This is a genomic window from Maribacter stanieri, assembly GCF_900112245.1.
Lineage (GTDB): Bacteria > Bacteroidota > Bacteroidia > Flavobacteriales > Flavobacteriaceae > Maribacter > Maribacter stanieri.
On the sequence record NZ_FOYX01000001.1, the window covers coordinates 1,628,628 to 1,859,313 of the forward strand.

The 230,686-nt window shown below is 34.6% G+C and carries 219 protein-coding genes and 1 other RNA gene (2 of these 220 only partly in view); 132 read left to right on the top strand and 88 right to left on the bottom strand.

The annotated features are described in order from the left end of the window. From BM296_RS06955 to BM296_RS06970, 4 genes are all read right to left on the bottom strand, one after another. A protein-coding gene (locus BM296_RS06955) for a PAS domain-containing sensor histidine kinase (RefSeq protein WP_177214928.1) crosses the window boundary here: on the bottom strand, nt 1–2,590 show its 5' portion. 434 nt of this gene lie to the left of the window's left edge; only the first 2,590 of its 3,024 coding nucleotides appear in the window; its start codon is at nt 2,588–2,590; its stop codon lies beyond the left edge, outside the window. A gap of 462 nt (nt 2,591–3,052) precedes the next feature. Further along, nucleotides 3,053–5,074: a M3 family metallopeptidase gene (locus tag BM296_RS06960; protein WP_091902394.1), complete on the bottom strand. Its 2,022-nt coding sequence runs from the start codon at nt 5,072–5,074 to the stop codon at nt 3,053–3,055. A 160-nt stretch (nt 5,075–5,234) separates the two neighbouring features. Then, the gene (gene purE / locus BM296_RS06965; RefSeq protein WP_027064894.1) at nt 5,235–5,723 is read right to left on the bottom strand and encodes a 5-(carboxyamino)imidazole ribonucleotide mutase; all 489 of its coding nucleotides are present in this window, start codon (nt 5,721–5,723) and stop codon (nt 5,235–5,237) included. Nucleotides 5,724–5,728: 5 nt separating this feature from the next. Beyond that, nucleotides 5,729–6,883 carry a 5-(carboxyamino)imidazole ribonucleotide synthase gene (locus BM296_RS06970; RefSeq protein WP_091902396.1) on the bottom strand — a complete coding sequence of 385 codons (1,155 nt, stop codon included), beginning with the start codon at nt 6,881–6,883 and terminating at the stop codon, nt 5,729–5,731. A gap of 136 nt (nt 6,884–7,019) precedes the next feature. On the opposite strand from BM296_RS06970, the gene BM296_RS06975 reads away from it, so the two are divergent. From BM296_RS06975 to BM296_RS06990, 4 genes are all read left to right on the top strand, one after another. Continuing rightward, nucleotides 7,020–8,129: an adenylate kinase gene (locus BM296_RS06975; protein ID WP_091902398.1), complete on the top strand. Its 1,110-nt coding sequence runs from the start codon at nt 7,020–7,022 to the stop codon at nt 8,127–8,129. Nucleotides 8,130–8,188: 59 nt separating this feature from the next. Then, complete coding sequence (gene obgE / locus BM296_RS06980; RefSeq protein WP_027064891.1) at nt 8,189–9,190, top strand: GTPase ObgE; 1,002 nt, start codon at nt 8,189–8,191, stop codon at nt 9,188–9,190. Between the two features lie 12 nt (nt 9,191–9,202). Next, nucleotides 9,203–9,913, top strand: a complete 711-nt coding sequence (locus tag BM296_RS06985; protein ID WP_091902400.1) for an ion transporter — start codon at nt 9,203–9,205, stop codon at nt 9,911–9,913. 120 nt (nt 9,914–10,033) lie between these two features. Continuing rightward, nucleotides 10,034–10,552 carry a DUF4136 domain-containing protein gene (locus tag BM296_RS06990; RefSeq protein ID WP_091902401.1) on the top strand — a complete coding sequence of 173 codons (519 nt, stop codon included), beginning with the start codon at nt 10,034–10,036 and terminating at the stop codon, nt 10,550–10,552. A 2-nt stretch (nt 10,553–10,554) separates the two neighbouring features. Here the strand turns inward: BM296_RS06990 and BM296_RS06995 are convergent, their stop codons facing one another. Both BM296_RS06995 and BM296_RS07000 read right to left on the bottom strand, forming a co-directional pair. Next, nucleotides 10,555–11,559, bottom strand: a complete 1,005-nt coding sequence (locus BM296_RS06995) for a transglutaminase domain-containing protein (RefSeq protein WP_091902403.1) — start codon at nt 11,557–11,559, stop codon at nt 10,555–10,557. Then, nucleotides 11,559–12,290: a carboxypeptidase-like regulatory domain-containing protein gene (locus tag BM296_RS07000; protein WP_027064887.1), complete on the bottom strand. Its 732-nt coding sequence runs from the start codon at nt 12,288–12,290 to the stop codon at nt 11,559–11,561. Before BM296_RS07000 ends, BM296_RS06995 begins: the two co-directional genes overlap by 1 nt. Before the next feature lie 279 nt (nt 12,291–12,569). On the opposite strand from BM296_RS07000, the gene BM296_RS07005 reads away from it, so the two are divergent. Next, nucleotides 12,570–14,618, top strand: coding sequence for a M13 family metallopeptidase (locus BM296_RS07005; protein ID WP_091902405.1), 2,049 nt, complete (start codon nt 12,570–12,572; stop codon nt 14,616–14,618). A 256-nt stretch (nt 14,619–14,874) separates the two neighbouring features. On the opposite strand, the gene BM296_RS07010 is transcribed toward BM296_RS07005, so the two are convergent. Both BM296_RS07010 and BM296_RS07015 read right to left on the bottom strand, forming a co-directional pair. Next, nucleotides 14,875–20,925 (bottom strand): alpha-2-macroglobulin family protein, encoded by a 6,051-nt coding sequence (locus BM296_RS07010; protein WP_091902406.1) that lies wholly within the window; start codon nt 20,923–20,925, stop codon nt 14,875–14,877. Between the two features lie 236 nt (nt 20,926–21,161). Continuing rightward, entirely contained in the window at nt 21,162–22,304 is a 1,143-nt protein-coding gene (locus BM296_RS07015) for a histidine decarboxylase (protein ID WP_091902408.1), read from the bottom strand. A 167-nt stretch (nt 22,305–22,471) separates the two neighbouring features. On the opposite strand from BM296_RS07015, the gene BM296_RS07020 reads away from it, so the two are divergent. Further along, nucleotides 22,472–22,924 (top strand): Lrp/AsnC family transcriptional regulator, encoded by a 453-nt coding sequence (locus BM296_RS07020; RefSeq protein ID WP_091902410.1) that lies wholly within the window; start codon nt 22,472–22,474, stop codon nt 22,922–22,924. A 71-nt stretch (nt 22,925–22,995) separates the two neighbouring features. Here BM296_RS07020 and BM296_RS07025 read toward each other — a convergent pair whose 3' ends face one another. Both BM296_RS07025 and BM296_RS07030 read right to left on the bottom strand, forming a co-directional pair. Beyond that, nucleotides 22,996–23,505, bottom strand: coding sequence for a hypothetical protein (locus tag BM296_RS07025; protein ID WP_143099055.1), 510 nt, complete (start codon nt 23,503–23,505; stop codon nt 22,996–22,998). 59 nt (nt 23,506–23,564) lie between these two features. Beyond that, on the bottom strand, nt 23,565–24,326 hold the full coding sequence (locus tag BM296_RS07030) for a DUF4272 domain-containing protein (RefSeq protein ID WP_091902414.1): 762 nt from the start codon (nt 24,324–24,326) through the stop codon (nt 23,565–23,567). A gap of 282 nt (nt 24,327–24,608) precedes the next feature. Here BM296_RS07030 and BM296_RS07035 point away from each other — a divergent pair, with 282 nt between their 5' ends. Next, complete coding sequence (locus tag BM296_RS07035; protein WP_091902416.1) at nt 24,609–26,453, top strand: PLP-dependent aminotransferase family protein; 1,845 nt, start codon at nt 24,609–24,611, stop codon at nt 26,451–26,453. A gap of 18 nt (nt 26,454–26,471) precedes the next feature. Here the strand turns inward: BM296_RS07035 and BM296_RS07040 are convergent, their stop codons facing one another. The 9 genes from BM296_RS07040 to BM296_RS07080 all read right to left on the bottom strand — a co-directional run bounded on the left by BM296_RS07040 (nt 26,472) and on the right by BM296_RS07080 (nt 33,936). Next, entirely contained in the window at nt 26,472–27,452 is a 981-nt protein-coding gene (locus tag BM296_RS07040; protein WP_091902417.1) for a PLP-dependent cysteine synthase family protein, read from the bottom strand. A 386-nt stretch (nt 27,453–27,838) separates the two neighbouring features. Then, nucleotides 27,839–28,165 carry a DMT family transporter gene (locus BM296_RS07045; protein ID WP_091902419.1) on the bottom strand — a complete coding sequence of 109 codons (327 nt, stop codon included), beginning with the start codon at nt 28,163–28,165 and terminating at the stop codon, nt 27,839–27,841. A 34-nt stretch (nt 28,166–28,199) separates the two neighbouring features. Next, a complete protein-coding gene (locus BM296_RS07050; RefSeq protein ID WP_091902421.1) occupies nt 28,200–28,592 on the bottom strand; it encodes an ACT domain-containing protein in 393 nt (130 codons plus the stop codon). After that, a complete protein-coding gene (locus BM296_RS07055; protein ID WP_091902423.1) occupies nt 28,593–29,402 on the bottom strand; it encodes a type 1 glutamine amidotransferase domain-containing protein in 810 nt (269 codons plus the stop codon). Between the two features lie 145 nt (nt 29,403–29,547). Beyond that, complete coding sequence (locus BM296_RS07060; protein ID WP_091902424.1) at nt 29,548–30,111, bottom strand: Crp/Fnr family transcriptional regulator; 564 nt, start codon at nt 30,109–30,111, stop codon at nt 29,548–29,550. Nucleotides 30,112–30,425: 314 nt separating this feature from the next. Further along, the gene (locus BM296_RS07065; RefSeq protein WP_091902426.1) at nt 30,426–30,869 is read right to left on the bottom strand and encodes a hypothetical protein; all 444 of its coding nucleotides are present in this window, start codon (nt 30,867–30,869) and stop codon (nt 30,426–30,428) included. Next, entirely contained in the window at nt 30,866–31,429 is a 564-nt protein-coding gene (locus tag BM296_RS07070; RefSeq protein ID WP_091902429.1) for a hypothetical protein, read from the bottom strand. Before BM296_RS07070 ends, BM296_RS07065 begins: the two co-directional genes overlap by 4 nt. A 415-nt stretch (nt 31,430–31,844) precedes the next feature. Then, nucleotides 31,845–32,606, bottom strand: a complete 762-nt coding sequence (locus BM296_RS07075; protein WP_091902431.1) for a ThuA domain-containing protein — start codon at nt 32,604–32,606, stop codon at nt 31,845–31,847. Between the two features lie 25 nt (nt 32,607–32,631). After that, a complete protein-coding gene (locus BM296_RS07080) occupies nt 32,632–33,936 on the bottom strand; it encodes a sugar phosphate isomerase/epimerase family protein (RefSeq protein ID WP_091902433.1) in 1,305 nt (434 codons plus the stop codon). 397 nt (nt 33,937–34,333) lie between these two features. Here BM296_RS07080 and BM296_RS07085 point away from each other — a divergent pair, with 397 nt between their 5' ends. Beyond that, entirely contained in the window at nt 34,334–34,744 is a 411-nt protein-coding gene (locus BM296_RS07085; protein WP_027064870.1) for a hypothetical protein, read from the top strand. A gap of 82 nt (nt 34,745–34,826) precedes the next feature. Here the strand turns inward: BM296_RS07085 and BM296_RS19295 are convergent, their stop codons facing one another. From BM296_RS19295 to BM296_RS07130, 10 genes are all read right to left on the bottom strand, one after another. Further along, nucleotides 34,827–34,964: a hypothetical protein gene (locus BM296_RS19295; protein WP_218157867.1), complete on the bottom strand. Its 138-nt coding sequence runs from the start codon at nt 34,962–34,964 to the stop codon at nt 34,827–34,829. Between the two features lie 219 nt (nt 34,965–35,183). Then, nucleotides 35,184–36,362, bottom strand: coding sequence for a serine hydrolase domain-containing protein (locus BM296_RS07090; RefSeq protein WP_091902434.1), 1,179 nt, complete (start codon nt 36,360–36,362; stop codon nt 35,184–35,186). 193 nt (nt 36,363–36,555) lie between these two features. After that, a complete protein-coding gene (locus BM296_RS07095; protein ID WP_091902435.1) occupies nt 36,556–37,026 on the bottom strand; it encodes a hypothetical protein in 471 nt (156 codons plus the stop codon). Nucleotides 37,027–37,093: 67 nt separating this feature from the next. Next, nucleotides 37,094–38,203, bottom strand: coding sequence for an alpha/beta hydrolase family protein (locus tag BM296_RS07100; RefSeq protein WP_091902437.1), 1,110 nt, complete (start codon nt 38,201–38,203; stop codon nt 37,094–37,096). Nucleotides 38,204–38,376: 173 nt separating this feature from the next. After that, nucleotides 38,377–39,144 carry a DUF6090 family protein gene (locus tag BM296_RS07105; protein WP_027064866.1) on the bottom strand — a complete coding sequence of 256 codons (768 nt, stop codon included), beginning with the start codon at nt 39,142–39,144 and terminating at the stop codon, nt 38,377–38,379. Nucleotides 39,145–39,391: 247 nt separating this feature from the next. After that, nucleotides 39,392–39,739: a hypothetical protein gene (locus tag BM296_RS07110; RefSeq protein WP_091902439.1), complete on the bottom strand. Its 348-nt coding sequence runs from the start codon at nt 39,737–39,739 to the stop codon at nt 39,392–39,394. Nucleotides 39,740–39,812: 73 nt separating this feature from the next. Next, complete coding sequence (locus BM296_RS07115; RefSeq protein ID WP_091902440.1) at nt 39,813–40,271, bottom strand: DoxX family protein; 459 nt, start codon at nt 40,269–40,271, stop codon at nt 39,813–39,815. A 63-nt stretch (nt 40,272–40,334) separates the two neighbouring features. Continuing rightward, nucleotides 40,335–40,901: a Crp/Fnr family transcriptional regulator gene (locus BM296_RS07120; protein ID WP_091902442.1), complete on the bottom strand. Its 567-nt coding sequence runs from the start codon at nt 40,899–40,901 to the stop codon at nt 40,335–40,337. Nucleotides 40,902–41,074: 173 nt separating this feature from the next. Beyond that, nucleotides 41,075–41,914 (bottom strand): class D beta-lactamase, encoded by an 840-nt coding sequence (blaOXA, locus tag BM296_RS07125; RefSeq protein ID WP_091902444.1) that lies wholly within the window; start codon nt 41,912–41,914, stop codon nt 41,075–41,077. 249 nt (nt 41,915–42,163) lie between these two features. Next, entirely contained in the window at nt 42,164–43,000 is an 837-nt protein-coding gene (locus BM296_RS07130; protein ID WP_091902446.1) for an alpha/beta fold hydrolase, read from the bottom strand. 95 nt (nt 43,001–43,095) lie between these two features. On the opposite strand from BM296_RS07130, the gene BM296_RS07135 reads away from it, so the two are divergent. Continuing rightward, nucleotides 43,096–43,506, top strand: a complete 411-nt coding sequence (locus BM296_RS07135) for a winged helix-turn-helix transcriptional regulator (protein WP_091902447.1) — start codon at nt 43,096–43,098, stop codon at nt 43,504–43,506. A 156-nt stretch (nt 43,507–43,662) separates the two neighbouring features. On the opposite strand, the gene BM296_RS07140 is transcribed toward BM296_RS07135, so the two are convergent. The 9 genes from BM296_RS07140 to BM296_RS07180 all read right to left on the bottom strand — a co-directional run bounded on the left by BM296_RS07140 (nt 43,663) and on the right by BM296_RS07180 (nt 55,638). Next, nucleotides 43,663–44,358: an aspartate/glutamate racemase family protein gene (locus tag BM296_RS07140; RefSeq protein ID WP_091902449.1), complete on the bottom strand. Its 696-nt coding sequence runs from the start codon at nt 44,356–44,358 to the stop codon at nt 43,663–43,665. Between the two features lie 703 nt (nt 44,359–45,061). Then, the gene (locus BM296_RS07145; protein WP_091902451.1) at nt 45,062–46,900 is read right to left on the bottom strand and encodes a tetratricopeptide repeat protein; all 1,839 of its coding nucleotides are present in this window, start codon (nt 46,898–46,900) and stop codon (nt 45,062–45,064) included. A gap of 246 nt (nt 46,901–47,146) precedes the next feature. Next, entirely contained in the window at nt 47,147–47,695 is a 549-nt protein-coding gene (locus tag BM296_RS07150) for a toxin-antitoxin system YwqK family antitoxin (protein ID WP_091902453.1), read from the bottom strand. A 146-nt stretch (nt 47,696–47,841) separates the two neighbouring features. After that, nucleotides 47,842–48,246: a hypothetical protein gene (locus BM296_RS07155; RefSeq protein WP_091902455.1), complete on the bottom strand. Its 405-nt coding sequence runs from the start codon at nt 48,244–48,246 to the stop codon at nt 47,842–47,844. A gap of 175 nt (nt 48,247–48,421) precedes the next feature. Continuing rightward, nucleotides 48,422–49,207 carry an SDR family oxidoreductase gene (locus BM296_RS07160; protein ID WP_027064852.1) on the bottom strand — a complete coding sequence of 262 codons (786 nt, stop codon included), beginning with the start codon at nt 49,205–49,207 and terminating at the stop codon, nt 48,422–48,424. Nucleotides 49,208–49,232: 25 nt separating this feature from the next. Continuing rightward, on the bottom strand, nt 49,233–49,550 hold the full coding sequence (locus tag BM296_RS07165) for a cupin domain-containing protein (protein WP_027064851.1): 318 nt from the start codon (nt 49,548–49,550) through the stop codon (nt 49,233–49,235). A gap of 108 nt (nt 49,551–49,658) precedes the next feature. Then, nucleotides 49,659–51,833 (bottom strand): OmpA family protein, encoded by a 2,175-nt coding sequence (locus tag BM296_RS07170; protein ID WP_177214929.1) that lies wholly within the window; start codon nt 51,831–51,833, stop codon nt 49,659–49,661. 1 nt (nt 51,834) lies between these two features. After that, a complete protein-coding gene (locus BM296_RS07175) occupies nt 51,835–52,788 on the bottom strand; it encodes a PorP/SprF family type IX secretion system membrane protein (RefSeq protein WP_036145633.1) in 954 nt (317 codons plus the stop codon). A 3-nt stretch (nt 52,789–52,791) separates the two neighbouring features. After that, on the bottom strand, nt 52,792–55,638 hold the full coding sequence (locus tag BM296_RS07180; protein ID WP_091902459.1) for a gliding motility-associated C-terminal domain-containing protein: 2,847 nt from the start codon (nt 55,636–55,638) through the stop codon (nt 52,792–52,794). A gap of 251 nt (nt 55,639–55,889) precedes the next feature. Between BM296_RS07180 and BM296_RS07185 the strand changes: the two genes are divergently transcribed. Then, nucleotides 55,890–57,245, top strand: coding sequence for a UDP-N-acetylmuramate--L-alanine ligase (locus BM296_RS07185; protein ID WP_091902461.1), 1,356 nt, complete (start codon nt 55,890–55,892; stop codon nt 57,243–57,245). Between the two features lie 75 nt (nt 57,246–57,320). On the opposite strand, the gene BM296_RS07190 is transcribed toward BM296_RS07185, so the two are convergent. Then, nucleotides 57,321–57,764 (bottom strand): DUF1569 domain-containing protein, encoded by a 444-nt coding sequence (locus BM296_RS07190; protein ID WP_091902463.1) that lies wholly within the window; start codon nt 57,762–57,764, stop codon nt 57,321–57,323. Between the two features lie 61 nt (nt 57,765–57,825). On the opposite strand from BM296_RS07190, the gene radC reads away from it, so the two are divergent. The 6 genes from radC (at nt 57,826) to BM296_RS07220 (ending at nt 63,518) form a co-directional block, all read left to right on the top strand. Then, entirely contained in the window at nt 57,826–58,524 is a 699-nt protein-coding gene (gene radC, locus BM296_RS07195) for a RadC family protein (protein WP_091902465.1), read from the top strand. A 48-nt stretch (nt 58,525–58,572) separates the two neighbouring features. Then, entirely contained in the window at nt 58,573–59,820 is a 1,248-nt protein-coding gene (locus BM296_RS07200) for a polysaccharide deacetylase family protein (RefSeq protein ID WP_245786977.1), read from the top strand. Then, nucleotides 59,813–60,502 (top strand): YjjG family noncanonical pyrimidine nucleotidase, encoded by a 690-nt coding sequence (locus tag BM296_RS07205; protein WP_091902470.1) that lies wholly within the window; start codon nt 59,813–59,815, stop codon nt 60,500–60,502. Before BM296_RS07200 ends, BM296_RS07205 begins: the two co-directional genes overlap by 8 nt. Before the next feature lie 51 nt (nt 60,503–60,553). Continuing rightward, a complete protein-coding gene (locus BM296_RS07210; protein WP_091902471.1) occupies nt 60,554–61,099 on the top strand; it encodes a hypothetical protein in 546 nt (181 codons plus the stop codon). Continuing rightward, nucleotides 61,096–62,535 (top strand): DUF5723 family protein, encoded by a 1,440-nt coding sequence (locus tag BM296_RS07215; RefSeq protein ID WP_091902472.1) that lies wholly within the window; start codon nt 61,096–61,098, stop codon nt 62,533–62,535. Before BM296_RS07210 ends, BM296_RS07215 begins: the two co-directional genes overlap by 4 nt. Nucleotides 62,536–62,615: 80 nt before the next feature. After that, the gene (locus BM296_RS07220) at nt 62,616–63,518 is read left to right on the top strand and encodes a hypothetical protein (protein WP_091902473.1); all 903 of its coding nucleotides are present in this window, start codon (nt 62,616–62,618) and stop codon (nt 63,516–63,518) included. Here the strand turns inward: BM296_RS07220 and BM296_RS07225 are convergent. Further along, nucleotides 63,515–64,792, bottom strand: coding sequence for a replication-associated recombination protein A (locus tag BM296_RS07225; protein ID WP_027064839.1), 1,278 nt, complete (start codon nt 64,790–64,792; stop codon nt 63,515–63,517). The two genes, BM296_RS07220 and BM296_RS07225, sit on opposite strands and share 4 nt — an antisense overlap. A 138-nt stretch (nt 64,793–64,930) precedes the next feature. Here BM296_RS07225 and BM296_RS07230 point away from each other — a divergent pair, with 138 nt between their 5' ends. Beyond that, a complete protein-coding gene (locus BM296_RS07230) occupies nt 64,931–65,674 on the top strand; it encodes a rhomboid family intramembrane serine protease (RefSeq protein WP_091902474.1) in 744 nt (247 codons plus the stop codon). 6 nt (nt 65,675–65,680) lie between these two features. Here BM296_RS07230 and rlmB read toward each other — a convergent pair whose 3' ends face one another. The 6 genes from rlmB to BM296_RS07260 all read right to left on the bottom strand — a co-directional run bounded on the left by rlmB (nt 65,681) and on the right by BM296_RS07260 (nt 76,575). Further along, the gene (rlmB, locus tag BM296_RS07235; RefSeq protein WP_091902475.1) at nt 65,681–66,415 is read right to left on the bottom strand and encodes a 23S rRNA (guanosine(2251)-2'-O)-methyltransferase RlmB; all 735 of its coding nucleotides are present in this window, start codon (nt 66,413–66,415) and stop codon (nt 65,681–65,683) included. Nucleotides 66,416–66,482: 67 nt separating this feature from the next. Next, a complete protein-coding gene (locus BM296_RS07240; protein WP_091902476.1) occupies nt 66,483–67,229 on the bottom strand; it encodes a hypothetical protein in 747 nt (248 codons plus the stop codon). A 62-nt stretch (nt 67,230–67,291) separates the two neighbouring features. Further along, nucleotides 67,292–70,657: a VCBS repeat-containing protein gene (locus BM296_RS07245; RefSeq protein ID WP_091902477.1), complete on the bottom strand. Its 3,366-nt coding sequence runs from the start codon at nt 70,655–70,657 to the stop codon at nt 67,292–67,294. Nucleotides 70,658–70,744: 87 nt separating this feature from the next. Further along, entirely contained in the window at nt 70,745–71,614 is an 870-nt protein-coding gene (locus BM296_RS07250) for a hypothetical protein (RefSeq protein WP_091902478.1), read from the bottom strand. Nucleotides 71,615–71,625: 11 nt separating this feature from the next. Further along, nucleotides 71,626–73,302 (bottom strand): SusD/RagB family nutrient-binding outer membrane lipoprotein, encoded by a 1,677-nt coding sequence (locus BM296_RS07255; protein ID WP_091902479.1) that lies wholly within the window; start codon nt 73,300–73,302, stop codon nt 71,626–71,628. A gap of 30 nt (nt 73,303–73,332) precedes the next feature. Further along, nucleotides 73,333–76,575: a SusC/RagA family TonB-linked outer membrane protein gene (locus BM296_RS07260; protein ID WP_091902480.1), complete on the bottom strand. Its 3,243-nt coding sequence runs from the start codon at nt 76,573–76,575 to the stop codon at nt 73,333–73,335. A gap of 401 nt (nt 76,576–76,976) precedes the next feature. Here BM296_RS07260 and rpsL point away from each other — a divergent pair, with 401 nt between their 5' ends. From rpsL to BM296_RS07465, 41 genes are all read left to right on the top strand, one after another. Then, on the top strand, nt 76,977–77,351 hold the full coding sequence (rpsL, locus tag BM296_RS07265) for a 30S ribosomal protein S12 (protein ID WP_027064832.1): 375 nt from the start codon (nt 76,977–76,979) through the stop codon (nt 77,349–77,351). A 23-nt stretch (nt 77,352–77,374) separates the two neighbouring features. After that, nucleotides 77,375–77,851 (top strand): 30S ribosomal protein S7, encoded by a 477-nt coding sequence (rpsG, locus tag BM296_RS07270; protein WP_027064831.1) that lies wholly within the window; start codon nt 77,375–77,377, stop codon nt 77,849–77,851. 6 nt (nt 77,852–77,857) lie between these two features. After that, the gene (gene fusA / locus BM296_RS07275) at nt 77,858–79,990 is read left to right on the top strand and encodes an elongation factor G (protein WP_027064830.1); all 2,133 of its coding nucleotides are present in this window, start codon (nt 77,858–77,860) and stop codon (nt 79,988–79,990) included. Between the two features lie 9 nt (nt 79,991–79,999). After that, complete coding sequence (gene rpsJ, locus BM296_RS07280; protein ID WP_007094989.1) at nt 80,000–80,305, top strand: 30S ribosomal protein S10; 306 nt, start codon at nt 80,000–80,002, stop codon at nt 80,303–80,305. A 144-nt stretch (nt 80,306–80,449) separates the two neighbouring features. Beyond that, on the top strand, nt 80,450–81,067 hold the full coding sequence (gene rplC / locus BM296_RS07285; RefSeq protein WP_027064829.1) for a 50S ribosomal protein L3: 618 nt from the start codon (nt 80,450–80,452) through the stop codon (nt 81,065–81,067). Nucleotides 81,068–81,072: 5 nt separating this feature from the next. Next, nucleotides 81,073–81,705, top strand: a complete 633-nt coding sequence (rplD, locus tag BM296_RS07290) for a 50S ribosomal protein L4 (protein ID WP_027064828.1) — start codon at nt 81,073–81,075, stop codon at nt 81,703–81,705. 4 nt (nt 81,706–81,709) lie between these two features. Then, nucleotides 81,710–82,000, top strand: a complete 291-nt coding sequence (gene rplW, locus BM296_RS07295) for a 50S ribosomal protein L23 (protein WP_027064827.1) — start codon at nt 81,710–81,712, stop codon at nt 81,998–82,000. Nucleotides 82,001–82,009: 9 nt separating this feature from the next. Then, a complete protein-coding gene (rplB, locus tag BM296_RS07300) occupies nt 82,010–82,834 on the top strand; it encodes a 50S ribosomal protein L2 (RefSeq protein WP_027064826.1) in 825 nt (274 codons plus the stop codon). Nucleotides 82,835–82,848: 14 nt separating this feature from the next. Continuing rightward, nucleotides 82,849–83,127: a 30S ribosomal protein S19 gene (gene rpsS, locus BM296_RS07305; protein ID WP_027064825.1), complete on the top strand. Its 279-nt coding sequence runs from the start codon at nt 82,849–82,851 to the stop codon at nt 83,125–83,127. 3 nt (nt 83,128–83,130) lie between these two features. Then, complete coding sequence (rplV, locus tag BM296_RS07310) at nt 83,131–83,538, top strand: 50S ribosomal protein L22 (RefSeq protein ID WP_027064824.1); 408 nt, start codon at nt 83,131–83,133, stop codon at nt 83,536–83,538. A gap of 1 nt (nt 83,539) precedes the next feature. Then, nucleotides 83,540–84,256 carry a 30S ribosomal protein S3 gene (rpsC, locus tag BM296_RS07315; RefSeq protein ID WP_027064823.1) on the top strand — a complete coding sequence of 239 codons (717 nt, stop codon included), beginning with the start codon at nt 83,540–83,542 and terminating at the stop codon, nt 84,254–84,256. Between the two features lie 20 nt (nt 84,257–84,276). Continuing rightward, nucleotides 84,277–84,705: a 50S ribosomal protein L16 gene (gene rplP / locus BM296_RS07320; protein ID WP_027064822.1), complete on the top strand. Its 429-nt coding sequence runs from the start codon at nt 84,277–84,279 to the stop codon at nt 84,703–84,705. Nucleotides 84,706–84,717: 12 nt separating this feature from the next. Continuing rightward, nucleotides 84,718–84,909 (top strand): 50S ribosomal protein L29, encoded by a 192-nt coding sequence (rpmC, locus tag BM296_RS07325; RefSeq protein WP_027064821.1) that lies wholly within the window; start codon nt 84,718–84,720, stop codon nt 84,907–84,909. Nucleotides 84,910–84,921: 12 nt separating this feature from the next. Then, the gene (rpsQ, locus tag BM296_RS07330) at nt 84,922–85,179 is read left to right on the top strand and encodes a 30S ribosomal protein S17 (RefSeq protein ID WP_027064820.1); all 258 of its coding nucleotides are present in this window, start codon (nt 84,922–84,924) and stop codon (nt 85,177–85,179) included. 3 nt (nt 85,180–85,182) lie between these two features. Further along, a complete protein-coding gene (gene rplN, locus BM296_RS07335) occupies nt 85,183–85,551 on the top strand; it encodes a 50S ribosomal protein L14 (RefSeq protein WP_027064819.1) in 369 nt (122 codons plus the stop codon). 13 nt (nt 85,552–85,564) lie between these two features. Then, nucleotides 85,565–85,879 (top strand): 50S ribosomal protein L24, encoded by a 315-nt coding sequence (gene rplX / locus BM296_RS07340; RefSeq protein WP_091902481.1) that lies wholly within the window; start codon nt 85,565–85,567, stop codon nt 85,877–85,879. 2 nt (nt 85,880–85,881) lie between these two features. After that, nucleotides 85,882–86,433 (top strand): 50S ribosomal protein L5, encoded by a 552-nt coding sequence (rplE, locus tag BM296_RS07345; protein WP_027064817.1) that lies wholly within the window; start codon nt 85,882–85,884, stop codon nt 86,431–86,433. Nucleotide 86,434: 1 nt separating this feature from the next. Further along, complete coding sequence (gene rpsN / locus BM296_RS07350) at nt 86,435–86,704, top strand: 30S ribosomal protein S14 (protein WP_027064816.1); 270 nt, start codon at nt 86,435–86,437, stop codon at nt 86,702–86,704. A gap of 66 nt (nt 86,705–86,770) precedes the next feature. Then, on the top strand, nt 86,771–87,169 hold the full coding sequence (gene rpsH / locus BM296_RS07355) for a 30S ribosomal protein S8 (RefSeq protein WP_027064815.1): 399 nt from the start codon (nt 86,771–86,773) through the stop codon (nt 87,167–87,169). Nucleotides 87,170–87,188: 19 nt separating this feature from the next. Then, nucleotides 87,189–87,731 carry a 50S ribosomal protein L6 gene (rplF, locus tag BM296_RS07360; RefSeq protein WP_027064814.1) on the top strand — a complete coding sequence of 181 codons (543 nt, stop codon included), beginning with the start codon at nt 87,189–87,191 and terminating at the stop codon, nt 87,729–87,731. A gap of 12 nt (nt 87,732–87,743) precedes the next feature. After that, nucleotides 87,744–88,100 (top strand): 50S ribosomal protein L18, encoded by a 357-nt coding sequence (rplR, locus tag BM296_RS07365; RefSeq protein WP_027064813.1) that lies wholly within the window; start codon nt 87,744–87,746, stop codon nt 88,098–88,100. 9 nt (nt 88,101–88,109) lie between these two features. Then, on the top strand, nt 88,110–88,634 hold the full coding sequence (gene rpsE / locus BM296_RS07370) for a 30S ribosomal protein S5 (protein ID WP_027064812.1): 525 nt from the start codon (nt 88,110–88,112) through the stop codon (nt 88,632–88,634). A 10-nt stretch (nt 88,635–88,644) separates the two neighbouring features. Next, nucleotides 88,645–88,824 (top strand): 50S ribosomal protein L30, encoded by a 180-nt coding sequence (rpmD, locus tag BM296_RS07375; protein ID WP_027064811.1) that lies wholly within the window; start codon nt 88,645–88,647, stop codon nt 88,822–88,824. 13 nt (nt 88,825–88,837) lie between these two features. Beyond that, nucleotides 88,838–89,290 (top strand): 50S ribosomal protein L15, encoded by a 453-nt coding sequence (rplO, locus tag BM296_RS07380; protein WP_091902482.1) that lies wholly within the window; start codon nt 88,838–88,840, stop codon nt 89,288–89,290. A 14-nt stretch (nt 89,291–89,304) separates the two neighbouring features. Then, nucleotides 89,305–90,648: a preprotein translocase subunit SecY gene (gene secY / locus BM296_RS07385; RefSeq protein ID WP_027064809.1), complete on the top strand. Its 1,344-nt coding sequence runs from the start codon at nt 89,305–89,307 to the stop codon at nt 90,646–90,648. A 3-nt stretch (nt 90,649–90,651) separates the two neighbouring features. Then, the gene (gene infA, locus BM296_RS07390; protein ID WP_013305172.1) at nt 90,652–90,867 is read left to right on the top strand and encodes a translation initiation factor IF-1; all 216 of its coding nucleotides are present in this window, start codon (nt 90,652–90,654) and stop codon (nt 90,865–90,867) included. An 8-nt stretch (nt 90,868–90,875) separates the two neighbouring features. Further along, a complete protein-coding gene (gene ykgO, locus BM296_RS07395; RefSeq protein ID WP_013305171.1) occupies nt 90,876–90,992 on the top strand; it encodes a type B 50S ribosomal protein L36 in 117 nt (38 codons plus the stop codon). 2 nt (nt 90,993–90,994) lie between these two features. Further along, nucleotides 90,995–91,369 carry a 30S ribosomal protein S13 gene (gene rpsM / locus BM296_RS07400; RefSeq protein ID WP_027064808.1) on the top strand — a complete coding sequence of 125 codons (375 nt, stop codon included), beginning with the start codon at nt 90,995–90,997 and terminating at the stop codon, nt 91,367–91,369. A gap of 9 nt (nt 91,370–91,378) precedes the next feature. Next, nucleotides 91,379–91,771 (top strand): 30S ribosomal protein S11, encoded by a 393-nt coding sequence (rpsK, locus tag BM296_RS07405; RefSeq protein ID WP_027064807.1) that lies wholly within the window; start codon nt 91,379–91,381, stop codon nt 91,769–91,771. Nucleotides 91,772–91,860: 89 nt separating this feature from the next. Next, on the top strand, nt 91,861–92,466 hold the full coding sequence (gene rpsD, locus BM296_RS07410) for a 30S ribosomal protein S4 (RefSeq protein WP_027064806.1): 606 nt from the start codon (nt 91,861–91,863) through the stop codon (nt 92,464–92,466). Between the two features lie 17 nt (nt 92,467–92,483). Next, a complete protein-coding gene (locus tag BM296_RS07415) occupies nt 92,484–93,476 on the top strand; it encodes a DNA-directed RNA polymerase subunit alpha (RefSeq protein WP_027064805.1) in 993 nt (330 codons plus the stop codon). Nucleotides 93,477–93,535: 59 nt separating this feature from the next. Then, nucleotides 93,536–94,072 carry a 50S ribosomal protein L17 gene (rplQ, locus tag BM296_RS07420; protein WP_091902483.1) on the top strand — a complete coding sequence of 179 codons (537 nt, stop codon included), beginning with the start codon at nt 93,536–93,538 and terminating at the stop codon, nt 94,070–94,072. 94 nt (nt 94,073–94,166) lie between these two features. Next, on the top strand, nt 94,167–95,294 hold the full coding sequence (gene carA, locus BM296_RS07425; protein WP_091902484.1) for a glutamine-hydrolyzing carbamoyl-phosphate synthase small subunit: 1,128 nt from the start codon (nt 94,167–94,169) through the stop codon (nt 95,292–95,294). A 103-nt stretch (nt 95,295–95,397) separates the two neighbouring features. Next, nucleotides 95,398–96,690 (top strand): phosphopyruvate hydratase, encoded by a 1,293-nt coding sequence (eno, locus tag BM296_RS07430; protein WP_091902485.1) that lies wholly within the window; start codon nt 95,398–95,400, stop codon nt 96,688–96,690. 119 nt (nt 96,691–96,809) lie between these two features. Continuing rightward, a complete protein-coding gene (locus BM296_RS07435) occupies nt 96,810–98,345 on the top strand; it encodes a glycogen synthase (RefSeq protein ID WP_091902486.1) in 1,536 nt (511 codons plus the stop codon). Between the two features lie 115 nt (nt 98,346–98,460). Further along, nucleotides 98,461–99,747 carry a citrate synthase gene (locus tag BM296_RS07440; protein ID WP_027064800.1) on the top strand — a complete coding sequence of 429 codons (1,287 nt, stop codon included), beginning with the start codon at nt 98,461–98,463 and terminating at the stop codon, nt 99,745–99,747. A 92-nt stretch (nt 99,748–99,839) separates the two neighbouring features. Continuing rightward, nucleotides 99,840–100,754, top strand: coding sequence for a dimethylarginine dimethylaminohydrolase family protein (locus BM296_RS07445; RefSeq protein WP_091902487.1), 915 nt, complete (start codon nt 99,840–99,842; stop codon nt 100,752–100,754). 44 nt (nt 100,755–100,798) lie between these two features. Next, the gene (gene ctlX, locus BM296_RS07450; protein ID WP_091902488.1) at nt 100,799–101,728 is read left to right on the top strand and encodes a citrulline utilization hydrolase CtlX; all 930 of its coding nucleotides are present in this window, start codon (nt 100,799–100,801) and stop codon (nt 101,726–101,728) included. Between the two features lie 94 nt (nt 101,729–101,822). Next, nucleotides 101,823–102,434, top strand: coding sequence for a hypothetical protein (locus BM296_RS07455; protein ID WP_091902489.1), 612 nt, complete (start codon nt 101,823–101,825; stop codon nt 102,432–102,434). 9 nt (nt 102,435–102,443) lie between these two features. Continuing rightward, on the top strand, nt 102,444–102,935 hold the full coding sequence (locus BM296_RS07460) for a (2Fe-2S)-binding protein (RefSeq protein ID WP_091902490.1): 492 nt from the start codon (nt 102,444–102,446) through the stop codon (nt 102,933–102,935). 3 nt (nt 102,936–102,938) lie between these two features. Continuing rightward, complete coding sequence (locus BM296_RS07465; protein ID WP_091902491.1) at nt 102,939–105,116, top strand: xanthine dehydrogenase family protein molybdopterin-binding subunit; 2,178 nt, start codon at nt 102,939–102,941, stop codon at nt 105,114–105,116. Nucleotides 105,117–105,143: 27 nt separating this feature from the next. Here BM296_RS07465 and BM296_RS07470 read toward each other — a convergent pair whose 3' ends face one another. Genes BM296_RS07470 through BM296_RS07480 form a run of 3 tightly spaced genes read right to left on the bottom strand, consistent with a single transcriptional unit; the run spans nt 105,144 to nt 107,496 of the window. Further along, a complete protein-coding gene (locus BM296_RS07470; RefSeq protein WP_091902492.1) occupies nt 105,144–106,568 on the bottom strand; it encodes an SDR family oxidoreductase in 1,425 nt (474 codons plus the stop codon). After that, nucleotides 106,568–107,074 carry a DUF1648 domain-containing protein gene (locus tag BM296_RS07475; protein WP_091902493.1) on the bottom strand — a complete coding sequence of 169 codons (507 nt, stop codon included), beginning with the start codon at nt 107,072–107,074 and terminating at the stop codon, nt 106,568–106,570. Before BM296_RS07475 ends, BM296_RS07470 begins: the two co-directional genes overlap by 1 nt. After that, entirely contained in the window at nt 107,071–107,496 is a 426-nt protein-coding gene (locus tag BM296_RS07480; protein ID WP_091902494.1) for a hypothetical protein, read from the bottom strand. Before BM296_RS07480 ends, BM296_RS07475 begins: the two co-directional genes overlap by 4 nt. Nucleotides 107,497–107,611: 115 nt before the next feature. On the opposite strand from BM296_RS07480, the gene argS reads away from it, so the two are divergent. Continuing rightward, complete coding sequence (gene argS, locus BM296_RS07485) at nt 107,612–109,393, top strand: arginine--tRNA ligase (RefSeq protein ID WP_091902495.1); 1,782 nt, start codon at nt 107,612–107,614, stop codon at nt 109,391–109,393. A gap of 2 nt (nt 109,394–109,395) precedes the next feature. On the opposite strand, the gene BM296_RS07490 is transcribed toward argS, so the two are convergent. From BM296_RS07490 to BM296_RS07500, 3 genes are all read right to left on the bottom strand, one after another. Next, a complete protein-coding gene (locus BM296_RS07490; protein WP_091902496.1) occupies nt 109,396–111,915 on the bottom strand; it encodes a TonB-dependent receptor in 2,520 nt (839 codons plus the stop codon). Then, entirely contained in the window at nt 111,893–112,810 is a 918-nt protein-coding gene (locus tag BM296_RS07495; RefSeq protein ID WP_091902497.1) for a FecR family protein, read from the bottom strand. Before BM296_RS07495 ends, BM296_RS07490 begins: the two co-directional genes overlap by 23 nt. Nucleotides 112,811–112,896: 86 nt before the next feature. Continuing rightward, nucleotides 112,897–113,409 (bottom strand): RNA polymerase sigma factor, encoded by a 513-nt coding sequence (locus BM296_RS07500; protein WP_091902972.1) that lies wholly within the window; start codon nt 113,407–113,409, stop codon nt 112,897–112,899. 106 nt (nt 113,410–113,515) lie between these two features. Between BM296_RS07500 and BM296_RS07505 the strand changes: the two genes are divergently transcribed. The 3 genes from BM296_RS07505 to BM296_RS07515 all read left to right on the top strand — a co-directional run bounded on the left by BM296_RS07505 (nt 113,516) and on the right by BM296_RS07515 (nt 117,771). Further along, a complete protein-coding gene (locus tag BM296_RS07505; RefSeq protein WP_245786978.1) occupies nt 113,516–115,282 on the top strand; it encodes a hypothetical protein in 1,767 nt (588 codons plus the stop codon). A gap of 234 nt (nt 115,283–115,516) precedes the next feature. Next, nucleotides 115,517–116,854, top strand: coding sequence for a signal recognition particle protein (gene ffh / locus BM296_RS07510; RefSeq protein ID WP_091902498.1), 1,338 nt, complete (start codon nt 115,517–115,519; stop codon nt 116,852–116,854). 32 nt (nt 116,855–116,886) lie between these two features. Further along, nucleotides 116,887–117,771: a bifunctional 5,10-methylenetetrahydrofolate dehydrogenase/5,10-methenyltetrahydrofolate cyclohydrolase gene (locus BM296_RS07515; RefSeq protein ID WP_027064785.1), complete on the top strand. Its 885-nt coding sequence runs from the start codon at nt 116,887–116,889 to the stop codon at nt 117,769–117,771. A 50-nt stretch (nt 117,772–117,821) separates the two neighbouring features. Here BM296_RS07515 and BM296_RS19520 read toward each other — a convergent pair whose 3' ends face one another. Next, nucleotides 117,822–117,968, bottom strand: coding sequence for a hypothetical protein (locus tag BM296_RS19520; protein WP_218157868.1), 147 nt, complete (start codon nt 117,966–117,968; stop codon nt 117,822–117,824). Between the two features lie 222 nt (nt 117,969–118,190). Between BM296_RS19520 and BM296_RS07520 the strand changes: the two genes are divergently transcribed. The 3 genes from BM296_RS07520 to BM296_RS07530 all read left to right on the top strand — a co-directional run bounded on the left by BM296_RS07520 (nt 118,191) and on the right by BM296_RS07530 (nt 122,094). Further along, nucleotides 118,191–119,246, top strand: coding sequence for a sensor histidine kinase (locus BM296_RS07520; protein ID WP_091902499.1), 1,056 nt, complete (start codon nt 118,191–118,193; stop codon nt 119,244–119,246). Between the two features lie 109 nt (nt 119,247–119,355). Beyond that, nucleotides 119,356–121,086, top strand: a complete 1,731-nt coding sequence (locus BM296_RS07525) for an alpha/beta hydrolase-fold protein (protein ID WP_091902500.1) — start codon at nt 119,356–119,358, stop codon at nt 121,084–121,086. A gap of 36 nt (nt 121,087–121,122) precedes the next feature. Continuing rightward, the gene (locus tag BM296_RS07530) at nt 121,123–122,094 is read left to right on the top strand and encodes an aldo/keto reductase (RefSeq protein WP_091902501.1); all 972 of its coding nucleotides are present in this window, start codon (nt 121,123–121,125) and stop codon (nt 122,092–122,094) included. 99 nt (nt 122,095–122,193) lie between these two features. Here the strand turns inward: BM296_RS07530 and BM296_RS07535 are convergent, their stop codons facing one another. From BM296_RS07535 to BM296_RS07555, 5 genes are all read right to left on the bottom strand, one after another. Beyond that, complete coding sequence (locus BM296_RS07535; protein ID WP_091902502.1) at nt 122,194–122,619, bottom strand: VOC family protein; 426 nt, start codon at nt 122,617–122,619, stop codon at nt 122,194–122,196. Nucleotides 122,620–122,621: 2 nt separating this feature from the next. Beyond that, entirely contained in the window at nt 122,622–122,873 is a 252-nt protein-coding gene (locus tag BM296_RS07540) for a DUF7218 family protein (RefSeq protein WP_027064780.1), read from the bottom strand. Between the two features lie 57 nt (nt 122,874–122,930). Further along, complete coding sequence (locus BM296_RS07545) at nt 122,931–123,770, bottom strand: alpha/beta fold hydrolase (protein WP_091902503.1); 840 nt, start codon at nt 123,768–123,770, stop codon at nt 122,931–122,933. A gap of 64 nt (nt 123,771–123,834) precedes the next feature. Next, nucleotides 123,835–124,389, bottom strand: a complete 555-nt coding sequence (locus tag BM296_RS07550; protein WP_027064778.1) for a hypothetical protein — start codon at nt 124,387–124,389, stop codon at nt 123,835–123,837. A gap of 4 nt (nt 124,390–124,393) precedes the next feature. Beyond that, nucleotides 124,394–125,899, bottom strand: a complete 1,506-nt coding sequence (locus tag BM296_RS07555; RefSeq protein ID WP_091902504.1) for a helicase HerA-like domain-containing protein — start codon at nt 125,897–125,899, stop codon at nt 124,394–124,396. A gap of 170 nt (nt 125,900–126,069) precedes the next feature. Here BM296_RS07555 and BM296_RS07560 point away from each other — a divergent pair, with 170 nt between their 5' ends. After that, nucleotides 126,070–126,702, top strand: coding sequence for a 7-carboxy-7-deazaguanine synthase QueE (locus BM296_RS07560; RefSeq protein WP_091902505.1), 633 nt, complete (start codon nt 126,070–126,072; stop codon nt 126,700–126,702). Between the two features lie 13 nt (nt 126,703–126,715). Here BM296_RS07560 and BM296_RS07565 read toward each other — a convergent pair whose 3' ends face one another. Both BM296_RS07565 and BM296_RS07570 read right to left on the bottom strand, forming a co-directional pair. Next, a complete protein-coding gene (locus BM296_RS07565; RefSeq protein WP_091902506.1) occupies nt 126,716–127,621 on the bottom strand; it encodes a hypothetical protein in 906 nt (301 codons plus the stop codon). A gap of 45 nt (nt 127,622–127,666) precedes the next feature. Further along, nucleotides 127,667–128,398 carry a class I SAM-dependent methyltransferase gene (locus tag BM296_RS07570; protein WP_245786979.1) on the bottom strand — a complete coding sequence of 244 codons (732 nt, stop codon included), beginning with the start codon at nt 128,396–128,398 and terminating at the stop codon, nt 127,667–127,669. A gap of 57 nt (nt 128,399–128,455) precedes the next feature. On the opposite strand from BM296_RS07570, the gene BM296_RS07575 reads away from it, so the two are divergent. The 3 genes from BM296_RS07575 (at nt 128,456) to BM296_RS07585 (ending at nt 130,670) form a co-directional block, all read left to right on the top strand. Then, entirely contained in the window at nt 128,456–128,950 is a 495-nt protein-coding gene (locus tag BM296_RS07575; protein ID WP_091902508.1) for a YkgJ family cysteine cluster protein, read from the top strand. A 160-nt stretch (nt 128,951–129,110) separates the two neighbouring features. After that, on the top strand, nt 129,111–129,611 hold the full coding sequence (locus BM296_RS07580) for a hypothetical protein (protein ID WP_091902509.1): 501 nt from the start codon (nt 129,111–129,113) through the stop codon (nt 129,609–129,611). Nucleotides 129,612–129,812: 201 nt separating this feature from the next. After that, complete coding sequence (locus BM296_RS07585) at nt 129,813–130,670, top strand: sterol desaturase family protein (protein ID WP_091902510.1); 858 nt, start codon at nt 129,813–129,815, stop codon at nt 130,668–130,670. Here BM296_RS07585 and BM296_RS07590 read toward each other — a convergent pair. Continuing rightward, nucleotides 130,659–131,888, bottom strand: coding sequence for an exo-beta-N-acetylmuramidase NamZ family protein (locus BM296_RS07590; RefSeq protein WP_091902974.1), 1,230 nt, complete (start codon nt 131,886–131,888; stop codon nt 130,659–130,661). The two genes, BM296_RS07585 and BM296_RS07590, sit on opposite strands and share 12 nt — an antisense overlap. 3 nt (nt 131,889–131,891) lie before the next feature. Here BM296_RS07590 and BM296_RS07595 point away from each other — a divergent pair, with 3 nt between their 5' ends. From BM296_RS07595 to BM296_RS07625, 7 genes are all read left to right on the top strand, one after another. Beyond that, nucleotides 131,892–133,133 carry an ABC transporter permease gene (locus tag BM296_RS07595; protein WP_091902511.1) on the top strand — a complete coding sequence of 414 codons (1,242 nt, stop codon included), beginning with the start codon at nt 131,892–131,894 and terminating at the stop codon, nt 133,131–133,133. 79 nt (nt 133,134–133,212) lie between these two features. Next, the gene (locus BM296_RS07600; RefSeq protein WP_091902512.1) at nt 133,213–134,508 is read left to right on the top strand and encodes a M20/M25/M40 family metallo-hydrolase; all 1,296 of its coding nucleotides are present in this window, start codon (nt 133,213–133,215) and stop codon (nt 134,506–134,508) included. Further along, on the top strand, nt 134,501–135,289 hold the full coding sequence (locus tag BM296_RS07605; protein WP_091902513.1) for an aldose epimerase family protein: 789 nt from the start codon (nt 134,501–134,503) through the stop codon (nt 135,287–135,289). The genes BM296_RS07600 and BM296_RS07605 overlap by 8 nt, the downstream gene beginning before the upstream one ends. A gap of 24 nt (nt 135,290–135,313) precedes the next feature. Then, entirely contained in the window at nt 135,314–136,087 is a 774-nt protein-coding gene (locus tag BM296_RS07610) for an SOS response-associated peptidase (protein ID WP_091902514.1), read from the top strand. 3 nt (nt 136,088–136,090) lie between these two features. After that, nucleotides 136,091–136,435: a TfoX/Sxy family protein gene (locus BM296_RS07615; protein WP_027064765.1), complete on the top strand. Its 345-nt coding sequence runs from the start codon at nt 136,091–136,093 to the stop codon at nt 136,433–136,435. 54 nt (nt 136,436–136,489) lie between these two features. Then, complete coding sequence (locus tag BM296_RS07620) at nt 136,490–138,238, top strand: SulP family inorganic anion transporter (protein ID WP_027064764.1); 1,749 nt, start codon at nt 136,490–136,492, stop codon at nt 138,236–138,238. Nucleotides 138,239–138,298: 60 nt separating this feature from the next. Next, entirely contained in the window at nt 138,299–139,708 is a 1,410-nt protein-coding gene (locus BM296_RS07625; RefSeq protein ID WP_091902515.1) for an MBL fold metallo-hydrolase, read from the top strand. Nucleotides 139,709–140,080: 372 nt separating this feature from the next. Here the strand turns inward: BM296_RS07625 and BM296_RS07635 are convergent, their stop codons facing one another. The 3 genes from BM296_RS07635 to BM296_RS07645 all read right to left on the bottom strand — a co-directional run bounded on the left by BM296_RS07635 (nt 140,081) and on the right by BM296_RS07645 (nt 142,699). Next, nucleotides 140,081–141,445, bottom strand: a complete 1,365-nt coding sequence (locus tag BM296_RS07635) for an exonuclease domain-containing protein (RefSeq protein ID WP_091902517.1) — start codon at nt 141,443–141,445, stop codon at nt 140,081–140,083. Nucleotides 141,446–141,690: 245 nt separating this feature from the next. Beyond that, the gene (locus BM296_RS07640; protein WP_027064760.1) at nt 141,691–141,900 is read right to left on the bottom strand and encodes a hypothetical protein; all 210 of its coding nucleotides are present in this window, start codon (nt 141,898–141,900) and stop codon (nt 141,691–141,693) included. 568 nt (nt 141,901–142,468) lie between these two features. Continuing rightward, a complete protein-coding gene (locus BM296_RS07645; RefSeq protein WP_027064759.1) occupies nt 142,469–142,699 on the bottom strand; it encodes a hypothetical protein in 231 nt (76 codons plus the stop codon). Between the two features lie 218 nt (nt 142,700–142,917). On the opposite strand from BM296_RS07645, the gene BM296_RS07650 reads away from it, so the two are divergent. The 6 genes from BM296_RS07650 (at nt 142,918) to BM296_RS07675 (ending at nt 153,152) form a co-directional block, all read left to right on the top strand. Then, the gene (locus BM296_RS07650; protein ID WP_091902518.1) at nt 142,918–144,699 is read left to right on the top strand and encodes an alkaline phosphatase; all 1,782 of its coding nucleotides are present in this window, start codon (nt 142,918–142,920) and stop codon (nt 144,697–144,699) included. Between the two features lie 299 nt (nt 144,700–144,998). Beyond that, nucleotides 144,999–147,971 (top strand): SusC/RagA family TonB-linked outer membrane protein, encoded by a 2,973-nt coding sequence (locus tag BM296_RS07655; protein WP_091902519.1) that lies wholly within the window; start codon nt 144,999–145,001, stop codon nt 147,969–147,971. 19 nt (nt 147,972–147,990) lie between these two features. Further along, nucleotides 147,991–149,748 carry a RagB/SusD family nutrient uptake outer membrane protein gene (locus BM296_RS07660; RefSeq protein ID WP_091902520.1) on the top strand — a complete coding sequence of 586 codons (1,758 nt, stop codon included), beginning with the start codon at nt 147,991–147,993 and terminating at the stop codon, nt 149,746–149,748. A gap of 270 nt (nt 149,749–150,018) precedes the next feature. Beyond that, complete coding sequence (locus BM296_RS07665) at nt 150,019–151,317, top strand: DUF5690 family protein (protein ID WP_091902521.1); 1,299 nt, start codon at nt 150,019–150,021, stop codon at nt 151,315–151,317. Next, entirely contained in the window at nt 151,310–152,467 is a 1,158-nt protein-coding gene (locus BM296_RS07670) for a TIGR03364 family FAD-dependent oxidoreductase (RefSeq protein ID WP_091902522.1), read from the top strand. Before BM296_RS07665 ends, BM296_RS07670 begins: the two co-directional genes overlap by 8 nt. Before the next feature lies 1 nt (nt 152,468). Continuing rightward, the gene (locus BM296_RS07675) at nt 152,469–153,152 is read left to right on the top strand and encodes a phosphonatase-like hydrolase (RefSeq protein WP_091902523.1); all 684 of its coding nucleotides are present in this window, start codon (nt 152,469–152,471) and stop codon (nt 153,150–153,152) included. A 106-nt stretch (nt 153,153–153,258) separates the two neighbouring features. Here BM296_RS07675 and BM296_RS07680 read toward each other — a convergent pair whose 3' ends face one another. Beyond that, nucleotides 153,259–153,825 (bottom strand): helix-turn-helix domain-containing protein, encoded by a 567-nt coding sequence (locus BM296_RS07680; RefSeq protein ID WP_027064752.1) that lies wholly within the window; start codon nt 153,823–153,825, stop codon nt 153,259–153,261. Nucleotides 153,826–154,083: 258 nt separating this feature from the next. Between BM296_RS07680 and BM296_RS07685 the strand changes: the two genes are divergently transcribed. From BM296_RS07685 to eutC, 10 genes are all read left to right on the top strand, one after another. Then, nucleotides 154,084–157,263, top strand: coding sequence for a SusC/RagA family TonB-linked outer membrane protein (locus tag BM296_RS07685; RefSeq protein WP_091902524.1), 3,180 nt, complete (start codon nt 154,084–154,086; stop codon nt 157,261–157,263). 30 nt (nt 157,264–157,293) lie between these two features. Then, a complete protein-coding gene (locus BM296_RS07690) occupies nt 157,294–158,847 on the top strand; it encodes a SusD/RagB family nutrient-binding outer membrane lipoprotein (protein ID WP_091902525.1) in 1,554 nt (517 codons plus the stop codon). Then, on the top strand, nt 158,837–160,516 hold the full coding sequence (locus BM296_RS07695) for an alkaline phosphatase family protein (protein ID WP_091902526.1): 1,680 nt from the start codon (nt 158,837–158,839) through the stop codon (nt 160,514–160,516). Before BM296_RS07690 ends, BM296_RS07695 begins: the two co-directional genes overlap by 11 nt. Nucleotides 160,517–160,518: 2 nt before the next feature. Next, on the top strand, nt 160,519–161,796 hold the full coding sequence (locus BM296_RS07700; RefSeq protein WP_245786980.1) for a ComEC/Rec2 family competence protein: 1,278 nt from the start codon (nt 160,519–160,521) through the stop codon (nt 161,794–161,796). After that, nucleotides 161,783–163,135: a (R)-1-hydroxy-2-aminoethylphosphonate ammonia-lyase gene (gene pbfA / locus BM296_RS07705; RefSeq protein WP_091902527.1), complete on the top strand. Its 1,353-nt coding sequence runs from the start codon at nt 161,783–161,785 to the stop codon at nt 163,133–163,135. Before BM296_RS07700 ends, pbfA begins: the two co-directional genes overlap by 14 nt. 6 nt (nt 163,136–163,141) lie before the next feature. Continuing rightward, the gene (locus BM296_RS07710) at nt 163,142–164,728 is read left to right on the top strand and encodes a purple acid phosphatase family protein (protein WP_091902528.1); all 1,587 of its coding nucleotides are present in this window, start codon (nt 163,142–163,144) and stop codon (nt 164,726–164,728) included. Nucleotides 164,729–164,735: 7 nt separating this feature from the next. Next, on the top strand, nt 164,736–165,821 hold the full coding sequence (locus BM296_RS07715) for an alkaline phosphatase family protein (protein WP_091902976.1): 1,086 nt from the start codon (nt 164,736–164,738) through the stop codon (nt 165,819–165,821). A gap of 278 nt (nt 165,822–166,099) precedes the next feature. Beyond that, on the top strand, nt 166,100–167,422 hold the full coding sequence (locus BM296_RS07720; RefSeq protein ID WP_091902529.1) for an amino acid permease: 1,323 nt from the start codon (nt 166,100–166,102) through the stop codon (nt 167,420–167,422). After that, nucleotides 167,423–168,793 carry an ethanolamine ammonia-lyase subunit EutB gene (locus BM296_RS07725; RefSeq protein ID WP_091902530.1) on the top strand — a complete coding sequence of 457 codons (1,371 nt, stop codon included), beginning with the start codon at nt 167,423–167,425 and terminating at the stop codon, nt 168,791–168,793. It abuts the gene before it with no gap. Then, nucleotides 168,790–169,533, top strand: a complete 744-nt coding sequence (gene eutC, locus BM296_RS07730; RefSeq protein ID WP_091902531.1) for an ethanolamine ammonia-lyase subunit EutC — start codon at nt 168,790–168,792, stop codon at nt 169,531–169,533. Before BM296_RS07725 ends, eutC begins: the two co-directional genes overlap by 4 nt. A 176-nt stretch (nt 169,534–169,709) precedes the next feature. Here eutC and BM296_RS07735 read toward each other — a convergent pair whose 3' ends face one another. Then, complete coding sequence (locus BM296_RS07735; RefSeq protein WP_091902532.1) at nt 169,710–170,321, bottom strand: SIMPL domain-containing protein; 612 nt, start codon at nt 170,319–170,321, stop codon at nt 169,710–169,712. Nucleotides 170,322–170,521: 200 nt separating this feature from the next. Here BM296_RS07735 and BM296_RS07740 point away from each other — a divergent pair, with 200 nt between their 5' ends. The 7 genes from BM296_RS07740 to BM296_RS07770 all read left to right on the top strand — a co-directional run bounded on the left by BM296_RS07740 (nt 170,522) and on the right by BM296_RS07770 (nt 176,074). Next, nucleotides 170,522–170,926 (top strand): response regulator, encoded by a 405-nt coding sequence (locus BM296_RS07740; protein ID WP_027064740.1) that lies wholly within the window; start codon nt 170,522–170,524, stop codon nt 170,924–170,926. Nucleotides 170,927–171,302: 376 nt separating this feature from the next. After that, entirely contained in the window at nt 171,303–172,565 is a 1,263-nt protein-coding gene (locus BM296_RS07745) for a phage integrase SAM-like domain-containing protein (RefSeq protein ID WP_091902533.1), read from the top strand. Between the two features lie 10 nt (nt 172,566–172,575). Beyond that, nucleotides 172,576–172,797, top strand: coding sequence for a hypothetical protein (locus BM296_RS07750; protein WP_091902534.1), 222 nt, complete (start codon nt 172,576–172,578; stop codon nt 172,795–172,797). A gap of 544 nt (nt 172,798–173,341) precedes the next feature. After that, nucleotides 173,342–173,611 (top strand): helix-turn-helix domain-containing protein, encoded by a 270-nt coding sequence (locus BM296_RS07755; protein ID WP_091902535.1) that lies wholly within the window; start codon nt 173,342–173,344, stop codon nt 173,609–173,611. 59 nt (nt 173,612–173,670) lie between these two features. Next, a complete protein-coding gene (locus tag BM296_RS07760) occupies nt 173,671–174,108 on the top strand; it encodes a Rha family transcriptional regulator (protein ID WP_091902536.1) in 438 nt (145 codons plus the stop codon). A 438-nt stretch (nt 174,109–174,546) separates the two neighbouring features. Beyond that, nucleotides 174,547–175,599: a hypothetical protein gene (locus tag BM296_RS07765; protein ID WP_091902537.1), complete on the top strand. Its 1,053-nt coding sequence runs from the start codon at nt 174,547–174,549 to the stop codon at nt 175,597–175,599. Nucleotide 175,600: 1 nt separating this feature from the next. Next, nucleotides 175,601–176,074, top strand: coding sequence for a hypothetical protein (locus BM296_RS07770; protein ID WP_091902538.1), 474 nt, complete (start codon nt 175,601–175,603; stop codon nt 176,072–176,074). A 363-nt stretch (nt 176,075–176,437) separates the two neighbouring features. Here the strand turns inward: BM296_RS07770 and BM296_RS07775 are convergent, their stop codons facing one another. Further along, nucleotides 176,438–177,283 (bottom strand): hypothetical protein, encoded by an 846-nt coding sequence (locus tag BM296_RS07775; protein ID WP_091902539.1) that lies wholly within the window; start codon nt 177,281–177,283, stop codon nt 176,438–176,440. Nucleotides 177,284–177,400: 117 nt separating this feature from the next. Here BM296_RS07775 and BM296_RS07780 point away from each other — a divergent pair, with 117 nt between their 5' ends. From BM296_RS07780 to BM296_RS07795, 4 genes are read left to right on the top strand one after another with little or no spacing between them, the layout of a single operon-like run. Then, a complete protein-coding gene (locus tag BM296_RS07780; protein WP_091902540.1) occupies nt 177,401–177,664 on the top strand; it encodes a hypothetical protein in 264 nt (87 codons plus the stop codon). After that, entirely contained in the window at nt 177,661–177,903 is a 243-nt protein-coding gene (locus BM296_RS07785; protein ID WP_091902541.1) for a hypothetical protein, read from the top strand. The genes BM296_RS07780 and BM296_RS07785 overlap by 4 nt, the downstream gene beginning before the upstream one ends. Nucleotides 177,904–177,943: 40 nt before the next feature. Then, on the top strand, nt 177,944–178,405 hold the full coding sequence (locus BM296_RS07790) for a hypothetical protein (protein ID WP_091902542.1): 462 nt from the start codon (nt 177,944–177,946) through the stop codon (nt 178,403–178,405). A 1-nt stretch (nt 178,406) separates the two neighbouring features. Then, nucleotides 178,407–178,586, top strand: a complete 180-nt coding sequence (locus tag BM296_RS07795) for a hypothetical protein (RefSeq protein WP_091902543.1) — start codon at nt 178,407–178,409, stop codon at nt 178,584–178,586. Here the strand turns inward: BM296_RS07795 and BM296_RS07800 are convergent. Both BM296_RS07800 and BM296_RS07805 read right to left on the bottom strand, forming a co-directional pair. Then, complete coding sequence (locus BM296_RS07800; protein ID WP_091902544.1) at nt 178,583–179,146, bottom strand: hypothetical protein; 564 nt, start codon at nt 179,144–179,146, stop codon at nt 178,583–178,585. The two genes, BM296_RS07795 and BM296_RS07800, sit on opposite strands and share 4 nt — an antisense overlap. 2 nt (nt 179,147–179,148) lie before the next feature. Further along, complete coding sequence (locus tag BM296_RS07805; protein WP_091902545.1) at nt 179,149–179,391, bottom strand: hypothetical protein; 243 nt, start codon at nt 179,389–179,391, stop codon at nt 179,149–179,151. Between the two features lie 37 nt (nt 179,392–179,428). On the opposite strand from BM296_RS07805, the gene BM296_RS07810 reads away from it, so the two are divergent. Then, nucleotides 179,429–180,331: a pentapeptide repeat-containing protein gene (locus tag BM296_RS07810; RefSeq protein WP_091902546.1), complete on the top strand. Its 903-nt coding sequence runs from the start codon at nt 179,429–179,431 to the stop codon at nt 180,329–180,331. Nucleotide 180,332: 1 nt separating this feature from the next. Here the strand turns inward: BM296_RS07810 and BM296_RS07815 are convergent, their stop codons facing one another. Further along, on the bottom strand, nt 180,333–180,932 hold the full coding sequence (locus tag BM296_RS07815; RefSeq protein WP_245786981.1) for a recombinase family protein: 600 nt from the start codon (nt 180,930–180,932) through the stop codon (nt 180,333–180,335). A gap of 517 nt (nt 180,933–181,449) precedes the next feature. After that, nucleotides 181,450–181,850, bottom strand: a transfer-messenger RNA (tmRNA) gene (gene ssrA / locus BM296_RS07820). Between the two features lie 176 nt (nt 181,851–182,026). Here ssrA and BM296_RS07825 point away from each other — a divergent pair. Beyond that, nucleotides 182,027–183,232, top strand: a complete 1,206-nt coding sequence (locus BM296_RS07825) for an NAD(P)-dependent oxidoreductase (RefSeq protein WP_091902547.1) — start codon at nt 182,027–182,029, stop codon at nt 183,230–183,232. 9 nt (nt 183,233–183,241) lie between these two features. Here BM296_RS07825 and BM296_RS07830 read toward each other — a convergent pair whose 3' ends face one another. The 10 genes from BM296_RS07830 to BM296_RS07875 form a co-directional block, all read right to left on the bottom strand. Next, the gene (locus tag BM296_RS07830) at nt 183,242–183,634 is read right to left on the bottom strand and encodes a ribosomal maturation YjgA family protein (protein WP_091902548.1); all 393 of its coding nucleotides are present in this window, start codon (nt 183,632–183,634) and stop codon (nt 183,242–183,244) included. 304 nt (nt 183,635–183,938) lie between these two features. Next, nucleotides 183,939–185,339 carry a DUF4153 domain-containing protein gene (locus tag BM296_RS07835; RefSeq protein ID WP_091902549.1) on the bottom strand — a complete coding sequence of 467 codons (1,401 nt, stop codon included), beginning with the start codon at nt 185,337–185,339 and terminating at the stop codon, nt 183,939–183,941. 412 nt (nt 185,340–185,751) lie between these two features. Further along, nucleotides 185,752–186,204, bottom strand: a complete 453-nt coding sequence (locus BM296_RS07840) for a hypothetical protein (protein ID WP_027064737.1) — start codon at nt 186,202–186,204, stop codon at nt 185,752–185,754. Nucleotides 186,205–186,259: 55 nt separating this feature from the next. After that, nucleotides 186,260–186,550, bottom strand: a complete 291-nt coding sequence (locus BM296_RS07845; RefSeq protein ID WP_027064736.1) for a winged helix-turn-helix domain-containing protein — start codon at nt 186,548–186,550, stop codon at nt 186,260–186,262. A gap of 20 nt (nt 186,551–186,570) precedes the next feature. Further along, entirely contained in the window at nt 186,571–187,206 is a 636-nt protein-coding gene (locus BM296_RS07850) for a hypothetical protein (protein WP_091902550.1), read from the bottom strand. Between the two features lie 77 nt (nt 187,207–187,283). After that, complete coding sequence (locus BM296_RS07855) at nt 187,284–188,399, bottom strand: Sb-PDE family phosphodiesterase (RefSeq protein WP_091902551.1); 1,116 nt, start codon at nt 188,397–188,399, stop codon at nt 187,284–187,286. A gap of 79 nt (nt 188,400–188,478) precedes the next feature. After that, nucleotides 188,479–190,041 (bottom strand): PepSY-associated TM helix domain-containing protein, encoded by a 1,563-nt coding sequence (locus BM296_RS07860; RefSeq protein ID WP_091902552.1) that lies wholly within the window; start codon nt 190,039–190,041, stop codon nt 188,479–188,481. Next, a complete protein-coding gene (locus tag BM296_RS07865) occupies nt 190,041–190,340 on the bottom strand; it encodes a hypothetical protein (protein WP_027064732.1) in 300 nt (99 codons plus the stop codon). Before BM296_RS07865 ends, BM296_RS07860 begins: the two co-directional genes overlap by 1 nt. Nucleotides 190,341–190,682: 342 nt before the next feature. After that, nucleotides 190,683–191,402, bottom strand: coding sequence for a DUF4198 domain-containing protein (locus tag BM296_RS07870; protein ID WP_091902553.1), 720 nt, complete (start codon nt 191,400–191,402; stop codon nt 190,683–190,685). A gap of 88 nt (nt 191,403–191,490) precedes the next feature. Beyond that, entirely contained in the window at nt 191,491–193,824 is a 2,334-nt protein-coding gene (locus tag BM296_RS07875; RefSeq protein ID WP_091902554.1) for a TonB-dependent receptor, read from the bottom strand. Nucleotides 193,825–193,904: 80 nt separating this feature from the next. Between BM296_RS07875 and BM296_RS07880 the strand changes: the two genes are divergently transcribed. Beyond that, entirely contained in the window at nt 193,905–194,891 is a 987-nt protein-coding gene (locus tag BM296_RS07880; RefSeq protein ID WP_091902555.1) for a helix-turn-helix domain-containing protein, read from the top strand. Between the two features lie 22 nt (nt 194,892–194,913). On the opposite strand, the gene BM296_RS07885 is transcribed toward BM296_RS07880, so the two are convergent. Further along, on the bottom strand, nt 194,914–195,819 hold the full coding sequence (locus BM296_RS07885; protein ID WP_091902556.1) for a phospholipase A: 906 nt from the start codon (nt 195,817–195,819) through the stop codon (nt 194,914–194,916). 88 nt (nt 195,820–195,907) lie between these two features. Between BM296_RS07885 and BM296_RS07890 the strand changes: the two genes are divergently transcribed. Next, complete coding sequence (locus BM296_RS07890) at nt 195,908–196,285, top strand: DUF1801 domain-containing protein (RefSeq protein ID WP_091902557.1); 378 nt, start codon at nt 195,908–195,910, stop codon at nt 196,283–196,285. Between the two features lies 1 nt (nt 196,286). Here the strand turns inward: BM296_RS07890 and kdsA are convergent, their stop codons facing one another. Next, nucleotides 196,287–197,105, bottom strand: coding sequence for a 3-deoxy-8-phosphooctulonate synthase (gene kdsA, locus BM296_RS07895; RefSeq protein WP_091902558.1), 819 nt, complete (start codon nt 197,103–197,105; stop codon nt 196,287–196,289). 83 nt (nt 197,106–197,188) lie between these two features. On the opposite strand from kdsA, the gene BM296_RS07900 reads away from it, so the two are divergent. The 6 genes from BM296_RS07900 to BM296_RS07925 all read left to right on the top strand — a co-directional run bounded on the left by BM296_RS07900 (nt 197,189) and on the right by BM296_RS07925 (nt 202,949). Next, the gene (locus BM296_RS07900; protein ID WP_091902559.1) at nt 197,189–197,755 is read left to right on the top strand and encodes a hypothetical protein; all 567 of its coding nucleotides are present in this window, start codon (nt 197,189–197,191) and stop codon (nt 197,753–197,755) included. A gap of 89 nt (nt 197,756–197,844) precedes the next feature. Continuing rightward, complete coding sequence (locus tag BM296_RS07905; RefSeq protein WP_091902560.1) at nt 197,845–198,429, top strand: hypothetical protein; 585 nt, start codon at nt 197,845–197,847, stop codon at nt 198,427–198,429. Between the two features lie 52 nt (nt 198,430–198,481). After that, on the top strand, nt 198,482–199,027 hold the full coding sequence (locus BM296_RS07910) for a hypothetical protein (RefSeq protein ID WP_091902561.1): 546 nt from the start codon (nt 198,482–198,484) through the stop codon (nt 199,025–199,027). A 105-nt stretch (nt 199,028–199,132) separates the two neighbouring features. Then, nucleotides 199,133–200,932, top strand: a complete 1,800-nt coding sequence (gene typA, locus BM296_RS07915; protein ID WP_027064721.1) for a translational GTPase TypA — start codon at nt 199,133–199,135, stop codon at nt 200,930–200,932. A 293-nt stretch (nt 200,933–201,225) separates the two neighbouring features. Beyond that, nucleotides 201,226–202,014 (top strand): SDR family NAD(P)-dependent oxidoreductase, encoded by a 789-nt coding sequence (locus tag BM296_RS07920; RefSeq protein WP_027064720.1) that lies wholly within the window; start codon nt 201,226–201,228, stop codon nt 202,012–202,014. 35 nt (nt 202,015–202,049) lie between these two features. Then, nucleotides 202,050–202,949 (top strand): DUF6503 family protein, encoded by a 900-nt coding sequence (locus tag BM296_RS07925; RefSeq protein ID WP_091902562.1) that lies wholly within the window; start codon nt 202,050–202,052, stop codon nt 202,947–202,949. 72 nt (nt 202,950–203,021) lie between these two features. Here BM296_RS07925 and ppgK read toward each other — a convergent pair whose 3' ends face one another. Together ppgK and BM296_RS07935 are read right to left on the bottom strand one after the other, a co-directional pair. After that, nucleotides 203,022–203,765, bottom strand: coding sequence for a polyphosphate--glucose phosphotransferase (gene ppgK / locus BM296_RS07930; protein WP_027064718.1), 744 nt, complete (start codon nt 203,763–203,765; stop codon nt 203,022–203,024). Between the two features lie 139 nt (nt 203,766–203,904). Then, nucleotides 203,905–204,210 carry a hypothetical protein gene (locus tag BM296_RS07935; protein ID WP_091902563.1) on the bottom strand — a complete coding sequence of 102 codons (306 nt, stop codon included), beginning with the start codon at nt 204,208–204,210 and terminating at the stop codon, nt 203,905–203,907. A gap of 1,023 nt (nt 204,211–205,233) precedes the next feature. On the opposite strand from BM296_RS07935, the gene BM296_RS07940 reads away from it, so the two are divergent. The 15 genes from BM296_RS07940 to BM296_RS08010 all read left to right on the top strand — a co-directional run bounded on the left by BM296_RS07940 (nt 205,234) and on the right by BM296_RS08010 (nt 219,466). Further along, nucleotides 205,234–207,399: a PEP/pyruvate-binding domain-containing protein gene (locus tag BM296_RS07940; RefSeq protein WP_245787000.1), complete on the top strand. Its 2,166-nt coding sequence runs from the start codon at nt 205,234–205,236 to the stop codon at nt 207,397–207,399. Nucleotide 207,400: 1 nt separating this feature from the next. Beyond that, complete coding sequence (locus tag BM296_RS07945; protein WP_091902564.1) at nt 207,401–207,994, top strand: Riean_0653 family protein; 594 nt, start codon at nt 207,401–207,403, stop codon at nt 207,992–207,994. A 20-nt stretch (nt 207,995–208,014) separates the two neighbouring features. Beyond that, the gene (locus tag BM296_RS07950) at nt 208,015–209,277 is read left to right on the top strand and encodes a serine hydrolase (protein ID WP_091902565.1); all 1,263 of its coding nucleotides are present in this window, start codon (nt 208,015–208,017) and stop codon (nt 209,275–209,277) included. Between the two features lie 162 nt (nt 209,278–209,439). Then, nucleotides 209,440–210,003, top strand: a complete 564-nt coding sequence (locus tag BM296_RS07955) for a TetR/AcrR family transcriptional regulator (RefSeq protein ID WP_091902566.1) — start codon at nt 209,440–209,442, stop codon at nt 210,001–210,003. 75 nt (nt 210,004–210,078) lie between these two features. Beyond that, complete coding sequence (locus BM296_RS07960; protein ID WP_091902567.1) at nt 210,079–210,627, top strand: carboxymuconolactone decarboxylase family protein; 549 nt, start codon at nt 210,079–210,081, stop codon at nt 210,625–210,627. Nucleotides 210,628–210,735: 108 nt separating this feature from the next. Next, entirely contained in the window at nt 210,736–211,728 is a 993-nt protein-coding gene (gap, locus tag BM296_RS07965) for a type I glyceraldehyde-3-phosphate dehydrogenase (protein WP_091902568.1), read from the top strand. Between the two features lie 73 nt (nt 211,729–211,801). Beyond that, complete coding sequence (locus BM296_RS07970; protein ID WP_091902569.1) at nt 211,802–212,116, top strand: EthD family reductase; 315 nt, start codon at nt 211,802–211,804, stop codon at nt 212,114–212,116. Nucleotides 212,117–212,189: 73 nt separating this feature from the next. Continuing rightward, nucleotides 212,190–212,849, top strand: a complete 660-nt coding sequence (locus BM296_RS07975) for a hypothetical protein (protein ID WP_091902570.1) — start codon at nt 212,190–212,192, stop codon at nt 212,847–212,849. 53 nt (nt 212,850–212,902) lie between these two features. Then, nucleotides 212,903–213,547, top strand: coding sequence for a DsbA family oxidoreductase (locus BM296_RS07980; RefSeq protein ID WP_091902571.1), 645 nt, complete (start codon nt 212,903–212,905; stop codon nt 213,545–213,547). 19 nt (nt 213,548–213,566) lie between these two features. Next, nucleotides 213,567–214,232, top strand: coding sequence for a peroxiredoxin-like family protein (locus tag BM296_RS07985; RefSeq protein WP_091902979.1), 666 nt, complete (start codon nt 213,567–213,569; stop codon nt 214,230–214,232). Between the two features lie 30 nt (nt 214,233–214,262). Next, complete coding sequence (locus tag BM296_RS07990) at nt 214,263–214,613, top strand: DoxX family protein (RefSeq protein ID WP_091902572.1); 351 nt, start codon at nt 214,263–214,265, stop codon at nt 214,611–214,613. A 26-nt stretch (nt 214,614–214,639) separates the two neighbouring features. Continuing rightward, on the top strand, nt 214,640–215,353 hold the full coding sequence (locus BM296_RS07995; RefSeq protein ID WP_091902573.1) for a haloacid dehalogenase type II: 714 nt from the start codon (nt 214,640–214,642) through the stop codon (nt 215,351–215,353). Nucleotides 215,354–215,492: 139 nt separating this feature from the next. Then, a complete protein-coding gene (locus tag BM296_RS08000; RefSeq protein ID WP_091902574.1) occupies nt 215,493–216,143 on the top strand; it encodes a hypothetical protein in 651 nt (216 codons plus the stop codon). 335 nt (nt 216,144–216,478) lie between these two features. Next, a complete protein-coding gene (locus BM296_RS08005; RefSeq protein WP_177214930.1) occupies nt 216,479–218,716 on the top strand; it encodes an ATP-binding protein in 2,238 nt (745 codons plus the stop codon). Nucleotides 218,717–218,905: 189 nt separating this feature from the next. Beyond that, nucleotides 218,906–219,466 (top strand): GNAT family N-acetyltransferase, encoded by a 561-nt coding sequence (locus tag BM296_RS08010; RefSeq protein ID WP_091902576.1) that lies wholly within the window; start codon nt 218,906–218,908, stop codon nt 219,464–219,466. Nucleotides 219,467–219,522: 56 nt separating this feature from the next. Here BM296_RS08010 and BM296_RS08015 read toward each other — a convergent pair whose 3' ends face one another. Beyond that, the gene (locus BM296_RS08015) at nt 219,523–219,984 is read right to left on the bottom strand and encodes an Lrp/AsnC family transcriptional regulator (RefSeq protein WP_027064702.1); all 462 of its coding nucleotides are present in this window, start codon (nt 219,982–219,984) and stop codon (nt 219,523–219,525) included. A gap of 154 nt (nt 219,985–220,138) precedes the next feature. On the opposite strand from BM296_RS08015, the gene metE reads away from it, so the two are divergent. The 3 genes from metE (at nt 220,139) to BM296_RS08030 (ending at nt 225,976) form a co-directional block, all read left to right on the top strand. Then, a complete protein-coding gene (gene metE, locus BM296_RS08020; RefSeq protein ID WP_091902577.1) occupies nt 220,139–222,442 on the top strand; it encodes a 5-methyltetrahydropteroyltriglutamate--homocysteine S-methyltransferase in 2,304 nt (767 codons plus the stop codon). Nucleotides 222,443–222,633: 191 nt separating this feature from the next. Next, nucleotides 222,634–223,008 carry a VOC family protein gene (locus BM296_RS08025; RefSeq protein WP_091902578.1) on the top strand — a complete coding sequence of 125 codons (375 nt, stop codon included), beginning with the start codon at nt 222,634–222,636 and terminating at the stop codon, nt 223,006–223,008. Between the two features lie 340 nt (nt 223,009–223,348). Next, entirely contained in the window at nt 223,349–225,976 is a 2,628-nt protein-coding gene (locus tag BM296_RS08030; RefSeq protein WP_091902579.1) for an MGH1-like glycoside hydrolase domain-containing protein, read from the top strand. Between the two features lie 60 nt (nt 225,977–226,036). Here BM296_RS08030 and BM296_RS08035 read toward each other — a convergent pair whose 3' ends face one another. Both BM296_RS08035 and BM296_RS08040 read right to left on the bottom strand, forming a co-directional pair. Beyond that, complete coding sequence (locus BM296_RS08035; RefSeq protein WP_091902580.1) at nt 226,037–228,856, bottom strand: hypothetical protein; 2,820 nt, start codon at nt 228,854–228,856, stop codon at nt 226,037–226,039. Nucleotides 228,857–228,884: 28 nt separating this feature from the next. Next, nucleotides 228,885–229,790, bottom strand: a complete 906-nt coding sequence (locus BM296_RS08040; RefSeq protein WP_091902581.1) for a serine hydrolase — start codon at nt 229,788–229,790, stop codon at nt 228,885–228,887. A gap of 267 nt (nt 229,791–230,057) precedes the next feature. On the opposite strand from BM296_RS08040, the gene BM296_RS08045 reads away from it, so the two are divergent. Further along, nucleotides 230,058–230,686 carry the 5' portion of a pyridoxal-phosphate dependent enzyme gene (locus BM296_RS08045; protein WP_027064696.1) on the top strand. 433 nt of this gene lie beyond the right edge of the window, so only the first 629 of its 1,062 coding nucleotides appear in the window; it begins with the start codon at nt 230,058–230,060; the stop codon falls past the right edge of the window.

Genomic DNA, 230,686 nt, shown 5'->3' on the forward strand with positions numbered 1-230,686 from the left:
ATAAATTTTCTCTTTTGTGAACTGCATTATGTTTTATTGTTATAGTTTCAATTAGAGCATTCAATGTTTCTGTTAAGTGGTCTATTACAGTTTCGAACTTTTCAAAGATTTCTATTTTCTTAGTTTCACTAGTTGTATTTTTATACATCCCTAAAAGCGCGTTCAAATTACTTACAGGAGATCTTAGGTTATGTGATGTTATATGATTGAACTCTGCTAATTGTTTGTTTTTGGAAGTTAAAACCATTGCAGAGGCTTCTAGGCTTTTATTTGTTTCTAGAATTTTTTGTTGTGCCTCTACTTGCTCCGTAATATCTTGGCTAGAGCCCATTAATTCTACAACATCGCCATCGTTATTAAGTAGCACCGCACCAATAATTTCTATGGTTCTAACTTTGCCGTTATTTTTTATAATGCGGTGTTGAAACTTGTTGAACTTTTTCGTTCTAGAAATTTCTTGACTTATGGCAATAACTTTTTTTCTATCCTCTGGGTGTACCCTTTTTAAATATGTGCTAAAATTAGGGGATGTTTCTGGGTCAAAATCTAGAATCTTTAGAAGATTTACTGATTTTTCCATCACATCATTTACAACATCCCATTTCCAATGACCTATGCTTGAAAGCTGTTCTGCAAAATTTAAAAGTTGGTTTTTCTCTAGTAAATCTTGTTCTCTTTGAATGCGATATGTTACATCTTGTGTTGTCCCAACTAATTCAATTATATTTTCATCATCATCCATAATAATTTCAGCCATGAGTTCTATGGAGCGAATATCACCGTTGTTCATTAAAATGCGATACGATAAAACGGAGTCGCTATTTTTTGTTGCGATAATATTTTCAATTTGAGCAACGACTTCGGCAGAATCATCTGGGTGTATTCTAGATAAAAATAAATCTATATCTATGGGGGAATTTGGATCTAGATCGTAGATTTTATAAAGATTGTCTGACCATTTGGAGACGCTTGTATTTGGATTCCATTGCCACGACCCCATCATTGCCATTTTTTCTGTGAAGGAAAGTAAATGGTTTTTGTCTTTTATTTCCTGTTCAGTCTTTACACGATACGTAATATCCTGTTCAATGCCTTTTAAAGAGGTGATTTCCCCATTTTTATCCGTAAAAACCTCTCCTACAACTTCTAATGTTTTTATTTCTCCACTACGTAATTGTATCCGATATTGGGCTTTTGCAATATTTTTATCCCTTAAGATCCTTTCCTTAAAATCTTCAGTAAAACCTAAATCATCTGGGTGTACGTAAGATGAAATTAATTCTATATCGATAGGGGATCCAATTTCTATTCCGTAAATCCTATAATGATTGTCTGACCAATTTATTTCACCGGTATTGGGGTTCCATTCCCAAGAACCGATATTTGCTATTTTCTCAGCATTATTATATTGTTGATTTTTTTCTAATAGTTGTATTTCTTTCTTCTTAATTTCCGAAACATCTTGGCAGGTGCCAGACATTTCTAAAACCTCACCCTTTTTATTGCGAATTATTTTACCAATAGATTTAATGGTTTTTATACTGCCGTCGTTTAATTGAATTTTATAAGTTGATTCAGGAAAAACACCGGTTTGCATAGCGTTTTCCAAATTTGAAATAACTCTATTTCTGTCATCTTCGTGAACAAAGTTTATATAGGTTTCAAAAGTTAATGGCTTTTCTTTGTCATGGCCATAAATTGCGTGAAGATTATCTGACCAAAAAACTTTATTGGTGGGTGTATCCCATTGCCAATACCCAATCATTGCCAATTTTTCTGCAATATTTAATTGTTGGTTTTTCTCTAAGAGTTCTTTTTCTTTTTTTTCTCTGTCAGTAATATCTTGGCAAGTGCCAATCATTTTTATGGGTTCTCCGAAATCATTGGTAATTACCATGCCAATAGAGCGAAGAGTTTTTATCGTACCATTTTTTAATTGAATGCGATAGTTAGATTCTGGAAACTCTGTCGTTTTTAAAGCATGATCAAACTTTGAAATTGTTTTTTCTTTATCATCCTTGTGAACATAATCTAAATAAACGTTGAACGATATAGGAGAATCTTTCTCATGCTCAAATATGTTATAGAAATTGTCTGACCATTTTACGGTATCCGTCGGAATGTCCCAATCCCAAGACCCTGATTTTGCTATTTTTTCTGCATAATTAAGCTGCTGTACTTTTTGAACTATATCAGATTTTGCACTATTGGGTTCAGTTATATCATAAGTTGCTCCATAAAGTATTATAGAGTTTTCATCTTTCTGAAAAGGTTGTACTGATGTTCTTAAATTTCGAACATTACCTTTTACTGTTATAATTTCATATTCTAATTCAAATGGCGCGCCATTTTCGATAGCTTTTTTATGGGATACTAAAAGTTGATTTCTAGATTCAACATCTTTAAATTGACCATACATGTTTTCCGTAGTTGGAATGTAATCATTAGAAGCTTCATGTATTTCTTTTAGAACATAGTTCCAGCTTATATTATTGGAATTTACATCATATTGAAACATTCCAATTTTAGCCACACAACCTGTGTTTGCTAAATCTTTATCTGTAGGGGAAAGAGTTTTCTCTTTACTCATTTCAATTAAGAGTTTGTACATCAGCGAATAACACTAAAATAGAAATGGGGAACGTGTAAAATAAAAGTGTAGCTAATTGGCTACAATATAATTAATAATTATTTGATTTGCAGAAGGTTTGTGAGTTAATTGAATTCTATAGTCAGATATTCCAATGTCTATACATTTAATCTTAGTTGCGGGTATAGAGATAATATGAAGGTGAGACTTAGGGTTAACCTATGGAGTGATTTTTTATTTGTTCTCCGTAGATGTTTAACCACATAAATTTCAGTGATTTTAGAGTTTATTTATGAAAAGGAGTTTAATCTGAATACACCTTTTTAATATTTTAATGAATTAGGTAGTTTTTTATGTCTTGTACTAAATTAACCTGATATCGATTCTGAATTGTATTCATAAGCCAATATCAGGTTGTTTTTTAATTTTTATTCAGAGATGTTAGATAATTATACAATTGTACTAGTCCAATAACCCAGCTCTTTCTAGCAATGCCTCAACCTTTGGTTCTGCTCCTCTAAATCTTTTGTAAAGTTTCATTGGGTTTTCGGTACCGCCTTGCGAAAGAACGTTGTCCTTAAATTTAGTGGCAACTTCTTTATTGAAAATTCCCTCTTCTTTAAAGTATGCAAAAGCATCTGCATCTAAAACTTCAGCCCATTTATAGCTATAATATCCAGATGAATATCCTCCTTGAAAAATATGGGAGAATGCTGTACTCATACAAGTTTCCGGTGTTTCAGGGTAAAGGCTCGTATCTTTAAAAGCTTCATCTTCATGAGCTTTAACGTTGGTTATGCCTGTAGGGTCAACACCATGCCAAGACATATCTAATAATCCGAAGCTTAATTGACGCAAGGTTTGCATTCCTTCTTGGAATGTGGCGGACTCTTTTATTTTCTGAACCAATTCCATTGGTATAGTTTCTCCTGTTTCGTAATGTTTGGCAAATAACTCTAATGCTTCCTTCTCATAACACCAGTTTTCTAAAACCTGACTAGGTAATTCTACAAAATCCCAAAATACAGATGTTCCGGAAAGACTAGGGTAGGTCGTATTAGCAAGCATACCATGTAAACCGTGACCAAATTCGTGAAACAAGGTGGTTACTTCATTAAAAGTCAGTAATGATGGCTTACTTTTTGTTGACGGAGTAAAGTTGCACACGTTAGATATATGCGGACGCACATTTTCGCCGTTTCTTTTCCATTGGCTTTTAAAGGAAGTCATCCATGCGCCACCTCTTTTACCTGCTCTTGGGTGAAAATCTGCATAAAACAATGAAATGAAATTTTTATCGGTATCGTAAACTTTATAGGTTTTTACCTCGTCATGATATTTTTCAATGTCGTGTACTTCTTCGAACTGTAAATCGAATAAGTTTTCGGCTACTTTAAAAACACCGTTGATTACATTCTCTAGTTTAAAGTAAGGTTTCAGTTTCTCATCATCTAAATTGAATAGCTCTTGCTTTAATTTTTCAGAATAATAACTGCTATCCCATTTTTCTAAACGGTCAATATTATCTAGTTTTTTTGCAAAATCTTCTAATTGCTTAAACTCACGCTCTGCAGCAGGTTTGGCTTTTGCCAGTAATTCATTTAAGAAAGAATGCACTTTCTCTGGTGTCTGTGCCATACGCTCTTCAAGAACAAAATTAGCGTGTGTTTTGTAGCCTAATAAATTGGCTCTTTCAAAACGTAATTTTGCAATTTCAAGAACATTTTCTTGATTGTCTAATTCGTCATTATGAAATGCTTTACTTCCAAATGCCATAGAAAGCTCTTTGCGTAACTCCCTATTTTTAGCATATTTCATAAAGGGAATGTAGCTAGGGTAATCTAAAGTGATCATCCAGCCATCTTCTTTACCTTTTGAAATGGCTAATTGTGCTGCGGCTTCTTTTTCTCCTTCTGGCAACCCGTCTAAATCAGCTTCATCTGTTAGGTGCAATTGATATTTATTGGTTTCAGCAAGTACATTCTCGCCAAAAGTCAATTTCAATTTGGCAAGCTTTGCATCTATAGCTCTTAAGCGTGTTTTCTTTTCTTCGGATAAATTGGCTCCGTTTCTACTAAAGCTCTTGTATTTTTTATCTAAAAGTGTGTTTTGTTCTACCGTAAGGTCTAAACTATCTTTTTGATCGTAAACGGCTTTTACTCTTTTGAATAACGCTTCGTTTAATGTGATATCATTACCAAATTCTGAAAGTAAGGGAGAAACCTCTTGCGCTATTTTCTGAATCTCCTCATTTGTTTCTGCGGAATTCAAGTTGAAAAATACACTTGATATTCTGTCTAATTGTTGACCAGAAAACTCTAAGGCTTCTATGGTGTTTTTAAAAGTAGGAGCATCTGTATTTTCTGTAATGGCATCAATTTCTGCTCTTGCATCTTCAATAGATTTTAAGAAAGCAGGCTTAAAGTGCTCATTTTTTATTTGTGAAAAAGGAGCGGTATCAAAAGGGGATAATAATGGATTCATATTTCAAGTTCAAGTTTAAGGGTCAAATTCAAGACCGCTTAAATAAATTAAAATCAGTTTTACTCGATAATCGAGATTTAAATGCTCCGACGTTTCAGTCGAAATCTAAATAGAATTTTCAATTCAATGCTTCGTGGATTGCTCCGAGGTTGTTTACTAACTATTTACCGTTAACAGCCTTTGCGCCTTCAATTACTTTTTGCTTCAGACCTTCTTTATAAAATATAATTTTATCTAAAACGCATTTATCTGAACTGCCGATAATCTGCGCAGCTAAAATTCCTGCATTTTTAGCTCCGTTCAGCGCAACTGTTGCTACTGGTACGCCACCTGGCATTTGAAGTATAGATAAGATAGAGTCCCAGCCATCAATAGAATTACTGCTTTTTACAGGAACTCCAATTACTGGTAATGGAGACATAGACGCAACCATACCTGGTAAGTGAGCAGCGCCACCGGCACCTGCTATAATAACAGCATAACCGTTTGTGTGTGCATTTTTACTGAAATCGAATAATTTTTCTGGTGTTCTGTGGGCAGATACAATATCAACATCTACCTCTATATCAAAACCTCTTAAAATATCTATGGCTTCCTGCATTACGGGCATGTCACTTGTACTTCCCATTACTACGGCTACTTTACTCATGTTTTTTATTTTGAAATCACTTGAATTGTTTCCTTTACTTTTTCGGCAATAGCTCTTGCCTTTTCCAAATCACTATTGACTATGGTTACATGACCCATTTTTCTGAACGGTCTTGTTTGTGCTTTGCCATAAATATGAGGCGTTACTCCTTCCATGGCTAAAATCTCTTCTATATTTTTATAAACGACATCACCTGTATGGCCTTCTGCACCTACTAAATTGACCATAACACCTGCTACTTTGCTATCGGTGTTTCCTAAAGGTAAACCTAGAATACTGCGAATGTGTTGTTCAAATTGATTGGTGTAGCTGGCTTCAATACTGTAGTGCCCGCTGTTATGTGGTCTTGGGGCTACTTCGTTCACCAATATTTTATCATCTTCGGTTTGGAACATTTCAACAGCCAGCAATCCGGTAAGTCCTATTTTATTTGCTACTTTTAATGCTAATGCTCTTGCCTTTTCAGCAACTTTATCATCAATACGTGCAGGACAAATTACATACTCCACTTGGTTGGCTTCTGGATGAAATTCCATCTCTACCACTGGATATGTTTTAATTTCACCTTCAGAATTTCTAGAGACAATTACAGCTAATTCGTTTTTAAACGGAATCATAACCTCTGTAATACATTCACCTGTAGGTAACCCTTTTAAATCTGCTAAACTTCTAACGACTTTTACTCCTTGTCCGTCATAACCAAATTGAGCTACCTTCCAAACAAACGGAAATTGTAATCCTCCGTTTTCAATACTATCTTCAATTTCACTTAAGTATGCAAAACGCTGAAAATCTGCTGTAGGTATTTCATTGTCAACGTAGAATAATTTCTGTTTTGCCTTATTTTGAATAATACGCAACGCTTTTGGTTGCGGATATACTTTTACTCCTTCATCTTCTAATTTCTCTAAAGCATCAAGATTTACGTTTTCTATCTCTATGGTTAGCACATCTACGTCTTTACCAAAATTGTATACCGTATCAAAATCTAATAGACTGCCTTGTGCAAATTCATTACACGACATTCTACTTGGTGCTTCAGAAGAAGCATCTAGAACTTTGGTGTAAATATCCCATTTTCGTGTTTCGTACAACATCATTTTACCTAGTTGACCACCACCTAAAATGCCTAATTTAAAACCTGAAGAAAAATAATCCATATAATTGTTGCTTTGGGCAGTTGAAAAAACGCCTTAAGTACTACAAAAATACGGTTAAATCTTAGAAACCAATTCCTTTCTAATCAAAAACACAAGGCAATACCTTATCTTTGCAAACCTTGATAATTTATGAAAATTGATACAAATTCACGACAAGTTTTTTAAACCTTTTCTAAGCGAATCTGAAATTCAGCAGGCCATTAAAACGGTTGCCGACCAAATTGCAGCGGATTATAAAGACGAGACTCCCATTTTTGTGGGTGTCTTAAACGGGTCTTTTATGTTCGTTTCTGATTTGATGAAAGCTTACCAACACCCTTGTGAAGTTTCTTTCGTAAGACTAAGTTCTTACCAAGGCTTAACATCTACGGGTATTGTTGAAACGTTATTAGATGTACCAGAAAATATAGAAGGGCGCAGTGTTATTATTTTAGAAGATATAATCGATACAGGGCGTACCTTGCAGAAATTAGTTCATTTATTTTCAAAGACAAAAGTTAAAGAGTTTAAAATTGCAAGTCTTTTTTATAAGCCAGATGTGTACAAAGGCGAATACGCCATTGATTATTTTGGCTTGGCTATACCTGATAATTTTATTGTAGGTTATGGTCTTGATTATAAAGAGCAAGGAAGAAATTTAAAAGAAGTATACCAACTAAACCAGAAACATATGATTAATCTTGTACTCTTTGGTAAACCAGGAGCCGGCAAGGGCACGCAAGCACAATTCCTAAAAGAAAAATACAATTTAATGCATATCTCTACCGGAGATGTTTTTAGATTTAATATCAAAAACGGAACGGAGTTAGGTACTTTGGCAAAGTCATATATCGACAAAGGTGAATTGGTGCCAGATGAAGTAACAATTAAAATGTTACAGGAGGAAGTAGAGAAAAACTCAGATGCTGACGGATTTATTTTTGACGGTTTTCCAAGAACGGCTGCTCAGGCAGAAGCTTTGGATAATTTCTTGGAATCTAAGGATATGAGTGTAAATGCTACCATTGCACTAGAAGCAAATGATGAAATTTTAATAGAGCGTCTTTTAGAGAGAGGTAAGGTTAGTGGTAGAACTGATGATCAAGATGTCGTTAAGATTAGAAATCGTTTCGATGAATACAACGAAAAGACAACACCCGTAAAAGAATTTTACGAAGCTCAAGGTAAGTTTCATAGCGTAAACGGTATTGGTACTATTACTGATATCACTGAACGCTTAACGAAAGTAATCGAAGGCTTAAAATAATATAGAAACTCTTATGTCAACCATAGGTTTGATGAAGATTTTGAACTGAAAGAATAGCAATGACCGAAGGTAATTTTGTTGACTACGTAAAAGTGGGTTTGACTTCTGGTAAAGGAGGCAAGGGATCTGTGCATTTGCATCGTGAAAAATTTATTACCAAAGGTGGTCCTGATGGTGGTGATGGTGGTCGTGGAGGTCACATTATTGTTCGAGGCAACGAAAACCTTTGGACATTAATAAATTTTAAATACACGAAACATTTTAAAGCCGGTCATGGTGCCCACGGTAGTAAAAGCCGTAGTACAGGAGCAGATGGTGAAGATGTGTATTTAGATGTGCCGTTGGGTACAGTGGTTAAAGATTTTGAAACCAAGGATGTCCTTTTTGAAATTACTGAACATGGTGAGGAGAAAATTCTGCTACAAGGTGGTATGGGCGGTCGTGGTAACTGGCATTTTAGAACATCTACAAACCAGACGCCAAGATATGCCCAACCGGGTATGGATGGTTTAGAAGGTGAATTTTTGTTAGAACTTAAGGTTCTTGCTGATGTAGGTCTAGTAGGTTTCCCAAATGCTGGTAAGTCTACTTTATTATCTGTAATAACATCTGCAAAGCCAAAAATTGCCGATTATGAGTTTACTACTTTAAAACCTAACTTAGGTATTGTAGAATATCGCGACTTTAAGAGTTTTGTAATGGCAGATATTCCTGGTATTATAGAAGGTGCTGCAGAAGGTAAAGGTTTAGGACATTATTTTCTAAGACATATTGAACGTAACGCCAACTTGCTATTTTTAATACCTGCGGATAGTAAAGACATCAGTAAAGAATACGAGATTTTACTTGATGAGTTAAGACGCTACAATCCTGAGTTGTTAGATAAAGAACGACTTATTTGTATCTCTAAAAGCGATATGCTAGATGAGGAACTTATGGATGAAATGAGAGAAGAACTCAATAAAGATTTAAACGGCACTCCGTTTATGTTTATATCATCTGTAGCACAAATGGGTATTGTGGAATTAAAGGATAAGCTTTGGGCAATGCTTAATTCATAATAATTAGATAGGATGAAACAGTATTTAAAAAATATTGTTGAAATTAATGACAATAGGAAAAGTAGAATTTTCGCCTATTTTATTCAAATTTTAATCTTTGTTTCAATACTATCTTTTTCATTTGAAACCGTTCCGGATCTTGAACCATCAACCAGAAAAATTTTAAGGATAATTGAGGTTTTCTCCGTTATCATCTTTACAATTGAGTATGTATTACGTATTTACGTTTCAGACAAGAAAAGTAAATTCATATTCAGCTTTTTTGGAATTATCGATTTTCTGGCAATTCTTCCATTTTACTTATCATTAGGTGTAGATTTAAGATCACTTAGAGCCCTAAGGTTTTTGAGGTTGTTCCGTATACTTAAATTAATGCGCTACAATAAAGCTATTGAGCGTTTTTCCAGAGCTATTAGTTTAGCAAAAGAGGAAGTGTTGTTATTCTTAATCGTTACGTTAATCTTAATATATTTTTCGGCTGTAGGTATTTACTACTTTGAACATGAGGTTCAACCAGAAAATTTCGCTTCTATTTTTGATAGCCTTTGGTGGGCAATTATAACACTTACTACAGTTGGGTATGGCGATGTTTACCCTATAACCGTTGGTGGTAAAGTTTTCACTTTCTTTATTTTAATGATAGGGTTAGGTATTGTAGCAATACCTACAGGTATTATTTCTTCTGCGCTAACAAAATCTGTTGATAAAACAGAAGAGAAATAATAATTAGTGAGATGTTTGGCTATAGAAAAGCATAGTTCAATGCTTAACGCTTAATCGAATACCTTCTTAAAAATATATTTTACGATTTTATTTTCTTTAATTTTAAGAAAATCCAATTTCATGAGAATTTTTCTATTTAGTATAATATTAATCGTTTTGACCTCTTGCGGAGCTGCAAAAGTTGATTATGATTACGACAGTCAGACAGATTTTACTTCTTACGCTACTTATAATTATTTTAATGACATGGAAACTGGCTTGAGCGAGTTAGATGAGAAAAGGTTAATGGAGGCAATGGATGCAACGCTTGGTGAAAAAGGATACATGTTTGCAGAAGAACCAGATGTTTTTATTAATATAAAAAGCACTGTCTTTAAATCTCAACAAGGGAATAATGTTGGCGTAGGTTTAGGTGGTGGTAACCGTGGTATCGGTGGTGGAGTTTCTATTGGTATTCCTGTTGGCGGACCAAAGCTTACTCGTGAGCTACAGATAGATTTTGTAGATTCTAATAAAGATATGCTTATTTGGCAAGCAATAAGTGAAAGCCCTTTTCGTGAAGGTGATACTCCTGCAGAAAAAGCAGAAAAGCTACAAGCTGTTGTAGATAAGATATTCAGTAATTACCCGCCAGAATGAAGTTATTTTACTTTAACAACATAGGTTGCAATTAAGTTATTGTCAGTAGAAACATGTACATCATACAAGCCTTTCTTTTCAAAATTCTGAACTAAACTTATTTCATTTGCGTTTCTAATTATTGTAGGGTTACTTTCTTTTTGAATACCGCCTCTGTTGAGTGACAGTTGTATTTTCCCATTAAAATTATCTGATACATATAATTTAAAGGTTATGGATTCTCCCTTTTTTATCTGATTATGCATTGCTAGAGGTGATACTGGTGTTATTGATTCAAGAAAAGCCTCTTTATAAATAACAGGTCCTTCCATAAAAGTGGTTAAAGCGTTATCATCTACTAGCGCTATTTCTCTTTTTGTAATTGGAAAATGATTTTTTGCGAACAATATTGGGTCAGCAAGAAAATAACCATCGAAATAATCAGGTTGAAAAAGAGGCGTCCCATTTATTAGCATAGTTTGTCCTGCAGACCACGTGGCATCGCACAAATACCGCTTGCCATTTATCTCAATACTATTCCATGAGTGGTTGGGCATACTTTCCGCATCTAATAGCAACGTTGGTGTACGCCCATATCCATTAATAATATTACATTTAAAACCTGCTAGGGTAGCCATTTCCTTAATCAAATATGCATATCCTGTACAAGCTGTTTTTTGTTCTTTTAACAACTTTTCAAAGACTTTTGGAGTTATGCTAGTATTCCAATTTAAAAAGGCCTGTGTGTCATCGGCAAACTTTTTGCGTTTATGACTTATTTTTAAATAGGAAGAATAATCATTCTCAATGTTTGAACTTACCCATGTGTAAATAGCTCTAAACTTTTCTACATCGGTATTTAATGATGTCGTCAAATTATGAGTTAGCACTGGTAAATTCTTTAGACTGGCTTCTTTGTAATATGTAGCAATGCTATCTGCCTTCTTAAAATCTATAGGATTAAAGTCTGAGCGTTGCGCAAAGCAGGCTAATGAAAAAAATAAAGTAATTAATACAATGATTTTCATTATTTAAAAATGTCTCCAATCTTTTGAAAAATATTTCTTTTGCTTTTATAAGCACCGCCAATTACGATATCTCCCATTAATTCAACATCATAGGTGTCAAACGTAATATTGATATCAATGGTAGAAGAAACACTAGGTAATACCTTGTATGTTTTAGTTTCATAACCAATAAAACTAAAAACCAAAATATCATTTTCTTTTAATTGTTGAGGGAATTCAAACTTACCATCAAAATCTGTTTGTGTGCCTACCGTAGTTCCTTTTAAAATAACATTTACACCTGGTAGGGGTTCATTTGCTTCATCTAATATGGTGCCGCCTAACGTATATTTTTCTTGATACTTTACCATCATGCCCATGACATTCTCTTGTTGATTAGAAACAATTTCAATTGGTGGTTCTATACTTGCAGTTTCTTGTGCTTTAACCTCTGTTGTGCACAATGCTAATAGGGATAAACCCATCATACCTATTCCTTTTGTTAGTATTGAATTGTTCATAGTGTAATGCGTATTTGTTTCATAAGATTTTAGTTGCGATGATTTGAACTTGCCACAGGTTTTTTTACTTGTTGAATTTAGATATCGTACAAGTTCTTGATCCGAAAAGTTGGTGAAATCAATGACTTCTTTTTGGCAACTAGCACAAAATCCGCCTTTATCGGTTTTACTAAAATTAGCGAAATTTTCTTTACATGGTTCTTTTACGTCAATTGTTAATGAGCTTTTCATAATACAGTGGTTTTATATTTATAGGTCTAAAGTATTATGGACCGTATTCTTATAAAACTAGTAATGAGTGTAAGGGCTCTTTGGGTGAGTTAACTTCAACTAACCATTTATTTTAAAGTTTTTAAATAATCTTTTCATTAGGTAAATGGGTCGTAATCAAATGTTAATGTTGTTAAATGGTTGTGTAAATAAATGTATAGAAATTAAAATCCTGTTATTTTTGTAACAAAAATCAATATAAGCGTCTTATTGATTTAGACGTTTAAACTAACTCACAAAATGAAAAAGATTTATTTATTTGCTGCCGGTTTGGTAGCCTTGGCTTCTTGTAAAGAGGAAGCAAAACCTACTCCTGAAGTAGAAAAAATTCCGGGTATTGTTCTAGCGAACATGGATACGACCCAAAATCCAAAATCAGATTTCTATAATTATGTGAATGGAAATTGGATGAAGTATACTGAAATTCCTGACGATAGAACTAGTTGGGGTGGTTTTAGTGTGCTTCGTAAATCTACCGATGACGATGTGCTAAAAATTTTAGCGACAGCTAAAGAAAGTGGAAATTATGCTGCCGAAACGGATCAAGCAAAAGCTCTGGCAATTTTTGATACAAAGTTAGATTCTGCTGCTAGAAACAAAGCAGGTATTACTCCGTTACAACCAGCATTGGATGCAATTGCTTCGGTTTCTAATTTAAAGGACTTACAAACAGTATTGGCGACCAATGCTGCCGTGTCTTCTCCTTTTATAAATATTGGGGCTGGTGCAGACTTAAATAATAGTAGCATGAATGCTGTTTATTTAGGTGCTAACGGTTTAGGTCTTCCTGATCGTGATTTTTACTTAGAAGAAGATGAGAAATCTGTAGAAATTCGTGAAGAATATAAGAAGCACGTATCTAAAATGTTACAAAGATTAGGGGATTCTGAAGCGGATGCAACTAAAGCTGCCGAGAAAATTCTTGCTATGGAGACGCAATTAGCGGAACCTCGTTTAAATAAAGTAGAGCGTAGAGATGCTAGAAACTATAACAACCCTAGAACAATTGCAGAGGTTGATAAGATGTTATCGACCATTGATGTAAATAAATTTATTAGCGATTTAGGTATTACTAAAAAGTTCGATACGCTTTTGGTAACTCAGTTGAGGTATACCGAAGCTTTGGATAAGTTTTTAAAAACAACTCATATCGAAGATATTAAGACTTTAGTACGATGGGATACATTTAATAGTGCTGCCGGAAAATTAACGATTGATATTGAAACTGCAGATTGGGAATTTTATAGCAAATACCTAAGAGGAGCAAAAGAACAACGTGCTGCAGACGAGCGTGCACTTGCAACTGTAAATGGTACAGTAGGTGAAGCACTGGGTCAATTATATGTTGATGCAAAATTTCCGCCTGAAGCAAAGGCTAAAGCTGAATTAATGATTGCGAATGTAATCGATGCTTTCAAAGAACGTATCTCTGTTTTAGATTGGATGAGCGATTCTACAAAAACAAAAGCTATTGAGAAGCTAGATAAGTTTACCGTTAAGATTGCTTACCCAAATAAGTGGGAAGATTATTCTACTATGGAAGTTTCTGCAGATAAATCATACTTTGAGAATATGACTGCGGTTAACAAATGGGGAGAATTGAAGAATTACTCAGAAATTGGTGAGCCTGTTGATAAAACAGAATGGGGAATGTCTCCACAGACTGTAAATGCATACTTCAATCCATTGAACAATGAGATTGTTTTTCCGGCTGCGATTTTACAACCACCTTTCTATAACTATACTGCTGATGAAGCTGTAAATTATGGAGGAATTGGTGCTGTTATCGGACATGAAATTTCTCATGCTTTTGATGATAGTGGTTCTCGTTTTGATGCTGATGGTAATCTTAAGAACTGGTGGACAGAAGCAGATTTAAAAGCCTTTACAGAAAGAGCTGATGCTTTAGCGGTACAGTATGATAGCGTTATGGTATTACCAGATGTTTATGTAAACGGAAAATTTACTCTTGGGGAGAATATTGGAGATTTAGGTGGATTGTTGGGTGCTTATGACGGACTTCAGAAATACTATGCTGAAAATGGTCGTCCTGAAGATATAGATGGCTTTACGGCTGAACAACGTTTCTTTATGTCTTGGGCTACAGTTTGGAGAACTAAGAGTAGAGATGAAGCTTTAAGAACTCAGATTAAAACTGACCCACACTCTCCTGGTATGGTAAGAGCAACACAACCTTTATTGAATATTCAAGAGTTTTACGATGCTTTTGATATTAAAGAAGGTGACGCTATGTATTTAGCTCCTGAAAAGAGAGTTAGTATTTGGTAGATTATTTTTTATTAAAGACGAAAAGGGCGCTACTATGTAGCGCCTTTTTTTTGTATTCAGATGTTAAATTGAGCTCAGTCGAAATGCTTTGATATCTAGTATGCTAAAGTTATCTACTAAGCTCGTAATGACAATCTGTCTATTTTAAATCGTCTTTGAGAGGAGCTTTTCGCGACGTGGTAATCTGTTTGTCATTAGTAGCATGGGGGTTTAAGTCAACCAATAATCAGATTACTTCACTTTGTTCGTAATGACGTTAGTTTTCAACCGAAACTCTTACTCCTTCACTATGGCTACTAAATTCTGGAGCATACATACTTTCAATGGTAGTAATGCCATTACTGAAATTACCGGCATTGTTTACACGAATATCATACTCAAAAACATAAACACCTTTTGGTACATAGTCAAAGAAGAAATTTGTGCTCGCATCTTTGGTACTTTCATAATACCCTAAGCCGTCTTGCCATTTGTATCTAGAAATAACATTTACAGGTTCAAAACCTGCAGCTCTCATATCTTTCATATGAATGAATTCCATATCTCGGTCAGACCTTAATTCGATACGAATTCGAACTAAATCGCCAACTTTTAAAGTAGTGTCATCCGTGATTTCTGAAATTACCTCACCTGTAGCTGTATTCTTTTTTAAGAAGAGTTTCTTCTTTAATTGAAGCGGAGTCTTGGCACTGGTGATTTTATCCAAGTCTTCAAAATATTGCCAGTATAAAGCTCCCCAAGCAATTCCGTTTCCTTTTTTACTGATTTGAATTTCACTCATTTTTGGAGTTACTTCGTTGCCATTCCAAGAGGTTTTAAAGTACCCGGTGCCAGCTTCTATTTTTACATTTTCTAAAGTAGAAGGGTCTAGTTGTTTTCCGCCCACCAAAACCTCAACAGCATCGGTAACGGATAACCAATCGCTACCCTGTAATAGCAATGCGTAGACCGCTTCGGTAGTTGCTTTAGTTGTGCTCCATTGATTGGTCTGCTTATTTTTAAGTAACCATATTTTAAGGTTGTCAACTGTTTCAATATCTGCTGGTTTAATTTCAGAAAAAGCTTCAATCAGTATAGATTGAGTTTCAATAGGCGCTTGGTGCCAAAACCATGAACTCGTATTACTTTTCCAGTACATACCCAATTCATCGCTGGTGATACTATTTTCTTCTAACCCTCGTAAAATCTTAGAAGCTGTATTTGGGTCTTCCATACGATGCAAGGTTAATGCCAGCATGCCTTGAGCATATAAGCCTCGAGATTTCCAATACTTTTGAGCTTGTTTTATATAGTACGTTGTAATTTCTTCTACTTTCTTAGAGGTTTTAATATCAGGAAAAAAGCTACGCATATATAGATAATGAACTTGATATGCGCTCAAGTGATCATCATTTATGTTCGTAGTATGTTTTTTCATTTCCTCATATTCTTTCACAAACTCATTGTCCAAGTATTTCATGGCTTTCGAAACCATTTGTGCTTGTTTATCAGCTGTAGGCGATGCAATATTTAAATGATTTAAATGTCCCATACCGGTAACGATATGTTGTGTTATGTACCGGTTGTCTGGACCACCATTAAACCATGCCCATGCACCATTAGAGTTTTGATTTTGACTTAATTTATTTAAAGCAGACAATTGCTCGTTCTTCATCTTGTTCAAATTGAACAATAAGCCTATTCGTTTCTTTTGCTCGGTTTCAGATTGTGCGTCACGTAACCAAGGAGTTTCTTGAATTAAAAGTGATTTCAATTCTTGATTCTTTTCTAGATTACTGAGCAATGCATCTGAATTTGTCCACTGTTTAAATACGGCTTGAATTCTTGGGTTGCTATTGGTTATGTGGCTAGCCAAGCTATTTGCGTAATATCTAGAGAACGTTTGCTCATTGCAATCGTATGGATACTCCATTAGGTATGGAAGAGCCTGCACAGCGTACCAAGCAGGGTTAGAAGTCATTTCTAATGTTAGTTTATGATGTTTTAAACTGGTTGAAGAAACATTCTTTAGCTTATCTAGCGTAAATGTCTTTGATTGATTGCTTCTAATCCACATTGGTAGCGTTTCTGTTACCAAAGTTCTGTTAGAAAGTACGGGTAGCATATTTTGTTCCCCATCAGAGAAATCACCTGCCTTTGCTATGATCTTATATTGAACGGACTGTAATCCTTCAGGAATTATCAATCTCCATGACACTTGGGTGTTACCAAGAGAATCAACGGTAAATGAAGTTTGTTCATTGACTGAGGTCAACAACTGACCTGAAATATCATCTCCCGTTAAAGCATCGGTCAATTCTAATTTTGCCTGACCAGAAAGATTTTTCTCCGTTAGATTAGCAATTTTAGTGCTTATGGTAATTTCGTCTCCTTCCCTTAAAAATCTTGGAGCATTGGGTGTTACCATTAACTCCTTTTGGGTGACCGTTGTTAAGTTGGTTATAGCACTTTCTAATTCTTTGGTATGTGCCAACAGTTGTAGGTTCCAGCGTGTTAATGCTTCAGGTGTGGTAAAATTAAAAGATACGTTCCCTTCCTTGTCCGTTTGTAATTTTGGAAAGAAAAAAGCAGTTTCTTGAAGATTTTTTCGAATGATTACCGAATCGAAATCTTGAGGTTCTTCATCTTTCTCTGGTTCTGTAATTTCAATGCCAGCTGCGTTCCCTTCTAATTTGCTTTCTATTTCAGTTGCTGCATATCCAACAACTACATTTTCTTCTAGTTCAAGATCATCCGCCATCATTCTATTGGCAACTGGTGCGGCAGTCTTATATAATCTACGGGATGAATTAAACATTCCTCCAGAAACAAAATTAAGACCAAACCAATCGAATGAATCAAAATTTAGCATTGGATAACTCAAATTATTGGAGTGTGGAAATGTATAGAAATTACTTATCGTAAAACTATGCTGTGCGTTTGTTCTTATTTGTGAATAATAATTGGGTTTACTCAGCGGATAAAAACTCCAATAGTGTGGTCTAAATTGATCTAGAGACGCATCGTACATATTGGCTAAAAGCTCTGCACTTACTTTTTCCCCTCTTGTACCTTTAACTTTAAAAGACCAAGTTTCATCAATGCCAGGAGCTATTTTATCTCTAAACGTCATTGTTTCTATTTGTAAATCTGTTGCAGGGTAGGGTACAAGTATAGAATGTCTATTAGATTTAAAATTATTAGCAAAAGCATAGCTGTAGTTAACAACAAATCCGCCCAAATCATTTTCTGTAACCGGTATTGAAATGGATTTAGAATTATTATTTAATGTAATTACCATAGCATCTGCTACTTTATGGTCTTTTTCGACAACTACGGTAATGTTTACATTTTTAGCGCTAGAAAGAAATGTTACCTGCGCGGTATCGCCTATTTTATATTTTGCTTTGTCAGTTTTAATATGAAATAATTGATTATCGGCTAAGGTATTCTCATTACCTGTAAATGTGATAATGGCAACATCTTTTACCTTTTGTCCAAATTTATCTTTAGAACTTAACTCTAATCTGTATTTTCCAGATTGCCAGTTTTTAGTCTTTCCGAAACTTAATTCTTTAGATTTACCCGTGTCAAAATTAGACTGCCACACTATTTTACCTTTCTCCCAATGGTTTGGGTCGTCTTCATTTTTAAAAGCATCATGAGGGTAAAATGTTTTGAATTCTTCTTTTGTAAAGCCTGCATAATCTGGGGCTGGCCATGGTCTAGTACGTAATACGTATTCTGGAGCTTGTAATTTATATAACTTTACTTCACCTGTAGCGGCAACAAATTCACCATTTAAATTGGTGGAGTTTATATTGAGAATATTATCCTTAACTGTTTTATCAATTGTTTCAGGTAGTATTAAATTGACATTTAGGGCGTGATAGCCTACTGCAACATTGGTAACCGTGCTTCTAGTTTCGCCATTTAAATCGGTTACATCTGCAGAAACTTCATAATTAAATGTGGGTAAACTTTCTTTGTCTAGACTGGTGTTTGGTATGGCTTTAAAAGTGATTTCAAAATTACCATTAGAATCGGTAGTAGTTTCCCCTTGGGTTATTTCTTGCGGCGAGCCGTTGTAATAAGATCTAGACCAATAATACCATCTTGGTAAATTCACTATTCTTTTTACACGGTATACAACTTTTGCATCAGAAATGGCACTACCTGCATATGCGGTAGCTTTCCCGGTAACCAAAACACTATCATTAACCTTGTAAGTCTGGGTAACAGGTTCAAAATTGGTTTCGAACTTAGGGCGTTTGTATTCCTCTACCGAAATACTAGTGTAGCCATTTAAACTAACCTCGTCTGAATAGGTGTGTAGTGAAAACTGACCTGTGAGTCCGGAATTTGGGAGCATAAATTCTCCGGAAACAGAACCGTATTCATTTGTGGTCAAATAAAGTGACTCTATTTCTTGTCCGTTAACATCGTTTAGGTCTATCTGTATTTTTTTATTTGCTAAAACTTGCGATACTCCATCATCTTGGCGAATGGCAATAGCTTTAAAATATACAGGTTGCCCTGGTCTATAAATACTTCGGTCAGTAAATAAAAAACAAGTATAGTTAACATTCTTCTGGTTTTGGTTATAGCTTCTATTAATGTAATAGTTGTCAAAATAGGCGGTTTCTTTGTCTTTTTTTACTGTAATGTCTACACTGCTCCAGCTATCTTTAGTTTTTGCAATGGTGATAGAACCGTTCTTGCCAGTGCTATAAGTTTTGTTTTTTAAGGCATCATTATAATTTTTTCGGTAGGTAAAAATAACTTCTGCACCAGATATTGGTTTTCCGTTATTACGGTCAATGACTTGGTAATATTGATGCGAATTGGTTTGCGTTTCTACCAAGGCTAAATCTGTTATTTCAACAGAGGTGTAACTTAATATGTCCCTTTTACCATCTTTAGCTTCGGCAACTATAATATAGTCTCCATTTTCTAAAGCTGGCATAGAAACTTCTGTACTATGCGATTGATAATCGTTTTCAGTTTTTAATGTTGCCGACCAAGATTTAACTACAGGCAAATCTTTAATGAAAGTTTCTTTCTTAGAATCGTTGTAAAGCTCTTCTAGCTGTTTTATTTGCTTTCTATTGATTTTACGAGCGCTAAAATTAAGATTTACAATATTTTTATAATTGACTAGAATACGGCTCAAGGTATTTGTAGAAATGTACTTTTCAGCAGTCAGGTAAATGTTCGGTTCTGTTATTTGAGATTTTAGAACTACACATTTTTCCGCTCCTAAACTGTCAGGATATCTTGCAATTACAATATCACAAAGAGCAATTGCTTTTTTCAATTTCCATTGCTGCTCAGTATTGGTTTCTGGGGAATAGGTATTTCCCAGTTGTTGATACCGTTGGGCTATTTCATATGTGTATAATCCAGAGAGCGGACTATGCTTTATATTTTCTGCTGAATTTTGAAGTACCTCTAAAAATAATGCATCCTTACTGGAGAACGTAGCATTTTTATGAATGAAGCGTAGTCGCTCAATATCAACCAACACTAATGGGTGAATATTTGGGTTGCCAAAATGAAATGCTACAAGTTCTTGGTAAATACTTAGAGCCTTAGCTTGAAGAGATGTTGTTTCTTGAGCTTTAAAATCAATAAAACTAGAAGTATATGCCTCGCATAAAATAGATGGGTCATCAATTTCAAAAGCGTCTACCGGTTTGTTGATGGAGTTTTCGCTAGTTGTATAAAAACTCAGTGCAGTATGTGCCAATAGGTCAAAAAGGGATGGTCTATAAATTCGGTTTTCCTCTTTTATGTGCAGAATATATTCGAAATCGGAAATAGGTTGGTTCTGAGTTTCGCTTGAATATTCTAGCGAAGCTGAGAAATGTTGGTCTATTTCTTTGAATAGCGTATCTAGGTCCCATGTTCTAAAGTCTACTGAATCTACTTTGGTTTCAGTAGTTGTTCTATTGTAAAATTGATATCTATTATATTGATAGTACTGCCAGTATAGGTTCGCTAAATAACTGTGTAATATGCTTTTGGTAACATTATCTGCGGATGCAATTTCTAGCTTAAAATCATTTACAATGCTCAATTCGGCATCCTCTTCAAGCGTTTTTATAAATTTTGATTTATAAAGGAGCGATTTTATGACTTGCGTATCGTCGCCTTCTTTTTTTGCCTTTGTAGAAATAATTTCAACCAATTTTAACGCCGATTTGGTTTGGTTTTCAAACTCATAATCATCAACCTGTTTCCAAAGTTGATCGAATGAATTATTTTCTTGGGCATTACCAAATTGTAAAAACATAAATACGGTTAGAATTAGATATAGCTTTTTCATCATAGTAAAATTACAATACAAAACTGTGCCAAATAAATAATAGGAACAATGAATAATGAGGGAACTGTGGTTTTGGGTTAGTTATGTGAACAAACGGTTATAATTCTTAAAAATAAAATTATTTAGATTCTTTTACTACAGTTTAGATGTTATAGGTTGGTTGCAAATTCAAAAAAAACACCCCATTTTGCTAATTAGCAAAATGGGGTGTTTTATAAATGTTTAAAACCTTTAAATTAATCTTGAAGCTCCAATTCGTTAAGATTAGGTATTGCTTCAGGTTTATTTTCTTTCACTAAATCTTTTATGAATTCATCAATTTGAGACTTGTTAACGTTAGGCATACAAATAACATGTGTTATATCATCTGTAGCCAATTGCCATTTCTTTTTAATAGCATCAGATACTTTAGGAAGTACAACGGTAATAGCACCTTTATTGGTCCAGGCGTTAATTCCTATTTTTTGTAATTCTTCTTTACAATACTCTGCTGTCTCTAAACTATGACGGTACCGTGCTTCTAGACCTTTTACGCCCATTTTCTTAATGGCATACCATAAAAATAACGGACTGTGTCCATTTCTAGAACCTGTAATGGTGGTATCTAAAGAACCTATATAAGAAATACCTCTTGCAATTCTATCTCGTAAAGAACGCTTAGCTATAATAACGCCCGATGGAAAAGGAGAACCAATAAATTTATGACCACTAATAGAAATACTATCGGCTCCGTCTTGAAAATCAAAAGGAATGCGTGGTTCTATAAATGGACCATACGAACCAGCTAACGCAGCATCACAATGAATGTAATGATTTTGAATGGCTAGCTTTTTCAGAATTTTTTTCACTTTAGAAACATCATCCTTCGCCTCGGTCATGGTAGTGCCGAATGTGGTAAGGATAATTGCCGGTTTGTCTCGGTTTAATTGTAAGGTGTTTTCAAGATCTTCATAATCTAACTCCCCATTTTCTTGAGCTCTAATAGTAATGCTAGGCAAGTTTAATAAATGAATATTCTTCTTAACGCTATAATGTGTAGATTCAGAAAAATACACCATTGCCTTAGGGTGAGATTCCCTAGCCAAATACAATCCGTAAAGATTACTTTCAGAACCACCATTGGTAACATAGCCCCAAAAATCAGTAGGGTCTGCTCTAAATAATTTAGCGAAAAAGTCAACTACTTCTCGCTCCATTTCATGTGTTTGAACCTTATAGGTATTATCCTCATATGGGTCACCAACATTGTTTATGGGGTGCTTTAAAAATTCGTATAATCTTGAATAATCAAAATCCTTTGCTACTGGGTAACCTATAACTTTATCCTTCTCTTGAATTAGTTTGGTTAACAGCTCATCTATCTGTTGATCGTTATTCATATTCTTTGTATTTATATGCGTATTTTAATATGGTAAAATTACAATTACTCGTAATATTTTACTTTATTTAATCATAATACAGAATATTGAACTGTTATATTTATTTTTACAGTAATTAATAACTGTTTGATGTAGGTTTAATTTAGATAACAGAAAAATAAACTAGTATGGATAGTATCGATAGTAAGATTTTGATGCAATTGCAAGAAAATGCAAAGCAAAACACCAAAGAAATAGCAGCTAAAGTCGGACTTAGTGTTACCCCTACTTATGAAAGAATTCGGAAATTGGAACAAGCAGAGGTTATAAAATCTTATGTTGCCTTACTTGACAGAACCAAAATAGGAAAAGAGCTTATTGCTTATTGCCACGTGACACTATCTAAGCAGCAGAAAAAATTAGCGGATAGCTTTAAAAAGGAAATATTGTTACTGCCAGATATTATGGAATGCCATCAAGTATCCGGTAATTTTGATTACCTATTAAAAATTGCTGTAGATGATATAGCTGGGTTTCATGAATTTATAAATGAGAAGCTATCTATAATTAATGGTATTTCTACCATACACAGTTCATTCGTATTAAACTCGGTAAAAGATAGTACTGCTTATAATATTTAGACGATTTTCTCTTTTACTGGTTTATGCCAGTATATAATCAGAACTTTTTGGGTAAAGTGTTATAGGGTTGATTATGGAACTGCTATAAAGTACTTTCCTTCTAGTGGTTCATCTTGCCAAAACGCTTGTTCAAAAGTCCAATAGGGATTGTCCTCGTACAATACATGGTAATCTCCCCAAGTACATTGAAAGGCATACGTTTCTTGTGTATCAATATTAATAACTTTTCCGAAAAGATACGCACTTGTGGTACCACTTACTTTACCGGTATGTAGTTCTGCTTTATCAATTGTTACTTCTGTGCCAATAGGTAGTTCAGCAAGAACTTCTAAATCAGAGTTCATTCCAAAACTATTCCCATCCTCTAAATGAAATGTGTAGTTTCCCTTTATAGGAATACCTGGATACTTCAAAATTAAAGTAGGTTTCTTGGTAACGATTTTCTTATTTACAATTTCTAAAAATGGTTTTTCACTAGAAACATCTCGGTATTTAGGTCTAAAAACTAAATAGAATATAACAGCCAAAGCCCCTATACCTAGCACCAAAAATATTCCACAGCCTATTGCCATTTTTTTCAAACCTTTAAATTTTAAGTCGTTGGTAGCTACTAAATATAAGATATGTAGATTATATGCGCTTAAGTGCTCAAATCAGTATTTTCCCAGCTATCACCATTAGATACCATAAATGTTAAAGAATGTCTGCGTTCATGAATTACTCCACCATTACCCATTGGGTCAAAACCATTTGGTACGGTGTCGCTTCCCATTTGGGCACTTCGTACCGCATTATGTAAACAATAGAACAAATCTTCTTTTTGCATCAGTTTTTCTTCTGAAACTGTTTCTTGGTTTTTAATCCAATCTGCAATATTTTCATCTAACGGGCAGGTAAAATCAGAAAGAATCTCTTGCATTTGTTCACCAGTCATCATTTGCCCTGATATCTCTGGTTCCTTATATCCAAAGTACCATGCTAATGGCCAGGCATTTTCAAATTTCCATCCAATGGCGTTTCTTGCTTGTTCATCGTCTCTTGCAACATTTAAAATTGAAGTTTCTTCTTCGGTCATTGCATCGGTAAGACCGTTTCGTTGTATGAAGTCGAGAATTCTTTCGTCCGATAAATTTTCTGGTGGTACCATTAACCAAAGCACTAAAGCCTTTATGGCATGTAACCGATTTGCTATTTCTAATGAAGGGCGTAGTGATCTTCCAAGTTCAGTTGGTAATGAACGTACAGGTGCAAACCCTGCAGCGGCAGATATGGCTAAATTGTTTCGTCTTAAATCGGTCATCCAAGCTACCTCCGCAGGTGTTTCTTGAACATTATCTTTTTTAGGTTCTGGTTTTTGTTCGTTACTTTCTTTTGAACCGAATAGTTTTTTGAATAAACTCATGCTATGCTAATTAATGTGATTTTAGTACAACGCTTTTGCTTCCATCAAATTGGATAGTGATTATAATTTTTTTCAGGGAAACTTTACGCGGTTATTTTGAACACTAAAAAACTGGACAAAAAATATAAAAATTTATTGTTGTCTTGTGCGCAAGTGTTTATGATTGGAGTATAGCACTGGAATATCAATTAGATTCAATTGCAAAAGCTCTGTTAAACACTATAGCATACCCTAAAAAAATCTATTTATTATGTACTTTCGAGCCGTCTTAAGGCAAATACTATGGAAGCTGATAAAATGCTAGATTATATTAAAGATATTTTGGAAAATATGCCAGCTGATTGGTTGAGGTTAACAACTCATCGGTTAGATATTTACAATGAAGAATTGGCTAAAATTCAGTTTTTAGATCAGTTTGAAATTTTGGCAAATCAAAATAATTCTAGTTCTTCTGCTCTTAGTGAATTGCCTACTGCATACGATTATATTCGTTTAGGTCACCCATTGTCTTGTGTTTTAGAATGGGCAATTGCTAAACTGAATAATTTAGCGCCAGATCAGGTTATTAGTTTCTTGTCAAAGACAACGCCTATTTTATCTGTTTTAAGAAAGAATTTATTGAACCATAAAAACACGTTAATTGCTTATACGAACGAACTGCCCAGTTCTTTTGATACTGAAGTGTTAAAGACTGTTTATGGTTATACGTTTGAACTAAAAAAAGTAGAAAAAGCATCAGACGTATCGGAGTTTGACGGTAGTGTCATTTTTGTGTCACAGCAAGATGAAATTTCCCCTATTAATCAAAATTCGAATATTGATTTTTATATACATCTTTATGCTGATTTTGGGAGTGTTCTTTTAGTTAATGGCGAACAGAATAAAGAGTATATTTCAGACATACAGCATGTAAGAAGAAGAGAAACCGTTGCAATGACTCCGAATAATTGTCTTGCTGCTTTAAAGTCTTTAGTAAACCAACCTACTTCAGATACGCAAAAGAATAATGTGGCCGAGAATAAGACTACGGTATTAGATGCTATTAAAGAGGTTAGTGGTGCCAATACTACGCCACTTGTTGCATCCAGCGGATTATCGGTACAGTATGCCATTTTAATGGGGCTAGTGCATAATGCTATAGAAAACCATAAAGGAAAGGCAATTAAAATTGTTGTTCCGCCTAATTGTTATGGAGGTACCAATGATCAAGCAAGGCGCGTTGCTGCTTGTAATGATGCTATTGAGATTGTCGATTTACCAGTAGACGGCGATAATGATATGGTACAAAGTATTGGTATCGTTTTAGATAAATTAGCTAAAGAAGATGCTATCCCTTATATCATTGCTGAAATACCTACAAACCCTAGGGTTGAGGTTCCTGATCTTCAAAAATTAAGAGATGTTTTAAGTGCTAAACGTAAAACTGCAAGTGGGAGCGAGGCTATAGATTCAGTTTTTATATTGGATCAAACGTTTTGCCCTAATGTTCACTTTTTGGGTGAAACGGATATTCTTTCATCAGTAAGAACTATTTCATTTGCTAGTGGTTCAAAATTCCCAAGCGGAGGTAAGTGCACAGCAGGTTATTGTGTAGCGAATAAAAAAGCTGAGGCTTTAATGGATAAAATTGCACTGCACCTTCAACTTTGCGATAATGAAGCTACAGACTTGCAAATGGAAATTTTGGCTAAACAAATGCCATCGATGAAACAAAGAATTCATGATGCTTATTTGAACACGCTTGAATTTGTAAACTTTATCAAGGAAACTTTACCAGCCGCTAAGATCAATTTTGTATCAGAGGAATTGGCAAAAGAAGGTTTTACACCATCTGTTTTTTCTTTAGACCTACCTACAAAAGGAAATACTGCTCAAGAAAGAGAAACATACAAAAGGGAGCTCAATCATAAATTAATTAATTTAATGATTACGGAGATTCCTAATGAAAGCAAATACTGTGTAAGCTACGGACAGTTAAATGGCTGCTATTGGACGATACCGGCAACATCTACCCAAGGCACCACGAAAGAAGATGACAAGGATTATATAGCCCGTGTGTCACTTTCTCCAAATATGGATGTGGAACTGCACAAAAAAGTCTTTTTGAAGTTTGTGGAACTAATGTAATGGCTGCTATAAGAAATACTAGTCTATATAACCTTGTTTACGCATCCAATCATCATTAAACATTTTGCCTATATAGCGGCTTCCGTGGTCATGGAACAATACCACGACGACATCGTCTTTTGTAAAATGCTCTTTTAGTTGCAATACACCTTTAATTGCAGAGCCTGCCGAATTCCCTAAGAACATACCTTCTTCTTTGGCTAAACGTTGCGTATACACAGCACCGTCTTTATCGGTTACTTTAGTGAAACCATCAATGATGCTGAAGTCAACATTCTTTGGTAAAATATCTTCACCTATACCTTCGGTTACATAAGGGTAAATTTCCTTTTCATCGAAAATGCCCGTTTCATGATATTTTTTAAATACACTACCATAGGTATCAACTCCCCAAATTTTAATATTTGGGTTTTGCTCTTTTAAATATTTACCAACGCCAGAAATTGTTCCTCCTGTTCCAACACCAACTACAAAATGTGTAATTTTTCCATCGGTTTGCTTCCAAATTTCTGGTCCGGTACTTTCATAATGTGCTTTTGCATTACTGGGGTTATCATATTGGTTTACATACCAGCTGTTTGGTGTTTCTTTTGCTAATCGTTTAGAAACGGAGTAGTAGGATCTTGGGTCTTCTGGTTCAACGTCCGTAGGGCAAACAACAACTTCAGCACCTACCGCTTTTAGAATATCGCACTTCTCTTTTGACTGCTTATCCGCCAGAACAAAAATACATTTATAGCCTTTTACAATGGCAGCCAATGCCAGTCCCATACCTGTATTTCCAGAAGTTCCTTCAATTATGGTTCCGCCAGGTTGTAGTCTTCCATCTGCCTCAGCATCTTCAATCATCTTCAACGCCATACGGTCCTTTACCGAGTTACCAGGATTAAAAGTTTCGTATTTGGCTAATACTAAACAAGGTAGTTCTTCCGTAAGTTTATTTATTTTAACTAGAGGAGTATTACCAATTGTTCCAAGTATATTTTCTGCGTATTCCATAGCTGCTTTTAATGAGGGTCAAAAATATAAAACAAGATTGACTCAATACCAATATTGTTGCATATACATCAATAATTGTTGCGCTTTATGTCAATAAAACTAAGATTAAGTGTGGTTAGGAGAGAAGTTGTACTTATATATTTTCTGTTACCACCGCCCAGTTCTAAAACGACATCAAAATTATATTTACTTAAAGTTTCTATAGTAGCCTTTTTGTCTAAATCTCTTGTGTGGTTTTAGTTTGTGTCATATTGTTCTGCCTAACTATTATATGCTTTTTCTATGCTCATGTTTTAGATTTCCCTATCAATGTAAATAGTCTTCTAAAACTTTAGTTACATTATTTAAAACTTAATTTAACGAATAAGGCTTAAAAAGTAAAGTACTTAGTGTGATACTACTTTTAATCCAACTATAGAGATAATTAACGTGGTCATAAAAAATAGACGCATAAATGTAGCCGGTTCTTTAAAAATGAATATCCCCACTAAAACTGTGCCCACAGCTCCAATGCCAGTCCAAACTGCATAAGCGGTACCAATGGGTAGTTCTTGTGTCACTTTTATAAGTAGAAGCATACTAATCACCAAACAGGTTAAGAAACCCAAGTACCAATAGGTGGCTTCACTTCCTGTTGCTTCTTTGGCTTTTCCAAGACAAGCTGCAAACCCTACTTCAAAAAGTCCGGCAAGTACTAGTAATATCCAATTCATTTTTAATTTTTATGTGTTATCTGTATTGACCGGTTTATTTAGAAAATTCATTCAAAATAGCCATCGCCTTTTCTGTGTCTTTTTTATCTACAAAAATATGGTCGTGATAATATGCTGCAACGACATTGCAACTAATTCTATTTTCAGAAAGCGCTTTTGAAAATGCGGCTGTTAAACCAACTGCTTCTAATGAAGAATGTACAGTAAGTGTAATCCAAGAAGCAATAAAAGAATAGTCTAAATCCAGTTTGTCCGCCACTGCCTTTTCTGCAATAATGGTGATACTTTCTTCTTCTTTAAAAGACATTATTATTTGGCTCAGGTTTATTTGCTCCAAATTTTCTGTTTTACAAAATACAAATTCGCCTACATTATGCTTAGGTTTCATTGATTTTAAAAGGGTATCTAAGTTCTTTTCTCCACTCATTTATTTTGTGTCTTTACTTATTTTCTGTAGCTCGTTTAAAGTTGCTTGTCCAACACTTTTGGCTGACTGTGGGTTTTGACCCGTCACCAATCTTTGGTCAGCAACAACATGATCGGTAAATGGTTCTGATTTTTCAAAAATAGCACCACGCTCAATTAATTGGTCTTCAAGTAAAAATGGAACGACATTCTCTAAATTAACCCTGATCTCTTCTTCGTTCGTAAACGAATTTACTTTTTTACCATCTACAAGATACGACCCATCATTTAATTTAATATTCACGAGTCCGGCAGGACCGTGGCAAACGGCGCTTACAACACCATTGTTTTCATATATCTGTTGTGCAATTGCTGCTATTTCAGAATTGTCTGCAAAATCCCACATGGCTCCATGACCACCAGCATAGTGTATTGCAACATAATCATCGGGATTTACTTCGCTAGGTTTTTTAGTGTTTTCAATTTTGTTGCGATACAAATCATTATCCCAAAATTTCTTGTTGATAGCATCTTTCATGTCAAAAGCATCTACTGGCGCTTTTCCACCTTGTGGACTTACAAAATCTATTTCATAACCGGCAGAATGTAACACATCCCAAGGATGAGAAACCTCTCCTAGATAATAACCGGTTTTCTCTCCGGTATTTCCTTTTTCATCATGACTGGTAACTACAAATAATATCTTTTTTAATTCATGTGCTTTTGCATCTGCAGCTGAGTTACCTGATTTGCTTTTATTTTTACAGCCCGATAGAAGTACAGCAGATAGGAATAAAAACAGAAATGATTTAATTTTAATGCTATTTGACATATCTAAATTTATTTTAAAATAAGTTTTAGATTATTCCCGATTCTAAGAAGGTTAAAACAGTTTTTCTGTTATCAGGGAATAATATTATATGGCAAAATTCATAAACATTGAGCAGAAATTATTTAACAAATGATAAATAAGTAATTTATTTTATGCTTGCTCTAATTCTGCTTAAACTAACTTGGGTAATGCCTAAATAAGATGCAATGTGCGTTAGTTGTACCCGCTGTATAATGCTCGGGTAATTTTCAAGAAGTGCTAAATACCTTTGGGTTGCGGTATTAAACTGTAAAGAAATAAGACGCTCTTCAGATTTAATAAGCTCGAATTCTGAAAATTTACGTCCCCAATTTGCAATGTGTATGTCTTCTAAAAATAACTGTTGAAGTTTTTCTGTTTTTAGTTCATAAAGTTCGCAATCTTCCAATAACTCCACATCTTCATATCCTTTTTTATTGTTGACATAATTTTGCATGGAAACTATAGGATCACCTTCTTTACCGAACCAAAAAGTGATTTCATTTTCATCTGAATAGGCGTATGCCCTTGCAATTCCTTTTTTGATGAAATAAATGCTTTTTTCAATTTTATTTGCTCTGAATAGAATATGCCCTTTTGGAAACTTAGTTTCAACTATTGACTTCTTTATCAAGTTTTTTGATGCCGAGGCTAATGGATAAATAGTATCTATAATTTGGTCTAGTTCCATGTAATTGGGGGCTAACAATTTTTTTATTTGAATCAAAGTAGGTTTAAAATCTTTCGGGATTATTTTAGATAAATAACACTGGTGTCTTTTGTATCTAAAAAGGGATATCCCTTATATCTTAAATACGTTGTTGAACCTATCGTAATTCTAGACTTTATAAATTCTTTAATTCTTTAATTTTAAAATTTGATATTGTAAATATATCCAATTCAGTATCATGTTTTCTAAAATGGGAACCTATGATTTCTTGTTTACAAGAGAAACCGTAATAGCTGTTGTGGTGTGTGTATAATGGACTTAATTATGGAGTAATCTTACTTACTTGGTCTGGAGACCTTTTTTCTCACTTTTACAATGCCCTTTTTTAATCTTGGACTTCTTGAGATAATTACAGAAAATCCCATGGATGATAATAGGGCTATAAAAGCCAATGCGCCAAGTGCACCACCATAGCCTTCAAAAAAATGAGCTTTGTTCACGTAGATAATACCAAATAAGCTAGCTGCAACCGCCAATCTAATATAGTTGCCCCTTGATAGTGGAGATACCATACCTATGAATGTGGCACCAATAAATACTAAAGGAATATTCTTCGATAGGTACGCGCCAAAAAGTTCTGGGAAACAATAGAAAAATAGACCTACAACAAGGGATAGTAGAGCAGAGGATCTTACTGGTCCTTGTTTTAATCGTTCACTGATGAAGAATGTAAGCCAAGCGGCTAATACTCCGGTTAAAATAAATATGAGATAGTTCATGTGGCTAATCCGTATATTAATGAAACAATAATAACCCCACCAAAGGCTACGGTACCCAGCTTACCGCCAACGCCTAAAAATAAGTTTTTTGATAACAGAAGAAATACGCCTGCCACCAAACCTGCCGTAGTTACAAAACCAATTGACGGTACAATCTCAGAGCTAGACATGCCCACAAAAACTCCGCAATATATAGCTGCTGGTAACTTCGCCAAATAGCTTGAATCTTTGTTGATTTCAGGTATAAACGAGGCCATGGTACCGGTAATACCAGCGGAAAGTACACTCCCTAATCCTCCATAAATATTTAATAGGTAGCAAATTACGGCACCAACGGGAACCCAAATGATGACACTTATTTTTTCATATTCATATTTTGGGTGATGTAGGTCTATGTAGCGGTATCCAAAAAAGAGGGTCAATATTAAAAGAAGCATGGAAAGTATAGCTACAAAACTGCCGGTTTCATATTCCTCTTTTACAATGGTAGTCAAAAACGCTATTTGAATCAGTAATACAGTCAGCACCATAAAAACTCTTATGGCTTTATGTTTCCTCATCGAAAAAATATGTTTGCAAATTGTGCCGTATCTGTTTTGATAAAGGCTCCTTTTTAGGTTAAACTTCCTTGTAAGTAATTGAGGGTACTAAATTAAGAATTACCACTCAATTGGTAAACTTAAAACAGGTCTTATATCTGTAATTTATTTTAGTTCATACTAATGAAATCGATACATTTCAGGAATTTGGAAGTGTCAATTTATATTTGTTGTAACCAAAATTAAATAATGCTTGAACCATCAAATTTAGAATAATCGGAATCCAAATGAAGTTAATATTATAAGCATTCCGGTTTCTCCAGTTGGCTTAATGATCAATCCAAAAAGTATAAAAGGAAGAACATTAATGAAAACAGCCAATAATACATTCTAAGAGGAGTAAAGTATTAAAAAATCTATTAATATGAACCTATCATTATTGCTTTTTCTTACCTTTAGCAGCCCAATAGATTCCACCGAATAGATGGTCTAAATACATTTTATTTTTAAAAGCCTCTGGTTTATGACCCAGCGTTGTATAGAATGAACGGCCTCCGTCGTATATTTGATACCAAGCTATAGGGTGGTTATTGCCCATACCTTCAAGCGGTATTTGGTTATACCCTTTTTGGTAATCATAGGTGCTTTCATCTACGGAAAGCAGTACTGTTATGTCATCGGACTTTAAGGATTTGAAATTATACCATTCCTCACTCCACAGCCACTTTTCCGGTAGGTGTAAGTTTGATGGAAAATTAGAATCATGATTGGTAAGCACAGCTGCCTGAAATTGGGGATGGTCTTTAAAAACTCCACCAATAAGATCATCAAACCAAGTATTTCTAATCTCACTATCAGAAGTGGAATGGACTCCCACAAAGCCTTTACCATTATTTAGATGGGCTTTTAGAACTTCAATCTGTTCATTGGTTAAATTGTCTGCATTGGCATTTAAAAATACAACTACATCGTAAGACGGTAATTTTTTGGCGAGATCTTCCGGACTTTGCGTCCAATCAAACTTAAACTGCTGTTCTGCCGCCATTTTATGGAAAGCATCTACCGCACTAGGTATGCACTCATAATGCCAAGTATCCTGTACCGTGAATAACAACACCTTAAATTGATCTTGGGCAAAAGCCATAGTATTGAAAGTTAAAATGATAAAACATAATAATTGTAAAATTCTGGTTTTCATAAAGTCAGGTGTTGCAAGTGATTTGTTATAGTATATTAAAGTATAAATAGTTCCATGCAGAATTGATACTATACCATACCGGGTAATTAAAGGCTTCTACTTCTGCAACAGTGTATTTAAGACCTGCGGCTTTTGCGTATGTAAAGTAAAGCTCAAAATCCATTTTGCCACTCTGTCCGAGTTCTTCATAATCCTTTACGTGCCAGCTTATAAATCGGTTTTCATACCTTTTGAAGTAATCAATTGGGTCAACTTTTGAAAAATGCATCCAATACAAATCGGCTTGAAAACTAACGTATTCCGGATCGGTGTTTTCTAAGAAATAGTCATAAACGACCTTGTTCTCTATAGTCTTAAACTCATCTGAGTGATTGTGGTAGGCAAATCGAATCCCTCTTTCCTTACAAAGTTTACCAATAGCATTGTAATACTCAGCATACCTTTTAAGTTCAGAAAGGGTAGTGATTTCTTTAATTTGATTGTTAGATATGGTAAGGTATTCAACACCTGCTTGTTTGTGGTCTTCTATACATTTTTGCCACCATTGCATCGCTTTTTCCCAAGCCTGTTTATCATCGGAAGGGAGATCGTAAAACGTCATGGATCCCGTAAATTTTAGGTTGTTATCTTCTACCAGTTTTTTAAAATCAAATGGAGATAATCCATAAAAAGAGCGGTCTTTGTACACAAAGGTTTCAATGTAACTATAGCCCATTCTATCAAGATACTTCAGTGTCTCTTTTGGGTTTTGCTGCATTTGTTCATGAACGGAAACCAGTTGAATACCAATATTTTTATCCTTTGGATTTTTCTTAATATATCGGGTTTGCCAAAGAATTTCGTTCTGTGGATTTACTCCCTTTAAATGAACATCGGTTTGATTTTTAAAATCAAAAGTAACCGTCATAGTTTCTTTACCTGTAAAGTCGCGATCTTTCATTATCCAATCCGTATCACTGGTAAACCCTCCTTTACCCAAGAACATATCACCTTGTGCACTTTTACCCAATGCGAAAATTGAATCGGTCTTTGTGTCGTAACCAATAAGTTCTGTTAAAGTATGATTGTATGTTTTGCCATCTTTTTGAAATACATCAACTGACATTGCGGTATTATCTATTTTAGGATAATTGTTCATTTTTATAAGGGGTGTTTTGCCGATACTATCTGTTGTATGATCAATAGAACTGACCCAGAACCCTAAATACTGCTGTAACCTATCTGCTTGTTTTGGAATATTCGTTTGTGCGAAAACAGTACTTGTTCCTATTAAAATGAGTAGTAATATAATTTTATTGGTAAACCTTTGTATGCTGAAATAGTACGTCATTCTTTGGTATTTATGTTAGTAAATATAAACGAGATCCTAATCAAAAGACTATAATCAATGTAGCAATGAATGCTACTGGTGTTGCATATGGTCAATTATGTTTGTCTGAGTAAGACTTATAGTTATTAGAACTAATAAGCTTTATACACTTATAGTTGTTCTTAGTATTGTGAATTTTTTTACGGACTTGATAGTTACATATGCAAAGAGGGAATGCCACATTTGTGATATACAACGCACAATTTATTATAGAATTCAGATAAGATAATAGTTACCTTCGGATGAAGCGAAACTTAGTATTTAAGTAACTCTTTTCAGAAATAATGGAAAAAGAAGCAGTTTTAAAAATTATAAAATAGAAGAATCTATAACTTAATATTTTATACAAATACACCTTATGAAAAATATACTTTTTGTCGCATTGGTTATGTTATGCATTTCAAATTTTACCCAAGCCCAATCTACTGTCAAGAACGATGGAAATAAAGAGGATACGGAGAAAATGCTTTTAACCATTTTCTTAAAACATGATCAATCTATGAATCTAAGTGAGATTGAAGATGTTAGAAATAAACAAGGGTTTTACAAAAGCTTTCCTCCAGAAGGTGTATCGGTCGTTAATTGGTATGTAGTAATGGGTATAGGTCAAATGGTGGTATTGGAGTTACCGGCATCCAAACTTAGGGATGTGAATTTGGCAATAGAAAAAACCGCTTGGAAAGCATTCAAATCTGAAATTTACCCTACGTATGATTTGTATCCGCTAATAGAAGAAAAGTTAGATAACAAGTCTAAAGTAAGCTATTAGGTATTGTTCTAGCTCATCCAAATTTCTTTGTATAAATGTTTAAAGAGATTTGGATGAGTCCGTTGAACTCGGTTTTTTAATACTAGTTTATAAGGGGTACCGAATATATCTTTCCTGCCATCATATCAGGTACCAATAATCTGTCCTTTTCTTCTTCCAAATAAAAATCTGCGGCAGATTCTAACCCTTCGATAAGTACGGTAGACGCTTCTGTTTTCAAATTGGTATTTGGTATTACTGACTACGTCTTAGTTATGAACAGTACGGGAGCAATCTAGCATTTACTTTCCGCCACGCACATAACAAAATATTTATGTTTAAATTTTCTTTATCTCGCTAAAAAGTAAAATTTCAAAGGTTTTTCGATCACCATAAAAAATAAGCAAACCTTTAAATTAAACACTAAGCCCGCAATCCGTTTAGGTTTTGCTATACTCAATTATTCATGCTTAAGTGCTGGTAGTATTCTGTCTTGCAAAACTCTATAAGTTGACTTTTCTGGCTCACCATTAATATTCCAACCATTAAAGACAATTATTAAATTATGTTCTGGTGTTATCATTAAATACTGACCTCCATATCCGTTGGCAGAATAAATATTGGTTTCGCCATTATCAGTATATTCAGGAACCCACCATTGATACCCGTATCCCGTTACACTTTTCCATTGTGGTTTTACATTTTTAAGTAAAGGACTTGTGGATGTTGCCACCCAATTTTCAGATACAATTTGCTTACCGTTCCATTTCCCTTTGTTTAAAAACAATGAGCCAATTTTAGCCAAGTCTTCTGCCTTAAGATATAAACCTCCTTCGGTATCAATTTCTCCATCAGGTGTTTCTTTCCAATAGTAATCTGTAATGCCTAGTGGCTCAAATAATTTTTCTTCTGCCCATTTATCGATTCGTTTGCCGGTAATGGTTCTAATGATTTTACCTAAAAGCACAGTTCCACCACCGTTATACACGAATTTTATTCCTGGTATGGTATCCATAGGCTTGCTTAACACATACGTTATCCAATTGTCGCTTGATTCTAACCTAAAACAGTCATTTGTAGTATCATTATGATCCGTCTCTTCATTCCAATCTAATCCACTTCTCATCGTCAATAAATCTTCAATTGATATGTTTTGCTTTCGTTTATCTGAAAAATCAGTATCATAACCAGTCAACAAAGGCATTACTTTGTCACTCACATTATAATCTTCGTTTACATCTAGCGCAATACCGAAAAGGATTGAGGTGATACTTTTAGATACAGATTGAAGGGTGTGTAATTCAGTTTGTTTGTAGTATGGATGCCAATCTATATTATTGAAATTATATTGATGATTGGTTGTGTCATATTTTTGGACAATGGTTTCATAGTCCTGCTTATATTTAAAATCTGCCAATAATTCATCATTTTGTATGACCATAAAGCGGTCAATTAACCCATAATCCCCATTATTTATTTCTGAATTAATAGAATCAATTACGACTGAAATGGTGTTTTGAGAAGTAGACTTCTGGTCATTTTTAGTAGACTCTTTACTTTTTGATTTACAACCAATTAACGCAACTATAAATAAAATTAAAAATGATAGCTTATTCATCATATTTAGTATTGTTTTCATAGTTTTTGTTTTAATAGGGTTTAGCGCTTGCGCTATAATGAGTACGACTTTTTAATCTAACGGAATTCTAGCTACGCGCTATGCTAAAGTTCTTGGTTCATTTACTGTTTTATCTAAAGTTAAATCCATAATATTTAGCGACTTAATAAATATACGCAGACCATTCGGTTTTGCCTTAAACTCCAGATTAGGTTTAATTTTTGTGCTTAGTGTTTTTTTCTGCGTTGTAATTTCTCCCAGTTTTGAATCCAGAATAAGCTAGTAATACTAAAAGTCCTATCTGAACTGTAAATAGAATTCGTGATATAATTTTAAGTGCGTTTCCAACCACAGATTCATTATTGGGAGGTCCACTAAAAAAATCTAGCATACCAATTGTTTTCCCAAGAACTGCTGCGACCAAAATTGTTACAATTATCAATATGAGATTTGCCGTAATATTTTTAAACCTATTTCTAACGGCTCTTAGTAGATAAACCGTAAAAAAAATGAAAACAAATAATAGTAAAACTAAATGGACATTGGCAATAACAAAATAAGTATCATGAATATTTATATCGAAAGTAGAATTAATATTAAATCCTTCTATTCCAAAAAGGATTAGAGTTAAGACTAAAAAAAGTCCAGCGGTACCAACTAACCAAATGATTTCTTTTCTACTCAAATTTTTAATTTTGGTGACTTTTCAAAAATAGCCAAGGCTTAGTGTTGGCAATTACTTACGATAGGAATTATTTTCCCAATATTTCATTGATGTATATTGAACGATATTTTTCTGGATATTCAACCTGTACTCCGTGCGTTCCATTTTCAAATAGAAACCATTTTTTAGATGGAGCAATAATGGAATCAAAATACATTTTTGCTACAGACGTTTCGGTAAAATGGTCATTGTCTCCTTGTAATATATAAATTGGCACTTTCAATTCTGGAATATCACGCATTAAATTCATATCAATAGCTGTAGATTCCAAAATCTTAGCGGCAGGATAGTAGGTTTCGGGACTATTTATCATATCAGTGAATTTTTCCTTAAACGTCAACCCATTATCTAAAAACATACTTTTAATAAATTTAAAATCGGTATCTAATTTTATCGGTGCATACTTCATTACAATTTGTCGTTCTATTTCAAAGGCTTCGGTAACTGAATGTTTTGAGTTTTTAACATATGGTGGTTTTCCAATTTGTTTTAATTGATTGATTGAAATGGTATCATTGTGTTTTTGAGATTCTGACAGTGCAAATTCATAAGATAACTCTTCTGAAAGTGATAGATTCGCCATTAGACCACTACCAATATAGGCGTGATATAATTCAGGCTGTTTTTGAACCATATAAGCTGCTACCGCTGTTCCCCAAGATATACCTTCGATGTAAATTTTATCTTTTTTGAAAGTCTTTTTTAAATGATTTGATAGTTCTAAACCATCAGCTACTATATGGGGCAAGGTAATGGACGAATCAGCTATGCTATCGTTATAGGCTAGTCCAGAGCCTCTTTGTTCCCAATAGCAAACTGTAAATATATCTTCCAAATCAACTCCCGTGAGTTTATAAATTATAGGTAAAATTGGTGCGCCCGGTCCTCCATGAACTATTAGTAACACGGGATTATTTTTGTCTTTTCCTCTAATAGTAACCCTTTGTGGCACTCCATTTATGGTCATATCCTCGTGCATAGCAATACTATTCGGAAGCACATTACCCTTTTCGTCTAAAAAAGGTTCTTCGTTTCCAGAGCTATTGATTCGGATTATTAGCAATACAACTAAAATAAACGCAATAAGTGCTCCCAGTAAAACCAAAAACCACTTTCCTATTTTCTTTAATATTTTCATATGTTCTTGATTAGTTCTGTGGTTTTTCTTATTCTGCCAACGGTTAGTATAATGTTAATTGCGAGCCTCGTACAACTAATTTAACAAAAGGAAACCGAATCTTAGAAAAACCCGAAGGATTTTCTGGGTACACACAAACTAATCAATTGGTTATACACGGAGTCGTGCTTTTGTTATTTTTCGAGCTCTTTCTCAATTTCTTTTATAGTGTTCTCTATTTCCGCTTTTACACGTCCAAAAAGATTTGGTCCATTCGTTGCTTTAGCCGATAGGTAGTAGGCTAATAGATAATTTTCAAATTCAGCTGATTCGAATAATCTTTTGTTATCTGTTTTTTCGGAAATCGACTCGCGATCAAAATCCTTAAATCCTATATCCATCACAAGTCTTCGTACACTTCCCTTATTATAAAAAATAGTACGCAATTTATCTTCTGTGAAATCCATTGCATTTAACTGAATGTTTAAATGATTCAATGAGCTATTAAAAGAGGCTAGGTTTTGTCGTAAGCTTTTATTCAAAATGATATTTAGCTTACCTGAACTAATGATATCTTCTAAAACTCCTGTTGCTGGTATATAGCCAATTGAACTACCAAAAATAGGTGCGAACTTTTGAGAAATTATTTGACTATTGACTGTGTCAAGTACATTTTTGTCAAATAAAGTCAATAGATATTCAAGTGACTGAATACGCAGCTCATTTTCTTGAATAGAGGCATTTATTTTATTCAGGTTTGTTTCAAATTCTGCTTGTAGAGATAATAAATATTCCTGTTCTAGACTTCTTTGTTCGTTGTAATTATTGTTATTATTAATCTGTAAAGCGATTAATATTCCAATCACAACAAGTATAATTTCACCGATAGCATAAAGTAAATATTTACTGAATTTATTTTCAGTCAGCATTTTTTGACGAATTTTTCTAAAGAATTTTATCATTGGTTATTGGTTGGTCATCATGAAGCACAACGATTTAGCAAAAGCTTATTGCCCGCCCGTATCGAAAAGGCACGTTCGGGCGGGTTTAGTTGTATTTTTTCTTGTTGCAAGGCTAAATCCATAAGATTTAGCGACTTAATAAATATACGCAGACCATTCGGTTTTGCCCAAAAGTCCGCATTACGTTTAGGTTGTATTGTAGCAAGTATTTGTTATACGCAGGTTTGAGCATAGGAGTTAAATCAGATTATTTATTTGAATCCAATTTATCCACAATTTGAAATACTAGCGCTATATGTAATATTAAAAGACCAGCTGAAATCGGATTAATTCCGAAACTTCCTAATCCAACTTTGAAAGTTGAATAGTAAAAATCCAAAAGCCCGAAAATCCCAACCAGCAGAGTTATGCCATAAACGACATAGTAAGTCATTCTGTTTTTAAAATAGAAATAGGTTGAAATTATTACGCATCCAATTCCGATGTAGTGTTTTAAGCTTAGAGCATAATTGGAAGTAGAAATCATCACTAATGAAACTAGAATCAGGATTATTGAAATTCCTAATGGTATAAAATCGAAATCTAGTTTTTTCATATTTGCTACAACGGTTTAGCTTTGAACAGTACGGGAGCAAACTAGTGTTTGCTTATTACCTACTGGCTTTTCTTTACTCAAAAATACGGATTGCACTAATATAAGCCCAAATGATAAACAGGAATTGCAATGGGATTCTAAACCACAAATAAATAAGACCGTTTCCGTCAAATGTTCCTTTTTGGTAATTCACATGATTTAAAGAAGCATATATATTGGCAGGTAACATTAGCAGGAGAAAAACAATAAGTGCCCATCCAGAAACTATTTGAAATTTAGGAATTATTAAACCTAATGCTAATAGTATTTCCAATATTCCGGATAGGTAAATTATACTTTCTTTGAAAGGAATAATTTTAGGTATCATCATTGACATTCCTTTTGTAAATGCAAAATGTCCAATTGCTGTAAAAAGAAGCATTATCGACATTGCAATTCTTGCTGATAAGGCAAAATCATACTCTTTTTTGATAATTTTAATTAAGAAAATCGAGATTGTAAAACTTAATAAAAGTACAATTAGTGGTTTCATGTTTTTCTAAATTATTGAAATACAAATTTCAAAATACATTCTGTTGAAAACAATGAACCCAAGTTAAGTTATGCGTTTTCTTATTCTGCTTAATGCTTGCGGAGTAACACCAATGTAAGAGGCAATATATTTTAATGGAATTTGTTGGAGTAACTTTGGTCGGTCAGAGAATAAGTCCAAATATCGTTCTTCTGCTGTTTTACTTAATAAAGAAAGTTCTCTTTTTGATTTTATTAAGAACATGTTTTCAGCCATTTTACGTCCAATAATATTTCCGCTGTTTGTTCTTTCATAAACCTCTTGTAAGTCTTCTCGGGAAATTTTCCAAAGAATGGTTTCTGTCAAAGTTTCAATTTGGTATTCAGAAGGATCTTGTGTTAAAAATGAATCATAACCTGTAACAAATTCATTTTCGAATAAAAAACCAAAAGTTAAATCGAATTCTTCTCTTGGAACATAAAGTCTGACTATCCCTTTTGTTATAAATGTTAAATGGTTCTCAATCTCTCCAAAATTTAATAAAATAGAATGTTTTTTGAGTTTTACCTCTTGCAATTTTGAGGAAAAAAACTGCCAATCAGAATTGTTCATTGGAGTTATATTTTCAATAAACCTTCTTATTTCGTTCATTCAAGATTCTTTTATCTAAAGGCTGGACTATGATTAGTGGGGTGCAGAAATCTGACGGATTTCCAGCTACGCGCTAAGCAAAATCCCAAAGATTTTGTGATCACATAAATATACATAGACCTTGACGTAAAAACCTAAATCCCGCATTATTATAGCCATAGTTAGACCAGTATTTATTTTAGAACATTCATTTTTCTAAGACCAAGTAGAGTTAAATCCAACCTTTTTTTAATGAAAGAATCGAAATCAAACTCTTTTTTAGGCTCCAGATTTGTGGCAAATAGGTAAGTATCGTTTTTAAATTCAACAAACCCAACAAACCAACCATTGTATGCTCCGTTATTATTTGATAAACCGGATTTCCCACTAAGTTTATATTGGTCAGTTTCTTCAATGAGCATAATATTTCGCATTATACTCTCAGTTCTTTTTGAAATAGGAAGTTCAAAATTGTAAAGCCTTTTCAGGAAGTCGATTTGTTGCATTTGACTTATTCTTGATGCTCCTTCTAACCAAAATTTATCGATATTGGTAGCGTCAATTTCTAGATTCCCATAGTTAAGTTTGGATACATAATCGTTCATTCTTTTTGAACCAATTTTTCTTGCAACTTCTTGATAACAATGAACACAAGAAAATTGAAAAGCATCTCTAAGAATTAGGTCTTGTTCCCAATTTTTTAACCATTTTTTTTCCCCGTCCCATTTAAATATGACACTATCATTTTCAATCACACCAGTTTCAAGTCCGATAATTGAATTTGCGATTTTGAATGTAGATGCTGGTAAATTTCCTTTGTTTGACCATTCAAAGTCATTTGAATAATATATGTCTTTGTTTAAATCGTAAATTAATATTGAACCAATAACATCAGAAGAATCAATAATTGACTGAAATTCAGGTTTTATGATGTTCTTATTTGCCGATTGCTCTTTATTTATGGTAGTGATTCCTTTGTTTTCTTTGCAGGAAATAAAGAGAATTAAAAATACTGCTATCGATGTTATCCTCATTTTTTATAATGGTGCTAACGGTTGAGCTATGAACAGTTCGGTAGCAAACTAGCGTTTGCTTTCCGCCACGCACATAGCGAAATTTTATTGGTTGTTTTATTTTTTCTTGACCTGAGCAAAATCCATAAGATTTTGCGGACTTCATAAAAATACGCAAACCTTTCGATTAAGCCCGAAGCCCGTATTGTTTAAAGGTTGTGTTGGTAGTAGTTTTTATTTCCCATATTCTCAAAGTCTGTTTGATAATGCTTAGTCTTCAAAGAATGCTTTAATGTATGAGTTAGTTTCATTAGGATATTGAAAATGCGGAGCATGGCCGGCTTCTGGCATGACAATGAGCCTTAATGTTGGCGCTTTGCCAAGCATTGGATACCAGTTTTCTAACGAAAATGAGATATCATTATCACCAGATAAAACCAAAATAGGAATGTTTGTGTTTTGATATGCGGTTCTAAAATTATCCGAGTCTTCAGCAATCGCATTTTTTGAGGCAAAATATCTATTGAATACTTCTTGGCTTGAAGGTACTTTACTAAGGTCAAATCTTTTTGCTATTCGCTGCATAGATTTTTCTGCCGCAGTACTACTTTTCTTTGAGCTTGGCTCAAAAAACAACACTACAAAATCGTCATCAGTATTTACTGGTTTTAATGCTCTTTCAAAGAACTCTTTCTTAAACGGCAACTCATTTTTTCCAATGGGATTATTACCAATTATAACAGTTTTTAATATTCTTGAAGGATTTAGAAACATCGTATACTGAGCTACCCAGCCGCCATAAGACCATCCTAAAACATGAAATTGTTCTATATCTAGATAGTCTGCAAGTTTTATAACATCATTTGCAACATCTTTAATAGCTAAAGGTAATTCTCCTTCAGAATAGCCAATACCACAATAGTCAAAGGTAATAACGGTATTATGTTTTGCTAATAAATCAAGAAATAAAGGGTCCCAAGTGTCTAATGTTCCTCTAAATCTATTTAGTAAAATTAATGGTTGTCCAATACCAAATTTTCTATACGCAATTTGATTATTATCAATGTTTGCAAATTGAGTATGAACTGTAAGTGCATTCTCTTTCATAATTATTCTTTTATATTTGTATTTTACTTGCAAAATGCAAGTGTAAATATAAATCAATCTACTTGCATTGCGCAAGTGAATTTGCGTTAAATTTTATGAAAGCACCAAAAAGAAGGTCTCAATGTCCCATAAGTTCTTCACTTGAAGTTTGGGGAGACAAATGGTCATTATTGATAGTTAGAGACCTAATGTTTAATAAAAGATTTACTTATGGAGATTTTTTAAAATCTGAAGAGAAAATTTCAACAAATATTTTAGCGGCTAGATTACTAATGCTTGAAAAGAATGATTTGATTGAAAAATTGGAACATCCTGATAGTAAAGCCAAAGTACTATACCAATTGACCCAAAAAGGTATAGATTTAATTCCGGTAATTGTAGAAATTAATTTATGGGCAGAAAAGTATTTTCAATTAACGGAGGAAAAGAAGTTTCTAATAAAAGAGATAAAATTAAATAAAGAGAAATTTATTTCAAACTCAATTAATAGCTTGCTAAAAGACTAGGTTTAAATTACTATCAATGGTTTGGCTATGCTTAGTTGCGACAATTTAGCACTCAACTTTAAAAATACAAAGCCAAGTTTGGAAAATCGGAGATTTTTCAAAAGATGCACAGAACTAAGCAAATAAGTATAGCCGTTGTAATAGGCAGAGTTTATTTCAGTTCAGCATTTTGTTCAAAATAGCGTTTACGTGAATTTTAGTCGTATTAAACACTTTTAACTTGTCAAAATCTTCTTGTTCAAGTATTAGTGGTAATTCAGTTCCGCCTAATACAATTCCTTCGATATTTTCATTGACTTGTAATTCATTTATTATTCTAATGAGTTGCTTTTTTGTTTCGGGAACAATTTTGTTAAAAACTAATTCACCCATATATTTTTCATGAATATAGTTTTGGTTTTCCTCATTTGGAATTACTATTTTAATTCCATTTTTTTCTCCTGATTTTTGGTAAAATCCTTTGCTCATTGTTGATTTTGTTCCTAGCAAACCAACTTTTTTAATTCCTGTGGTTTTTATTGCATTAGACGTTTCCTCAACTATGCTTATCATTTTCGTGTTTACAGATTCCGCTAGTTTGTCAAAAACTAAATGAGGTGTATTTGATGCTAATGCAATATAATCTACATTGGATTTTTCTAATATTTTGATTTTACTTTTTAGAAACGCTACCAATTCATCTAATTGATTAGTAAAAACATAATTAAGCATTTCTGTCATATCCACGCTTTGAATAAGAATTTCTGGATATTGATTTGTGTTCAATCTCTCTCTAAATGTCTTTATCAACAATCTGTAGTATTCGATAGTTGATTCAGGTCCAATTCCACCAATTATTCCGATTTTATTCATATACTTTTTTTCTTTGCCTATAACGGTCTCGTATAACCGTCAGTTACGGGTTTATATGCGTTAATTTTCGGTTTAGCACAGACGTTAGCAATTCCGAGTGGATTCGGACGTAGTCGAATCCGCCGTAATTGCGGTTATACATTGTTGTACACCGTTTTTTTATTCAGTTCTGTTGTCAAATTCTATTAGTTTTTGTCTTATTAATTTTCCCTCTTCATAACTCACTCGCAATTTATTCAGTCTAATGATAGATTTTTCATTTTGGTCAGTTATTTCTAATGCAGATTTTACACCGTTATATGTCAATTATTCATTTCCATTTAACTTTTTTTCAAGTTGAATTTTGTTCCGCACTATTAGTAAAATTCTTTTTTCAGTCAGAATTAAAGAATCGAGTTTTTTCTTGTTAGGAAATATATAGCAGAAATGAACGAAACAGTGTTGTTTAAAATCGATTCAAAAAAAGATTGCTCAGATTCCTTTTCTAATAGGATAACTCCAGATTCAGTTTTCAGAATGTTTTTAATTTCTTTTTTCGTCATTTATGCTCGAAATTGTTTACAACGGTCTTGTATATGAAAAGTAGCGGATTTTTAACCACGAACTTTTCAGATTATTACTGGCATTAAATTTATATAATTCATTTTTGTTTAAGCACTTAAACCGCTATTTTTTATATACGTTGTTAGCTACTGCTCTTTTACTATTTTAAGTTCATTTTAGTCATTTTATTAGAATTCGGATATTTTTCTACTCTTTCTAATGTTTTAATAGCTGATAGCGTATGTTGATGTTCTTTTCCAAAAAGGCTCGTATATAAATTTATTGATTTCTTTAAATTTATAATTGCTAATTCAATTTCTCCTTTGAAAAAATTTGAAGTTCCAATATTATAATAAGCAGATGCAATGTTTGGTTTGATTCCTATTTCTTTTGCGATATTTAGTGATATTGTTGAATACTTTATTGCATCATCATATTTCTCAAATTGTAGGCAAAAGTTAGATGAATTGTGTAGTGACAAACATTCTCCATTTTTATCTCCGATTAATCTTGTGATTTCTATACTTTCAGTTGTATACTTGAGTGCTTTATCAAAATCACCTTTCTGAAAGTAAGCAATTCCGAAACTTGCCAACATACTGCCTTCTGATTGTTTTCCTCCAACTGAATTCGCTAGTACAATTCCTTTGTTAAGAACCTTAATAGCTTCATTGTAATCTCCAGTTTGATTATAAACTGTTGCAAGATTTCCTAATGTTGAACACAAGCTTTCTGGTTCAAATTTTTCCGCAATTTTCACGGCTTTTTGAAAGGCATTAAGAGATTTGTCAAATTGGCGTATGTTTCTGTAGATGTTCCCAAGTGCTTGAAGTTGGGAAACTTCTCCTTGACTATTCCCATTTTCACGACAAGCGTTTACAGATTCTTCTAAACAAGAAATTGCTTCTTTATAATTCCCAAGAGAATTTTGTGCCATTCCAATATTTCCTAATAGGCTATAAAAAAAGATTTGATTGTTCTCTTTTTGAGCAATATTTAATCCTTTTTCCCAAATTTTAATAGCGGTTTTATATTGACCTATATCATAAAGAATTCTTCCTGAAATTTGATTTTTAAGACCTATAGAATATTCACAGGCTTCTACCAACCATTTATCAATATTTACTTTCCAATCAATATTTGATGTTTTATGTTCATAATTTATTGATATAAGACTTTCCCATAAGTCATTAATAAATAAACCTGTGTTAATGGTAAATCTCTCGCCAACAAACTGTTTAAAAGGGTTTTTAATGTTTTGTTTTGATATTTCTTCTTGATTAAAATCTAATTGGGATTGTGAATGTTCTATAAAGTATACTTCACTTTTGTCGTTGTCGATTGATTCTATTAAAGGACTAATATCAAATACATCTGAACAACTGTAACCTAAAACAATGATTTTTGGATTTATTTTTTTTGAGAAAAAAGATGCAACAGCATTATTTTTATTTTCAACTAATATTTGTTTTGCTACCAATTCTAGAGTAATTGCCATTTCTTCTTTATCAGAAATACAACCGTGAATTTTGATAATTTTGACTTTATTATCATTCCACTTTATATTTTCAAAATCTTTCTCGGATTTATATACTTTAAAATCTACATTCTCAACAAGTCCTTTATTTTTAATAGCTTTCTCAATGAGAGTATCAAAGTTTGTTGTAAATATGTTTTTCAGATTTCCTTGCTTTACTAACTCAGCTATGAATAAGTGATTTGTATTCGGTTCTCCTTTTGAAAAAATGTCTAGAATGTGGTCAATACTTGATTCTTCTTTTATCGTTTGTATAAATGATTCAAAAGGCAGGTTAGAGTTTAGAATTTTTTCAATATCTGTTTTTTCGACATTTATAGATTCAAGCACATAATTGAGAAATTGAGTTACAATTGGAAGCCCAGAATCTAATGAGATTCCAGCTCCGCAAAAAATGGCACATTCTTGAAGGTTTATCTTCTCACTAATTTCTGTTATTAATTTTTGCCTGTTTTGATTCAAATTCTTGAAGTGATAGTTTTAACGATGTTGTTTTTCAGAGTTGTAGCTAACGGTTGAGCTATGAACAGTACGGGAGCAAACTAGTGTTTGCTTTCCGCCGAGCACAAAGCGAAATCTTTTTGTTTTGTTTTTTCTTTTCCTTGTTTAAAGCAAAATCCCAAAGATTTTGCGGACTTCATAAAAATACACAAACCTTTCGATTAAGCCCGAAGCCGTATTGTTTATAGGTTTTGTTGGCAACAGTATTTATTTCTTTGGCTCTCCATTTTCATACTCTACAGTTCTCTCCAATATTCCCTTTTCATTGAAATATAACCAAGTCCCAAAAGCTTTTCCACCCTCTTGAGTTTGACCGATGGATTTAATAACTCCATTTTTATGAAATCGAAGTTTTTGACTAATAGAAAATATGTCTGAACTCCTAAATTTTTCAATAATACCGTTTTCATAAAATGAAATAATCATTCCATCCATCTTTCCGTTATTATACTGATATATATGTTTGGGTTTTTTCGTTTTGTTATACAATGATAACCCAAATCCATTTACCGTATCGTTCTCGAAATGTTTGAATCCGACAATTTCATTTTGTCCGTTATACATATATCCATTCCCCTCTTTTTTGCCATCAAAAAGTATCACTTCCAAATTCTTCGCTCCATTTGGCTGATAGGTTGTCAACGTATCTATTTTTACAGATTTCAGGTCCGTAGAGTCTGTATTGATTTCGTTTACCTGACTAGAAGTTTTACAACAAATAAATAGTAAAAGTGATATGTAAACTAGTTTCTTCATATTGTTGCCAACGGTTAGGCTATGATTTCGGTCTGGGAAAGCCGTTAGGATTTTTCATAATCGGAATCGAGCCGAATTAAAAGTAATGCAATTTATTTATACGAGAAAGCAAGACTGAATTATAGCCATTGTTAGCTTTAGTTTTTTTATTTTTCATTCACTCGTTTTCTAATATTCAAAAGACTTGGGATTATTAATACGAACTGTACAAAAATCACAAATAAAATCAGAGCAATTACAATAGTCCAAATATTTTCATTTTCTAAATTTTCATAATAATTCATAATGACCAGTGCTATTGGGATAAAAATAAAAGTATAGAAATTCGGAATTGGGGTTATTTTTATCTTTAAATCATTATCCGTTTTAAAAATAAATTCAGGCGAATAATAGTCGGCATAATTTCCAGGTAAATATTTCACGAAATATTTGAATTCGGATTTATATTTAGTTGTTATAGAAGAACCGTTTTCAAACATAACTTTTCTTTTCCCTTCCAATTCAGTCGGAATAAAATGTTCTAAAAAAAGTTGTTTGTCTATGTCGGTCATTCAAATTAAAGCTAACAATTGTATAAGGTAACAAGTTACTTTATATCTATTTTACCCGTAATTTAATCAAATCTTCTAAAGTATCAATGAATACGGTTACTTGGTGGTGTTTACCCGTATATTATGTGTATAATATACGTTTGTAAACGACTAAATTTTATTATTACTTGGCCATCTATAGAGATTTTAGAAGTCCGCCATCAATAGGAATATTTGTTCCAGTTATATAAGCTGCATTGTCAGATGCCAAGAAGGCTGCTAAAAAACCATATTCTTCTGGGTTACCTATACGTTTCAATGCCACTCTAGATTCCATGTCTTTACGTACTTGACTTTGTTCCACGCCTAATTGCGCTGCTTTTTTTGCATTAAGTTGCGTAATACGGTCCGTATCAAAATAACCGGTGAGTACGCTATTTACTGTAATGTTGTGTTTGCCAACATCTGTAGCCAAAGATTTTGCCCATGTTACTACGGCAGCCCTAATAGAATTAGATAGCGCTAGGTATGATAGTGGTTCTTTCACTGAAACGGAGGCAACATTTATAACTCTACCCCAATTCTTTTGCATCATAGACTGTAGTGCCAATTCTGTTGTAAAAACCACGGTTTTAAATAAGAGATCAAAAGCTTCTTGGTAATCATCTACTTTTTTTTCTAATGCACTACCAGCAGAAGGTCCTTGTGTATTATTTACCAAAATGTCTACGGTATTGTTCTCAAAATAAGTACTGATTACCTTTTTGTAGTCTTTAAAATTATTGAAGTCTACGGCAAGATATTGGTGTTGCTGTCCTTGATCCGTTGGTAATTCTGCAACAATATGATGTAATTTCTCTTCGCTGTGAGACATTAAGGTTACACTAGCGCCACTTTCTGCCAATTGTTGTGCTATAGCTTTACCTATACCTCCGCTACTACCACCAACTAATGCTTTTTTGTTTAATAGGGTTATGTTCATTTTTTAAATTTTATAGAAACAATAACTAGCGATACTCTTCTCTTGTTGGACTAAAAACATCTAACAATTTACAAGGGGTAAGTGCAATGCCACTATGTTTCTTATGTGGTGCTATGACCACAATGTCACCTGGCACGTATACCTTTGTGTTGCCCTCTAATGTAAATTGAAATTCACCTTCTATTACGTGCATAATTTGCTCGTTCATATGGGCGTGTTCTGGTACTTGCGCACCTTTTTCTACATCCCAAAATGCCATACTCATATGTTCAGAATGTACTAATTTTCCATGTAATCCAGGCATAATTTCCTTTGATGGAATGGTAGAAAGATTCAATGTCATAGTATCTTTTGTTTAAGTACTAAAGATACTAGAAACCGTTTCAATTATAAAGATGCAGTTAGTAAAGTATTTTAATTGAAAACAAATTTTTATACTATCATCTGCTGTTTATTTGTCATAATCCCAGCCAACTACAACAAACTCGCATCGGCGGTTCCATTCATGATCTTCTTCTGAGCAAGCATCTTCTGTATGGCAAACTACAATGGGTTTAGATTCCCCGTAGCCTTTAGATACTATTCTCCCAGAAGCTATTCCGTTTTTAACAAGAAATTCTTTAGCGGAATCGGCACGTTTTTGAGATAGGTCTTTGTTATAATTACCATTACCCCTAATATCTGTATGTGTGCCAATCTCAATGATCATACCCGGGTTCTTTTTCATGATGTCGATTACGGTCTGTAATCGCTCTCTAGATTCTCTTCTAAGGTACCAAAGGCTATAATCAAAATGTATTTCTTCGGTCTGTATAACCGTACGGTCGGTTTCTTTTACCAAGGCACTTTCTGTATTAATGGCATCTTCTATTTTTTTGGCTAAAGCTTTCTCGGTTTTTACTTTCTCAGCTATCTTTTCTTTAGCTATACGTTCTGCTTGTGCGGCAGATTGTTTTTCTGCCAAAAGCGCTGCCTTTTTCTCTTCTTCCAATTTCTTGATGGCCAACGCCTCTGTTCGTAACTTTTCGGCTTCTTGTTTTTGTTGCAATACCAATGCCTCAGCCTTTTGTTTTTCGCTTACTGAATATAAGCTCATTGAGGCATCGTGTTCTGCATTTCGTTCTTTTGTACTGCGAATGGTTTTAGAATTACTTTCATAACCAGTTTTTTCAGCATTTACCGTGTAGGATGTTTCACAGGTAATATTAAATTCAAAAGCACCATTTTCCTTGGTTGATGAGGTAGCTATAGTTTTATTATTCATATCTACCAATGTCAACGTTGCGCCAGTAAGGGGCAGGGTAGTAGTGCGGTCTGTAATAATACCTGCTATATATTGTTGGCAATCTACAATCTGTAATTCTTTGGTTACGGTAAAGTTGTATATATCATCACTTCCCTTACCAGATGGTCTGTTTGATGCAAAGTATCCTGATGTGCCATCTGAATGCAATACATATGAAAAATCATCATATCCACCATTTACGGGTAGCCCTAAATTATCTGGTTGTTGAAATGAACCTTTATTATTTTTTGAAATAAATACATCTAAAAGTCCGTAGCCTGGGTGTCCGTTAGATGAAAAATAGAGAGAATTATCAGAAGCAATAAAAGGAAACTGTTCTTTCTTATCTGTATTGATCAAATTACCTAAATTCATGGGCGTACCAAAGGTATTATCCGCTTGTAGGCTGACTTCATAAATGTCAAAAGAACCGAATCCGCCAGGTCTATCCGAAGAGAAATATAATTTTGTTCCATCGGTATTTAAAGCTGGGTGCTCGTTAGAAAATTCGTCACTGTTAAAAGGTAATTCGGTAATATTCTTCCATTCTCCATCTACCAAATTGGCACTATAAATTTTTAGGTTAGATACTTTTTTATCATCTGTCTTGCGCTTACCGTTATTGTAATTGTTACGGGTAAAATACATGGTGTTACCATCTGCAGAAATCGTAAAAGATCCCTCGTGTAATTTGGTGTTGATGTTGTTTGATAAGCTTGTACTGATACTATCGCCTAATTGTTCTTGGTCAATAGGGTGCGTATAAATATCCAAGTACTGTTGGTTGTTCCAACGATACATTTTTGAATTCGATTTTTTATGGGTTGCAGTATACCAAATTGAATTACCTACATGCATGGCCCCAAATTCTGATGAAGTTGTGTTTAGGTAACTATTTTTAATGGTAAAACGGTCTCCTATGGCTTTTACATTTTCTAAATAAACGGCATCTGCTTTAAGTTTTTGCAGTTTATCGGTATTGCCTTCTTTAGTATAAAAGTCTACAAGCACACGTTCTGCCTCTTCATATTCGCCAATGGCTTTTAAAGATTGATAGAGCTTAAAGTAATATTGTTCTTCAACAGCATCGCCATAATTAGAAATTAAATAGCGATACCAGCGAGCGGCAGCATTTAAATTGAATGTATGGTAATAGCTGTCTGCCAAGTTCTTAACCACTAGGCTACTTTTATTGCTAGGTAATGCCGCTTCGTATAAAGCAATGGCATCTGCATAATAGGCTTTTTCAAAAAGGTCATTGGCACGTTTTAATTCTTGTTGAGACCAAGCGGATTGAAATATTCCTAAAAACAGTATGATGTATATATATAACTTTTTCATTTTAGTAGAATCTAGGAGATTTATCATAGCCTTTTTTGAGTCCCCAAAGGTCTAGGTTGAACAGCACAAAAATTTCGTGAGAACCGGTATTGAACGCGCCTAAATTTGATAAGGTATAATCGTATGCATAACCAATTCTTAATGCAGGTACTACAGACACGTTGAACATGGCACTTACAGAATCTTCTAAACGATAAGACACACCACCTTCAAAACGATTATTGAATAAGGCATTAAAAGAGAAATCTGCCGTAATGGGAGCTCCCGATACCATTTTTGTTAAGATTGACGGTTTTAATTTTAGATTAGTATTGATATCAAAAACATACCCGGCCATACCAAATAAGTGAATGGCTTCTGCACCAATACGTGTTATGCCATCTCTATTTTCTAAATGTTTAGAGGTCAATAAATTTGGAATGGATATGCCTGCGTAAAATTTATCTCTATTGTAAAAAGCACCCACACCAATATTTGGGAAGGTGTTGTTTAAGTTTTCATTAAAAGCAGGGTCATCTTGTATTTCCGGAAGTCTAAAACCATTAAAGTTTGTTTCAAATGTGGTAACACCTCCTTTTAGTCCTAAGCTTAAATTACTTTTTTCATCTAGCTTAAGAATATAGGCGAAATCCACATATATGTTATTCTCCTTTAAGGAACCGTCTCCAATATCATCTGCTATAATAGAGGCACCCATTTCTATTTTTTCTGATAACGGTGTATGTGCAAAAAAGGTTAAGGTCTTTGGTGCACCCACGGCGTTTTCCCATTGGGTTCTATATAGCGTACCAAAATTAAGCATGCCCACATCATTGGTAGTATACGCAGGGTTAACCACATTCATATTATACATATACTGGGTATACTGTGGATCTTGCTGACCTTGCAGTTTTAAAAGGAATAAAAGCAACACAATGCAGATACTCCAACGGATGTTAATTAATTTCTTTTGCATTGGTTATCTGTTTAAGTATAAGCGACCTTGTATAGGTTCAGAATTACCTTTATTGTAATTTATAATGTAGAAGTAGACACCGTTAGGTGCGGTAGATGACCCATTTCTACCATCCCAAGCAGGGTTGGTTTTGTCTCCACTAAATAACGTAGTACCGTACCTGTTTAAAATTTCTAACGTATAGTTGGGAAATATGACTTCTATGTTAGGGATGAAAAATGTATCGTTTCTGCCATCGGCATTCGGTGAGAACCCGTCTGGGATAAAAAAGTCATAATTTTCTGGATCACAATCACTGAAATCTATAGTAACAGGTACTCTTGTGTTAGTAGAGCAACCTGTAAGCGTATTGTAATTTTCAGCATAGTAAATTGTATCTACTACCAACGGTACATCATCAGTTAAGGCAATACCGCCAGTTTCTGTAGAATACCAAAGAACTTCGTTTTCTGTTTCACTTTCTAAAGATCTTAGTGCTAATACTGTTGGATTATCTAAGCCACAGACTGTCAAATCATCTGATAACAAAGAAGTTGGTGCAACTGTAATTACAGTGGGTGTTACCTCTAACCGTTCTGAACTGTTGCAACCGCCACTATTTGTTGCTGCAAAATAAGATTGACCATCAACAAGAACGGTAGAAGCTGCTAATTCGGTATTGTCAGTATTAAACCACGTAACCGAACTGCCAGGAATAGCATCAATAGTTATGTCGGCTAATGTAGGATTATCTTCAGCACAGAACAACGGATTTACATTAGTGCTTGTTGGCGCATTGGGATTACTAAAACTAACTGTTACCTGAATACGTTCTGTACCCTCGCAATTAGTCAGTGGATCGCTGTTAGTTATAAAATAATCTTCACCATCTACCAATGCCGTTGAAATTGGCAAAATGGTAGTGTCCGTTAGTGTATCGTAAAACAAGATATCTCCTGCTGCGGTCACTTCAATGTCCATTAGGGTTGGACCGCTAGGAAAATCGCTTAAACAAAATGTTTGGTTAGTAGCTGCTTGCGGTGCTTCTGGCACTCCGCCTCTTGAGAAATTTTCATTCTCTTCAAACTCAAAATCTAGTCTACATAGTGTAGTGTCGTTTTGTATACTTCGTACACTTGCTGTATAATTACCTAATGGCAATGCATCTACATCAATTTGATAAGCAGCAGTACCGCCCGTGAAATTTATGGTATTTGTGGTAAGTACCGTATTGGAACCTAGTTCTGTTACATCATAAGTAATAGTATATGTGCCATTTGGTAATATAGGCGCATCTACCAAAACATCTATTTGTGTAGCATCGCAATTATTGTCTACGATGAGGTCTAGCTGAATGGCATCTGGTAACGGGGTTACGATAAATATATCAGCTAGCTTACAGTTGGTTGGAAATGTATTTAAGATGGTAGGGCTAACTTCATATTCACCACCGTCAGAAAAATTGCTTCCTGCTATGCTAAACGTTGCATTACCATTTGTAAACGCTAATTCAAAAGTTTCTGAAGTTTCTGTACTGGCATCTGGTCTCGTTAAAACATATTCAGTAGTAAAAGTGCCATTTGCAAAATTACCGCTAGTATCCAATATATTGTTTATGGTAACAGTGGCATCGGTCTGTACACATATATCAGCAACATCGGCTATGGAGCTTGCCACTAAAAACGTGGTAGGTGGTACAAATACTCTTGGACAAACATCCCTAATAGGCGTAACACTGGTAATTCCTGTTATTTCTAAAGTAACCGTCTGATTAAGGGGTACTAAATCTGGATCGACTATAAAATCACCGATTCCTCCAGATAATGATGCGGCTGCAACGCCTGGGGAACCATCAATAGTATACTCTATTAAAAAAGATCCATTATGCAAAAGGTTGGCATCATACTCTAGGTCAACTACATAATCTTGTCCAAAACATATATCATCGGCAATAATATCTCCGACTAAAACAGGAAGAATATCTATAACAACGGATACTTCTCTCTTTTCGCAAACGGGATGCGTAGGAAATACTGTATACGTAAATGAAAATGAATTGTAGCCGAAATTGTCGTACAGCTCTTGAATATTAATAATTGAATCATTTAGATCACTTAGTTGATTGGTGCCGCTTTCTGACCATGTTCCATTGGGATCTTCGCCTGTCAATTGTCCGTTGAGGTCAAAATTTGTAAAGGGTGAAAAGTCATCGTTGGCACAAAAGTTTACGCTTGTTGCAAAACCGGCATTTGGCGGCGGGTGAACTTCTAAAACTACCGTGGCGGTTCTACCAATACAACTATTTACATCGGGTACGGTATAGGTGAAAATATAAATACCGGTTCCAGCGGCTTGGGCATTAAAAATATTATCTTCTAAGAAACCGGTAATCGTACTAGGGTCTTCTTCCCAAAGCCCATTAAAGTCTTGTACTTTACCATCAACATTACTTCCTAGAAATCCGTGAAGGTTTACGCTATTGTCATCTCCGCAGGCATTGGCACTACCGTCAACATTATCTTCACCAGGATAACCACCTAAATTAATAGTTACAGTTGCCGTTTGGTTACATGAAGTATTGGTATAGACAAATGAATGCATTCCAAAATTATTAATACGCCAAAGATCAACCACACCTGTGTTTTGATTTAATGCATAGAAATTTTCTGGATTTGTGGTTGACCATGTTCCGCCAACGGTAGGCGAACCACCTAGTTGTGAGAATAGATCATAATCGCGATTAGCGACGTCGGCATCTTTGTTGCATACTTCTATTGTAACGTCATTACCTGCGCATTGTGCATTAACTAAGTTTGACAAACTAAGTATGAAAAACACTATAGTAAAGAGCCTTAATTTTAATATATTCATTAATAGGGGGTTAGTTGTGAATATGATTAATGAGCGTTAAAGGTATTTGTGATAGCTATCGTAAGAAACTATATGTTGTAAAAGTGTTAAAATGTAGGGTGAATACTACTAAATATGATAGGAAGTGTTAAAAATATACGCATTTCATCGGTAAAAATGCTTCGGAATAGCTGATTTTCAACTCTTGAGAATGTAAGGAAGTAGGTAATAATAGTAGTACAATACGTATCTTTGCCACCTAAATTTTAGGAATGCGAATACATTTTATTGCAATAGGAGGAAGTGCTATGCACAATTTAGCGCTGGCATTAGAGCACAAAGGATATGTAATTACGGGTAGTGATGATGTCATTTTTGAACCTTCTAAATCTAGACTTGCTGCCAAAGGGTTATTACCAGTAGCGTTTGGATGGTTTCCTGAAAAAATAACAAGTGATTTAGATGCCATTGTTCTTGGAATGCATGCAAAAGCAGATAATCCTGAATTGCTGAAAGCGCAAGAATTAGGTATTACGATATACTCTTATCCTGAATTTTTATACGAGCAATCTAAAAATAAAACGAGAGTAGTTATTGGCGGAAGTCATGGTAAAACAACCATTACTTCTATGATATTACATGTGCTCAATTTCCATGATATTGAAGTAGATTATATGGTAGGTGCCCAATTAGATGGGTTCGATAGAATGGTGCACTTAACCGAGGATAATGATTTTATAGTTTTAGAAGGAGATGAGTATTTGTCTTCTCCAATAGATAGACGACCAAAATTTCATTTATATCAGCCTAATATAGCGTTGTTGAGTGGTATTGCTTGGGATCATATTAATGTATTTCCAACTTTTGAAAATTACGTTGAGCAGTTTAAAATATTTGTAGATAGTATTGTAAACGGTGGTTCTATAACATATAACATAGAAGATGAGGTAGTTAAAGAAGTAGTTGAAGCGTCTGAAAATGCAATTAGAAAATTACCATATACTACTCCAGAATATACTGTTGAAGATGGTGAAACGCTATTGGAAACTAATGAAGGACCAATGCCAATTGAAGTATTCGGCAAGCATAACCTAAGTAATTTGGCAGGTGCAAAATGGATTAGTCAGAATATGGGGGTTGATGAAGAAGATTTTTATGAGGCAATAGCAACTTTTAGCGGAGCTTCTAAACGTTTAGAGAAAATTGCAGAAGCGTCAACTAGTATCGCCTATAAAGATTTTGCCCATTCGCCAAGCAAGGTTGCGGCAACTACCAATGCTGTAAAAGAGCAATACCCAAACAGAAAATTAATTGCTTGTTTAGAATTGCATACCTATAGTAGCTTTAACCCTGAATTTTTAAAAGAATATAAGGGAGCCTTAGATGCTGCAGATGAAGCTGTAATTTTCTTCTTACCAGAATCTGTTGCCATAAAGAAGTTAGAAGCGGTAACTCCTGTACAAATATCAGAAGCATTTCAAAGAAAAGATTTAAAGATTTTTACCGATGCAGCTTCCTTTCATGAATACTTGGAAAGTCAGTCGTATGATAACACTACATTGTTACTTATGAGCTCAGGTAATTATGGCGGATTTGATTTAAGGAAATTTCAAGAGTTGATGAGTTAAGGTGGGAATTACAAAGTAAAAAGTATTGATTCTTGAGTTTTTTTGAACTTGAATTTGATATTTCCAACAACCAATTTATACTCCAAATTGCTTTAAATGGTGGTCTAAATGTTTGTATTGTACCTGACCCCATTGCTCTTTAGTAAACGGACCAAAAGCAGGATGTGGATACCATTCTTCACGATCACGTACGGCATAGAAATCAGCAACTAGCATTTTAAGAATGTTATGCTCTGATGCAAAATCTTTATCTTCTTTAGCTTTTAATTGAGGTGCTGTAGGTAAACTTTTTCTCCATGGTTTATCATTGTAAAGCGATTTTTTGAAGAAGGTTTTAATAAACCAATTTCCTTTAGAACTATTTGGTTTATTGGCTATGGCCAATTTTAAAGGATACTGGCAATGCCAACACATTTGACCAACGGTCATTTTTCCCCAACCTCTCTCAGAATTTTCGGTAAGTAGTTCAATTCTATTTTTAATTTCCTCGAAAGCCTCTTCGTTTAATAATGATTTCATGTCGGTTTTTTAATTGATGTATAAATTTACCATAAAATAATTTGTTCTGTATCTTTATCCAATGCACGACAAACCCACTTCGTTCTCCATTAAAAATTGGTCAGATGATGACAAGCCTAGAGAAAAACTAGTACAGAAAGGTAGATCGGTATTATCTGATGCTGAATTAATTGCCATTTTAATAGGTTCGGGAAGTAGGTCAGAAAGTGCTGTTGAACTATCTAAACGAATTTTGGCATCCGTAGACAATAACCTGAATGAACTTGGTAGGCTGTCCATTAAACAGTTAATGACCTTTAAAGGTATTGGGGAAGCAAAAGCAGTAAGTATTGCCGCAGCTTTAGAAATAGGAAGAAGGCGAAGAGGAGAAGATGCCGCCAAAATAGAAAAAATAGGAAGTAGTAAAGATGTATACGAGATTTTACAACCACTACTGGGAGATTTGGAGCATGAAGAATTTTGGATTCTCTTTCTAAATAATTCCAATAAAGTATTGCACAAGGCGCAATTAAGTAAAGGTGGTATTACCGGTACTTTGGTAGATGTGCGTATTGTTATGAAACAAGCTCTGGAACTTGGTGCTGTTGCAATTATTTTGGCGCATAATCACCCTTCTGGTACGTTAAGACCAAGTGCGGCAGATAAACAGATTACCCAAAAGATAAAAGTAGCTAGCGAAACTTTAGATATTAAAGTGTTGGATCATTTGATCATTACCCAAAAAAGTTACTATAGCTTTGCAGACGAAAAAATTCTATAGATGTTATTGATTTACACGCATAAGATTACACCGCGGCTTACCTATATCATGAGACATATCTTTGTGAATATTTTGGGCGTTGAGCTCGATTTTACCACTAAAGTAGAAGAGTTTATAAAGCATACGGGTCCCAAAATCACGTATACGAAGCAACCGTTACAAAACGAATTTTTTATTAGAAGCAATGAGTTGTTATTTGAACAAGGAATAAATGATATTCAATTAAATATTGCGGACTGGGACGGAGTTCCTTGTTTTTTTCAAGCCGGGGAGAAAAGCATTTTACCTTTTGATATTTTTACAGCCAGTTTTTTTATGCTTTCTAGATATGAGGAGTATTTACCTCATGTAAAGGATATTCATGGTAGGTTTTCACCAAAAGATAGTGTTGCCTTCCAAAACGGATTCCTTCAAAAACCTGTAGTAGATATTTGGGCGTTTAAATTGTTAGACGCACTTAAAGAACGTTTTCCAGAACTAGAGCATAAGGACAAAACTTATGATTTCATATCTGTTTTAGATGTTGCTACATCGCATTGCTATGCAAATAGAGGTGTTGTACGTGGTTTGGTTGGTTTATTGTTAGATGTTGGTACACTAAAGCTTAAAAGGGTTATTGAACGCATTGCGGTGGGGATAAACAGGCAGAAAGACCCCTATGATAATTATGCAGAAATAATTGCCTTGCATAAAAAATATAAAGTGAAATGTAATTTCTTCTTTCAATTTGCAGATTATTCTAAGTATGATAAAAACGTTTCTACCAATAGCATCCGATTTAAATCGCTTATAAAATATGTGGCAGATTATGTGCCGGTTTCCTTGGCAGCTAGCTACAGTTCATTTTCAAATTTAGAATTACTGAAGAAAGAGAAAGCCAATCTAGAAGTGGTTATCAATAGACCGGTAAATAATTCTAAGATGCGTTATAATAGGGTAGATGTACCACAAACCTATCGTAATTTAATTGCCGCAGAATTTACGGACGACTATACCATGGGTTATACTTTTGAACTTGGGTTTAGGGCAGGTACGTGTTCTACATTTCAATTCTATGATATTCCACTAGAAGTAAAACAACCTATAAAAGTACATCCGTTCGCAGTACACGATATATCGTTGTCTAAAATTAAAAAGGACCAAGATTTACTGCGTCAAGTACAACAGATTACCAATGAGGTCCAAAAAGTAAATGGAACACTGATAACGATGTTTTCTAACGAAGTGCTAGGGAATAAGGAAGACCGTGATTGGATGGCTATTTACGCTGAAATAATAAAAGAGCAACATGTTTGAAAATAAAGTCACAGATGTATTTTTTGATTTAGATCACACCCTTTGGGATTTTGATAAGAATTCAGCATTTACGTTTCAAAAAATATTCAAGGAGCAAAATGTAGCTTTAGAACTAGAAGATTTCTTGGAAGTTTATATGCCCGCTAACTTAAAATTTTGGAGATTATTTAGGGAAGAAAAAATTACCAAAGAGGAGTTGCGATACCAACGGTTAAAATCTGTTTTTGATACTATGGGTTATACTGCTACAGATGATTTAATACATTTATTGTCAGATGAGTATATCAATAATCTCTCTTCTTTCAATACCCTGTTCCCTAATGCAATTGAAGTGTTGAATTACTTAAAACCTAAATATAAATTACATATAATCACCAACGGTTTTCAAGAAGTACAGGAAAAGAAACTTATCAATTCTGGTATACACAGCTATTTTAATCAAATAATAGATTCTGAAATGGCAGGCGTTAAAAAGCCTAATCCAATAATTTTTAATTTGGCTTTAAATAGAGCTGGTGCCATACCTGAAAAATCTTTAATGATCGGTGATAGTTTAGAAGCTGATATTATTGGGGCTAAATCTGTAGGTTTTCATACCCTACATTTTAACGCTCATAAAGAGGAAACACATGATGTATCTCCCATAATTTACAATTTAGAAGAAATAAAATCCCTTTTATAGAGTTACTATAACTATAGGCTTGTGCCTATTTGCTTAAACTTTGAATTGGTGATGAAAGGGGTACGTATACTTTGTATGGCTTTACTTGGTTTTCTAATGGTAACTTCTTGTTCTGAAAATCAAGATTTCGACCAGCTAGATAATCTAGAAATTACCCCAGATTACGAGACTAGTATTTTTTATGTAAAGGCACAGGAAAGTTTAATAAATAGAGTAGCCGGACTCAGTTTTTTTACCCAAGATTTTAATTTTGATGCTTTTGAAGAGCCTTTTTTTACGAAAAGAGTGCTAGAAGGCGTATTGACCTATGAATTGGAAAATACTACCAGTAAGCCTATTGAGATTAGACTTGAGTTTTTAGATGAAGGTGAAAATATTTTAGATACAGAAGTTTTTAGAATGGATGCTGCACCAACGGCAATATTATCTCGTGATGTCGCTTATGGTGCTACGGGTAAAAGTTTAGATATAATTAAGTCTACATCAGAAATACGTTTAACGGCTATTAACTTAGGTGATAATAGCAGCGAGTCAGATTTGCCCGACCCTTCGGTAGTGCTTCGCTCTAGCGCAAAATTCACATTGGAATTGCAATGAGATTAACACGTTGCCTTTTTGTGATATCTATGTTATTTACTTTGGGAGCTATTGCCCAGAATAAATCGGTTCTCTACGATTTTAATGAAATTCCTCGGTCACTTTCTGTTAACCCAGGTGTTGAAACAGATTTTAAATGGTTTGCCGGTGTGCCTTTATTATCCGGTATTTCTGGATATGGGGGTTCTAACGGTATATCTGTACATGATATCTTTGCTGATGATGGTGTTGATATTAATGTAAAATTTAGGGAGCGAGCTTTAAATACATTGACACCTAAAGACGAATTTAGTTCTACAATACAACTTGAATACTTAACTGGAGGATTTAGAGGAGATAACCCAAATCTTTTTTATTCGTTTGGTGGATATTTAGAGTTTGATAATATTACCTATTGGCCACAAGATTATGCTTCATTAATATTTGATGGTAATGCAGATCAACTGGGAAGAAGATTTGACTTGGGTGATTTAAAGACGCGGGGTTCTTTGGTCAACGTTTTACATTTTGGTGTCAATAAAAAAGTAGATCGTAATTTAACGATAGGAGGAAGAGCTAAAATTTATTCAGGAATTGTTGATTATAGTTCCACTTCTAATAATGGACATTTGAGCAATACAGAAGGTCAGAACAATTTAATAGCAACCAATCTAAATACAGATTTGTTATTGCGTACCTCTGGGCTTCAAGATTTAGATAATGCCAGTGATTCAGATACGCTAACAAATGAGATAATAAGTAGAGCTCTTTTTGGCGGAGATCTTGGTTTAGGAATAGATGTTGGTTTTACGTATCACCTAACCGAAAGAATTACTATAACTGGAAGTTTATTAGATGTAGGGTTTATTTATCATTCGAGCGACCCTAAAAGTTACAGCCTTAAAGGAAACACAACGGTAGAGGGTATTCAAATAAATGTTTTGGAAAATTTTGCCAGCCTAGATCGAGATTTTTGGCAAGATTTGGTAGATGATATAGAGGCAGAAGTCCCTTTTGAAACCGACACGAAAAGTTATGTTTCTTTTAGACCTACTAAATTGTACGCATCTATAAGAAATGATTTTGGAGAGCCGGTTGGTAAAGGAGGACAACAAAGTTGTGATTGTACTGCAGGGTCTTCGGATGGTGGAGAACTCCGTACCAAATACAGAAATTCAGTTGGTGGTCAATTATATGTTATTAATAGACCTAGAGGTCCACAAATGGCTTTGACCGGTTTTTACACTCGTAGAATTGGGAATATTTTAGCTTTGAAAGGTACTTATACCGTAGATAAATTTAGTTATACCAATGTAGGTTTAGGTATGAATCTACAAGCCGGACCGGTTAATTTTTATATAATGGCCGATAACTTGTTATCTTATAACAATATTGCCGATACTAACTATGCTTCCTTTCAATTTGGGTTGAATATTATTTCCTGGGGTCGTAATTAGAAGCATATCTTCTTCATCATATTTTATTTTTTTGGCATGCTTTTTTCATATATTACCATGAATTTAAAATATAGGTCGTTTTGAAAACAGTTATCGCATTACTATTCACATTTATAGGTTATAGCACTTTTGCACAAACAAATTTAGATGATTATAAATATATCATTGTACCAAAAAAGTTTGATGCCTTTAAAAATATGAACGAATACCAAACAAGTACATTGGTTAAGTATCTATTTACAGGAAAAGATTTTAATGCAGTTTATGATGATAATTTACCTGAGGATTTAAAATTTAATAGGTGCTTAGGGTTGTCTGCAGATATACAAGATGATAGTAGCATGTTTTCTACCAAGACAATTATTAACTTAATTGATTGTAACGATGAAATTGTATTTAGTTCTATGCAGGGTGTAAGCAAAGAGAAGCAATACAAAGAAGCGTATAACGAAGCCATTAGAGAAGCTATGCGTTCGTTTAATGGAATGAACTATACATACAGTGGTAAAAGTGAAAAGAACGAAGCTATAACCGTTGATTTTAGAAATGACGTTAAAAAACTAGATGCATCTAAAGCCGATAAAATAATTCAAATTGAAAAAACTACTGAAGTGGTGAGTTCTCAAAAAGAGCCAACGGTTATTTCAAAAGAAACAGAGAAAACTCAATATTACAAAGACAATACTCCTGTTGAATCTAATATTAAAAAAACAGAAGCTGAGAAGCCTGCTTTTAAAAGTCTAGAGATTAAAAAACCAAGTGCTAAAGATATGTGGTACGCACAAGCTACAGATAATGGTTTTCAGTTAGTAGACAGCACGCCAAAAGTTAGAATGAACTTACTAAAGAGTTCAGCTGACAATGTTTTTATGGCAAAAACCGATACCAAGAATGGTATGGTGTACCAAAAAGAAGGTAATTGGATTTTTGAATATTATGAAAACGATAAATTAATTCAAGAAGAATTAAATATCAAATTCTAAAAATCATATTTCTCTTTCCATCTATTCTTTAAGAAATCGCTAAGTGCTTTTTCACGGGCATTATTACCTGGTTTGTAAAATGTTGTACCTGTGAGTTCTTCAGGTAAAAATTCAGCGTCTACGAAATTGTTCTGGTAGTCGTGGGCATATTTATATTCTTGACCATAACCTAAGTCTTTCATTAGTTTTGTGGGTGCATTTCTTAGCGGAAGCGGTACAGTTAAATTTCCTGTTTGCTTAACTGCTTGTTGTGCTTTTCCAATAGCCATATAACTAGCATTGCTCTTTGCTGAGGTTGCTAAGTAAATGGCACACTGGCTAAGGACTATACGTGCCTCCGGATAGCCAATAGTTGTTACTGCTTGAAAGGTTGTGTTTGCCATTACCAAAGCGGTAGGGTTTGCTAAGCCTATATCTTCAGAAGCGGAAATGAGCATTCTACGGGCTATGAACTTAACATCTTCACCGCCTTCTATCATTCGTGCCAACCAATACACCGCACCATTGGGGTCACTACCTCTGATGGATTTTATAAAAGCCGATATAATATCATAATGCTGCTCACCGGTTTTATCATAAAGAACTGTATTTTTCTGAACTTTTGATAAAACCAATTCATTGGTGATAACAATGTTGTCACTTGCTTCTGAATTAACTACTAGCTCAAAAATGTTTAATAATTTTCTGCCATCACCTCCAGATAAACGTAACAAGGCTTCTGTTTCTTCAAGCTTTATATTTTTAGATTTAAGCAATGAATCTTTCTCCATTGCCCTTTTAATAAGGTTTTCTAAATCATCTTTTCCAAATGCATTTAATACATATACTTGGCAACGAGAGAGTAGTGCTGGTATTACCTCAAAACTTGGGTTTTCTGTAGTAGCTCCAATTAAAGTTACCCAACCTTTTTCTACAGCTGCTAGTAATGAGTCTTGTTGAGATTTACTGAACCTATGTATCTCATCAATAAATAGAATAGGATTTTTTGCGGTAAACAATCCGCCTGCTTGCTTCGCCTTATCAATTACTTCACGAATGTCCTTTACACCACTATTAATTGCACTTAAAATGTAAAAGGGTCTTTTACTTTGTTCCGCAATAATATTGGCTAAAGTAGTTTTGCCGGTACCAGGAGGTCCCCAAAGTATTAGCGAAGGAATGATTCCTCTTTTAATTTGGTGCGTAAGAGAACCTTTTTCACCAACTAAATGGTTTTGACTAATGTATTCATCTAATGTTTTTGGGCGTACGCGTTCTGCTAAAGGTTCGTTCATAGTACAAAAGTATGATAATCTTAAAAGAGAAAATAAAAGTAATGTGCCAATTGATTGTTAAGTAAGGATTTGAATGACAATATGACCAATTTGTAAACGTTGGTAGTATAATTGTAATTCCAATACCAAAACAAGCTCATGTCAGAAATGGGACATTTTAAGTTTTCTAATAAAATATTGGGTATTCCTCTAATGGCCATGATTCTCATATGGGTCGTTTACTGGGTAGAACTTGTTATTGGAGTTAATTTTAATGAAATGGGAGTGAAGCCTAGAACTCTTTTAGGTCTTCGCGGTGTAGTATTGAGTCCGTTTATTCATGGCTCTCTTGAGCATTTATATAACAATACAATTCCCTTGGGTATTCTACTTTCGGCATTATGGTATTTTTATAGGGATGTTGCTTGGAAAGTATTGGTGTATGGTATTTTGTTGTCAGGCTTAATAACTTGGCTAATTGGTAGAACATCTTACCATATTGGAGCAAGTGGATTTATATATGTTCTTGCAAGTTTTATTTTTTTCAAAGGAATTTTTAGTTCTTATTTTAGACTAGTAGCACTTTCATTAATTGTTGTATTTATTTATGGAAGCATGCTCTGGTATATATTTCCTGTGAAAGACGGTATGTCTTGGGAAGGACATTTGGCCGGGTTTCTAACGGGTCTATTTTTAGCGAAGGTTATTAAGGCTAGTATTCCACCAACTAAAAAGTATGAATGGGAAAAAGAGGACTTTAAAGAAGAAGACGACCTCTTTTTAAAGCACTTCGATGAAAATGGAAACTTCAGAGAATTACCAAGTGAAGAAAAGTTAATTGAAGATGATGAATTATCAATAAACTATATCTACAAAGAGAATCGTAAAAGCGATCAGCAATAGGTTATATTACATACGTTGACGAACAGCTTCATATAAAAATACTGCACAAGCAACAGATACATTCAAAGATTCTATTTCGCCAAGTAACGGTAACTTAGCTCTATAGTCCGAAGCCTTTAAAATTGATGGTGTAATACCGCGATCTTCAGCTCCCATAACAATAGCTATAGAATCTGTAAAAGGTATATCATAAACAGAATCATCTGTTTTTTCAGTAGCTGATACGATTTTAATGCCTGATGCCTGTAAATAGAAAACGGCATCTTTTAAATGATCAACTTTTGCGATAGGAACTTTATATGCTGCACCAGCTGATGTCTTAATGGTATCTGCAGTAACGGGGGCTGCACCTTTTTTCTGTACAATGATTCCATCAACTCCAGTGCATTCAGCAGTTCTAATGATGGCGCCAAAATTACGTACATCCGATAGTTGGTCTAACAGTAAAAATAATGAAGGGCCTTCTTTTTCGTTAGCCTTTTCTACTAAATCTTCTAGTGTATGAAATGCAATAGGGGAGATATTTGCAACTGCCCCTTGGTGATTACTTTTGGTTAATCTGTTTAACTTTTCAATTGGTACATAGACCATATTGATTTCGTTACGACGCAATAAACTTTCCAATTCTTTCATAAGGTCTCCTTTAAGACCTTTTTGTAGAAATACCTTGTCTATCTCTTCATTTGAATTGACAGCTTCTATAATGGCTCTTAAGCCATAAATCTGAGTGGTTTTTTGCATGGGGCAAAGGTATAAAAAAACCGCCCAACAATTGTTGGGCGGTTGTAAATCTTAATGGTAAAATATATTAACTGTTTAAATACTCAAAAACCTTTATTAAATCTTGTTTAGATTTAATGTTCAGGTTATTCTCTTTTAAGAAGATTTTCAGCTCTTCTTTTTTAGAGTCATCAACTAGCTTTAATAGTTTGTTGTTTTTCTGAGGAATTTGGTCAATTCTATTGACTCCAGTTTTTTGAAAGTAAAATTCTGTAAATTTTGTAAATCTACTTGGAACGGCTGCTACAAAAGAATTTTGAGCAGGCTGACCTTCGGTAAATTTGACAAGAGTTCTTTCGTATAAATCATACTGACTTCCTTTTTCAATAAGAGATAAGTAACCATTTATTGTTGCTTTCTTGTCCGTTACAAAAGTTTTAAAACTCAATGGCTTGGAATTAATTAGTAAACTAATTTCCTTGTCTTTTACCAATGCTTGATATGCTTCCTCTTCAGAGGCAGTTTTTTTAATTTCAATTTCTTCGTTTAGCGCATTGTATCTATAATATATTGATCCAACTACTTCATCATTGTATTTTAAGACTGTAGGGGCAAAAGTATTAGACGTATAAGGTGAACCTTGAAATTTATCTAAATCTATTTCACGTCTTTTTTGATAAGCTTCATTTACCGGACCTAAGAAATTAGAGATAACGGCCCCAGCTGCTGCATTTTGACTTGCACCACCTAAGTTTGTTGGTACTTGACCAGAGTATTGAGCTTGTAATGTGGTGCTAGCTATAGCTGTAATAGCAAACATTAATATTTTTTTCATGGTGTGGTTGTTTAAGAGGTATAATTTAAATATTTTTTTTAAACCTCTTATCTTCAGGATGTTTAATTTTTTGTTAATTCGAATGTTCTTAATTTATCATTGTTAAAACCAGCAACAAGTATTGTTTGGTCATTGAATTTTATTGATTCCATACTTTTTACATTTCCTCTTAAATAAAGTCCTGTTTTTCCCATTGTTGCAGGAGTGTATCCATCTTTTCCATTAGAAATTAATGCTAGACCAGAAATAGCATCTAATCTGGGTGTTTCTACCTCTGTCTCATAAATGTTGCCAGATATTACACAATCTTCGAATCCATCATTGTTCAAGTCAAACAATGTTATGGCCAAAGTTGGAAATAATTGGCATTCATTTGGTAAAGTGATTTTTTCGAAATTGTTATCGCCTTTATTTAAAAGAAGTATGGAATTAAACTCATTAGCTTCTTTAGAATATGATTCTTTTAATTTTTCTCCATAAATGTCTTCCATAGTGGCATTGGCAAAATCATTATAAGTAGAGAATTTATCTTTTATAAAGGGCATTTGCTGTGAAGAGCATTCTCTGCCTCTAACCGGTACGTAAGTTTCATGATATTTCTTACTAAGAACAACATCATTGATTCCGTTGTTATCAAAATCATTTGCAAATATTTTAAACGGGCTTTCATCGGTTGCTTTAAATTTTATATTTCTACCTACATTTCCTATCAAATAATCTTTTTTACCATCATTATTTATATCGGTCTCTTTTATTTTAAACCACCAGCCTTTGCTATTTAGGTCGGTATTCTCGGTTGCTACAAGTTGAAACTTTCCGTTATGATTTTGAAATAGACCTATAGGTGTCCATTCGCCAACAGCGATGAAATCTTGCCATCCATCATTATTAAAATCTGTTGTAATGATACTGTTGATCAATCCAAAATTTTCAAGATCTGGAGCGATACTTTCTGAGACATTTTTTAATATACCATTGTCATTCTCATAAAGAATTGATGCACTATGTTTTGGGTAATTATGTGGTATTATTCTATTTCCTACTAAAACGTCATTATCCCCATCTTTATCAAAATCAATTATGGTTACAGATTTTCCGCTCTTTGGATATGATTGTAAAACGGGAGTATCTAGTTTCGTAAACTCGCCCTTGCCATCATTTAAATACAATCTATCTGCATAGTACGAAGAACTTTCTCCATACTCATTACCACCACTGACTACATAAAGGTCTAAGTCGCCATCATTGTCAAAATCAAAAAATACAGATTCGGCATCCTCTTTATCTTTATCCTGTTTAAATGAATTAGGTGTTTGGTTTATAAAGCCTTTCTGCGTTTGCAGGTATAGAGTACCTGATTGGCCTGACCCTCCACCTATATATAGATCTTCTCTTCCGTCCCCATTAATATCACCTTTAGCCATAAATGGCCCTGTATTAGATTGTTTGTAGGGTAATAGAATTTCTTGTTCAAAATCATCATACAATGTTTCTTGATGGGTGAAATTAATACTGTACGCTTTTGGTGTTTCAGATTTAAAATAAGAATTAGTTGCTATTAAAGATGAATGCTCATTTATTGTGGCATCCTGTTCTTTGAATATTATAGAAGAGTTGGCTTTAGCATTGTATTTATATGAAACTTTACCGCTAGGCCATTGAATTTTTACTGTGTCAATCAAAGTTGAATTTCCAACGCCAAAATGTGCAGAGTTTGCTTGAGATGACATATAGCCTCTTACTCTTTTAATTTCTTCGTATTGTGTTTTATTATCATGGGATATCGTAATCTTCGCAAATGATTCTGAAGTATTCCCTTGTGCGGTTACTTTTAGGAAATTCCCTAAATTGTTTTCTACAGTTTTGTTCTTGTAAAGAATTGCTTCTTGGTCAATATTGTTAATTATTAAATCAAGATCTCCGTCATTATCAAAATCTCCTTGCGCGGCACCATTGCTAAAGGTAAGATCATCTAAACCCCAGTTGCTACCTACTTCCTTAAAATTTAGATTTCCTTCATTTTTATACATGAGGTTACTAAGACTTTCAGAAGGCATTTCATCATATAGTTGCTGTTTTATGTTATTCGGAATATTGCCTTTATATTTTATTTTAGTTTTATATACTTTATTTTGAAAATCATTGTCCAAAGCATATTTACGATAACCGTTAGTGATGAATACGTCCTTTAATCCATCATTGTTATAATCGGATAATAATACTGACCAGCTCCAATCAGAACTTGCCATTGAGGTTAATTGAGAAATGTTAGAGTAGTGGTTGTTGCCTAAGTTAAGTTGTAGCGAGTTAAACATGTATTGATATTGAAAACCCGCTGTTTTTGTTAAATAATTAAACTTATCTGTGCTCATGGAAGCCATTAATGTTTTCGCTCTAAAATTGTCGTTAGAAGCCATGTCTAAAACAAATATATCTTGTAATTGGTCATTGTTGATATCAGCAATATCTAAACCCATACCGTAAAATGAAACCTGTTGTGTTAAATCTTTTACTGAGTTAATAAAACTACCGTTCTGGTCGTTTAAATAAATGGCATCTGGTAAATAATAATCACTAGAGATATAGATGTCTAAGTACCCATCTGAGTTGATGTCAGAGACGCATAAACCTAAACCAAAAACCGGATTTTCTAAGCCGACTTCTTTTGTAGCATCTATAAATTTACCGTCAACGTTCTTATAGAAGTGACTAGTATTAAAATACTTGGTATCTTCTGTTGTGTTTACCGTTTTAAGAAGTGAAATGGGGTCTAAACCGTATAATTCATTTTCATTCATTACAACACAATCTAAATCGCCGTCTTTGTCATAATCAAAAAAAGCGGATTGTGTGGATATACCTGGATCATCTAATCCTAATTCTTGTGCTTTTTCTGTAAAAGTTAAATCTTTATTATTGATGAATAGAAGATTGTTTCTGTTACTTCTATTATTAGGTCCGCCTTGAGAGATGTAGATGTCTTGCCAACCGTCATTATTAATATCAACGAAGGTTACACCATTACTCCATTTTTTTCCAGTATTAATACCTGAGGATTTAGAAATATCTTCAAATTTAAAATCACCTTTGTTTAAATATAATTTATTTTCAACTTGGTTTCCTGAAAAGATAATATCAAGTAGTCCATCATTATTAATGTCTTCAATACCAACTCCGGCACCGTTGTAGAAGTAGTCAAAATTGAAAACATTGTCATAGGTTTCTACATTTTCTTTTAGATTATTACTGAATGTGATGTTACTAATTTCGCTTGAAATGCTTTCGAAGATTTTGGTATTTGTAGTTTGATTATATGCTATTTGTTCTGAAGAATCTTTTTTTTGATTAGAACATGATAGGGTAATTGATACAAGTATTATTACAATTATCAATCTTGAATCTCCATTTATGTTGAAAAGATGTAGCATATCGCGGGGGGTTAAAAATTAGTTTAAACAAAATAGCTGCCCTAAGTTAAGAGGGCAGCTATTAAATAAAATTAAATATTACTTAGCCTATCCACCACAGATATTCAATGTTTGAATACCAACAGTTGGACTTGGTCCGTCTGAAAGAGCTAGTTCTCCAGTTGGAGCTTCAATTTCATATGTAACTTCACTATCCCAATCACCAGAAGAGAATGCTAATGTAAATTCAGCAGTTCCTTCAGGCACGGTAAATGTTTCTGTTCCAGAAGCACCACTTGCAAGTGTGTAAGAACTTTCTACACCATCTATAACAACATCAATAGATGCGCCATTCCATCCGTCACCATAGCTATCTTCCAATGTAATAGTATATTCACCGGCAACTGGTGCAGGAGGAATACATTTTATAATTGGATTATAGAAGTAAGGTGCGTTAAAGAAAGAACCTGTAATAGTACCTGTACTATCATCATTGGTAAAAGTTCTACCGTCTGTTAAAGTTAATATTAAACGAAATTGAATAGCGTCACCACCATCAAAATCACCTTCAATTAGTCCTAATTGAGATAAAGCATTAGCTAAAGTTGTTTCATAGCTCGCTCTAGGCAATCCAAATTCACCATCAGTAAAATCAGCAGGCAAGAAAGTCTCAATTAGAATTTCATCAACTGTAGAATCACCGTTAGCTTCTGTGTTATCATCAAAGCTAATATATAAATCAACTTTTTCTAATAAATCGCCATCTTCATAGTCTTGCTCTTCAAAAGTAAAACCAAAAGTAGTAGAAGTATCGAAACGATCTAAAATACCGCCTGATTCAATTGTTCTTAAAACAGCACCTCTAGTAGTTTCAGCAAATACTTCATCAATAACCTTACCACCATCGTCATCACATGATGTTATTAGTAGAGAAGAAACACCGATTATAGCGCCTAGTATTTTATTGTTTATTTTCATTTTCTTAATTTTTAGTTAGCAGATGGGAAAGCTGGTCCGGCTGGATTAGTATCCCAAAATACTTGAGTTGATAAATCAGATTTCTGCGAAACATTTGAGTTGGTAATAACCTCTGTTTGAGGATACAAAAATGATCTTGGAAAAGAACCTGGGTTTAGTTCCCAGTTAGGAGCTAAAGTTGTTGGAAAGCCTGTTCTTCTGTAATAGTTGTAAGCTTCAACACCACCACCGTAAAGTGCGATCCAGTATTGTTCAGACAAAATGTTTGTTTGATCATCACCAGAAGCAGCTTCAAAATCAGCAACAATACCTTCTATATAGGTCGTTACATCTTCATCTGAAGGAGCTACAGATAAATCTGCCCCAGAATCTAAAGAACCAAAACTTTGAACTTTAGCAATCGACTTTGTCATACCAGCTTCTAAAAATGTTGCTTTTACTGCTGCTGAAGTTGCTACTTCCGCTTGCCAAAAATCTACATAAGATGCTAAGATGATTGGCTCGATACCACCGCCTCCGCCACCAAGGCCAAGACCAACAACATCAAAACTACTATCATCGAATCTACCTCCGGCAGGATATACACCAGCTGCAGTTTTTTGGAAACCATCTGGTGGGCCTCCTTCATTATTACCGTGAGATCTACCCCAGTATCCATTATCTACTGAACAGTAAACAAATCCTTCATAATGAGCTGGTGGTATTGCTAGTGAACATGCTAGTAATTCCTCATTTGGCGGTACGTCTTGCGCACCTGGTGTTTCACTTTCTTGACGATAGAAATAGTATCTAATTCTAGGGTCATTCTTCACTAACATGTTATTCATTAACCAGTTGTTCTGATATAAATTAGCACCACTACTAGTATAATCGTCGTTGTAATCTGGGTGACGCGTATCTGGTTGTAATTCTCTTGTGCCATATTGCCATTGAAAATCATCTGCTGTTTCAGCAATGTAATCGCCACCTGCAATAATTGAGTTAAAAGTACTTGTGTCCCCTGTCGTAACAGCAGCTTTTAATCTTATTGTATTGATTAATTTAATCCAGTTTTCAGTGTCACCACCATAGAAAAAATCTACACCACCTTGTAATGCTGGATCAGCAGCAAACAATGCTTCAGCTTCGGTTAGCAATGCTAATGCACCTGCGTAAACATCTTGACCATCATCTAATAAAGGAGCAGGGAACTCAGCAGGGTTACCTGCTTGACTCAAAGTAGCTTTCCCTAAATAATCGGTAACTAATAAAAGCATGTGTGCTTTTAAAGTTTGACCTACAGCAATATGAAATGAGAAATCTGTATCAGATTCAGCATCAATCGTTTTTAGGTTTTCAACATTTGGAAAAATACCTAAGTCAACAGTGTTAGTGAAAACATCGTTATTTCCATCTGTGCTACTGTAAAGACGTTCCCAAATGTCATCAAAAGTATCACCTGGGTAAGTGTTAAAGTAGTTACGACCGTTCATGTAGTCAATTCTGGTTAACTCAGAACCAATATCATTTATTTCGTACATGTTGGCTACATAAGCTAACTGAATAGAATTTAATAGCAAATTTGGATCTGCTTGATCTGCTGCCAAATCATTAGGGCTAGTCCTAAGATCTAGGTCTGTTGTTTCACAAGAGTTTAATAGCACTCCTGCGGTAAAAACAACGGTTATATATTTAATTATTTTTTTCATAATATTTCTATTAATTAAGATTAGCAATTTTTAAAAGGTTGCTTTAATACTAAGTCCATATCTTCTAGAACTAGGACCATTTAAAAAGTCAAAACCTTGAGAGTTACCAACACCAGCACCTTGAATGTTAGGGTCAAAGTTCGCACCTTTTGGTGTATTGTAAGCATCATACCACAAGTTGAAACCTTGAGCAGTAATTGTCAAAGATCCAAAAGGAGTTCTTTCTAATGACTTAGCAGGGAAAGTATAGCCTAAAGAAAGTTCTTGTAAACGAACTACAGAAGCATCATAAACTTTCAATTCTGTTGGTCCGAATAAAATATTGTTGAAGTAGTAAGTAGAGTTGTTGATCTGCTTATTGTTTACTTCACCAGTACTTTGAGAAACTCCTGGAAGAATATATGTATTCTCTCTATCTAAAGTTTCGGTAATTAAACCTCTACCTAACAAAGTACCAATAGTGTTAGAAACAATATCACCACCTTTTATATGACTGATCTGAAAACCTAAATTCCAATTTTTATAAGAAAAAGAGTTAATTACGTTCATTACAAAGTCAGGGTTTGGATTACCAATAATTGGAACATTACCATTAGCGTCAACTTCTGTAGTAACATAATCACCACCATCATCAACTAAGAAATTTCCATCAGCATCTCTTGCAATTGCATCACCTACAATTACACCTAATTGCTCACCTTTTATAGCGGCATTACCACCAACAGATAATGTAGAACTACCAGCATATATAATGATATCTTGTTCTTGCTCTGTTACAGTAAATTTGTTTTTAGTAAAGTTTGCTCTTGAATTCCAGTTAAATCCACTTGAAGAATCGCTTCTAAACCAGTCAATTCCTAAATCAATTTCAATACCATCACCTTCTATTTTACCAACATTACTTTGTGTGAAAGTAAAACCAGTTGAAGGAGAAAGAGGCTCTCTTACGATAAGATCTTTTGTAGTTCTATCAAAATAAGTGAAATCTAAAGAAACTCTATTGTCTATGAATTTAGATTCGAAACCAACTTCAAATTCAGAAAGTAATTCTGGCTTTAAATCTGGATTTGCTTTAAATCCGGCAACTTGATTTGTTGTTACACCACCATCATCACCAAAAACCTGTGTATTCTGCTCAATAACACTTACCGTTGGGTAAGCTGTTGGGAATGTTGCAGATTGTCCTAAGCCAGCTCTTAACTTTAAGAAGTTAAGTCCATTTTGAGATTTAAGTCCAGGCCAAGCAGCAGTTGGCAAGAAAGATGCACTTGCACTTGGGTAAGTTTGGCTATTGTTCTCTGTAATAAGGTTAGAAACCCAATCCGTTCTAGTAGATGCAGTTAAGAATAACATGTTGTCATAATCTAAAGTAACTTGACCTAATAGACCTGCAATGTTTCTTGTCTCAGAATATTGAATTGGAGATTGGTTAGCATAGTTAAAGTGTCTTTGTATATCAAATACAATCTGACCTGTACTAGCAACACCTTGCTGATCAAATGATGTAGATCTAGAAGTTGCACCTACGTTAAATGTCATACCTAATTTCTCTGATAAATCATAATTACCATTTAAGGCTAAATAGTGATCCCAGATAGTATTATTGTTATCATATGTATTTAAGAAACCGAATATGGCACTTGTAAATTCTACACCACCCTTGTTAGAGTATTGTTCGTTTCTTTCATTGTAGTAATCTAAACCAGCTCTATAAGTAACATTAAGATTGTCGTTAATGTCATATTGCATTGCTGCATTCCAAAATACACGAGTAGTCAATTGAGAGTACTTAGCATTGTTTGCAGTCCAACGAGGGTTTATTATATCGTTACCATTTCTATAGTAAACACTAGAACCGTCAATTGGATTCTGGTAAGGTAAACCTAATAAATCAACACTTCTTGGTGTAAAGTAGATGTTACCGAAAATTGAAAGTCCAGTAGTACCGTTACCTTCACTAGCTGCAATTGGAGGTGAGCTATAATCAGTTCTAGAGTAGTTCATTGCTCCAGATACCGTAAATCTATTTGATAATTTAGATCTACCACCTATAGATACGTTAGCTCTTGTTAAACCGTTTCCTGGAATAAAAGATTCGTCATCTAAATAACCGAAGTTAGCATTGAAAGTAGTGTTACCATCTTCAGAAGCACCGTTTATGTTAACAGAAGTAGAACTTACTGAACCTGGTTTGAAATAATTCTCAACTGAGTTGTAAGGTTTCCAGTCATATCTTGCACCTTGAAATTCAGGAAATGCTTCTCTTGTAGCTGCTACTGCTGTAGTGCTATAAGGATGTTCTAGAGTACCATTTGCATCAATAGAGGCTTGTCTTCCCCAACCGGAAAGACCGCTTTCTTCAAAGCTAGGACCCCAGTTACTAAAGAACCAGCCAAAGGCTTGGTCAAAACCATTACCATATTCATCTTGATAATCTGGTAATGAAGCAAATTCATTAACGAAGTAAGATTGATTAACAGTTATTTCTGTTTTTTTCTTTCCACCAACAGCAGAACCTGCTTTTGTAGTAATAAGAATAACACCGTTTTTACCTTGAGAACCATAAAGAGTTGCTGCTGCAAGACCTTTTAATACTTCAATTTTTGCAATGTTGTTTGGATCTAAATCTAAAAATCTAGAAGAACCAGTATTACCTGTTAAGAAGTTAGAACCGCTACCGTTTGTGTCTTGTGCATTAGTATCACTACTAAATGGTACACCATCAACAACGAAAAGAGCTTGGTTACTTCCACTAAAGGAACTTAAACCCCTAACAACAACGTTAGTTGCAGAACCAGACATACCACCAGCGGCAGTAATCTGAACACCAGAGGCTTTACCAGATAATACACGGGCAACATCACCTTCTGAACGAGATTCTAAATCTTTTTCGTCTACAGATGATACTGCGAAACCTAAAGCTTTCTTCTCACGCTTAATACCTTGAGCGGTTACAACCACTTCTTCCAGTGCTTGTGCATCTTCTTCCATTTGCACACTTACCGTACTACCGGCACCGACCGATTTTCTTACGGCTTTCTGACCGATGTAAGTAAATAATAATGTTTCGCCTTGTGCGGCCATAATGGAATAGTTACCATCAAAATCTGTTTGAGTACCTGTAGTGGTACCTTCAACTACAATGTTAACCCCGGGCAAAGGAAGCCCTCCCTGATCAGTAACCGTACCGGATACTGTTTTTTGCTGTGCAAAAGAAATATGCACAACTAACGCTAAAAGTAGCGTTAACAATCCATTTAGTTTTGTTCTCATTTTTAAATTATTTGAATTAGCTAGCGACAAACTTCACAATAATGTGTTAATAATGCAAGATAATTTTAATAAAATTTTAAGAACTCGTGATAAAATTGGAAGTTACAGATTAAACACGATCCATATTTAAAGTTATATAATTCAACACCGTTTTTTTTGTCATATTCATAATTCTTCAATATTTGTCTAAAAAACCTGCATTTAATTCAACTCAAAAAACGTATGGGGATTTGTTGATTTTACAAATCGTTAATGATGTTTTAACAAGTATGATTTTTACGGTAAAACGAGGAGAATTAAAAAAAAATGAAAATAAATGTAACTTGGTTTGAATTTTACTTAAATATTACTACATTTGCCGACCCTTAAAGTAGGGGTAATTTTTTATATATCATTATAGTATGCCAACAATATCACAATTAGTACGAATAGGAAGAGAGACGATTACTAAGAAGAGTAAATCGGCTGCTTTGGATTCGTGTCCTCAAAGAAGGGGTGTTTGTACACGTGTTTATACTACCACACCTAAGAAGCCAAATTCAGCTATGAGAAAAGTAGCAAGGGTTAGGTTAACAAATGGTAAGGAAGTGAATGCTTACATTCCAGGAGAGGGTCACAATTTGCAAGAGCACTCGATAGTATTAGTAAGAGGCGGAAGAGTTAAAGATTTACCAGGAGTTAGGTATCATATTGTACGTGGTGCATTGGACACAGCAGGTGTGGCCGGTAGAACACAACGTAGATCTAAATATGGTGCTAAACGCCCTAAAAATTAATTAAACTTGTTTAAAAGGAAGTAATGAGAAAAAGACAGGCAAAGAAAAGACCACTTTTACCAGATCCAAGATTTAATGATCAATTGGTGACACGTTTCGTCAATATGATGATGTGGGATGGTAAAAAATCAGTTGCTTTTGGTGTTTTTTACGATGCAATAGATATCGTAGATGCTAAAAAAACTGATGAAGAAAAAACAGCTTTAGAGCTTTGGAAGGATGCGTTGAGTAATGTTATGCCTCACGTTGAAGTTAGAAGTAGAAGAGTTGGTGGTGCAACATTTCAAATTCCAATGCAGATCAGACCGGACAGAAAAATATCAACAGCTATGAAGTGGTTGATTAGTTATGCAAGAAAGCGTAATGAGAAAGGGATGGCTCAAAAATTGGCTGGAGAAATTTTAGCAGCAGCAAAAGAAGAAGGAGCGGCTGTTAAGAAGAGAGTCGATACGCACAAGATGGCTGAGGCTAACAAAGCATTTTCGCACTTTAGATTCTAAATAGAAATGGCAAGAGATTTAAAATTTACAAGAAATATAGGTATTGCTGCGCACATTGATGCTGGTAAAACTACGACAACAGAGCGTATTCTTTTTTATACGGGTGTTAGTCATAAAATAGGTGAAGTTCATGATGGTGCTGCTACTATGGACTGGATGGAGCAAGAGCAGGAAAGAGGTATTACTATTACTTCTGCTGCTACTACTTGTACTTGGAAGTTTCCTTTAGAGAATGCAAAGGAGCTTGATAATACTAAGGATTATCACTTTAATATAATAGATACACCGGGGCACGTTGATTTTACTGTAGAGGTAAATAGATCATTACGTGTTTTGGATGGTTTGGTTTTCTTGTTTAGTGCGGTTGATGGTGTTGAGCCTCAATCAGAAACTAACTGGAGATTGGCTGATAACTATAAGGTTCCAAGAATTGGTTTTGTGAACAAGATGGACCGTCAAGGTTCTAACTTCCTTATGGTTTGTAAGCAAGTTAAGGAAATGTTGGGTTCTAATGCAGTTCCAATTGTACTTCCTATCGGTGACGAAGCTGATTTTAGAGGTATAGTTGATTTAGCTAAGAACAGAGCAATTACATGGCACGAAGAAGGTTTTGGTGCTACTTTTGATGTAATTGACATTCCTGAGGATATGAAAGCCGAAGTTAAGGAGTATAGAGCTGCCTTAATTGAAGCTGTTGCAGAATATGATGAGGAGTTGATGGAGAAATTCTTCGAAGATGAAGATTCTATCACTGAAGATGAAGTGCATGCTGCTTTAAGAGCTGCTGTTATGGATCGTGCAATCATTCCAATGATATGTGGTTCTTCATTTAAGAATAAGGGTGTTCAGTTTTTATTGGATGCTGTATGTAGATATTTACCTTCGCCTGTAGATAAAGAGGCGATTGAGGGAACTAACCCTGATACAGGTGAGGTTGAAAAACGTAAGCCTAGTGTAAAAGAGCCTTTTGCGGCTTTGGCTTTTAAAATTGCTACTGATCCTTTTGTTGGAAGATTGGCATTTTTTAGAACATACTCTGGTCGTTTAGATGCTGGTTCTTATATATTGAATAACCGTTCAGGTAAAAAAGAACGTATTTCACGTATTTATCAAATGCACTCTAATAAACAAAATGCTATTGATTATATCGAAGCGGGTGATATTGGTGCGGCTGTAGGTTTCAAGGATATTAAGACTGGTGATACCATGTCTGATGAAAAGCATCCAATTGTATTGGAGAGCATGGATTTCCCTGAGCCAGTTATTGGTATTGCTGTTGAGCCTAAAACTAAGGCAGACGTTGATAAGTTAGGTATGGCTTTGGCTAAATTGGCTGAAGAGGATCCAACTTTCCAGGTGAAAACTGATGAAGCTTCAGGGCAAACAATTATATCTGGTATGGGTGAGCTTCACTTAGATATTATTGTTGACCGTTTAAGAAGAGAGTTCAAGGTTGAAGTAAACCAAGGTGAACCACAAGTAGAATACAAAGAAGCATTAACTAAAACGGCATCTCACAGAGAAACTTATAAAAAGCAATCTGGTGGTCGTGGTAAATTTGGTGATATTGTATTTGAGATGGGTCCTGCTGATGAGGATTTCAAAGGAGAAGGTCTTCAGTTTGTTGATGAGATAAAAGGTGGTCGTATACCAAAGGAATTCATTCCATCTGTAGAAAAAGGTTTCAATGTTGCTATGCAAAACGGACCTTTGGCTGGATATGAAATGGATACAATGAAAGTTGTACTTAAGGATGGATCTTTCCACGCTGTGGATTCTGATGCACTTTCTTTCGAATTAGCTGCAAAAATGGGGTATAAAGCTGCTGGTAAGGCTGCTGGTGCCGTTATCATGGAGCCGATTATGAAATTGGAAGTTATCACCCCAGAAGAAAACATGGGTGATATCGTGGGAGATTTAAATAGACGTAGAGGTACTATTGGTGATATGAGTGATAGAGCTGGTGCCAAAGTTGTTAAAGGTACTGTTCCATTATCTGAAATGTTCGGATATGTAACATCTCTTAGAACTTTATCTTCAGGACGTGCTACTTCAACAATGGAATTTTCACACTATGCAGAAACTCCTTCTAATATTTCAGAAGAAGTTATTAAGGCAGCAAAAGGTATAACAGCATAAATTTAGGACATGAGTCAGAAAATTAGAATAAAACTAAAATCTTACGATCACAATTTAGTGGATAAATCTGCTGAAAAGATTGTAAAAACGGTAAAGACTACCGGTGCTGTTGTAACAGGACCAATTCCTTTACCTACGCATAAAAAGATATTTACAGTTTTGCGTTCACCTCACGTGAATAAAAAATCAAGAGAGCAGTTCCAATTAAGTTCTTATAAGAGATTATTGGATATCTATAGCTCTTCATCTAAAACTATTGATGCACTTATGAAGCTAGAGCTTCCAAGTGGTGTAGAAGTAGAGATTAAGGTGTAATTAATTGTCTAGCTCATTTATGGGCTAGACTACATGTCCTAAGCTGCGTGCGAGGGAAAAACGGAAAAAATAATTTAGGGTTAAATTATTTTGACCCTATTTTTTTGTAAAGAATTTAATAAGTAATAATTAATATAAATAAGTATGTCTGGGTTAATAGGAAAGAAAGTAGGCATGACCAGTATTTTTGACGAGAATGGAAAGAACATTCCATGTACCGTTATACAAGCTGGCCCATGTGTAGTTACCCAAGTCAGAACCGAAGAGGTCGACGGGTATAGTGCCCTTCAACTTGGTTTCGATGACAAGGCAGAAACTCGTGCTAATAAGGCTGAATTAGGCCATTTTAAAAAAGCAGGTGCTTCTCCTAAGAAAAAGGTCGTTGAGTTCCAAGATTTTGAAGGTGATTTTAAATTAGGTGACACCGTAGGTGTAGATGTTTTTACTGAAGGTCAATTCGTAGATGTTATTGGTACATCTAAGGGTAAAGGTTTTCAAGGTGTTGTTAAACGTCACGGTTTTGCAGGGGTTGGTCAGGCAACTCACGGTCAGCATAACAGACTTAGAGCTCCTGGTTCTATTGGTGCTGCATCATATCCAGCAAGAGTATTCAAGGGTATGAAGATGGCTGGTAGAATGGGTACTGATCGTGTAACGGTTCAGAACCTTAGGGTTTTAAAAGTAGTTCCAGAGAAGAATCTTTTAGTAGTAAAAGGTTGTGTTCCGGGCCATAAGAATGCTTATGTAACTATACAAAGGTAGATGTAATGAAAATAGCAGTTTTAGATATTAAAGGAAAAGACACAGGTAGAAAGGCAAACCTTTCTGATGATGTTTTCGCTATAGAGCCTAATGATCACGCAGTTTACTTAGATGTTAAGCAATATTTAGCTCATCAAAGACAAGGAACGCACAAAGCTAAAGAAAGAGCTGAGATCGCTGGTAGTACTAGAAAGATTAAAAAACAAAAAGGTACGGGTACTGCAAGAGCAGGTAGTATTAAATCGCCAATCTTTAGAGGTGGTGGTAGAATATTTGGACCTAGACCTAAAGATTATACTCAGAAGTTAAATAAAAACTTGAAGCGTTTAGCAAGAAAATCTGCATTGTCTTTGAAGACAAAAGAAAATGCAATTTTAGTAGTTGAAGACTTCGATTTTGATACTCCAAAAACTAAAGATTTTATCGAAGTTTTGAAGACCTTAGGTCTTGAAAATAAAAAGTCTTTAATAGTGTTGGGTGATTCAAATAAAGGTGTATATTTGTCTTCGCGTAATTTTAAAGGCTCAGAAGTTATAACTAACTCAGAATTAAGTACTTACAAAATTCTTCATGCTAATAGTGTGGTATTGTTAGAGAGCTCTTTAGAGGGGATTGAATCGAATTTAAATAAACAATAATATCATGAGTGTGTTAATAAAACCAATTATAACGGAGAAAATGACTGCTGATAGCGAGTTGAATAACCGTTATGGATTCGTAGTTAACCCTAAGGCTAATAAGTTGCAGATTAAAGATGCAGTTGAAGCTACTTATGGTGTTTCTGTGAAGAAGGTTCGTACAATGAATTACGGTCCATCAAGAAAATCCAGATATACAAAAACTGGTGTACAACATGGTAAAACAAATGCTATTAAAAAAGCAATTGTTGATGTAGTAGAAGGTGATATTATCGATTTTTACAGTAATCTATAAAGACAAGAAATGTCAGTTAGAAAATTAAAACCAATCACTCCAGGACAGCGTTTTAGAGTAGTAAATGGATTTGACGCCATTACTGCTGATAAGCCGGAGAAAAGCTTGCTTGCTCCGTTAAAAAAGTCTGGAGGTAGAAACAGTCAAGGAAAGATGACCATACGCCAAAAAGGTGGAGGTCATAAAAGAAGGTATCGTGTAATAGATTTTAAGAGAGATAAGCAAGATGTACTTGCTACTGTTAAGTCTATTGAATACGATCCAAATAGAACTGCATTTATTGCTCTTTTGGAATATGCGGATGGCGAAAAGCGTTATGTTGTAGCTCAAAACGGATTGCAGGTTGATCAACAGATTTCATCTGGATTAACTGTTGCTCCTGAGATAGGGAACGCAATGCCTTTGAGTGAAATTCCTCTAGGAACTATAATTTCATGTATTGAGTTAAGACCTGGTCAAGGTGCTATTATGGCGCGTAGCGCAGGTACTTTTGCTCAACTTATGGCAAAGGACGGTAAGTTCGTTACTGTTAAGATGCCATCTGGTGAAACAAGATTAATTCTTTCAGGTTGTATGGCTACTATTGGTGCTATATCTAACTCGGATCATCAATTACTGGTATCAGGTAAAGCTGGTAGAAGTAGATGGTTGGGTAGAAGACCAAGAACTAGACCGGTAGCTATGAACCCTGTCGATCACCCAATGGGTGGTGGTGAAGGTAGAGCTTCAGGTGGTCATCCAAGATCGAGAAATGGAATTCCTGCTAAAGGATTCAGAACTCGTTCTAAGACCAAGAGCACCAACAAGTATATAATAGAACGTAGAAAGAAATAAAAAAGTAGAAAGAAATGGCACGTTCACTAAAAAAAGGACCTTACGTTCACTATAGTTTGGAGAAGAAAATCCAACAAAGTGTTTCATCCGGAAAAAAAGCGGTAATCAAAACTTGGTCTAGAGCCTCTATGATTACACCTGATTTTGTAGGAATGACGATAGCGGTTCACAACGGAAAACAATTTGTACCTGTTTTTGTAACAGAAAACATGGTAGGACATAAACTTGGGGAATTTTCACCAACTAGATCTTTTAGAGGTCATGCAGGTGCGAAAAACAAAGGAAAAAAGTAAGCTATGGGAGTTCGTAAAAAACAGATGGCCGAAAGAATAAAGGCTGAGAAGAAAAAGGTAGCTTTCGCTAAGTTGAATAACTGTCCTACTTCACCTAGAAAGATGCGTTTGGTTGCTGATTTAATTCGTGGTGTAAAGGTAGAGCAAGCTTTAGCTATTTTAAGGTTCAATCCTAAAGAAGCTTCTAGAAAGTTGGAGAAATTATTACTTTCAGCTTTGGCTAATTGGCAGGCAAAAAATGAAGAGGCAAGTGTAGAAGATGCTGATTTAATTGTAGCTGAGATTAGAGTAGATAGTGGTGCAATGCTTAAGAGATTGCGTCCAGCTCCACAAGGTAGAGCACATAGAATTAGAAAACGTTCAAACCATGTAACTTTGGTATTGGGGTCAAAAAATATAACAGAAAACTAGGATGGGACAGAAAACAAATCCAATAGGAAATCGTCTAGGAATCATTAGAGGTTGGGAATCTAACTGGTATGGTGGTAACGATTACGGAGATAAATTGGCTGAGGATGATAAAATACGAAAGTATATTCATGCAAGACTTTCTAAAGCTAGTGTTTCTAGAGTTATAATAGAACGTACTCTTAAATTAATCACAGTTACAGTAACCACTGCGAGACCTGGTATTATTATCGGTAAAGGTGGTCAGGAAGTTGATAAACTTAAGGAAGAATTGAAAAAAATCACCAATAAGGAGGTTCAGATCAATATCTTTGAAATAAAAAGACCTGAGCTTGATGCTAACTTAGTTGCAGCAAGTGTAGCTCGTCAAATTGAAAGTAGAATTTCTTTTAGAAGAGCAATAAAAATGGCAATCGCTGCAGCAATGCGTATGAATGCTGAAGGAATAAAGATTCAGATCTCTGGTAGATTGAATGGTGCTGAAATGGCTCGTTCGGAATCTTATAAAGATGGTAGAATTCCATTATCTACTTTTAGAGCTGATATTGATTATGCTCTACAAGAAGCTCAAACTACATATGGTAAACTTGGTATTAAAGTTTGGATTATGAAAGGTGAGGTATATGGTAAAAGAGATTTATCTCCATTAGTAGGAATGCAAAAGGATTCTTCTAAAGGTGGTAAGCAAGAAGGTGGAAGAAAACAACGTCGTAGAAAGTAATTTTTTAAAGAACTAAAGTAATGTTACAACCGAAAAGAACAAAGTTCCGTAAAATGCAGAAAGGCCGTATGAAAGGTCTTGCTGGGAGAGGACACCAACTTTCAAATGGTATGTTCGGTATAAAGAATGTTGATGATGCTACATTTTTGACTTCACGCCAGATAGAAGCTGCTCGTATTGCTGCTACTAGATTCATGAAGAGGGAAGGTCAATTGTGGATTAAAATATTTCCAGACAAGCCGATTACCAAAAAGCCATTAGAAGTACGTATGGGTAAAGGTAAAGGTGCACCAGAATATTTCGTAGCCGTGGTAAAACCAGGTAGAATTATGTTCGAAGTGGCCGGAGTTCCTATGGAAGTAGCAAAAGAAGCTTTAAGATTAGCGGCTCAAAAACTTCCTGTTAAAACAAAATTCATTGTAGCTCGAGATTACGAGGGCGGAAATTAAACGTAAGGAATAATGAAAAAACAAGAGATTAAAGAAATGTCTGTGGAAGGACTTACGGAGAAATTTGCCGAGTACAAGAAGCAACATGCAGATTTGAAAATGGCACATTTTGTAACTCCGTTAGAAAATCCACTTCAGATTAGAAAAGTAAGGAGAACGGTAGCAAGATTAGCCACTGAATTAACTAATAGGGAAAACCAATAATTGGTGGGCTTTATGGAGAAAAGAAATTTAAGAAAAGAGAGAGTAGGAGTTGTCACTAGTAATAAAATGGAGAAGTCTATTGTTATTGCTGAAGTGAAAAGAGTAAAACATCCTATGTACGGAAAGTTCGTTTTGAAGACAAAGAAATATGTTGCACATGACGAAAAGAACGATTGTAACATTGGTGATACTGTAAAGATCATGGAGACTCGTCCTATGAGTAAAACCAAATGTTGGAGATTAGTAGAAATCTTAGAAAGAGCTAAATAAGTTATGTTACAGCAAGAATCTAGATTAAAAGTAGCGGATAACACCGGAGCAAAGGAAGTTTTAACTATCCGTGTTCTTGGTGGTACCAAAAGAAGGTATGCTTCAATAGGTGACAAAATTGTTGTTACGGTTAAAGAAGCTACTCCGAACGGAGGTATCAAGAAAGGTGCGGTTTCAACTGCTGTTGTAGTTCGTACTAAGAAAGAGGTTAGAAGACCTGATGGGTCTTATATCAGATTTGATGATAACGCTTGTGTGTTATTGAATCCTGCCGGAGAAATGAGAGGAACTCGTGTTTTTGGACCTGTAGCAAGAGAGCTTAGGGATAAGCAGTTCATGAAGATTGTATCATTGGCCCCAGAGGTATTATAATATAACGGACAAGATGAAAAAGTTAAAAATCAAAACAGGAGATACGGTAAGAATTACCGCTGGTGACCATAAGGGAACCGAAGGTAAAGTGATGCGTGTTGATCTTGAGAAAAATAAAGCCATCGTTGAAGGTGCCAATATGGTATCTAAACATGAGAAGCCTAGTGCTAAGAACCCTCAAGGTGGTATTGTAAAAAAAGAAGCTTTAATCCACATTTCTAACTTGGCTCTAATCGACGGTAAATCTGGCGATACAACTAGAGTAGGTTACGAAATAAAGGATGGTAAAAAAGTTAGGGTTTCCAAAAAATCCAATGAAGTAATTTAGTTATGGCATACGTTGCAAGATTAAAGAAAGAGTATAAGGAGCGAATAGTAGCTGCCCTTACCGAAGAGTTTGGTTACAGTAATGTAATGCAGGTTCCTAAGTTAGAGAAGATAGTAATGAGTAGAGGTGTAGGAGCTGCTGTTGCTGACAAGAAACTTATTGACCATGCAATAGATGAAATGACTATGATTACTGGTCAAAAAGCCGTTGCTACTATGTCTAAGAAAGATGTTGCTGCCTTTAAGTTAAGAAAAGGCATGCCAATTGGTGCAAAAGTTACCTTAAGAGGTGAGCGTATGTACGAATTTTTAGATCGTTTGGTGACTTCAGCATTACCTCGTGTTAGAGATTTTCAAGGTATTAAGGCTACAGGTTTTGATGGTCGTGGAAATTATAACTTGGGTGTTACTGAGCAAATAATATTTCCTGAAGTTAATATTGATAAAATCAATAGAATTAACGGTATGGATATTACCTTTGTAACTTCTGCGGGAACTGACAAAGAAGCAAAATCATTATTAACAGAATTAGGTTTACCTTTTAAAAAGAATTAGTATGGCTAAGGAATCAATGAAAGCCCGTGAGAGAAAAAGGGAAAGAACTGTAGCAGTTTATGCTGAAAAACGTAAAGCTTTGAAAGAAGCTGGCGATTATGAAGCGTTACAGAGACTACCTAAAAATGCCTCTCCGGTACGTTTACATAACAGATGTAAATTAACTGGAAGACCTAAAGGTTACATGAGAACTTTTGGTATTTCAAGGGTAAAATTCAGAGAGATGGCTAATGCCGGTTTAATACCAGGTGTTAAGAAAGCTAGCTGGTAGATTAAGAATTATTAATGGATTCAGGTTTAGCTAATTTGCTGAAAACCGTTTCCGAATTATATACATATGGTAACAGATACTATTGCAGATTACCTAACGAGAGTTAGAAACGCGAGTAGAGCGGGACATAGGGTTGTTGAAATTCCTGCGTCAAATCTAAAGAAAGAAATAACTAAAATATTATTCGATCAAGGGTATATTTTAAGTTATAAATTCGAAGAAAATAAAGTTCAAGGTTCTATTAAGATAGCTTTGAAATATGATAAGCTTACAAAAGAGCCTGTAATCAAGAAAATACAGCGTATAAGTAAGCCTGGTCTTAGGAAATATTCAGGTAACGAAGATTTACCTCGTGTATTAAATGGTTTGGGTGTTGCAATTGTTTCTACATCTCATGGTGTAATGACTAGCAAGCAGGCTAAGGCAGAGAAAGTTGGTGGTGAAGTTTTGTGCTACGTTTATTAATTGATTAAAGATTTAGAAAATGTCTAGAATAGGTAATAATCCAATCGCAATTCCTGAAGGGGTTACAATTGAAATTAACGACAATATAATTTCTGTAAAAGGGAAATTAGGTGAGTTGACTCAAGAGTTCTCTGGTGTAGCGGTTAAAGTAGAAGACGGACAGGCTTTCGTAACAAGGCCATCGGATTCTAAGGAGCATAAAGCAAAGCACGGTTTATATAGATCACTTATAACTAATATGGTTGATGGTGTTTCTAAAGGTTGGACCAAAGAATTAGAATTAGTAGGTGTAGGGTATAGGGCAAGTAATCAAGGTCAAAAACTTGAATTGGCTTTAGGTTTTTCTCACAACATCGTTTTCAACTTAGCTTCTGAAGTTAAAGTTGAAACTATATCAGAAAAAGGTAAGAACCCTATAGTTAAGCTAACGTCTCATGACAAACAACTAGTTGGTCATATAGCTGCAAAGATTAGATCTTTCCGTAGACCAGAGCCGTACAAAGGAAAAGGAATTAAATTTGTAGGTGAAATATTAAGAAGAAAAGCTGGTAAGTCGGCTTAATAATAGGATATTATGGGATTATCAAAAACACAAAGAAAATTAAGAATCCGACGTAGAATACGTAAGGTTTCTTCTGGAACTGCAGCTAAACCAAGGTTATCTGTTTTTAGAAGTAACAGCGAAATTTACGCTCAAGTTATAGACGACGTAAAAGGAGTCACTTTAGTATCCGCTTCTTCAAGAGATAAGGATATTGCGAAAGCAAAAGGAAATAAAACCGAGATTGCTGCTTTGGTTGGTAAAACAATCGCTGAAAAATCTGTAAAAGCTGGCTTAGAGAAAGTTGCTTTTGATAGAGGAGGTAATTTGTATCACGGAAGAGTAAAATCTTTGGCTGAGGGTGCAAGAGAAGCAGGTCTAAAATTCTAATATACTAGTATGTTCCAAAAATATAAAAACGTAGAGACTGTTAAGCCAGGTGGTTTAGACTTAAAAGATAAATTAGTTGGTATTCAACGTGTAACCAAGGTAACAAAAGGTGGTAGAGCATTCGGTTTTTCTGCAATAGTTGTTGTAGGTGATGAAAATGGTGTTGTAGGTCATGGTTTAGGTAAATCTAAAGAGGTTGCTACTGCTATAGCAAAGGCAATTGAAGATGGTAAAAAGAACTTAGTTCGTATTCCTTTAAATAAAGGAACTTTACCTCATGAGCAAAAAGGAAAATTTGGTGGAGCTAGAGTTTATATCCAGCCTGCATCTCATGGTACCGGTGTAATTGCTGGTGGAGCTGTAAGATCGGTATTGGAATCTGTAGGTGTACAAGATGTATTATCTAAGTCTCAAGGATCTTCAAATCCACATAACGTTGTTAAAGCAACTTTTGATGCTTTGTTGCAACTTAGAGATGCAAAAACTATCGCTACGCAAAGAGGTGTTTCTTTAGAAAAAGTATTTAAAGGATAAGAGGAAAATTATGGCAAAGATTAAAGTTACACAAGTAAAAAGCGGAATTAAGAAACCTCAAAATCAGAAAAGAACTTTAGAGGCGCTTGGTTTAAAGAGAATAGGACAGGTTGTTGAGCATGACGATACGCCGAACATTCTTGGAATGATAAATAAAGTTAAACATTTAGTTTCCACAGAGGAAGCTTAAATTTAGAATAAAAATGGGTTTACATAGTCTACAGCCTGCAGAAGGTTCAGTTAATAGAGACGGAAAACGCCTTGGAAGAGGTCAGGGTTCTGGAAAAGGTGGAACAGCTGCAAGAGGTCATAAAGGAGCAAAGTCAAGATCTGGTTATTCTAAGAAGATTGGTTTTGAAGGTGGTCAAATGCCATTACAACGTCGTGTACCTAAGTTTGGTTTTACGAACATTAACCGTAAGAACTATCAAGGTATCAATTTAGAGAAGTTACAAGAGCTTGTCGATAATAAAGTGATATCTAATGAAGTTTCTTTAGATCTTTTAATTGAGAACGGTTTAGTTGGTAAGAATGAATTAGTGAAAATTTTAGGAAATGGTGAGTTAAAAGCTCCTCTTAAAATTTCGGTACATAAATTTACTGCATCTGCTAAAGCAGCTATTGAAGCAGCAGGTGGTGAAGCAATAAGTTTGTAAGCATAAACGAGAGCATGAAGAATTTTATTGATACAATATCCAATATTTGGAAGATAGAAGAACTAAGAAATAGAATTCTTATTACATTGGGTCTTTTGTTGGTTTATCGTTTTGGTTGTCAAATCGTACTTCCGGGTATAGATTCAACTCAATTAGGTGGATTAACGGATAGTACTGATCAAGGTATATTTGGTCTTTTAAATGCATTTACAGGAGGGGCGTTTGCTAATGCTTCTGTTTTTGCGTTGGGTATTATGCCTTATATCTCTGCTTCTATTGTTGTTCAGTTGATGGGTATTGCAATTCCTTATCTTCAGAAACTACAAAAAGAAGGAGAAAGTGGTCGTAAGACTATTAATCAAATTACTAGATGGTTAACCATCGGTATTTGTATTGTTCAAGCTCCAGCATATTTATATGGATTAGAGGCTTTTGGAGTTAGAGATAGCGCGTTTTTATTAGGTAAAGGATTGGATTTTATGGTTCCTGCAGTTATCATTTTGGTAACAGGTACTGTATTTGCAATGTGGTTAGGAGAGAAAATTACTGATAAAGGTATTGGTAATGGTATCTCTTTATTAATTATGATTGGTATTATAGCTACAATGCCTCAATCTTTTGTTCAAGAATTTATCTCTAGAACAACTGATAATAACGGTGGATTAATGTTCATCTTAATAGAAGTTATTATTTGGTTCTTGGTTATCTTGGCTTGTATTCTGTTAGTAATGGCTACAAGACAAATTCCTGTACAGTATGCAAGACGTACTGCTTCTGGTGGATACGAAAAGAACATAATGGGTTCAAGACAATATATTCCTTTGAAGTTGAATGCTTCTGGAGTTATGCCAATTATATTTGCTCAAGCAATTATGTTTGTACCTGGTATGATAGGTGGTGCGTTTGATGATACTGCTTTTGGACAATGGATGCAAGTGCAGTTCAGTGATATTTTTGGATGGGCATATAATTTGTTATTCGCAATATTGATTATAATCTTTACATATTTTTATACTGCAATTACGGTTCCTACTAATAAGATGGCAGATGACCTTAAAAGGAGTGGTGGTTTTATACCAGGAATACGTCCTGGAAAAGAAACTGGAGATTATTTAGATAAGATTATGTCTTTAATAACGTTACCTGGATCTATTTTCTTAGCTTTGCTCGCTATTTTACCAGCGATTGTAGTAAAATTGATGGATGTTCAAGCTGGATGGGCTTTATTTTATGGTGGTACCTCCTTATTAATTATGGTAGGTGTAGCTATAGATACGGTACAACAGGTAAATTCATATTTATTGAATAGACATTACGATGGTTTAATGAAAACCGGTAAAAATAGAAAAGTAGCATAATTTATGGCTAAGCAGGCAGCAATAGAACAAGATGGATCTATCATTGAAGCATTGTCTAACGCAATGTTTCGTGTAGAGTTGGAGAATGGACATGTGGTAACAGCGCATATATCAGGTAAGATGCGTATGCACTATATAAAACTATTACCTGGAGATAAGGTGAAACTGGAGATGAGTCCGTATGACCTTACTAAAGCAAGAATTACATATAGATACTAAGATACAAGATGAAAGTAAGAGCATCAGTTAAGAAGAGAAGTGCCGACTGCAAGATTGTTCGCAGAAAAGGCAGGTTGTACGTAATCAACAAAAAGAATCCTAGATTTAAACAAAGACAAGGGTAATTATGGCAAGAATCGCAGGTATAGATATACCAAAACAAAAGAGAGGTGTTATAGCCTTAACCTACATTTTTGGAATTGGAAGTAGTAGGTCAAGAGAAATATTGAATAAAGCCCAAGTTAGCGAAGATACTAAGGTTTCTGATTGGAATGATGATGAAATAGGTCGTATTAGGGAAGCTGTTTCTGAATTCGTGATCGAAGGTGAATTACGTTCTGAAACTCAGTTGAACATTAAGCGTTTAATGGATATTGGCTGTTATAGAGGTATTCGTCATAGATCAGGTTTGCCTTTAAGAGGTCAACGTACTAAGAACAACTCTAGAACTAGAAAAGGAAAGCGTAAAACAGTTGCTAACAAGAAGAAAGCAACTAAATAATAATTAGGTATGGCAAAGGCAAGTACTAAAGTTACCAAGAAACGTAAAGTTATAGTTGATTCTGTTGGTGAAGCGCACATAAGTGCATCTTTCAACAACATCATTATCTCTTTAACAAATAAAAAAGGAGATGTAATTTCTTGGTCATCTGCTGGTAAATTAGGTTTTAGAGGATCTAAAAAAAACACACCGTATGCTGCTCAGGTAGCTGCTGAGGATTGTTCTAAAGTTGCTCATGAAGCAGGTTTAAGAAAGGTTAAAGTTTATGTAAAAGGTCCAGGTAACGGAAGAGAATCTGCTATTAGGTCATTGCATAATGCTGGTATAGAAGTAACTGAAATTATTGATGTTACTCCAATGCCTCATAACGGTTGTAGACCTCCTAAGAGAAGAAGAGTTTAATTAATTACTAATATATTTCACCGAAAGTGTAGTTACGATTATCGAAGGATAAGCCTTAATTCATAATCTCACTTTCAAACTTAAAGAAAATGGCAAGATATACAGGACCAAAATCAAAGATTGCTCGTAAATTTGGCGAAGCAATATTCGGAGACGATAAGTCATTCGAAAAGAAAAATTACCCTCCAGGGCAACACGGTAACAATAGAAGAAGAGGAAAGAAATCTGAGTACTCTGTTCAATTGATGGAGAAGCAAAAAGCTAAGTATACTTATGGTATTTTAGAAAAGCAATTTAGAAACTTATTCCAGACTGCAAAAAGAAAAGAAGGTGTTGCTGGTGAAATTTTACTTCAATTATGTGAATCTCGTTTAGATAACGTTGTTTATAGAATGGGAATTTCTCCAACTAGAAGTGGTGCAAGACAATTAGTATCTCACAGACATATTACGGTTAATGGCGAGTTGGTTAACATACCTTCTTACTCATTAAAAGCAGGAGATGTTGTTGGTGTTAGAGAAAAATCTAAATCATTGCAAAGTATACAAGACTCATTAACTGCTAGTAGTGCAGTTTATGAGTGGATTTCTTGGAATAGCGAAAAGAAGGAAGGTACTTACGTTACTATTCCTGAAAGAATGCAAATTCCAGAAAATATCAAAGAACAATTAATTGTGGAGTTATACTCTAAATAAACAACACTGATCCAATTATGGCATTATTTAATTTTCAGAAACCCGATAAAGTAATAATGATCGATTCCTCTGATTTCGAAGGGAAGTTTGAATTTCGCCCTTTGGAACCTGGTTATGGATTAACTGTTGGGAATGCATTAAGACGAGTATTGCTTTCTTCTTTAGAAGGTCATGCAATTACTTCGATTAGGATTGATAAGGTAGAGCATGAGTTCTCCATGATTCCTGGCGTTGTTGAAGATGTAACCGAGATTATATTAAACTTGAAACAAGTACGTTTCAAGAAACAAATAGAAGATTCTGAAGCTGAAGTAGTTTCTATTTCTGTTAGTGGTAAAAATCAGTTAACTGCTGGTGATTTTCAAAAGTTTATTTCTGGGTACCAAGTATTGAACCCGGATTTAGTAATTTGTAATATGGATGCTAAAGTTAGCATCAATATGGAAATTACAATTGAAAAAGGTAGAGGTTATGTTCCTGCAGAGGAAAATAAAAAATCTGGTGCTCCATTAGGTACGATTGCTATCGATTCTATTTTTACGCCTATAAAGAATGTAAAATATAGTATTGAAAACTTTCGTGTAGAGCAAAAAACTGATTATGAAAAATTGGTTTTTGAGATTTCTTCAGATGGTTCTATTCATCCTAAAGATGCATTAACTGAGGCAGCAAAAGTTCTTATACATCACTTTATGTTATTCTCTGATGAGCGTATCACTTTAGAAGCTGATGAGATTGCTCAAACAGAGACTTACGATGAGGAGTCTTTACACATGAGACAATTATTGAAAACTAAATTAGTTGATATGGACCTTTCTGTTCGTGCACTAAACTGTTTAAAAGCAGCTGAAGTAGATACTTTAGGAGATTTAGTTTCTTTCAATAAGAATGACTTAATGAAGTTTAGAAACTTTGGTAAAAAATCTTTAACTGAACTTGAAGAGCTTGTTATAAACAAGGGTTTAAGTTTTGGTATGGATTTATCAAAATACAAATTAGATAAAGATTAAATAATCATATTTTGCTCCTCGTTCTAGCGAGTTTGGTAGCAAGATGATAAAATTGAAACATGAGACACGGTAAAAAGATTAATCACTTAAGTAGAAAAACTGCTCATAGAAAAGCGATGTTAGCAAACATGGCTTGTTCATTAATAGAGCACAAAAGAATCAACACTACAGTTGCTAAAGCTAAAGCTTTGAAGCAATTCATTGAGCCTTTGATTACTAAATCAAAAGCTGAAAATAATGTTAGTGCTGAAAAAGGTACTCATAATAGACGTATCGTCTTTAAAAACCTTCGTGATAAGTATGCTGTAACGGAATTATTCAGTGTTGTATCTGAAAAGGTAGCTGATAGACCAGGAGGGTATACAAGAATTATCAAGTTAGGTAATCGTTTAGGTGATAACGCTGACATGGCAATGATAGAATTGGTTGATTTCAACGAATTGTATAATGCTGGTAAGCCTAAGAAAAAATCTACTAGAAGAAGTAGAAGATCAGGTGGTAGTGATGCTGAAGTTGTTTCTGCAGAGAAAGAAACTAAAGTAAAAGACGAAGCTCAAACTGAAACAGAAGCTAAGACAGATGATTCTAAGGAATAAAATTGTCAATAAATATTAATAATGAAAAAGGATAAGCTTTCTAGCTTATCCTTTTTTTATGTTTTTTTGTGAACGAATAAATTATAAGACTAAGATGAAATATCAAGCAAAGAGAAAAGCTCTAGTACTACTAGCTGATGGTACTATTTTTTATGGTAAATCTGTAGGTGATAAAGAAGGTACTGCCTTTGGTGAAGTTTGTTTTAATACAGGTATGACAGGTTATCAGGAGATATTTACTGATCCATCTTATTTTGGACAGATAATGGTAACTACAAATGCTCATATTGGTAATTATGGAGTTAATAAAGATGAGATTGAGTCAGAGTCCATTAAAATTTCTGGTTTAGTGTGTAGAAATTTCAGTTATGAATATTCAAGACCTTTGGCAGATGATAGTCTTCAGGGGTTTTTAGATTCGAATGATCTATTTGCAATTTCTGATGTTGATACTCGTGCTTTGGTGAGCTATATAAGAGATAATGGGGCTATGAATGCAGTTATTTCTACTGATATAGAAAATATAGATGCTCTTAAAAAACGTCTTAGTGAGGTTCCTAGTATGAAAGGGCTAGAACTAGCATCCCGAGTTTCTACAAAAGAGCCATATTTTGTAGGGGATGAAAGTGCCTCAATTAAAATTGCTGCATTGGATATAGGAATTAAAAAGAATATTCTTAGAAATTTAGTAAAGCGTGGGGCGTATGTAAAGGTGTTCCCTTACAACAGTAGTTTTGAAGAAATGTCTTCATGGAATCCTGATGCTTATTTTATCTCTAATGGCCCTGGTGATCCAGAACCGTTGGTAGATGCAATTGCTGCGGTTAAAAAAATGATACAAACAGATAAACCCCTTTTTGGAATTTGTTTAGGACATCAAGTACTGGCTTTGGCAAATGGTGTGTCTACATATAAAATGCATAATGGTCATAGAGGTATTAATCATCCAATATTAAATTTAATTACTGGTAAAGGGGAAATCACGTCTCAAAATCATGGTTTTGCTATTAATAGAGAAGAAACTGAGGCGAATGGTAATTTAGAGATTACGCACACACACCTAAACGATAAGACAGTTGCGGGAATACGAATGAAAAATAAAGATGTATTTTCCGTTCAATATCACCCAGAAGCAAGTCCTGGACCACATGATGCTGATTATCTATTCGATGATTTTTTCAATTTAATTGAGAAAAGTGCAAAACATAACGAAATAGTTTAAATAAACATTATTTAATTGGTAATTGTAAGGTGTAAACAAACCTGGTAATTTGCCTGTTTTGTATCTTTACTTTTTAATTTATCAACCTATAAAAATATATTAGATGAGTATTATATTAAATGTTCACGCAAGACAAATTTTAGATTCTAGAGGAAACCCAACTGTTGAAGTAGATGTAGTTACGGAGAATGGAGTAATGGGAAGAGCAGCGGTTCCTTCTGGAGCTTCAACTGGTGAGCATGAAGCAGTAGAATTACGTGATGGAGGTAAGGCTTTCATGGGTAAAGGTGTAAGTAAAGCTGTTGATAATGTAAACACTATCATTGCTGAAGAAATTTTAGGAATGAATGTTTTTGATCAAAATCTTTTAGATCAAACTATGATTGACTTAGATGGTACGCCAAATAAATCAAAATTAGGTGCAAATGCAATTTTAGGAGTTTCGTTAGCTGCTGCTAAAGCTGCTGCCAATGAATTAGGTCTTTCTCTTTTCAGATATATAGGTGGAGTTAGTGCAAACACACTTCCTGTTCCTATGATGAACATAATTAATGGTGGTTCTCACTCAGATGCACCTATTGCATTTCAAGAGTTCATGGTTATGCCAGTAAAAGCGAAGAGCTTTTCTCACGCAATGCAAATGGGGACTGAAATTTTTCATAATCTTAAAAAGGTATTACACGATCGTGGTCTTAGTACTGCAGTTGGCGATGAAGGAGGTTTTGCTCCAAACTTAGCAGGTGGTACTGAAGATGCATTAGATACAATTGCTATTGCAGTTAAAAATGCAGGTTACTCTTTAGGTGATGATGTTATGATCGCTTTAGATTGTGCTGCTGCAGAATTCTATGTTAATGGTAAATATGATTATACTAAATTCGAAGGTGATAAAGGTGTAATTAGAACTTCTGAAGAACAAGCTCAGTATCTAGCTGATTTAAGTGCTAAATACCCTATTATCTCTATTGAAGATGGTATGGACGAAAATGATTGGGACGGTTGGAAATCTTTAACTGATAAAATTGGAGATAAAGTTCAATTGGTTGGTGATGATTTATTTGTTACTAATGTTGAGCGTTTATCTACAGGAATCGAAAAAGGAATTGCTAATTCAATTTTAATTAAAGTAAACCAAATAGGAACTTTAACTGAAACTATAGCAGCTGTAAATATGGCTAAAAATGCCGGTTATACTTCTGTTATGTCTCACCGTTCTGGAGAAACTGAAGATAATACCATAGCTGATTTGGCTGTTGCATTGAATACAGGTCAAATTAAAACTGGATCAGCATCAAGATCTGATCGTATGGCTAAATACAACCAATTACTTCGTATTGAAGAAGAGTTAGGAAGTACAGCATACTATCCTCAAGAAAAAGCTTTCAAAATAGGATAATTTAAGTATTGATTATATAATTAAGCCTTTCTTTTTAGAAAGGCTTTTTTTTTTGGCGTACATCAAAACTTTAACTACCTTTTGAGAATAAACCAAATATAATCCTTCTTTATTAGCGTATGAATAATTTTCTTTTTGTTTCCGCAGAGAATGACGCCATTCCAGATTGTAAAGCTGGTGGAATGGGAGATGTTGTTAGAGATGTGCCTAGGGAGATATCGAAGCGAGAAGATAAAGTTCACGTGGTTGTGCCTGCGTATTCTAGATTGCATAAAAATGGAATTTTTAAAACTAAACTCGAATTTAGTCTTAGGGGTATGCCTTACACTGCAGAATTGTACGAAGTAATTCCTAAAAGAGTTGATAAGAATATTACACATTATGTTATTCATCATCCTGAAATAATAGAAGGTGGTATTGCCCATATATATCACGACGACCCAACGGAACCTTTTTTTAATGATTTTGTCAAGTTTGTAATTTTCTGTACAGCTACGGCAGAGGCAATTAAAATAGGTGCATTTGGCGATTTGGATATAGTGCATATGCACGATTGGCATTCTGCTGCATTATTGTTTATAAAGACATATCATCCAAATTATAAGGATTTGAAAAAGATGCGTTATGTATATACCATCCATAATTTGGCAATACAGGGTATACGTCCTTTTTATAACAATTATGCTTCCATGAATAACTGGTTTCCAGAGGTGCAGTTAGATCATAAAGCGTTAATGGATTCTAGATATCAAGATTGTATAAATCTTATGGCGGTTGGTATACGTCTTGCAGATGCAGTACATACCGTTTCTCCATCTTATAAGGAAGATGTTCTTTTACCAAGCAGAAGACCAGAATTTATAGGAGGTGAAAGTTTGGAGGACGATTTGTTGAAAGCAAATAATGAAGGAAGATTATTCGGTATTTTAAATGCAAGTAATTACGGTAATATAAGAGTAGCAGAAAAAGGGTTATTATATAGAAATACTGTAAAAGCTTTATTTAGGTGGCTTCAAGATACTTCCAAAAAATATAAGGCAGATTTTCTTGCGCATACCGGTGAGAAGATTATGCAGTATGTTGGTAATAGACCAAAATTTATTGTGTCTAGCGTAGCTCGATTAACCGAGCAAAAATTTTATTTCTTAAAACGTTCTCCAGAGGCTTTTGAAAAAATGCTGGCAAGATTAAGTGAGATTGATGGAATATTCATTTTGCTAGGAACCGGTGATCCTGATTATGAAGAATTTTTTCGCCATATGAGCTATCATCATAAGAATTTCGTTTTTACTAACGGTCAATCAGAAGATTTAATTGATTCTATGTACTTAGAAACAGACTTATATTTTATGCCAAGTTTATTTGAACCTTGTGGTATAAGTCAAATGCTGGCAATGAGAAACGGTAATCCATGTTTAGTTCATCATACTGGTGGCTTAAAGGATACTGTTGCACATATGAAAACAGGCTTTGCATTTAGTGGTGAAACATATGATGAGCAAATTAATAATATGGTAAAGAGTTTTGATGAGGCACTTACCATTTGGGAACATGATAAACCCACTTGGAAAAAGATTAAAACCAATGCAAAAAAGGCTCGTTTTACCTGGGAAAAATCTTTAGATGAATATTACAAGTCACTATATCTGTTGTAAAGAATGTAATTCATAGAACTTATTGTTAATTTTACCCCAAACAGAATTTTGAAATTGTTAAAACAATCCTGTTTTGTTAACTTTACGAGTAGTATTTAAAACGTAAAAATTAAAAATGTCAGATAAAGCTATTTTAGAATATAATGGTGAAAAATACGAGTTTCCAGTAATTAAGGGAACCGAAGATGAACTTGCAATTGATATCAAATCTTTGCGTTCAGCAACCAAAGGAATTATAACCATTGATCCGGGTTTCAAAAATACAGGATCTTGTGAAAGTGCTATTACATTTTTGGATGGTGAGAAAGGGATTTTACGTTACAGAGGTTATTCAATTGAGGAATTGGCTGAAAAAGCAGATTTCTTAGAAGTAGCTTATTTATTGATTTTCGGAAATTTACCAAACGATACTGAACTTGCGAAATTTCATAAAGACATTAAAGATGAATCTCATGTAGATGAGGAAATGAAAAAGATTTTGGATGGTTTTCCAAAGTCTGCACATCCTATGGGTGTGTTATCTTCTTTAACAAGTGCATTAATTGCATTTAACCCTTCTACAGTAGATGTTAGTTCTGATGAGGCTATGTACCACGCAATTGTACGTATTCTTGCTAAATTCCCAGTTCTTGTAGCTTGGACTTTGCGTAAGAAGAAAGGTCTTCCGTTAGATTACGGTGATGATAGTTTAGGTTATGTAGAGAACATTCATAAGATGATGTTTAAGCGTCCTAATCAAGATTATAAGAAGAACAAGGTTGTTATAGAGGCTTTAGATAAATTATTGATCTTACACGCTGATCATGAACAAAATTGTTCTACGAGTACAGTTCGTATAGTAGGTTCTTCTCATGCTGGTTTATTTGCTTCATTATCTGCAGGTATTTCTGCACTTTGGGGTCCACTTCATGGTGGTGCAAACCAAGCTGTTTTAGAGATGCTAGAAGCTATTGAAGCTGATGGTGGTGATACTAAGAAGTATATGGCAAAAGCAAAAGATAAATCTGATCCATTTAGATTAATGGGCTTTGGTCACAGAGTTTATAAAAACTTTGACCCACGTGCTAAAATAATTAAGAAAGCTGCTGATGAAGTATTGGCAGATTTAGGTATAGATGATCCAATTCTTGAAATCGCTAAAGGTTTAGAAAAAGAAGCATTGGAAGATCCATACTTCGTTGATAGAAAATTATATCCAAATGTAGATTTCTACTCTGGTATCATTTATAGAGCTTTAGGTATACCAACAGAAATGTTTACGGTTATGTTCGCGTTAGGAAGATTGCCAGGATGGATCGCACAATGGAGAGAAATGAGATTGAACGGCGAACCTATTGGTAGACCAAGACAAGTTTATATTGGTGAGAAATTAAGATCTTTTGTCGAACTTGACAAGAGGTAGATTGCTACCGTTAATAAAAAAACAAAAAGCTCTTTTAATTTTTAAAGGGGCTTTTTTTTATGCCATTTTTTAAATCATATATACAGAGACATATGTTGCAATTAAATATTAATGATGAGATTTCACAGTTAAAAGCTGTTGTTTTAGGTATAGCTAGAAGTTCTGGACCAACGCCAACAATAGAAGAGGCTTATGATCCAAAATCTCTAGAACATATTAAGGCTGGCACATACCCATTGGAAAGTGATATGATTGCTGAGATGGAGGCTTTTAGAATGGTATTTGAGAAATACGATGTAAAGGTATTTAGACCAGAGGTTCTTGAAAATTGTAATCAAATATTTACAAGAGATATAGCCTTTGTAATTGAAGATAAATTAATTAAGGCGAATATATTACCTGACCGCGAACAAGAGGTAGAGGCAATTTTACATGTACTTGATAAAATTGACGATGATAATATTCTTCAACCACCAGCAAACGTGCACGTGGAAGGTGGTGATGTTATGCCATGGAACGATTATATTTTTGTTGGAACCTATACCGCACCAGATTATTCATCTTATATAACTGCGCGAACAAATAAAGCTGCAGTAGAATATTTAACGAAACAGTTTCCTCATAAAACAGTGAAGTCTTTTGAATTAAGAAAGTCTAATACCGTTGCTCAAGATAATGCTTTGCACTTAGACTGTTGTTTTCAGCCTTTGGGTAAAGGAAAAGCTATTTTACATAAGAACGGGTTCTTGGTAGAAGAAGAATACCAATGGTTGGTAGATTTTTTTGGAAAGGAAAATATTTTTGAAATTGATGCTCAAGAAATGTATCATATGTTCAGTAATGTATTTTCTATATCACCAGAAGTAGTGGTTTCTGAACGTAATTTTACACGTCTCAATAATTGGTTACGTGATCAAGGTTTTACCGTAGAGGAGATTCCGTATGCTGAAATTTCAAAACAAGAAGGACTACTGCGTTGTAGTACATTACCACTAATAAGAGCATAAGTTTATATAAAAATAGATAAGAGAAATTTAATTAGTACCCCTATATGCAAATAACAAATACAATCCTCATGATTCGTCCGGTGTCGTTTAGAATGAACGAACAGACCGCTGTCAATAACTACTTTATGGAAGATATTGATTTGAAGAATCAAGAAATTAATGCACAAGCTCAAGAAGAGTTCGATGCTTTTGTATCCTTATTAAAGAGCAAAGGAGTTAATGTCATTGTGGTTGAAGACACAAAAGAACCTGATACTCCCGATAGTATTTTCCCTAATAATTGGATTTCATTTCATTCAAATGGAACAGTAGGTGTTTACCCTATGTTCGCTGAAAATAGAAGAAATGAACGCAGAGAAGATATCTTAGAAACTCTTGAGGAGAACGGTTTTAAAATTAAAGATGTTATAGATTATACTTCTGCAGAAGATGAAGGGTTGTTTCTTGAAGGCACTGGAAGTATTTTAATAGACCGGGTAAATAAAAAAGCGTATTGTGCGCTTTCTGAACGTGCAAATGAAGATTTGTTTATTGAATTTTGTGAAGATTTTGATTTCTTCCCGGTAATTTTTACGGCAAACCAATCTGTAGATGGTAAAAGACTTCCTATCTATCATACGAATGTAATGATGGCGTTGGCTGAAGACTTTGTGGTAATTTGTACGGATTCCATAGATGACAAAAAAGAAAGAAAAAACGTTTTGGACCATCTTAAAAAAGATGGAAAAGAGGTGATTATTATTACTGAAGGTCAAATGCATCACTTTGCTGGAAATATGCTACAAGTTTTAGGCGCAGATGATAAAAGATATATGGTTATGAGTTCAGCGGCTTACCATAGCTTACGACCAGAACAAGTAGCACAAATTGAAAATCATTGCGCTATTCTACATAGTTCGTTACATACTATTGAAACCTGTGGTGGCGGTAGCGCTCGTTGCATGATGGCAGAAGTATTTCTTTCGAAGAACTAATGCATAAGTAACTTACTACGTTTATAAATTTTAATGGGTTAAAAAAGTCTTAAGCTTTTATTATCTTCATAGGTGTCAGATATTGATAAATGCTATGAAGATAAGACCCGTTTATTTTTTTTTACTATTAGCTGTTGTTGGAGTAGTACTAGTGTTTGCAAATACTCCAACAATATCAAACTATAAAACTTATGATAATCAGGGAATAGCGCAACAAAATCCTGATGAATCTTATGAGAAAATGATGGACGTTCTTACCCATCAACGTTGTATGAATTGTCACCCTAACGATAATATACCAAAACAAGGCGATGATAGGCATCCTCATTATTTTGGTATGGCTAGAGGTGATGATGATAATGGATTTGAAGCAACGAGTTGTAATACATGTCATCAATCTATCAATAATACAAATTCTGGTGTTCCAGGTGCACCGCATTGGTCATTGGCTCCGGCTTCAATGGGTTGGGAAGGGCTTTCGCGAGCTCAAATAGCTGAACGTTTACTCGATAAAAATACCAATGGCAATAGAAGTCATGATGAACTTGTAAAACACATGACTGAAGATGATTTGGTGCTTTGGGCGTGGGAGCCCGGTATTGATGCAGATGGTAATCAGCGAACGATACCGCCAGTATCTAAAAAAGAATTTAAAGAGGCTGTTGAAAACTGGTTCGCCAATGGAGCAATAATCCCTAATAAATAATAAGATTTTATGGAAATTTCATTGACAATAAACGGTATGCTAAAAACCGTTGATGTAGGAGACGAGAACACACCACTACTTTGGATTGTTAGAGATTTATTGAACCTAAAAGGAACCAAGTTTGGTTGTGGTAAAGCAGCTTGTGGTGCATGTACTTTACTTGTAGATGATGAGGCTGTTCGTTCTTGTTCTTACCCTGTCAAGTTTGTGGAAGGAAAAAAGGTGACTACAATTGAAGGTTTGGGAGATAGAGAGAATCCACATCCTGTGCAACAAGCATGGATTGAAGAAATTGTACCTCAATGTGGATACTGTCAACCTGGTTTTATGATGGCAACGGCTGCGCTCTTAAATAAAGTACCTAACCCAACTGATGAGGATATAGACAATAATATAATTAACGTTTGCCGTTGTGGAACGTATTATAGAATGCGAAAAGCAATACATAGAGCTGCAAAATTACAAGCTGAAATAAATACGAACGAGACTAAAGAAATATAGTTGATGGGGGATAAAAGTAGTGGAGCTAAGAAAGTTTCTAGACGTAAATTTTTAGTAAGAGGTGGTTTGGGTACTATTGGTGTTTTAGCCATCGGGACATATATTTTTCGCAATGCTATTCGTAGAGAAATTTTAGGTACGGTTAACTCTTTAGAAATGCCATATACAGATAACACCGATCAGCCGATGGTTTGGTTTGAGGTAACTTCTGAAAATAATATAGTATTACATTCTCCTAAAATGGAGATGGGTCAAGGAACTTTTACTGGTATTGCCCAAATGGCTGCAGATGAACTTTCTGTATCTATGCAACAAATTCAAGTTGTACATGCAGCTTCTTCAACGGGCAATGTAGATAGTTTTGCAACGGGTGGTAGTACTTCTATATCTGGTCTATGGCAGCCACTTAGAGAACTTTCTGCAATGTTACGAATGATGCTTTTAAAAGAAGCCTCGCAGAAATTGAATATTGATGTAACCCAACTTCAAATTGATGATGGAGTTATATCCGGTACTGGAAAATCTTTGACTTATGCACAAGTTGCTGAAGGTGTAAAGAATTGGGAAGTGCCTGATACTCCTAAATTAAAAAGCTTGAAAGAGTATAAATATGTTGGTAAACCCATTGCTAGGGTAGATTTAGATGCCAAGGTTTTTGGAGATCCTATATTTGGGATGGATGCTCAAATGCCAGATATGCTTTATGGCGCAATTGTAAGACCTACCAAAATAGGATCAATTTTTGTTAGTGCAGATATTGCTACTGCAGAAAATATGCCTGGTGTGATAAAAATTGTGGTTGAAGAGGATTTTGTTGGTGTTGTCGCAAAATCTATGCTTGAAGCAGAAAATGCAAAGAATGCTATTAATGTCACTTGGGATAGCTATAAAGATTTGAATACCGAAGCAATTACAAAAATTATTACAGTTGGTAATGGTAAATCTACCATCATTCAAAAGAATGGAGATTCATTAAATGAAGAAGGTGATTTAGTAAGACTAGAATTTAGAACTCCAATTGGAGCACATGCCCAAATTGAACCAAATGGAGTAGTAGCATCAGTTGATGGTGATAGCGCAATTGTAAAAATTTCTACTCAAGTTGTAGGTATCACTAGAAAAGAAGTTGCTAAAAGATTAGGTCTGGATACTGATAAGGTTAATATAATACCTACTTATTTAGGTGGAGGATTCGGTAGAAGATTGCATACACCACATGCTGTACAGGCTGCTGTAATGTCTAAAGCTGTGGGTAAACCGGTAAAATATTTTTTCAGTAGAAAGGAAGAGTTTCAGCATGATATGTTTAGACCGCCTACCCATCACGTTATAAAAGGAGAATTAAATACAGACGGACTTTTACATGGCTTGGAACATGAATTTGTTAGTGGAGATGTTGGTAACAACTCTGCACTAATACCTAATTTTTTACCTCCTATTATTGGAGCCGATGTTGGGGCAATACGTGGAGGGTTCATTCAATATTCAGGTATTCCAAATTTCAGAGCAGTGTATTGGCATGTAGATTTACCATTTGCTACCAGTTGGTGGCGTAGTCTTGGTTTATTGGCAAACACATTCGCCATGGAAAGTTTTATGGATGAAATGGCGCTGAAGGCTAATAAGAATGCTGTAGAATTTAGACTTCAGCAAATTGCGGATGATGCTATTGGTGTGCGTCTAAAAAATGTAATTAAAGCTGCCGCTGAAAAAGCAAACTACTCTGAAGAAATAACAAATGGTCGTGCTATGGGTTTTGCGGCTTCTATAGATGCTAATACTCCATGCGCTCAAGTTGCTGAAGTTTCAATTATAGACAACGAAATAATTGTTCATAAGGTAACAGTTTCTCTAGATCCGGGTTTAGCGGTGAATCCAGACCAAATACGTGCACAGTGCGAGGGTTGTGTAATTATGGGAATGAGTGCTGTGTTATACGAACAAATGTTTGTGGAAGATGGGGAGTTAACACCAACAATATACGGTCCTTATCAAATGGCATTAATGAAAAATGCTCCAAAGGAAATAGATGTTGTTTTGCTACAAGGAAAAGATACTCCCGGTGCAGTGGGCGAACCACCACTAGGACCTATTGGTGCTGCAATTGCAAATGCCGTTAGACGCTTAACGGGAGAGAGATTGACCGAGCTACCATTGAAGCTATCAAAACTTACGTTATAATTATAGGTTTTAGAACTTTATATTCAGTTATTGACTGGCAATATTTTTAATCATTCCGCCAAAAATGAAGTAGTGAAAAGGCACTATGCTATACCAATATAATCTACCACGCAAACCACGTGGTCTAAATGTCGCTGTTTGATGTAGTACATTATCATCATCAATTTTGAATTCTAGCCAAGCCTCGCCGGGCAACTTCATTTCTGCAAATAACAAAAGGCGTTTTGCCTTTTTATCTGCTAAAAGAACACGCCAAAAATCTAAGGAATCACCAGCGTATATTCTGTCAGGATGTGTTCTGCCACGCCTTAAACCAACACCGCCAGAAAGTTTATCCATAAAGCCCCTAATTTTCCAAAGCCAATTGCCATAATACCAACCAGTTTCGCCGCCAATACTCCATACGCGTTGTAGTACTTCCTCAGGATTTTTTACTTTAATTTGTTTGTGATCCTTAAGTACACCATATTTTGGAACTTGTATATGCTTTTCCAGATTGTCTACAAAACGACCACTAATCATACTATCCTTCCAGCTACTAATAACTAAATTCTGCTCTATTTTTTTAAAAGCTAAATCTATGGCTTCCTTGTATGTGTGAGGTTTTATATTGAGAATTTCTTGTAATCTGGTATCTTTTGCAATAACCTCAATTTTCATACTGTCCACTAAATTCAATGCTAACTTGTATGATGTTGAGGTAACAAAGTATAGCCAATAAGAAGATAGCTTAGGCGTCATGACAGGTACAGTCCAAATCCAGTTTTTAAAGCCCCTCACTTCTGCATACTTATGAAGCATTTCTTTGTATGTAAGTACATTAGGGCCGGCAATATCAAAAGAGTCGTTATATGTTTTTTCATTTCCTAAAACGCCTGTCAAGAAAGTAATTACATCGCGTATTGCAATAGGCTGTGTCTTTGTCAATACCCATTTAGGGGTAATCATTACAGGTAATTTCTCGCATAAATCACGAATAATCTCAAAAGATGAACTTCCAGATCCAACGATGATACCTGCTCTAAGCACCGTTAATTTAAATTTGCCTTGATAAAGAATGTCTTCAACATTTTTACGAGATTGTAAATGCTTTGAAAGGTTGTCGTCATTTACTATTCCACTTAAATAGACTACTTGTTCTATTTGAGTTTTTGCAACATATTTATTGAAATTTTCAGCAGTTTTAGCCTCCATTTCATCAAAATCTTGTGTTGATGAGCTCATGGAGTGGATCAGAAAATAGGCAGCATCAATATCATTTGGAACAATATTTTCTTTTGGCTCTTCTAGAAAATCAATTTCTATAACCTCAATTTTACTTCTAGTTTCCTTGTCTACGGATAATCTAGCCTCATCACGAACGGCGCATACAACCTCATGTCCCATATCTAAAAGCTGCGGTAGTAATCGCATGCCTATATAACCATTTGCGCCTGTGAGAAGTATTTTCATTATCTGGGTATTTGGTACATTTTAAAAATGTAATAAAGTGGTGTTATGGTTACAAATGCTACAATGAATGCAGTGATTATTGTGAAATTAAAAGAAAAGCTTAATCCGTATGCTTGGGCAATGATTTCTATTAGGATTGGTGTTAGCATAATTGATATGGCTAGACTTAAATAAACCAACATCCGCAAAGAAATTTTATAAAGTTCAGGGGCATTTCTCTTGGATAAACTGACCGGATAATTCATGTTCCAAGGTTTTACTTTTTTGATAACAAGGTTTAAAAAGAGATAAATTATTAGTGTCAAGACTGGAAATGTCCAAATAGAATCTTTAGAGCCATAGCCATCAATTTCTCCTTTAAAATTAAAATGGCTAGGTATTTTATTAGGTAATTCTGTGTAGAAAATTGCAACAATTATAAAATTTAGAACAACTATAAACCAGCCTAACAGTAAGAGGTTTTGTTGATTTTTAGTTAACCTTATTTCTAATTTAGGCAGGTTCATAAATCTTCTATTGAGGTTGGTGCGTTATCCGCTTTGTACGCTAATAGTTTTTTAAAAAACTTCTGTACAGCTTTCGTATCAGAGGCAACTTTTATAAAATATTGATCTCTATATATTGAATATACTGATGCTTCTCCTTTATACAATGTAAGTTTATAATAGGGTATGATCAAAGCATAAGATTCTAACAGAGAACGAAAACCGACAATAATGCCATTAGGTCTTATTTCCACATTGCAAGTATCTGTGTTATTATCTAAAATCAGTAAATTTCTTATTTCGATACTGGTTTCGGTAATAGTGAGTTTTGGAGAGCCAATACCGCCCATCGCCCAACGTTCTTTCAACGTAAATGGCTTGCCTACCTGTTGATCGATTTTTTTAGTAACCTCTTTATTATTGTAAGATACATTTACAAGCATGCTAGCTTATTTACCGTGTTTTTATTAAAGTTAACCAAATGAGAAATGAATGACGAATCTGTTTACCTTAAAAGACTAAAAATGATTAGTTTTGCAGGCTTAATTAAACGTTTTGGTGAATATTCAAGAGGTACTATCAGATAAAGTAAAAGAAGCGGTTAAATCTATCTTTGACAAGGAATTGCCAAATGTAGAATTTCAGCCTACCCGAAAAGATTTTGAAGGAGATATCACAATTGTGGTTTTCCCTATGTTACGTGTTGTAAAAGGCAACCCAGTGCAAATTGGAGAGCAAATAGGTGCATATATTCAAGAGCATGTAGATGAAGTTGTTGGCTTTAATGTGATCAAAGGGTTTTTGAATATCGTTATCAACGATAGTTTTTATCTGGATTTTTTCAATTCAATTACATCTGAAGAAAATTTTGGTTTCGTAAAAGAATCTGATGATGCCGTAATGGTAGAGTATTCTTCGCCAAATACTAATAAGCCATTACACTTAGGGCATATTCGTAATAACTTATTAGGATATTCTGTTGCTGAAATTTTAAAAGCTTCAGGTAAGAAAGTATATAAAACACAAATTATTAATGACCGCGGAATCCATATTTGTAAAAGTATGGTGGCTTGGCAAAAATTTGGAAATGGAGAAACACCTTTTTCTACCGGATTAAAAGGAGATAAACTAGTCGGTAATTATTATGTGGCATTCGATAAAGCTTATAAGGAGCAAATAGCAGAATTAGTAGCTAACGGTACTGATCAAAAAGTTGCTGAAAAGGAAGCTCCAATATTATTGGAAGCTCAAGAAATGCTTTTAAGATGGGAAGCAGGAGAATCGGAAACCGTTGAACTATGGAAAACCATGAATGGTTGGGTGTACAAAGGTTTTGAGGTTACTTATAAAAATTTAGGGGTTGATTTTGATACACTATATTATGAAAGTGATACGTACCTTTTAGGGAAAGATGTAGTTGCAGAGGGACTTGAAAAAGGTGTTTTCTTTAAAAAGGAAGATGGTAGTGTTTGGATAGATTTGACTGAAGACGGATTAGACGAGAAAATAGTTCTTCGTTCTGACGGTACTGCAGTTTACATGACCCAAGATATTGGTACGGCTATACAACGTGTAAAAGATCATCCAGATGTAAATGGCATGGTGTATACCGTTGGTAACGAACAAGATTATCACTTTAAAGTGCTTTTCTTAATTCTTAAAAAATTAGGTTTTTCATGGTCTAATAAATTGCACCACCTAAGTTATGGAATGGTAGATTTACCAAGCGGTAAAATGAAGAGTAGAGAAGGTACAGTAGTTGACGCCGATGATTTAATGGCTGATATGACCCAAACTGCTGCAAACATTTCTGAAGAGCTAGGTAAGTTAGAAGATTACAATGAAGAAGAAAAACAGTCGCTTTATAAGATGATTGGTTTAGGTGCATTAAAATATTACATTTTAAAAGTTGATCCTAAAAAACGAATCTTATTTGACCCAGAAGAATCTGTTGATTTTCAAGGAAATACTGGTCCTTTTATTCAATATACGTACGCTAGAATCCAATCTATCTTAAGAAAGGCAGAAAGTATGGGTATTGTAATTTCTAAGGATGCTAATGTGTCTGAATTACATGGCAAGGAAAAGGAATTGATAAAACAGCTTCAACTATTCCCTGACACCATTCAATTGGCTGCAGAGAACTATAGTCCTGCATTGATAGCTAATTATACCTACGATTTGGTAAAAGAATTCAATTCGTTCTACCAGCAAGTTTCCATACTTGGGGAGGCTGACGATCAGAAAAAAATTCTACGTGTTCAGTTATCCAAAAAAGTAGCAGATGTAATAGAAGATGCATTTAAATTATTGGGTGTAGAGGTGCCTGAGCGTATGTAAGCTTAAAAGCTTATTCGTAAACTGAAATTTGGTGTAATACCCAACGATAACCGTTCTATGGTTTCAATGGTATTATCTTCTTGTAATCTGTAATATGTATTTAAGGTATTACGTCTATGGGTGAAGTTCAGTACAGATGCTCCCAGGGTTGTTTTTACCTTATCATTTATATTTAGGGTGTATATAGCCGATGCATCTGCTCTTAGGTATTCTGGTAGCCTGCTGCTGTTAGATTCCTCGTAGTTTATTTCATTTGGGAAAACAGCTTCATTAATTGGGTCGTTTTTATCTGGTTGTGTAAAGGGTTTGCCAGATTTATAATTTAAGCCCAATCCTAATTTTAAATTACCGATGGTGTAGTTTCCGGCAAGTGTAACGGCATGTCTTACATCTAAGTTATTTGGGAATATGGTAGGTAATAGGGCATCAAAAGTGTAATCGTTTTTATTGAAGGTATAACTAAGCCATGCACTGTAGAAATTGTTTTTCGTATTAATTAAAAACTCGGCTCCTTTTACGACATAAGAACCTATTTCCCCATCAAACTGATTTTGGTTTTGAAATCCTTGTGTATAGACATTTATACCGTCTACCTTTTTATAGAACCCATCTATGCCAGCATAGAACTTATCAGTGTCATAATTAAAACCAATAGAACCTTGTTTGCTTTTAGTAATAGGTAGGGCATCTCCATCAGAAAGAATCCATCGTCTTTTTTCAATTCCCAAGAAGTTCTGTTCTAAATCTATTATTTGATTGGTTACCTGACTTTTAAATTCTCCTAAAACCTCGGTTTTAAAATTGGGTAAAAACTCATAGGTGACATTTAATCTAGGTTCAAAAACATATTCTTTAAACGTATTTAAATTTTCAAAATAATTAAGCCTTCCACCTAGTGAACCTTTTAATTTTTCATTTTCTGAACTATAATTTAGTTCAGAGAATAATGCGTGATGCCGAATAACCCCTTTAATATTACTTGCAAAAGGAGGCTGATTAATATTGGTAGTATTTTCAATTCCTGTTTCGGTAAACTCATAGCCGTTCATCCAATTTATAGTGTCCCATAATTGATAATTAGTAGTGAGTTTTACGTTCGATTCTTTTACCAGATTATTTTGGGTAAGCTGTTGAGTGTCGTTATTTGAAATAGATAGGGCATCTAAATCATACTGTGTGTAATAGAAACTTAGTTGCGATGTATAGACATCTGTCCACTCGCTTTGCAACTGACTTCCAATAGAGAAATTATCTTGGTTGAGATTACTTCTATTGGGAGCTGTGCCGTTATTGGTAGTTTCTAGGTAATTTAAATTGTTGCTCATGGTGATCATGCTTGCACTAACATGATGGTAAGGATTTATTTCGTAGATAAACTTAGTTGTAAAATCATAAAAATAAAATTCACTTTCATTATCTACCTCCGTGTCTTGAAATGCTTTTTCTGAAAATGTAGTGTAGGTTGGAGTATTCAAGAAATCTGTATACGATCTACGGGCAGATATTTGGATGGCTAAATTTTCATTAACGGGAATTTCGCCAAAAACATCACCGGAGATTAAGTTAAAACCGGCACCACCTTTAGCATATAATGGAAGTTCTTGCATAGATTTCATACTCAACGTGCCACTTACGCCGCCACCATAAATGGCAGATGTTCCATTTTTAATGATGGATACCTTTTCGGTTACATAGGGATTGAATGCAGATATTAAGCCAAAAAAGTGTCCGGTTTGGTACATTTTTATGCCATCCCAAAGAATTAGGTTTTGGTCATTAGTACCACCTCTTATATTAATATCTGATACAGTTTCATCAACACTTTTTATACCTGGTAACGCTTGTACTGTCTGTAGAATATCTGGCTCGCTTACACCAGGTAGAATCCCGAATTTTTCAGTATTCAATTCAATACTGGCATCACTTAGTTTATTAAGCCCTGTGGTTAGAAATTGCGTAACAATGACTTCGTCCAATTCTTGGTAACTGAGTGCCATGGCAATAGTTTTGCAGTCGGTAGTTTTAATGAATTCTTTTGCCTCTATGAATATTGGTTTAAAGCCAATATGTTTAATTTGTATCAAGGAATTTCTAGGAACATTTTCAAAACTAAAAGCACCATTGGCATCCGTAATTCCCGATAAATTAGATTCATATATTTCAACCGTAGCACCAGGTATGGTGTTCTCTTCAAAATTGTCTAAAACAAAACCACATATTGTTATAGTTGATGCTTTAGTTAGTGTATAATAACGGTCATTAAGTTTAGTGATGGTAATTTCAGTTGTTTCTCTAAGTGAATTAAGAATAGCATCAAGTGAATCTGAATTAGATTTTTCTATATAAATGGCATTTACATCACTATCGGCATAGGAGAATTTCACATTGAACGATGTCTCCAATTCAGAAAGATAATCGCGTAATAGAATACTATCGTTATCTATGGTTTGGGCATAACTATTCATGCTGAAAACCAACAAGAATAGAAAAACGATAAAATTATTTTGGTGCCTTTTCTGCATAGAACAGCACTTTATTCCCTTCTAAGTTAAACTTAATTTGTAAAGGAACGCTTATGCTTTTTAGGGCAAGATCTATATTGTGGTTACTAAAAGTTCCTGTGAAAAGTTGAGCTGTATCAATTTCTTTGGTGGAAACTTCAATATCATATTGTCGCTGTAATTCATCCATAACATAATGTAGCGGAACACTTTCAAAAGAACTCTCTTTAGATAACCATGAAGGAGCGCCATTTAATGGGGCTTTTGACATTGTGCTATTTCCATTTATAGTCATTAAAGAATTTCCCGCAGGTAATTTTGTTTCTTTATTGTTAATGGTCACACTTACTAATCCTTCAAAACAAGTAACTTCAAAATAGTCTTCTCTGGTTTCAACATTAAATTGGGTTCCTAATACAGTAACTAATCCTTGAGAGGTGGCTACCGTGAACCTTTTTCCTTTGGCAACTTTAAAATAAGCTTCTCCTTTAAGATCTACATTTCTATGTTCATTCCATTTTTTTTCACTGAAAGCCAACTCAGATTCCGCGTTTAAAATTACCTCAGATGTATCTGGTAAGGTTATGGCTTTATGCTCTGCATAGGCTGTGGTGTAAGACTCGTTTAAGGTGCTCAAGTAAAAGAATGATCCCGCTAGCAATACTGCTATAACAGCGGCAATACGAAGAAATGTTTTAAATGGAGAGAGCACATGAACTTTAGTTTCCTCCGTTGTTGTTTTATGTTGGTCAATAGCTGCCCATGCTTTATCCATATCAAATTCAGGAGATTCTAACTGAGAAGTAGACTCCTTAATCTTTTGATATGTTTTAAAGGCTTCTGATTTTTTGAATTTCACCAACTCGGCTTCGGTCAACTCATCATTAAGCCATTTTGCTAAGTAATTATCTTGCATGTTTTTAGCTTTACAGTAGTATAACAACTAAATAATAGTTTACCCTACTTTATTCTTAAATATAATTTTTTCTGTACTAAATTTATCTATAAGCCATCAATCTGCTCCCTTAGACTTTTAAGGGCCAAGTGCATTCTTTTTTCTATTGCTTTGACGCTTACATTTTCCATTTCTGCTATTTCTGCATATTTTTTACCATCTATCCTGTTGAGTAAAAAAGTAGTACGCTGATTTTCTGGTAGACTATTCAATGCATTATCCAATTTTTCTTTGAATTGATTTTCCTCCATAATAAACTCAGGAGATTCATTGGTGGTTTTTAAAGTGGCGTCTGCATATTTTAAGCGTACTTTTTCTGCCTTTATCACATTAAGATAAAGATTGTTCGCAACAGTGTATAAATATGATTTTGCTTTTACAGGTGTAACCTTTGCGCAATTTTCCCAAAGCTTAACAAAAGCTTCTTGCACCGCATCATTGGCTTTTTCTTCGTTACCGAATTTGTAATAAATATAATTGAAGATAGTTTTAGACGTTTCATTAAAAACTCTCTTATAAACCTGCTCTTCACATACATTTAAATGGTCTTCTGCTTTCAATGGATTGCTTTTTGCCAAAGATATTTTAAAAAAAATAAAAAGGGAGGTAGGGTATTTTTATAGTCAGTTGTTTTAGAAGCATAATAACAAACAATACCCCGGTAATATGAAAAAGATATTTAATTATGCAATGTACGTTAGCCTACTAACAATTGCATTAAGTTTTACAGCTTGCCAAGATGAAATTGAGGAAATCAACACAGGTGAAGAACCACAAACAATAACTGCAAACTCTACTACTGCAGACTTAATTCAACGAACCAGTTCTAATGATGGTTCTTGTGATAACATTGTTGATGGTACAAGTTGCTATCAAATAAACTTTCCTTATACCGTTGAGGTAAATGGATTAACACTCACTATTGAATCTGAAGATGATATAGAACAAATTGAAGATATATTTGATAGTGTAGAAGATGATGAAAACTTATTGGATATTATCTTTCCTATTACCGTAACAGCTGGTGATTTCTCTGAAATTACTATTAACGGATTGGAAGATTTACGCGAGTTAGCCGCAGAATGTAAAGAAGGTGGTGATGACGATGATATAGAGTGTATAGATTTTGTGTATCCAATGACGTTATTTTCATTTAACGTCAATTTGGAACAAACAAATACTATAGAGGTTACAAGTGATCGTGAGTTAAGATTGTTTTTTAAGGATTTAGATGACGATAACTTAATTAGTTTTGATTTTCCTTTAACCTTAAAGTTGCATGATCAAACGACTATTACAGTAGAAAATAATCAAGAACTGGCTAGTGCAATTGAAAATGCCAAAGATGATTGTGATGAAGACGACGACGATGATTATAATGATGATGATTTTGATCTAGATGAAATAAATGAAGAACTAGTTGAATGTGTTTGGTTCGTTATAGAATTTAAAAGAAATGATATTGACCAGACACCACAATATGTGAACTACATTTTAAATTTTAAAGAAGATGGTACTGTGCTAACTGGGTTTACAGGAGCTACTACTGTTGAAGGTACTTGGACAAGTACAGTTGGTGACGAAGGTGCAAAACTTACTATGGATTTTGAGTCGAATACCGATTTCAACTTAGAGTGGGATGTGTATGATTTGGGCGATGATAAAATTAAATTATACAGTGATGATAGCAATAGAATTGTTATGAAACAATTCTGCGATGAGGATTTAGTTGAGGAAACTGTTGAAAGCATTACAGAGACTTTGAGAGAATGTGCTTGGGTGATTAAAACTGCTAAGAACAATGATGTACAAATCAATAGATTGTTAGGTGATGAGTTTGAATTTCAGGTAGATGGGGTTGTAACACTAACTAACGAAACCACTGTGACTGAAGGTACATGGACGGTATCTACTAATACACAAGGCGTATTTGTAGTAGCTATAGTTATGGAGGATGAAAGTGCTGTAAGTTTTGAGTGGTTGTTGACAGACCTAGAAGACGATATTGTAAAATTCAATGTTGAAGAAACTTTTTATGAATTGGTAATAGTTAAGAAATGTATAGATGATGACGAAAATGATATTGAATTTATTGAAACAATTTTCGATGACACCGAGTGGGATATAGCATATTTCGCAGAGAATAACGATGAGTCCACCACGTTATTTGCAGATGTAAAACTGTATTTAGATGATGATGGTAGCTTAGAAGTTAGAAACTTAAATGGTGAAGTTTTCAGCAACGGTAGCTGGTTTGTATATAGAAATGACTTTAACGGTAAATTAGAAATGATAATTTCTTTTGAACCAGGCAGTAATTACTTGCCTTTAGCTAATGATTATCAAATTTTAGAGGTAGATGATATGAGAATTGAGCTTAAACATGAAAATGACACTGGTTTATACGACCATTTAATATTAGAAAGAGAGTAAGATTAGAACATCCAAAAATATACCGTTAACAGTAAAGAGTTGGGCCTCGTTGGCGGTATTGATGGAGGTTTTAGTTAGGGAGTTTATGAAAATGTAATTCCTTTTTTGCCCCACAAGCAACTTTAGAGCATCCAATTTTTAATGGGTGCTCTTTTGTTTTGTAGATTTTGTGGTACATGCTGCGGAAATAGCATCGAATATTATTAAATTTGTAACCCCTTAAAAAAGAAAAGAATGTTCGATAATTTAAGCGATAAGCTAGATAAAGCTTTACATGTACTAAAAGGACATGGTCAGATTACAGAAATTAATGTTGCAGAGACTACCAAAGAAGTACGCCGAGCCTTATTGGATGCCGATGTTAACTTTAAAATAGCCAAAGAATTTACCAATAGGGTAAAAGAAAAGGCATTGGGGCAAAATGTATTAACGACCTTACAGCCAGGTCAGTTAATGGTGAAAATTGTAAAAGATGAGCTTACCCAGTTAATGGGAGGTGAGTCAGAAGGTATTAACCTATCCGGTAATCCATCGGTAATTTTAATGTCTGGTTTACAAGGTTCTGGTAAGACTACCTTTTCTGGTAAGCTTGCAAATTTTCTTAAAACTAAAAAATCTAAGAATCCATTACTAGTAGCTTGTGATGTATACCGTCCTGCGGCAATAGATCAGTTACATGTAGTTGGTGATCAAATTGGGGTGCCGGTTTATTCTGATAGAGATAATACTGACCCTGTTGCTATTGCCAAAGCAGGTATTGCAAAAGCAAAAGCAGATGGGCACAATGTGGTAATTATAGATACCGCTGGTCGTTTGGCTGTAGATGAGAAGATGATGGCAGAGATATCTGACATTCATAAAGCAATACAACCACAAGAAACATTGTTCGTTGTAGATTCTATGACGGGTCAAGATGCGGTCAATACTGCAAAAGCTTTCAACGATATACTAAATTTCGATGGGGTTATCTTAACCAAATTAGATGGTGATACCCGTGGTGGTGCGGCTATCTCTATTAAATCGGTAGTAGATAAGCCGATCAAGTTTATTGGTACGGGTGAAAAGATGGAGGCTATAGATATTTTCTATCCTTCACGTATGGCAGATCGTATTTTGGGTATGGGTGATGTTATATCACTTGTAGAAAGAGCCCAAGAGCAATTTGATGAAGAGGAGGCAAGAAAGATCCAAAAGAAAATTGCCAAAAATAAATTCGGATTCGATGATTTCCTGAGCCAGATTCAGCAAATCAAGAAGATGGGTAATATGAAAGATCTTATGGGGATGATTCCTGGTGCAGGAAAAGCCTTAAAAGGTTTAGATATTGATGATGATGCCTTCAAACATATTGAAGCTATTATTTATTCAATGACTCCAGAAGAGCGTTCTACGCCTTCTAAATTAAATGCTAGTAGAAAAAAGCGTATTGCAAAAGGTTCTGGTAGAGAAGTTCAAGAAATCAATCAGCTTTTAAAGCAATTTGATCAAATGAGCAAGATGATGAAAATGATGCAAGGCGGTGGTGGCAAAAAGATGATGCAGATGATGGGTGCCATGAAAGGAATGAAATAATAAGCGAACAACACAATTAAAAAGATACGGATATGGAATTATTGGATGGTAAAAAAGTATCCAATCAAATAAAGGAGGAAATTAAGGCTGAGGTAGCTAAGATGCGTGAAAGAGGTGAAAAAGTACCTCACCTAGCGGCAATTATTGTAGGTAGTGACGGTGCTAGTTTAACTTATGTAGGTAGTAAAGTGCGTTCTTGCGAGCGTATCGGTTTTGAGTCTACCTTAATACAAATGCCAAGTACTACTTCTGAGCAAGAATTATTGAACAAGATTAAAGAATTGAACGTTGATGATGATATCGACGGTTTTATCGTTCAATTGCCTTTACCAGAACAAATAGATACTCAAAAGGTGATTATGGCAGTAGATCCGGATAAGGATGTAGACGGATTTCACCCAACCAATTTCGGTAAAATGGCTTTGGATATGAGTACGTTCATACCTGCTACTCCGTTTGGGATTCTTGAATTATTAGAACGCTACAAGGTTGATACAAAAGGTAAACATACGGTGGTAATAGGTCGTAGTCACATCGTTGGTAGACCTATGAGTATTTTAATGGGTAGAAAAGGATGGCCGGGAAACTCCACGGTAACCCTTACCCACAGTCACACTAAAAATATTACCCAAATTATTTCTCAGGCAGATATTGTAATATCAGCATTGGGAGTGCCTAATTTCCTAAAGGCTGAAATGGTAAAAGATGATGCTGTTGTAATTGATGTGGGTATTACTAGAGTGCCAGACGAGACTAAAGAGAAAGGATATTATATTACCGGTGATGTTGATTTTGAAAATGTAAGTAAAAAAGCATCGTTTATTACTCCTGTACCTGGTGGAGTAGGTCCTATGACGATTGCAATGTTGTTGAAAAACACATTATTGGCTAGAGAGAGACATAGAAATAGAAATTAATTTCTTTCAACAATAAAAAAACCTTCAACTAATTAAAGTTGAAGGTTTTTTTATTGCGGCAATTTCTTAATCGTAATACCTGTATTTGTACTATCATTAGGTGTTAAGATATCAATGTCATTACTGTCGTCATAATCACAACTGGCAATGCATGTAACTGAACAAAGAATAATAGTTATCATTAAAATTTTTCTCATAATAGGTGTTATTTAGCGGTTATCATGAATACAACTATTATAAAACGAATTTTTATTTAAAATGGTATTTGTTAAGAATCAATTAATTAACAAATTGACAAGGAGTTGGAATTAAATTTTTTAGTGGTTATTATTATGCTAGTTTATATTTTGTCTAAGTTTAAAGGTGCAATGCAATTAAAAACAGTCGTTCTGGCGGTTTTAAACCAGTAAAGAAAGTATATGAAATTGAACCATTTTTTTGATTCATCGGTAGATATGCTTTGCATTGCCAATTATGATGGATATTTTGAAGATGTAAATCCGGCGTTTATTAATTTACTTGAATACACAAAAGAAGAGTTGTTTTCAAAGAAGATTAATGATTTCGTTTTTGATGAAGACAAAGATGCTACGCAACAAACAAGGGCAAGTCTTCATGAAAATAAGAAGCTGTTAAGTTTTCAAAATAGGTATGTCAGTAAATCGGGAAAGATAATTTGGTTGTCTTGGAGCGCTGTGCCAGTAGATGAAGAAAAGTTGGTGTATGCAATTGCAAAGGATATTACCAGCGAAATGAATTTAAAAAATGAGCGTATTCTAGAATTTGCCAAACTAAAGACGGTAAATGAAGATCTTGTGAGATTAAACTACACTACTTCACATGATTTAAGGGCACCAATGAATAATCTAATTTCTCTTTTTGATGTGTTAGATTTCTCGGTAATCCATGATGAAGATACGATACAGGTACTTAGGTATATGGAGATTTCAGCTAAAGGTGTAAAAGAGTCTTTAGAGAAGTATCTGAGCTTAGCAGAAAATGCAAGTAAAGGTTTAAGTTCACTTACAGAAGTTAGCTTTGAGACCATTTTGACTAAAACACAAAGTACACTAGGGTCAATACTAAAGAATTCTAAAACAGAAATTGACTTTGATTTTTCTGTCTGTGAAAGTGTTTATTTTGACAATGCTTATATGGAAAGTATATTCTTGAACCTTATTACCAATTCCATAAAATATACAATCCAAGGTGTTCCTCCTAAAATTGAAATTAAATCAGATTTTATAGAAGGTAAGAAGGTGCTCTTGTTTAAAGATTACGGGCAAGGTTTTGATATGGAAAAGAATGGACATAAGATTTTTGGTTTAAACCAGCGTTTTAATACTACCGAAGATGGCAAAGGTGTAGGGCTATTTTTAATTCATAATCAAATTAATAGTCTAGGCGGTACAATTTCAGTAGCCAGTGCTCCAAATGAAGGAGCTGTATTTACAATCACCTTTCCTGCCTTATAAATTAACTATCTCGTATTTTCTTAATTACTAGTTTTAAAATAATATTGATTTCTAAAATTCAATAGAGAGATTTCATTAATTATCTTTAAGCTTGAAAATATAATTTACCATGATAAAACAAATAGTTGCCATTGCATTAGTATTAGGTCTTTTTGTAAGTTGTGAAAAGGTGGTTGAGCCGGTTCATAAAATTCAAGTTTCCTTTAGTGAGGATGTCGGATCTACAACGTTAGATGGTCGTTTATTGCTTATGTTATCTTCGGATGATAGTGATGAGCCTAGGTTTCAAATTAATGACGGATTAAATACCCAACTCATTTTTGGGATGAATGTAGAGAATTGGGCTAAGGATTCTGTCTTAACTTTTGATGAAACTGTTTTTGGATACCCATATGAAAGTTTAAAGGACGTACCGCCGGGGGAATATAATGTTCAGGCACTACTAAATGTATATGAAACTTTTAATCTGTCTACAGGGCATACAGTAAAGTTGCCTATGGATAATGGCGAAGGGCAGAAGTGGCAAAAATCACCTGGTAATTTATACAGTAAGCCATTTAAGATAAGAGTTGCCAGCAATGGTTTTGAAAATGTTTCTGTAGAGTTGGATCAGGTAATACCGCCAATTGAAGAGCCAGAAGATACCAAGTGGATTAAACATGTAAAGGTAAAATCAGAAAAACTATCGGAATTTTGGGGTCGTGATGTTTTTTTAGGAGCCCATGTTTTGCTTCCAAAAGGATTTGAGGAACATCCTGAAGCTAAGTATCCTCTTATGGTTTTTCACGGTCATTTTCCTTCAGATTTCGGAGGTTTTAGAACTACACCGCCTGACCCTAAAATGAAACCTGAGTATTCTGAAAGATTTAGTATCGAAGGTTATAATATAATAGAGCAACAAGAGGCGTATGATTTTTATAAACGTTGGAACGAACCTGATTTTCCACGCTTTATTATTATAGAAATTCAACATCCAACACCATATTATGATGATTCTTATGCTGTAAATTCGGCAAGTCAAGGACCTTATGGAGATGCGATTACCTATGAGCTAATTCCAGAGATAGAAAAAAAATTTAGGGGAATGGGCGAAGGTTGGTCACGTTTCTTGTATGGCGGATCAACTGGTGGTTGGGAAGCATTGGCAGTTCAAGTTAAATATCCTAATGAGTATAATGGGTGTTTTGCAGCTTGCCCAGATCCTATAGATTTTAGGGCTTATACGCTGACCAATATCTATGAGGACGATAATGCATACTATTATCCAAGTGCACATAAAAAATTAGAAGTACCATCGCATCGAAATTATCTAGGTCAAATACAATCTACATTGCGTCAAGGCAATCATTTAGAGCTAGTATTAGGAGATAAGTCAAGATCAGGGCAACAATGGGACATTTGGGAGGCTACCTATTCGCCACAAGGCAAAGATGGTTATCCGGTTAGGATTTGGGATAAAAAGACAGGTGAGATAGATCATGAAGTTGCAGAATATTGGAAAGAGAATTTTGATTTACGTCATATTCTAGAACGTGATTGGGATAAACTAGGTGATAACCTAAAAGGGAAAATACATATCTATTGTGGAGATATGGATAACTATTACTTAAATAATGCAGTGTACTTAATGGAAGATTTTTTGGAAAGTACCACGGATCCTTATTATGAAGGGGAAGTAAAGTACGGCGACCGCGATGAGCATTGCTGGAACGGTGATCCAAATCAGCCTAATGCTATTACGCGACTTAGATATAATAGTATGTACGTACCTAAAATTATGGAACGTATTGAAGCAAGTGCTCCGCAAGGTGCAGATTTGACGAGTTGGAGGTATAAGTAAAAGTCTATTCAGTTTTAATTACATATTTATTTAAAGATGAAATACAGAAGATTCGGGAGAACAGATTGGCTAGTAAGTGAAATAGGGTATGGAATGTGGGGTATGGCTGGTTGGACGGCTAGTGATGATGCACAATCCGCAAAGTCTTTGGACCTTGCCGTAGAAAACGGAGTCAATTTTTTTGATACTGCTTGGGGTTACGGAGAAGGACATAGTGAGGAATTGCTTGGTGATTTGGTAAAAAGACATCCCTCTAAAAAAATATACACAGCTAGTAAAATACCACCTAAAAATTTTCAATGGCCGGCGAAACCTGAGTATGCATTTGAGGACTCATATCCTACGGAGCATATTGTGGAGTATACCCATAAGACTTTAAAAAATTTAGGGTTAGAACAAATTGATTTGATGCAATTTCACACGTGGGACGATGTTTGGAGCGATAGAGAAGAATGGCAACGTGCTATTGAAGATTTAAAAACCTCTGGTAAAGTAGCGGCAATGGGTATTAGCATGAACCGTTGGGAGCCAGAAAATGGCGTAAAAGCATTAAAAACGGGTCTCTTGGATGCTGTTCAAGTAATATATAACATCTTTGATCAAGCTCCTGTAGATAAACTTTTTCCGCTTTGTGAAGAGTTGGATATCGCAACCATTGCACGAGTACCTTTTGATGAAGGTACATTGACGGGAAACATCACTAAAGAAACTACTTTCCCTGAGGGGGATTGGCGCGGCACCTATTTTGTTCCTGAGAATTTATTTTCTTCGGTAGAGCATGCCGATGCCTTAAAACCATTAATTCCTGAGGGAATGACCATGGCTGAAATGGCACTTCGTTTTATATTGATGAACGATAATGTTGGTACTACCATACCTGGGATGCGTAAACAACGTAATGTATTAGCAAATACTGCAACTAGTGATGGTGTAGGACTTTCTAAAGAACTATATGAAGAATTATTAAAGCACAGATGGGATAGAGTGCCAACTTCTTGGTCTCAATAATTATCATTTAGAATCAAGATTTTCTTAATATAAAAACCACCAACATTAATAAATGTTAGTGGTTTTTTTGTAAAATGCCTTTTGAGAAATTAGGTCTGGTTACTTTGCAAATAACTGCCCCATGTCTTTAAAGGCTTTGAATTCTAAAGCGTTACCAGCAGGGTCATAGAAAAACATTGTGGCTTGTTCACCAACTTTACCTTCAAAACGTACATAAGGTTCAATGACGAACGTTACACCTTTTGATTTTAGCTCCTCTGAAAAGCTTTGAAAAGTATCCCAAGGTAAAACCACACCGTAGTGTGGAACTGGAACATCGTGACCGTCCACGGGATTATGATGTACGGTTTCTGCTTCTGATTTTGGCTTGTAATGTATCACCAACTGATGTCCGAATAAATTGAAATCTACCCAATGGTCGCTACTTCTACCTTCTTCGCAATTTAAAATTTCTCTGTAAAAAGTTCTACATTCTGCTAAATTGTGAACGGGAATAGCAATGTGAAATGGTGTTACGTTTTGCATGATCAGTTATTTCTTAGTGCCGATATTAATTGTTTCTTATTCATTTTTGAGCGTCCGTCTATGCCAATTTTCTTGGCTTGGTCGTACAACTCTTTTTTAGTTCTGTCTTCGTAATTAGATGCAGCTCCGCCCTTTTTACCAGCATTTTCAGTATTTGCAATACGGGCAGCTTTTTCTTTGCTATATCCCTTATCGACTAAAGCTTCATATTGTTCCTCATTTTTTATACGAGGTCTGTTATTTGATTTTGCCATTTTTATTTTAAAAATAAATAAAAATAGAACTACGTTTGTGCTTTAATAAACTAGATATTAATGCTTTAAAAAATCAATAATTTTATCATTAACTACATCTTGGTGCATTGAATGTCCGAAGCCTTCCGTGCTAAACAATTCACTTCCTTTCCAATGTTCATTAACATTTACAGAAGCATGGTAAGGTGCAATTTGATCTAATCTATCGTGAAAAATTAATCCTTTTTTATGGTTGTTTTGAACGAACTTGGAACTAGAAAAATCTTCAGTAGTAAAATTGAATTTCTTGTAAACTAATTTTTCTATTTCTTCTCTTACCTTATCATTGAAGCCTAACAGGTTTTTATAATGGTTAAGTATTTCATGAAATTCTGAAGGAGAACCTACAGTTACCATTTTTTCAATATGGCTGTTCGGGTTTTTAGACTCATTATATAACAAAGTCATACCTCCCATCGAGTGACCAATAGCCATCTTTGGCTCATATTTTAATAAAAGTGCTTGTAATGTTTCGGCATATAATGGGGCATGAAGAATTTTTCCAGAAGAATACCCATGGGCAGGTGCATCAAAAGCTATGATATTATAATCTTCTTTTTGTAATTTTTCTATCAGCTTATGCCAACGCCATGTGTTACTTTCCCAACCGTGTATAAGTATTACGGTTTCTTTGCTACCGGGCCAATTGTATACTTGTATTTTATTTTCGCCAACAGATATTACTTCAAATTTAGCATTGTCTAAATACTCTTTTTGGTTAGGTAATACACGACCTTTTCGTACGGTAGCAAAAACTGTAAAAGCTTTTTTTGCAATTTTCTTAGGGATGAACCAAACTAATAAATTAAAATATAGTCCGTATAATTTAGGAATAAGCTTTTGAAAGAATACTGGCACTTGCTGCTATTTAAAAATCAATATAAGGGTAATTGTTGGCAGAATATAAAGAGGAAAATGTATATCAATCCCAACCAACCATCATGTATTTTACTTTGGCGTTATCAGGAATTTGCACCTCTTCAATTTTGCTGTTGGCATTGTACCTAAGACTTTCTGGCAACTCCTTTTTGTCTATGGTAAAATATAAGTCGCTGTCCTTTAGTAAAACAACTACATTGTTGATAGAAGTGATAATTTTTTTAATAGAATAATTTTCACGTATTTCTTTAAAAGTGCTCAATTTAGAAACGCCTTCTTCAGTGACAAAACGCTCATCATTAACCATTATATTTTGAATAGTGGCAATACTGTCATTATTTGGTGTTAGAGTAAGTAGTAATGCACCACCTCTTTCGTAAATTTTAATTTTACTTGCTCCGCTACCAAAATTTAATTTTACGGTGTCTTTAACTACCGAGTCTTTTTCAAAAATCAATTCAATATCTCTTGCTAGACTCTGTTTACTCAATTTGCCTACCTGGTCTCCAGATATTTGAAAATCGTTATTTTTTTCTTTTGCACAGTTAATGAGCAAACAGCAGCCAAAAATTATTAAAAGGGTGTGTGTAAACTTCATAATACTATCTCATCACTTTTTTTAATACTCCAAGTACGCCTCTTATGAATGTAGCGCTTGTTAATACTTTAATTACCGGATTCTGTCTGGTACTAGTTCTTCTAGATGTTTTTCTTGCAGCGGGTTTATTCTTTTCTTTCTCGGCTAATTTTTCGGCATTCTCAATTTTTTCGTTCAGAATTTCATAAGCACTTTCCCTATCTATAGTTTCATTGTATTTTTTAACCAATGCAGACCTGTCAATTACTTCTTTCAGTTCTGTATCTGTCAAGATATCCATACGGCTCATAGGTGCGCGTAATAACGTAGCAGCAAGTGGTGTTGGTCTACCTTTCTCGTCTAAGGCAGATATTAATGCCTCTCCAATCCCTAAAGAGGTAAGTACTTCTTTAGTATCGTAAAACTCAGACTCAGGGTAATTTTCTGCCGTTAATTTTATCGCTTTTCTATCTCTTGCCGTAAATGCTCTTAGCGCATGTTGCACTTTTAAACCTAATTGCGATAATACATCATTTGGTACATCGGTTGGGTTTTGGGTTACAAAGTACAATCCAATACCTTTGGATCTAATTAATTTAACAATACTTTCAATTTGATCCAATAGTGCTTTGGAAGCTTCTTTAAAAATAAGGTGAGCCTCGTCTATAAACAATATTAATTCTGGTCTGTCGCTATCACCTTGTTCAGGGAACGTATCATATATCTCAGCCAATAAACTCAACATAAATGTTGAGAATAATTTTGGTCTATCTTGAATATCCGTTAAACGTAATATATTAATATAGCCTCTTCCTTGTTCATCGATACGGGTAAGGTCGTTTACATCAAAAGATTTTTCTCCAAAAAATAATTCGGCTCCTTGTTGTTCTAGCTCTATAATTTTTCTAAGAATAGTACCTGTAGAACTTGTTGATATTCTACCGTATTCTTTTGTGAATTCTGCTTTACCGGCACCTGTTGCGTATTGTAATACTTTTTTAAAGTCCTTTAAATCTAACAATGGCATTTTTTGATCATCGCAGTATTTAAAAACAACGGCAACAATGCCAGACTGCGTTTCAGAAAGGTCTAGGATACGTGATAGTAAAACAGGACCAAACTCAGATACGGTAGCTCTTAGTTTTACTCCATCTTGTTCAGAAAGCGAAAGTATTTCTACTGGAAAGCTACTTGCTTTAAAAGGGAAGCCAATTTTTTCGTGACGTTCATCTATTTTTGCGTGACCAGGACTTGGTTGTGCCAATCCACTTAAATCACCTTTTAAATCCATCAATAAAACGGGAATACCTTTTTCTGATAAATTCTCTGCCAGTACCTGAAGTGTTTTTGTTTTACCTGTACCCGTAGCACCTGCAATAAGCCCGTGTCTATTTAATGTTTTTAAAGGTATTTTTACAAAAGCATTTTTTACAGCCTCGCCATTAAGAATAGCTGCACCCATATTTATGTAGTCACCTTTTGTAGTATACCCTTTTTCTATGTGGTCAAAAAAATCTTCGGTACCGGCCATTTTATTTATTTTCGATAAAAATAGTTGATTTTTAACCAAACCAAAAGGCAAGGGCTGCCTTAAATATCACTAATTTTTAACATTTGTGGACTATTGATGACCATCTAGGGTTATAATAGACCAATGTTTACTTTCTAAGGAAATTGTGAACTAAAACGTATCTTTGCCAAATGAAAAATGAGGAGGTACTTGAAAAAGTGAATAAAGGGTTGTATTTGCCTTTAATGGAAGAGTTTTACACTATACAGGGTGAGGGATTTCATAAAGGGACAGCAGCTTATTTTATTCGTGTTGGTGGGTGTGATGTTGGTTGCCATTGGTGCGATGTAAAGGAGAGTTGGAATGCAGAAACGCATCCGCCTACAGCTATTGAAAAGATAGTGGATAATGCTGCTACATATTCTGATACAATTGTAATTACAGGTGGTGAGCCTTTAATGTGGGACATGAACCCAATTACAAATGCCTTGAAGGCAAAAGGTTTGAAAACACATATCGAAACTTCTGGTGCCTATACACTTTCTGGAGATTGGGATTGGATTTGTCTTTCTCCAAAAAAGAACAAATTACCTGAAGGGCGTATTTATGACGAAGCGCATGAGCTTAAAGTCATAGTTTATAATAAACACGATTTAATTTTTGCAGAGGAACAAGCCGCTAAAACTAACGCTAATTGCATACTGTATTTGCAACCAGAATGGAGTGTTAGGGATAAGGTTGTGCCAATGATCGTAGATTATGTAATGAAAAATCCTAAATGGAAAGTTTCATTGCAAACCCATAAGTATTTAAATATCCCTTAAATCTTAATAGGTCTTAGTTACGACCACCGTTTGCACGAATATCTAATAAACATTCAGCATCTAAATCTACAGTATTTTCGCCTTTAGCAGTGTTTTGCTGTAATAGGTTTAATACTGTTGTGCCAGACAATACACAACCAGATTTTATTCCGTCTTCGTATGTTGCTTTGGAATTAGTTTGTAATGATTTTCCTGTAGAACTGCCAAATTGGAGCTCGGCGCGCATTAGGCATCCCATTTGGTTACAATGATTGTCGCCTACCAACTGTCCGTCTTCATTTTCAGACTCAGATTGATGGTCGTTTACCATGTCGGTTCCTAAGTCCACAAGACCAAATAGGTGGCCAAACTCATGATTAAGAGTGGTGGTTTCCACATCTGCCTCATTAATAGAAGAGCTCAGTGTAGCTAATTCTCTAACCGTTACTTCATGAATAATCATTGATGTATTGCGGTATACAGACCCTAAGGTTACCAATCCATCTTCAAGATCATCACCTTCTGCCGGTGCATCAGAAAAATAAATATAGATGCCCAATGAGCTTCCAGTATTGAAAACGGTTCTATTTTTTGTTTCTAGGTCTGCGATTTCTTGAAGTGTTAATTCATCTTCAGAAGGGCTTGACAGCTCTGTGTAAACCAATTCTATCTCTTCTTTAAATGTGTGTTCTTTTAGATAGTCGGTAAATTGGGTGATAGCAGATTCTGTTGGTTTAAAACCAGTAACATATGCAATCTCAATTACAAGTGTATCAAAATTATCGTTAGATAATATATCTCTAGCAGAATCTCCAGTAGCCAATAAATTGGCACTTTTATTTACTGATGTATCTGAATTGTCACTGTCAGAAGAATTTTTAGAGCAAGAAATGGTAAATACCAATATACATGCTACTAAGAAACTTTTGAATTTATTCATAACTCTAAATTGTCTAATAAGGATAACGTAAATAAACTTACCCTATTACTTCATATGCGTCAATCTTGCTAAATAGTCGTAATGTTCGCCTTCCATTACAAGTTCGCATGTTAAATTACTATAACTCGCGGCTCTTTGCAAGGTGTTGTAGTCTACATATAACCATGGAAAAGACTGGCTTTTTTGCTTCTTATATTCCATGGAGAAGCTTACTTCACCATAGTAATTAACGTTATCGGGAATCCAATAGCCACCGTCTTCATCATTTTCAAACATATAAATAATGTCACTAGAGTCTAATAGAATTTGTCCGTTATCCTTTAAAAGCGATTTTAGTTTGGTAAAGAATTGTTCTAGTTCATTAAGAGTTCCAGCCAAACCCACACCATTCATTAAAACCAAAATAGTATCAAATTGTTGACCTTGATAATCTTCTAGATTGCCGTGAATAGCATTTTTTAATCCCCGCAGCTTGCTAACTTCAATTGCACCTTTTGATGCATCTAAACCAGTTACGGAAATGCCCATGTTTTGTAGATATAGGGCATGACTACCGGCACCACAACCCACATCCAATACTTGGCCTGAACACAAGCTTAATGCCTTTTGTTCTATGTCTGGCATATCTTTAAATTCTCTGAACATATAAGGAAGTGGTAAAACATCCTCTTCATTTAAAGAAGAATATGTGATAATATCTTCTGAATAATTTCCTTTTTGATAATCTAAAAGTGCGGTACCTATAATGTCTTCGTTCAAAATTCTTGTATTTCTCAATACAAAAGTCTCGCTTTTTGGTACTACTTTCCTAGTTTTGAAGAATTAATTTAAGACATGGAAGAGGTTTTACGTGAATTGCCAAAAAAGGCGAGTGAGAAACATAATGAAAATAAAAAGTTTTTTGCCAAGCTTCGTAAAAAGCCCCCTAAGAACTTGGACTATACCATGCAAGAATTGCATGAGGCTGAATTTAAACGAACTGATTGTCTTACCTGTGCCAATTGTTGTAAAACAACGGGTCCGTTATTTACCAATGCTGACGTAGAGCGTATATCAAAATCGTTCCGAATGAAAGCTCAAAAATTTATTGAAACGTATTTACGTGTCGATGAAGAAAATGATTACGTCTTACAACAAACACCTTGTACTTTTTTAGGAGCGGATAATTATTGTTCTATTTATGATGTACGCCCAAAAGCATGCCGAGAGTTTCCGCATACAGACCGAAAGAAGTTTCAACAAATAAGTAATCTTACCCTTAAAAATGTAGCTATTTGTCCTGCTGCTTTCAATATAGTAGAGGAGATGAAGAGGCGGATAAAGTGGTGAAGTTGAAGAATGGCTGACTAAATTATATTTATCGAAAGTGGGCTTTGATGATTAGTTATATGTAGTTAAGTTAAATTATATCATTAGTAAAATTAAAAAAAAAGAAAATCAGATTGTTAAAAAAACTATTGATGAAATAAATCCATTATTTTAAATAAGCATGAAACGTCCTATCCATTTTCTTTTTATTATTATTTCTTTACTTGTATATAACACTTCTTTTGCACAAGAAGATATTAGAAATACTGAGGTTGTAAATTCTGTATTTAACGCACTGAAAACACAGAGCGAAAAAGAATTTTTAAAAATATTACCCACTACAAGCGAAGTGGAATATTTGATTCCAATTGTCAAAAATGCTCAGCCAAAAGAAAATATTCCTTCAGTAGATACCATAATTTCAAAGTTTGAAATTAAAGTTATCGAGAATTTTAAAAACATAAGCAAAAGGGGAAACTCGTTCGGGGTATTGTGGGAAGATATTATTTTAGAAAAAGTAAGCTATAAAAGTAACCCTGACCATAACGTGCCTATTGAAAGAGGAAGTATTACCATGGAGTGTTCAAGTAACGACAAGAAGTTTCTGATTGTTTTGAAAAAGTCATATAAAATACAAGATACTTGGCGTGTAATGGACCCAATAAAGTTCACCCTTTTGTAAAGTTCTAATTTTTTAGTGTCATTAATTCAAAGCTGTTATTATATAAATATGCTGTATTTGTAGTGGAATAAATCAATAAAACTTTATTATATTACATGATTAATTACGAAATCATTAGAATTTGTATTTTTTATTGATGATACTATAATTGAGTTGCAAATTGATTTCTGCAGTTTATAATTTTAACGACTTACTTATTTGATGGAACAATTAATAACCTATTTTGAATCGATACCTGCTGCACACAGATCATTAATATTGGTAGGGGGAATAACTTTCTTTTGGATATTAGAAGGTATTGTACCATTGTTCAACGGTTCTTATGATAAATGGAAACATTCTTTACCCAATTTCTTTTTTACATTAACAACCATCATTATTAATTTTCCTTTGGCATTTTTGCTGTTAAAAACATCTGATTGGGCAGTAACCAATGATTTTGGTATTATTAATTGGTTACCAGAAATGCCTTTGTGGGCTTATGTATTTTTAGGTGTTGCTCTGTTAGATTTAATTGGGGCGTATTTAGCACATTTGGTTGAGCATAGAGTAAAACCATTGTGGATGGTGCATTTGGTGCATCATACAGATCATAATGTTGATACGACTACAGCTAATAGGCATCACCCGTTAGAAAGCTTAATACGTTATGTATTTACTCTGGTAGGGGTTTTTGTAGTTGGCGCACCAATAGGTATTATCATGTTATACCAAAGTCTTTCGGTAATATTGTCACAATTTAACCATGCGAACATAAAACTTCCAAAAGGTGTAGATAAAGCTATCAGCTGGATACTTATTTCACCCGATATGCATAAAGTACATCATCATTATGTATTACCATATACAGATAGTAATTACGGAAATATCTTTTCTTGGTGGGATCGTCTGTTTGGGACGTATATGCATTTAGACAGAGAGAAAATTATCTACGGTGTAGATACTTTTCCAGATGAGGTTGCAAACGGACAAATTAGCTCATTACTTAAATATCCATTTGTTGGGTATCGAAAACCAACAACAGATATCGTTAATGATAATCATCCATTAGTAAAGTAGGTGCTTTGCTCTAATTTTCTTGAACTTTTCTAGGTCTGCTTGCCAAGTGGCTTTTATTTCGGTATTGGTTAGTCCGTCTTCAATTTGTTTTTGAAGTTTTTCAGAACCTGCATGCTTGGTGAATCCGCTCGTCAGAAAATATTTGCTTTTATCAACCGAGTTGGTGTACGCATCTATAATATAATCCATAGTCACCTCATTCATGCGCTCTGTTTTTGATAGGTCTTTACCATAACACAACTTTCCTTCTTCTTTTGGGTATTTAGAGCCAAAATTGGGTTTTGGGGTATATGTAAAATCGTAAACTTTACTGTCTAAAAATGAGGCTCCGTAACGTTGAAACTGAAACTCCGTTCCACGACCGGCATTAATATTTGTGCCTTCAAAAAGACCCAAACTAGGGTATAGGTTTATAGAGGTGTCATTAGGTAAGTTTGGTGAAGGCCGTATTGGTAGACTATAAAATGTATCATGTGTCCAATTTTTTAAAGGAATTACGGTTAAGTCTACCTTTTTATCACCATCCAACCACATTTCTTCATTAATCATAGTTGCGTATTCGCCAATGGTCATTCCATACACTAACGGAATTTCGGTCATACCCAGAAAAGAGGTGTGTGCGGCTTTCATTGTTGGTCCGTCAACATAATGTCCGTTAGGGTTTGGTCTGTCCAATACTAAAATGGGTATTCCTTTTTCGGCACAAGCTTCCATCACCAATTGCATGGTTGATATGTACGTGTAAAAACGTACACCTACATCTTGTATGTCGAACAATACTAAATCTAAGCCTTCGAGTTGCTCCTGACTTGGTTTTCTATTTTTACCGTGCAACGATATTAAGTCTAGCCCCGTTTTTATATCGGTACTATTATTTACATGCTCACCTGCATCGTAATCACCTCTAAACCCATGTTCTGGTGCAAATACATGTTTAATGTCAACATCTAAAGAAAGTAGACTATCTACCAAATGGGTGTGTCCGTCAGAATTAAAAATGACGCTGGTCTGGTTTGCGACAATAGCTATTTTTTTTCCTTTTAAAAGTGGTACATAAGCTTCAGTTCTGTTAGCGGCAACTATAATTTCTTTTTCCATTTGCTCTATATGTGGCTCGTTGTTTATTGTAGTAGCTACTTCTTTGGTTTCGTTTCCACAGGTAGCCAATACCAAAAACCATAATAAAACTGTACTTTTGAAATTGGATAAAAATAACATCATTTGAATCTAGAATATTTTATCGCCAAACGGCTTATAAAGGGTAAGGAGCATAAAATTAGTATATCTGCGCCAATAATAAAAATAGCCATTGCCGCAATTGCAATTGGGGTTGTTATGATGTTGGTTGCTATTGCTACAGGTCTAGGTCTAAAAGAAAAAATACGTGAAAAAATAACTGCATTTAACGGTCACGTACAAATCTATAATTACGATAATAATAATTCTGAAGTTTCTGTAGTACCTGTGAGTACAAATCAGGAATTTTATCCGGATTTCAATATGGTAGATGGTATTGTTCATATACAAGCTGTTGCCACGAAAGCTGGTATTATACGTACCGAAGAAACTTTTGAAGGTATTATTGCCAAAGGTGTCGGTACCGAATATAATTGGGAACCATTCAAAGAGTTTTTAATTGATGGTGTATTACCAGATTATTCCGGTGAGTTAAATTCAGATGTGTTGATTTCTAGAATAATGGCTAGTCGGCTTAACTTAAAGGTGGGCGATTCATTCTTTACTTTTTTCTTGCGAGATGATGCAGCCGATAAAATTCCCAATCAAAGAAAATTTACCATTACCGGAATCTTTGATAGCGGATTTGAAGAAATTGACGGACTCTATATTTTTACGGATATACGCCATATACAGCGTATGAATAAATGGAAGGATACCGAAGTAGGTAATTTTGAGATTTTCTTGAATAGTTTTGATGATATAGACCAGAAAGCCAATGAAATATATGGCGAAACGGTAGCTAGTTTAGATACTAAAACTATAAAAGATAAGTACTATAAAATCTTTGAATGGATTGGGTTGTTCGATTTTAATATCGCATTGATCATTGGTATTATGATTATAGTAGGTGGAATAAATATGATTACCGCTTTATTGGTTTTAATCTTAGAGCGTACCCCAATGATCGGTATTTTAAAAGCGTTGGGTACTACGAATTGGAGTATTAGAAAAGTCTTTTTATACAATGCAGCGTATCTTATTGCTGTTGGGTTGTTCTGGGGAAATCTTATAGGTCTAGGAATTATTTTTATTCAAGAGAAATTTCGTGTTTTCAAGTTCCCGAACCCGAAAGAATATTATATAGAGTACATTCCTGTAAGTATAGATTTGTGGACCATTCTGTTATTAAACGCGGGAGTTTTGTTTCTTTGTTTGTTGATGTTGTTGATTCCATCATATATTATTACCAAAATTACACCTGTAAAAGCTATTCGTTTCGAGTAGTTAATTTTTTGAATAGCTTATTCCATATTTAATCTTTGTTTAAACCCCTTTTTGGTAAATTTGATGTAAAACAAACCACATGCATCAAAAGTTACTACTTACCGTATTATCTATGTTTCTGTTTACGGCAGTTCATGCACAGAAGCTTTCAAAAAACGAAAAAAAGGTTGTTAAAGCTATAGAGCAAAACAATGCCGAGGCAATTTCCTTTCTGGAAAAAGTCGTGAATATCAATAGCGGTACTTTAAATCTTAAAGGTGTTGAAATGGTAGGTCAAGAATTTGCTTCTGCTTTCACCGATATCGGTTTTGAAAGCACTTGGATACCTATGCCCGAAGAAATGAATAGAGCAGGACATCTGTTCGCTGAAATTAAAGGTACAAAGGGAAAAAAGCTTCTGTTAATAGGTCATTTAGATACCGTTTTTGAAGAAGATAGTCCGTTTCAAAAATTTGAGATGGTTAACGATTCCATAGCTCATGCCCCAGGGGGAAATGATATGAAAGGTGGCGATGTTATAGTGCTATATGCATTAAAAGCACTACAACAAAACGGATTGCTAAATGATGCTCAAATTATTGTAGCCTTTACAGGAGATGAAGAAAGTACGGGCAGCCCTCTAGAGAAAAGCAGACATGATCTAATTGAAGCTGCTAAAAGAAGTGAGATTGGGTTAGGTTTTGAAAACTCAACTGGGTTTAATTATGCAACAGTTGCCCGTAGAGGTTCGTCTGGTTGGAAAGTTGAGGTTGAGGGTAAAAGAGCGCACTCTTCAGGAATCTTTAGTGAAGATACCGGAGCAGGAGCCATTTTTGAAATGTCAAGAATTTTAAACGGCTTTTACACCGATGTAAAAGGGGAAGACTTATTAACCTTCAATCCTGGTACTTTGGTTGGTGGTACGTTCGTAGAATTTGATGAAATGACCAGTAAGGGAACTGTATTTGGCAAGACCAATGTAGTAGCTCAAAAAGCAGAAGTTCGCGGCGGATTACGATTTATATCTGAAGAGCAAAAAGAACGTGCTCGCGAAAATATGAGAACAGTTGTGGCCAACAATTTACCACATACCTCTGCCAAGGTAACTTTTGATGATAGTTATCCTGCTATGCAGCCAACGGAAGGTAACAAGGCATTGTTAACTAAACTGAACAAAGTAAGTTTAGATTTGAAACAAGGTGAGGTATTGGCATATGATCCAGGAAAAAGAGGCGCTGCAGATACTTCTTTTGTAGCGGAATATGTAGATTGTTTAGATGGTTTAGGTACTATGGGTAATGCAGCACACACTCCAGAAGAAACTGTGAACTTAAATACTATAGAAGCACTGACAAAAAGAACTGCACTATTAATTTATAGATTGATAAATGAGTAAAATAACAACACTTAAAGTTGGAGATCAACACGTAAAAATTGAAGATGGAGAATTGGTAGGGTATCAAGTTTCTGGTCATGAGTTTATGCACCAAAAAGGGAACCCTGGTTGGCGTAGTGTTGATACTGAAATGTTTCCGTTAATAGGACCTACTAGCGAAGCAGATTTTAAAGTAAAAACTCCAAAGGGATTCGCTATTCAAGATCAGCATGGGTTACTGCGAGAAATGAAGTATAAAATAGTGGGGAATACGGATAGCAAGGCTGTTTTTGTAAAAAAATACACTGCAAATACAACCGTATTGAATTCTAAATATCCTACGAAATCTACTGCGGAGAAATTAGCTTGGCCGTATAATTTTGAGTTCGTAAAAACCTTTGAATTAATAGATGGTGCATTAAACGTTTCGTTTACAATTTCTGGCGAAGAGGGAATGCCATTTATGCTTGGATATCACCCCGCATTTATGCTTCATACTAAAAATGCTATCATATCTGCAGGAAAGCAGAATATTACCATACCAGAGGTTATGGCAGTAGGTAGCAGAGCACTTCAAATACCAAATATCGATGTCGTTACGTTGAAAGATGAGCGTACATTACAAATAACATCAGAAGGGTTTAGTCATTTTATGTTATGGACAGAGGTGCCCAATATGGTCTGTATAGAGCCTATTACATTTTATCCATACGCTGTTTCTCAAGATAATTTGGCAGAAGGTTTTATGGTATTAAAAAATGAGCCAATGTTGTTCAAGGTAAAGTTGAAGCCTTTGCCATAAATATCCATTACTAAATTATGGTGTATGTGTTATGATGTTAAAACCAGTTTAGAGGCGCAATTGAAGCGGGCAAAAAGGAGTCAAGATTTAAAGGCGATAGATGAAATTATAGAAAAGCTTGGTCCTTTAACTGATTTGCCGTTACATCATGCTTCTGGATTTTCACATCCAGATGTTTTAATATATACCAACGAAGATGAGTTTTATCCTATGGTAGCTACTTGGGGTTTAATACCACATTGGGTGAATAGCGTAGAACAGCAAAAGAAGATTTGGAACAGTACGTTGAATGCCAGGGTAGAGACCATTACTGACAAACCTGCTTTTAGAGATTCTGTCCAAGAGAAACGTTGTATTTTTTATATCGACGGATTTTACGAACACCACCATTGTAATAATCATACATATCCGTTTTACATCCATCGAAAGAATAACCAACCAATAGCCTTGGCAGCCTTATGGTCTAAATGGGTAAATCCGGAAGATGGAGGTGTTATAAATTCTTTTTCAGTAGTAACCACAATTGGTAATGGATTAATGGCAAAAATTCATAACAACCCAAAACTAAAAGAACCACGCATGCCTTTAATGCTTTCTGAAAATATGGAAGAACAGTGGTTGACATCAGCGTTAGATTTTGATAAAGAATTAAAAGAACTATTGACCGAAAATGGTACTATTGAATTACAGGCCCATACGGTAGGGAAGCTAAGAGGTAAAAGCTATGAAGGTAATGTAGCTTCAATTTCAGATGAGGTTGTATATAAAGAATTGGAAACTGAAGAATGGAAATTTTAAGTAATGGCGTATAGTGAATATTTGGCGGATAGGGTAAGAATACGTCTAAAGGGAAAAGGGGAGTTAGAGGAGAAGAAAATGATGGGTGGACTCACCTTTATGATGAACGGTAAAATGTGTTTAGGCATTATGTTCGATAAGAAAAGTGAAGAAGATAGGTTAATGCTAAGGGTAGGTAAACTTAATTACGAAGCGCTTTTAAATTTACCAGGTAGTAAACCAATGGATTTCACGGGAAAACCAATACGCGGATTTCTATTTATTGAACCTGATGGTTTTGATACCGAAAACGACTTAGATTTTTGGGTAGAAAAAGCATTGGAATTCAATAGACTTCTTAATCCGTAATGTAATGGTTTTAAAATCAGCCGCTGTGCCCTTCTAATTGATTAAATTTGCTGCGTGAGGAATATTTTGCCTTTTATGGAATGGGTTTCTACCTATAAAAAAGCCTACTTTATTAAGGATTTAATAGCGGGTCTTACCGTTGGTATCGTTCTGGTGCCACAAGGTATGGCATATGCTATGATTGCGGGGCTACCACCTGTGCACGGTTTGTATGCTTCATTATTTCCTGTGCTTACCTATGCTTTGCTTGGTACATCGAGAAAAATAGCTGTTGGTCCCGTTGCAATGGATTCCTTATTGGTAGCCGTTGGTCTTGGAACATTGGCAATAACTGGTGTGGAGAATTACATAATAATGGTAGTTCTGCTTACCTTAATGGTGGGTGCAATTCAATTGGTATTAGGTGTACTGCGCATGGGGTTTTTAGTCAACTTTCTCTCCAAACCCGTTATTAGTGGTTTTACCTCCGCAGCGGCAATCATCATAGTATTAAGTCAGTTAAAGCATTTGTTGGGTATTTCTGTTGCGGGTAGTAATAGAATTTATGAAACGATATTCAATATTTTTTATAAGCTAGGTGAGACTAATTGGGTAGATTTTGGTATCGGTCTTGTGGGTATCGGGTTACTGTTGGCATTTAAAAAATGGAACAAAAATATACCCGGTATTTTAATAATAGTAGTGTTGGGTATTTTAGCTGTTTTCCTTTTTCAGATGGAAACATTCGGAATTAAATTGGTGGGTAGTGTACCTAGCGGGTTGCCAACCTTTGTTATGCCGACCGTTGATGTTGAAGATATGAAGCAACTAGCGCCTATTGCAATTGCGTTGGCATTGGTAGGTTATTTAGAAGCAATATCCATTGGTAAGGCATTAGAAGATAAATCAGGGGAAGATACGATAGAAGCAAATAAAGAATTAATAGCTTTAGGCTCCGCTAATATTGTAGGTTCTTTATTTCAAGGTTACCCGGTAACGGCAAGTTTTTCTAGATCCGCAATTAGCTATGATGCTGGTACTAAAACAAACTTATCTGCAATATTCAGTGTTATATTGGTTGTTTTAACCCTGTTATTTTTAACACCTTTATTTAAGTATTTACCTAATGCCGTTTTAGCTAGTATTATTATGGTGTCGGTCGTCAAACTTATAGATATCAACTATTTTAAACATCTGTGGTTGAATAGGAAAGATGAGTTTTTTATAATGCTTATTACCTTTATTATTACATTGTTTATTGGCATTACTCAGGGTATTTTAATAGGTGTGCTGTGCTCTTTATTGTTGATGGTGTACAGAACATCTAAACCGCATTTTGTTGAGATTGGTAATATTGGAAATTCCGACTATTATAAAAATGTAATTCGTTTTGCCGATGAGGTGGTTGTGCGTAATGATTTATTAATCGTTAGGTTCGATTCTCAATTGTACTTTGGTAATTCAGCTTATTTTAAAAAGCAACTTTTAAAACATATTAAGGCGAAGGGACCTAAGTTAAAGGGGATAATTTTAAACGCTGAATCTATAAATTATATAGATGCAACGGCAGCAGATATGCTAACTAAGCTTATTCATGATATTCGTGAAAGAAACTTACAATTTTATATTGCTGGTGCTATTGGACCAACAAGAGATATCATTTTTAATACAGGAATAATTAAGGAATTGCAAAGAGAATTTCTGTTTGTAAAGACAAAAGAAGCGGTAGACTTTTTTGATAACCCGAACGAAGTTTCTTTATTGGCTGCTAAAGTGGCCTATGAAAATAGTAGGATGGCTAAGATGAAAGTAGCCCCAAAATAAAATAAATCTTGTACCTTAAGGAAGAAGAGGTATGTTGAATAATATAAAAGATAGTGTCGTATGAACATAGAACAAATATATACTGGTTGTTTGGCTCAAGGAGCTTATTATATTGAGAGTGATGGTGAAGTAGCTATAATTGATCCGTTAAGAGAAGTGAGTCCTTATATAAAAAGAGCAGCGAACGACAACGCAAAAATCAAGTATATTTTTGAAACTCATTTTCATGCCGATTTTGTTAGCGGGCATGTTACATTATCTAAAGAAACTGGTGCGCCTATTATTTACGGACCTACTGCAAACCCAACTTTTGATGCCATTATAGCTGAGGACGGACAAGAGTTTAAATTAGGAAAAATTACATTTAAGGTATTGCATACTCCTGGGCATACTATGGAAAGTACAACCTATTTATTGAGAGATGAAAATGGTAAGGACCATGCTATTTTTTCTGGTGATACATTATTCTTGGGAGATGTTGGAAGACCAGATTTAGCACAGAAATCTGCGGATATGACGCAAGAGCAATTGGCAGGAACATTGTTTGACAGTTTAAGAACTAAAATAATGCCATTAGCAGATGATATTACCGTTTACCCAGCACATGGCGCTGGTTCTGCATGTGGTAAGAATATGATGAAGGAGACTGTTGATACTTTGGGTAATCAGAAGAAAATGAACTACGCTTTACGGGCAGATATGACTAAAGAGGAGTTTGTAAAAGAAGTTACGGACGGGTTATTGCCACCACCTAAATATTTTCCTTTGAACGTAAAGATGAATAAAGAAGGGTATGAGGATATTGATGATGTTCTTGTGCGTGGAAACCGTGGGCTAACTCCAGAAGAGTTTGAAAAAGCAGCGAATACTACCGAAGCTTTGGTATTGGATGTAAGACACCAAGATGAGTTTGTGAAAGGTCATGTGCCAAGATCTATTTTTATTGGTTTAAACGGAGATTTTGCTCCTTGGGTAGGAGATTTAATAGCGGATACAAAACAGCCTTTGTTATTGGTGATACCTGAAGGTAAAGAAGAAGAAGCTATTACGAGATTGTCTCGTGTTGGGTTCGACTCGGCTATAGGATATTTAAAAGGCGGAATTGAAGCTTGGAAAGCAGCAGGTAAAGAGATTGATCAAATTACTTCAATTACATCATCTGAGGCTAAAGATATTATTGATAAAGGCGATGCTGCCATTTTTGATGTACGTAAAGATGGTGAGTATTTAAGTGAGCACTTAGTAGGTGCTGTTCATACGCCGCTGAGTGAATTGAATAAGCATTTGTCTAAGTTTCCTGAGAAGGGAGAATTCTTGGTTCACTGTGCTGGTGGGTACAGATCGGTAATAGCATCATCTATTTTAAAGAGTCGTGGAATTCACAATCTTATTGATGTAAAAGGCGGTTACGGAGCACTTAAAAAGGAAGATTTAAAAAAGACGGATTACGTGTGTCCCACAACTCTATAAACAGAATTGTTTATCTGGGTATCATATCTTAACTTGAAGTATTATTAATTAACCCTTTAAATAGGATTTTATATACTGTAATGTTTAAAAATTTTATTGATCGTGTCGGTCTGGCCAATGTAATCATGCTTATAGTAGTATTGTCCATAATAGTGGTATCGGAAGTTCTTTTCTTATCCGGCAAGAAATTAGATGCTATTTTTATAGCATTTTGGGCGCCTACTATTTTAGGTTTTATGAATTATTTAAAATATAAAAAGTAGTGGAGTTCGTTCTAATGTATTCAATATTCATATCCATAGTTTTTATGGTCTGGTTACTTTTTGTAATTAGGATGTACAAGAAAATGAAGGACTAGTTGTAAGTAGTTTTTTATAAGGAAAAAACGGAATCAGGATTTTTACGAAGGTAGCTCTCTATAATACGCTGCGTTTCTAAAGTGTTTTTTTGACGAACTATAAAAGTCTCTAGATCTTGTGGCTGATGAATAGGTGTTTCTTTAGGAACAAATCCGTAACCACTATAATTATTTTCTTGAATAAATACAAAAGCGTTCTCATCTGCAGTCCTGCCTTTTATCTTAATAAATACATCTGTTTGTACTTCTTTTAAGCTGGTTAGCGCATCCTTAACACGGTCATTATATTCGTTAATCATTTGTAGATCAGAACAAATACCAATACATTGTTTTATTTTGTAATGAGAGCATACCGCTACATTTTCTTGCAGATGACAATACTTAGGGCAAAGTTCAAAAGTGCTACATAGCGTTTCTAAATATTGCCTTGCTTCTGTAGGACTATAACAAATTGCCAACGGATTAGGTGTCATTTTTATTTTATTGAATGCAAGGTGAATAATGCCATTTCTGTCTTCATAGCTGAATATCCCATATTGCTGAATAGACCTTTTTTGAGCACTATTATATTTAGGGTAATGGTGTTTTATTTCTGCAGATTCTTTCAATAGCGCTATAAGCTCATTACCGGTTTCCTCAAAATCTAAAGACGTGGTTTCTGCACAAAGAGTAATTTCTTTTGTCTTTTTATCATAAAAATGACCAAGTACTCTTTTCTTGATGTTCTTAGCTTTACCTACATAAATAATTTTTCCCTTTTGGTCTTTAAAATAGTAGACGCCTGGTGTTATAGGTAGTTTTAAGTATTCTTCTTTTGGTAAACCAGGCGGTAATGTTGCCTCTTGTGATTTTGAATTTAAGAAAAGCTTAAAGACCTTTTCAGAATTTTCTGCACGTAATAACTTGTGAAAAAGTAATACGGTGGCATGGGCATCTCCTCTGGCTCGGTGCCTATCAGTTAAAGGTATTCCTAATGCTGCCGTTAGTTTTCCTAAACTATATGAATTATAGCCGGGTAGAAGCTTTCTTGATAAGCGAACCGTGCATAGCTTCTTTCTAGAGAAATCATGTCCAAGTAATTTAAACTCGTTTTTTATGACATTGTAATCGAAATTGACACTATGGGCAACAAATATAGTATCTGCTGTAATAGCATTTATTTGCGGAATTATTTCTTCTAGCAATGGTGCGTTACGGACCATGTCATTGTCGATTCCGGTAAGCCCGGTAATAAATGCCGGTATAGGGCATTGCGGATTCACCAAAGAAGTAAATTCATCGATTACTTCATGACCATCATATTTAAAAATGGAAATCTCAGTAATTCTATTGCCTTTTACTCCGTTGCCGGTAGTTTCTATATCAATTATTGTGTACAAAAAGTGAGGAATGTATTAGAACTGCAAAGTTAGCAGAAAATGCATTAGTATGAATAGTTCTAACGTCGGTTTAGCACTTTAGAATATTGAAATAAGAAGTGAAATAGATTGTTGGAGGTGCGACAGACATTAAAAATAGTGTAGAAGACCTACTGAAGCTTAATGCTGCAACTAAATATGTTAAAGTAGTAGTAACTACTTTAATTAGGTTAATGTTACTTAGAAAACAATAGAGATAAAAATTCTTATTTAGCTACCTGTGTGTTCGTATTATTAATAGCTGTTACTCCTGAATTTTGAGTATTAGAATCATTATTTAAAATGTTTTTTTCAGTATTGTCACGTACTACATATTCTGAGACAAGATCATAATCTTTACCGCAAGAGGATAAACTTAATAGAAAAACAACAGCTGCAACAGGGACGAAAAAGGTTTTGGTAATGTTCAATTTCATGTAAATGGTGGTAAAAATTATCTCGCTATTTTATTAACGCGTTTCGAAAATATTTAAACTTTATTCATTAACGACGAAAAGTTGTATTTATTCGATGAAATGCATATTAATGTTATTAACACTGACTGTTAATAACGGTAAGAGGTTAAATTATAAGCTAATTAGCTTATAATTTAGATAAGACTTATTATTCTAAATCGAAAAAAATGTAAAGGAAAATGGTTTAGAAGTGCTATTTATTTTCTTTAAGGCTATTTGCTTTAATTGTTATAGTCAGCTAGGTATAAAATAGTGATACTTTAAAATTGCTTTTTTTGAGAAAAGCTCCTATTCTTATTTTTTGTAACAATGAATTAAGGAACACTTTTAAAATGCAAAGAATTTAAAGTTACCTTGATGTTTACTTAAACTTGAATTTAATAAATGAACTCATCTTTGCAGCGAGTTTAGAATAAGTTTGAGTTAGTTGACTAACCGATGCATCATTATAGTGTGTCGGTTTTTTTATGCCCTGAAATAAAGAACTAAATGAAAAATGTGCTTGTAATAGGAAGTTATATGGAGCTGATTAAAGCTGTACTTTGATTTCTTTGATTTTAAAAACCTGAGTTCTTAGAAGGTTTTGGAAAATAAAAACAATTTTCTCCTGATTTTCTTCAGGAATACGACCTCCAATAATCCAATTTTTTCTAACGTAATTGGTACTTTTTAGATTAAACTCAGACATCAAGCATTGTAATGCTTCTTCTCGAGTTTCGTCGTTCATTTTACTGAACATTTGTTTTATATTTTCGGTCATTGTTGGTTTTGGTAGTCTCCAAAAATAAATAAAAAAGTGTTTCAACTGTCGAAAATCTTTAAATAGATATGAGCATGTTGACAACAATTTAATCTTTACTTGACCTTAGCTTAAGTTAAAATAGGATTTTAGTTATAACATTTGCAAACCGAATTTTTTTTTAAGGTAAAACCGTACCTTAAGATTTTTAAAGATTTTCTTCATTATAAAATTGAATTATGAGACTTATAAGAATAGCAATAACCTTTTTGTTTTTAGCAAGTATTAATACTGGGTTTTCTCAAGACTATAAGGTTCATTCTCATAATGACTACAAACAGAACGTTCCGTTCTGGAAAGCATTTGGTGCTGAGGTACAATCTATTGAAGTAGATGTATTTTATATCGATGATAAATTAATGGTTGCTCATGAACTTAATGAAATTCAGCAAGACAAAACTTTAGAGCGTTTGTATTTAAATCCTCTAAAAGAAGCAATAGCCTTAAAAATGGTTTCAGGAAAAGAGATTCAGATAATGGTAGATGTTAAGACAGATGCCTATAAAACGCTTGATGCTATCGTTGGTAGCTTAAAGGATTATCCAACTATTATTAGTAATGAAAATATCAAAATCATCATTTCTGGTAATAGACCGGCTTTAGAGGAGTATGTAAACTATCCAGATTTTATTTCTTTCGATTATCAAAGCATAGAACCTATTAACGATACTAAAACACTTGATAAAATAGCCTTGGTTAGTTTAAGTTTTAAGAATTATTCTGAATGGAATGGTAAAGGCAGACTAACCGTTGATGATTATAATAAGGTTATTGCAGTTATAGATAAGGCACATGAATTAGAAAAGCCATTTCGTTTTTGGGCAACTCCAGATTCTAAATCCGCTTGGAAAGCTTTTACGAACATGGGGGTAGATTTTATAAATACAGATATGCCTAATGAGTGCGTGCAGTATGTTTCTTCTTTAAAGGAAAGAGTAGCTAAGAATACAATTTTCTCGAAAGTGTACAAACCAACGTTTGAATCTGATAAGGCAAATCGTGCACCTAAGAATATTATTCTAATGATTGGTGATGGTAACGGAATTACGCAAATCTCATCTGCAGTTTTAGCGAACAACGGAGAGCTATCCTTAACACAATTGAAAAGTGTAGGTTTTATAAAAACACAATCTGCCGATGATTTTACTACAGATTCTGCTGGTGCGGGCAGCGCAATTGCCACAGGTCAAAAAACGAATAACAGAGCAATTGGTACCGATGTAAATGGTAGGGCAATACCAAACCTTACTGAAATACTTTCAGAAAATGGATTTAACACTGGTGTAATTACTACAGATGAGATTACAGGAGCTACGCCTTCATCCTTTTTCGCCCATAGAACGGATAGAGGAATGGTTGCAGAAATTGCATCGGACTTACATACTTCTAAATTGAAACTATTCATATCAAGACCAACTACCACTGTTACGAATATTGAAGCGTCAGGATTTGAAATGAATTCGAATATAGCCGCTATTGGTACTAGTAAAAAAGAAAAAGTAGGTGCGTGGTTTGCTGATATTAAGATAAAATCTTTAGAAGGGTATATAGAACAATTGTCGGTTGCTACTAAAAACGGACTTTCTTTTTTGAATAATAAAAAGAAGCCTTTTTTCTTAATGACGGAAGGAGCTAAAATTGATAGCTATAGTCATGAAAATGATATCACAGGAGTTATAAATGAAAGTATATCTTTTGATAAGGCAATCACTGAAGCATTAAAATTTGCCGATGCAGATAAAAACACTCTTGTCATTATTACAGCGGATCATGAAACTGGTGGGTTAACCATTCCACAAGGTAATATGCTTAAACATGAAATTGAAGCTGATTTTACTACACATGACCATACAGGCGTAATGGTTCCTGTTTTTGCCTATGGTCCCATGTCTCAAGAATTCCAGGGTATTTATGAGAATAATGAGATTTTCCATAAAATCATCAAAATATTAGACCTTTAAATCATAATTTGTTTAATTACCACTCTTTAAAATGTTAATTTGTTAAACAAAATCTGTTTAACAAGATAATCCCTACTGCAGAATTCTTTTAGCTGAAAACAAATGTTAACTTAATACTAATTAAACAACAGCTCAATTTTGGTCAAATATGCTAATGTAAACGTGATCTTAAGTTAACAGTCACTTGCATCGCTAAAACTACTTTTGCAGCGCAAATAAATTTTAGGATTTAAGAATTTCTAGAACTCAATCTTACTTCCTGAAATAAAAAAACAACAAATTTTATTAAACCAAACTGTATGAAAAAATTAAAATTTTTAATGCACTTCTGCTTACTTGGTATTGCTTCCGTTATGTGGGCGCAGGACAATGTATCGGGAGTGGTGACTGATGAATTCGGGCAACCCTTACCAGGTTCAACGGTTCAAGTGAAGGGAACTACAAATGGTACCACAAGTGATTTTGATGGTAATTTTGTAATTAACGCAGAAGCTACAGATGTATTGATAATATCTTATCTAGGGTATTCAACACAAGAAGTGGCAGTAAATGGGCGTGCAACTATTAATGTAGAATTAAAAGAAGATGCCACACAATTAGATGATGTGGTTGTAGTTGGGTACGGCACCCAAAAACGATCAGATGTAACAGGGTCTATTTCATCCGTTAAAAGTGAAAACTTTAATAAAGGTGTGGTAGCAAATCCAGGTCAATTATTACAAGGTAAAGTTGCTGGGGTTAACATTACTTCTGTTAGTGGTGAACCAGGAGCGTCTCAAAATATCGTAATTCGTGGTATTGGTAGCTTTAGGTCAGGTACGTCTCCATTATTTGTTATCGATGGTTTTGTAATCGATAACACAACTACGGGAGTAGGCTCAAATCCTTTGAATTTTATCAATCCTCAAGATATTGAATCTATGGATGTTTTAAAGGATGCTTCTGCAGCTGCCATCTATGGTGCACGTGCAGCAAACGGGGTAATCGTTATTACTACTAAGAAAGGTAAGGCGGGTAAAGCTGAAATGAATGTATCGGTTACTACAGCATTCGCAACCCTTGCAAATAAAATTGATGTGTTCTCTGCAGATGAGTTTAGAAGACAGGTGCCAGCAGTTGGTGGAACCTTACTTGATGGTGGTGCAAATACGGACTGGCAAGATGAATTGACAAGAACCGGAGTATCAAAGAATGTTAACTTTTCTATGAGTGGTGGTGCTCCAGATAAGTTTACTTATTTCGCATCTGTAGGTGTAGATGATCAACAAGGTACTTTTGCGAACAGCTCATTAAAAAGATATTCTGGTCGTTTAAACTTAAATCAGAAAGCTTTTGATGGTAAATTGAATGTAGATTTAAACCTAACCGCTTCTAGAACTTTGAACAATAGACCAGATGCCAGCGCTACTGTGACAGATATGTTAGAGTTGAATCCTACTATTCCGTTATATACCAATGGTTCTCCTACGTTGTTAAATGATAACAGATTAAATCCGTTAGTTCGTGACGATCTTTATTTAGATGAATCTAATAGTAATCGCATATTAGCAAATATTTCCCCATCTGTAGAAATTGTAAAGGGTTTGGTTTATAAACTTAGTCTAGGTGTAGATTATTCTTCTACAAACCGCGATCAACAGCGTTCTCCTTATGCATTATTAGAAGATTTAAATCAAGGGTATTTAAATTCATGGGTAACAACGAATGAAAACACTCAAATAGATAATACGTTGACCTATACTTTTGATAAAGGTGAGCATAGTGCTACAATTTTAGTTGGTCATTCATATCAAGAAGTATTATTTCAGCAAAAAAAGTTCGAATTAGAGAGCTTTGCAGATAATGATATTGATCCAAGATATCAAGATCAAATAAGTAGTCAAGAGTTTCCTACAAGCTTAATTTCTACAGCAGAGAAAAATGAATTGCAGTCTTTCTTTGGTAGGTTAAATTATGGCTACCAAGATAAGTACTTGTTAACGGCTACAATGCGTGCAGATGGTTCTTCTAAGTTTGGGGCAAATAATAAATACGGATATTTCCCGTCGGTTGCTTTAGGATGGAATATTAGCAAAGAGAATTTCTTGGCAGAAAGCGATGTTGTAAATAACTTAAAACTTCGCCTTAGTTGGGGACAAACAGGAAATCAAGAAGGTATTGATAATAAAGTCTCCCTAGCAAGTTATACAGATAGTAAAAGTGATAACGATACCTATCCTTTAGATGATAGTGCAACCACATTAGATGGTTATCCTTTTGGTACTGTACCTGCTCGTACAGCAAACCCTAACTTAAAATGGGAAGTAGCTACACAGACAAATATTGGTTTGGATTTTGGATTGTTTAATAATAAGATAACAGGTACCGTAGATTACTTTAATAAGGTTTCTACCGATGTTGTTTTGTTTGCAAATAGAGTAGATCCTATTCAGCCTACCGAAAAGATTTGGACCAACTTAGAGGATTTAGAAATTCATAACTCAGGTGTAGAATTCGCTTTAGATTATAGAACAATGATCGGTTCAGATTTCTCTTTTAATATTGGTGGTAACGCTACGTTTATTAAAAATGAGGTTACAGATTCTCCATTCGCTATTATTACTACAGGTTCGGCACAAGGTGCTGGGCAGACTGGGGCTACGATCAATGGTTATTTAAACAATGAAGCTATTGGTACTTTCTATATGAAAGAGTTTATAGGTATTGGAGCAGATGGTTTAAATGAATTTAGAGATGTAAATGGTGATGGTGAAATCTTAGATGATGACCGTATTGCAGCAGGTAGTGCTGCGCCAGACTTTACATATGCGTTTTACTTGAATTTCGATTATAAGAATTTTGACTTAGGATTTAATTTTAACGGTGTATCTGGTAATAAGATTTACAACCATACGGCAATGTCTTCTTTTTCAAAAGGGCAATTGAGTAGAAATTTGAATACTACAGATTTCGCTATTCAATTTCTTGATGAAGATGTAAGTAATTCAAACGAGGTATCTACACGGTACTTAGAAGATGGCGCTTACCTGCGGTTGAACAATGCTACTTTAGGGTATACTCTTTTAGCTAGTAAAATTGGCTTGGATAAATATGTAGGCGATATCCGATTTTCATTAACTGGTCAAAATTTATTTACGATAACTGATTATACTGGGTATAGCCCAGAAGTTAATACTGGTAGTGAAGTAGATGGTATACAGACTTTTGGTATTGATAGGTACACCTATCCTTCATCAAGAACAATCTTGTTTGGCTTAAACGTATCCTTTTAAAGAAAAAAATAGTTTCAAAATGAAAAATAAACTAATTATAACATCCTTGTTCCTAGCGTCTTTTTTGACTTGGAGCTGTACGGATTTAGACGAAGAATTATTAGACGAATCGTTAACAGGTGCTCAGGCAGAAGTAATTAGCGGGGCAATTGCACCTGCATATGGCTATATCTCATGGACCTGGAGACATACCAATTATTACGGACTTCAATTAATACCATCAGATGAAGCAATTTTGCCTTATCGTGGTGGATCAGATTGGTTTGATGGCGGTAAATTTTTGGCAGCGCATAGCCATAATTTCACTCCAACAAATGATTTAATTTCCAGTGGATGGAATGAGCTTACAACCAATATTTCAAGAACTTTGGCAGCAATAGAAGTGTTGACGCCTTTAGCAGACGAAGGTGATGCGGAAGCAGCTGGTGCTTTGTATGAAATGAAAGCGCTTAGAGCTTATCTGAACATGCTATTGTTAGATAGTTGGGGGATTGTGCTTAAGAAAGAATCATCTGAAGAACTTTCTGAGGTATTAAGAACACAAGATGCTATTGACTACATTGAAAGTGAATTGTTATCTGTGGTAGATGTCATCAATACGGATAAAGGTCCGGGTAGAATGACACAATCTGCCGTATATGGTTTCTTGGCTAGGTTAAATTTAAATGCTGCGGTTTATCGTGATCCTTACGGAACCCCGGATTTTACACAGGCAGATATGGACCAAGTAATTTCTTATACGAACAGTATAATTAATTCAGGAGATTTTTCTTTATCACCAGAATATTTTGAATTGTTCAATGATGAAAATAATTCTAATCCAGAATTAATATTTGCTTTGGATCAGCGTGGTGTTTTAACTAGAGAGCATAGTAGATGGGCATATTGGTCTATTGCAGGAGCTATGTTTCCAAGACCGGAATGGCCTAGTGCAGATGGTACGGATGGCCCTGCCATTACAACTGATTTTTATCAAACATGGGTAGATGCAAACGGCGATGTAGATCCTGCAGCAGCAGATTCCCGTTTTTATCAAAGAAATACGTTGGTTCCCGATGCTCAGCTAGCAGATTTGGAAGGACGTGATAAGTTGTTGGAAACAGAAACAGATGATAGTTTCTATTGTGTTGACGCAGTAACCTTTGAAATGGATAGAGGTATTCTTCGTGGTATTCAATGGGGGCCTAGAAAAGGTGATGATGGTCAATTTTTAACTTGTGACGATGGTACTGTAAAGATATTACCGGTTAGACAGACGAAAGGGAATAGCGATGCAAGAGACGTAGGTTATGTAGATCATACTTTAGCAATAGATTTTACAAATGAAGGGTCATTGCATAATACGGGGTATAGAGTTTCTAAATATCAATTTAGCCGTACTTCACCAAATGGTAACGGTAACAGTAGTGTTGATTTAGTATTGATGAGGCTTGCTGAAATTTATTTGATGAGAGCAGAAGCTAAATTAAGAAACGGAGATTCTGCTGGTGCTTTGGCAGATGTAAATATTGTAAGAACATCAAGAACCGCTCGTCCTGATCAAACTCCCGCTCCATTATCTTCAATTAACGCTGATGATTTATTCCGTGAGCGTGGTTTTGAATTGTACTGGGAAGGTTTTAGAAGATCAGATCAAATTAGATTTGGAAAGTATGAAGATACTTGGACAGACAAAACGGATACTGATGTAAATCACAGACTTTTTCCAATACCGCAAAGTGCCGTTGATGGCGCCTCTGGTATAGAAGGTTTCTTGGTGCAGAACCAAGGGTATTAAATTCGAATTATTAATAGGTTTAAACGGCAAGAATTAATTTTCTTGCCGTTTTTTTTATGTGTATAATGGAAATTTACAGTTTTATTTTAACCTAGAAAAAGGTTGTATTGAGTAGTTTTTATAATTAAAAATAGGATATAACAATTACCTCTGCAAAGCTGAGGTTTAACATAATCTACCCCTTTTTATAACCATCTAATAACACTTAAAAAGTTACTAATAGTAAATAATTTTAGAATATTGCCTCTATAATTTACTATTAGTAAACAAATGAGGTTATTAAAAATTTCTAAACTAAATACAACAGTTCTTTTGAATGGTGCACTGGCTTCATTCGGACTCTACTTTTGTATGTATGCTTTTAGAAAACCTTTTTCCGTTGCTACTTTTGAAAATCAGTTACTCTTTGGTGTCGACTATAAAATTATGCTCATTCTTGCACAAGTAGTCGGTTATATGCTTTCTAAGTTTATTGGTATCCGGGTGGTTTCAGGTTTAAAATCGAAACACCGTGTAGCATATTTAACGGGTATGATATTATTCGCAGAGTTGACCCTTATTTTATTCGGTTTTGTTCCTAGACCTTATAATTGTATACTATTTTTCTTTAACGGTCTTTCCTTGGGGATGATTTGGGGAATCACCTTCTCTTATCTTGAGGGTAGAAAAATGACCGAAATATTAAGTATCATTCTGTGTTCAAGTTTCATTGTTTCTAGTGGTGCGGTGAAGTCGGTTGGCTTATGGCTCATGACAACCTATGGTATTTCTGAATTTTGGATGCCTGCTGCTACTGGAGGGCTTTTTTTGTTGCCTTTTTTTATCTGTTTGTATTTTCTAAAAAAGCTTCCAGCACCTACTGATGAAGACATTCAACTTAGAAAAAAGAGAAAACCAATGAGTGCTGCAGATCGAAAACGGGTATTGATCCGATTCTCATTTCCAATTATAATTTTGGTAATTTTCTATACGGCTTTAACTTCATTACGTGATTTTAGGGATAATTTTTCCAGAGAATTATGGGATAGTGTAGGGTATGCAGGTGATGCATCTATTTATACATTATCAGAACTTCCAATTGCATTTTCAGTTCTGATTATATTGGGACTATTCGGAGTTATAAAAAATAATTTCAAGGCATTTATAGGGTTTCATTTCCTCTTAATTTCGGCAAGTATTCTTGTAGGTGTATCTACCTTTTTGTTTCAGCAAGGAGCCATTTCACCGGTAAACTGGATGGTGCTTATAGGTTTTGGACTTTATGCTTGTTATGTGCCATTCAACTGTATATTCTTTGATAGAATGATTGCAACTTTCAAAATTGAGGGTAATGCGGGCTATTTAATTTATATAGCAGATTCCTTTGGGTATTTAGGGAGTATGGCGGTATTGCTTTATAAGAATTTCGGGCAATCAAATAGTTCTTGGATACAATTTTTTATGGGTTCAACATATCTAATCGCTATCATGGGTGTTGCTATATCTATCATTTCCATGGCATATTTTCAAAAGAAATATAAACGAACCCAAATAGAATTTGAAATTAAAATACCAATGATAAATGGCTGATATAGATTATGATTTAGTAGTTGTAGGTGGTGGTGTGCTTGGTACTTTTCATGCATATCATGCCATGAAGAAAGGACTCAAGGTAGCATTATTGGAAAAGGATAGTATGCCTAAAAGTGCTACGGTTCGTAATTTTGGTCAGGTTGTTCCTTCTGGTATGAATACCAAGTGGCAAGAATATGGTCGTAAGAGTTTAAAAATCTACAAAAAAATTCATGCGAAATTTAATATTACAGTTCGCCAAGAAGGATCTATCTACCTGGCAAGTAATGAAGAAGAGGTACAGTTAATTGAAGAGTTGCGAGAAATTAATCGTATAAATGAATATACATCTATACTGTTTACCAAAGCAGAATGTTTAAGCAGATATCCTGGTTTGAACGAGAATTATGTAAAAGCGGGGTTGTTTTTTCCAGAAGAAATAACGGTAGAACCACGAACTATGATTGGGCGTATTCATAAGTATTTACAGAAAAAAGGATTAAGCATATTTTACCAATCTAAAGTAATAGAATGTTATGCTCTTGGTAACGAAGTAACCACGCAATTGGCAAATGGTAGAATGTTACTGTCTTCTAAAGTTATTATTTGTAATGGCAGTGATTTTAAAACCTTGTATCCACAGCTATTTGCTACAAGTGATCTTGAGATTTCGAAACTGCAAATGATGCAAACAAAGCCACAGGAGAATTATAAAATTCCGGGATCCGTTTTAACGGGTCTCTCAATTAGACGTTATGAGGCATTTGCCGAATGCCCATCTTACCTTAAAATTAAATCTAAAGAACTATTAGAAAGTCCTGAGAAAAAATGGGGGGTACATATATTGTTCAAACAGGCTATGGATGGAAGCGTAATATTAGGTGATTCTCATGAATATGCAGACGCGGAAAACATAGACGATTTAGGTTTTGACCTCAATATGGAGATTGATAACCTGATGATTAAAAAAGCAAAAGAGATTTTTGAACTTCCGACCTATGAAATAAACCAGCGTTGGTTTGGTATGTACTCTCAATGCAAAAACTCAGATATTTTTGAAAGGACCATAGATAGAAATATTCATATAGTTACGGGAATAGGGGGTAAAGGAATGACAGGAAGCGCAGGATTCGCAAAGCATAACATTAATCAAATTTTTAATATTTAGCATGCATATAATTAAATTGGCCGTATTTGATATGGCAGGTACAGTTGTCAATGAGGATAACATCGTTTATAAAACATTACAAAAAGCTATTAATCAAAGAGGTTTTCAGTTAGACTTAGATTTTGTTTTAGAGCATGGTGCCGGTAAAGAAAAGCACCAAGCAATTAAGGATATTATAGCCGCTGAAATTGGGTGTTTCGATAGTGAAATGGCTACCTCTATTTTTGAGGATTTTAAAATGTTGTTGGTCGATGCTTACAAAAATTTAAATGTTACTAGTTATAAAGGGGTAAAAGAAATGCTCTATGCTCTTAAGAAAAGCGGAATAAAGGTGGCTTTAAATACTGGATACGACTCCAATACCGCTCAATTATTATTGGATAAAATGAAATGGAAATTGGGTACGGAGTATGATGTACTTGTCACTGCAGATGATGTGGTCATGGGTAGGCCAAATCCTGATATGATAGTGGAGGCCATGATGAAGTTAAATGTTCATGATGAAAAGTTTATACTAAAAGCTGGGGATTCTATTATTGATATTGAAGAAGGTAAAAATGCTAATTGTGGTGTAACTATTGGCGTGACTACGGGCGCTCATACCCGTAAGCAGTTGTTAAGCGCAAATCCTACCTATGTTTTAGATAGTTTAGCAGGACTTAATGATCTTATAAAATTTATGTAGTTATTGTAATTGCTTTAGGATAGAAACAAAGTAAATTCAAGTGCTTATATTATAATATTTTCATTGTAAATTAAATATGTCAAGAACTTTTGAAGTGTTTTGGCACCTAAATAAAGAAGTAGAGAACCAACATTGTTGCAGTACTTTTACTCCTGTTCTCAGGTACATGTGAAATTCTCCCGTCAAAGAAAATGGAATCGCCTTCCTTTAAAAGTACTTCTTCGTCATCAATTAAATAATAGCATTCACCAGACAACATATATTTAAATTCAAAAGCATCTGTATTTACTTTTTCTCTTTTAGAATTAGGGTGTACGTGTAGCAATACCGCTTCAAAACCAATTGTATTCAATTGTTTTTCAAAAATATGGGAATATGAAAATCCTACGGCGTCATCCTCTTTCTCTATAGTTAAATTATCTTCTTTTCTGGAAACTATAAAATTAGCACCATTAGATTGTGGTAGTCCGTTAAAGAAATCGGTGACCTCCACATCCAAAGAACTTATAATTTTTAAAAGAACAGGTAGAGAGGGTATAGTTCTCCCATTTTCAATTCTAGATATGAGTCCGGCAGTAACGCCAGCTCTTATGGCAATTTCACTAATAGTCAAATTTCCATTTTTACGAATTTCCTTGATTCGTTTTCCTATTCCAATAAGATAATCATCCATTCATATGTGTTCTCCTACAAACATAATGAAAATTAAAATTTATCTTTTCTTGTAAATGGATGTGGCTGCTAACATCTATTTTAAAGGAGGTTTACATAAAACTAACGTTTTGCATATTTGTAAATAATGTTTAACTAACTTTTTGCTAACCTTGTGCTTGTAATGGTTGCAATTGCTTAATATACATAACTGTTTTCATTCAATTTTCATTTAGATATTTGCTGAACTAACAAACCAAAGTTTACAAATACGAATAAAATGAAAAGAACATTATTAATTACAATGGTTGCTGTTTTAGCAAGTTTTGTAGCACATTCCCAATCTATGCTAACGGGAACTGTGTTAGATGAAAACCAAGTTCCATTACCCGGTGCTACTGTGGTGGTTAAAGGAACTTCAAATGGGGTTGCCACGGATTTTGATGGTAACTTTAGTATTGAACTAACCGGTTCAAACGATATTTTACTGGTATCCTATATAGGTTACATTAAAAAAGAAGTTGATGTAACAGGAAAAAGCGCTACAATTATTTCATTGGAGCCAGACTCTCAACAATTAGATGAGGTTGTTGTTACGGCTTTAGGTATTGAAAGAGAAAAGAAATCTTTAGGTTATGCCTCTCAAGAACTGAACAATGACGAAGTGGTGCAAGCAAGAGAACCAAACCTGTTAAACAGTATGTCAGGTAAAGTTGCTGGTCTACAAATTACCAACAGTCCAACAGGTTTAGGTGGCTCGGCTAGAGTATCTATTCGTGGTGATGCTTCATTGAACATCAATGGTAACTCACCATTGTTTATTGTAGACGGTACTCCCATCAGTAATGAAATTGTAGGTTCTAGTGGTTCTGGTACACAAAGTGTAGATTACGGTAATGGTGCTTCAGAAATCAATCCGCAAGATATAGAGTCTATCAACGTTCTAAAAGGTCCTGCTGCAGCGGCACTTTACGGTTCTAGAGCTGCCAACGGTGCTATTATTATTACTACAAAAAAAGGAAAATCTCAAAGTAGTAAACTAGGTATCTCATTTAATACGGGTGTTACTATTGAAAATGTTTTGATGTTGCCAGACTGGCAAAATGAATATGGTCAAGGGAATAATCAACAATTTGCTTTCGTAGATGGTAGTGGCTCTGGTATTGCAGATGGTGTTGATGAAAGCTGGGGGCCAAGATTGGATACAGGATTGATGATTCCACAATTTGATTCTCCTAGAACAGACGGTACTCGTGGTGGTGACACTTTTGTAAGTGATGCGGATATTATTCCTACCCCTTGGGTTTCTCAACCTGATAATACAAAAGATTTCTTTGAGACAGGTATTACTAAGACCAACAGTATCGCTATTTCTAAAAGTGGAGAAATGGGTAATATGAGGTTATCCTTTCAGAACCTAGATCAAGAGGGTACATTGCCAAATACAGATTTAAAAAGAAACACGTTAAGCTTTTCCGGTACTATGAATGTGTCTGATAAAGTAAAAGTGAATGCCAATATTAACTATGTAAAAACAGATAGTGATAACAGACCTGCTGTAGGTTATGGTACCGAAAGTATAATGTATCTTTTTATATGGTACGGACGACAGTTAAACACGAATAATCTTAGAGATTACTGGCAGCCAGGTTTAGAGGGTACACAACAATTCAATTACAACTACAATTACCACGATAACCCTTATTTTACAATGTATGAGAATACTAATGCACAAGACAAGGACCGTATTTTCGGTAATGTAAGTCTTACCTATGATATTAATGAAAACTGGAAGTTGTTATTGCGTAGCGGTCGTGATTTCTATAGAGACTTTAGAGTTCGTAAAAGAGCTTTTAGTACGCAACGTTTTCCTTTTGGAACTTATCAAGAAGATAATATTTTCTTTGAGGAAAGTAACTCTGATGTCTTATTGAGCTATGACAAAAACTTAGGAGAAAAGTTTAAACTTAATGTATCTGCTGGCGGAAATCAACTTCGTCAAAAGCAAGATTTTACCAAAAGTGTAGCACCACAATTAATTAATCCAGGGGTTTATTCTTTTAATAATAGTAGACAGGCTGTACAAGTAAGTTCTAACAATAGCGAAAAACGAATCAACAGTTTGTACGGTTATGCACGTTTTTCATATGACAATGTTTTGTTTATGGATGTTACCGGTAGAAATGACTGGTCTAGCACCTTGCCAGAGGGGAATAATTCTTATTTCTATCCTTCGGTTACATTAAGTGCCATCGCAAGTGATATTTTCAATATGCCAGAATGGGTTTCATTTGCTAAAGTAAGGGCGGCCTATGCAGAGGTCGGTAATGATACAGATGCGTACAGACTTCGTAGCTTTTATCAAAATGAAACTCCTTTTGATGGTTCTACGCCAATCTTAACGGAATCTTCTTTAATACCCAATGCCGATTTAAAACCGGAGATTACGGGTTCTTATGAATTTGGATTAGATCTTCGTTTCTTTCAAAGTAGGGTGAATTTGGATCTTACCTATTATGATAGCGCAACCAAAAACCAAATCATCAATATCAGTACAGATATAGCCAGTGGCTACAGTAGTCAATTGATCAATGCAGGTGAGGTTCGTAATTATGGTTTTGAAGCGATTGCCAATTTTGTGCCTGTATTGACAGATAATTTTAAATGGAGCTCAACCTTCAACTTTGCTACCAATAAAAGTGAGGTGACCGATTTAGGTGATGACATTCAATTTACCTTGACCGAGTCAAACGGAGCATTTATTCAAGCTCGTGAGGGTGGTTCTATCAGTGCAATTTACGGTAGGGGTTTTCAAAGAGTAGAAGATGAAAATAGCGAGTATTTCGGTCAAATGATCATTAACAACCAAGGTATACCTGAGCGTACGGATGATTTGGTGTATCAAGGGGATTATGCTCCAGATTTTACTTTGGGTATGCAGAATACCTTTAAGTATAAGAATATAGATCTTGGATTTTTAATAGATACCAGACAAGGTGGTATTGTAGTTTCTAGAACCAAAACTATTGGTAGTACTTCTGGTCAATTACAAGAAACCTTGGTGGGTAGAGAAACAGGTATAGTGGCAGAAGGTGTTGTAAATACAGGAACGGCTGAGAGTCCGGTGTATACGCCCAATACCGTAAATGTAGATGCTAGAACATTCAACAATAGATATTACGAAAGAGATAATGTGGAAGCTGCTAAATATGATGCTTCTTACACCAAATTGCGTGAGGTTTCTTTAGGGTATTCTTTCCCTCAGAAAATGATTCAACAATTGCCTATTAGCAATGCTCGTATTTCTGTAACGGGTAGAAACTTAATATTGTGGACAGAAAATCCTCATTTTGATCCTGAGACTGTGGGTGTATCTGGTGGTACGTTGCAGCCAGGTATTGAGAATATGTCTTACCCAAGTTCGCGTTCGTTTACCTTCAACTTACAGGTTAATTTCTAATAGAAGTAGCTACAATAAAATAAAGAAATCATGAAAAAAACATTAGTAATAATATTTACCCTAGTTATGGCGGTAAGCTGTACCGAGGATTTTGAAACGATCAATATTAATCCTAATTATCCCGCTTCTGCACAACCAGAACTATTGTTGCCGGGCATTCAAAGAGAGATGGCATACAATTGGGGCAGTCAAGGTTGGGAAGAAGGTTTTACCGTAGTACAATATGGCGCACGATTACAGTTTACTAGTGGCGATACCTATAATTGGTCACCTTCTGGCGATCCGTATGATAATGCCTATGCATCTTTACGTGATGTGGAAAATATCATTAGGGATACTAGGGAAAATGAAGATGCACAGAATTACTATGGGGTTGCTTTGGTAATGAAATCTTGGATATACTCTTATGTTACCGATGCGTATGGCGATGTTCCTTATTCAGAAGCCACTAGTGGTATCGAAAACGGAAATGTAACACCTGTTTTTGATGCTCAAAGTACTATTTATGCTGGTATTCTGTCAGATTTGGAAATGGCGAATACGCTGTTGACCGATGCTGATAATATTTCGGGTGATATTTTCTACGATGGTGATATTGCAAAATGGAGAAAATTTGCAAACTCCCTTAGACTACGTTTGTTAATGCGTATCAGTGATGTTGATAATGCAACTGCAGTTGCAGGTATGACCCAAATAACAAGTAATCCTTCATTATATCCAATTTTTGAAAGTAACGATGATATGACTTTCGTGGAATGGAATTCTGATAATCCACAACCTAAATATGATACCCGTAGTGGTAGTTTTGATGAGGTTCGTTTAAGCCAGACTTTAGAGAAACGTTTAAAAGAGTTAGGGGATAACCGTTTGTATGTTTTTGCACAACCCACTTCAAATTCTGAAAAAGGAATTTTCTCTGAAGATTTTGATGATTATGTAGGTATGCCAAACGGATTAGATGATGAGGCTGCTTTAGGATACAGTCCTACGGGAAACCCTGATGAGTCTGGATCTAACTTTATTTCTAGATTAGGTATTTTACTAGGATGTAGAGCATGTAATCCAGAAGAAGCTTCAGCTACAGCTTCACATACAATTATTATGAGTTACTCTGAGCTACAGTTTATTTTAGCTGAAGCAGCAGAAAGAGGATTCATAACTTCTGGTGATGCAGCAATGTACTATGAAAATGGAATTAAAGCTTCTTTTGAGTATTATACGGAAAGAGTTGCTGCAGGCGGATGGTCAGATATTACCAATGCAATGCAGGCTACAGATCTTGACGCATATGTAGCACAAGATGCTGTAGCTTTTACAGGTGATTCCGATGATAACTTAGCTAAAATTGCACTTCAAAAATGGATTTCTCTTTTCTATACCGGTTTTGAAGGCTGGTCAGATTGGAGAAGAACTGGTATGCCAGAGGTGACGCCTGGTCCAGATGCTGTTAATGATGGTCGGGTTCCAGTTCGTTTTCAATACCCAAATTCTGTAAAATCTACAAACAGTGAAAATTATAACGCTGCTGTTCAAAACATGGGTGCAGATAATATTAATACCAAACTTTGGTGGGATGTTTATTAAGCACGTGGATCTTAAAATCTTAGTGAGATTTATACCAATTTTTTTACTGACCATAGGGATGACCTCCCTATGGTCTTGTAATTATGATAAATTAGATGATCTAAGTAGCAATCCAACCCATGTTGTAGTAATAGGGTTTGATGGGTTAAGTCCTGACGGATTACAACAAGCCAATACACCTACTTTTGATAAAATAATGGTAGAAGGGGCATCTACTATGCATGCAAGATCTGTATTGCCAACAAGTTCTAGTACTAATTGGGCTTCCATGATTATGGGTGCCGGACCAGAACAACATGGTATTACCTCAAATTCTTGGGAACGGGATAATTTTGTCTTACCCGCGGTTACACAAAGCGAACCGTTTTTATTTCCATCTATTTTTCATTTAATACGTGAACAAAAAAGTGCTGGAGAAATTGGTGCTATTTATCACTGGGGTGGTTTTGGCAGACTGTTTGAAAAAAGTGATGTGGACTTTGATGAGCACCCAGTAACGGAAGAAGAAACTGCCGTAAATGCCAGTAGCTATATAAAAGTGAAAAATCCACTGTTTACGTTTATTCACTTTGATCATATAGATCACGCTGGTCATGAATATGGGCATGGTACAAAAGAATACTATACTTCTGTTGAAAAGGCAGATTCATTATTGGCAGAGGTTATGAAAGCAATTGCAGAGTCAGACATGGCAGAAAACACAATGGTCATAATTAGCTCCGACCATGGTGGAACAGGAAAAGGTCACGGCGGCGAGTCATTAGATGAAATAGAGATACCTTTTATTGTATGGGGTAAAGGTATAAGAAAGAACTATCAAATAAAGTATCCGGTATATCAATATGATAATGCGGCAACAGTAGCATATGCATTGCAAATTGAAACACCACGTGCTTGGATCGGTAAACCGGTTATTGAAGCCTTTGAGGGTGAAAAAGTGATTGATAAGTATCCTATCCTAGTGCAGTTAAAACAACCGGAATTAGGGATGCATGCTAAAGGGTATTCTTCTGAAGGCGGATTGTATAATGATTCCGCAGAGCTTATTTTAAAAAATCCTAATGATAAGGGCGAAATTAAATACACACTCAATGGTGCCATGCCAAAAAGTAACTCCGAAACGTTTACTTCCTCTGTTTTACTTAAGGAAAATACAGTGGTAAAGAGTGCCGTTTTCGTTGATGGGAAACTAAGTAGTCCAGTAAATGAGGCTTATTTCAGAATAAAACCGGTAGCTCTTGTAAAGCCTATTGATTTTGAGGTTTTTCATTTAGATAACTTGTCTTTTATTCCATCTATAGGAAATAGAAAACCAGATGCAAAGGGTAATACTTTTGAATTTTCATCAGTAGAAGTCCGGTCGCACATAAAGCCAAACACTTTATTCAAATTTACCAGTAATCTTAAAATCGAAGAAGAAGATAACTACGAATTTGCTATTCGCTCAGATGACGGCAGCAAACTATTTATAGATGGAGCTTTGGTAGTTGATAATGATGGTGATCATGGTGTTAGAACAAAAAACGGGAGTATTGATTTAGAAAAAGGTAATCATACCATAGAAATGTTATGGTTTAATGGCGGTGGAGATGGTTGGTTAGATGTATATGTAAATAGCGATAAAATGCCTAACCAAATTTTGTCTACGAACCTTTTAAGAAAGAACTAGACTTGAAAAATTATAGACATCTAAGTTTGGTTTTTATACTCTTTATTTCAGCATTGTGTTCGGCCCAAAGTAATGGTGAGCAGCTGCCATCTTGGGAAGAAGGTATGTTATATATTCACCACATCAATACGGGTAGGGGAGATGCTGCTTTTGCAATTTTACCAGATGGTACTACATTGTTGATTGATGCGGGCGATACGTCAGAGAAGCACCCAAGAACTTTATCTGCACGAAATGCGCAACGTATGCCTAATACTAATAAATCGGCTCCAGGTTGGCTTATAGATTATATACAGCAGTTTTTTCCAAAAGGATATAAAAAACAGTTGAATTATGCATTGATTACTCATTACCACGATGATCATTTTGGTGAGTTGGATAGTTTGAGGTTGAAGGCTTCTGATGGAGATTATTTGCTTACCGGTATTACCGAAGTAGGTCATACTATACCTATTAATAAGATGTTGGATAGAGGGTTTTCATATCCAATTAATTTAAAGGATTACGCTATCCAAAACCAAGAACGGTTTACAAGCGATATCTACGGTATGGTACCAACCCTTAAAAATTATTGGAAGTTTTTAGAGGTTAAAAAGCATAAAACAGGAATGGTTCACGAGCAATTGGTCGCTGGTCAAAAAAATCAAATAGCACTAGTAAATAACCCCAATAAATTTCCAGAATTTCAGATCCGCAACATTGCTGTTAACGGTACCATATGGACAGGAATCGATAATGATACGCTAGCACTTTTTTCCAATGGTATTTACCCAGGTGAAAATCCGTTGAGCACCGGTATAAAAATCAGCTACGGAGCGTTCGATTACTTTACAGGCGGAGATATAAGTGGCGTGAACGATTTTGGCGGAACAGATATGAATTCTATAGAAGCCAATATTGCACCTGTTATAGGAGCCGTTGATGTGGCAACATTGAATCATCATGGTAATCGTGATTCTCAAAATACGTACTATGTTCGTTCGCTAAGACCTAGAGTTTGGATTCAGCAAAATTGGTCATCAGACCATCCGGGTGATGAAGTTTTAAGGCGTATCACCTCTGAAAAACTGTATCCGGGGCAGCGCGATATCTTTTCAAATGTAATGTTGCAAGCAAATAAAGATGTAATTGGTGATCGGTTGAATCAATATAAAAGTCAGAACGGACATATTGTACTTCGTGTGCATCCAGAAGGGAAATCATACACTATTTTTATTCTTGACGACACTTCGGTGAAGCGAGAAATAACAGCACAATTCGGACCTTATGAAGCAAGATAAATCACAGAATAGGCGTACAGAAGGTGATATTAATGGTACGAAGGCAAGGAAAGAATGGCATGCGGGTATTACTGATGCGAAGACGTTGCAACTTTTAGAAAAAGATGCCCGTTACTTTTTTCATCAAGCCTTGTCTACACCTTGTTTAGATGTATTAGATAATTGCAATGGTGCATATATTGAAAACATATCGGGTAAAAAATATCTTGATTTTCATGGAAATAATGTGCACCAATTGGGTTTTTCGCATCCAAAATTAGTACAATGTTTAACGGAACAATTACAGGGACTTACATTTTCAACAAGAAGATATACCAATGAGCCTGCTATCCGATTTGCGGAAAAGCTGACTTCTTTGCTTCCCTCAGATTTGAACAGAGTCTTAATGACACCTAATGGAAGCTCGGCAATAGGTATTGCGTTGAAATTAGCGCGCGCTATTACCGGTAAATTTAAGGTAGTATCATTTTGGGATTCGTTTCATGGTGCTTCACTTGATGCAATTAGTGTGGGTGGTGAAGCTGTATTTAGGGAGTATATGGGACCTATGATGCCGGGTGTTGAAAGAATACCGCCACCGGTAACCTATCGTGGAATTTTTGAAGGTAACGAAAGCAAATGTTTAGAGCATTTAGAATATGTGTTCGCCAAAGAAGGTGATATCGGTGCTTTTATAACAGAAACAGTGCGTAACACAGATGTGCAATTGCCTTCGGTTGAATTTTGGCAAGAAGCCCGTGCCTTATGTGATAAATATGGAGTTGTTCTCATTTTAGACGAAATACCTATTGCATTGGGCAGAACAGGAAAAATGTTCGCTTTCGAGCATTATGGAATAGAACCAGATATTCTGTGTTTGGGAAAAGGATTAGGAGGAGGCATTTTTCCACAAGCGGCAATTGTAACCCGAGATCGGTATAATAATTTTTCGGATATATCATTGGGACATTACACCCATGAGAAGAGTCCACTAGGTGCAATAGCTGCATTGACAACCTTGGAAATTATTGTGGAAGAGAAAATTTTGCATAAGATTGCGGGTGACTCATTGACCATGTGTACTGCAATGACTATTTTAAAAGATAAATATGACTTGATCGGTGATGTTCGTGGTCGTGGATTGTTATGGGGAATAGAGCTGGTAACCAATAGGGATACTAAAGAGAAAGCAATACATCAAGCGGAACAGGTAATGTATGAATGCCTTCATAATGGATTAAGCTTTAAGGTTTCTGCAGGCAATGTGCTGCAATTGGCACCGGCATTGACTATTTCTCGCAAAGAATTAAAAGATGCAATTCAAATATTAGATAATGCGCTATATCGCGTCAGTAATTAAACAGTTATGAAAATACTTAAATTTATTTGGGTGGCTATCTTATTAATAGGGGCTGCAACATATGCACAAGATAAGGTTGTTTTTGTGGTACAACCCTATTTACAAAATGCAAGTCCCACCGAAATGACTATTATGTGGGAGACTTCTATGGGAGAAGAGAGTGTAGTTGAATATGGAACTTCTCCTAAATTGGGCAAAAAAGCTACGGGTGTTGCTAATGATATTAATTTTACCAAAGCTCGTATTCATGAAGTGAATATTACAGGGCTAAAACGTTTTACGGAATATTTTTATAGAGTAAAAACGGGTAAGTTATTATCAGATATCTATCAGTTTAAAACTCCTCCATTTGCAAGTGATCATGAATCATTCAATCTATTGGCAATGAGTGATATGCAAATAGATCATCAGAACCCTGATAAGTTCAATGAAATAGTAAATAAGGGGATAGTACCATTTTTAAAATCGGAATACGGTAACGAGGTGCCAGATGATCTAGCATTGGTTTTAGTCCCTGGAGATTTGGTGGAGAACGGGGCAAAATATGAGCAATGGCAAAATGATTTTTTTAAACCTGCGAAAAATTTATTTTCAGAAGTACCTGTGTATCCTGTTTTGGGTAATCACGAGCGTAATTCTAACTTCTATTTCAAATATTTCAGCCTTCCTAAAAACGGAACACCAGCATATGCAGAGCATTGGTGGTATAAAGATTATGGAAATACCAGAATAATAGGACTGAATTCAAATGAAGGCTATAGAGATAGCCGTGAGCAATTTGCGTGGTTGAAATCCTTACTTGAAGAAACAGCGAAAAACGAGGATATTGATTTTGTTTTTGCGCAATTACATCATCCACACAAATCGGAATTATGGATTCCTGGTGAAGAAGAATCTTCAGGTAAAGTGGTGAAAATGTTAGAGGAGTTTACAACAGAAACAGGAAAACCAAGTCTTCACTTTTTTGGACATACGCATGGCTATTCTCGTGGGCAATCTAAAGACCATAAACATTTATGGGTTAATGTTGCAACGGCAGGCGGAGCAATTGATAATTGGGGTGAATTTGAAGGTAGGGATTATGATGAATTTAGTGTAACCCAAGATGAATACGGTTTTGTTATGGTTGAGGTAGATGGTGATAAAACAAACCCAAAATTCACCATAATAAGAATTAGTCGGGGTAATGAAAATGTATTTCGAGAAAACGAACAGACCGATGAGATAACTATATATGCCAATGAGCATAAACCAAATATTCCAATAGCTGTTTCACCAAATGAAGTAATAGAATTTACAGGAGGTATGTTAAAGGCAGAACCTTTTGAAAGTACTTTTGAGAATGCCTATCATGCAGCTTCGCACTGGCAGATTTCTACTACTGATGATTTTACTAATTTGGTGTTGGATAGCTGGAAGCAATCTGAAAATTGGTATTATTTGGAAAACCGTCAAAAAGGTGATGATTTAACCGATGAACCTACTAGAAGATTACAACCAAACACCTCTTATTTTTGGCGTGTTCGTTATAGAGATCAACATTTAAACTGGAGTGACTGGTCTACAATACAATCATTTAAAACTAATAATTAAATTACTTATGGAAAGATTATTTAAAGTAACTGCTATTATCATGTTATTGACTTCTATGTCAATAAAAGCGCAGCAAGACAAGAATCCAAATGTGTTTTTGATTACATTAGATGGGGTACGTTGGCAAGATGTATTTACTGGCATGGATACTAACTTGTTAAATAGCGACTATACTGAAAACAAGGAGCTATTAACCAGTAAATTTATGGGAAGCTCTTTAGAAGAAAACAGAAAATTACTGATGCCATTTTTCTGGAATACCATTGCCAAAGAAGGTCAATTACATGGGAATAGAACAAAAGGAAGTAAAGTAGACCTCACCAATAAAATGCTATTTTCTTACCCAGGATATAATGAGATTTTAACGGGTAAAGCTGATGATGAAAATATAGACAGTAATGATAAAAATTACAATAAGAATAGTACCATCTTAGAAACAGCGAACATGTCTAATGGTTATAAGGGGAAAGTGGCAGCCTTTGGTAGCTGGGATGTTTTTCCGTTCATTATTAATGATAAGAGAAGTGGAGTGCCGGTTAATGCTGGTTATATGGATGCTTCTGGTGATTTAAATGAAAAAGAAAAGTTTTTAAATGAGATACAACGTCAAGCGCCTATAGTATGGGAGAGTGTTAGGTTAGATGTTTTTACGCATCATTTTGCAAAAGAATATGTAAAAAAGAACCATCCCAAATTAGTATATATTTCATATGGCGAGACTGATGATTTTGCGCACGGTGGCTTGTTTGATTTCTACATGAAGTCATTACAAAATACAGATGCTTTAATTGCCGACTTATGGAGTTTTGTTCAAAATGACCCTATATATAAAGACAATACTTATTTTATAATAACAACCGATCATGGAAGGGGAGAAGGTATTGAGGAAGGTTCTAAATGGACAGGTCATGGTTCAGATGTAAAAGGAGCAGAACATACATGGCTGGCTATATTGGGTCCAGATGTTAAGGCAATTGGAGAAGTTAGTAATGGGCAATTATACACCAATCAAATTGCGCCAACAGTTGCTAAAATTTTAAACTTAAAAATAGATGCAGAGGTGATGCCGGGGAATCCACTTGAACTAAATTAGTCTAGTTGCATATAATGCTAAAATTTGTTTGCAACTTATCATGAGATAATAACCGATACATCTTTAATGTGTATCGGTTTTTTTATTACTACGGTTGGTTTAAATGTAGTTTATGTGTGCTTAAAATTCAAATTACCCAATTATTTTGTGTGATTTTTAATGATTTCGAAGTTTTTTACGAGTCCCTTTAAATAAAAATACATGTATGGGTTTACGCCTATAAATTAAGCTATTTTTAAGATGATTATGATTCAACTTAATTTTATTAGAATTTAGAAATGATAGTATCTGAAGATAATAAACAATCTAAAAAACTTGGAATTTTTGCCATCTGGGCTATTGGTGTGGGAATGGTTATTTCTGGCGAGTCTTTTGGTTGGAATTTAGGTTGGGCCATTACAGGACCACTATGGTTTTTTGTTCCGGTTGCTGTAGCGGCACTAATGTATTTTGGCTTGGTACAAACATTAATTGAATTGGCATGTGTATACCCAGATGCTACAGGGCCACATACTTATGTAGAAAAAGCTTTTAATAAAAAATGGGGGGCATTTATAGGATTAGCCATTCTCTTTGAGTTTTTATTTGCCACACCGGCTATAGCAAGTTCATTGGGTGAGTATTTAGGGTTTTTAATGAATGATCTCTCTTTATCACCTTGGATAAGTACACTATTTTTGTTGGGTTTTTCGATTGTTAATCTTTTTGAAATGCACATAGGTGTCCGTTTTTTAATTCTATTGACCCTTTTGGCTATTTTGGAACTTTTTATGTATCAGGGTTCAGTATTTACTGCTTTTGAACTTCAGAACTTGTCAAATTCAAACGTGGGTAGTATAGATTTACAAAGTTTTGTGGAAGCAATTCCGTATGCGATGTGGTTATTTTTGGCAATTGAAGGGATATCGCTGATGACTAACGCAGTGGATAGAAAAAACTTTAGAAAAGTTATTGGGCGAGGTTATAATTTAGCATTTTTTACACTTCTTATACTTGCAGTTTTAGTTTTGGTGTTGGCTGCCGGAGGTATTGATTGGAATTTGCCCGAGAGTTTAGGATTATTGGAAGAAAACCACCCAATGCCAGCATCTATGGCTTTGATATTGGGAAAGGATCATTTTCTGGTGCAGGTCTTTACTTTTATTGGTTTATTTGGACTTATAGCTTCATTACAAGGAATAGCATTTGCGGCAACCAAACAGTTAGAACCATTATTGCCAAGTATTAAGGATAATTTGGTGTCAAAACGAGTTATAGCCTCTACAATAGTATTTGTCATAAGTTTAGCGGCTATTTGGACAAGTCAAACCGGTTTTTTAATTGAGGTATCTGTATTTGGGGCAGTATGTATGTATTTTGCGGTAAGTAGTTCTTTATTGGTATTGAGAAAACGAAACAATATACTGGCAGCGGGCGTTAATGTAAAAAATACAGCCTATTCACATAATAATTTTAATGGTATATTTTCATCTTTCAATGCATGGGTGGCAGTTATAATTTCACTAATTTGTATAGGGTCATTTGCTTATCTACAATTTCAAGCCTTTATTATTTTTATAATCTGTAGTTTGGGCTATGTGTTTTTAATTAGAAGAAAATAAATGGTATATCGTTTCACATTAGGACACCAAAACTACCTTTTTGATGATTTAAAAACTCTAATGGCTAAGGCAAGTCCGCACCGTTCGGGAGATGTTTTGGCGGGTATAGCGGCTAAAAACAATGTAGAACGAATTGCTGCTCAATATGCATTAAGTGAATTACCGTTAAAAACATTTTTAAAGGAGGCTGTAGTACCGTATGAAAGTGATGAGGTTACCCGCCTAATTATTGATACCCATGATGCTAAATCCTTTGAGCGTATCTCGCATTTAACTGTGGGTGAATTAAGAGATTTTTTTTTGGAAGACACTACAAATGGAAATACAATTCTCGAGTTAAGTAGAGCACTTACACCTGAGATGGTTGCAGCAGTTTCTAAATTAATGAGAAATCAAGATCTCATTGTGGTATCTTCTAAAATTGAATTAGTCACGCGTTTTAGAAATACATTAGGCTTAAAAGGTAATGTATCTATTCGACTACAACCCAATCATCCGACCGATGATTTAAAAGGAATTTTAGCAAGTACTATAGATGGTTTGTTATATGGTTGCGGAGATGCCGTAATTGGTATCAACCCGGCTACAGATAGTCCGGAGGTGACGATTAATTTATTAAAAATGCTTGAAGACCTTCGACTAAAATTTGAAATACCAACACAAAGTTGTGTGCTTTGCCATGTAACTACTGCAATGCAAATTATGAAGAAGGCTCCTGTAGATCTGGTGTTTCAGTCCATTACAGGTACAGAAAAGGCAAATAGTTCTTTTGGGATAAATTTAAATCTATTGTCTGAGGCTCATCAAGCTACTTTAGAGCTTGATCGTGGTACAATAGGTAACCAATGTATGTATTTTGAAACAGGTCAAGGATCTGCGCTATCTGCCAATGCCCACCATGGTGTAGATCAACAAACTATGGAAGCAAGGGCTTATGCGGTTGCTAGGCATTATGATCCATTATTGGTGAATTCTGTAGTGGGTTTTATAGGACCCGAATATTTGTATGACGGTAAACAAATTATACGTGCTGGTCTAGAAGATCATTTTTGTGCAAAGGTAGTAGGCTTACCTATGGGGATGGATGTATGCTATACCAATCATGCAAATGCTGATCAAGATGATATGGATAATCTGCTAACACTTTTAGGTGTTGCCGGCTGTAATTTTTTTATGGGTGTTCCAGGAACAGATGATATCATGTTGAATTATCAATCTACTTCATTTCACGATGCGCTTTTTATACGAAAAGTGTTACAGAAAAAACCTGCGCCAGAATTTGAATCTTGGCTATTAAAAATGGGTATTATAGATGGTGATGGGGTTAAATTAGATGTAAGGGGTTCACATAAATTATTAACCAATCTATGAGCAATAAGTTAGAAATACCAGCTAAATGGCAGCAACTTAAAAGTTATACAAAAGCTAGAGTAGCATTGGGCAATGTTGGTACTAGTTTGCCTTTAAACGACGTACTTGCACTTAAGCATGCACATGCCTTAGCTAAAGATGCTATTCTTACTCAATTAGATAAAGAGTTTCTTAAGATCAAGGCTAAAGAACATGGTGTTTTATGCAGTGAATTCAAAAGTCAGGTTAAAGATCGGTTAGAATATTTAAAAAGACCTGATTTAGGTCGTAAACTAGTAAATACTTCTGAAGTTGAAAACATAAAAAAAGTAGATATTGTCATTGTTATTACCGATGGTTTATCTGCAACGGCGGTCAATTCAAATGCTTTTTCAGTTTTGGATGCTGTTTTGCCAGATTTAAAAGAAAAATTTTCTATTTGTATTGCTTTAGTTGAACTAGGAAGGGTTGCAATAGGAGATCAGGTGGCAGAATTTTACAATGCTGATTTTGTTGCTGTTTTAATAGGAGAACGCCCAGGTCTTTCGTCTCCAGAAAGTATGGGTATTTATGTAACTTATAAACCTAAAATAGGATTTACAGATGAACGTAGAAATTGTATTTCCAATATTCATAAGGATGGTTTATCGAGTATTCAGGCGGCTACCTTACTTAAATATCTGATTGATCGTTCTTTTGCATTAAAGATTAGTGGAGTAGAGTTGAAGATTGATCTAGGAGCTATACTAGGTGATGAGTAATTTTACACAAATTAAATTTCACCTACAGTTGCTAAAATTTTAAACTTAAAAATAGATGCAGAGGTGATGCCTGCTACCACTTTAAATTTGGAATAAAAGATTATTCTAAGTTTTCTATAATTAAAATGGACCTGTTTATACGTTAAACAGGTCCATTTTTTATAAGAATTAAGCTGTTATTTCATTTGGTAAACAACATTTACTGTGAATTGTTCTTGATAATCAGTGTAGTAGCTAGTCCAGTCTTCATTGTGGTATTGATTGCTACTAATAGAAATTATTTCACCAACGCTAGTGTTTATTGCCTTACATAAGCTATTTGCATTTTTCATAGCATCTTTTAATGCTAATTCAAGAGCTGCTTTATTTTTTTCTGAAGATACATGTTGTTTAACTTGAAATTGTAATTGTACACCTTGCAAATTGGTCTTTACTAATTTCATAGCTATTTCTTTAGAGTTGGTTTCATAATAAAGTACTGTACCATCTCTTTGGTAGCCTAAAGAAAAATATTCCATTTCTTTTTCTTCAAATTTAGATACATCAACACCATTTTCTTTTAGAGCAGTAAAGTATTGTTTTTTTAATTGCTCCAAATTCTCCATTCGGGTATCGGCATAATAGACTTGATCCATACTCAAGGTAGCCTTAATACGATACTTTTCAATTGTCTTCTCTAAAGGCGCTGCGCCAGATACAGTCACTGTACGTTCTTTTGGATTAGTTTGGGCTTCAGTAGATGAAATTCCAATTAAAATTAGTACTAAGAACAGTGTGAATTTTTTCATTTTTATGTGTAGTTTATTTTTTATCAAATTTATGATTTTGTAACCTAAATACTCTGTTATGTTTACTCAATATAGGGGTTATAGGCAATTTTACACCTTGAAAAGTGATTTAGTATATAAAAAATTTGTGAGTTTTATCTTGTTAACTTATATTAACAAATAAAATTGCTAGGTAATATTTATAAAGAAAATAGTTTGTTATGAAAGTTGATACGGTTTGTATAATTGATGATGATCCAATTTGCGTTTATGGTACTAAAATTTTGTTGAATCATAATAATTTTGTGAGTGCAAATATTCTAGTTTATGAAGATGGAGAAGAGGCGTTAATAAATCTTACTTCTCAATTATTAAATAGGCAGCGAATGCCAGATATAATTTTGTTGGATTTAAATATGCCTATTATGAATGGATGGGAATTTTTAGATAAATTTCAAAAATTAACTTTCACAAATAAACCTCAAGTATTTATAGTCAGTTCACACTTTGATAAAAAAGCAATTGAAAAGGGAAGAAGTTATGAATTGGTTCGTGATTTTATTTCAAAACCATTAATAGCAAAGAATCTTAACGATATTATTTCTATGAGTAAGATTGCAGTTTAAACGCGCAAAGTTCATAGAATAAAAAACCACGTCATATGACGTGGTTTTTTATTTTGTGGAGCCGGAGACGACCTTGCGTTTATAAAAGGTCTAGTAGACCTTTTTAGCATGGTGCGAGCTATTGCACTGGCTTTCAAATCCTGTAGGTATAACGAAAAAAACCACCCTAAGGTGGTTTTGTTTTGTGGAGCCGGAGGTACCACAATATTACAACTTCATTCAATATCCTTCACACTATAATTTATTTCGAACCCCTTTAAATGCTTAAAATAAAGGGATTATATGAATTTTAAATAATTGAACGAAAACGGATGTAGTTGGTCTAATAAGTGGTTAGCCGTACAAATACCGTACAAATAATCCTATCTTTACGGCTATGGCTACAGTTAATTTTTTATACCGTTCTAGTAAGGATAAAGCAACTTTGAATATTAGATTACTTTATCGCTTCAATAATAAGGATGTAGTTGTAGGAGGTAAAACACAATTAAAGGTTAGCCGGGAATATTGGGGAAATGCCCATAAAAAGACTTTAAAGAATATTAGAGATGTAGAGACCCGGAATACTTACAATGAGGTAAATGAACATCTAACCGCTTTAGAAAATCATATATTAAAATCATTCGAGGCCGTTAATCCATCGCTAGTTAATAAAGGTTGGTTGAAGGCTGTAATTGATTTCTATTACGATCCAACTAGTAAAAAGACTATACCCTTAGATCTTGTTAATTACTTTGACTATTATCTAGATCGAAAAAAGAACGATATAAGTATTATGAGTTCTCGCCGTATTTCAGTGGTAAAGAAGAAAATACAAAGGATGGAGGATTACTTAGGTAGGGTAATTTTAGTTAAGGATATAAACGAAGATTTTAAAAAACAGTTTCAAGAATATTATGATAAGGAGAGTTATAGTCCGAATACGCAACAAAGGGAATTTAAAATGATTAAGTCTATTTGTTATCATGCTAGTTTTAATGGCTTAGAAATACACCCGCAAATCAAGAGTTTAAAACTAAAACCACAAGAGGTAACCCATATTTACTTGACTAAAGAGGAAATAAATAAAATTTCAAAATTAGAATTAACCTTGGAGCATTTAGATAATGCTAGGGATTGGTTAATAATCTCATGTTATACCGGGCAAAGGGTTTCAGATTTTCTAAGATTCACTAAGGATATGATTAGGAAAAAAGGAGATAGGAATCTATTGGAGTTTAGGCAACAGAAAACGGGTAAGCTAATGACTATACCGGTATTAAATGAAGTGTTAACTATTCTAAAGAAACGTAACGGGGAGTTCCCTCGAATTATATCCGATCAGAGATATAACGACTATATAAAGGATGTAGCGGAGACCGCCGGATTAGATCAGCTTAGTAGAGGAAAGAGGCGTATCAATATAACGCCTAAAGCAAAGAAAGGAACTTACCGGGATATATCAGGGGAATACCCAAAATGGCAATTAGTAAGCTCTCATATAGGACGCCGTTCATTTGCAACGAACTATTACGGGAATATACCTACATCCGTTTTAATCGGTATTACAGGACACGCCTCAGAAACTCAATTTTTAAACTACATACAGAAATCTAGTGAACAATCGGCAATAGATGCCTTTGAACATTTTTATAATTAAACAAAACAAGATGGAAACAATTACAAGAATTAAATTAGAGGGTATTATTGAAAGAAAACTGAATGAGGGAGAGAATGGTTTAGCGGATGCAATGGAGCTATCATTAATCGAATATGATAACCCGGAAATTATGGAACCTCTTTTAAAAGTAATATATCAAACCTCGGATAATGTTGATGAGGTATTAATCGGATGGGCAAATGTTTTGAACGATTTCGATAAAGTATGTTAAAATCAACAAAGGATATTCTATGTATTACAATGTAGGTTAAAAATGAAATTTAATGCCTTACAACCATTTAAATCATTAATAATATTCATTTACATTTTCGACAAAGCTAATAAACTAAGGTGTTTCGAGAGGAAATCAAAAGTTAAAACCGTTGGTAGCTTGTTGAATTAGGTTGTAAGTTTACAGTATAATTAAATGCGTGTCCATTCATTTGATGATAGTCGGATGAAATAAAACGTTAAGGCGTTTCCCTACAATTTTACTTAGGTGAAACTTAGAAGTAACTTAGAAAAGTGTGATTTTAGAAGGACTCCCGGCACATGAGCTAGGCTTTTATTATCAACCTGTATATACTATGATGATACCATAGAAAGGATAGGAAAACATATCAATGGCAATTTTGCCACCCAAAAAGGAAACATAGTTAGGTTTCTAATAGGGTTTGTTTTCTTGAATACAGGCCGCACTAAGGCGCAATAGTAAAATTCAAAATTCACTCTCCTTATTAGCTTTCTAATTGTGTTTCCCACGACACAAAATAGATATGCATTCCACAATCTTAAATAGTATTAGTCCTTCGGACTTAAAAGAAATGATAGAATCCGCATTGGATTCAAGACTAGACAAATTATCGAACAAACCCAACGGGAACGAATTACTAACCCGAAATGAGGTTTGCGAAATATTCAAAATCGATTTATCAACCTTACACCATTGGAGAAAAAAAGGTAGGATTAAAGCCTCTGGAATTGGTGGTAGAGTCTACTTCAAACGTTCGGATGTAGAGGCGGCGTTAATTATCATTATAGAGTAATTGATACGTCTTACTTAGAAACGAAAGAGAATAATGTCATAGCACAAAATTTAAAATAAATGGAAATTGGATTGGAATTAGTGAAAAATAAAAGTAATAGTTTGAAGCTTAGTGAAGTAGTAGGTCTTTCCCATAGTAAAACACTTAGAAAAATTAAGCCAATAATAGATAACTATAACAAGGGTAAGGGAGATCGAACCAAAATTGGTTCGATTGATTACTTAGATAGTAAGGGAAGGAAACAACCTATGTATATATTTGATAATAAACAACTTATGTATATACAAAGTGCTTTTGATGATAAGTTGAGGGAGCTTATAATTGATATGTTATTCGGTTTTCATGATAAATTGGTTAGGAGTATTGAGAAAGAGAAATATTATGAGCATAAAAATGGTATGGAGTTGAGTTTCAATCTTGATAAGTGGAAAAAACGTGCTTTACTTGCGGAATACTTATTGGATGATCATATAGCATTAAAGTTTAATAGAAGTTAGGATTATGGTTTCGGATTTGCTTTTGAGGCTAATTTAGTTAGGCAGTTTTAAAGAGGTTAACTAACCCAAACTTAACAGGGGAGGGGGTTCAGAGCGTTTTTATTGATTAGTTAGGCAAGTCATGTACTTCTCAAACATATCCTAGGATATTTTAAATACTACAATAAATATACTAAACGGCCTTTCCCTCTCAAATTAAAGATTTATACCATTTCTACTTAACTACTTAACTAATCTTATAAAAAGGGTATATAAAGTAAAGGTAATCAATTCTTTAGGCTTGAATAAAATTAGTTAGGCTCCGATTTTCTGCATGGCAACTTGCTAGGCACTGCCTAACTAATTTATGTTGAATTTAAAATCCTTAAACGCATTCCATTTTAATGTGAAATATGCAGAGTTGGTATTTATAATTAATAATTAATAAAAGATTTTATAATGAATAAGAAAAAAGATATGATAGAAAAATTACTAGTGAGGATAGGATTAAAGACTAAACCACTTGCAATATTAACTGTAGGAGAGAATAAGCCTAGCGGCGTTAGATTAAAGGGTAAGAGATTAACGGTAAAACCAAAAATAAAGGCCGAGGTTACCTTACCTAACCCTAAAACAATAAAGGACGTAGATCAAGAGAGCATTGATATTATGAAGTTGGTAGATTCTAATCCTGTAAAGGCTATGCAAATGGCAGTTTTAAGAGATAAGAGGGTATCTAATGAACGGAAAGAAAAGGCAAGGTTTTTAGCTCTTAGTCCGTTGGAAATTGAACGGGAGGCAGAGCGTAAAGTATTGATAGAAAAAGCGGCTCTATCGTTAACTGCTAATCTTCCAAAGGTTAGGGAGATTCAATTAGATATTAATTGGAATGAAGATGTACTTCTACAGCATATAGCTGAGGCGGCGTTTAGAAGTAGTCTTGAATCGGATGTGCTTTGGATCGGTGGAGGTAATTTTGGAGGCAATTTATACGTAAAAATCGGAGCCGTTACTGAGGAAATAAAAACGAATGATATGGAATTGCTAGATACCGCCGCCGCTAAACTTTTTTCTTGGAGCGGTGTAGTTAATGTTCTTGAAGATCCAACAAGCTCAGAATTAAAAAGATTTCTAAGTAATGCGGCGGATAGCTACACGGCATCCCAAAGGAAATTAAAATCAAGTGAGTATTATTTAGGTTTGTTAGTAGAAAAAGCTATTGAGGCTCCTTTAAAGTACATTAAGGAATCGGCTAAACGCTTGGAAATACTCGAGGCCTTAGCACTCGCAACCGCTGAGGCAGGAATTGCTATAGGATTTTTTAAGGATTCAAAAAAGAATGTTCATATTGATTGTAGTGATAACCGTTTTGGAACTACCCAGCTAACTAGTAAAATCATGTTGCCTTATATGCAATCTATAATAGATGGTAGCTCGGTTGCCGGGCGGTTGACTTCGGGAACGGATTCAGCTAAATTATTGGAGGCATTTACTAACCTTTTAAAGAAATAGCATGATAGGATATATAACAAAAAGACACGGCGGGTTATTCCTTAATGGAATACAAATATTACAGGATAAGGTAGATAATTATGATAAAGTATTAGAGGAAGTCAAGCAAAGGCAATTAAGCAAACAAAATCTATTAACTGCCTCGGAAATTTTCGTAAAAATTGAAACTAGGTTAAAGGAAGTGAGTGTTATTTGTGAACAGGGTGAGGGCAAAAAATGTGGGGTAGACATGGCCGTAGCAATCTTAAAAGAGTTCGATAATGAAGGAATATATATATCAACCAACCACCGGAGATTGTTAATCTTTCCGAGGATTGATAAAAATGAAACCATGACTCTGGAATTTTTAGGAGGGATTTGGCAAAATTTTATAAATGCAATCAATCCGAAAATAGAGAACTCATCAACAACATATTCCGGGATAAATGGAGCGGAACTCTATCAAATTTTTCTGATATACTTAACCATGAATTAGAGTTATGGAATTACTATCATGGGAGAGGGAGTTAGACAAAATAACATCCAATTGTAAATGGTATCCGTTAATCACAAACCTTAGTATTAGAAAAGCGAATCGAATCTTACAAAGGGCGTTTTATTCATCCGTTAATATTTTGGGCATAGACCTAAAGAGAGGGGTTAACGGAGAATATTTAATTCAATCCAATTGAGAAGATATAGAGTTAGCGTTAGAGGATTTTGAGCTATGTGAATATCAATTGGCGCATCAAACAGGTTTAGATAATTACATAATAGATAAAGATGTGGTTAAGTTCGTTTTAGATAAGACCTATATTAAAAAGGAAGTAGTTTAAATTTAAAATATAGCCCCTATGGATTATTCTTTAGGGGTTAATTCTACCAATTTTTCTTCTGTAGTAGCTAAAATATATGATAGTTTATTATGGATTGTTCTTCCTGTTTGTTTTAATGCTTTAAGGTTAACTTTCATATCAGTTCTCATTTTAGTTATAGGGACATATTCCTTAATCTCAATGCTTAGTATTGAATCATAACTATTAGAAATAAAAAGATTTTCAATTTTAGCGGTTACATACTTAATAGTGTATATAACATTTTTATCATTTGATGTATTCAATGACTTTAAAAGGATGTCAGTAATAATGCTAAAATTATGATATGTAAAAAAAACTTTATCTATTGAATATTTGATTTCTTTAATAGCGGTTTCTAAAAGATAGGTACTTTGGTAAGTATCACTTGTTGCATCGTAATCCTCGCTTGGATTTTGTTTTAATTTATAAGAATCGTTTATTTTTTCGAACCCATTGTGTAATACGTTACCCCATCCAATACTCGTATCTTTTTTATCATTTTCATAATAATCTTTTTCAATATTATTATACAGATTTAGGAGAAAATTGATTGTTTGCTCACTTAAAATAGCATCCATCTGAATTTTATGATTTCTATTCTGCTGTGCATTAGCTTCGATTTGGGCTTTAAAAGATTTATATACTAAATAAGCAGCGAGTAGGTTTACAAATGGAGCGGTTACTCCTCCAATAACATCTCCAATATCTCCAAGTCCATTGAAGTGTATGCCTGTGTAATAATTAGTTAATAGCCAAGGAGCTATTACGATAATTAATAGAAAAATTCCTATTCCTGCAATTTCCCAATTATTAAAACCTATCAATTTTTTTGGTTTACCTCCCTCCATCTTTTAAATACTTTGACTCGAATATATTTCTTTTAATGTAAATAGCTTTATAAAATTTATTGAAAATATCTATATGGATTATATCCAAATAATTGGAATATATCCTAATTTTGAATTATGATTATTTATAGAAATTTCGATACCAAAATTATAAGGGAACTTATCATAGAAATAGGTAGGCATAAATATGAGCAAGCCTTACAGAATATGCAAGTCAGGCAAAAGCCGTTAAGTATGAAAGGATGGTATTTAGAAGCCCGTGACGGTTACGTTAAGTTGTGTTATAGATACCCTAGTAGATATATCCTTATGCTAATGAATGTAGAAAGATTTAATAATATTCCGGCTAACGGTTGGGAGCGTATAAAAGTAGAAAGATGAAAATGTACCGGGAACAAATTTTAGTTGAAACCTTAATAAAATACAGATTTAGAAAATACGGATTTCAAAAAATAAAAGTAGAATGTTTTAACCAGTACAATGGGGATTCCACCAAATGCCGAGTTGAGGTTTTTAAGGATGGTAAACGGTTAATGAAACATGAGGCGGAATTAAACGAAAAATTCGTTATTGATGCGGAAAATAGGTTATCAACAATTATGGTTGAAAAGGAAATCTAATATTATGTCGATGAAATGTAGGAAATTATTACATTGCTAAATGGATAAATATGACGTTCTAACAATTGTATTATCATTTATCGCAATAGCCTTTAGTTGGTACGCAAATAACCAAGCTGTTAGAGCAAATACGATTGCGGAAAATGCAAACAGGACAAATATAAAGATGTTTAAGAGGCAAGGTGTAATAGATTTACACATGGCTTGGAGCGATATCTATGATATTGATGAAGATAATTTGATTACACCCCACATTGTTAAGGCAATTAATGCACTTTCATTAACTGCATCATTGTGGAATCACGATGTTATAGAGAAACCAATTCTATATCAATCTTATTGGATGCCATATAAAAAGTTATTCGACCAAATAGATTCTATAGATAAGCTTGTGCCGGGAAAACAAGAGAAATGTAAGGACTTATTGAGTAGGGATATTAAAAAAGCTTATAGTGGCATGAATAATACAGATTTAAGTAAAGTACTAACAACAAATTTATAAGATGAGAAAAATTGAAATAAAGCAGAAATTGGAGGAACTGGTTAAGGAGTTAAGAAATAGTGAGGATAGTTCTACACTTTGGGATAAAGAAATTAACGAATCATTAGTTAATTTACGTAAACACATGACCCATTCGGGCGGGAATCCCTGTAGTTGTTGTGGTGGGTCGGGTGTTGGTTAGGGTTTAGAATCCTCGTATACCGATATCATTAACTCAGCTTTGTAAAGCTTTTCTTTTAGTTCCGTATTTTCTTTTTTAAAGTCAGACCTAAGACTATCTATTTTGTTGTGGATAGTTTTAATCTCGTCTTTTGTTACTTCTGTATGTTTTCTTGTAAGAGGGTAGACTGCGAAGCATAAACTTAGGAAAGATACCGCTATAGGAACCCACCAATAAAGGGTTTTCTTATCAGATGCCTTTTTTACTTTTCGTTCCATCAGCAAATCCTTTTCCCTTTGCTCATATATACTTGTAAATCCTCCAATTTCTAAAAAGGGTTTAGTTAAATCAGTCTTATAATATATGGTTCCCGAATCATTTTCATCATATTGTAATCCTTGCCTTATTTTGAAATATTTATGGTCGTGTCTAAACATATCTAGGGCAACCTCTCGGAATTGGTCTATGTGGTTCGTTGGTTTGTCAAGAGCCTTGAATACATCCTCCGCCTTGGAATTATCATTATCCAGTAAGTATCTTAATATTCTATCTTTTACTTGCGCTAATTCTAATTCGTCCATAATTAAATCTCATTTATATCAACACTACCGGAATATCTATCCAAAGTATCCCCGGTTTTAAAATGCCCCTTGCCTAATATTTTATTGGATTTAGGGTCGTATTCGACCTCCACGAAAAAAGCGTACAAGGCGTAGAGGTTGTACTTTCTATCGGGTTCTATGTGATTAGTCAAGTAAGTGCCGTTTTCCCATAGGTCGTTCCATTGATCTGTTTCGGATAACATCATGTATTCATATAATCCCATGGAATAAATGTAGGGAAATTGGTTTTATATTTGTAAGATGGATTGGATTAAGATAAAATTTAAAGAATATCCCACTACATTTTTGTTCATAATACTTTTTGTGGTAGTTATCATTGGTTTATTAGGGATTGATTTCCTAACGGTTTCGGATTCGGATAGTTTTAAAGAAAATATTTTAGTTGAGGCTCATGGAGTGTTGGGAGATATATTCATTTTTGGGATAATTATTTCTATTTACGATACAATTAGAATCAACTCAGAACGAAAAGGAGATAAGGAAAATCAAAAGCAGTTACAAATTGATAGGTATAATGAGGAATTAGACGATTTTAGAGGATGGAACGAAAGTGAGGCGATGTATAGAAATGTCGGGAATATAAAGAGATTAATAAGACTTGGGGAACAAAATTTAAATCTTTGCTATTGTAATTTATCTGAGGCTATCCTGATTAAAATAGAACTAGTAGGAGCCTCATTGATAGAAGCTAATTTAAAGGATGTAAAATTTACTTCTGTAACATTTATAAACTGTGTGTTTATAGGTTCGAATTTAGAAAATACTTTGTTTTCATCTTTGAACATGAATAATGCGAATTTGGATATGCTAGGCTCTAATTTGTATAACTGTAATTTTCAGCAGGCAAACCTAAGAGGAGCTAGTTTTATAGGTGCTAAATTATCGGAAACAAGATTATTAGGTGCCGATTTAAGTATGTTGTTTGTAACAGATAAAAATTGGATTGATGGACTAGAAATTAGTTCTAAAAAATATGTAGAGGATAATTATGTTTTGCTTGACCATAACTTATATACATCTGCTATATTTAGTAGAAATGGGGATAAGCTGTGGAGTAACACTTTTTTTCTAGTAGATAAAACAGATATTGAAATGTATAAATTCTATAATGAGAGAGTCGATCCACGGGCAACACCATTTTAATCTAGAGTAATAACCCCTTAACCTTTTGAACCGTGGATAAACTTACCCCGGCCAATTTAACCGTATTTCTTAAGGATTGACCTTTCTTTAGGTGTTTAACTACTTCCGGATATTTTCGTAATATTTCCTCTTTTGATTCTTTAGTTCCCCTTAAACGACCTTTGTAATTTCCTTTTGCCTTTGCTATAGCTATGCCCTCCCTTTGTCGTTCTAACATCGTTTCCCGTTCCATTTCTGCAATGTTACCCATTACACTTACTATTAGATTAAAGGCCGGGTTAACCTTTCCTTTTATCATAGAGTCGATTCCTAGATTATCTACCTTAAGAATTACCCCGGCATCCGTAAAGGTTTTAAGCGTGGTTAGTATATCCAAAAGATTACGGCCTAATCTATCGATAGCGTGAACACTTACTAAATCAATTTTCGTGGCCGCTACTGCCTCTAATAATTCTTTACCCTTAGTTCTTTGGTTAAAGGGAACGGAGCCGCTACAAACATCTATAAAGATTAATTCGTTTGGATGCTCGTTTATTAGTTGGCGTTCCTTATTCTGATCCGGGGTTGATATTCTAATGTATCTTGCTTTCATGTTATCCATAACGTAAATATAGGCGGTGTATTTTTTTTAGGGTGGGTATTATCAGTATATTCGTTAAAGCGTAAATCCATCCGATCAATCGCATAAAAATGTATTGTGTTTAGACCATGCCCTAAAAGTAGTACATTTTATACATTTTGTTCTATATTTAAAACCCTAGTAGATTAGTGGGGTAATAGAATTTAAGGGGAGGGGGTACGCCAACGGAGGCGGATTTTATAGGTAAACCTAAATTTTGCGCCTAGAGATTCTAGTCATACGAAAAAAGAAAGTGGTAGAGTGGAGGTTCTAAAAAGTTATTTATATATAGTATTTCTATTATATATATAATTATTTTGAAAAGTTTTAAAAAGATATAATATTAAACTACAACTATAAATAACTTTTTAAGTCTTCCACTACACCACTATTTTTATAATGTTCGCATAGCTTTCTTGACTTATTTAATGTAGAGCCGTACATAAACCGTACAGTAAAAAACAAAAAACCCCGTAAACGTTAGTCTACAGGGCTATATAAGTGGAGCCGGAGGGATTCGAACCCTCGTCCAAACAAGCAATTAAAATGCTTTCTACATGCTTAGAATCTGATTGATTTTCGATGCGTACCTGACCAGAAACCGCCTAATACACACTTATCTTCTTAAGATTTTGGTGGTGTCGCCAAAGTGAGCGGACACCCTTATGTTGACTTTTCTGGTGCTCCTATAAGAATCGCCATCAACAAGGGCTATTCAGGAACATCTCGCTTCCCTACCTGGTAGGGACGAGGCTAAATCCTACTATAATTCAGATTAAGCGGCAAGAGCGTAATTATTTTCGCCAATTAAAAGTGTGAAAAATGAGATTAACGAGCTGTTTCCCAGCGCTCGACATGCTTACATTCCAACTGGTCTCGCTGTCAAAACCGGTCGGCCCCAAAATGTAAAAGAACTTCCTAATCTAAATAATAGCTGCATCAAATTAATCGACTTCAACTATTAAATAGCGGGCAGCAAAGCTAACAAAACTTTACGATCCCCTATAATTTTTATTTTGACCGAAGCCAAGTGTTTCTAATTGCATATTTTAGTACAATATTTATACCAAACCTATATGAAGTTCGGAATCATCAGAGAACGTAAGGATCCACCAGATAAGAGGGTTGTTCTATCTCCAAAAGCATGTCAAAAAGTCTTAAAAACGCATACAAAGGCACAAATAATTGTTGAGCCATCTCCTATTCGTGCTTATGCCGATGAGGATTATAAGCAATTAGGTATTACTGTTGCCAGTGAAATGGATAATTGTGATGTTCTTTTAGGAGTTAAAGAAGTGCCAATTGATTCCCTTATTCCCAATAAGAAGTATTTCTTCTTTTCGCATACTATAAAAAAGCAGCCGTACAATAGAGATTTGTTACGTGCTATTTTAGAAAAGAATATAGAAATGTATGACCATGAGGTTATTACCAACATGCAAGAACAACGTGTTGTTGCATTTGGTAGATATGCAGGTATTGTTGGGGCGTATAACGGATTCAGAGCATACGGACTCAAATATAATGTGTTCACTTTGCCAAAAGCCAATGACCTGGCTGACCAAGCTGCATTAATTGCCGAACTTAAGAATCTCAAATTACCGAATATAAAAGTATTGTTAACTGGTAGGGGTAGAGTAGGTAATGGCGCAAGAGAAATGTTAGACGGAATGGGTATGCGCAGAGTGACAGTTGCTGATTATTTGGAAGAGGAGTTCAAAGAACCAGTGTACTGCCAAATAGACGCTGGTGAATATAATAAGCGTAAAGATGGTGTTCGTGGTAATAAAGCGAATTTTTTTGCAAACCCAGAGGAGTATAAATCTAATTTCTTTCGTTTTGCAAAGGTGACGGATTTCTATATTGCCGGACATTTTTTTGGACAAGGTTCTCCATATTTATTTACAAGGGAAGATGCCAAGCATCAAGATTTTAAAATTCGTGTAGTTGCCGATATTAGTTGTGATATTGATGGACCGGTTGCTTCTACCATACGCCCTTCAACCATTGCTGATCCAATTTATGGATATGATGCTATGACGGAATCTGAAGCTGATTTCAAAAAACCTGAAGCAATTGCTGTTATGGCAGTTGATAATTTACCGTGTGAATTACCTAGAGATGCAAGTGAAGGTTTTGGTGAGGCATTTATTAAAAATGTAATTCCTGCCTTTTTTAACGAAGATAAAGATGGTGTACTTGAAAGAGCTCGTATGACGCAAAACGGGAAGCTGACAGAACGTTATTCATATCTTCAAGACTATGTTGATGGTAAAGAATAAACTTAGGTTTTACTTTTTAAAATATTTTAATTGAAATCGTTTTTTGAATTCTAAACTGGTTACGGTAAGTATACCTAAAGTATATGCCAGTAAATCTTGAATGCTAAAATAGTTTCCGAAGATTAAGTTTGCCCATTTAGATTGTTCCACCCCAAAGTAGCTTAACATATTGGTAAGCTGCAAAAATTCAATTGCATACGCTATAAGTAAAGTGATAATGCCCAGGGTAATATCATTTGCCTTCACGAAAGATTTAAAAAAGTAAAACATAAGAATGACCACAAGGTAATCTCCGAATGTGTGTCGAATAAAGCCTGATTTTAAAAACACGGCAATTAAGATTTCGATTCCCAGCAGTGCAAGAAAGTATATAAAATAAATGTGGTTAAATTTGAATTTCATGTGTTGAAAGTTTAAGCGTTTATTAAATAGATATAAAGCATACTTATTGGGTAATTCATAATCAGTAAGACAAGCACCATGGTATGCTCTTGTATATCCTTCGAATTACTAAGAACATTTACCAAAATTATAATCAACGCTATACAGGTAACGATGATATAGCTGAGATATAACATAATTCCTATAACGGTGGTGATTTCATTTTCTGGTATTAAGGCAATACACAGTAGTAAGGTCGAGACTAGGAAATACAATGAAACTACTCTCAAAATTCTACGGTTCCATTTATGTTTAAATAAAACCATTATTTGGTATCGTTTTTAGCTAGTTGGGCAAACGTATATTCTTGCCATGTTTTTTCTGATTGTAAGGTGATATATTCTTCGTGTTTTTCTAGAATACTAATGTTAAGATCATAATTAACTTCTTTCTCTTTAGCATAGTTATATAATTGAATGCTATTGGTATCCCCTAAATCGATGAGGTAATGAATATCTGGATTTTCTAGTGTACTTAAATTAAAATACGTAATTGTTTTATCCCACGGCACTGCAGCGCTTAGTACTAAGAAAGTAAACACTGTGGCGATATTGGTGCGTACTAAATAAACAAAGCTTTTTATTTCCGCTACTTTAATATAGGCTGTAATTAATCCGGTAAGGGTAAGTAGCAGATATACGAAAACACCAATGCGTTTATAAGTAAGACCTAAGGCTTCAACATAGGTAAAGTTCTTGTAAGATGTAAAGACAATTAGTATAATATTTAAAGAGATCCAAACATAGGTTAGCGTTTTTATTTGCGTATTCTCTTTATAAAAATTGAGGTTTCCTCTAAAGAAATAAAGAATTAAAATAATTGCTAACACTATCGAAAACATTAGGGCATAGACACCTTGATGAACAGATGCCGAATATTCTGCATTAGAAATATCGCCTTTTTGGAATAGGTAAATTCCGTCGGTTACTAAAAAGAATACCAGTAAAAAATTAAGGGCGATAAAAATAAATGAGCCTAAGGTATGCTCACTTTCAAGTTGCTTTTTTTGACCTATTATTTCTATTTCGGTCGGAGTCTCCAATTCGTTTTTCTGAGATACATCAACTGCTATTAATTCTTGTGCATCTAACGGACGTAAAATGTTTAGAAATATAACATACCCCAGAAATGTGAAGAATACCCAAGGGAAACTAATAAAGTCAAAAGAGATTTGGTCTACCAGATTTTCAAAAACAGGATTCGCATTCTTATAAAGCGTGGCAAATAAGATTAGTAGAATACCAGCAAAGAAGCCACCTTTTAAGCGGTTCAACAGTTTTGGTGAAGTCTCTTTCTTTGTATCTTTTTCTTCTTCTGAATTTTGTCTTTGAATGAAATTTGCGATAGACGCAACCAATAAATTAGTAAACCCAAGTAACCAAGAAAGGTATAATGAGGTTTTGCTTGATATGGACTTTCCTATGAACACCATCAATGCCATGAAATGAACAAATACGGTAAACCCCGTTGGGTTAATAAGAATAAAGATGGAAGTTAAAATATAGGTAAGTGCATAGCCCCAAGACATGGCTCTAGTTTCTTTTAAGGTAGAGACAAGCACTACCACTAAAATTGATATTAAGAATAGATTTAGACCAAAGCTTTTACTGTAGAATAATAAACTGAAGGCTAAGGCAGATAAGATTGATTTTATATGAATATTCATAATATGATGTATTTAAAAGGTCGTTAATGATTAAAGTTATCTCAGTATCTTTTTGAATATGAATACAAGTATTAGGCTTGCAGATAGTTGTCGAAATTGTTTGTTATAACCTATAAAAGATTTAGGTAAAAAATAGTAATGGGTATATTGACTATAACAATGAGCATGGTACTAATGTGTTCGGTGCAGTCTTTGTAGTACCGTATGCTATTTATTACTATGAGGAGAAGTAAAATTGTATTGGTAAAAGTAGCTAGAATCGTGTACAAGTAACCTATTCTTACAAAATAGGAATCACCAGTTGTTTTAAATAATAGGAGTAAAACAGTACCAAGAATAAAGCTGATTATTGCAGTCAATACAGCTATATAATTAATTGAGTGTGTAAATTTTGTTTTCATTATTGTAGGATTTATGGAATTAAAAATGTGGATTTTATTCGTTGGATGGGTTGATGCAGCAGCTTCTGAAACTCTAATTGATGAAAGGGTAGTGCAGATTTTCCAAGTGTGTATTTCGATTTGAAGAATCTCCAATACTCCGGATATAGAATAGAACCTATTAATATTACGGTAAATAGGTAAAGACTTCTTTTTCCATTTCCCAATAAATAGAACTGCATGCTTATTTCTTCGGGTACCGTAGTTCCCGTGTTCGTGAGTACATGAAATACATCATGACTCTCTAGTTTTTCTTGTAACTGAAAGTTATTGGCAATAAGAAATTCACCCATATGATAGCCTAACGAGTTGCTTGGATACTCTTTTAGCACTTCAGCATTATATTGCCAAGCTTCATTTTTCTTGAAGTATTGATAGGGTGTCACGCTCCAATCATATAATTTTTCTAAAACGGTTGCTCTCATTATTTATTATTTTAAAAGTACTTTGAAATTCAAAGTAAAATGATAAAAAAATATATTACTTACCTATGAGTTTTTCTAAAGCATTAATATGCTTCTTAAATTGTGCTTTGCCAAGTGGGGTGGCAGAATAACGTGTGTTTGGTTTACGACCAATAAATTGCTTTTCCACTTTTATATATTCCTCTTTTTCGAGCGCTTTGGTGTGACTGGCTAAATTGCCGTCGGTTGCACCTAACAGTTCCTTCAACATTTTAAAATCAGCATAATCGTTCACCATTAGAATAGACATTATGCCCAATCGTATTCGGTGGTCAAAAGCTTTATTTATGTTGTCAATTAAACTCATATATCAATAGCTAACTAATCTTAATTTCTATCATACTTATAATACATTAATCCACCATATAGAATATGGCAAACGCCAAACCCTAAAGCCCAAAAATACAATCCATATCCTATAAACTGAGTATTAATCAATCCAATTGCTATAAAAGCTAAACCCATATAACGTACATCGCCCATGGTATACTTGCTTGCATTTACACAAGCCAGACCATAAAATATAAGCGTCGCAGGAGCAACGAGACCGGCAATACCCTGTTGCATTAATACTAGGCAGAAAAAACCACCGACAACTAAAGGAATTAGAAAGTTAAATACCAGTCGTTTACTTGTGCTGTCCCAAATTTTCTCGCCACTTTTTTTGGCTTTTCTTAAGGTCATTATAAATCCGGTAAATGCAGCTAAAACTAAAACGGCAGTTGCGATGATTGTTAAATCTTTAACCACATCAGTTCCCCAAAGAGAGGTGCTTCTTCCAGAAAGACCATCATAGTTGCTGGTAGAAAAACTTTTTAACCTAGTGTATGCTAATCCTGCACCTATTAACGCGTATACGCCAGCTAGAATACCAGATAGGCCACTTAGAGAAATAAATCGTGAAGAACGATTCATTAAATTCTTGATTTCGGTAATATCGTTTAGATACTTATTTGCCTCCATATTAAAGTACTTTGAAATACAAAGTTAAATTAAATATGGAATTCAGCACTATAGATTTTAAAAAAAAATGATTTTTACTACTTAACCGTAATGCTGTATGAAATTGTAGGTTGTTGTTTTGGCGCTGTAAAACAACCTAGTGCTTTTAGTTTTAATAAGACTTCGCGCTTATTTTCTAATGTTTTAAGGGATATTTTTTTTGTTTCGCCGGCTTTAATTTCAAATACAGGTGAGTTGTCGTAAAAAGTGTATTCAGATTCATTTTCAAAAAGAAGGTCACTACTGGTAATATTTTTTACTTCTAGAAGAAGTACATGTGTGTTGTTGGCATAACTGGCTTTTTCAACTATCAGGCTTTGCTCTAAAAGCGGAATTAAAAATTCTTCCTTACCAACCATTAGGTCATTGTACACCGCAACTGTTCTTCCTGCAAATAGCGCTTCTTGCATACTTTCTATGCTCCTTTCCTTTGCAAATACCAGCGTAATTGGTCGTTGGTTGCCTTTTTCAGTATAATCCCAATCTATGAGTCCGTGAATGTCACTGGTACCCATTATGGTTAGATTATGTTCTAAAGCTAACGCTAATGATTCTTGAGCATAATCCACAGAATTGATTACTTCTATTCCGTGTAATTCACCCTTTTTTAAGCGTTCTTTTTGAAAGTCGCTGAATATAGGATTTCCTTTTGGAGATTGATTATACCATGCCGGATGGTTCCAAAATACAAAAGCACCTTGTTTTTTGGCTTCCATAAAAGCATCTTCTGCCTTGTCTTGTAAAATAGGATTTGCATCTTTTATAAAAACGGCATTATTGTGACCCGCAGGTTCGCTTCTCGTGATTTCTGATCCATGAACAATCATTAAATCATGCTCCTTGGCTTCCGCCATAGCAATAGTATAAGAACGGTTTCTATCTGGATGCGGAATGTCAGTTAAGTGTGGTTGATATTCTAAATGTTCAGTTAATGAAATAGCATCCAAGTTATCTCGTAGTGCCTCCATCACTCTAATATTAGGCCAAACATATCCATCTGAGAAAACGGTATGAATATGTAAATCTGTCTTTAGACTTTTATACCCTGGTATATCTGGAAAATTTAGAGGTCGTGCACTGCTATGCTTATGCTCTTGTGCTAGAATAGAAAAGGAGATTAATAAGAAATAAAGAAAGGCAAGTCGAGTTTTCATGAGTCGGTTATTTATCCAAATGTATGAAAATCGACTCGCCTATCTATAAATGAGGTGTTTACTATAGATTAATAAATGGTTATTTATTGATGCTATTATTTTTCTGAGTCTTAATAATTTTGCTAAAAATGAGCAGACCAACTATGCCAATAACAATCCAAAAAATATCTATGAACAAAATTTGGTCATATCCCTTTTCAAAGCTTACCCATATCCAATTGCCTGTACAGATACCATTCACAATTGGTATGCTTAAGCCAATTATACTGCCAGAAAGTAAACTGTAGGTATTGGTGAGATAATTGTCTTTTTTTAATATGAAGAAAATAGAAATCAATAACCACCCTATAAAATAAAACTGGTAGAGAAGGCTCATTCCCGCAGGATTCACCACTTTAACTAATATAAATGATAAAGCTGTTATAGGGTACATACTTAAACAAATGGCTAAATAGTACCTGACTACTGCCTCATTGAATTTTCTTTTTTTAACGGGAATATTTTTCTTGTTTCTGGCGGTCAACCATATAAGTACACCGCTCAGTATTACGAAACAACCAATAAGACCTAGTAAAAATGAAATGATGCGCAACCCATATCCACCATAATCACCAAAGTGCAATCGATAGAAGATACCTTTAACCGCATCTAAGTAAGATGTTTTTTGGGTAGGGTCTTTAATACCATATATACTACCGTCTGTTACATTATATATGGTATATCCGTAGCCGTTAATTTTATTTTTATAATCTAGATTTCCACTAACAGATACATGCATCCCTTTATCTCCATAATTGAAAATATGAACTTCGTTCACATTAAAATTATTCCATTTAGACTTTACTTGTTTTACGTAGCTATTAATATTTATTGATTTATTTATAGGCGTATTTTGAAATTCGAAATGTGGATGCGCATATTCTAAATCTTCATATAGTTTTTTATCATCGCCATCATATAGCGCTAATACCGTAGGTGCCACCAAAAGTATTTTTAACATAAAAAAAGTTCCTGTAACTGCATATACCAATTGAAACGGAAAACCAATAACACCTAATGCAGTATGTGCATCTGTCCAAACTGTTTTTAACTTAGTCATTGGTCTGAAAACATAAAAGTTGGAAATAATTTTATCCCAATGGACCACTATGCCGGTAATTAATGCGAACAAGAAAAATAGGGCTACAAAACCAGATAGGTAATACCCGAACGGGTGTGGCATTTGAGCGAAAAAATGTAAACGATATAGGAATTCGCCTAATGAGTAGGAGGTAGCATAATCAGTAGTAGATTTGTCATCTGTATTTAAATAGTAAAATGCACCTGCAGCTTTTTCTTTGGTAAGTAAAGTATCTTTTGAAGCTCCTAAGTTTACACCAATATGTTGTTCATTGTAGTACTGCTTAAACTCAATGTCTCGACCAAACAAGTTTCTTTCCTTGGACATTTGCTCCAAGGTCTCATCAAAATCTAAGTTTATTTCTTCTGGCGCTTTAACCGTGTGGCCGCGCTCCCAATTAACAATTTCATCTCTAAAAAAGGAAAAGGAGCCAGTGAAGAAAATTACATAGAGTGCTACACTTATTACAATGCCACTAACCGTATGTAAATGAAATAAAATGTTATATGTTCTTTTAGACATTATATAAGAGGGTTTAGAGCTTTACCGTAAAACATTATTATTGCCAGTATAATGGAGGTTATAACGTAAATACCCCAAATTTTCCATCCGTTTTTAGCCAAAAAAGCTATAATCATTAAGCAGACCCAAAGTATTATAGCGCTGTAAGTGCTGGTAATTATTACATCAACATGGTCTAACCAACTGGCAATGGCCAAGTGAAAAAGTATTGAAACGATAAAACCACCTATAATGGCAGCCGTAATTTTAGAAAAGCGAGGCCAAAAAGACGGATTCAGATATTTTGAATTAGCGGGCATATTAAAAAAATGAGAATTCCATTAGGAAAATTAGTAGTAAGGTTAGGCTTATTGTTTTGTAGGTAATAAGATGAAGTGGCTGCAATAGTATTATGAGACTTGCCACGGTCATTAAGAAAATTAAATAGGTAAAAATGCCCGAGCCCCATCCAAATTTATATATGGAAAGGGCACAGGCGATAAAAATTAATATAGAGCCTATTGCATTGGCTTGGGTACTTTTTTTAAGGCACCAAGTTTCTATTTTTAAATTTATGGGCACCTTTTGCCTTTTTGTTGTTGCGTAACAAGTATAAAATCCGGTAAAGGTTAATAATAGAATTATAGTTATCATCTCTGTTTTTACTGGTTGATACAATAAGTAGCACAATGCCAAACAAATTCATAATCTTTTCCATTATAGGAACCTGGGACTCTTTCTTCATAAACAGTTTCCATAGTGTACTTAGTATTCCATGGTAATTGAAAGCTTACTTCACCATTATCATCTGTTTCAAGAGTTTTACTCCATAAATCTGACACATATATTTGAAACTCATTTTTAGTCAAAGGTTTTCCTTTAAAAAGCACTTGTAATTTAATTTCACCATTGGTGCTCTTTAATTCCTTTATTACTATGCCGTCAGTATTTAAGGTTTTGGTATCGGCTATTATATTACCCACCTGTACTTTGGCGGTAGATTGATAATGGGTTTTGAAGATGCCAAAATCCCATTCTGTATAATCCAGTACTTCAATATTGTCATTATTTAATGCTACTGTATAAGTTCCATTAGCTTTTGGAATGAAATAGGCTACATAGTAATCTTCTTTCGCAGTAGTTTTTAAAACTTTTTTTGAACCATCTGGCTGTATAAGCCACAAATTGAATTTTGCAACTGACGGAAAATTATCCCCTTTTACTTTCTCAATAACTCCGTGAGTGTATTCGCCAAAATAGACCCTAACTTCTTGTTCTTTTTGTAAGCTGCCGGTTCGGTCGGTTTCTAGCCATAAATAGTGGGCAAACATTGGTGAAATGGTGAATAGAAGTAGGGAAATCGTAATTATTATTTTTTTCATGATTATTTATTTATGGTTAAACCCTCGGCATTTTGCCGAGGGATAACCGGATTGCACTAACTCAACAAGAATTAATTAATATGTTTTTCTAGAAATTATAGGTTACTGTTACCCTACCATTGATGCCGGGTTCTGATTGCCAGTATAAATAAGTGGCATAATTAGATCCGGAATACAAGTATTCATTTAAAAGGTTGTTCACGTTAAACTGAACTCTAAACTGATCATTGCTCCAGGAGAGTGCGCCATCTAGTCTAAAGTAATCGGGTAATTGAGATTCATTATCTGCACCCCATGACCATGTAGAACGATCAATTTGATATTGGTAGCCTAAAGAAGCACCAAAACCTTGAAGCTTGGATATTTCTGGAAATTTATAATTAAGCCAGCCATTTGTTAAATGCTTTGCATGCCCAGCTACACGTTGTGCTATATTTTCAGGGTTGGTGTCTTCTGTAATTTCAACATTTGTATTGGCGTAATTTAGTATAACGTTTAATTCAGGCGTAATCTCACCTTGCAAATCAAATTCTATACCTTTAGATTGAATTTCACCCAACTGTATTGAGAAGTTAGGATTCTCTGGATCTGTTACCAGTACATTTTGTTTGGTGATTTGATATGCACCTAATGAAGTTCTTAACCTACCATCAAAAAAGCTCTTTTTAATACCACCTTCAATATCATTGGCATCAACTGGATCAAAGGTTTCTCCTGTAAAGCTTACTCCATTTTGTCCAATAAATGAGCGGTCGTATAAGGCATATGCTGTAAGACTTGGTAATATGTTTACACTTAAACCTATACGTGGTGTAATTTTTGAATCGGTTTCATCTTTGCCCCGGGTAAATAAATTGGTATATCTACCTGCAAGTGTTAAACGTGCCTTGTCATTAAAAAAACCAATTTCATCCTGTACATAAACAGAGCGGTTAATACCACCGTAATTATAAATGTTATCGCGATATTGAACGGGTACAGACTTGTTGAATACCGGTAGTTCTGTGTTTCCGTATACAGGATTATAAATATTAAATGGTTGGTCTATATCGGTGAGACCAAATTGATTGAAATCTGCCCAATATTCCTTTTGGCTATAATCGAATCCACCTAATAGTTTATGGCTTACGCCACCAGTTTGAAAGGCTCCAGATACATAAGTTTGAAAGTACTTGCCTATAGAGAGCGCATCCCAATTACTTATGTAACGTACTGCATCGCCATTTTGCTCCATTGACCACACCCAAGTAGAATTACCTATTTGATTATAACGTAAAGAACCAAATTTGGTTTCCCAACTCCAATCCTTATTAAAGTCATGTTTTACGGTTCCAAAAAAGGTAACTTCCTGTATGTCTGAAGCTGGGTAATTCGTATCTGTAAATTTAAAATCTCGATCTAAACTACCGTAACCGTCCTCATTCGGAGCAAAAACATAGGCTGCTCCCATATAGCTTTCTGCTTGTTGAACACTTAATTCTGCCGTAACAGACGTTTTTTGAGATAGATTGTAGGTTAGGGCAGGAGCAAAGCCGTAACGCTCAGCATCTTCATTACCTCTATGACTATCAGATGTTTGGTACATGGCATTAAATCGATATAATAATTTCCCGTTTTCGGTAGCCTTTCCTCCAAGGTCTAATGTTGCTCGATAGTTATCAAAACTACCTGCCATTAGTGATACTTGTCTAATTGTTTTTTCAGATGGTTTTTTAGTGACCACATTATAGAATCCGCCAGGTTCGCCAGCAGACATCATAAAACCTGCAGGACCTTTTACAAATTCTATTTGATCTACAAATGCCATATCTTCAGATAATGGTCCCCAAGTGTCTTGTACATTAAATCCGTTTCTAAATGCCGGTAACCTAAAACCTCGCATATTTACTCTAGCAAAATTCCCCCAGTGCTCTAAAAGTGTAACTCCAGAAACATTTCTAATAACCCCGTCCATTATACTTGTAGCTTGTTGGTCTTGTAGTAGTTCGCTACTAATGATTTGAATGTTCTGAGGTAGTTTGGCTATTTCTGTTTTTAAGCGTAACGATGATGATGGGGTTTTTACGGCATACTTGTTATGATGCCCTTTTACTACTACTTCATTAAGTTGTTCACTTTGCTCTGGTAGCGAAACAGTGACTATTTCTATTGATTTATTGGCTAATACGGTAGTTGAGATTTGTTTAGAAACATGACCTACGATAGACAATGTCAATGTATATGTACCAGCAGCTAAATTCTTTATTTCAAATCTACCTTTGGCGTTAGTGGTTGTTCCTAAACTGGTCTTGGAGATACTAATATTAACATTAGATAGTGGGTTGTTGTTTTGGTCTACAACGGTACCTTTTAAGTCACCACTTTGTGCAAAAGTGAAAGAGGTGCCGATTAGAAAGAGCAGAATTGTGTAAATATTCTTCATGAATTATTTGTTATTTTTAATTAGTCTAAATAAGTTTGATGCGAATTTATGACCTAGTCATGGATTAGAAATGACGTGAAATGGTAAAAAAAAGACGCAATTTTACAGATGCGCAGATTGTTGATTTAACCGAGTCGCAAGAAATTGCGTATCATAAATTGGCGGACTGTGTTAAAGAAAATGGTAATAATGAGGTGAACCATAAGGTCTATCATGTTAAAGAGGAGTATGGTAAGGGACGTATTGACGAAATACATTTTGAAGATGTAATTATATCTACTCTGGTATTTAAATTGAAGAGAGATGTCGTTTTAAAGCAGAAATTAAAAATCGACTTTGTGCAATTATCTTTTCTGATTGAGGGTGAGCGAGTAATTTCAATTTTAAATTGTGATGATATTTTTTTAGAGAGTGGAGACTCTTACTTGGCAAATATCAAATCTTTTGAAGGAACCTCTAAGATTACCGGAAATAAAACATATAAAGAGGTTAAGGTGAAGTTATCAAATTCATTTTTAGCTAAGCATGGTTTTTTCAATGATTTAAAATTAAAAGAACTTATAGATGATAATTTAATATTGCCCATAACTAATGAAATGATGTCTATTTTAGAAACTTTTGAAAAGGTGAGATTTGAAGGAACGGCAAGACTTATTTATTTAAAAGCAAAGGTTTTTGAGATGTTGGCCGTTCAAGTTTCCAATTACAAAAATGAACATCTTAGTAATAATGCCTTTCAAAATAGTAATGTGTTGAAGAAATTGTTATGTATTCAAAAACGTATTAACGAGAATTTAGCCATTAACTATTCCGTAGCAGAATTGGCTAAAGAAGTTGGTATTAATAAAACTGTTTTAAACAAAGAGTTTTTAAGGGTTTTTGGAAAAACTGTACATGAATATAGTATTGATAAAAAGATAGAAAAATCAAAATCTCTATTATTAAATACAGATATACCTATCTATGAGATCGCCGAACAAATAGGTTACAAAAATGCCACGCATTTCTCTGCAGCATTTAAACGTCAAGAAGGTATAACACCAAAGAAATTTAAAAATAGTTTGTAGTAATCTTGTGAAGTTAATAGTATCAATTTATCAAAGAAACTCCAATGCCAAAGGTGGTTTGTCTATGGTTATAATCAATGAGAGTTTCTCCGTACCCATCAAAAAGTTGTAAATGCCCGTTGAAGTTCTCGTAAATAGGAAAAGACCAGGTGAATTGTAAACTGCCGCGACTCTTATCTCCTAAGTTTAACGAATGTCTGGCTATTGTTCTAAAACGCTGTCTACCCCAATCATAAGTGATATCAGCCTCGCCACGTCCAACGTAATCAGATATATTTTCGTTGTCATCAATTTTACTTCCTATACGTATCCAAGGTTTTAGCATTACTTGCCAATTATCACGCTCAAATGCAGCATGAAAGGCAATACGGTTCCAGCTTCTTGAAATTGGGTCAGACTGCCCGTTAGATTCATGTATGACTGAAGCGCCAACCATTTTGGTATCAAAACCAAGTAATTTAAATTTAATAGGAAAGTTGGCGATAATTTCGGGTTGATAATTCAATTCTCTAAATGGTCTTGAACGTTCTGTGTTATAAATTTGCCAATAAGCGGTCTGCGAATAGCCCATCCATAAATCCATTCGACCATCAAACATACCATGAAAAATTTTTGTTTTTAGGCTAATCTGAAATTTTGATTCTACAGCATTTAAGCTATTTGGCTCATCTAAAACTTTATCTGAATTTTCTGCCTGTGGAAATTCATTTGGGTTGGTAGAATATTTTGCGGCGGTTATGTATATAGGTTTGTAAGAAGTAAGAATGAATGTGCCACGTTGATGCTCATCATCTAGTTCCCATAATTCACTTAAACTTTTACTATTATTGAAATACCAATTGTGATCGTGATCGTCTTGCGAAACACATTGATGGCTGAAGGTTATTATAAAAGCAAATATTAAAACTGTTGTTGTTTTATGTAACATCGATAAATTTTAAAGGAGTCAAAATTATATATTTGAATGCGTATTAGTAAATGAATTCGTATTTTAAATTAATACAATCAATTTAATAATGAAACCAGCAGAGAACTACATTTTTAATCAGCCCGAACCTTACAAGAGTATTTTAATGCATTTACAAATGATGATTGAAACTACTTTGCCAGAGGTAGAGTTAAAGTTTAAATGGAATATTCCTTGTTTTTATATTGGAAAATCTCCGATCTGCTATTTAAATGCATCACACAAAAAGCAATTTGTGGATATTGCTTTCTGGAACTCTGCACACCTTACAAAACATTTGAACGTACTAATTTCTGAAAACAGAAAAGTAGTACGTTCATTGCGTTATAGTACCCTTGAAGATATTGATAACGAGATTCTTATTGATGTTTTACAAGATGCTTATTCCGTTCGTAAAAATGGGTTTTACAAACGAAAAGACATATAAATTAAAATTGATTTACCACAGCTCTCAGCGCCACTAAATCTGTCAATAGTTTTTTCATTAGTCCTAAGTCTAGCATATTGGCACCATCACTTTTTGCATTGGCACAATCAAAATGAGTTTCTATAAAAAGTCCGTCAACACCAGCGGCAACACCTGCACGAGCCATAGTACCAATTAATGCTGGTCTACCTCCTGTAACACCAGAAGTTTGATTTGGCTGTTGTAACGAATGTGTAACATCTAAAACTACAGGTGCATATTGTTTCATGGTCGGTACACCTCTAAAATCTACAATCATATCTTGATAACCGAACATGGTTCCACGATCGGTAATTATAGCTTGCTCGTTTCCAGTTTCAGTTACTTTGTTGACAGCATGTTTCATGCTCTCCGGACTCATAAATTGCCCTTTTTTAATATTTACCGTTTTACCTGTGTTAGCAGCAGCAACCACTAAATCTGTTTGGCGTGCTAAAAAAGCTGGTATTTGTAGCACATCAACATATTCTGCGGCCATGATGGCATCTTGCTCGGTATGTATATCGGTAACCGTTGGCACCTTAAATGTTTCAGATACTTTTCTTAGTATTTTCAATGCTTTTTCATCGCCTATACCCGTAAATGAATCTAACCTACTACGATTTGCTTTCTTGAAACTTCCTTTAAAAACATAAGGAATTTTAAGCTCATCGGTTATGGTTACAATATGCTCTGCAATACGCATTGCCATGTCTTCACCTTCAATGGCACAAGGACCAGAAAGAAGAAAGAAATTATTACTATCTGTGTGTTTTATTTGGGGTATTAGAGATAAGTTCATTCGTCGAATATTTTTAAACAAAGATACTATTTTAAGCAGCTTACTGTTCTATTAGGATAAGATTGTCGAAAACCCAAATCGGAATGAACTTTAAGAAGTACCTACCTATAATTATACTTGCCTTATTTGCTTATAAAGGCAGTGCCCAATTTGGTAAGAATTGTGAATTGAGACAGGTGAAAATCAATATAATCAATCCGGGTTTGGAGTATGAAATGGCATTAGGTGCCAATACAACTTTTGATATTAAGGTTGGTATTCAGGCGGCATTAGATCCATTACTGCCAGATGTGTATAGTGAGTTGGGAGTTTTTCCTGCCATTGCAGGACAGTACAGGTATTATTATAATTTTGAGAAACGACAAAGAAAAAGAAAACAGATTTACGGTAATTCTGCCAATTATGTAGCGCCTGCGGTTGCTGTATTTTTTCCGGGTTCACGTACAATTGGTACAGAGAACGTAAAAGGTGCCTTTGGTTATGCAGGTTTGGTAACCGGTATTCAGCGTAGTTATGATTCTGGGTTTAACTTTTCGGTAGATGTTGGGGCAGCATATTATGATGGGCAATTTGAAGGTGGTATTTACCCTGTTGCCAACTTAAGTATTGGTTTTATAATTAGTGAAAAACGATGGTGTGTAGGTCGATAATCACGTAAGTAATTTCTTAATATTTCTATAAATCAAGTGGTTACTTTTTTTTAATCATGTAGTTTTAGTTGCAACATCAATCTAACTATATGAAAAAAATTACGCTGATTTTTCTATTCTTATCTATTACGACAGCACATTCTCAGATTAGGGATTTTTCTGAAAAAGGTAACGGACTCATCAACCTAGAGCGCCATCAATTTACAATTAATCTACTTGGACCTGGTATTAGATATGAGTTAGGCTTATTTAAAAATGTAAGTGCATCAACCAGTTTTACTCCAGCATTTGCAAGATACCAAGAAGGCTATGCTTTAGGTTTTGCTTGGCATACCAGAATAAGATATTACCATAATTTTCAGGAGCGTTTAGATGTCAATAAGAATACGGTAGGTAATTCTGCAAATTACTTTGGTCCTGCACGCAGCATTTTCTGGGAACCTGTTCAGTTTACCGATAATATATCTGACGGAAATAGTAACTATGCCTTTGCTTTCTATGGCGGAGTGTATGGCGTGCAACGTACCAATAGAAAGGGGTTTAATTTTAATGGGGAAATTGGTTATGGTTATTTTAGGGGTGACGGTTTGGATAACGGTCATGGTTTTATGGTAAACTTAAATTTTGGATGGGTAGCAACAAAAAGAAAATCTACAAAACCAACTTTTGATTAACGTGGTCTAATATTTGATATACATCCCAAATAATATCAAAACAAACTACAACATGAAAAAAGTCATTTTTCTATTAGTTATTCTTTTGTCCGCTTTTTATGTGAATGCACAATCAGGGAAATTAGTAGAGGACGGACTTTTTAAAATTAACGCATTGGCACCTGGTGTATCTTATGAATTTGGCGTTGGCTCTAAAACTACATTGAACTTGGAAGGTTTTTTAGGTTTTGCATTGAACGGAGGATTTGGTAGGGATACTGATTTTGGACTTTTTCCTGGCTTGGCTGCAGAAGTTAGACAGTATATTAATTTCGATAGAAGGCTTAGAAAAGGCAAGAATATATCTGGTAACACAGGTAATTATATTTCATTTTTAAATCAAATGCAATTTGGTACACCCATAATTGGTAATTTAGAATATGCTTCAGATTACTATTATAATATTGTCTTAGCATATGGTTTACAGCGTACTTACAAAAAGGGATTCTATTTTGGTTTAGCCTTTGGACCAGGTATTTTTGTTAATGAATTTGATGCAAATACAGGTGTTTTAATAGATGCTAGACTTGGTTGGGTAATTGGCGGTAGAAAAAAGTAGCCTAAGCTCAAGGGAACTCTCTCAAAATCAATAAGATAAAAATAACAAAAGTTTAAGTGCAACTATTAATATTTAAAGTATCTTTGCACGCTTAAAATAGACCTTATGTCCACTACAAAGAATATTGCGATCATTGCGCACGTTGACCACGGTAAGACCACCTTGGTAGACAAAATAATGTACCACTGTAGCTTGTTTCGTGAAAACGAGAATACAGGTGATTTAATTTTGGATAATAACGACTTGGAAAGAGAACGTGGTATTACCATTACTTCCAAGAACGTTTCCGTTATATATAAGGATACTAAGATAAATATTATCGATACTCCTGGTCACGCCGATTTTGGTGGTGAAGTAGAGCGTGTATTGAACATGGCTGATGGTGTTTTGTTGTTGGTAGATGCTTTTGAAGGACCAATGCCGCAGACTCGTTTTGTATTACAGAAAGCGATTGATTTAGGATTAAAGCCTTGTTTGGTTATTAATAAAGTTGATAAAGAAAACTGTACTCCAGAAGAAGTACATGAAAAAGTTTTTGATCTAATGTTTGAACTAGGTGCTGAAGAATGGCAGTTAGACTTTCCTACAGTTTATGGTTCTGCAAAGAACAACTGGATGAGCGAAGATTGGAAAAACGAAACAACTAACATAGAGCCATTATTAGATATGGTTATCGAGCATATTCCTGTTTTTGAACCAAAAGAAGGAAATACGCAAATGTTAATTACCTCTTTAGATTTCTCTTCATTTACAGGTAGAATTGCTATCGGTAGATTACAAAGAGGGTCTTTAAAAGAAGGTCAAGCTATATCTTTGGTTAAGAGAGACGGTTCTATCGTTAAATCTAAAATTAAAGAATTGTACGTATTTGAAGGTTTAGGCCGTAAAAAAGTACAAGAAGTTGAAACTGGTGATATTTGTGCCTTAGTTGGTGTTGAAGGTTTTGAGATTGGTGATACCGTTGCTGATTTAGAAAATCCAGAAGCGTTAAAAACTATCGCAATAGATGAGCCTACAATGAGTATGTTGTTTACTATTAACGATAGCCCATTCTTTGGTCAAGATGGTAAATTTGTTACTTCTAGACATATTAAAGATCGTTTGGCGAAGGAATTGGAGAAAAACCTTGCCCTACGTGTAAATGATACTGATAGTGCTGATAAGTTTTTAGTATTCGGTCGTGGTGTATTACACCTTTCTGTTTTAATAGAAACTATGCGTCGTGAAGGATACGAATTGCAAATTGGACAACCACAAGTAATTATAAAAGAAATAGACGGTGTTAAATGTGAGCCTATTGAGCATTTAACTATTGATTTACCTGAAGAAGTTTCAGGTAGAGCTGTTGAAATGGTATCTATCCGTAAGGGTGAGATGACTAAGATGGAAGCAAAAGGTAACCGTATGTTATGTGAATTTCAAATTCCATCGCGTGGTATCATCGGTCTTCGTAACCAATTATTGACTGCTACTGCTGGTGAAGCTATTATGGCACACCGTTTCTTAGAGTATCAACCAATGAAAGGTGATATTCCTCAACGTCAGAATGGTTCTTTAGTTTCTATGGAAAAAGGAAAAGCTATTCCTTATTCTATTGATAAATTACAGGATCGTGGTAAGTTTTTCGTTGATCCGGGTGAAGATATTTACGAAGGTCAAGTTATTGGAGAAAACTCTCGTGGAGATGATATGACCGTGAACATTACGAAAACTAAAAAGATGTCTAACGTACGTTCTTCAGGAGCGGATGATAAAGCTAAAATTGTACCAGCAATTAAGTTTTCATTAGAAGAAGCTTTAGAATATATTCAGAAAGATGAATATGTAGAGGTTACTCCTAAGCATTTACGTCTTCGTAAAATTTACCTTACGGAAAATGACCGTAAGCGTAATAAAATTGCATAAATAGTAAAGTCCTTTTTTAAGCGATTTTATTTACTTTATATAAAAAAAGCCACCTTTCTAGGTGGCTTTTTTGGTTGTGTAATTTTGGTATTGGGCCATTGTTTGTCAATTGAGGTTATTACTAAGCTGATTTAATGAGATTTAAAGCTATTGTATTAAGGAAAATGCAAAAAATTAAGATAGATTTTCCTACTTTCTTAATAATGATTGCATCGTTCGTTTTTCTTCGTTTCTGCATAGATTTTTATCTAATTTAAAGTGCGATTTAAACTCAACTCAAACAAAAACATAGTATGCAATTAAAAGGTAAAAATGTACTTATTACAGGAGGTACTCGTGGCATTGGTAAATGCATGGTAGAATATCTTATTGAAAAAGGGGTAACCAATATTGCCGTAATAGCTCGAGACAAGAAGAATCTAAAGCTATTATCGGAAGAATTTGCAGATGTCAATTTCATTAGAATAACCGGTGATGTAGCAAATATTCAAGTATTAAGAGACGCTGCCGCACGTATAGAAGATAAATGGGGACATTTAGATATACTGATCAATAATGCAGGTATTGTAGCTGCAGGTCCTTTAGAGGATATACAAGATGAAGACTTATATGATCAAGTAGCCATAAACTACACAGCAGTAATGTTATTGACCAAATACTGTATCCCTCTTTTAAAATTCTCTGAAGATGCTTATATCTTAAATATTTCATCAGGATTAGGATTAATAGGTATGCCTTTCTATGCCGTGTACGGAAGTACAAAAGCTGCAGTGCGTCAGTTTTCAGATTCTATGAGAAGAGAATTGGCTCCTTTTAACATTTCGGTTACGTGTGCTTTTCCAACCGCTACGGATACGGAAATGATGCAAAAATTTACAGGTAGAAAAATGGATGCCCCAGATTATGTTGCACAACGATCATTAGAAGGTTTATTAAAAAAAGAAATCCAAGTTATTTTTGGCGGTGATGACCGACTGAAAGAAAATACCTTAAATTTTGAAGCACCAGAAGAACTAGATAAGCAGGTGGCACAGAATTATGAGGAACGTAAAACTGCTAGTTTAGATCATAAAGCCGTCTGATCTCTACTAGGTAATAAACTAAACGGCACACAACTATGAAATTACTTTACAAATTTTCACTCTTATCAGTATTTGCAGTTATTTTATCCTGTAAAGAAACTCCTAAATCTGTTAATAAAGCTACTGATGTATCGGTAACTGAAACTGATGTTATCTCTATCCCAGAATCTTGGGTTAATTCGCGAGTTGCAAAAGCTAAAGAAAAACTAAATAGCTCTGAAGCAGGAAAAGTTGTATGGAATGCAATGGAGGCTCATGGTGGATTGGATACTTGGTTCGCAAACGGACCAATTACTTTTCGTTTTAATTATCAACCTTTAGATGGTAAAACAGCGAGAGATAGTTACCAAACCGTGGATACATGGAGTAACAGATCTGTGCATACAAGTGCTACGGATAGTTCTGCCAAATTTGGGTGGACAGGAGAACAAGCTTGGGTAAAAGCTAAAGATAGTACCGCATTTGCCTATGATACTAAATTCTGGGCGCTAACTCCGTTATGGTTTGTTGGTCATCCGTTTGTTTTGAGTGGGGAAGGTGTGAACTTAGAGTTGTTGGAGCCTACTACTTACAAAGAGAAAGAGTATAACGTAGTCAAAGTAACTTTTGATGCTGAAACTGGTGATGCGCCAGATGATTATTACATTCTATATGTAAACAAAGAATCTAATAAATTGGCGGTTATGAGGTACATAGTTTCTTATCCTCAATATTTTAAAGATGGCGGGCATGCGCCAGAAAAATTTACTGAGTTCATAGGAGAACAAGTTGTAGATGGTATTACAATGCCAGGCGGTTTTAAAACCTATTGGACAGTAAAAGACAATCAACCTGGAGATTATATTACCAAAATTGATTTCACCGATGTATCTTTTGAAAAGGATTTGTCTAAAGATTTCTTTGATGCTCCTGAAGGTGCTAAAATTCTTGAATAATTATTTCAACATATTAAACATAAAAAAGCCCCAAAGTTATCTTTGAGGCTTTTTTTATAAAAGTAATTTATCTTATTCTCCTTTATGTAGCGATGCTACCGCTGCGCCAATTATTCCAGCATGGTTTTGAAGTTCTGCTGCTATAACCTTAGTATCAATCTTAATTTTAGATTTAAATTCATTAAAATCTTTAGATGCTCCACCACCAAGAATAATTAAATCTGGAGAAACAATCAACTCAACATATTCTAAAAAGGTGTTGAATCTTTTTCCCCATTTTTTATAAGATAGCCCTTCTTTATCTTTAGCCGAACCAGCCGCCCATTTTTCAATCTTGGAATATTTTTTATAGGGTATTTGACCCAATTCAAAATTAGGAATCAATCTGCCATCTAAAAATGCCCCACTACCTAAGCCTGTACCTATGGTTATCATAATAACAAGACCTTTTTCGCCTTTACCGATACCATAGTTCATTGTGGCATAACCAGCGGCATCGGCATCATTGATAACGGTGAAATCTAAACCGGTCTTTTTCTCCAACAATTCTTCAACGTTAACACCTAACCAGCTTTTATGAAGATTACCGGTAGCTTTGCAAACACCATTTTTTATTATCGTAGGAAAACCACAACCAACTTTACCTTTGTAGTCAAAATGTGCAACAATTTCAGCAATTACATCGGTCATTGCTTCTGGTGTTCTAGGTATGGGAGTAGGTATTCTAAAGCGCTCAGAGATCATTTCTCCGGTTTCAGAATTAACTAAAGCTCCTTTAATTCCAGAACCACCAACATCAATACCAAGTAAAGTCATTTTATTTTTTTGTTATGAATTACAAAGAAACGAAAAAGAATCGGCTCTTTGAAGTGAGATTGTTTTGTGTGTTTTACTTCTTTAAACTACCACTAAAATAGGACATAAAAAAAGGACCTGTTTAGGTCCTTTAGATTATTTATTCTGGCATTAGCAGGTCTACAATGGTGCTAACTTGAATTTCTTCATCGTCTTCATCCAATTCAGAGTCAACTGTAAAAGTGATAGAAAACTGTCTACCAACAAATTTTTGACTAGTTAAATCGTACTTGCTGCTTACTTCGTTGGTAACATTATTGAATTCTACAATTTCGCCTTCATCATCTGTAAAAGAGTAAATGCCATTGCTATAGCCTTCATAAGTTGCATTCATGGTACCTGTGTCTTGACCAAATGTGGTAAACGAAGAAACTGCTACGAACAATACTATTAAAAGTGATTTCATTTTTTGCTTGTTAAGTTAATTTTCGATTTTTTTTGCCCGGTTTTCAAGCCTGTTTTTGAGACTTGAAAAGTTGTTACAAATGAAATCTAATTAGTTGAATAACGATTAAATTTATCATTTTATTATGAAAGTTTTTTTTAAACTTAATGAACTGTAAACCAGTGGGCTATTTTTGATTTATTGCAATAAAATAATTGATGTTTAGACTATAAAGTAGCATAATTAGATACTACCTTTACCCAATTAATCAATACCACTCCATTGAAAAACTATAATTTACCTAAGCTACTTGTTGTTTTGATACTTGTTTCTTTTGGGATAACACGATTAGGTTATTCCCAGACTCAAGTGTCACCAGATAAGGTTCAAAATTTAATTGGCGTCTATAAAAATGATATTAGGGGTCCGTATAAAGATATTCGTTGGTTTTGTACAGATGGTAGCGTACGCCAGCCAAAAGATCCTTGTCCAGATAATATAGGTCCAGGGGTGCAGCATGCGCGCTATAAAGATGAGGTAGTTGCTTTGGGTAAAAGCAACCATATTTACTTTGGTCAAATTCTAGCTTATACAACTATTGATGAACTTTGGGATGCTAACCACAACCATTCTCGTTTAAAACAATATCAATTAGATAAGTATTTGCGTTTGGTCGATGACGGATGGATCAATCAGAAAGGACAGTTTTACAGAGGATCGGTTCAGGTAGAAGATGAAGAAGCATGGGGTATTTCTTTCTACAAATCTATATTATCGCAAGATGCTATCATTGCCAATAATTTCTACCTTATTAGACAGTCTTTAAAAGACATCCCTCATAACGGTGATGATAATATTGCGCAATTAATGCGAAGCGAATCGAAAGTGATTTCAGATTTGTATACTCCGTTTATGGACTTGAGAACTAAGATTCACAGTCAACCAGAAAAATTGGATATTCAAAAAGTAATTGATTTCAAATCAAAAAATCAGAAATTACTAACTACAGATTTGAATAAGAAGCTAGATGGCTTGGTAAGCACTATGCAAGTTTTCTTTAAGCCAGTAGATGTTCAGGCTTTATTAGATAAGTCCAAATTGATTAAAGGAACTTCACTTGGCGATAAAGTTCAAGCTTTTATAAATAGTAAAGAGGCAAATGATACCGCAAGCTATAGTGTAAACGAAGCTGCATTGTTACTAGTTGATATTCGTGAAGAATTAATAGCCGAAAAGCGACCATTGGCACGCTTACAATTATTAGATATCTCATTAAAATTAGAAGAACTTCTATTTCAAAATGCACCTAATTGGGAGCCAACCAGCGTTAGCGGGCAATTAGAAAAAATTTGTGCTTTAGCAACGGCTTCAGTTGGTGCTGGATATTTAGAGCTGTGGGAGTGGGAGCAAATTTCTGGTACATTAAGCAAATTTAATCAAGATCAATTAAGCTTGGCAGAATTAACCCAAGTATTGGAAACTGCAAGAGCAGCAGTAGAATGGAGTGCTGCTATGGTAAAGGCAAACTACCAAGAAGTGGTAAATGTGTATACCGCTTTTGAGCCTAAGGCATATGCTTTTATCGATGATAGAATTAGAGGTTCTGTAGCATTGCATTTAGGGCAAAGTGTAGGAGAGCTTGGTGATTTTATAGCAAAAGAATCTGCCTTGACCAATAAAGTGATGGATGTTGCTAACCAAAGTACGTTTAGAGGTTTAAACCCTGGGTATGCTTATGGTGAATTAGTGGTTGTAGATGGCTCATCTGAAGATGTAGAAGTATCTGCCGATAAAATTTATGTATTTCAACGTTCACCTTCAGATTTAAAACCGGTTGCGGGTATTGCTACGGTGGCAGAAGGGAACATGGTTTCTCATGTGCAATTACTGGCGCGTAATTTAGGGATACCAAATGCGGCTTTGTCAGATGCTAACCTTCAAAGTTTAAAGAAGTACGACGGTACAAGGGTGTTTTATGCAGTTTCTAATAAAGGGAATGTAATCTTGCAACCAGAGTCTCAGATGACAGATCAAGAACGTGGACTATTTGTAAAAAAAGAACGTAATACCGATAAGATAGAAGTACCTGTTGAAAAAATTCAATTGAGAAATACCGATGTTTTGAATATGCGCGATGTTGATGCTAGCGATTCGGGAGCGTTATGCGGACCAAAAGCTGCGAACCTTGGACAGTTGAAAAAAATGTTTCCTGAGCAGGTGGTTGAGGGGTTAGTGATTCCGTTCGGAATTTTTAGAGACCATATGGATCAGCAAATGCCAGGCAAGAATGGTTCATATTGGGAATATTTGAATGCGATGTTTGTGGAAGCTGAGCGTATGCGCAGTGCAAATGTGTCAGAGCCAGAAGTTGAAAATTATCAATTGCGTCAATTGGAAATACTAAGAGCTGCAATTAAGAAAATGCCTTTGAAAGTAGATTTTATGAATCAACTGGAAAGTAAATTCAAATCTGTTCTTGGGTCGGACTTTGGAAAAATTCCTGTGTTCTTACGCAGCGACACCAATATGGAGGATTTAAAAGAGTTTACTGGTGCAGGTTTAAACTTAACATTATTCAATGTGTTGGATAAAGAGAAAGTTTTAGAAGGTATAAAAGATGTGTGGGCTTCACCATACACTGAACGTAGCTTTAAATGGAGACAGGTGTATTTATTGAACCCTGAGAATGTTTTTCCTTCTATTTTGGTGATACCAAGTGTTGATGTAGATTACTCGGGTGTATTAATTACAAAGGGTATCAATTCTGGTAACGATAAAGATTTAACCGTGGCATTCAGCAGAGGTGCAGGTGGTGCCGTAGATGGTCAGTCAGCAGAAACGTATACTATATATGATAGTAATGGCTATCGTTTATTAGCGCCAGCACGCGAGCCAATGTACAATACCTTACCAGCAACAGGCGGTACAGGTAAAAAAGCAGCTACTTTTCAGAATAGAGTAGTGAATGAAAAGAACATGACCGAAATCAAGACTTTGGCAAAAACTATTCGTGAAACACTACCAAAAGAAACAAATTCAGAATACGAAGGTGCTTATGATGTAGAGCTTGGTTTTAAAGAAGATAAATTATGGTTGTTTCAAATTAGACCATTTGTCGAGAATAAAAAAGCGTTGAGTTCTGGGTATTTAGAATCTATTACACCGAAAATTAATACAGAGAAAGAAATCTCTTTAAAGACAAAATTGTAAAATGAAAAGGATCTATTGGTTTTTAATTGCTTCGTTCTTTTTTGTTTTCACTGGGTGTGATGATGAGGATGACAATGTTGTTAATGAAGAATTGCCAATATCTACAATAGCAGGCTTAAATACATTTGGATGCCTTATTAATGGACAAGTATATGTACCTGAAAAAGGAAGCTTTTGTTTAGATTGTGAAGATGCACCTAAATTGCAATTAACCTATGGCGAAGTCTTTGAAGAGTATCGGTTTTCTTTAGGTACATTCAATGATACAGACGGTGATGTTTCTATTGTTTTAGAACTTTTTAATGGAGATGAACCGTTAACGGAAGGTCTATATTCTCTTTCACAAACTATATTAGAAACTAATGACACACCCGTAGCTAATGCAACTTGCAGTATTAATAAAAAAATTAGTGGCGAAAAAATTGAGTCGGAATTTTACTCTAATGAAAATATTGGTGGAGTTTTGGAAATCATTAAAATTGATGAAGAAAAGAAGTTTATATCAGGGACTTTTTATTTTTCAGCAGTAGATGGCAACGGTCAATTCGTTAATATAACCGACGGTCGTTTTGATGTTACGTATAATAGTTTTTAAGAATTAGTATTGATATGAGTATGAAGAAAATTGTAGTATTACTAATTGTTGTGTTAAGTGCATCTGCATTTACAACCTACAAATATTACCCAATTGACGGTTACGAGCGTACAGGTATAAAAAGGTTAAAGCGTTTAGAATTAATTAAAAGCGGCGAGCTTAAAGATGCAACGGCATTACCGGCTGGGGCTTTAAAATCGTACAGCGATATTCAATTGAACCTACTCTCAAGAAAGAGTGATAGTGCAATGGGTTTAATGCTGGTGAACGAAGATTTTCAGAAAGAGATAAGTGCACTTTTCCGCGGATTGGATAAAAGCTATTCGCTAACTGTCTTGGATATTTCTGACCCTGAGAATGTTCGTTATGCCGAACGAAATGAAACGGCAGGCTATCAGCCAGGTAGTGTTGGTAAATTGGCGGTGTTATTAGGCTTGTTCACCCAGTTAGAAATAATTTATCCGGATTCATTCGAAAAAAGAACGGAGCTGTTAAAGAACAAATCTGTGAAAGCAGGAGTATGGGGCTTAACCGATGAGCACACTATTCCTATCTATAATATTGAAAAGAATACGTTGGTAAAACGACAGGTGATTGCTAGCGATGTTTTCTCATTATATGAATGGGCTGATCATATGTTATCTGTAAGTAATAATGGTGCAGCAAGTATAGTGTGGCGAGAAGTTTTGTTAATGGCAGCTTTTGGTAAAAAATATCCTGACTTAACTCAAGAAGAAACGGATGTCTATTTTAAAGAAACCCCAAAAAAGGAGTTGACAGATTTAAGTAATGATGTAGTGAATTTACCATTGCGAGATTTAGGAATTACAAGCGATGAATGGCGTTTGGGTAGTTTCTTCACTAGAGGTGCAAACACTTATGTTGGTGATAAAGGTGGTAGTATTGGGTCGCCACAAGGGTTAATGAAATTTTTGGTTCAGTTAGAGCAGGGTAAAGTTGTAGATGAGGCTTCTAGTTTAGAAATGAAACGATTGATGTATATGACAGATCGTAGAATTCGCTATGCACAATCACCTGCCTTAAAAGAAGCAGCCGTATATTTTAAATCTGGTTCACTTTATAAGTGTGATAGAAGTAAAGGTGAAGCTTGTGGTAAATATATGGGTAATGTCACCAATTTTATGAACTCTGTTATCATTGTTGAGCATCCAGATAATTGCAGGTATATGGTTGTATTAATGACGAATGTACTTCGCAAAAACTCCGCTAGTGACCACATGTATTTGGCTGGAAATATTGATAAAATTATTAGAAAGGGGTAAAATTAAAACTTCAGACCCATCTAATTTAAATAACCTATTGTGCTATATGTCAATAGGTTATTTTCGTTTTAAGAGGTTTTATTGCCCAATAATACTTAATCTAAAGTTAAAAGTTTTTTTATATCAAAGCACTTGCTTAGTTTTGTAGTGTAATTAGAAATAATGGCACGTAAAAAACAATATAACGAAACTGAAGTCATAGATAAGGCCATGCGCTTGTTCTGGCGTAATGGCTATGAAAGCACATCGGTTCGTATGTTGGAGAAAGAAATGGGTATAAACCAGTTCTCTATTTATGCCAGCTTTAAAAATAAAGAAGGTGTATTCTTAGAAAGTATTAAACTTTATAATACTCAAATTAAAGCCATCACCAATACCTTAGAAAAATCTAATAATGGGGTAGAAGGTATTAAAGATTATTTTTTTGATTTTCTAGATTTTTCTAGAGAAGGTGCAATTTTCAAAGGATGTTTGGTTACCAATACGGTAAACGAAATTAAAGAAGATTCGAGTCCGGTTATTATGGCGGCTTTGAAACGTTTTTCTTCAAATATTAGAGAACTTTTTGTAAGGAACCTAAAACAAGACGACTTAAGGGATGAAAAAGAAATAGAAGCACAAGCTGACTATTTAATGAACGCTCTTTTAGGTCTGTCAATTTCATCAAAAGTATTTAAAGAGGAACAGTTAAAAGGCATTATTAGGATTACATTTTTACACTTGTAGCATTTTTTTTAATCAATAACTAAGCGGTTGCTTAGATTTAACATAAATATAATAATTAATAGAAATAATAAGATTATGACAATTTTAAAAGTACACGACATAGAATCTGCACCAGAAGGTAGCAAAGCATTATTAGAGAACTCTCAAAAATCATTTGGTATGATTCCTGGTTTGCATGGTGTATTGGCATCTTCTCCAAAAATTTTAGAAGCATACCAAACATTACATCAGTTATTTACTGAAACTTCATTCAATAATGATGAGTTAACGGTAGTATGGCAAACAATCAACGTTGAACATGCATGTCATTATTGTGTGCCGGCACATACAGGTATTGCTAAAATGATGAAGGTTGATGATGCTATTACAGAAGCATTACGTAACGAAACTCCGTTAGCAGACGCAAAATTAGAAGCACTAAGAACTATGACTTTAACTATAGTTCGTAACCGTGGTAATGTAACTCAAGAAGATTTAGATACTTTTTACGCTGCAGGTTATGGAGAGCAACAAGTGTTGGAAATTATTTTAGGATTATCTCAAAAGGTAATTAGTAACTATACAAATCATATAGCGCATACACCTGTCGATGCAGCTTTTGAAAAGTTTGCATGGTCTAAATAATTGAGGTTTCAGTTTTCCCGGAAACCATATGTTGATTGAGTGATTAATTGTAGCCTTCTGTCTTTAAGGCAGAAGGTTATTTAATTTTAATAAACTAAATACATCAAAATGAAAAAAATAGCGATAAACGGAATGGGGCGTATTGGTCGCGCTTCTTTAAAAGTAATTTTGGATACTCCAGAATTAGAATTAGTAGCAGTAAACGATATCGTATCTATAGAGAATATTGCTTATTTATTGAAGTATGATTCAGTCTATGGTATTTATGAAAAGGAAGTTTTACATGATGAAAACAACCTTATCATAGATGGTAAAAAAATACAATACAACTCGCAACGTAATCCTGAGGATTTGCCTTGGGCAGAACACAAAATTGATGTCGTTATTGAAAGTACCGGTTTCTTTACCAAGAGTGAAGATGCTAAAAAACACATTAAAGCAGGTGCTAAATCTGTAATTATATCTGCACCTACTAAAAGTGAAGACATACCAACGGTAGTACATGGTGTAAATACCGAAGCTGGTGAGACTAATATATTCTCTTGTGCTAGTTGTACTACGAATAATATTAGCCCGGTTGTAGAAGTATTGGGTCGTAGAATTGGTATCAAAAAAGCCATTATGACTACGGTGCATGCTTATACTGCCTCTCAAGGTATTGTTGATGCACCTTCTCAAAAGAACTTGAGAATGGGTCGTGCAGGTGCGGCAAATATTGTACCTACTTCAACAGGTGCGGCAATTGCAACTACTAAGGCATTACCAGAATTAGCTGGTAAGTTTGATGGTGTTGCATTACGTGTGCCAATTCCGGTAGGGTCAATGTCCGATTTAACTTTTGTTATGGAACGCGATGTAACTATTGAAGAGGTGAATGCTATCTTTAAAGAAGAAGCGGCAACTGATAGATATAAAAATATTTTGGACACTACAGATGAGCCTTTGGTATCTTCTGATATTGTAAAGAATCCACATGCTTCAACGGTTGATTTAGGTATGACTAGAGTAGTAGATGGCGATTTATTGAAAGTGATGACATGGTATGATAATGAATGGGGATTCACCAATCAAATGATACGTCAAATTCTAGCAGAAATTTAAATTCAAATTAGACACAGAAGCTCCATTATTTTTTGGAGTTTCTGTTATCATATTAATTATAAAAATATTTACGATGATAAAAGTATCTGTAATGTACCCGAACAGCGAAGGCGTAAAGTTCAATGCTGATTATTACAAAAACTCACATTTGCCAATGGTATCTAAATTGGTAGGTAGTGCATTAAAAGGATTAGAATTAGATTTAGGAGTTGGTGGTAGAGCACCTGGTGAGGCTGCGCCTTATGTTGCAATTGCTCATTTAAAATTTGATGATGTTGCTTCGTTTCAAGCTGCTTTTGGTCCGCATGCAGCAACATTCGCTGACGACGTTAAGAATTACAGTAACGTGCAAGGAGAAATTCAAATTAGTGACTTGGTATCTTTCTAAAGTCTTTATTGATTCAAACAATAAATTGCTAGCAGTTGGTATAAGTTTTTAATAATTAGTTGAAAGATTACATATGGAAAATACAGATGTATCTATTGAAAAATTAGCGCAACAGTGTTTCCTTGCAGTTTTTAGAACAGATTCTGATAAGCCTGGTTTTAAACATTTTAATTTAGGTAAGAATAGAAGTCCATTAGAGTTTAGAACTATAATGACATCACTTAAAAAGGAACTGTCAAAATTAAGCGAAACCTACTTTGGTAAAAAACTAAGTTACCATTGGTTGGTTCGTTTTGATCAGCAGGTAAATACCCCTTTTCATGTGGATAACGCAGCACATCAATCTTTCCTTTTGCTAGGTTACGAGCCCAGTGTTATAGAGAGTGAACTTCATATTGCAGATTATCATGAGTTTGCAAAAGAAAATGATAAAGACTTTTTAACAAATTTCACTCCGGTGTTTAAGGATGTCAAATCAATATTAGCGCCATTTACAACGAAATTGAAGTCATTTGATAAAGAAGCGTATCACATTGTAATCATGAATAACAGCAGCCCTATGCTTTCGGCAGAAACGTTAGGCGTATATCATAAAGCGGTTATAGTGGAGCAGGATTTTAGTGAAAGTAGAATCGTGAACTCTATGGTTCTGAATATGACATCCGAAGAAAAAAATATTGAAGATCAAAAGCGAGAAGAAAGCTATTTAAATTCTAATGTTATTAGTACATAGTACTGGTGAAATTTTAGCAGGGATAAAAAATATAGACCATAAAGAATGTAATTATGAGTAAAAAATTAAAAATAGATATTGTATCTGATGTTGTATGCCCATGGTGTGCAATTGGCTACAAGAGATTAGAAAAAGCAATTGACGAACTAGGTATTCAAGATCAGGTAGAGATTGAATGGCAACCTTTTGAATTGAATCCGGGTATGCCACCAGAAGGTCAGAATATTACAGAACATATTACTGAAAAATATGGTTCTACCATAGAACAACAAAATGAGTCGCGCCAAAATATGACAGATATTGGCGAAGAACTTGGCTTTAAATTCGATTATTTTGATGACATGCGTATGTCAAACACTTTTGATGCTCATGTGTTATTGGAGTATGCAAAAGATTTTGGGAAACAAACGGAACTAAAATTGCGCTTAATGACTTCATTTTTTGGAGAAAGAAAAGATGTGTCTGATAGAGAGGTCTTAAAACAAGCATTAATAGAAGTGGGTTTAAATGCAGAGGAAGCATTGTCGAAATTAGATAATGAAGAAGCCCGTTATAAAGTAAGGAATAAACAGGGACAATGGAAAAATATGGGTGTAAACTCCGTACCAACTATTGTATTTAACATGAAAAGTGCAATAACAGGTGCCCAACTCGTAGATAGTTTTAAACAAGTACTTTCTGAATTGATTGCTGAATAGAAAATTAAAAATGCAGGTGATGAATAAAGCAGATAAAAACAAAGGTGAACTAGATGCATTGTTAGAGGTAAAACGTCAAGGAGCATCGAAATTTACTGAAGAGAAAAGGAAGATTTATGCTGATGGTATTAAAAGTGTTGCAGCATCTGGGGTTCTTGAGAACGTTTTAAATATAGGAGATAAGGCGCCTAATTTTAGTTTAAAAAATGCATTGGGTGCATCTGTTTTGTTATACGATGAATTAAAAAACGGTCCAGTTGTCTTAACATGGTACAGAGGTGGTTGGTGTCCTTATTGTAACATTACACTGCACTATTTACAAGAAAAACTTCCTGAAATTAAAGAAGCAGGCGCTATATTAATTGCCATTACACCAGAATTGCCAGATAATTCATTGTCTACTTCAGAGAAGAATAAGTTAGAATTTTCTGTTTTAAGTGATGTTGGTAATGTAGTAGGAAAAGAATATGGCGTAGTTTATACATTAACCGATGAGGTTGCTACTATTTATGAAGCAGGATTTGGGTTAAGTGAAGTAAATGGAGATCATAGTAATGAACTGCCTTTGGCTGCGACTTATGTAATCGATACTGATGCTGTTATTCAATATGCTTTTTTAGATGCTGATTACACAGAAAGAGCAGAAGTGACGGATATCGTAGAGGCATTACATAAGCTGAAATAAATTAATATTTAACCACCAATAGTGTTAACCATGAAAAGAGATAGAATCATTTATTACATAGCAACTGGTATTTTTAGTTTGGTGATATTATTTTCCGCAGGCATGTATTTTTTTAATCACGAATTTATAAAAGGTGCTTTCGTAAAATTGGGCTATCCTACGTATTTAATTTACCCATATGCTACGGCAAAATTGGTTGGTTTATTTGCTATTTGGAACCCTAAATTTCACATTTTAAAAGAGTGGGCGTATGCTGCATTTTTCTTTGCGGTAACATTAGCATTTTTCGCTCATATTATGGTAAGTGATGGGGAGCAGATGGCAGCTGCTATTGCTTTGGTTTCATTGGTTGTTTCTTATATCTTTAGTAAAAGAATATAGAAAACTTATAAAAAAAGAATATTGCTATGATCGAAACTAGAGAAGATAAAATTTCTAAAAATATTCGTCCAAAAGTCCTATTCTTTGATGTTAATGAGACGCTTCTTGATCTTACGATCATGAAAAAAGAAGTAGGTGAAGTGTTGGGCGGTAGAGAAGATTTACTCCCGCTTTGGTTTACAACAATGTTACAGTATTCATTAGTGGTGTCTGCAGGCGGACAATATAAACCATTTGGACATATAGGAGCTGCTGCATTACAAATGGTAGCTGCAAATAATGATATAGTTATTACAGAAAGCGAAGCTCGTAAAACTATTGCCGAAGCTATGGGCAACTTGCCACCACATACTGAAGTAAAGGAAGCATTGTTGCAATTGAAGAAAGCAGGTTATAAACTAGTGGCATTCACTAACTCATCTAAAGAAGGTTTAACCAAGCAATTTAAAAGTGCAGGATTAACGGAGTATTTCGATGAGATGCTAAGCGTTGAACCTACAGGAAAATTTAAACCATTTACAGATACCTATGGTTGGGGGGCGAAAAAAATGGGAGTTGAACTAGACGAATGTATGCTTATAGCAGCACACGGTTGGGATGTAGCCGGAGCCTTATGGGCTGGCTGGCGAGCAGCATTTATTAGTAGACCGGGTAAACAGCCATTTCCGTTATCAACAGAGACAGAAATTTCAGAATCTAATTTACAACGGGTAGCAGACATTCTTGTTGCTTATACTTAAGAGTATAAATATATATTACCATATTATTGGCACCACACATAGCTTATGAGTGGTGCCTTTTCTTTATTGAAAAGGTGCAGAATTGGATAGTAGGTAGATTATGTATCTTTGCCGTACCATTAACTAAAGATGATATTACATGTTTAAAAAAACACTATTTGTTGCGCTTACTTTCCTTTTATTAACTTCTTGTTGGAAAGATAAAAGCCCTGAAGACCTTATTCGTTTAAAAGATAAATTTAAGTCTCAAGTGAACGATTTTGAAAGCAAGAAAGAAACTGCCAATAAAAACGTTAACAAAGGCTTAGAATCTTTAAATGCATTAAAAAGCGCTTTAGAAGATACTAAAAATGAAGATAAAGAATTCGCCAAAGTATATGGTGATTGGGAGAAGGTAGATCGCCGTGTTCAGAATTTGAACAAAGAATACGAAGATTTAAAGGAAAAAGCTTCTAACTTATTCACAGCTATGGAAACTCAGACCAATAGCCTAAGTGATGAAAAGAGTAAAAAAACACTTTTAGGTGCCATAGAAAAAGCGCGTACCAAGTATAATGGCACTTTGGCTAACACTTCAAAAGCTATTGATAAGTTGAAACTTTTACATGGCGATGCCCTAGAGGTAGTAAAAGCCCTAGAAGTAGCTGCTGCACTAAATTCTTTTGATAATATTAATGATCAAATGAAAAGTATAGAAGGTCGTGTAGATGGCATTATGCAAGAGTTGAATGTTGCCGTTGTAGAAAGTAAAAAATTGTACGAGAAAAAGATTACAGAATTAGGAGAATAACAACCCCTTTATTGATATGCTCAAAAAGCATATCATCTTTTACAAAACAGCAAGTGCAGAGTGGGTTAACCACAAAACATTTGCTGTTTTCTGTTTTAGATTTTCCATGTTTTTTACCCGACCTTAACAATTATATTATGGGTATAACATATAATTATGGTGCTTTAAGGATATAGCGTATGTCTATTTCATTATTTTTTTACAGTTAAAAATCCCATAATATTTGTTAATGGATTTTGATGCCATGGTCTTAAAATGAGGTATATTCATTTGTTGAAATATATGTAGTTAATAACACCTTATTTTACTCCATATTTTAAATGTCAATCATATTTATGAGTTCTACAATAACGAAGTTAAAGGCTTTAATTGCTTCCACTAAAACATATATTGTTTTATTGATAATGGCCGTAGGTTTGCTTCTTTATACCGTAGCCGTGGGATATCAGCAAGTGAAAAGACTGCATAAAACTGGCGGCTTGGTTTCTCACACACTTGAAGTGCAACGAGCTATTGTAGAATTATCCGCTAAATTTTTAGAGGTGGAATCTATTCAGTTTAAAAAATATTTTGAGAAAGACGAAAGTAATCTCTCTTCTATAGTGGTAACAGAATTAGGTCAGTCTCTAGAAAGATTAAAATTACTTACTGCGGACAATGAAGCGCAACAAGAAAAGGTTAAGGCATTACAGCAATTGCGAGATAAAATCATTATTGAAATAGATAGCAGTAGTCTATTAGATACGGTCTCTGTAAAAGATACCGCTGCAATTGATTTTTCTAGTATTGGCTATAAGCATGTTGACCGTATTTCAAAAATTGTAGCAGAATCTCAGGTTATAAAAGAAAGAATGTTAGCTGAGGAAAATTATTTAATGGTTGAGCGTAAAGAAGAATATACCTCTCAATCATTTTTAACCCCAATGTCTTCATTACTGGTAGCATTAACTGCATTAGGCATATTTATAATTGGCTTTATTAGCATTTATAAGCAGAAAGGAGAAATTCAAGATGTCAACAGTCAGGTTTATAATCAAAACAAAAAATTACAGGAAACAGAAGAATTTTTAAAAGGTGTTTATAAAAGTTCAAATAATGTCATTAGCCATTTTGAGCCACTATTAGATGCAGATGGAGGGATAACCGATTTTCAATTTCGATATACTTCTAACGCAATTGAAAAGGTGACAGGTGCAGAGCAGGATGATATTATTGGGAAATCTCTTTTAGAAATGTACCCAATGGTAAAAGAAAACGGACTTTTTGATTTGATGAAAGAATGTTATTTAAGTGGCGCGTCTCAAGAGCATGAAAGTGTTTATAGGTTTGAAGGGCAAAATAAATATATACAGAATACAGTAGTAAAATCTGCAAATGGTATTACCAATACCGCATGGGATACTACAAAGGTTAAGGAAGGTGAAAAAATATTACAAAAACTAAATGAAGAATTAAGCCTACAAAACACCATATTTAAGGAGGCGGAAAATGTTGCGGGTGTAGGAAGTTTTATTTGGTATTTAGATAATGGTAGCGCAACCGTATCAGATAACTTTTATAGAATTCTTGGAGTTGAACCCGATCATTTTGAGGTTACTTTTAACAGCTATAAAGAATTCATCCATCCAGAGGATATTTCAATATTTGAGGCACTAAGTTGTAATAAAGAAGAAAATGGCGTGTCTACTGTATTTACCTATAGGGTTCAGACCAAAAATAAAGGTGTTAGGTATCTGGATTTAAAAGGCAGGCGTATAGAGATTGATGATAGACCTGTATCTGTTGGTATAGTACAAGATATTACCAGTCGTGTAGAAAAAGATAGACAGCTAATTGATAGTTTTGAAAAATTGAAAATTAGTAATGAGGAACTAGAATCTTTTAATAGAGTGGCAAGTCATGATTTGCAAGAGCCGTTAAGAAAGATTCAAATGTTTATATCTCGAATAGAGGATACAGGTAATAAAGGAATACCGGATGAGGTTCATGGGTATTTTTCTAAAATTAAATCTGCAACATTTAGAATGCGAGAATTGATTCAAAATCTGCTATCTTATTCGAGGATAGATAAGATCAATTCAAAATTTGAGAATATTGCTTTAGATGATGTTATTACTAAAGTTGAAGATGAACTATCACAGTTAATAAAGGATACGGGTACTATTATTTCGTATGATAAATTGCCGGTAATTAATGGTATTCCATTTAAGATAGAGCAGTTGTGTACCAACCTTATCAGTAATTCTATAAAATATAGAAAAACCAATACATCCCCAATTATTGACATTACTTCAGTTCGATTACGAAATATTGAAATACCAGAGAATTTCGCTAAAAATTCTGAATACTATTACAAACTTTCATTTACCGATAACGGTATTGGATTTGATCCCGAATTTGCAAGTAATATTTTTGAAGTTTTTCAAAGATTACATACAAAAACCGAGTACTCTGGAACAGGTATTGGACTCTCTATATGTAAAAAAATTGTAGAGAAGCATAATGGTTATATACATGCAATTGGTAAAAAAGATGAAGGTTCAACATTTGTTATATATCTACCAAGTAATTAATACTTCCACTACTAATATTAAAATGTAGTTTCATTAGCTCTTTTATATTGTACTTCATATCTGTATAAACTTCATACTCTACTAGTTAATAAAATTTAATGGCGTATTTGATTGTGGTAGTTATTACCATGATTAAATGGTTCATTTATAAAAAGTTACTTTTAAGACTTTATAAGTACAACTATAGAAATGGATCAACCAAAAATTATAACGGAAAGATTAAAATTAAGATTAATTGAAATAACTGATTTAGAAGCTATTCATACGCTTCATATTTTACCTGAAACAGATAAGTATAATACGCTAGGTATTCCTAAGAATTTAGAAGAGACTAAGCGGGTTATAATTCCCTGGGTTGCGGCAAACAAATTATCAGAAATAACAAATTATACTTTCGCTATTATACTTAAAGAAACAGATGAATTTATGGGTCTATTTGGACTTAGACTTGGCGATAAAAAATACAGTAGAGCAGAAGTTTGGTATAAGCTACATCTCAATTTTTGGAATAAAGGGTATGCAACAGAATCTTTAAAAGCAGTATTGAATTTTGGATTTAATACGCTTAATTTACACCGTATAGAAGCTGGTTGTGCGGTAGAAAATGTTGGCTCAGCAAAAGTGATGGAAAAAGTAGGTATGACCAAAGAAGGTAGAAAAAGACAAATACTACCATTAAAAACAGGTTGGTCAGATAGTTTTGAATATGCTATACTTAATAGTGATAAGCCAAACTATACAACGATATAAAATTTTTTATAGATTTTTTTTAAGTTATATAGCAATGACTTAGTCTGCCGAATATATTAAAGAGGAACTGCGTATGAATGTTTTATGGTGCCAATAACAAAAGTACTATGAGCACTGCCTATGTTCTGTATGGCACCAAGATCATTGATGACGAAAGATTGGTAGTGCTTCATATCTTTAATTATGATTTTAAGTAAAAAATCATAATCGCCAGATATATTATAACATTCCGTTACCTCCTTTAAAGAGATAATATCTTTAACGAATTTATTCCCAATTTCTTTGGTATGCTCTTTCAATGTTATATTACAAAAAACAGTGAGGGTCTTACCAATTTTTTCAGCTTCTACAATAGCAACATATTTTTTAATGATGCCATTTTTCTCTAAACGTTTTATTCGTTCATAAACTGGTGTTGGAGATAAATTTACGTTTTGTGCAATCTCTTTAGTTGTAAGTTTTCCGTCCTCCTGTAGTATCTCTAATAATTTCCAGTCGGTTGAATCTAAATTATGCATAGATAGTTTTTCTTTTAATGATTCAAAATACACCTAATAAAAGGTGTATTAATTATATTAATGCGTAAAATTAGTTATATTTTCTTACTTATTATCAAAGAGTAGATAATTTAATCATTATAAATAATTTTGATGGAAATTTAAACTTTATCAAATGAAAACAATTGTATTAGGTTATCCTAGAATAGGAGAAAAAAGGGAGCTCAAAAGGGCGATAGAAAAATACTGGAAAAATGATATTTCTGAGGACGTGTTGGTTAAGGTTACTAGTGAATTAAGAACTAAAGCTTGGAAGACACAACAGAACTATGGTATAGATTTAATTTCCTCAAATGACTTTTCATTATATGACCAAGTTTTAGATATGTGCATTACCCTGGGCTGTATTCCTCAAAGGTTCAAAGATTTATTGGGATTACAGCAGTATTTTGCAATGGCAAGGGGTCATCAAGCTAATAGTGTAGATGTCACCGCCATGGAAATGACAAAATGGTTCGATACTAACTATCATTACATTGTGCCTGAATTTATTAAAAACCAGTATTTTAAATTAAATTCAAATAAAATAATTAGTGAAATTAAAGAGGCTAAAGCACTAGGTATTACAACTAAACCTGTTATTATAGGACCCATTACATTTTTGCTTTTGGGAAAGGAAAAGGAAGAAGGCTTTAATAGGTTGAATTTGTTAAACAAGCTATTACCAGTTTATAAAGAATTGGTATTAGAAATTGACCAAGAAGGTGTCGATTACCTTCAAATTGATGAGCCCATTTTATCGACTGATCTTACAGAACAGGAACAAGCTGCTATAGTAAAGGCTTACAATTATTTCTCAAAAATTGGTGTAAATCTAAAGTTTATCCTAGCAAATTATTTTGATTGTTATGGAAAGAATTTAGAGCTAGCATTAAAATTACCTGTTCATGTGCTTCATATAGATGTGGTTCGTTGCTCATTACAATTAGAAGATATTTTAGAAACTAAATTATTAGGTGATAAAGTACTGTCTTTAGGGATTGTAGATGGCAGAAATATTTGGATAAATGATTTTAAAAAGTCGTTAAAATTAATAGAAAGAGCCAAGAATGAATTAGGAGAAAACCAAGTTTGGATCGGTACTTCGTGTTCATTACTTCATGTGCCTTACAATTTAGAACTAGAAGAAAATAACGAAAATATAAATAGCGAAGTAAAGCAATGGCTAGCTTTTGCAAAGCAGAAATTACAAGAGATTGTTGTTCTAAAAGAAAAGAGCTTTCAGGAAGAAGATGTACGTGTTAATGCATTATTTGAAAAGAACCAAGAGGCAAATCAAAGTAGAAAAGTCTCATCACTAATTCATGATCAAAATGTACAGCAGCGACTTGATAGCTTAAAAGGTACAGATAGCGAAAGAGATTCTCTGTTTTCAATCCGCCAGGCACAACAACGAAAAGAATTAAAACTTCCTGTATTCCCTACAACCACCATAGGATCTTTTCCACAGACGAAAGAGGTAAGGCAAACACGTTCTAAATTTAAAAAAGGAGAACTGTCGCAAGAAGATTATGATGCATTTATAAAAAAGGAAACAGAAGAAACAATTCGTTTTCAAGAAGATGTAGATTTAGATGTTTTGGTTCATGGTGAATTTGAACGAAATGATATGGTAGAGTATTTCGGGGAGCAATTAGAGGGCTTTTTGTTTACTAAACTTGGCTGGGTACAGAGTTATGGTACCAGATGTGTAAAACCACCAATAATTTATGGAGACGTATCTAGACCCACACCAATGACCGTAAAATGGTCTTCTTACGCACAGTCTATTACCCATAAATATGTGAAAGGAATGCTAACCGGACCAGTGACCATTTTACAATGGTCTTTTGTAAGAAATGACCAACCAAGGTCTGTAACGTGTAATCAAATTGCATTGGCTATACGCGATGAGGTAAATGATCTAGAGAAAGCCGGTTTGAAAATTATACAAATCGATGAGCCAGCACTTAGAGAAGGGTTGCCCTTGAGAAAAGAAGACTGGAAAGCTTATTTAGATTGGGCGGTAAATGCGTTTAAAATCTCGGCAAGTGGAGTAAGTGACCATACTCAAATACATACCCATATGTGCTACGCAGAATTTAATGATATAATAGAAAGTATTGCAAAAATGGATGCAGATGTTATTACCATAGAAACATCTCGGTCAGAAATGGAACTTTTAAAGGCTTTCGTAGATTTTAAATACCCAAATGAAATAGGTCCGGGTGTTTATGATATACATTCGCCAAGAATACCTTCGCAAGAAGAAATGGAACACCTATTGGATAAGGCTTCAAATCTTTTGCCGTTCGGAAATGTTTGGGTGAATCCTGATTGTGGATTAAAAACTAGGGATTGGCCTGAAACTAAAACAGCTCTTAAAAACTTAGTACAATCTGCAAATAGAATGCGAGAGAAATTATCTCATGTGATATAAAAACTAAATTTTTAAAATGATAATTTAAAAGACATCTAGGATGAAAATCCAAGATGTTTTTTGATTTAATTGAATACTAACAGCTATAAATTATATAATTAATTTTAAATTCAGAATCTTATAAATTTTAAAGACTACTTAGGTGATTGTTTTTAATAAAAGGAAATAGTTTTAAAAACTAAATCAATAAAATGAATTTAAACCAAATAACGGTACCTTCTTTAGATTTGACAAAATCAATTCCTTTTTATGAGGCATTAGGTCTAAAATTGATTGTGAAAGCCCTACCAAATTACGCAAGATTTGAGTGTCCGCATGGAAATTCAACTTTTTCCATTCACCAAACAACTACTTTACCGATAGGTGAAGGAGTCTATGTTTATTTTGAATGTGAAAATCTAGATGAACAAGTAGAACTTCTTAAAGAAAAAGGAATTGTTTTTGACCAAGAACCTACCAATGAAAGTTGGTTGTGGAGAGAAGCTAGATTAAAAGACATGGACGGTAACCAGCTTATCTTGTTTTATGGTGGTAAAAATAGAATTAATCCTCCGTGGCGTATTTAGTTCACTTATTAAAAGGAATTATTGTTATTAATATTAGTATAAGATTTATTTTTTTGAGTATTTCAAACAATGTGTTATAGAATTCACGAATATCAGGATTTAGTAGGTTACGAGGTTAATAGTATAACTGAGTTAATTTTAATAAGTTAACAACATATTTATCCTAATTGTAATGATTAAGTAATACTAATCAGTTGATACATACGTTAATCAATCAATTATTATAACAAGTATTACTTTTAACAACTTATTGAAGTAGTAAATAAAAATTGTTCAATATTTCAAGTTACTAATTAGTAGTTGAAGTTGATGAAAGATAGTTAAAATTGAAAAAGACTTTATGGTCCATAAAAATGCAGAGGAAGAAAGATTAGCCGTTGAGGATAATTATAAAAATTGGAAAAGATGGGGTCCTTATTTAGCTGAGCGTCAATGGGGAACGGTAAGGGAAGATTATAGTCCAGAAGGTCATGCCTGGAGTTTTGTTGGTCATGATAAAGCACGAAGTAATGCCTATAGATGGGGAGAAGAAGGTATTGGCGGATTCTGCGATTCTAGAGAAATACTTTGCTTGGCACCTGCTTTCTGGAATGGAAAAGATTCCATTTTAAAAGAGCGTTTGTTCGGTTTAACCAATGATGAGGGTAACCATGGTGAAGATGTAAAAGAACTTTACTTTCATCAAGTATCTACACCCACGCATTCATATGCTAAATACTTATACAAGTACCCACACAAAAAGTTTCCTTACACAGAACTAGTTCGAAAGAATAAAAATAGAAATAGAGAGCAATCAGAATTTGAGATTTTAGATACTAAGGTTTTTGATAATAACACCTATTTCGATTGTTTTATAGAATATGCCAAAGAAGATGTTGGTGATATTTTAATGAAAGTTACCGTTATTAATAGAGGCCCAAGAGCAGCTAATATTCATATTCTTCCACATTTATGGTTTCGTAATTTTTGGAAACATAACCAAAGATTCGAAAGGCCTGAAATGAAATCTATTTCAGATAATTCAGTACAGTCTCGTAGTACACGTAATGGACGATACTATTTTTATCATGAAAAAGGAGAGCAATTATTTTGTGAAAACGAAACCAATAACCAACGTATTTACAATGTGCCAAATGAGGTAGAATATGTAAAAGATGGTATAAATGACCACGTTGTTAATGGAGAGGCTACGGTAAACCCAGATAAAAAAGGATCGAAATTTGCCGTTTGGCATAAGCTTCGTTTAAAATCTGGAGAGGAAAAAACAATTAAAGTTCGTCTTAGTAAAAAGAAACTTAAAGACCCTTGGGGCAACTATGATTCCATCTTTGAAAAGAGAATTCAAGAATGTGAAGAATTTTATGGAGATATTTTAAAGAAAGAGCTTCCGGTTCAACAACAAGAGATTGCAAGAAAAGCATTCTCTGGTTTACTCTGGACAAAGCAGTTCTATTATTATGATGTTTATAAATGGCTATTTGGCGGTCCAGGAGAAGCCAAACCATATAGAACCGATTCTCGGAATAAGCATTGGGAACATTTGACCAATCGTCACGTAATTTCAATGCCCGATAAGTGGGAGTATCCGTGGTATGCTGCTTGGGATCTTGCTTTTCATATGGCATCGTTTGTTGAGATTGATCCTTATTTTGCCAAAGAGCAGTTGTTGCTGGTATTAAGGGAAAGCTATATGCACCCTAACGGACAAATACCTGCTTACGAATGGAATTTTAGTGACGTAAACCCTCCAGTTCATTCATGGGCAGTATGGACGGTATATGAGAAGGATAAGAAAAGAAATGGTAAAGGCGATTTCAAGTTTTTAGAAAAGGCATATCAGAAATTACTGGTGAACTTTACCTGGTGGGTCAACCAAAAAGATAAGAGTGGAACAAACCTTTTTGAAGGCGGATTCTTAGGTCTTGATAATATTGGTGTTTTTGATCGTAACCACATGCCAGAAGGAATAACCCGTATGCAACAGGCAGATGCCACAAGTTGGATGGCAATGTTTACATTGAACATGTTACGTATGTCGTTGGAGATGGCTACGGTAAACCCTAACTATGAAGATAGCGTTGCTAAATTCTTTAGACACTTTTTAAATATTGCATGGGCAATGCATCATATTGGTCAAAAAGATATTTCTCTTTGGGATGACGAGGATAATTTTTATTATGATGTGGTGGAAATGTCCAACGGAAAAACTGACCGTTTAAAAGTACGATCACTAGTTGGTATTATACCGATGTTTGCGGTTGAGATTATACATAAAGATCTGTTTGATGAATTAAAGAATTTTAAAGTTAGAGCGGCAGAAATTGTGCGTACAAGACCAGATCTAGCTTCTTTGATTTCTAATATCGAAGAATTTAATTCTGATGGAAATTACCTGTTCTCCATTATGCGTGGCTTTAGACTAGAAAAGCTATTGTTTCGCTTATTGGATGAGAAAGAATTTTTATCTGATTATGGTATTCGCTCACTTTCAAAATATCATGAAGAGCATCCATATGTATTTCAACATAACGGTCACCACCAAATTCAGTATGAATCTGGGGAAAGTCAGTCAAACATGTTTGGGGGTAATTCTAACTGGCGAGGTCCTATTTGGTTGCCTTTGAATTATATGATTATTCAGTCTTTACGTAAATACTTCTCTTATTATGGTGAGGAGTATATTTATGAGTTTCCAACAGGCTCTGGTGTAAAAATGAACTTAAACGAGATTGCAAATGAAATTTCAAAACGACTGATAAAGTTATTTGAGCCAGACGAAAACGGTAAGTTTGTATATCACTCAGAAGACGAGAACCATGTGTTTACTAAAAATGAACACTTTAAAAAGGAGCATTTCTTTTATGAGTTTTTTGATGGCGATTCAGGTAAAGGTCTTGGAGCTTCTCATCAAACAGGTTGGACAGCTTTAGTTGCAAATCTGATTATGGAATTGGAGCAGAATAGCTAGAATCTATTTTCTAATATAGTTGAACAAAAACGAGACATTAAAAATGTCTCGTTTTTGTTTTTAAGCTTCTGTCGTAATCGCTTGTTGTGCCTCTAAAGCAAAACTCCTGATTTTTGGATCAGTATCATTAAGAAGATTTTCGACCATACTTAGGTAGCGAGGTTCTTTTTGTTGTGCAATGAGATATAATACCGCCAATTTAATCTTTAAGTCATTGCCTTGTAACAGAAGTTTAAAACATTCAAGTTCCGTAGGTATTTTATGTTTGATCTTTTGAAGCTCCTCTTCAGACGAAATGTCTAAGGCAGATTCTTCAATAATCGGTAACAGTTTACGCTTTAATTCTCCCGTTAAAAGATTGTCTAAAAATTCGATGGCATTGTGTTGTGCTTCTTGTTTCTGACTAATTAAACCCTCATACGCAATGGCAACATCATTTTGTTGATAGCGTAATCCCAATAGTTTAAAAATCCGTTCTAGACCAGAATCTAATCTTCGTTCCAAAAGTTCTAAAAGACTGGTTCTTGCATCGCGTTCTGCATCGCCTATTTCCTTTTTAGATTTATTTCTATTACGATAAGATATAATGATTTGCGTATGCATAGCCGATAAAGTTTGATGGTGTAGTTTACACTCATTGAAAATTACAGATACTACTTTGTAGCGATTAAATTTTAAATGTGGATGTGTCGTACGAATGGCACTTAAAGCTCTAACGACTTCTAAGCGAATTGTAAGGTCATTATCTGTTAGTATGCTGAGTAAATGATGAACCGCCTCCTTAGAATGAAAGGTTTGCATGGCAGCAGGTATAAACCGAAGTACTGATAGTGGTTGCAATCTATCTTGTACATTTTTAGAAAGCAAAGGTATAATCTGAACACCGTACAGTTTAAATGCCTCTATCACGGCAGGTCTGTAATTTTTCTGACCTAAAAAGGGAATTAAATGTTGTGCTAAGGTTGGGTCTGTTGCAGTACCAATTGCCTTTATAGCTGTTATTACAACAGCTTCATTTTCGTGCTTTAAAAAAGCAATTAGCTTATTATAAAAAACAGGTAGGTTTGCCACCCCGAGTGTTTCAATAATCGCCTCTATATAAGATACATCTTGTTCGTGATGTTCAAGATTTGCAATTGCATTTGAAATACGATCCAATAAAGAATACCGCTGTTTTAACGAGTAGTTATTTTTTGCAGCTCTAGCCAAACAATAAAGTGCTGCCATAGCAATGCGTTCATTAGCGTGTTCTAAATAGGCATCGAACACAAAAGATTTGTCTTTGTGAGCAAAACTTAAAACATACGCCAAAGTAGCGGTGGTCAACTCTCGGTCATCAATTTTTAAAAGTTCGGAGACCTCCGCGGTCATGCTCTTTGAATTTAGAAAGTACAAGTTCTGAATTGCTGATAGTTTCACTTTATTACTAGGGTGCTCCAATAACAACTCCACATCATCAGCAAAGCGTTTGTCATTAATTTCCATCAGCTTATCTAGCATAAATAGAATTTGTTCTTCGGTGCCCGTTTTAAATACCGTACGCATACCGGTTACAACAGATACTTTTGTCTGGGAGGTTTTTTTAGTCTTTTTAAAGGAATCCGTTAGTACTTCTAAATTGGTTCTAAAGGTTTTGTAGTATTCTATTCGCACTTTGTAAATAAAATACAACCAAAGGCAAACAAGGGCAATTATAAGAATACCAATGTAAAATGAAGGTAAATCTAGACCACGGACAACAAATATTAAAAGGCATCCGGCAATACCAGTAGCTAAACTATCTACAACAACATCTATAAACGATTTAGTCCTGTTTTTCAAGTCGAAGGGCAGGGGTAAAGTCAATAATTCCGAAGCACTCTTATGGATAGATTGTTTTAGTATTCCGTCCATCGCTTTAATAACGACTACGGCAGAGAGTTCTGGTAATAACAAGAATAGAATGCTTCCACCAAAAATACCTATAGGTAGTAGTAAAAGTGAAAAACCAACACCCCAAATACCTACAATTTTATGGGTAAAGAACAACTGAATAACAAGAGATAATAAGTTGAATGTTGAAAACCAAAATGCGAAGAAGGCTGTAAGCTCATCGGCATCTGTAATTGCAGAAGAGGCAAAATCACTAAATAGATAATCTACCAGCTTAGCAACAACAACGCTAACGGCAACAATACTGGCTATGTAGGTAAGATGTTTAGATTTTAGTATGAGTTTTAATGGCGGCTCGCTTATATTCGAAGCCGACTTATGCTTCTTGATACTGCCATTTTTTTTAACCCTAATATTCCAAATTCTACGTAATAATGGAATACAGAAAAATAGGAGTAGGGCTGCCACGAACATTAGATTTTCATTGCCAATAAGCGGAGCCAATATAGAGGTGAGATAACCACCGAATATACCACCAATGATAGCACCAGAACCAATAAAACCAAACAATCTTTTTGCTTCTCTAATATTGAAAACCAAATTCGCCAACACCCAAAATTGCGATGCTGATAAAACTGCGTAAATAGCCACCCAGATGTAAAAGAAATAGAGCAATATACCACTAACAACATCTAATGATAATAGAATGCCTAAACCTATTAAGATAATAATGGAGCTTGTAATGGTAACCTCAATAACTTTTTTAAGCGGAAATTTAGATACTGCTTTAGAGTAGAAATAAGAGGTAGTAACTGCCGTTACGGCAACTAATAAAAACGCAAAAGGCAATTGTTCAATTCCTAATTCTGATAGAAAAAGAGCATTTACCGTTGGTTTAATAATAAGTAGAACGGCAATAACCAAAAAAATGTAGGCGAGCATCCAAAGTGATACTTTGAACTCGCCTTCACGAACATCGAATATTTTTTTTATTAGTCTTTCTACCATCAAGAAATGGAAATTGCTATTCCAAGACCTAAAGTACAGGCTTTTTTAACACTTTCTCAATTGGCTTCACTAAATCTCTAATAATTTGTTCGCCATTGGCATCATCTATTAAAGCAACCAAAATATACCTTCTATTGTTGTCTTCTCCCCAAACCAAAATAGAATCGGAATGGTAGGTACGCCATGAACCCGATTTTCTGAACAATCTAGCGTTTGGTGCAATTTTATCTAAGGTGTTTACAAATTTATGGTGTAACTCTGGGTCTTCCATAATATCTAACATCTGCTTAGACCTTTTTTGATTTACCAATTTTCCGTTCGCCAATAAATAATAGTATCTGCAAACTTGCGTAACTGATGCAGCGTGACTCAAATTTTTTAATGGTTCGCGATTGGTGTCCCCACCACTACCATAGCGCTTTCCAACCCAGAGTCCGCCTCCTTTTTGTTCATCATAGAAAGCATATTTTGGGTCCGTCATAACCGCTTCAAGTTTTTCGTAACCAACACGATCGATCATTCTAGTAGACGCGGCATTGTCAGATTTGCTAATCATTAAGCGCATATCTTTTTTAACCTCCGCTGTTTCTTTAATTTCTCCTTTTTCAATAGCATCCATAGCAGCTAAGAGAATAGCTATTTTAGGCAGGCTTGCCGCATACATCATATGGTTTCCGTTCACACGGGCAAAGCGTACTTGTTCTGGGTTGCTCAAATCAACTAGACCCACCGCCATTTTCTTTTGTATAATGAGATCGTTCCATTCTGGGTGCGATGCCAGTTCTTCTCTTAAGTTCGTTTGCAAAGAGCTATCTAGCAATTTTTGTAAAGGTTTGATCTTAGAATTATCTATTTTAATTGGTAGCTCATTTTGTGCATTTACTGTTACACAGAACATAAAGGAAAAAAGGAAAAAGACTACAGATGATTTCATTGATTTTAGCATATTTAAAAATGTAGTCAAAATTAGGTAATGGACTGATTTGCCATATGTTAATTTTTGTATTTATTGGAAAATTAAAAAATCCCGCAATTGCACTGTATTGTTCTATATACCTTAAATTCTTATGTTAAATTTTTAAATAATTATAGATTATATAGTACCTATGCGTCCCTTTTTTTAAAGAGTAAATGGGTTAAAAATTTATATTGACATTCAATTAAATAACTGTATCTTAAATAATGGTATATATGCAAACTTATGAATCTTAAAGATGGTGTAAAAACGGCTGAGAATAAAGTGTCTACAGAGGCACGTAGACTTAGCGATATGGTTAAGGATTCTAATAAATCTTTAGTTGACCGTTTAGAGTGCTTTGAAGATATTATAAGTTTAGAAGTTGGTGATACAGGTTTGCACAGGGCTAAAACCTTAGAACGTGAGTTTAATGTTCGCCAATTATACCTAAAGTATGAAGGTGATAACCCTACAGGTACTCAAAAAGACCGTATTGCTTTTGCACAATTATATGATGCATTGCGTAGGGAATTTACCGTAGTAAGCTTGGCTACTTGTGGTAATTACGGGGTTGCTATGGCACTGGCATCAGATTTAGCGGGTATTGCTTGTAAAATTTACATTCCAGAAAGTTACCATACCGATCGCATAGTGGAAATGGAAGCATTGAATGCAGAGATTATCCGTATTCCTGGTAGCTATGAAGATGTAGTTACGGAAAGTTCAAAATTAGCGGCAGAACATGGTTGGTATGATGCTAACCCTGGTGGAGCCAACACTCCGCTTCAAATTTCTGCTTACGCACAAATTGCACAAGAAATTTTTGAAGATTTGGGCGATGCACCCAAATATTGTGCGGTACCTGTTTCTAA

What these genes read in the sequence shown, in the direction of transcription:
- BM296_RS08000 (WP_091902574.1), top strand. Translation starts at nt 215,493, where the DNA reads ATGTTTAAAAAAACACTATTTGTTGCGCTTACTTTCCTTTTATTAACT.
- BM296_RS07540 (WP_027064780.1), bottom strand. Translation starts at nt 122,873, where the DNA reads ATGGCAAAATCAAATAACAGACCTCGTATAAAAAATGAGGAACAATAT.
- BM296_RS07530 (WP_091902501.1), top strand. Translation starts at nt 121,123, where the DNA reads ATGAAATACAGAAGATTCGGGAGAACAGATTGGCTAGTAAGTGAAATA.
- BM296_RS07135 (WP_091902447.1), top strand. Translation starts at nt 43,096, where the DNA reads ATGAAAGCACCAAAAAGAAGGTCTCAATGTCCCATAAGTTCTTCACTT.
- BM296_RS07725 (WP_091902530.1), top strand. Translation starts at nt 167,423, where the DNA reads ATGGTATATCGTTTCACATTAGGACACCAAAACTACCTTTTTGATGAT.
- pbfA (WP_091902527.1), top strand. Translation starts at nt 161,783, where the DNA reads ATGAAGCAAGATAAATCACAGAATAGGCGTACAGAAGGTGATATTAAT.
- BM296_RS07745 (WP_091902533.1), top strand. Translation starts at nt 171,303, where the DNA reads ATGGCTACAGTTAATTTTTTATACCGTTCTAGTAAGGATAAAGCAACT.
- BM296_RS07165 (WP_027064851.1), bottom strand. Translation starts at nt 49,550, where the DNA reads ATGACATTGAATCTTTCTACCATTCCATCAAAGGAAATTATGCCTGGA.
- BM296_RS07760 (WP_091902536.1), top strand. Translation starts at nt 173,671, where the DNA reads ATGGAAATTGGATTGGAATTAGTGAAAAATAAAAGTAATAGTTTGAAG.
- BM296_RS07075 (WP_091902431.1), bottom strand. Translation starts at nt 32,606, where the DNA reads ATGAAAACCAGAATTTTACAATTATTATGTTTTATCATTTTAACTTTC.
- BM296_RS07835 (WP_091902549.1), bottom strand. Translation starts at nt 185,339, where the DNA reads ATGAATATTCATATAAAATCAATCTTATCTGCCTTAGCCTTCAGTTTA.
- rplC (WP_027064829.1), top strand. Translation starts at nt 80,450, where the DNA reads ATGTCTGGGTTAATAGGAAAGAAAGTAGGCATGACCAGTATTTTTGAC.
- secY (WP_027064809.1), top strand. Translation starts at nt 89,305, where the DNA reads ATGAAGAATTTTATTGATACAATATCCAATATTTGGAAGATAGAAGAA.
- BM296_RS07585 (WP_091902510.1), top strand. Translation starts at nt 129,813, where the DNA reads ATGGAACAATTAATAACCTATTTTGAATCGATACCTGCTGCACACAGA.
- BM296_RS07490 (WP_091902496.1), bottom strand. Translation starts at nt 111,915, where the DNA reads ATGCAGAAAAGGCACCAAAATAATTTTATCGTTTTTCTATTCTTGTTG.
- BM296_RS07465 (WP_091902491.1), top strand. Translation starts at nt 102,939, where the DNA reads ATGGGGGATAAAAGTAGTGGAGCTAAGAAAGTTTCTAGACGTAAATTT.
- BM296_RS07085 (WP_027064870.1), top strand. Translation starts at nt 34,334, where the DNA reads ATGAAAAATATACTTTTTGTCGCATTGGTTATGTTATGCATTTCAAAT.
- BM296_RS07010 (WP_091902406.1), bottom strand. Translation starts at nt 20,925, where the DNA reads ATGAAAAAGCTATATCTAATTCTAACCGTATTTATGTTTTTACAATTT.
- rpsL (WP_027064832.1), top strand. Translation starts at nt 76,977, where the DNA reads ATGCCAACAATATCACAATTAGTACGAATAGGAAGAGAGACGATTACT.
- metE (WP_091902577.1), top strand. Translation starts at nt 220,139, where the DNA reads ATGAAAACAATTGTATTAGGTTATCCTAGAATAGGAGAAAAAAGGGAG.
- rplN (WP_027064819.1), top strand. Translation starts at nt 85,183, where the DNA reads ATGTTACAGCAAGAATCTAGATTAAAAGTAGCGGATAACACCGGAGCA.
- BM296_RS07755 (WP_091902535.1), top strand. Translation starts at nt 173,342, where the DNA reads ATGCATTCCACAATCTTAAATAGTATTAGTCCTTCGGACTTAAAAGAA.
- rplV (WP_027064824.1), top strand. Translation starts at nt 83,131, where the DNA reads ATGGGAGTTCGTAAAAAACAGATGGCCGAAAGAATAAAGGCTGAGAAG.
- BM296_RS07495 (WP_091902497.1), bottom strand. Translation starts at nt 112,810, where the DNA reads ATGCAAGATAATTACTTAGCAAAATGGCTTAATGATGAGTTGACCGAA.
- BM296_RS07855 (WP_091902551.1), bottom strand. Translation starts at nt 188,399, where the DNA reads ATGAAAACTCGACTTGCCTTTCTTTATTTCTTATTAATCTCCTTTTCT.
- BM296_RS06970 (WP_091902396.1), bottom strand. Translation starts at nt 6,883, where the DNA reads ATGGATTATTTTTCTTCAGGTTTTAAATTAGGCATTTTAGGTGGTGGT.
- BM296_RS07005 (WP_091902405.1), top strand. Translation starts at nt 12,570, where the DNA reads ATGAAAAAGATTTATTTATTTGCTGCCGGTTTGGTAGCCTTGGCTTCT.
- BM296_RS07615 (WP_027064765.1), top strand. Translation starts at nt 136,091, where the DNA reads ATGGCGTATAGTGAATATTTGGCGGATAGGGTAAGAATACGTCTAAAG.
- BM296_RS07080 (WP_091902433.1), bottom strand. Translation starts at nt 33,936, where the DNA reads ATGACGTACTATTTCAGCATACAAAGGTTTACCAATAAAATTATATTA.
- BM296_RS07160 (WP_027064852.1), bottom strand. Translation starts at nt 49,207, where the DNA reads ATGAACATAACCCTATTAAACAAAAAAGCATTAGTTGGTGGTAGTAGC.
- carA (WP_091902484.1), top strand. Translation starts at nt 94,167, where the DNA reads ATGAAATATCAAGCAAAGAGAAAAGCTCTAGTACTACTAGCTGATGGT.
- BM296_RS07925 (WP_091902562.1), top strand. Translation starts at nt 202,050, where the DNA reads ATGAAATTACTTTACAAATTTTCACTCTTATCAGTATTTGCAGTTATT.
- BM296_RS07600 (WP_091902512.1), top strand. Translation starts at nt 133,213, where the DNA reads ATGCATCAAAAGTTACTACTTACCGTATTATCTATGTTTCTGTTTACG.
- BM296_RS08040 (WP_091902581.1), bottom strand. Translation starts at nt 229,790, where the DNA reads ATGAAATCATCTGTAGTCTTTTTCCTTTTTTCCTTTATGTTCTGTGTA.
- BM296_RS07710 (WP_091902528.1), top strand. Translation starts at nt 163,142, where the DNA reads ATGAAAATACTTAAATTTATTTGGGTGGCTATCTTATTAATAGGGGCT.
- BM296_RS07460 (WP_091902490.1), top strand. Translation starts at nt 102,444, where the DNA reads ATGGAAATTTCATTGACAATAAACGGTATGCTAAAAACCGTTGATGTA.
- BM296_RS07805 (WP_091902545.1), bottom strand. Translation starts at nt 179,391, where the DNA reads ATGGGATTATATGAATACATGATGTTATCCGAAACAGATCAATGGAAC.
- BM296_RS07910 (WP_091902561.1), top strand. Translation starts at nt 198,482, where the DNA reads ATGAAAAAAGTCATTTTTCTATTAGTTATTCTTTTGTCCGCTTTTTAT.
- BM296_RS07645 (WP_027064759.1), bottom strand. Translation starts at nt 142,699, where the DNA reads ATGACCGAAAATATAAAACAAATGTTCAGTAAAATGAACGACGAAACT.
- BM296_RS07065 (WP_091902426.1), bottom strand. Translation starts at nt 30,869, where the DNA reads ATGAACTATCTCATATTTATTTTAACCGGAGTATTAGCCGCTTGGCTT.
- rplO (WP_091902482.1), top strand. Translation starts at nt 88,838, where the DNA reads ATGGGTTTACATAGTCTACAGCCTGCAGAAGGTTCAGTTAATAGAGAC.
- BM296_RS07455 (WP_091902489.1), top strand. Translation starts at nt 101,823, where the DNA reads ATGAAGATAAGACCCGTTTATTTTTTTTTACTATTAGCTGTTGTTGGA.
- BM296_RS07190 (WP_091902463.1), bottom strand. Translation starts at nt 57,764, where the DNA reads ATGAAATCATTATTAAACGAAGAGGCTTTCGAGGAAATTAAAAATAGA.
- BM296_RS07225 (WP_027064839.1), bottom strand. Translation starts at nt 64,792, where the DNA reads ATGAACGAACCTTTAGCAGAACGCGTACGCCCAAAAACATTAGATGAA.
- purE (WP_027064894.1), bottom strand. Translation starts at nt 5,723, where the DNA reads ATGAGTAAAGTAGCCGTAGTAATGGGAAGTACAAGTGACATGCCCGTA.
- BM296_RS07695 (WP_091902526.1), top strand. Translation starts at nt 158,837, where the DNA reads ATGTTTATTAAGCACGTGGATCTTAAAATCTTAGTGAGATTTATACCA.
- BM296_RS07640 (WP_027064760.1), bottom strand. Translation starts at nt 141,900, where the DNA reads ATGAAATTGAACATTACCAAAACCTTTTTCGTCCCTGTTGCAGCTGTT.
- BM296_RS07720 (WP_091902529.1), top strand. Translation starts at nt 166,100, where the DNA reads ATGATAGTATCTGAAGATAATAAACAATCTAAAAAACTTGGAATTTTT.
- BM296_RS07575 (WP_091902508.1), top strand. Translation starts at nt 128,456, where the DNA reads ATGGAAGAGGTTTTACGTGAATTGCCAAAAAAGGCGAGTGAGAAACAT.
- BM296_RS07040 (WP_091902417.1), bottom strand. Translation starts at nt 27,452, where the DNA reads ATGGAATACGCAGAAAATATACTTGGAACAATTGGTAATACTCCTCTA.
- BM296_RS07090 (WP_091902434.1), bottom strand. Translation starts at nt 36,362, where the DNA reads ATGAAAACAATACTAAATATGATGAATAAGCTATCATTTTTAATTTTA.
- BM296_RS07675 (WP_091902523.1), top strand. Translation starts at nt 152,469, where the DNA reads ATGCATATAATTAAATTGGCCGTATTTGATATGGCAGGTACAGTTGTC.
- BM296_RS07415 (WP_027064805.1), top strand. Translation starts at nt 92,484, where the DNA reads ATGGCATTATTTAATTTTCAGAAACCCGATAAAGTAATAATGATCGAT.
- rpsH (WP_027064815.1), top strand. Translation starts at nt 86,771, where the DNA reads ATGGTAACAGATACTATTGCAGATTACCTAACGAGAGTTAGAAACGCG.
- BM296_RS07950 (WP_091902565.1), top strand. Translation starts at nt 208,015, where the DNA reads ATGAAGAAAATTGTAGTATTACTAATTGTTGTGTTAAGTGCATCTGCA.
- BM296_RS07185 (WP_091902461.1), top strand. Translation starts at nt 55,890, where the DNA reads ATGCGAATACATTTTATTGCAATAGGAGGAAGTGCTATGCACAATTTA.
- rpsN (WP_027064816.1), top strand. Translation starts at nt 86,435, where the DNA reads ATGGCTAAGGAATCAATGAAAGCCCGTGAGAGAAAAAGGGAAAGAACT.
- BM296_RS07020 (WP_091902410.1), top strand. Translation starts at nt 22,472, where the DNA reads ATGGATAGTATCGATAGTAAGATTTTGATGCAATTGCAAGAAAATGCA.
- rpsD (WP_027064806.1), top strand. Translation starts at nt 91,861, where the DNA reads ATGGCAAGATATACAGGACCAAAATCAAAGATTGCTCGTAAATTTGGC.
- BM296_RS07670 (WP_091902522.1), top strand. Translation starts at nt 151,310, where the DNA reads ATGGCTGATATAGATTATGATTTAGTAGTTGTAGGTGGTGGTGTGCTT.
- rpmC (WP_027064821.1), top strand. Translation starts at nt 84,718, where the DNA reads ATGAAAAAACAAGAGATTAAAGAAATGTCTGTGGAAGGACTTACGGAG.
- BM296_RS07935 (WP_091902563.1), bottom strand. Translation starts at nt 204,210, where the DNA reads ATGAAATCACTTTTAATAGTATTGTTCGTAGCAGTTTCTTCGTTTACC.
- BM296_RS07110 (WP_091902439.1), bottom strand. Translation starts at nt 39,739, where the DNA reads ATGAAAAAACTAGATTTCGATTTTATACCATTAGGAATTTCAATAATC.
- BM296_RS07155 (WP_091902455.1), bottom strand. Translation starts at nt 48,246, where the DNA reads ATGACCGACATAGACAAACAACTTTTTTTAGAACATTTTATTCCGACT.
- rplF (WP_027064814.1), top strand. Translation starts at nt 87,189, where the DNA reads ATGTCTAGAATAGGTAATAATCCAATCGCAATTCCTGAAGGGGTTACA.
- rplW (WP_027064827.1), top strand. Translation starts at nt 81,710, where the DNA reads ATGAGTGTGTTAATAAAACCAATTATAACGGAGAAAATGACTGCTGAT.
- BM296_RS07815 (WP_245786981.1), bottom strand. Translation starts at nt 180,932, where the DNA reads ATGGATAACATGAAAGCAAGATACATTAGAATATCAACCCCGGATCAG.
- ykgO (WP_013305171.1), top strand. Translation starts at nt 90,876, where the DNA reads ATGAAAGTAAGAGCATCAGTTAAGAAGAGAAGTGCCGACTGCAAGATT.
- BM296_RS06995 (WP_091902403.1), bottom strand. Translation starts at nt 11,559, where the DNA reads ATGAAAATCATTGTATTAATTACTTTATTTTTTTCATTAGCCTGCTTT.
- BM296_RS07180 (WP_091902459.1), bottom strand. Translation starts at nt 55,638, where the DNA reads ATGAATATATTAAAATTAAGGCTCTTTACTATAGTGTTTTTCATACTT.
- BM296_RS07940 (WP_245787000.1), top strand. Translation starts at nt 205,234, where the DNA reads ATGCAAGTTTTCTTTAAGCCAGTAGATGTTCAGGCTTTATTAGATAAG.
- rpsG (WP_027064831.1), top strand. Translation starts at nt 77,375, where the DNA reads ATGAGAAAAAGACAGGCAAAGAAAAGACCACTTTTACCAGATCCAAGA.
- BM296_RS07765 (WP_091902537.1), top strand. Translation starts at nt 174,547, where the DNA reads ATGAATAAGAAAAAAGATATGATAGAAAAATTACTAGTGAGGATAGGA.
- BM296_RS07690 (WP_091902525.1), top strand. Translation starts at nt 157,294, where the DNA reads ATGAAAAAAACATTAGTAATAATATTTACCCTAGTTATGGCGGTAAGC.
- BM296_RS07970 (WP_091902569.1), top strand. Translation starts at nt 211,802, where the DNA reads ATGATAAAAGTATCTGTAATGTACCCGAACAGCGAAGGCGTAAAGTTC.
- BM296_RS07060 (WP_091902424.1), bottom strand. Translation starts at nt 30,111, where the DNA reads ATGGAACTAGACCAAATTATAGATACTATTTATCCATTAGCCTCGGCA.
- BM296_RS07780 (WP_091902540.1), top strand. Translation starts at nt 177,401, where the DNA reads ATGATTATTTATAGAAATTTCGATACCAAAATTATAAGGGAACTTATC.
- BM296_RS07520 (WP_091902499.1), top strand. Translation starts at nt 118,191, where the DNA reads ATGAAATTGAACCATTTTTTTGATTCATCGGTAGATATGCTTTGCATT.
- BM296_RS07255 (WP_091902479.1), bottom strand. Translation starts at nt 73,302, where the DNA reads ATGAAAAAAATAATTAAATATATAACCGTTGTTTTTACCGCAGGAGTG.
- BM296_RS07240 (WP_091902476.1), bottom strand. Translation starts at nt 67,229, where the DNA reads ATGAAAAAAATATTAATGTTTGCTATTACAGCTATAGCTAGCACCACA.
- BM296_RS07790 (WP_091902542.1), top strand. Translation starts at nt 177,944, where the DNA reads ATGGATAAATATGACGTTCTAACAATTGTATTATCATTTATCGCAATA.
- BM296_RS07475 (WP_091902493.1), bottom strand. Translation starts at nt 107,074, where the DNA reads ATGAACCTGCCTAAATTAGAAATAAGGTTAACTAAAAATCAACAAAAC.
- BM296_RS08030 (WP_091902579.1), top strand. Translation starts at nt 223,349, where the DNA reads ATGGTCCATAAAAATGCAGAGGAAGAAAGATTAGCCGTTGAGGATAAT.
- BM296_RS07250 (WP_091902478.1), bottom strand. Translation starts at nt 71,614, where the DNA reads ATGAAAATAAACAATAAAATACTAGGCGCTATAATCGGTGTTTCTTCT.
- BM296_RS07140 (WP_091902449.1), bottom strand. Translation starts at nt 44,358, where the DNA reads ATGAATAAAATCGGAATAATTGGTGGAATTGGACCTGAATCAACTATC.
- rplE (WP_027064817.1), top strand. Translation starts at nt 85,882, where the DNA reads ATGGCATACGTTGCAAGATTAAAGAAAGAGTATAAGGAGCGAATAGTA.
- rpsS (WP_027064825.1), top strand. Translation starts at nt 82,849, where the DNA reads ATGGCACGTTCACTAAAAAAAGGACCTTACGTTCACTATAGTTTGGAG.
- BM296_RS07655 (WP_091902519.1), top strand. Translation starts at nt 144,999, where the DNA reads ATGAAAAAATTAAAATTTTTAATGCACTTCTGCTTACTTGGTATTGCT.
- BM296_RS07650 (WP_091902518.1), top strand. Translation starts at nt 142,918, where the DNA reads ATGAGACTTATAAGAATAGCAATAACCTTTTTGTTTTTAGCAAGTATT.
- BM296_RS07880 (WP_091902555.1), top strand. Translation starts at nt 193,905, where the DNA reads ATGGTAAAAAAAAGACGCAATTTTACAGATGCGCAGATTGTTGATTTA.
- BM296_RS07890 (WP_091902557.1), top strand. Translation starts at nt 195,908, where the DNA reads ATGAAACCAGCAGAGAACTACATTTTTAATCAGCCCGAACCTTACAAG.
- BM296_RS07230 (WP_091902474.1), top strand. Translation starts at nt 64,931, where the DNA reads ATGTCAGAAATGGGACATTTTAAGTTTTCTAATAAAATATTGGGTATT.
- BM296_RS07920 (WP_027064720.1), top strand. Translation starts at nt 201,226, where the DNA reads ATGCAATTAAAAGGTAAAAATGTACTTATTACAGGAGGTACTCGTGGC.
- BM296_RS07995 (WP_091902573.1), top strand. Translation starts at nt 214,640, where the DNA reads ATGATCGAAACTAGAGAAGATAAAATTTCTAAAAATATTCGTCCAAAA.
- rplD (WP_027064828.1), top strand. Translation starts at nt 81,073, where the DNA reads ATGAAAATAGCAGTTTTAGATATTAAAGGAAAAGACACAGGTAGAAAG.
- rpsC (WP_027064823.1), top strand. Translation starts at nt 83,540, where the DNA reads ATGGGACAGAAAACAAATCCAATAGGAAATCGTCTAGGAATCATTAGA.
- BM296_RS07205 (WP_091902470.1), top strand. Translation starts at nt 59,813, where the DNA reads ATGTTTGAAAATAAAGTCACAGATGTATTTTTTGATTTAGATCACACC.
- BM296_RS07560 (WP_091902505.1), top strand. Translation starts at nt 126,070, where the DNA reads ATGAAAAATGAGGAGGTACTTGAAAAAGTGAATAAAGGGTTGTATTTG.
- BM296_RS07440 (WP_027064800.1), top strand. Translation starts at nt 98,461, where the DNA reads ATGTCAGATAAAGCTATTTTAGAATATAATGGTGAAAAATACGAGTTT.
- BM296_RS07875 (WP_091902554.1), bottom strand. Translation starts at nt 193,824, where the DNA reads ATGAAGAATATTTACACAATTCTGCTCTTTCTAATCGGCACCTCTTTC.
- BM296_RS07900 (WP_091902559.1), top strand. Translation starts at nt 197,189, where the DNA reads ATGAACTTTAAGAAGTACCTACCTATAATTATACTTGCCTTATTTGCT.
- BM296_RS07945 (WP_091902564.1), top strand. Translation starts at nt 207,401, where the DNA reads ATGAAAAGGATCTATTGGTTTTTAATTGCTTCGTTCTTTTTTGTTTTC.
- rplQ (WP_091902483.1), top strand. Translation starts at nt 93,536, where the DNA reads ATGAGACACGGTAAAAAGATTAATCACTTAAGTAGAAAAACTGCTCAT.
- BM296_RS07810 (WP_091902546.1), top strand. Translation starts at nt 179,429, where the DNA reads ATGGATTGGATTAAGATAAAATTTAAAGAATATCCCACTACATTTTTG.
- BM296_RS07960 (WP_091902567.1), top strand. Translation starts at nt 210,079, where the DNA reads ATGACAATTTTAAAAGTACACGACATAGAATCTGCACCAGAAGGTAGC.
- rpsQ (WP_027064820.1), top strand. Translation starts at nt 84,922, where the DNA reads ATGGAGAAAAGAAATTTAAGAAAAGAGAGAGTAGGAGTTGTCACTAGT.
- BM296_RS07055 (WP_091902423.1), bottom strand. Translation starts at nt 29,402, where the DNA reads ATGTCAAATAGCATTAAAATTAAATCATTTCTGTTTTTATTCCTATCT.
- BM296_RS07590 (WP_091902974.1), bottom strand. Translation starts at nt 131,888, where the DNA reads ATGTTATTTTTATCCAATTTCAAAAGTACAGTTTTATTATGGTTTTTG.
- BM296_RS08025 (WP_091902578.1), top strand. Translation starts at nt 222,634, where the DNA reads ATGAATTTAAACCAAATAACGGTACCTTCTTTAGATTTGACAAAATCA.
- BM296_RS06960 (WP_091902394.1), bottom strand. Translation starts at nt 5,074, where the DNA reads ATGAATCCATTATTATCCCCTTTTGATACCGCTCCTTTTTCACAAATA.
- BM296_RS07535 (WP_091902502.1), bottom strand. Translation starts at nt 122,619, where the DNA reads ATGCAAAACGTAACACCATTTCACATTGCTATTCCCGTTCACAATTTA.
- BM296_RS07245 (WP_091902477.1), bottom strand. Translation starts at nt 70,657, where the DNA reads ATGCTACATCTTTTCAACATAAATGGAGATTCAAGATTGATAATTGTA.
- rplP (WP_027064822.1), top strand. Translation starts at nt 84,277, where the DNA reads ATGTTACAACCGAAAAGAACAAAGTTCCGTAAAATGCAGAAAGGCCGT.
- gap (WP_091902568.1), top strand. Translation starts at nt 210,736, where the DNA reads ATGAAAAAAATAGCGATAAACGGAATGGGGCGTATTGGTCGCGCTTCT.
- BM296_RS07685 (WP_091902524.1), top strand. Translation starts at nt 154,084, where the DNA reads ATGAAAAGAACATTATTAATTACAATGGTTGCTGTTTTAGCAAGTTTT.
- BM296_RS07885 (WP_091902556.1), bottom strand. Translation starts at nt 195,819, where the DNA reads ATGTTACATAAAACAACAACAGTTTTAATATTTGCTTTTATAATAACC.
- BM296_RS07435 (WP_091902486.1), top strand. Translation starts at nt 96,810, where the DNA reads ATGAATAATTTTCTTTTTGTTTCCGCAGAGAATGACGCCATTCCAGAT.
- BM296_RS07990 (WP_091902572.1), top strand. Translation starts at nt 214,263, where the DNA reads ATGAAAAGAGATAGAATCATTTATTACATAGCAACTGGTATTTTTAGT.
- BM296_RS07985 (WP_091902979.1), top strand. Translation starts at nt 213,567, where the DNA reads ATGAATAAAGCAGATAAAAACAAAGGTGAACTAGATGCATTGTTAGAG.
- BM296_RS07865 (WP_027064732.1), bottom strand. Translation starts at nt 190,340, where the DNA reads ATGCCCGCTAATTCAAAATATCTGAATCCGTCTTTTTGGCCTCGCTTT.
- BM296_RS07105 (WP_027064866.1), bottom strand. Translation starts at nt 39,144, where the DNA reads ATGATAAAATTCTTTAGAAAAATTCGTCAAAAAATGCTGACTGAAAAT.
- BM296_RS07525 (WP_091902500.1), top strand. Translation starts at nt 119,356, where the DNA reads ATGATAAAACAAATAGTTGCCATTGCATTAGTATTAGGTCTTTTTGTA.
- BM296_RS07860 (WP_091902552.1), bottom strand. Translation starts at nt 190,041, where the DNA reads ATGTCTAAAAGAACATATAACATTTTATTTCATTTACATACGGTTAGT.
- BM296_RS07735 (WP_091902532.1), bottom strand. Translation starts at nt 170,321, where the DNA reads ATGAAAAAATTCACACTGTTCTTAGTACTAATTTTAATTGGAATTTCA.
- ffh (WP_091902498.1), top strand. Translation starts at nt 115,517, where the DNA reads ATGTTCGATAATTTAAGCGATAAGCTAGATAAAGCTTTACATGTACTA.
- rplB (WP_027064826.1), top strand. Translation starts at nt 82,010, where the DNA reads ATGTCAGTTAGAAAATTAAAACCAATCACTCCAGGACAGCGTTTTAGA.
- BM296_RS07550 (WP_027064778.1), bottom strand. Translation starts at nt 124,389, where the DNA reads ATGAAGTTTACACACACCCTTTTAATAATTTTTGGCTGCTGTTTGCTC.
- BM296_RS07980 (WP_091902571.1), top strand. Translation starts at nt 212,903, where the DNA reads ATGAGTAAAAAATTAAAAATAGATATTGTATCTGATGTTGTATGCCCA.
- BM296_RS07870 (WP_091902553.1), bottom strand. Translation starts at nt 191,402, where the DNA reads ATGAAAAAAATAATAATTACGATTTCCCTACTTCTATTCACCATTTCA.
- BM296_RS06990 (WP_091902401.1), top strand. Translation starts at nt 10,034, where the DNA reads ATGAGAATTTTTCTATTTAGTATAATATTAATCGTTTTGACCTCTTGC.
- BM296_RS07115 (WP_091902440.1), bottom strand. Translation starts at nt 40,271, where the DNA reads ATGAAACCACTAATTGTACTTTTATTAAGTTTTACAATCTCGATTTTC.
- BM296_RS07800 (WP_091902544.1), bottom strand. Translation starts at nt 179,146, where the DNA reads ATGGACGAATTAGAATTAGCGCAAGTAAAAGATAGAATATTAAGATAC.
- BM296_RS07785 (WP_091902541.1), top strand. Translation starts at nt 177,661, where the DNA reads ATGAAAATGTACCGGGAACAAATTTTAGTTGAAACCTTAATAAAATAC.
- rplX (WP_091902481.1), top strand. Translation starts at nt 85,565, where the DNA reads ATGAAAAAGTTAAAAATCAAAACAGGAGATACGGTAAGAATTACCGCT.
- BM296_RS07445 (WP_091902487.1), top strand. Translation starts at nt 99,840, where the DNA reads ATGTTGCAATTAAATATTAATGATGAGATTTCACAGTTAAAAGCTGTT.
- BM296_RS07680 (WP_027064752.1), bottom strand. Translation starts at nt 153,825, where the DNA reads ATGGATGATTATCTTATTGGAATAGGAAAACGAATCAAGGAAATTCGT.
- BM296_RS07975 (WP_091902570.1), top strand. Translation starts at nt 212,190, where the DNA reads ATGGAAAATACAGATGTATCTATTGAAAAATTAGCGCAACAGTGTTTC.
- BM296_RS07825 (WP_091902547.1), top strand. Translation starts at nt 182,027, where the DNA reads ATGAAGTTCGGAATCATCAGAGAACGTAAGGATCCACCAGATAAGAGG.
- fusA (WP_027064830.1), top strand. Translation starts at nt 77,858, where the DNA reads ATGGCAAGAGATTTAAAATTTACAAGAAATATAGGTATTGCTGCGCAC.
- BM296_RS07015 (WP_091902408.1), bottom strand. Translation starts at nt 22,304, where the DNA reads ATGAATAACGATCAACAGATAGATGAGCTGTTAACCAAACTAATTCAA.
- kdsA (WP_091902558.1), bottom strand. Translation starts at nt 197,105, where the DNA reads ATGAACTTATCTCTAATACCCCAAATAAAACACACAGATAGTAATAAT.
- BM296_RS07215 (WP_091902472.1), top strand. Translation starts at nt 61,096, where the DNA reads ATGAGATTAACACGTTGCCTTTTTGTGATATCTATGTTATTTACTTTG.
- BM296_RS07605 (WP_091902513.1), top strand. Translation starts at nt 134,501, where the DNA reads ATGAGTAAAATAACAACACTTAAAGTTGGAGATCAACACGTAAAAATT.
- BM296_RS07515 (WP_027064785.1), top strand. Translation starts at nt 116,887, where the DNA reads ATGGAATTATTGGATGGTAAAAAAGTATCCAATCAAATAAAGGAGGAA.
- BM296_RS07470 (WP_091902492.1), bottom strand. Translation starts at nt 106,568, where the DNA reads ATGAAAATACTTCTCACAGGCGCAAATGGTTATATAGGCATGCGATTA.
- BM296_RS07750 (WP_091902534.1), top strand. Translation starts at nt 172,576, where the DNA reads ATGGAAACAATTACAAGAATTAAATTAGAGGGTATTATTGAAAGAAAA.
- BM296_RS07580 (WP_091902509.1), top strand. Translation starts at nt 129,111, where the DNA reads ATGAAACGTCCTATCCATTTTCTTTTTATTATTATTTCTTTACTTGTA.
- BM296_RS08035 (WP_091902580.1), bottom strand. Translation starts at nt 228,856, where the DNA reads ATGGTAGAAAGACTAATAAAAAAAATATTCGATGTTCGTGAAGGCGAG.
- BM296_RS07770 (WP_091902538.1), top strand. Translation starts at nt 175,601, where the DNA reads ATGATAGGATATATAACAAAAAGACACGGCGGGTTATTCCTTAATGGA.
- ppgK (WP_027064718.1), bottom strand. Translation starts at nt 203,765, where the DNA reads ATGACTTTACTTGGTATTGATGTTGGTGGTTCTGGAATTAAAGGAGCT.
- BM296_RS06985 (WP_091902400.1), top strand. Translation starts at nt 9,203, where the DNA reads ATGAAACAGTATTTAAAAAATATTGTTGAAATTAATGACAATAGGAAA.
- rplR (WP_027064813.1), top strand. Translation starts at nt 87,744, where the DNA reads ATGGGATTATCAAAAACACAAAGAAAATTAAGAATCCGACGTAGAATA.
- BM296_RS07100 (WP_091902437.1), bottom strand. Translation starts at nt 38,203, where the DNA reads ATGAAAATATTAAAGAAAATAGGAAAGTGGTTTTTGGTTTTACTGGGA.
- BM296_RS07035 (WP_091902416.1), top strand. Translation starts at nt 24,609, where the DNA reads ATGGAAGCTGATAAAATGCTAGATTATATTAAAGATATTTTGGAAAAT.
- BM296_RS08015 (WP_027064702.1), bottom strand. Translation starts at nt 219,984, where the DNA reads ATGCATAATTTAGATTCAACCGACTGGAAATTATTAGAGATACTACAG.
- BM296_RS07170 (WP_177214929.1), bottom strand. Translation starts at nt 51,833, where the DNA reads ATGAAAAAGTTATATATATACATCATACTGTTTTTAGGAATATTTCAA.
- BM296_RS07505 (WP_245786978.1), top strand. Translation starts at nt 113,516, where the DNA reads ATGAAAAAGATATTTAATTATGCAATGTACGTTAGCCTACTAACAATT.
- BM296_RS07070 (WP_091902429.1), bottom strand. Translation starts at nt 31,429, where the DNA reads ATGAGGAAACATAAAGCCATAAGAGTTTTTATGGTGCTGACTGTATTA.
- rlmB (WP_091902475.1), bottom strand. Translation starts at nt 66,415, where the DNA reads ATGCAAAAAACCACTCAGATTTATGGCTTAAGAGCCATTATAGAAGCT.
- BM296_RS07200 (WP_245786977.1), top strand. Translation starts at nt 58,573, where the DNA reads ATGAGACATATCTTTGTGAATATTTTGGGCGTTGAGCTCGATTTTACC.
- BM296_RS07120 (WP_091902442.1), bottom strand. Translation starts at nt 40,901, where the DNA reads ATGAACGAAATAAGAAGGTTTATTGAAAATATAACTCCAATGAACAAT.
- BM296_RS07845 (WP_027064736.1), bottom strand. Translation starts at nt 186,550, where the DNA reads ATGAGTTTAATTGACAACATAAATAAAGCTTTTGACCACCGAATACGA.
- BM296_RS08010 (WP_091902576.1), top strand. Translation starts at nt 218,906, where the DNA reads ATGGATCAACCAAAAATTATAACGGAAAGATTAAAATTAAGATTAATT.
- BM296_RS07610 (WP_091902514.1), top strand. Translation starts at nt 135,314, where the DNA reads ATGTGTTATGATGTTAAAACCAGTTTAGAGGCGCAATTGAAGCGGGCA.
- BM296_RS07555 (WP_091902504.1), bottom strand. Translation starts at nt 125,899, where the DNA reads ATGGCCGGTACCGAAGATTTTTTTGACCACATAGAAAAAGGGTATACT.
- BM296_RS07905 (WP_091902560.1), top strand. Translation starts at nt 197,845, where the DNA reads ATGAAAAAAATTACGCTGATTTTTCTATTCTTATCTATTACGACAGCA.
- eutC (WP_091902531.1), top strand. Translation starts at nt 168,790, where the DNA reads ATGAGCAATAAGTTAGAAATACCAGCTAAATGGCAGCAACTTAAAAGT.
- BM296_RS07715 (WP_091902976.1), top strand. Translation starts at nt 164,736, where the DNA reads ATGGAAAGATTATTTAAAGTAACTGCTATTATCATGTTATTGACTTCT.
- BM296_RS07150 (WP_091902453.1), bottom strand. Translation starts at nt 47,695, where the DNA reads ATGAAGAAACTAGTTTACATATCACTTTTACTATTTATTTGTTGTAAA.
- rpsM (WP_027064808.1), top strand. Translation starts at nt 90,995, where the DNA reads ATGGCAAGAATCGCAGGTATAGATATACCAAAACAAAAGAGAGGTGTT.
- BM296_RS07850 (WP_091902550.1), bottom strand. Translation starts at nt 187,206, where the DNA reads ATGGAGGCAAATAAGTATCTAAACGATATTACCGAAATCAAGAATTTA.
- rpsK (WP_027064807.1), top strand. Translation starts at nt 91,379, where the DNA reads ATGGCAAAGGCAAGTACTAAAGTTACCAAGAAACGTAAAGTTATAGTT.
- eno (WP_091902485.1), top strand. Translation starts at nt 95,398, where the DNA reads ATGAGTATTATATTAAATGTTCACGCAAGACAAATTTTAGATTCTAGA.
- BM296_RS07260 (WP_091902480.1), bottom strand. Translation starts at nt 76,575, where the DNA reads ATGAGAACAAAACTAAATGGATTGTTAACGCTACTTTTAGCGTTAGTT.
- BM296_RS07775 (WP_091902539.1), bottom strand. Translation starts at nt 177,283, where the DNA reads ATGGAGGGAGGTAAACCAAAAAAATTGATAGGTTTTAATAATTGGGAA.
- BM296_RS07840 (WP_027064737.1), bottom strand. Translation starts at nt 186,204, where the DNA reads ATGAGAGCAACCGTTTTAGAAAAATTATATGATTGGAGCGTGACACCC.
- BM296_RS07740 (WP_027064740.1), top strand. Translation starts at nt 170,522, where the DNA reads ATGAAAGTTGATACGGTTTGTATAATTGATGATGATCCAATTTGCGTT.
- BM296_RS07660 (WP_091902520.1), top strand. Translation starts at nt 147,991, where the DNA reads ATGAAAAATAAACTAATTATAACATCCTTGTTCCTAGCGTCTTTTTTG.
- BM296_RS07665 (WP_091902521.1), top strand. Translation starts at nt 150,019, where the DNA reads ATGAGGTTATTAAAAATTTCTAAACTAAATACAACAGTTCTTTTGAAT.
- BM296_RS07830 (WP_091902548.1), bottom strand. Translation starts at nt 183,634, where the DNA reads ATGAAATTCAAATTTAACCACATTTATTTTATATACTTTCTTGCACTG.
- radC (WP_091902465.1), top strand. Translation starts at nt 57,826, where the DNA reads ATGCACGACAAACCCACTTCGTTCTCCATTAAAAATTGGTCAGATGAT.
- BM296_RS07030 (WP_091902414.1), bottom strand. Translation starts at nt 24,326, where the DNA reads ATGAGTTTATTCAAAAAACTATTCGGTTCAAAAGAAAGTAACGAACAA.
- ctlX (WP_091902488.1), top strand. Translation starts at nt 100,799, where the DNA reads ATGCAAATAACAAATACAATCCTCATGATTCGTCCGGTGTCGTTTAGA.
- BM296_RS07130 (WP_091902446.1), bottom strand. Translation starts at nt 43,000, where the DNA reads ATGAAAGAGAATGCACTTACAGTTCATACTCAATTTGCAAACATTGAT.
- BM296_RS07625 (WP_091902515.1), top strand. Translation starts at nt 138,299, where the DNA reads ATGAACATAGAACAAATATATACTGGTTGTTTGGCTCAAGGAGCTTAT.
- BM296_RS08005 (WP_177214930.1), top strand. Translation starts at nt 216,479, where the DNA reads ATGAGTTCTACAATAACGAAGTTAAAGGCTTTAATTGCTTCCACTAAA.
- BM296_RS07210 (WP_091902471.1), top strand. Translation starts at nt 60,554, where the DNA reads ATGAAAGGGGTACGTATACTTTGTATGGCTTTACTTGGTTTTCTAATG.
- BM296_RS07045 (WP_091902419.1), bottom strand. Translation starts at nt 28,165, where the DNA reads ATGAATTGGATATTACTAGTACTTGCCGGACTTTTTGAAGTAGGGTTT.
- BM296_RS07955 (WP_091902566.1), top strand. Translation starts at nt 209,440, where the DNA reads ATGGCACGTAAAAAACAATATAACGAAACTGAAGTCATAGATAAGGCC.
- rpsJ (WP_007094989.1), top strand. Translation starts at nt 80,000, where the DNA reads ATGAGTCAGAAAATTAGAATAAAACTAAAATCTTACGATCACAATTTA.
- BM296_RS07795 (WP_091902543.1), top strand. Translation starts at nt 178,407, where the DNA reads ATGAGAAAAATTGAAATAAAGCAGAAATTGGAGGAACTGGTTAAGGAG.
- BM296_RS07565 (WP_091902506.1), bottom strand. Translation starts at nt 127,621, where the DNA reads ATGAATAAATTCAAAAGTTTCTTAGTAGCATGTATATTGGTATTTACC.
- BM296_RS07000 (WP_027064887.1), bottom strand. Translation starts at nt 12,290, where the DNA reads ATGAAAAGCTCATTAACAATTGACGTAAAAGAACCATGTAAAGAAAAT.
- infA (WP_013305172.1), top strand. Translation starts at nt 90,652, where the DNA reads ATGGCTAAGCAGGCAGCAATAGAACAAGATGGATCTATCATTGAAGCA.
- rpsE (WP_027064812.1), top strand. Translation starts at nt 88,110, where the DNA reads ATGTTCCAAAAATATAAAAACGTAGAGACTGTTAAGCCAGGTGGTTTA.
- BM296_RS07480 (WP_091902494.1), bottom strand. Translation starts at nt 107,496, where the DNA reads ATGCTTGTAAATGTATCTTACAATAATAAAGAGGTTACTAAAAAAATC.
- BM296_RS07050 (WP_091902421.1), bottom strand. Translation starts at nt 28,592, where the DNA reads ATGAGTGGAGAAAAGAACTTAGATACCCTTTTAAAATCAATGAAACCT.
- typA (WP_027064721.1), top strand. Translation starts at nt 199,133, where the DNA reads ATGTCCACTACAAAGAATATTGCGATCATTGCGCACGTTGACCACGGT.
- blaOXA (WP_091902444.1), bottom strand. Translation starts at nt 41,914, where the DNA reads ATGAGGATAACATCGATAGCAGTATTTTTAATTCTCTTTATTTCCTGC.
- BM296_RS19520 (WP_218157868.1), bottom strand. Translation starts at nt 117,968, where the DNA reads ATGAGAAAAATTTTAATGATAACTATTATTCTTTGTTCAGTTACATGC.
- obgE (WP_027064891.1), top strand. Translation starts at nt 8,189, where the DNA reads ATGACCGAAGGTAATTTTGTTGACTACGTAAAAGTGGGTTTGACTTCT.
- rpmD (WP_027064811.1), top strand. Translation starts at nt 88,645, where the DNA reads ATGGCAAAGATTAAAGTTACACAAGTAAAAAGCGGAATTAAGAAACCT.
- BM296_RS07175 (WP_036145633.1), bottom strand. Translation starts at nt 52,788, where the DNA reads ATGCAAAAGAAATTAATTAACATCCGTTGGAGTATCTGCATTGTGTTG.